The 230686-nt window shown below is 61.0% G+C and carries 171 protein-coding genes and 3 tRNA genes (2 of these 174 only partly in view); 89 read left to right on the top strand and 85 right to left on the bottom strand.

Annotated features, from left to right (window positions below):
• Nucleotides 1-2897 carry the 3' portion of a glycosyltransferase family 117 protein gene (locus E4021_RS18410; protein WP_246050285.1) on the top strand. It extends 349 nt beyond the left edge of the window, so the window shows 2897 of its 3246 coding nt (coding positions 350-3246); its start codon lies off the left edge, out of view; the stop codon is at nt 2895-2897.
• Nucleotides 2898-2901: 4 nt separating this feature from the next.
• Nucleotides 2902-5271 carry an APC family permease gene (locus E4021_RS11885; RefSeq protein ID WP_136459579.1) on the top strand — a complete coding sequence of 790 codons (2370 nt, stop codon included), beginning with the start codon at nt 2902-2904 and terminating at the stop codon, nt 5269-5271.
• Here E4021_RS11885 and E4021_RS18595 read toward each other — a convergent pair.
• Nucleotides 5180-5446, bottom strand: a complete 267-nt coding sequence (locus E4021_RS18595) for a zincin-like metallopeptidase domain-containing protein (protein ID WP_406603361.1) — start codon at nt 5444-5446, stop codon at nt 5180-5182. The genes E4021_RS11885 and E4021_RS18595 overlap by 92 nt on opposite strands.
• Nucleotides 5447-5881: 435 nt before the next feature.
• Between E4021_RS18595 and E4021_RS11880 the strand changes: the two genes are divergently transcribed.
• The 6 genes from E4021_RS11880 to mltG all read left to right on the top strand — a co-directional run bounded on the left by E4021_RS11880 (nt 5882) and on the right by mltG (nt 14770).
• Complete coding sequence (locus E4021_RS11880; RefSeq protein ID WP_136459578.1) at nt 5882-6364, top strand: cytidine deaminase; 483 nt, start codon at nt 5882-5884, stop codon at nt 6362-6364.
• A 13-nt stretch (nt 6365-6377) separates the two neighbouring features.
• The gene (locus E4021_RS11875; protein WP_168797582.1) at nt 6378-9161 is read left to right on the top strand and encodes a M1 family metallopeptidase; all 2784 of its coding nucleotides are present in this window, start codon (nt 6378-6380) and stop codon (nt 9159-9161) included.
• Nucleotides 9158-9661 (top strand): hypothetical protein, encoded by a 504-nt coding sequence (locus E4021_RS11870; protein WP_136459576.1) that lies wholly within the window; start codon nt 9158-9160, stop codon nt 9659-9661. Before E4021_RS11875 ends, E4021_RS11870 begins: the two co-directional genes overlap by 4 nt.
• A gap of 183 nt (nt 9662-9844) precedes the next feature.
• Nucleotides 9845-12772, top strand: coding sequence for a S8 family serine peptidase (locus E4021_RS11865; protein WP_136459575.1), 2928 nt, complete (start codon nt 9845-9847; stop codon nt 12770-12772).
• A 34-nt stretch (nt 12773-12806) separates the two neighbouring features.
• Nucleotides 12807-13628, top strand: a complete 822-nt coding sequence (panB, locus tag E4021_RS11860) for a 3-methyl-2-oxobutanoate hydroxymethyltransferase (RefSeq protein ID WP_136459574.1) — start codon at nt 12807-12809, stop codon at nt 13626-13628.
• 116 nt (nt 13629-13744) lie between these two features.
• A complete protein-coding gene (gene mltG, locus E4021_RS11855; protein ID WP_136459573.1) occupies nt 13745-14770 on the top strand; it encodes an endolytic transglycosylase MltG in 1026 nt (341 codons plus the stop codon).
• A 1-nt stretch (nt 14771) separates the two neighbouring features.
• On the opposite strand, the gene E4021_RS11850 is transcribed toward mltG, so the two are convergent.
• Entirely contained in the window at nt 14772-17591 is a 2820-nt protein-coding gene (locus tag E4021_RS11850) for a T9SS type A sorting domain-containing protein (RefSeq protein WP_136459572.1), read from the bottom strand.
• 129 nt (nt 17592-17720) lie between these two features.
• Here E4021_RS11850 and E4021_RS11845 point away from each other — a divergent pair, with 129 nt between their 5' ends.
• Nucleotides 17721-18638 (top strand): MerR family transcriptional regulator, encoded by a 918-nt coding sequence (locus E4021_RS11845; RefSeq protein ID WP_136459571.1) that lies wholly within the window; start codon nt 17721-17723, stop codon nt 18636-18638.
• Here E4021_RS11845 and E4021_RS11840 read toward each other — a convergent pair.
• Nucleotides 18598-19464, bottom strand: a complete 867-nt coding sequence (locus tag E4021_RS11840) for a tetratricopeptide repeat protein (RefSeq protein ID WP_136459570.1) — start codon at nt 19462-19464, stop codon at nt 18598-18600. The genes E4021_RS11845 and E4021_RS11840 overlap by 41 nt on opposite strands.
• Before the next feature lie 109 nt (nt 19465-19573).
• On the opposite strand from E4021_RS11840, the gene rlmN reads away from it, so the two are divergent.
• Nucleotides 19574-20629 (top strand): 23S rRNA (adenine(2503)-C(2))-methyltransferase RlmN, encoded by a 1056-nt coding sequence (rlmN, locus tag E4021_RS11835; protein ID WP_136459569.1) that lies wholly within the window; start codon nt 19574-19576, stop codon nt 20627-20629.
• Here the strand turns inward: rlmN and E4021_RS11830 are convergent, their stop codons facing one another.
• Nucleotides 20630-21124 carry a hypothetical protein gene (locus E4021_RS11830; RefSeq protein WP_136459568.1) on the bottom strand — a complete coding sequence of 165 codons (495 nt, stop codon included), beginning with the start codon at nt 21122-21124 and terminating at the stop codon, nt 20630-20632.
• 24 nt (nt 21125-21148) lie between these two features.
• Nucleotides 21149-23518, bottom strand: a complete 2370-nt coding sequence (porZ, locus tag E4021_RS11825) for a type IX secretion system anionic LPS delivery protein PorZ (protein ID WP_136459567.1) — start codon at nt 23516-23518, stop codon at nt 21149-21151.
• Nucleotides 23519-23635: 117 nt separating this feature from the next.
• Here porZ and E4021_RS11820 point away from each other — a divergent pair, with 117 nt between their 5' ends.
• The 3 genes from E4021_RS11820 (at nt 23636) to E4021_RS11810 (ending at nt 29107) form a co-directional block, all read left to right on the top strand.
• Entirely contained in the window at nt 23636-23851 is a 216-nt protein-coding gene (locus tag E4021_RS11820; RefSeq protein ID WP_136459566.1) for a S1 domain-containing protein, read from the top strand.
• A gap of 136 nt (nt 23852-23987) precedes the next feature.
• Nucleotides 23988-26888, top strand: coding sequence for an excinuclease ABC subunit UvrA (gene uvrA / locus E4021_RS11815; RefSeq protein ID WP_136459565.1), 2901 nt, complete (start codon nt 23988-23990; stop codon nt 26886-26888).
• A 110-nt stretch (nt 26889-26998) separates the two neighbouring features.
• Nucleotides 26999-29107: a GAF domain-containing sensor histidine kinase gene (locus tag E4021_RS11810; protein ID WP_168797581.1), complete on the top strand. Its 2109-nt coding sequence runs from the start codon at nt 26999-27001 to the stop codon at nt 29105-29107.
• A gap of 78 nt (nt 29108-29185) precedes the next feature.
• Here the strand turns inward: E4021_RS11810 and E4021_RS11805 are convergent, their stop codons facing one another.
• From E4021_RS11805 to E4021_RS11780, 6 genes are all read right to left on the bottom strand, one after another.
• A complete protein-coding gene (locus E4021_RS11805) occupies nt 29186-30106 on the bottom strand; it encodes a sugar phosphate isomerase/epimerase family protein (RefSeq protein ID WP_136459563.1) in 921 nt (306 codons plus the stop codon).
• Nucleotides 30107-30238: 132 nt separating this feature from the next.
• Complete coding sequence (locus E4021_RS11800; RefSeq protein WP_136459562.1) at nt 30239-30973, bottom strand: hypothetical protein; 735 nt, start codon at nt 30971-30973, stop codon at nt 30239-30241.
• Nucleotides 30974-31130: 157 nt separating this feature from the next.
• On the bottom strand, nt 31131-31883 hold the full coding sequence (locus tag E4021_RS11795) for a DUF5602 domain-containing protein (RefSeq protein WP_136459561.1): 753 nt from the start codon (nt 31881-31883) through the stop codon (nt 31131-31133).
• 35 nt (nt 31884-31918) lie between these two features.
• On the bottom strand, nt 31919-32455 hold the full coding sequence (locus E4021_RS11790) for a cupin domain-containing protein (RefSeq protein ID WP_136459560.1): 537 nt from the start codon (nt 32453-32455) through the stop codon (nt 31919-31921).
• 102 nt (nt 32456-32557) lie between these two features.
• The gene (locus E4021_RS11785) at nt 32558-33157 is read right to left on the bottom strand and encodes a response regulator transcription factor (RefSeq protein ID WP_136459559.1); all 600 of its coding nucleotides are present in this window, start codon (nt 33155-33157) and stop codon (nt 32558-32560) included.
• Entirely contained in the window at nt 33154-35229 is a 2076-nt protein-coding gene (locus tag E4021_RS11780) for a tetratricopeptide repeat protein (protein ID WP_136459558.1), read from the bottom strand. The genes E4021_RS11785 and E4021_RS11780 overlap by 4 nt, the downstream gene beginning before the upstream one ends.
• A gap of 99 nt (nt 35230-35328) precedes the next feature.
• Between E4021_RS11780 and E4021_RS11775 the strand changes: the two genes are divergently transcribed.
• The 5 genes from E4021_RS11775 (at nt 35329) to E4021_RS11755 (ending at nt 45523) form a co-directional block, all read left to right on the top strand.
• A complete protein-coding gene (locus E4021_RS11775) occupies nt 35329-35697 on the top strand; it encodes a PH domain-containing protein (RefSeq protein WP_136459557.1) in 369 nt (122 codons plus the stop codon).
• An 11-nt stretch (nt 35698-35708) separates the two neighbouring features.
• Nucleotides 35709-36206 carry a lactoylglutathione lyase family protein gene (locus E4021_RS11770; RefSeq protein WP_136459556.1) on the top strand — a complete coding sequence of 166 codons (498 nt, stop codon included), beginning with the start codon at nt 35709-35711 and terminating at the stop codon, nt 36204-36206.
• A gap of 844 nt (nt 36207-37050) precedes the next feature.
• Complete coding sequence (locus tag E4021_RS11765; protein WP_168797580.1) at nt 37051-38475, top strand: T9SS type A sorting domain-containing protein; 1425 nt, start codon at nt 37051-37053, stop codon at nt 38473-38475.
• A gap of 240 nt (nt 38476-38715) precedes the next feature.
• On the top strand, nt 38716-39747 hold the full coding sequence (locus E4021_RS11760; protein WP_136459554.1) for a Gfo/Idh/MocA family oxidoreductase: 1032 nt from the start codon (nt 38716-38718) through the stop codon (nt 39745-39747).
• Nucleotides 39748-41023: 1276 nt separating this feature from the next.
• A complete protein-coding gene (locus E4021_RS11755) occupies nt 41024-45523 on the top strand; it encodes a T9SS type A sorting domain-containing protein (protein WP_168797579.1) in 4500 nt (1499 codons plus the stop codon).
• A gap of 98 nt (nt 45524-45621) precedes the next feature.
• Here the strand turns inward: E4021_RS11755 and E4021_RS11750 are convergent, their stop codons facing one another.
• Nucleotides 45622-45885, bottom strand: coding sequence for a hypothetical protein (locus E4021_RS11750; RefSeq protein ID WP_136459552.1), 264 nt, complete (start codon nt 45883-45885; stop codon nt 45622-45624).
• 138 nt (nt 45886-46023) lie between these two features.
• Nucleotides 46024-46920: a GTPase Era gene (gene era, locus E4021_RS11745; protein ID WP_136459551.1), complete on the bottom strand. Its 897-nt coding sequence runs from the start codon at nt 46918-46920 to the stop codon at nt 46024-46026.
• 225 nt (nt 46921-47145) lie between these two features.
• Between era and E4021_RS18510 the strand changes: the two genes are divergently transcribed.
• The 25 genes from E4021_RS18510 (at nt 47146) to E4021_RS11620 (ending at nt 82388) form a co-directional block, all read left to right on the top strand.
• Nucleotides 47146-47760 (top strand): response regulator transcription factor, encoded by a 615-nt coding sequence (locus tag E4021_RS18510; protein ID WP_320055146.1) that lies wholly within the window; start codon nt 47146-47148, stop codon nt 47758-47760.
• 103 nt (nt 47761-47863) lie between these two features.
• The gene (locus tag E4021_RS11735) at nt 47864-48502 is read left to right on the top strand and encodes a DUF4255 domain-containing protein (protein ID WP_136459550.1); all 639 of its coding nucleotides are present in this window, start codon (nt 47864-47866) and stop codon (nt 48500-48502) included.
• Nucleotides 48503-48504: 2 nt separating this feature from the next.
• Nucleotides 48505-49269 (top strand): hypothetical protein, encoded by a 765-nt coding sequence (locus E4021_RS11730; RefSeq protein WP_136459549.1) that lies wholly within the window; start codon nt 48505-48507, stop codon nt 49267-49269.
• An 11-nt stretch (nt 49270-49280) separates the two neighbouring features.
• The gene (locus E4021_RS11725) at nt 49281-50765 is read left to right on the top strand and encodes a phage tail sheath family protein (RefSeq protein ID WP_136459548.1); all 1485 of its coding nucleotides are present in this window, start codon (nt 49281-49283) and stop codon (nt 50763-50765) included.
• A gap of 15 nt (nt 50766-50780) precedes the next feature.
• On the top strand, nt 50781-52487 hold the full coding sequence (locus tag E4021_RS11720) for a phage tail sheath family protein (RefSeq protein WP_136459547.1): 1707 nt from the start codon (nt 50781-50783) through the stop codon (nt 52485-52487).
• A 39-nt stretch (nt 52488-52526) separates the two neighbouring features.
• Nucleotides 52527-52955 (top strand): phage tail protein, encoded by a 429-nt coding sequence (locus E4021_RS11715; protein ID WP_136459546.1) that lies wholly within the window; start codon nt 52527-52529, stop codon nt 52953-52955.
• A 1-nt stretch (nt 52956) separates the two neighbouring features.
• Complete coding sequence (locus E4021_RS11710; RefSeq protein ID WP_136459545.1) at nt 52957-53391, top strand: phage tail protein; 435 nt, start codon at nt 52957-52959, stop codon at nt 53389-53391.
• An 11-nt stretch (nt 53392-53402) separates the two neighbouring features.
• Nucleotides 53403-53582, top strand: a complete 180-nt coding sequence (locus E4021_RS11705) for a DUF5908 family protein (protein ID WP_136459544.1) — start codon at nt 53403-53405, stop codon at nt 53580-53582.
• A gap of 3 nt (nt 53583-53585) precedes the next feature.
• Nucleotides 53586-54281: a CIS tube protein gene (locus tag E4021_RS11700; RefSeq protein ID WP_136459543.1), complete on the top strand. Its 696-nt coding sequence runs from the start codon at nt 53586-53588 to the stop codon at nt 54279-54281.
• Nucleotides 54278-55999 carry a type VI secretion system tip protein VgrG gene (gene vgrG, locus E4021_RS11695; RefSeq protein WP_136459542.1) on the top strand — a complete coding sequence of 574 codons (1722 nt, stop codon included), beginning with the start codon at nt 54278-54280 and terminating at the stop codon, nt 55997-55999. The genes E4021_RS11700 and vgrG overlap by 4 nt, the downstream gene beginning before the upstream one ends.
• Before the next feature lie 2 nt (nt 56000-56001).
• Entirely contained in the window at nt 56002-56289 is a 288-nt protein-coding gene (locus tag E4021_RS11690; protein WP_136459541.1) for a PAAR domain-containing protein, read from the top strand.
• A 5-nt stretch (nt 56290-56294) separates the two neighbouring features.
• Nucleotides 56295-56711 (top strand): GPW/gp25 family protein, encoded by a 417-nt coding sequence (locus tag E4021_RS11685; protein ID WP_246050284.1) that lies wholly within the window; start codon nt 56295-56297, stop codon nt 56709-56711.
• A gap of 8 nt (nt 56712-56719) precedes the next feature.
• Nucleotides 56720-60364, top strand: a complete 3645-nt coding sequence (locus E4021_RS11680) for a baseplate J/gp47 family protein (protein WP_136459540.1) — start codon at nt 56720-56722, stop codon at nt 60362-60364.
• A complete protein-coding gene (locus E4021_RS11675; RefSeq protein WP_136459539.1) occupies nt 60364-63747 on the top strand; it encodes a hypothetical protein in 3384 nt (1127 codons plus the stop codon). The genes E4021_RS11680 and E4021_RS11675 overlap by 1 nt, the downstream gene beginning before the upstream one ends.
• A gap of 12 nt (nt 63748-63759) precedes the next feature.
• Entirely contained in the window at nt 63760-67896 is a 4137-nt protein-coding gene (locus tag E4021_RS11670; protein ID WP_136459538.1) for a hypothetical protein, read from the top strand.
• Nucleotides 67896-69089: a contractile injection system tape measure protein gene (locus E4021_RS11665; RefSeq protein ID WP_136459537.1), complete on the top strand. Its 1194-nt coding sequence runs from the start codon at nt 67896-67898 to the stop codon at nt 69087-69089. Before E4021_RS11670 ends, E4021_RS11665 begins: the two co-directional genes overlap by 1 nt.
• Nucleotides 69086-73243 (top strand): polymorphic toxin type 15 domain-containing protein, encoded by a 4158-nt coding sequence (locus E4021_RS11660; protein ID WP_136459536.1) that lies wholly within the window; start codon nt 69086-69088, stop codon nt 73241-73243. The genes E4021_RS11665 and E4021_RS11660 overlap by 4 nt, the downstream gene beginning before the upstream one ends.
• An 11-nt stretch (nt 73244-73254) precedes the next feature.
• Complete coding sequence (locus E4021_RS11655) at nt 73255-73863, top strand: hypothetical protein (RefSeq protein WP_136459535.1); 609 nt, start codon at nt 73255-73257, stop codon at nt 73861-73863.
• On the top strand, nt 73853-75202 hold the full coding sequence (locus E4021_RS11650; protein WP_136459534.1) for an ATP-binding protein: 1350 nt from the start codon (nt 73853-73855) through the stop codon (nt 75200-75202). Before E4021_RS11655 ends, E4021_RS11650 begins: the two co-directional genes overlap by 11 nt.
• 52 nt (nt 75203-75254) lie before the next feature.
• On the top strand, nt 75255-76712 hold the full coding sequence (locus tag E4021_RS11645) for a competence/damage-inducible protein A (RefSeq protein ID WP_168797578.1): 1458 nt from the start codon (nt 75255-75257) through the stop codon (nt 76710-76712).
• Between the two features lie 1034 nt (nt 76713-77746).
• Complete coding sequence (locus E4021_RS18590) at nt 77747-78064, top strand: transposase (RefSeq protein ID WP_136459532.1); 318 nt, start codon at nt 77747-77749, stop codon at nt 78062-78064.
• 318 nt (nt 78065-78382) lie between these two features.
• Nucleotides 78383-79747, top strand: coding sequence for a dihydrolipoamide acetyltransferase family protein (locus E4021_RS11635; protein WP_136459531.1), 1365 nt, complete (start codon nt 78383-78385; stop codon nt 79745-79747).
• Between the two features lie 46 nt (nt 79748-79793).
• Nucleotides 79794-80345, top strand: coding sequence for a class I SAM-dependent methyltransferase (locus E4021_RS11630; RefSeq protein WP_136459530.1), 552 nt, complete (start codon nt 79794-79796; stop codon nt 80343-80345).
• A complete protein-coding gene (locus tag E4021_RS11625) occupies nt 80342-81049 on the top strand; it encodes a hypothetical protein (protein WP_136459529.1) in 708 nt (235 codons plus the stop codon). The genes E4021_RS11630 and E4021_RS11625 overlap by 4 nt, the downstream gene beginning before the upstream one ends.
• Nucleotides 81050-81230: 181 nt before the next feature.
• Nucleotides 81231-82388 carry an acyl-CoA dehydrogenase family protein gene (locus E4021_RS11620; protein WP_136459528.1) on the top strand — a complete coding sequence of 386 codons (1158 nt, stop codon included), beginning with the start codon at nt 81231-81233 and terminating at the stop codon, nt 82386-82388.
• 8 nt (nt 82389-82396) lie between these two features.
• Here the strand turns inward: E4021_RS11620 and E4021_RS11615 are convergent, their stop codons facing one another.
• Entirely contained in the window at nt 82397-83740 is a 1344-nt protein-coding gene (locus E4021_RS11615; RefSeq protein WP_136459527.1) for a YbjN domain-containing protein, read from the bottom strand.
• A gap of 1397 nt (nt 83741-85137) precedes the next feature.
• Between E4021_RS11615 and E4021_RS11610 the strand changes: the two genes are divergently transcribed.
• On the top strand, nt 85138-87285 hold the full coding sequence (locus tag E4021_RS11610; RefSeq protein WP_136459526.1) for a cation:proton antiporter: 2148 nt from the start codon (nt 85138-85140) through the stop codon (nt 87283-87285).
• Nucleotides 87286-87317: 32 nt separating this feature from the next.
• Here the strand turns inward: E4021_RS11610 and E4021_RS11605 are convergent, their stop codons facing one another.
• Nucleotides 87318-88241, bottom strand: coding sequence for a PD40 domain-containing protein (locus E4021_RS11605; RefSeq protein WP_136459525.1), 924 nt, complete (start codon nt 88239-88241; stop codon nt 87318-87320).
• Nucleotides 88242-88367: 126 nt separating this feature from the next.
• Between E4021_RS11605 and E4021_RS11600 the strand changes: the two genes are divergently transcribed.
• The 3 genes from E4021_RS11600 to E4021_RS11590 are packed head-to-tail and all read left to right on the top strand — an operon-like array spanning nt 88368 to nt 91116.
• A complete protein-coding gene (locus E4021_RS11600; RefSeq protein WP_136459524.1) occupies nt 88368-89051 on the top strand; it encodes a CPBP family intramembrane glutamic endopeptidase in 684 nt (227 codons plus the stop codon).
• A 20-nt stretch (nt 89052-89071) separates the two neighbouring features.
• The gene (locus tag E4021_RS11595; RefSeq protein WP_136459523.1) at nt 89072-89527 is read left to right on the top strand and encodes a VOC family protein; all 456 of its coding nucleotides are present in this window, start codon (nt 89072-89074) and stop codon (nt 89525-89527) included.
• A gap of 23 nt (nt 89528-89550) precedes the next feature.
• Nucleotides 89551-91116: an arylsulfatase gene (locus E4021_RS11590; RefSeq protein ID WP_136459522.1), complete on the top strand. Its 1566-nt coding sequence runs from the start codon at nt 89551-89553 to the stop codon at nt 91114-91116.
• Between the two features lie 764 nt (nt 91117-91880).
• On the opposite strand, the gene E4021_RS11585 is transcribed toward E4021_RS11590, so the two are convergent.
• Nucleotides 91881-93680 carry an ABC transporter ATP-binding protein gene (locus E4021_RS11585; RefSeq protein WP_136459521.1) on the bottom strand — a complete coding sequence of 600 codons (1800 nt, stop codon included), beginning with the start codon at nt 93678-93680 and terminating at the stop codon, nt 91881-91883.
• A 362-nt stretch (nt 93681-94042) separates the two neighbouring features.
• On the bottom strand, nt 94043-95836 hold the full coding sequence (locus E4021_RS11580; RefSeq protein WP_136459520.1) for an aminopeptidase P family protein: 1794 nt from the start codon (nt 95834-95836) through the stop codon (nt 94043-94045).
• A 547-nt stretch (nt 95837-96383) separates the two neighbouring features.
• Here E4021_RS11580 and E4021_RS11575 point away from each other — a divergent pair.
• On the top strand, nt 96384-96875 hold the full coding sequence (locus tag E4021_RS11575) for a hypothetical protein (RefSeq protein WP_136459519.1): 492 nt from the start codon (nt 96384-96386) through the stop codon (nt 96873-96875).
• 42 nt (nt 96876-96917) lie between these two features.
• A complete protein-coding gene (locus tag E4021_RS11570; RefSeq protein WP_136459518.1) occupies nt 96918-97781 on the top strand; it encodes a class I SAM-dependent methyltransferase in 864 nt (287 codons plus the stop codon).
• Here E4021_RS11570 and E4021_RS11565 read toward each other — a convergent pair.
• From E4021_RS11565 to E4021_RS11535, 7 genes are all read right to left on the bottom strand, one after another.
• Complete coding sequence (locus E4021_RS11565; RefSeq protein ID WP_136459517.1) at nt 97756-99066, bottom strand: lipopolysaccharide biosynthesis protein; 1311 nt, start codon at nt 99064-99066, stop codon at nt 97756-97758. The genes E4021_RS11570 and E4021_RS11565 overlap by 26 nt on opposite strands.
• Nucleotides 99056-100390 carry a saccharopine dehydrogenase family protein gene (locus E4021_RS11560; protein ID WP_136459516.1) on the bottom strand — a complete coding sequence of 445 codons (1335 nt, stop codon included), beginning with the start codon at nt 100388-100390 and terminating at the stop codon, nt 99056-99058. The genes E4021_RS11565 and E4021_RS11560 overlap by 11 nt, the downstream gene beginning before the upstream one ends.
• A gap of 509 nt (nt 100391-100899) precedes the next feature.
• Entirely contained in the window at nt 100900-101664 is a 765-nt protein-coding gene (locus tag E4021_RS11555) for a zinc ribbon domain-containing protein (RefSeq protein ID WP_136459515.1), read from the bottom strand.
• A gap of 32 nt (nt 101665-101696) precedes the next feature.
• Entirely contained in the window at nt 101697-102491 is a 795-nt protein-coding gene (locus E4021_RS11550; RefSeq protein ID WP_136459514.1) for a Nif3-like dinuclear metal center hexameric protein, read from the bottom strand.
• Between the two features lie 45 nt (nt 102492-102536).
• The gene (rfaE2, locus tag E4021_RS11545; RefSeq protein ID WP_136459513.1) at nt 102537-103022 is read right to left on the bottom strand and encodes a D-glycero-beta-D-manno-heptose 1-phosphate adenylyltransferase; all 486 of its coding nucleotides are present in this window, start codon (nt 103020-103022) and stop codon (nt 102537-102539) included.
• A 133-nt stretch (nt 103023-103155) separates the two neighbouring features.
• Nucleotides 103156-103632 carry a hypothetical protein gene (locus E4021_RS11540; protein WP_136459512.1) on the bottom strand — a complete coding sequence of 159 codons (477 nt, stop codon included), beginning with the start codon at nt 103630-103632 and terminating at the stop codon, nt 103156-103158.
• Complete coding sequence (locus E4021_RS11535; protein WP_136459511.1) at nt 103619-104563, bottom strand: D-2-hydroxyacid dehydrogenase; 945 nt, start codon at nt 104561-104563, stop codon at nt 103619-103621. Before E4021_RS11535 ends, E4021_RS11540 begins: the two co-directional genes overlap by 14 nt.
• 533 nt (nt 104564-105096) lie before the next feature.
• Between E4021_RS11535 and E4021_RS11530 the strand changes: the two genes are divergently transcribed.
• The gene (locus tag E4021_RS11530; protein ID WP_136459510.1) at nt 105097-105672 is read left to right on the top strand and encodes a CvpA family protein; all 576 of its coding nucleotides are present in this window, start codon (nt 105097-105099) and stop codon (nt 105670-105672) included.
• 67 nt (nt 105673-105739) lie between these two features.
• On the opposite strand, the gene E4021_RS11525 is transcribed toward E4021_RS11530, so the two are convergent.
• From E4021_RS11525 to E4021_RS11465, 14 genes are all read right to left on the bottom strand, one after another.
• Nucleotides 105740-106120 (bottom strand): four helix bundle protein, encoded by a 381-nt coding sequence (locus E4021_RS11525; RefSeq protein WP_136459509.1) that lies wholly within the window; start codon nt 106118-106120, stop codon nt 105740-105742.
• A gap of 239 nt (nt 106121-106359) precedes the next feature.
• Entirely contained in the window at nt 106360-106743 is a 384-nt protein-coding gene (locus tag E4021_RS11520) for a hypothetical protein (protein WP_136459508.1), read from the bottom strand.
• A gap of 130 nt (nt 106744-106873) precedes the next feature.
• Nucleotides 106874-107914 (bottom strand): DNA polymerase III subunit delta, encoded by a 1041-nt coding sequence (holA, locus tag E4021_RS11515; protein WP_136459507.1) that lies wholly within the window; start codon nt 107912-107914, stop codon nt 106874-106876.
• Nucleotides 107915-108200: 286 nt separating this feature from the next.
• Nucleotides 108201-109376: an aspartate aminotransferase family protein gene (locus E4021_RS11510; protein WP_168797577.1), complete on the bottom strand. Its 1176-nt coding sequence runs from the start codon at nt 109374-109376 to the stop codon at nt 108201-108203.
• A gap of 31 nt (nt 109377-109407) precedes the next feature.
• A complete protein-coding gene (locus E4021_RS11505) occupies nt 109408-109911 on the bottom strand; it encodes a DUF4252 domain-containing protein (RefSeq protein ID WP_136459506.1) in 504 nt (167 codons plus the stop codon).
• A 21-nt stretch (nt 109912-109932) separates the two neighbouring features.
• Nucleotides 109933-110433: a DUF4252 domain-containing protein gene (locus E4021_RS11500; protein WP_136459505.1), complete on the bottom strand. Its 501-nt coding sequence runs from the start codon at nt 110431-110433 to the stop codon at nt 109933-109935.
• A gap of 38 nt (nt 110434-110471) precedes the next feature.
• The gene (locus E4021_RS11495; RefSeq protein WP_136459504.1) at nt 110472-110939 is read right to left on the bottom strand and encodes a hypothetical protein; all 468 of its coding nucleotides are present in this window, start codon (nt 110937-110939) and stop codon (nt 110472-110474) included.
• Entirely contained in the window at nt 110936-111439 is a 504-nt protein-coding gene (locus E4021_RS11490; RefSeq protein ID WP_168797576.1) for an RNA polymerase sigma factor, read from the bottom strand. The genes E4021_RS11495 and E4021_RS11490 overlap by 4 nt, the downstream gene beginning before the upstream one ends.
• A 437-nt stretch (nt 111440-111876) precedes the next feature.
• On the bottom strand, nt 111877-112914 hold the full coding sequence (locus tag E4021_RS11485) for an SPASM domain-containing protein (RefSeq protein ID WP_136459502.1): 1038 nt from the start codon (nt 112912-112914) through the stop codon (nt 111877-111879).
• 74 nt (nt 112915-112988) lie between these two features.
• The gene (locus tag E4021_RS11480) at nt 112989-115649 is read right to left on the bottom strand and encodes a DUF5916 domain-containing protein (RefSeq protein WP_168797575.1); all 2661 of its coding nucleotides are present in this window, start codon (nt 115647-115649) and stop codon (nt 112989-112991) included.
• A gap of 70 nt (nt 115650-115719) precedes the next feature.
• Nucleotides 115720-116466, bottom strand: a complete 747-nt coding sequence (locus tag E4021_RS18120; protein WP_168797574.1) for a DUF4097 family beta strand repeat-containing protein — start codon at nt 116464-116466, stop codon at nt 115720-115722.
• An 11-nt stretch (nt 116467-116477) separates the two neighbouring features.
• Nucleotides 116478-117272, bottom strand: a complete 795-nt coding sequence (locus E4021_RS11475) for a hypothetical protein (RefSeq protein WP_136459500.1) — start codon at nt 117270-117272, stop codon at nt 116478-116480.
• 2 nt (nt 117273-117274) lie between these two features.
• Entirely contained in the window at nt 117275-118030 is a 756-nt protein-coding gene (locus E4021_RS11470) for a HEAT repeat domain-containing protein (RefSeq protein WP_136459499.1), read from the bottom strand.
• A complete protein-coding gene (locus tag E4021_RS11465; protein ID WP_136459498.1) occupies nt 118027-118551 on the bottom strand; it encodes an RNA polymerase sigma factor in 525 nt (174 codons plus the stop codon). The genes E4021_RS11470 and E4021_RS11465 overlap by 4 nt, the downstream gene beginning before the upstream one ends.
• A gap of 1194 nt (nt 118552-119745) precedes the next feature.
• On the opposite strand from E4021_RS11465, the gene E4021_RS11460 reads away from it, so the two are divergent.
• The gene (locus E4021_RS11460) at nt 119746-119928 is read left to right on the top strand and encodes a hypothetical protein (protein ID WP_136459497.1); all 183 of its coding nucleotides are present in this window, start codon (nt 119746-119748) and stop codon (nt 119926-119928) included.
• 2 nt (nt 119929-119930) lie between these two features.
• Here E4021_RS11460 and E4021_RS11455 read toward each other — a convergent pair whose 3' ends face one another.
• Nucleotides 119931-120383, bottom strand: a complete 453-nt coding sequence (locus E4021_RS11455; protein WP_136459496.1) for a cytochrome B — start codon at nt 120381-120383, stop codon at nt 119931-119933.
• Nucleotides 120384-120425: 42 nt separating this feature from the next.
• Entirely contained in the window at nt 120426-121505 is a 1080-nt protein-coding gene (locus E4021_RS11450; protein WP_136459495.1) for an AI-2E family transporter, read from the bottom strand.
• A 96-nt stretch (nt 121506-121601) separates the two neighbouring features.
• On the opposite strand from E4021_RS11450, the gene E4021_RS11445 reads away from it, so the two are divergent.
• Nucleotides 121602-122012 carry a secondary thiamine-phosphate synthase enzyme YjbQ gene (locus E4021_RS11445; RefSeq protein WP_136459494.1) on the top strand — a complete coding sequence of 137 codons (411 nt, stop codon included), beginning with the start codon at nt 121602-121604 and terminating at the stop codon, nt 122010-122012.
• On the opposite strand, the gene pnuC is transcribed toward E4021_RS11445, so the two are convergent.
• Nucleotides 121977-122633 carry a nicotinamide riboside transporter PnuC gene (pnuC, locus tag E4021_RS11440; RefSeq protein ID WP_136459493.1) on the bottom strand — a complete coding sequence of 219 codons (657 nt, stop codon included), beginning with the start codon at nt 122631-122633 and terminating at the stop codon, nt 121977-121979. The two genes, E4021_RS11445 and pnuC, sit on opposite strands and share 36 nt — an antisense overlap.
• Nucleotides 122634-122666: 33 nt before the next feature.
• On the bottom strand, nt 122667-123581 hold the full coding sequence (locus E4021_RS11435) for a PfkB family carbohydrate kinase (protein ID WP_136459492.1): 915 nt from the start codon (nt 123579-123581) through the stop codon (nt 122667-122669).
• A 74-nt stretch (nt 123582-123655) separates the two neighbouring features.
• Here E4021_RS11435 and E4021_RS11430 point away from each other — a divergent pair.
• From E4021_RS11430 to smpB, 4 genes are all read left to right on the top strand, one after another.
• Nucleotides 123656-123729 (top strand) — tRNA-Asn (locus E4021_RS11430).
• 171 nt (nt 123730-123900) lie between these two features.
• On the top strand, nt 123901-126090 hold the full coding sequence (locus E4021_RS11425) for a S9 family peptidase (RefSeq protein WP_136459491.1): 2190 nt from the start codon (nt 123901-123903) through the stop codon (nt 126088-126090).
• Between the two features lie 277 nt (nt 126091-126367).
• Entirely contained in the window at nt 126368-126844 is a 477-nt protein-coding gene (locus tag E4021_RS11420) for a helix-turn-helix domain-containing protein (protein WP_136459490.1), read from the top strand.
• Nucleotides 126845-126969: 125 nt separating this feature from the next.
• Entirely contained in the window at nt 126970-127434 is a 465-nt protein-coding gene (gene smpB / locus E4021_RS11415) for an SsrA-binding protein SmpB (RefSeq protein ID WP_136459489.1), read from the top strand.
• On the opposite strand, the gene E4021_RS11410 is transcribed toward smpB, so the two are convergent.
• Complete coding sequence (locus E4021_RS11410; protein WP_136459488.1) at nt 127429-128538, bottom strand: lytic transglycosylase domain-containing protein; 1110 nt, start codon at nt 128536-128538, stop codon at nt 127429-127431. The two genes, smpB and E4021_RS11410, sit on opposite strands and share 6 nt — an antisense overlap.
• 447 nt (nt 128539-128985) lie before the next feature.
• On the opposite strand from E4021_RS11410, the gene E4021_RS11405 reads away from it, so the two are divergent.
• Genes E4021_RS11405 through E4021_RS11395 form a run of 3 tightly spaced genes read left to right on the top strand, consistent with a single transcriptional unit; the run spans nt 128986 to nt 132277 of the window.
• Nucleotides 128986-129990, top strand: coding sequence for a Gfo/Idh/MocA family oxidoreductase (locus E4021_RS11405; RefSeq protein WP_136459487.1), 1005 nt, complete (start codon nt 128986-128988; stop codon nt 129988-129990).
• A 5-nt stretch (nt 129991-129995) separates the two neighbouring features.
• Nucleotides 129996-130850 carry a hypothetical protein gene (locus E4021_RS11400; protein WP_136459486.1) on the top strand — a complete coding sequence of 285 codons (855 nt, stop codon included), beginning with the start codon at nt 129996-129998 and terminating at the stop codon, nt 130848-130850.
• A complete protein-coding gene (locus E4021_RS11395) occupies nt 130847-132277 on the top strand; it encodes a sugar transferase (RefSeq protein ID WP_168797573.1) in 1431 nt (476 codons plus the stop codon). Before E4021_RS11400 ends, E4021_RS11395 begins: the two co-directional genes overlap by 4 nt.
• 326 nt (nt 132278-132603) lie before the next feature.
• Here the strand turns inward: E4021_RS11395 and E4021_RS11390 are convergent, their stop codons facing one another.
• Nucleotides 132604-133353: a TrmH family RNA methyltransferase gene (locus E4021_RS11390; protein WP_168797572.1), complete on the bottom strand. Its 750-nt coding sequence runs from the start codon at nt 133351-133353 to the stop codon at nt 132604-132606.
• On the opposite strand from E4021_RS11390, the gene tamL reads away from it, so the two are divergent.
• Entirely contained in the window at nt 133322-135844 is a 2523-nt protein-coding gene (tamL, locus tag E4021_RS11385; RefSeq protein ID WP_168797571.1) for a translocation and assembly module lipoprotein TamL, read from the top strand. The two genes, E4021_RS11390 and tamL, sit on opposite strands and share 32 nt — an antisense overlap.
• A gap of 11 nt (nt 135845-135855) precedes the next feature.
• On the opposite strand, the gene E4021_RS11380 is transcribed toward tamL, so the two are convergent.
• The 9 genes from E4021_RS11380 to E4021_RS11340 form a co-directional block, all read right to left on the bottom strand.
• Entirely contained in the window at nt 135856-136608 is a 753-nt protein-coding gene (locus E4021_RS11380) for a ribonuclease H-like domain-containing protein (protein WP_136459483.1), read from the bottom strand.
• Between the two features lie 70 nt (nt 136609-136678).
• On the bottom strand, nt 136679-137557 hold the full coding sequence (locus E4021_RS11375; RefSeq protein WP_136459482.1) for an OmpA/MotB family protein: 879 nt from the start codon (nt 137555-137557) through the stop codon (nt 136679-136681).
• Between the two features lie 9 nt (nt 137558-137566).
• Nucleotides 137567-138343 (bottom strand): M48 family metallopeptidase, encoded by a 777-nt coding sequence (locus tag E4021_RS11370; RefSeq protein WP_136459481.1) that lies wholly within the window; start codon nt 138341-138343, stop codon nt 137567-137569.
• Between the two features lie 3 nt (nt 138344-138346).
• Nucleotides 138347-139597 carry a 3-phosphoshikimate 1-carboxyvinyltransferase gene (locus E4021_RS11365; protein ID WP_136459480.1) on the bottom strand — a complete coding sequence of 417 codons (1251 nt, stop codon included), beginning with the start codon at nt 139595-139597 and terminating at the stop codon, nt 138347-138349.
• A gap of 46 nt (nt 139598-139643) precedes the next feature.
• Complete coding sequence (gene hisA, locus E4021_RS11360) at nt 139644-140357, bottom strand: 1-(5-phosphoribosyl)-5-[(5-phosphoribosylamino)methylideneamino]imidazole-4-carboxamide isomerase (protein ID WP_136459479.1); 714 nt, start codon at nt 140355-140357, stop codon at nt 139644-139646.
• Nucleotides 140358-140369: 12 nt separating this feature from the next.
• Nucleotides 140370-140642, bottom strand: a complete 273-nt coding sequence (locus tag E4021_RS11355; RefSeq protein ID WP_136459478.1) for a YciI-like protein — start codon at nt 140640-140642, stop codon at nt 140370-140372.
• A 71-nt stretch (nt 140643-140713) separates the two neighbouring features.
• Nucleotides 140714-140902 (bottom strand): hypothetical protein, encoded by a 189-nt coding sequence (locus tag E4021_RS11350; protein WP_136459477.1) that lies wholly within the window; start codon nt 140900-140902, stop codon nt 140714-140716.
• Between the two features lie 165 nt (nt 140903-141067).
• Nucleotides 141068-141787 carry a LytR/AlgR family response regulator transcription factor gene (locus tag E4021_RS11345; RefSeq protein ID WP_136459476.1) on the bottom strand — a complete coding sequence of 240 codons (720 nt, stop codon included), beginning with the start codon at nt 141785-141787 and terminating at the stop codon, nt 141068-141070.
• Nucleotides 141784-142815, bottom strand: coding sequence for a sensor histidine kinase (locus E4021_RS11340; RefSeq protein WP_136459475.1), 1032 nt, complete (start codon nt 142813-142815; stop codon nt 141784-141786). Before E4021_RS11340 ends, E4021_RS11345 begins: the two co-directional genes overlap by 4 nt.
• Nucleotides 142816-142986: 171 nt before the next feature.
• On the opposite strand from E4021_RS11340, the gene E4021_RS11335 reads away from it, so the two are divergent.
• The 3 genes from E4021_RS11335 to E4021_RS11325 all read left to right on the top strand — a co-directional run bounded on the left by E4021_RS11335 (nt 142987) and on the right by E4021_RS11325 (nt 148140).
• Nucleotides 142987-143370, top strand: coding sequence for a hypothetical protein (locus E4021_RS11335; RefSeq protein WP_136459474.1), 384 nt, complete (start codon nt 142987-142989; stop codon nt 143368-143370).
• Nucleotides 143371-143625: 255 nt separating this feature from the next.
• Nucleotides 143626-146295 (top strand): M1 family aminopeptidase, encoded by a 2670-nt coding sequence (locus E4021_RS11330; protein WP_136459473.1) that lies wholly within the window; start codon nt 143626-143628, stop codon nt 146293-146295.
• Nucleotides 146296-146340: 45 nt separating this feature from the next.
• The gene (locus E4021_RS11325; protein ID WP_136459472.1) at nt 146341-148140 is read left to right on the top strand and encodes an SLC13 family permease; all 1800 of its coding nucleotides are present in this window, start codon (nt 146341-146343) and stop codon (nt 148138-148140) included.
• Between the two features lie 114 nt (nt 148141-148254).
• Here E4021_RS11325 and E4021_RS11320 read toward each other — a convergent pair.
• From E4021_RS11320 to E4021_RS11280, 9 genes are all read right to left on the bottom strand, one after another.
• Nucleotides 148255-148328: transfer RNA gene (locus E4021_RS11320), tRNA-Pro, on the bottom strand.
• A gap of 163 nt (nt 148329-148491) precedes the next feature.
• Nucleotides 148492-149427, bottom strand: a complete 936-nt coding sequence (locus E4021_RS11315) for an energy transducer TonB (RefSeq protein ID WP_136459471.1) — start codon at nt 149425-149427, stop codon at nt 148492-148494.
• Between the two features lie 23 nt (nt 149428-149450).
• Entirely contained in the window at nt 149451-149891 is a 441-nt protein-coding gene (locus E4021_RS18465; RefSeq protein WP_136459470.1) for a VanZ family protein, read from the bottom strand.
• A 4-nt stretch (nt 149892-149895) separates the two neighbouring features.
• Entirely contained in the window at nt 149896-150285 is a 390-nt protein-coding gene (gcvH, locus tag E4021_RS11305) for a glycine cleavage system protein GcvH (protein ID WP_136459469.1), read from the bottom strand.
• 9 nt (nt 150286-150294) lie between these two features.
• The gene (locus E4021_RS11300) at nt 150295-151605 is read right to left on the bottom strand and encodes a citrate (Si)-synthase (RefSeq protein WP_136459468.1); all 1311 of its coding nucleotides are present in this window, start codon (nt 151603-151605) and stop codon (nt 150295-150297) included.
• 124 nt (nt 151606-151729) lie between these two features.
• A complete protein-coding gene (locus E4021_RS11295) occupies nt 151730-152272 on the bottom strand; it encodes a hypothetical protein (protein WP_136459467.1) in 543 nt (180 codons plus the stop codon).
• A gap of 127 nt (nt 152273-152399) precedes the next feature.
• Nucleotides 152400-153212 carry an aldo/keto reductase gene (locus E4021_RS11290; RefSeq protein WP_246050282.1) on the bottom strand — a complete coding sequence of 271 codons (813 nt, stop codon included), beginning with the start codon at nt 153210-153212 and terminating at the stop codon, nt 152400-152402.
• Nucleotides 153213-153245: 33 nt separating this feature from the next.
• Nucleotides 153246-154625: an NAD(P)H-binding protein gene (locus tag E4021_RS11285; RefSeq protein ID WP_136459465.1), complete on the bottom strand. Its 1380-nt coding sequence runs from the start codon at nt 154623-154625 to the stop codon at nt 153246-153248.
• Nucleotides 154626-154727: 102 nt separating this feature from the next.
• On the bottom strand, nt 154728-155417 hold the full coding sequence (locus E4021_RS11280) for a LolA family protein (protein WP_136459464.1): 690 nt from the start codon (nt 155415-155417) through the stop codon (nt 154728-154730).
• A 369-nt stretch (nt 155418-155786) separates the two neighbouring features.
• Here E4021_RS11280 and E4021_RS11275 point away from each other — a divergent pair, with 369 nt between their 5' ends.
• Together E4021_RS11275 and E4021_RS11270 are read left to right on the top strand one after the other, a co-directional pair.
• A complete protein-coding gene (locus tag E4021_RS11275) occupies nt 155787-156137 on the top strand; it encodes a MarR family winged helix-turn-helix transcriptional regulator (RefSeq protein ID WP_168797570.1) in 351 nt (116 codons plus the stop codon).
• Between the two features lie 50 nt (nt 156138-156187).
• On the top strand, nt 156188-157435 hold the full coding sequence (locus E4021_RS11270; RefSeq protein WP_136459462.1) for an ABC transporter permease: 1248 nt from the start codon (nt 156188-156190) through the stop codon (nt 157433-157435).
• A gap of 102 nt (nt 157436-157537) precedes the next feature.
• On the opposite strand, the gene E4021_RS11265 is transcribed toward E4021_RS11270, so the two are convergent.
• The 3 genes from E4021_RS11265 to dprA all read right to left on the bottom strand — a co-directional run bounded on the left by E4021_RS11265 (nt 157538) and on the right by dprA (nt 161119).
• Nucleotides 157538-158590: a fatty acid desaturase gene (locus E4021_RS11265; protein WP_246050281.1), complete on the bottom strand. Its 1053-nt coding sequence runs from the start codon at nt 158588-158590 to the stop codon at nt 157538-157540.
• Nucleotides 158591-158780: 190 nt separating this feature from the next.
• A complete protein-coding gene (locus E4021_RS11260) occupies nt 158781-159962 on the bottom strand; it encodes an alkaline phosphatase (RefSeq protein WP_246050280.1) in 1182 nt (393 codons plus the stop codon).
• Between the two features lie 53 nt (nt 159963-160015).
• Nucleotides 160016-161119 (bottom strand): DNA-processing protein DprA, encoded by a 1104-nt coding sequence (dprA, locus tag E4021_RS11255; protein ID WP_136459460.1) that lies wholly within the window; start codon nt 161117-161119, stop codon nt 160016-160018.
• 192 nt (nt 161120-161311) lie between these two features.
• Between dprA and E4021_RS11250 the strand changes: the two genes are divergently transcribed.
• Nucleotides 161312-161399: transfer RNA gene (locus E4021_RS11250), tRNA-Ser, on the top strand.
• A 179-nt stretch (nt 161400-161578) separates the two neighbouring features.
• Here the strand turns inward: E4021_RS11250 and E4021_RS11245 are convergent.
• Nucleotides 161579-169621 (bottom strand): MopE-related protein, encoded by an 8043-nt coding sequence (locus tag E4021_RS11245; protein WP_168797569.1) that lies wholly within the window; start codon nt 169619-169621, stop codon nt 161579-161581.
• A 310-nt stretch (nt 169622-169931) separates the two neighbouring features.
• Nucleotides 169932-172148, bottom strand: coding sequence for a RecQ family ATP-dependent DNA helicase (locus E4021_RS11240; protein ID WP_136459457.1), 2217 nt, complete (start codon nt 172146-172148; stop codon nt 169932-169934).
• A gap of 286 nt (nt 172149-172434) precedes the next feature.
• On the opposite strand from E4021_RS11240, the gene E4021_RS11235 reads away from it, so the two are divergent.
• On the top strand, nt 172435-173367 hold the full coding sequence (locus E4021_RS11235; RefSeq protein ID WP_246050279.1) for a KpsF/GutQ family sugar-phosphate isomerase: 933 nt from the start codon (nt 172435-172437) through the stop codon (nt 173365-173367).
• Nucleotides 173368-173437: 70 nt separating this feature from the next.
• On the opposite strand, the gene rplI is transcribed toward E4021_RS11235, so the two are convergent.
• From rplI to E4021_RS11210, 5 genes are all read right to left on the bottom strand, one after another.
• The gene (gene rplI, locus E4021_RS11230; RefSeq protein WP_136459453.1) at nt 173438-173884 is read right to left on the bottom strand and encodes a 50S ribosomal protein L9; all 447 of its coding nucleotides are present in this window, start codon (nt 173882-173884) and stop codon (nt 173438-173440) included.
• A 142-nt stretch (nt 173885-174026) separates the two neighbouring features.
• Nucleotides 174027-174293 (bottom strand): 30S ribosomal protein S18, encoded by a 267-nt coding sequence (gene rpsR / locus E4021_RS11225; RefSeq protein ID WP_136459451.1) that lies wholly within the window; start codon nt 174291-174293, stop codon nt 174027-174029.
• Between the two features lie 30 nt (nt 174294-174323).
• On the bottom strand, nt 174324-174794 hold the full coding sequence (gene rpsF, locus E4021_RS11220) for a 30S ribosomal protein S6 (protein WP_136459449.1): 471 nt from the start codon (nt 174792-174794) through the stop codon (nt 174324-174326).
• A gap of 214 nt (nt 174795-175008) precedes the next feature.
• Entirely contained in the window at nt 175009-175992 is a 984-nt protein-coding gene (locus E4021_RS11215) for a M23 family metallopeptidase (protein ID WP_136459447.1), read from the bottom strand.
• A 255-nt stretch (nt 175993-176247) separates the two neighbouring features.
• Nucleotides 176248-176760 (bottom strand): RNA polymerase sigma factor, encoded by a 513-nt coding sequence (locus tag E4021_RS11210; RefSeq protein ID WP_136459445.1) that lies wholly within the window; start codon nt 176758-176760, stop codon nt 176248-176250.
• 357 nt (nt 176761-177117) lie between these two features.
• Between E4021_RS11210 and E4021_RS11205 the strand changes: the two genes are divergently transcribed.
• Together E4021_RS11205 and E4021_RS11200 are read left to right on the top strand one after the other, a co-directional pair.
• Nucleotides 177118-177426 carry a thioredoxin family protein gene (locus E4021_RS11205; RefSeq protein ID WP_168797568.1) on the top strand — a complete coding sequence of 103 codons (309 nt, stop codon included), beginning with the start codon at nt 177118-177120 and terminating at the stop codon, nt 177424-177426.
• A gap of 16 nt (nt 177427-177442) precedes the next feature.
• Nucleotides 177443-177976 carry a response regulator gene (locus tag E4021_RS11200; RefSeq protein ID WP_136459441.1) on the top strand — a complete coding sequence of 178 codons (534 nt, stop codon included), beginning with the start codon at nt 177443-177445 and terminating at the stop codon, nt 177974-177976.
• Nucleotides 177977-178000: 24 nt separating this feature from the next.
• On the opposite strand, the gene E4021_RS11195 is transcribed toward E4021_RS11200, so the two are convergent.
• A complete protein-coding gene (locus tag E4021_RS11195) occupies nt 178001-178537 on the bottom strand; it encodes a helix-turn-helix transcriptional regulator (protein ID WP_168797567.1) in 537 nt (178 codons plus the stop codon).
• A 251-nt stretch (nt 178538-178788) separates the two neighbouring features.
• On the opposite strand from E4021_RS11195, the gene E4021_RS11190 reads away from it, so the two are divergent.
• The 4 genes from E4021_RS11190 (at nt 178789) to E4021_RS11175 (ending at nt 180574) form a co-directional block, all read left to right on the top strand.
• Nucleotides 178789-179265, top strand: a complete 477-nt coding sequence (locus E4021_RS11190) for a YtxH domain-containing protein (RefSeq protein ID WP_136459437.1) — start codon at nt 178789-178791, stop codon at nt 179263-179265.
• 95 nt (nt 179266-179360) lie between these two features.
• Nucleotides 179361-179729, top strand: a complete 369-nt coding sequence (locus tag E4021_RS11185) for a phage holin family protein (RefSeq protein WP_136459435.1) — start codon at nt 179361-179363, stop codon at nt 179727-179729.
• Nucleotide 179730: 1 nt separating this feature from the next.
• Nucleotides 179731-180177: a hypothetical protein gene (locus E4021_RS11180; protein ID WP_136459433.1), complete on the top strand. Its 447-nt coding sequence runs from the start codon at nt 179731-179733 to the stop codon at nt 180175-180177.
• A 16-nt stretch (nt 180178-180193) separates the two neighbouring features.
• Nucleotides 180194-180574 (top strand): PRC-barrel domain-containing protein, encoded by a 381-nt coding sequence (locus tag E4021_RS11175; protein WP_136459431.1) that lies wholly within the window; start codon nt 180194-180196, stop codon nt 180572-180574.
• 45 nt (nt 180575-180619) lie between these two features.
• On the opposite strand, the gene E4021_RS11170 is transcribed toward E4021_RS11175, so the two are convergent.
• The 5 genes from E4021_RS11170 to E4021_RS11150 all read right to left on the bottom strand — a co-directional run bounded on the left by E4021_RS11170 (nt 180620) and on the right by E4021_RS11150 (nt 188238).
• A complete protein-coding gene (locus E4021_RS11170) occupies nt 180620-181723 on the bottom strand; it encodes an AEC family transporter (RefSeq protein WP_136459429.1) in 1104 nt (367 codons plus the stop codon).
• Nucleotides 181724-181791: 68 nt separating this feature from the next.
• Nucleotides 181792-182976 carry a pyridoxal phosphate-dependent aminotransferase gene (locus E4021_RS11165; protein WP_136459427.1) on the bottom strand — a complete coding sequence of 395 codons (1185 nt, stop codon included), beginning with the start codon at nt 182974-182976 and terminating at the stop codon, nt 181792-181794.
• 58 nt (nt 182977-183034) lie between these two features.
• Nucleotides 183035-183427, bottom strand: a complete 393-nt coding sequence (locus tag E4021_RS11160) for a hypothetical protein (RefSeq protein WP_136459425.1) — start codon at nt 183425-183427, stop codon at nt 183035-183037.
• Between the two features lie 36 nt (nt 183428-183463).
• Complete coding sequence (locus tag E4021_RS11155; protein ID WP_136459423.1) at nt 183464-184957, bottom strand: SusD/RagB family nutrient-binding outer membrane lipoprotein; 1494 nt, start codon at nt 184955-184957, stop codon at nt 183464-183466.
• A gap of 71 nt (nt 184958-185028) precedes the next feature.
• Nucleotides 185029-188238, bottom strand: coding sequence for a SusC/RagA family TonB-linked outer membrane protein (locus E4021_RS11150; protein ID WP_136459421.1), 3210 nt, complete (start codon nt 188236-188238; stop codon nt 185029-185031).
• Nucleotides 188239-188510: 272 nt separating this feature from the next.
• Between E4021_RS11150 and E4021_RS11145 the strand changes: the two genes are divergently transcribed.
• Together E4021_RS11145 and E4021_RS11140 are read left to right on the top strand one after the other, a co-directional pair.
• A complete protein-coding gene (locus E4021_RS11145; protein WP_136459419.1) occupies nt 188511-189983 on the top strand; it encodes a hypothetical protein in 1473 nt (490 codons plus the stop codon).
• 72 nt (nt 189984-190055) lie between these two features.
• Nucleotides 190056-191987, top strand: coding sequence for a sodium:solute symporter family transporter (locus E4021_RS11140; protein WP_136459417.1), 1932 nt, complete (start codon nt 190056-190058; stop codon nt 191985-191987).
• 67 nt (nt 191988-192054) lie between these two features.
• Here E4021_RS11140 and secG read toward each other — a convergent pair whose 3' ends face one another.
• Both secG and E4021_RS11130 read right to left on the bottom strand, forming a co-directional pair.
• Nucleotides 192055-192318, bottom strand: a complete 264-nt coding sequence (gene secG / locus E4021_RS11135) for a preprotein translocase subunit SecG (RefSeq protein ID WP_136459415.1) — start codon at nt 192316-192318, stop codon at nt 192055-192057.
• A 4-nt stretch (nt 192319-192322) separates the two neighbouring features.
• Nucleotides 192323-193141, bottom strand: coding sequence for a hypothetical protein (locus E4021_RS11130; protein ID WP_136459413.1), 819 nt, complete (start codon nt 193139-193141; stop codon nt 192323-192325).
• Nucleotides 193142-193481: 340 nt separating this feature from the next.
• On the opposite strand from E4021_RS11130, the gene E4021_RS11125 reads away from it, so the two are divergent.
• A complete protein-coding gene (locus E4021_RS11125) occupies nt 193482-193823 on the top strand; it encodes an ArsR/SmtB family transcription factor (protein ID WP_136459411.1) in 342 nt (113 codons plus the stop codon).
• On the opposite strand, the gene E4021_RS11120 is transcribed toward E4021_RS11125, so the two are convergent.
• Together E4021_RS11120 and E4021_RS11115 are read right to left on the bottom strand one after the other, a co-directional pair.
• Nucleotides 193820-195517: a M23 family metallopeptidase gene (locus tag E4021_RS11120; RefSeq protein ID WP_136459409.1), complete on the bottom strand. Its 1698-nt coding sequence runs from the start codon at nt 195515-195517 to the stop codon at nt 193820-193822. The genes E4021_RS11125 and E4021_RS11120 overlap by 4 nt on opposite strands.
• Before the next feature lie 180 nt (nt 195518-195697).
• A complete protein-coding gene (locus tag E4021_RS11115; RefSeq protein WP_136459407.1) occupies nt 195698-196939 on the bottom strand; it encodes an acyl-CoA dehydrogenase family protein in 1242 nt (413 codons plus the stop codon).
• Nucleotides 196940-197070: 131 nt separating this feature from the next.
• Here E4021_RS11115 and E4021_RS11110 point away from each other — a divergent pair, with 131 nt between their 5' ends.
• Together E4021_RS11110 and E4021_RS11105 are read left to right on the top strand one after the other, a co-directional pair.
• A complete protein-coding gene (locus tag E4021_RS11110; RefSeq protein WP_136459405.1) occupies nt 197071-197922 on the top strand; it encodes an alpha/beta hydrolase in 852 nt (283 codons plus the stop codon).
• Nucleotides 197923-197984: 62 nt separating this feature from the next.
• Nucleotides 197985-198608 carry an SDR family NAD(P)-dependent oxidoreductase gene (locus E4021_RS11105; RefSeq protein ID WP_136459403.1) on the top strand — a complete coding sequence of 208 codons (624 nt, stop codon included), beginning with the start codon at nt 197985-197987 and terminating at the stop codon, nt 198606-198608.
• Here E4021_RS11105 and E4021_RS11100 read toward each other — a convergent pair.
• Nucleotides 198605-198943, bottom strand: coding sequence for a DUF2853 family protein (locus E4021_RS11100; protein ID WP_406603360.1), 339 nt, complete (start codon nt 198941-198943; stop codon nt 198605-198607). The two genes, E4021_RS11105 and E4021_RS11100, sit on opposite strands and share 4 nt — an antisense overlap.
• A 112-nt stretch (nt 198944-199055) precedes the next feature.
• On the opposite strand from E4021_RS11100, the gene E4021_RS11095 reads away from it, so the two are divergent.
• Together E4021_RS11095 and E4021_RS11090 are read left to right on the top strand one after the other, a co-directional pair.
• Nucleotides 199056-199727 carry a DUF4129 domain-containing protein gene (locus E4021_RS11095; protein ID WP_168797566.1) on the top strand — a complete coding sequence of 224 codons (672 nt, stop codon included), beginning with the start codon at nt 199056-199058 and terminating at the stop codon, nt 199725-199727.
• Nucleotides 199724-200974: a DUF4350 domain-containing protein gene (locus E4021_RS11090; protein ID WP_136459396.1), complete on the top strand. Its 1251-nt coding sequence runs from the start codon at nt 199724-199726 to the stop codon at nt 200972-200974. The genes E4021_RS11095 and E4021_RS11090 overlap by 4 nt, the downstream gene beginning before the upstream one ends.
• 17 nt (nt 200975-200991) lie before the next feature.
• Here E4021_RS11090 and E4021_RS11085 read toward each other — a convergent pair whose 3' ends face one another.
• Entirely contained in the window at nt 200992-201873 is an 882-nt protein-coding gene (locus E4021_RS11085; protein WP_136459394.1) for an aldose 1-epimerase family protein, read from the bottom strand.
• A gap of 65 nt (nt 201874-201938) precedes the next feature.
• Between E4021_RS11085 and E4021_RS11080 the strand changes: the two genes are divergently transcribed.
• Genes E4021_RS11080 through recG form a run of 3 tightly spaced genes read left to right on the top strand, consistent with a single transcriptional unit; the run spans nt 201939 to nt 207207 of the window.
• Nucleotides 201939-204227 carry a CotH kinase family protein gene (locus tag E4021_RS11080; protein WP_136459392.1) on the top strand — a complete coding sequence of 763 codons (2289 nt, stop codon included), beginning with the start codon at nt 201939-201941 and terminating at the stop codon, nt 204225-204227.
• Nucleotides 204228-204258: 31 nt separating this feature from the next.
• Nucleotides 204259-205029, top strand: a complete 771-nt coding sequence (gene rlmB / locus E4021_RS11075; protein ID WP_136459390.1) for a 23S rRNA (guanosine(2251)-2'-O)-methyltransferase RlmB — start codon at nt 204259-204261, stop codon at nt 205027-205029.
• A gap of 48 nt (nt 205030-205077) precedes the next feature.
• Nucleotides 205078-207207: an ATP-dependent DNA helicase RecG gene (gene recG / locus E4021_RS11070; RefSeq protein WP_136459388.1), complete on the top strand. Its 2130-nt coding sequence runs from the start codon at nt 205078-205080 to the stop codon at nt 207205-207207.
• A gap of 88 nt (nt 207208-207295) precedes the next feature.
• On the opposite strand, the gene E4021_RS18290 is transcribed toward recG, so the two are convergent.
• Nucleotides 207296-222292 carry a PKD domain-containing protein gene (locus tag E4021_RS18290; protein ID WP_136459386.1) on the bottom strand — a complete coding sequence of 4999 codons (14997 nt, stop codon included), beginning with the start codon at nt 222290-222292 and terminating at the stop codon, nt 207296-207298.
• Nucleotides 222293-223511: 1219 nt separating this feature from the next.
• Between E4021_RS18290 and E4021_RS11060 the strand changes: the two genes are divergently transcribed.
• The 6 genes in view from E4021_RS11060 to E4021_RS11035 are tightly spaced (at most 47 nt apart) and all read left to right on the top strand, a layout consistent with a single transcriptional unit that may run on beyond the window.
• Entirely contained in the window at nt 223512-224303 is a 792-nt protein-coding gene (locus E4021_RS11060; protein ID WP_136459384.1) for a polysaccharide biosynthesis/export family protein, read from the top strand.
• Between the two features lie 28 nt (nt 224304-224331).
• Nucleotides 224332-226689: a GumC family protein gene (locus tag E4021_RS11055; protein WP_136459382.1), complete on the top strand. Its 2358-nt coding sequence runs from the start codon at nt 224332-224334 to the stop codon at nt 226687-226689.
• A 25-nt stretch (nt 226690-226714) separates the two neighbouring features.
• Nucleotides 226715-228019 carry a lipopolysaccharide biosynthesis protein gene (locus tag E4021_RS11050; protein WP_136459380.1) on the top strand — a complete coding sequence of 435 codons (1305 nt, stop codon included), beginning with the start codon at nt 226715-226717 and terminating at the stop codon, nt 228017-228019.
• Between the two features lie 47 nt (nt 228020-228066).
• Nucleotides 228067-228996: a hypothetical protein gene (locus tag E4021_RS11045; RefSeq protein WP_136459378.1), complete on the top strand. Its 930-nt coding sequence runs from the start codon at nt 228067-228069 to the stop codon at nt 228994-228996.
• A gap of 2 nt (nt 228997-228998) precedes the next feature.
• Nucleotides 228999-230174 (top strand): glycosyltransferase family protein, encoded by a 1176-nt coding sequence (locus E4021_RS11040; RefSeq protein ID WP_136459376.1) that lies wholly within the window; start codon nt 228999-229001, stop codon nt 230172-230174.
• Between the two features lie 33 nt (nt 230175-230207).
• Nucleotides 230208-230686, top strand: partial view of a glycosyltransferase family 4 protein gene (locus tag E4021_RS11035; protein ID WP_211097008.1) — the 5' portion only. It continues 772 nt past the right edge of the window; 479 of the gene's 1251 nt are visible here — the first part of the coding sequence; the start codon lies at nt 230208-230210; the stop codon falls past the right edge of the window.

Raw genomic sequence — 230686 nt, 5'->3', positions numbered from 1 at the left:
AAGTGGGCGGCGGACAGGTCATTGCCGTGGCGGGAGGCGGACTGGTGGCCGGACTGGCCGCCGCCTTCACCACCTCGGTGTGGTTCTCGGCCGTCGAAGGGGAGGTCTACGCCATGTCCTTTTTCTTCACGTGTATGACCGTCTGGGCGGCCATGCGCTATTACACTACGCCGGCCAACCGCGACTACATCGCCTACCGCTGGCTCATCTTCAGCATCTTCTGTATCGGCCTGTCGAGCGGCGTTCACCTGCTGAGCATCCTGGTACTGCCCTTCATCACTGTGCTGTTCTACCTGCGCGAGCGGGGACAGCTCTTCCTTACCCGGGTGGGCAAGATCGTGGGCTACCTGTTCGCGGCGAGCCTGCTCCTGACGGCGGCTTCCTTTACCGGCAAACTGCTGGGCATTGGCGCGGTCGCGGGTGCAACGTATTTTCTAGGAAGCCGTAAGCTGCCGCACTGGGCCCAGTTCATCGTAGCCGCCGGCTGCGGCGTCCTCATGATCGGCATCATCCAGACGCTGGTCATCATCGGCGTTCCTTCCGTCTGGCAGTGGTTCGAGATCGGCATGGTCAACAGCGGCCTGCCGGTACACATCGGCATCGTCCCTACCCTGCTGGCCTACGGCGGCCTGCTTTACCTCGCCTTCCGCTACGCCCACCGTAAGCACGACCAGGGCGTCCAGCTCGCGGCCATGGGCATCGCCACCATCCTGATCGCCTATAGCGTCATCGCCGTGGTGGTCATCCGGGCGGAGGCCAAGACGCCGGTCAACATGAACAATCCGGACAACGTCACCAGCCTGCTGCCCTACCTCAACCGCGAGCAGTACGGGGAGCGCAGCCTGATTTTCGGCCCCCATTTCGACGCCCAGGTTATCGCTACCGACGTCGAGGACCGTTACGGCCTGGTCAACGGACGCTACGAATACACCAACTACAAGATCACGCCGCAGTACGAGGAAGACAAGCAGATGCTGTTCCCCCGTATGGCCGACGGCACCCAGGGGCGCCCCGGACTCTACAAACGGTGGATCGGGCTGGACCCCTCCCAGCCGCTGCCCTACGGCCGGCCCTCGATGGCCGACAACCTGAAGTTCATGGTCAACTACCAGTTGGGCTGGATGTACTGGCGCTACTTCATGTGGAACTTCTCCGGCCGGCAAAACGGCGACCAGGGCTACTTCTCCTGGGACAAGAGCAGCGGCAACTGGATCACGGGCATCAAGTTTCTGGACGAGCTGCGCCTCGGCAACCTTGACGAACTGCCCGACGATTACCGCAACGACCCCGCCCGGAACACCTACTTCCTGTTGCCCTTCCTGTTCGGGCTCATCGGTCTGTTCTGGCACTCCGGCAAGCGCGGAGAAGAGTTTCTGGCCCTGCTGACCCTCTTCGTCATCACCGGTATCGGCATCGTAATCTACACCAACCAGCCGCCCAACGAACCGCGGGAGCGTGATTACGTGCTCGTGGGTTCCTTCTTCGTCTTCTGTATGTGGATGGGCATGGCCGTGCCGGCCATCTACGAGTTCATGAAGCAGAAGATCCGCGCCCGCGGCATGGGTGCCGCCATCGGTGCCTCGGCCCTGGTACTGGTGGCGCCGATCGTCATGGTGTCGCAGAACTGGGACGACCACAACCGTTCCCAGCATACGGCCGCCCGTGACTACGCCCACAACTTCCTGGAGTCGGTGGACCAGAACGCGATCATCTTCACCTACGGCGACAACGATACCTATCCGCTCTGGTACGCCCAGGAGGTGGAGGGCATCCGCACCGACGTGCGCGTGGTCAACCTGAGCCTCATCGCCGTAGACTGGTACATCGACCTGCTCCGGTACCAGATGAACGACTCCCCGGCCATCGACCTGCAGCTCACCGAGGACCAGCTCCGCGGCCGGCTGCGCAACCAGGTCCAGTACTACAATCCCCGCAACCCGGACGCCCCCTGCGACCAGGGCCCCCAGGTGAGCCTGGAGGAGTTCATGAACGAGCTGGCCACCGATAAGAACCTGGCCACCCAGGGCGGGCGCATCATCGAGACCACCTACTCTACCTGCAACGTGAGCATCCGTGTGGATCCGGGTCGCCTCGCCCAGGCCCCCTGGCTCACCCCCGCCGGCCAGCCCGTAGTGCAGAATATCCCGCTGCAGATCGACCAGCGGTCGATCCAGAAGGACGAGATCGCCATCCTGGACCTCATCAATTCGAACTTCTACAAACGCCCGATCTACTTCGCGGTAACTTCCCAGCCCTCCAAGTTCCTCGGCCTGCAGGACTACATGCAACTGGAAGGCCTGGCGCTGCAGCTCACCGCCACCCGTACGCCCACCGAACAACAGGCCGTGCAGGCTCAGGGCAACACCGCACTGGGAGGCATCGACGTGGACAAGAACTACAACCTCATCATGAACGAGTGGTTGTGGGGCAATTTCGACCAGGTCAATACCCACGTCAACACCAGCTATTCCCCGGCCATTCAGTCGATGCAACTCGTGATGCTGCGCACCATGAACGAGCTGGTGCGGCGCGGCGACGTCGAGCGAGCCCTGGAGGTCGGCGACAAGTACTTCGAGGTGTTCCCGAACATGAACTTCCCGTTCTACTTCGAGGCCTTCACGATGCTGGCCCCCTACTTCCAGACCGGCAACATCGGCCGGGCGCGCGACGTCGTCCTGCAACTCGCCGAGAATACCGCCGACCGCCTGGACTTCTTCGCCAGCCTGGACGAGCAGACCCTCGTGAACAGCTACGACTACGAAAACCGCCGCGGACAGTACATCGCCCAGCAACTCCTCCTCCAGTTGAGGAACCAGGACGACGCCGAACTGCGGCAGCAGGTGGAAGACATCCTCTCCGATTACCTCTACCTGATCGAAGGGGCCACCCCGGGATAAATCCATGAACAAGCAGAAATTCGGCACCGCCCCCGTATTCTTTACGGCCATTTCGACCATCCTTGGGGCCATCATGTTCCTCCGCTTCGGTTTCGCGGTGGGCATGGTGGGGCTGGCCGGAACGATCGGGATCATCCTGATCGGGCACGCGGTGACGATCCCCACGGCCATGGCCATCGCCGAGATTGCCACCAACCAGAAGGTGGAAGGCGGCGGGGAGTACTACATCATCTCCCGCTCTTTCGGCCTCGTCATCGGATCCACCATTGGGATCGCGCTGTACTTCTCGCAGGCCATTTCGGTGGCTTTCTACATCATGGCCTTCACCGAGGCCTTCAAGCCGCTGCTGGAGTGGGTGCGGGAAACCTACCGGCTGCTGCCGTGGATGGAGCAACTCCTTTCCTACCCCCAGACCATCGGCATTCCCGCCCTGCTGCTGCTCACGCTGCTCATATTGACCAAGGGAGCCGACCTCGGGGTCAAGGTCCTCTACTTCGTAGTGGCCACCCTGGCCCTGGCGCTGCTGGCCTTTTTCGTGGGCACCACCGACTACGCCCGCACCCATCCCGTAGAGTTCTTTGCCAGCTACGGCAACGAAGCCACCACTCCCGAGATCAGTACCCCGCTGCGTGATCCGGGTGTAACCCTGGAAGAGGCCTTCTACCCAGGTGGGGAGGAAGTAATGCGGGCCGCCCCGCCCCCGGCACCCGCGCCCGCCGCCCCGGTGATCCCCGAGTTGAGCTTCTTTACCGTTTTCGCCATCATCTTTCCCGCCTTCACCGGCATGACGGCCGGGGTGGGACTGAGCGGCGACCTGCGCGACCCCGGCCGCTCTATCCCCCGTGGCACCCTGGCGGCTACCATCGGGGGCATGATCGTGTACCTCTTCATGGCCTGGAAGCTGGCCGACAGCGCCCCCCCAGAGGCCCTGGCCGATACCAGCAACCTGATCATGGCCGACATCGCCTGGCAGGGCTGGTGGATCATCCCCCTGGGACTGGCCGCGGCCACCATCTCCTCCGCCCTCGGCTCCATCCTGGTGGCCCCCCGAACCCTGCAGGCCATCGCCGCCGACAACATCTTTCCCACGGCCAGCATCAATCACTTCCTGGCCCGCGGGAAGGGCAAGCGCAACGAACCCTACAATGCCAGTCTGATCACGGTCGTCCTGGCCGGCTTCTTCATCCTGCTCGGGGCGCTCGACAGTGTGGCGGAGATCATCTCCATGTTCTTCATGGTGACCTACGGGTCGCTCTGCCTCATCAGCTTCCTCAACCACTTCGCCGCCGACCCCAGCTACCGGCCCACGTTCCGCTCAAAATGGTACGTCTCCCTCTTCGGGGCGATTGCCTGCTTCGGGCTGATGTTCTTCATGAACTCCACTTATGCCGCCGCGGCCGTGGTGCTCATCGGGCTGCTCTACCTCTACATTTCCTACAGCAATCCGGATAAGCGCAGTCTGGCCCTCATCTTCCAGGGGGTGATCTTCCAGATCAGCCGCCGCATCCAGATCTTCCTGCAGAAGGCCGAGAAGGAGGAGAAGAAGAGCTGGCGCCCCAGCGTGATCGCCGTCAGCGACGCCACCTTCACCCGCCTGGGGGCCTTCGACCTGCTGCGGTGGCTGTCGCAGAAGTACGGCTTCGGCACCTACCTCCACTACATCAACGGCTACCTGAGCCACGAGACCTCCGAGGCCGCCGCGGTGACCAAGCAGCGCATCATCCGCATGGCCGAGGCCACCGATAGCCGCATCTACGTGGACACCATCGTGTCGCCCTCCTACACCTCAGCCATCGCACAGATCATCCAGTTCCCCGGCATCGCCGGTACGGAGAACAACCTGCTGCTGCTGGAGTACTCCAAGCGCGGCGGCGAGGGGCTGGACGACATCATCGACAACTTCAAGCTCATCAAGTCGGTCGACTTCAACATCGGCATCCTGGGACTGTCCGAGCGCGGCTTCGGGCTTAAACGCACCATCCACATCTGGATCACTCGCGCCCACCTGGAGAGCAGCAACCTGATGATCCTGCTGGCCTACGTAATGACCGGCCACAGCGACTGGAAGAACGCCGAGATCAAGCTTTTCGCCGTTTTCGAGGAATCGAAGCTCGCCGCCGAGCAGCAGCGCCTCTACGACCTGATCGAAACCGGCAAACTGCCCATCAGCCGCAACAACATCGAGGTACTCTGCCGCCTCGACAACACCGACAGCCGCAGCGTCATCGCCAGTAAATCCGGCGAGGCCGACCTGGTGATCCTCGGCTTCCGCGATGAGGCCCTCAAGCGGATGAAAGAGGACCTTTTCGCCGGCTACGACGAGATCGGCAACGTGCTGTTCGTTCATGCGGCGGAGGATGTGCAGCTGCGGTAGGGGGGCAATACACCCGCTTGTTATCGTCCTGCAAGTGCTTCAGCCAGCCGGCCAGATAGGCGACGCTGTTTTCAGTGACAGACTCTAGATCGATACCGGTATGGGCAAAGAGGAAGGAAGCCCCCATTTCCGCAATCAGCTCTTCCCGTGTGTATTCGCTGCTGCCCGGTTCAATGCCACTGTTGGAAAGGTATTAGCGGTAAACTGGATTATTCAACCCGAACTGTACGAAAGTCCGATTAATAGGGGGGGCAAACCACTCAGTGCATCTCCGTGCCTCGGTGGTTTTTCCGGTGGCGCGCAGTGAGAGGAGGCCTCGAAGGTCGTGCGGCTGCGCCGGGCGACACTTCGAGGTCCGGTAGGGTGGACACGTTAATTTGTAAATTGTCTCCAGACACTTCCACACCACGTGTAAATGCACAGGCTGGCGCTGAATGCTACGCCGGGCCACGGGCCCGATAACCCCCTCTGTGAACCTCCGTGCCTCTGTGGTTTTTTCCGGTGTTGCGCGGTGAGGGGGATCCTCGAAGGTCGTGCGGCCACATCAGTCAACACTTCAAGGTCCGGTACGCCCCGCGTTGCGTAGCTTAGCCCGCCCTGCCAGACCGTCATGACCCAGAAGCAACTTACCGTTTCCTACACCGAATTTCCGGACCCCGCGGAACTGCCCGCCGCCGACCGCGAGCTGCTGGTCGCCGCCACCCGCGCCCTGCCGGCCAGCTATGCCCCCTACTCCAACTTCCGGGTAGCCGCCGCGGCCCGGCTGGAGGACGGCACCGTGGTGACCGGCGGCAACATCGAGAACGCCGCCTACCCCATGTGCATCTGCGCCGAGCCCAACGCCATGGCCGCCGCGGCCAGCCTGCGGCCCGGTATGCCGGTGGTGGCCATGGCCATTACCGTCCAGGCCCCGGGCCGCGTACTCGACACCCCGGCCAGCCCCTGTGGCTCCTGCCGCCAGATCCTGAGCGAACACGAAAGCCGCTTCGGCCACAGCCTGCGGCTCATCCTGCGCGGGGAGGGTGGACCGGTCTACGTCTTCGAGCGGGCCACCACCCTGCTGCCCTTCGGATTCAGCGGTGAACTCCTGTAGCCTAATTATGCCCATGCGCCTAATTCTCCTGCTCCTCCTAGCGGGCCCCTTGCTGGCCCAGGACTCCCCTTATTTCCAGCAAGCGGTCGACTACGCCATCGACGCCCGCCTCGACGACCGCGCCCACGTCCTCCACGCCGAGCTGCAACTGGGCTACACCAACCACGCTCCCCGCTCCCTCGACTCCATCGTCTTCCACCTCTGGCCGCGGGCCTTCAGCGGCGACAATACCGCCTTCGCCCGCCAGCAACTGCGCAACGGCAGTACCGACTTCCACTTCGCGCCGCCTGCGACCCGCGGCACCCTGGATAGCCTCGACTTCCGCGTGGACGGCCGCCCCGCCCGCTTCGCCTACACCGCAGATCCCGACGTGGGGGTGCTCTACCTGAACGAGCCCCTGCGGCCCGGGGCCACGGCCGCCATCACCACCCCCTTCCGGGTGAAGATCTCCGAGAGCTTCAGCCGGCTGGGCCACGTGGGGGAGTCCTACCAGCTCACCCAGTGGTACCCCAAGCCCGCCGTCTACGACCGCGACGGCTGGCACCCCATGCCCTACCTCGACCAGGGGGAATTCTACAGCGAGTTCGGCAGCTTCCGCGTGACCCTCGACCTGCCCGCCAACTACGTGGTGGCCGCCACCGGAGTGCTGCAGGACCGGGAAGAACGGGCCTGGCTGCTGGCGCGGGCCGACAGCACCCGCCGCGCCCTCGCCGGCCGCCGCGACCTTCCGTCCGGCTACGTCGACGAGCCCTTCCCCCCCAGCGCCACGAAGCGAAAGACCCTGACCTACACCGCGGAGGGCGTCCACGACTTCGCCTGGTTTGCCGACAAGCGCTTCGCCGTGCTCCACGATACCCTGCACCTGCGCTCCGCCGCCCCGATCGACGTATGGGCCTTCTTCACGGAAACCGAAGCCGCCCTGTGGAAAGACGCCACCGACTACCTCAAGCGAGCCGTGCGCTTCTACTCCGACCACCTGGGGCCCTACCCCTACCCCCAGGTGACGGGCGTACAGAGCGCCCTCAGCGCCGGCGCCGGCATGGAGTACCCCATGATCACCGTGATCGGCCGCAGCTACACCGCCTACGGCCTCGACGAGGTGCTGGCCCACGAGATCGGCCATAACTGGTTCTACGGCATCCTGGGCAGCAACGAACGCGACCACCCCTGGATGGACGAGGGGCTGAACAGCTACTACGAGGGCCGCTATACCCGGCAATTTTACCCCGAGCGGCGGGGACGGCAGCAGGTCATCCCCGGCCGGGAGGTCGACACGGACGCCCTGGCCTACCACTACCTGGCCCGGCTGGGCCGCGACCAGGCCCCGGACACCCCGAGCGACCAACTGAGTGCCTTCAATTACTGGATCTCCGCCTATAGCAAGCCGGAACTGGTGCTCCAGGCCGTGGAGGAAAGGGTGGGCACGGAAGCCCTGGACGCGGCCTTCCGCGACTACTACGTGGCCTGGAAGTTCCGCCACCCCCGTCCGGCCGACTTCTACGCCGCCCTGGCCCCGCTGGGGGTAGACGACTACGTACGCGAGGCCATGACCTCCACCACGGCCGGGGAATTCAACAGGGCGGCCCGCTCCGCCGCACGGTCCCCCGGTCTGGCCCCACCCAAAGTGGCCCTGGTCACCGACGCCGCCACGGACAGGCCGCAGCTGTTCGTCTCCCCCCTGCTCGGCTTTAATGAGAACGACGGGGTGCTGGCGGGCCTGGCCCTGCACAATCGTACCCTGGAGCCACGGCGGCTGGAGTGGCTGGTGGCCCCGCTCTACGGCTTCGCGAGCAAGGAGCTGGCGGGCTTCGCCGGTGCCCGCTACCGGATGGTGCGCCCCGCGGAGTGGCTGCGGCAGGTGGTCGTGGGCGGTGGGGTGCAGCGCTTCAGCGACTTCGACCCCCCGGCCGTGGACCGGCTGTACGGCTACGACCGCTGGGCGCTGCGCAGTGACTTTTACCTTGATCACCCGGCCGGAAGTCAGCGCAGCAGCCGGCTGTACAGTCAGCTCATCCGCCTAGACCGCCGCCGCCCAGACTTTGGCGACGGGGGCGTGCTGCTGGACCGGGCCGAGACGCTCACCACCCATTTCCTGCGCGCGGGGTACGCGGTCCGGGTTGAGCGGGAGATCAATCCCGTCGGATACGGCCTCCAACTGGAATACCGAAACGGGGGGGCGCAGCAGTTCCCCGCCGCCGACTACCTGCGGCTGGACGCTACCCTCACCGGGGGCTACCAGTACCAGGCAGACAAATTTCTCCGCTGGCGCTTCTTCGGCGGCTACTTCCTGCAGCACGACCTGCGCGAGGGCAATACGGCCCCCTCCATCAGCCTGTCGCTCGTCGACAACGCCGCCAGCGACTACGCCTACGACGACCTCTACCTGGGCCGCAGTCAGGATGGCTGGTACCAGCAGCAGCTCGGGGAGCGGCAGGGGGGCTTCCGCGCGCCGGTGGCTGCGGCCTTCCCCTTCGGCCGCAGCAACGACTACCTGGCTGCTGTGAACCTAGACGGCGACCTGCCCTTCCCCGGCCCGATCGGGGTCTTCCTCGACGCCGGGGCCTACGGCTACCGCCCCACCCTGAGCAGCGCCCAGTCCAACGCCGTCCGCTGGGTGGGGGGGCTGTCCGTAAACCTGTTTCGGGACCAGTTCCGCCTCTTCGTCCCCCTGCTGGCCGACGCCGACACCCGGGGGCTTCTGGAGCAGCGGGGCAACCTCCTCGACCGCGTTTCCTTCCGCCTCAACCTTTCCCGCCTCTTACCTTGGCAGTGGATTGACGAATTACCCTCCCCATGACCCTACCTGAATTTATCCAACTTGCCGCTGAGCACCCCCGAGAGGTGGTATTCTACTTTTCGCTCGTGCCCGTAGCCGCCCTCCTGGCGGGCTGGATGGAGCGGGAGGAAGATCACCTGCCCCCCTGGAACTACCTGTACACGGCCCTGCTTTATCTGGTAGCGGTGCCCGCTACCCTTTCCCTGGGCCTTAGTGCCTACCATTGGGTGGCCGGCGACGCGCCCGCCGTGGCCCGCAACGTGGTGCTGCAGGTGGTGCCCGTGGCCAGTTTCCTGTACACTGCCTTCGTCATCCACCGCCGGGTGGCCCTGAATGCCCTGCCCGGCTTCGGCCACCTTTCGGGCCTGGTCCTGCTCGTGTCCGCCGCCGCCCTGCTCATGTGGGGGATCGACCGCGTGGGCCTGCTCAATTTCTCCGGTTGGAAGGTGCAATATGTGGTGGTCGTCTTCATGATTTTGCTGGTGGTGCTGCGGACGCTGGGTCGCCGCTTGACGAACTGAGCAGTACCACGGGAATCCCCCTCACGTCTTTTTCCGGGGCGGCACGCGCGGGTGCCCCGTGAATTCCCGGGCGCCGCGCCGGGGTGGTGGCCACGAGCGCAAGGCAGCTGTCAATGTTGCCCCTTGGGTACATCCGGGCTGCCGCTTATCCCGTATTTTGTCCTCGACCGGAAACTCCCCCGCATGCCCCTACCCCGTCTGCTACTCCTGCTGGCCCTGCTCGGCTCCGCCGCGCTGGGGGCACAGGGATTGGACTATGGGCAGGGCCAGCTCATCGTTCAGCTCCGGGGGGAAGTCGACGGCAAGGCCTGGGCGCGGGCCCACAAGGAGCTGTCGGCCTGGAAGCCCCTCAGCCGCGGACTCAACACCTACCTGGTAGCCTTCGACTGGGCGAAGTACGCCGAGAAGCAGCTTCGCTCCGACTTCGCCGCCGACGACCGCGTCGTCAACGTACAGCTCAACCACCGCCTCTCCCTGCGCCGGCGGCCCAACGACCCCCGCTACCCGCAGCAGTGGCAGTTCTTCAACACCGGGCAAATCGGCGGAGAGAACGGAGCCGACTACAACGTGCAGCCGGCCTGGGACGTCACCACCGGCGGAGTGACCGTCAACGGCGACACCATCGTCATCGCCAGCATCGACAACGGCATCGACCTGGACCACGAGGATCTGATGGCTAACATCTGGGTCAACCGCGACGAAATCCCCGGCAACGGCCGCGACGACGACCGCAACGGCTACATCGACGACCGCTTCGGCTGGAATACCGCCCTGGACAACAACGACGTGGAAGGCGGCAAGGGCGACCACGGCACCCCGGTCATGGGGCAGATCGCCGCCGTCGGCAACAACGGCCTGGGGGTCACCGGCGTGAACTGGACGGCCAGGGTCATGAACATCACCAACGATTTCGACCCCCTGGAGTCCGAAGTCATCGAAGCCTATGGCTACGCCCTCGAAGCCCGCAAACGCTACGACGCCAGCGGCGGGCGTGAGGGGGCCTACGTGGTGGCCACCAACGCCAGCTGGGGCCGCGACCGCGCCTTCCCTTCCCAGAGCCCCATCTGGTGCTCACTCTACGACACCCTGGGCAAGTACGGCATCATCAACGTGGCGGCCGTGCCCAACCGCGACATCGACGTGGACGAGGTAGGCGACCTGCCCTCCCTCTGCGAATCGGAATACCTGGTGGTGGTCACCAGCATCGATACCCGCAATAAAAAAGTGAAGGACGCGGCCGGGGGGTCCATCTCCGTCGACCTTGCCGCCTTCGGCGAAGGCGTGTACACCACCCTGCTGGGCAACAGCTACGGGGCGGTGTACGGCACCTCCTTCGCCGCCCCGGCCGTAACGGGGGCCTTCGGTCTGCTCTACTCGGCACCCTGCCCGAGTCTGGGCCAGTTGCTGCGCAGCGACCCCGCCGCGGCGGCCCGCTACTTGCGCGACGTGCTCTACGGCTCGCTTCGGCCCCTGCCCACCCTGGCGGGTACCACCGTCACGGGCGGATCGCTTAACGTGGGCGCGGCCATGACCACCCTGATGCAGGGCTGCGCCGACTGCCTGGCCCCGACCTCCTTCACCGCCTCACCGCCGGGCGATGCCTCGTCCGACCTTTTATTGAGCTGGAAGGTATCCGCGGCGGTCGACCGGGTAGACCTGCAGTACCGCCCCACCGGCAGTACCGAGTGGACTACCGTAGCGGGCGTCGGCTCCCCCTACCGGCTTACCGGCCTGCCCTCCTGCCGAGAGTACGACCTGCAACTGGTCAGTCGCTGCGGCGGCACCACCTCCGGCACCGAGATCCGGTCGGTCGAAACCCCGGGCTGCTGCCGACTGCCCGACGACTACCGCGTGAAGGCCCTGGCCGGGGGGCGCATCGTGGCCGAATGGGAGCCCCTGCTCAATGCCCTCAGCTACACCCTGCGGTACCGCACCGGCGACGACGAGTGGACGGAAATTACCACCCCGGAAGCTCGCCTGGAACTGACCGGCCTGCGCAACTGCCGCACCTACGAAATCGAGTTGCGGACCAATTGTACCGGGGGCGTGACCCGTTTCCAGGGCCGGCGTATCCAGAAGACGCTGGGCTGCGGGGTGTGCCTGGATGCGGACTATTGCCTGCCCACCGGCTTCGGCAACGAGCAGGAGTGGATCGCCCGCGTGGAAATCCCGGGCATCCTGGATGTAGCCTCGAGCCGCGAGATCGACGGTTACCGCAACTTCGGCGACGAGACCCTCAGCAGCATGGTGCCCGGCGGTGTGTACCCCATCACCCTTACGCCCGCCTACCGGGGCAGTGGCTTCACCCAGGATTTTCACGTGTACATCGACTGGAACCAGGACGCCGTATTCACCCCCGACGAACTCGTGGTGGAACAGACGGCCCCCCGGGGCGGCGTGGCGCGCGGCGTCATCGAAGTACCGGAGGTTAGCGAACTCGGCCTGACGCGTATGCGGGTAATCATGCAGTTCACGACGGTGAAGACCGGCCCCTGCCCGGCGGGCACCAACCAGCAGTTTTCGGGGGAAATCGAGGACTACTGCATCGACGTCACCCCCGTGCAGGGCTGCCCGCCCCCGGACGGTCTGACGGCCACCTACGAAGATCAGCCCCAGCAAACGACCCTGTCCTGGGGTGCCTCGGCGGCCCCCGGCGGCAGCTATCACCTGCGGTACCGCCCCCGTAGCGGCGATGTGAGCTACACCGAACGCACCGTGAAGGGGCTTTCCGCCACCGTCGCCAACGTCAACCTCTGCAGCAGTTACGAGGTGCAGATCGCCAGCATCTGCGACGGCGTACCGGGGGAGTACCGGGTCACTTTCTTTGGCGACGACTGCGTATCCAACCCCGACGCCAGCCTGCCCGAAACCCGCTGGTCGTTGTACCCCAACCCGGCCTCCGGTTGGACCCGCCTCGCGTGGGCAGGCGAACTTACCGTTGCGTCGGTCAGCCTGTATACCGTGGACGGCCGCCGGGCCCTGGAGTGGTCGGTGGACCCGGCCGCCCGCGAGCTGGAGCTGCGCCTCGACGGTCTCCCACCGGGGGTGTACGTGCTGCGCCTGTTCACGGTCGACGGCCGCAGCGGCAGCCGGCGCCTGCTGCTGCGGTAGCCGGTCGTTGCGGGCGGTAGCTTACCTTTGGGCCATGAGCGTACATAAAGTGAGTGATGTCAAACGGGTAACGACCCATACCCTGCAGTCCATGAAGGAGGCTGGGGAAAAGATAGCCATGCTGACCGCCTACGACTACTCCACGGCCCGGATCCTCGACGCCGCCGGCGTGGACGTGCTGCTGGTGGGCGACTCGGCCAGCAACGTCATGGCCGGCCACGAGACCACCCTGCCCATCACCCTCGACCAGATGATCTACCACGCCTCCAGCGTAGTACGCGGCGTACAGCGCGCCCTGGTGATCGTCGACCTGCCCTTCGGCACCTACCAGGGCGACAGCAAGATGGCTCTTAAATCCAGCATCCGCATCATGAAGGAAAGCGGCGCCCACGCCGTAAAGCTCGAAGGTGGCCAGGAGGTGGAAGAAAGCATTCGCCGCATCCTCACGGCCGGCATCCCCGTGATGGGTCACCTGGGCCTTACCCCCCAGTCGATCTACAAGTTCGGCACCTACACCGTGCGCGCCAAGCAGGAAGCCGAAGCCCGGCGGCTGCTCAAAGACGCCAAGATGCTCGACGAACTGGGCTGCTTCGGCCTCGTGCTGGAGAAGATCCCCGCTGCCCTGGCCAAACGGGTGAGCCGGAGCGTCGACATCCCCACCATCGGCATCGGCGGCGGCGCGGACTGCGACGGGCAGGTGCTCGTCACCCAGGACATGCTCGGGATAACCAAGGACTTTCACCCCCGCTTCCTGCGGCGTTACGCCGAACTCTTCGACGTGATCAAGGAAGCCACCACGGCCTACGTCAAGGACGTCAAGGCCCGCGAGTTCCCCAGTGACCAGGAGCAGTACTGAGTCCGCGGGTCGCCCGGCCTCCCCAAGACAGGTACTGGGCGCACAACCTCCGGCACCCGGCATTGTTAGCCAAACTGCGCGCGGGCGGACCGCCGTATGCGGATTGATTTAAGCTTATGAAAAGGATCATCGGAATACTCTTCCTGCTCGGCCTGGCGGCCGTCGGCTTTGCCTACTACCAACTGATGGTGGTACCCGTAGTCCCGGAAGATCGGCAGGGGCCCATCACGGTGCAGATTCCCACCGGCAGCGATTACGAGGCCGTCATGGATACCCTGGCCGTTCACGGCATCCACCTCAACCGCACCTTCTTCGACCCGCTGGCCGACCAGATGGGGTTCCGCCGTACGCCAATGCGCTCCGGCCGCTTCGACCTGCAACCCGGCAGCAGCGCCATCACCCTGCTGCGGAAATTGCGCAGCGGCTCCCAGGCGACCGTCGATGTAGTACTCACTACGGAGCGAGAACCCATGAACGTAGCCGCCAAGGTGGCCCGCTTCCTGGAACCTGACAGTCTGACCTTCGTGCGCCTGTTCCAGGATACCCAGTACATCGACTCCATCGGCTATACCCCCGAGACGCTGCAGACGCTCTTCATCCCGAACACCTACGAGATGTACTGGAACGCCACCCCGCGGGAGTTTGTCGCCCGGATGGTGAAGGAGCACGACCGCTTCTGGCACGCCAACGACCGCCTGAAGAAGGCCGAGGCGCAGGGCCTCTCCCCCGCCGAGGTCTACACCCTGGCCAGCATCGTGGAGAAAGAAAGCCTGGTGGCCTCCGAACGGCCCCGCATCGCCGGCGTCTACCTCAACCGGCTCCGCATCGGTATGCCCCTGCAGGCCGACCCCACCGCCGTTTTCGCTACCCGCGAGTTCGACGTCGGCCGCGTGCTCACGCGGCACACCCAGTTCGACAGCCCCTACAACACCTACCGCTACGCGGGCCTGCCCCCGGGGCCCATCACGATGGCCAGTGTCGGCAGTATCGACGCCGTCCTGAATCCGGAAGACCACAATTACCTCTATTTCTGCGCCCGTGGTGACGGCAGCGGCGAGCACAACTTCGCCAGCACCCTGGCCGGGCACTCCCGCAACATCGCCATCTACGTAGCCAATCTGCGCGAACGCGGACTGCGCTAGCCTACCACCGGGCAATCCGCAGCGTCCGCGCGGCCTCCCCCGCCCTGACGCGCAAGAAATACATCCCCGACGGAACCTGGCTCAGGTCGACCCGGCCGGCAACCTGCGCGCGCCGCCCCAGATCTTGCACCTGCAACCGCTGGCCCCGGGCATCGTAGACCTCCACCAGTATCTGCTCGGCCGTCGGCAGCTCCAGGCGAAGCGATAACCAGCCCGAGGTGGGGTTGGGAAATACTTCCAGACCGGCCAATACGGCGTTCGGATCCTCGGTTGCCACGGCGTCCAGGTCGACGCTCACCGACAACTGATCGGTACACCCCACCGCGTCGGTTACCGTGACGGTATAATCGGCCACGCTGAGGCTGTCGGCCGACTGGCTGGTATCGCCGTTGCTCCAGGCGTAGGTGTAGGGCGGCAGACCGGCCCCCACCAGCACGTAGGCGGTACCGTCGTCGGCGAAGATTCCCGAGGGCGGCGCGGTGGTATAGCGCAGGTCCAGGGAGCCGGGGCAGCGGCGCACCCCGATGTCGTCGAAGGTCACGAAGAAGTCGCCCTCCGCGCGGACGGCCGTGAATGTGAAGAAGAAGCCTTGACCCACCGCCGACAGCGGCAGGGTGAAGGTCGAATCCGCGGGCACATCCTCCAGGAACAGGAGCGTGGACACCACGTCATCGCAGTCGGAGCCCACCGCTACGGCCAGGCTTTCGAGGACACCGCTGACGGGATCGCCGTCCGCGTCGCGCAGGCGCAGGGTGAAGGTCAGTTCGTCGTCGGCCTCCAGTACGCCGTAGCTGGCCGTTGTGAAGGAGAAATCGGCATCCTGTTCGTTCAGGTTGTCGGTGAGGGCGACGGAGGGCGTTCCCGCCCGGCGCGCAATGACCGCATCGGCGGGTAACGACCAGTTATCGGGGATGCGGCCGTCCTCGAAGTCTACGAGGAATGGAATTTCCTGCACCACGGGATAGACGTAGGTCAGGGTATCGTTGTAAAGGGCACCGTCGTTCTCGGCACTCAGCCACACCATCAGGCGATTTTCCGTGCCGGTTTCCTGGTTTACGGTCAATGGGTCGGCGAAGCGGTAGGTCATGGGCTGGCCGATGACGCGGGGCGCGGCGGCGCGGGCGCTCACGGTATCCCCACCGTTGAGGGCGTAGCTGACGGTCAGGGAATCCACCGGCTCGCGGCCCAGTTGGGTAAAGGTGAAGGCCAGGGTGTCGGTCCGCTCCTCGCAGTTGACGCCGTTGAGCAGGCGGGCGCTCACCGCGGCGTAGTCGACGGCCGGGCGCCGCGCGATGCGGATGTTATCGATGGCCACGCCTTCCCGTTGCCCGTCGCCGTCGCTGACGAAGACGAAGCGGAAGCGCACTTCTTTCCTGCCGGCCAGGCCGCGCAGTTGCTGGCCCACCAGGGCGTAGCCGCCCCCGAATCCTCCGTCGCCGTCCCAGACCTGCTGCCGCCGGTTGTTGTACCAGTTCACGCTTGTCGGGTTGCTTTCCACGCGCCGCCAGGTGGCACCGCCGTCGGTGGTCGCCTGCAGGTAGAGTCCGTCGAACTGGGCCTCAGTATCGACGTAGAGCAGGAAGGACATGAAGGGATCGTCCGTAAAGCCGGAGAAGTCGAAGCAGGGCGACTTCAGGTAGCTGAGCTCGTCGTCGTTGTAGGGTCCGCCCGCATTGGTGACGAAGGCGAAATCACCCGATCCGGCGCGGTTGATACGGGGCGCGGCGGGGCGGGCCCGGTCCCAGGAGGAGGGTCCGCGGCCGGCGGCTTCCGGCAACCAAAAGCCGTTGCCGGTCTCGAAGGATTCCAGGTAGGGGAAGTCGGCGATCACCGGCAGGCTCACCACGGAGGCCGTCAGGGTGTCGTTTTCGGTATTCTCGTCGCCTTCCAACTGGGTGTACACCTTGATCTCGTAGTAGCCGGCGTCGCGCAGGTCTACGGGCGTCTTGAAGGAGAAAAATTCGGTGCTGTCAACGCCCACCACGCCGGTGTAGATGCCGTCGAAGGGGAAGTTCACGCCCCCCGCTTCACCGTTCACCGTAAAATTGATACGGAAGAACTGCTGGGGTTCGCCGCCGAAGTTGGTCACCCCCACGGTCAGCGTATCGGTGCCGTCGCGCTGGCAGCGGTCTACCGGACTGCGCAGCACGGTGATGCCCACGTCGCGGCGGATCGGGGTCACGATGCGGAAGGGGCCCCGGCGCACGCTCGTCTGCTCCGGATCGTCGCATTCGGTGGCCACGTAGAATTCGTAGGCGGTACGCGTTTGCAGGTCTTCGATCCGCAGCATGGTATCCTGGGTCGTGATACGGGTGCCTTCCCCGGCGTCGGGGTCGAAGCCGGCTTCCCCGTAGGTGATCCGGTAGGTGGGCCGGTCGGGGGAGCCGCGGAACCGCAGGTCGACGGAGTTGTAGCGCAGGCGGTACAGCTCGATGGAGGAGAGGGGCGGCGGAGCGCAGGTGCGGCATTGCGCCGTAAAGGCCGTGAGCTCCGGCAGCGTAGCGGGTGCCGACACGGTGTAGATCAGGCTGTCGTTGTTATCCAGGATGGAAAGGCCCACCTCACCGGGAAAAGCCCCCGCCGTAAAGCCGACGGTGACGCGATCGCCGTTTTCCACGGGGAAGAAGAAATCACGACGGGCGCCGTCATCGTTCATCGCGTCGAGGGTGAAGACGCGGGGCCGTCCGTCGACGGTCACCGTAACTACGGCACCGTTCCAGCCGTCGCCCCCCTGGTCCGTCAGTTGCAGCTGGTAGAAGCAGTCCTGGGCGCTGAGGCCGGTGACGAGCAGGAAAAGGAGGGAAAGTAGATGTGATCGCATAGTGGCTGGATTCCGTCGGGAAAAATACCACAAAGGCGACGAACGCGGGCGCGCCGGAGGGCCTGAACCATTCTTTTGGGGGGGCGTTAGTCCCCCGGCTACCCAACAAACCTACTTTATCCCTCCGACTTGGCCGTTTACACCATCAGCGACGTTGAAAAACTTACCGGCATCCGGGCCCATACCCTACGGGCCTGGGAGCAGCGGTATGAGCTGGTCACCCCCCGCCGCGACGAGAACAACGTCCGGCACTACCTGGAGGAAGACCTGCGCGAGCTCAGCAACATCGCCCTCCTCAACCGTCACGGGTACCGGATCAGCCGCATTGCCGCCCTGTCGCCCGAGGAAAGGGCGAGGGAAGTAGCCTCGGTATCCTCCCTGAACATCAGTGCCGACACCGAGCTCGACGCGCTAACGCTGTCGGTGGTGGAGATGGATCCCTTTAAGTTCAGCCTCATCGTCGATACCAATATCGCCCAGCGGGGCTTCGAGGAGACCATGATGGAGGTAATCTACCCCTTGCTCGACAAGCTGGGCCTGCTCTTCTTCACGGGCTCGGTGGCGGCGGTACAGGAGTCGTTTACGGGCGGACTGATCCGCCAGAAGATACTGGCGGCCACGGACCGGCTGCCCCAGATCAGGAAGGAGGGCCGCCCGTCGTTTGGCCTCTTTCTACCGGAGGGGGAGCAGCAGGAGCTGAGTATGCTCTTCGTTCAGTACCTCTTGCGCAAGCGGGGGTTCCCGGTGGTGTACGTCGGCACCGACGTTTCGTGCATCGACCTGGGCGACTTCTGCCGGGTGCGGCCCGTAGACTACCTCTTCACCATCCTTTCGAGCAACTACGTCGCGCGGCCGGTCGACGACCTGATCCACGACATTCTTGACCACTGCCCGGACAGTCGTCTACTGCTATCGGGTTACCAGGCTACCCTGCACGACCTCAGCGGCTACCGGCGTGCCGAGCGGCTTTCGGGCCTGGGGGAAATGATCGAATGGATGGACACCTTCAGTACGCGCGCAGGTCCGAGAATTGCTGTAGCGAGATGATCTGCCAGTCGTTGAGGGTGCGTTCCACCTCCGCGGGGTGTATGGCCGCCATGGCCACCAGGGCCGTTCCGTTCTCCGGACGCGGCAACAGGTCGCTGTAGTATTCGGGGAAGGCGCGGCGCTCGTCGTCGCTGGCGTTGGCGCGGGTGCGTTGTACGGCCCGGGTGGCGTTGCTCCAGACTTCAAAACCCAGTCCGGCGTCGTAGCAGAGTTGCTCCAGTTGCTCGATTTGGCCGGCGTCGCTGGTGTGGAGCAGGCAGCTGAAGGTCTGGTAGGGCGACCGCTTCAGTTGGCACACGCCCTCGAAGATGGGCACCCGCCGGCGGGCCACCACATTGTACCCCTTTTGGCCGCGGCGATCGTAGAGGATCAGGTCGCGGTACCGCATGCCGCTGCCGGGGTGGGGAATGCTGACCACCCGGCCGCGGGCCGCGTCGAGGGGTTGCATCCAGAGGATCTCGTAGCCATCCTGGTGCTTGAGTTGCAGGCCGAGGGGCTGACCCAGGTTAAGGTGGCCGAACCCAAATTTTGCCCAGACCGTCTGCGCGGTGCGCATTCGCTTGAGGGGCACCGCCGCCAGTCCGAGCTGCCACCACGCCTCGCGGTCGTCGGCGTCGAGGGCCACGGTCTTACTCCAGTAGTGGAAGGCGGGCTTCCACTCGGCGCGGCGGGAGTAGATGCGGCCGAGACTGCGGTAAGCTCCGGCGTAATCGGGTACGAGCCGGGTCACCTTCTTGAGCAGCTTCACGGCAGTGTAGGGGTCCCCCACCCGGTCGTAGCGGAGGGCCTGCTCGTAAAGGTCCAGGTAGTTAGGTGGTAGGTTCATAGCTCGTCAACTGCACGCAAAAAAGGCCGGTGGCCGGAGGATTACTAACGTATGAGAGCCTGCGAGGTTGGAAGGTCAACCACCGTTGCGGGTCAGGCGTTGCTCTCCCATGGCCACACTGACCGCTACCCGCCCCGATATTCGCTCCCTTAGCCTGGAAGAACTTACCTCCGACCTCATCCTGGCCGGCGAAAAGAAGTTCCGCGCCAAGCAAGTGTACGAATGGCTCTGGCAAAAGGGCGCCCGCAGCTTCGACGAGATGACCAATTTGTCGCTGCCCTTACGAGACAAGTTAAAGGAGAAATACGACCTGCCCGTCATCACCCTCGACCAGCTCCAGCGCAGCTCCGACGGCACGCTGAAGAGCCGCTTTCGCCTGCACGACGGCCACCTGATCGAATCGGTGCTCATCCCCGTAGTGGCCGACGACCGCTATACGGTCTGCGTCTCCAGCCAGGTGGGCTGCAGCCTCACCTGCAGTTTCTGCGCCACCGGCCGCATGAAGCGGCTGCGCAACCTCACCGCCGCCGAAATTTACGACCAGGTGTACCTCGTCAACGAGCAATGCCTGGAAACCTACGGCAAGCCCCTGACCAACATCGTGTACATGGGCATGGGTGAACCCCTGCTGGCCTTCCGCGAAGTGATCGGCAGCATCGACCGCATCACCAGCCACACCGGACTGAATATGGCACCCCGCCGCCTGACGGTGTCCACCGCCGGTATCGCCAAGATGATCCGCAAACTGGCCGACGAGGACACCAAGGTCAACCTGGCCCTCAGCCTCCACGCCGCCGACGACGCGAAGCGTAATGAGATCATGCCCATCAATGAATCCAACAACCTCGAAACCATAATCGAGAGCCTCGAGTACTTCTACGCCAAGACGAAGAAGCGCATCGGGTTCGAGTACATCACTTTCCAGGACTTTAACGACGGGCTCGACGACGCGGAGAACCTCTACCGCATCTGCCGGCGCGTACCCTCCATGGTCAATATCATCGAGTACAACCCCATCGACAACGCCCCCTTCCGCAAGTCGAGCGAACACCGTATCGACGACTTTGCCACCTACCTGCGCGACCGGGGCATCATGGTCACCGTGCGCCGCAGCCGCGGCAAGGACATCGACGCCGCCTGCGGGCAGCTGGCCAACAAGGGGTAACTACCGCTGCCGCGCCGCGTTCATAAGTAAGTTCTCCAACTCGGCCTGCTTCTCGTCGTTGTCGATCAGGTAGACGGGCAGGGTCACTTTCCGTCCGTCCTTCATCTCCAGAATCATTTCCCGTACCGATGGCCGCGTGGCCCCGGACAGTTGCTTCAGGTCCAATTGTTGCTTGCCGTTCAGTTGATCTAGCTGGTAGGTCATGGTGCCGCCCCGAATGGTGACGAAGCGTTCGGGCGGAGATTCGGCGTTGCCCGCGGTGCGCTGGTAGGTGAACCAGGCCACCAGGCCACCCACCAGCAGGTAAATGAAACCCAGTACGAGTTGCCAGAGGTGGTCCCGCTCGTCGCCCACCGCCCAGTGGGTGGAGTAGAGGTAGAACTCGTACACCGCGGCCAACAGCAGGAGCAGGGCCCCCGCGTAGAATAGCCAGTGGAGCAAACGCAGGTTCCCCGTATTCGGGGTATCGGAGTGGAAGTCGTAGTCGGGGATCACGGCGACGAAGATAGGGAGAAGCCGCTACCGGATAAAAACGATCTTGGCCACCGCGCTTCCGGGGTTCTCCACGGCGAAGCGACGGTTGCTTGAGGCAAATACCAGATAGACGCCCGTCGTCACGCGCCGCCCGTTGTAATCGGTGCCCTGCCACGTGAATTGTCCCCCCGTCGCCAGGCCTTCCTCGACGAGCTTGCCGCTCAGGTCGGTGATCTTCACGCGGGCGTTGCGGGCCAGCCCACGGATGGCGATGGGGCCATCGTAACCGGGCTCTACCGGATTGGGAAAGACCTCCAGTTCACCGACGAAAATCTCCGCCGCCGCGGTAGCCGTGCCGCGGTAACTGATGATGCCCAGTTCGGTGCCGAAGAAAACCGTGCCCGACACCGGGTCGATGGCAATGCTCTTGACCACGTCGTCCAGCAGGGGGCTGTTGCCGCGGTCGAATTTGAGCAGCTGCTCGTCTCCGGCCTCCGACAGCAGGAAGGCCCCGCCGTTGGTGCCGATCCACTTCCGGTTGCCCCCGTCGACGGCAATGGTGCGAATCTCCTCCGTCTCCAGCAGGTACCCCCCGAATCCATCGTCGGCCGACACCAGGGGGCGGTATCCGGTACACAGTTCGGTATCGAAGACCGTGCCCGGACAGGTAAAGATCACGATGCCTTCCGCGGTACCCACCCATACGTTTCCCTCCAGGTCTACGGCGATGCTGCGGGTCTGGTTGGTCGGCAACTGATTCTGGCTGCTGGCCAAGATGGTCCGGCAACGGTCGTCGCTCGGGTCCATCGGCGTGCCCATGGGGTCGATCACCGTGAGCCCCCCGTTGGAGCCGCCCCGGTGGACCACCCAGACGTAGCCGAAGTCGTCCACCGCGATGTCAATGGCGATGTTGAGGTTGCAGGACTGGCCCAGGGCCGCCCACTGTCCGTCCGGACTGCGCACGCTCACGATCCCATTGGCTTCGGCCCGGCTCACGGCAAAGTAGGTGTAGCCCTGCTGGTCGGTTGCCGCCCCCGCCGCCCTGATACGGCCGGGCCCGGCATCCGGGGCCAGCTCCAGACTGCTGTTCGTCTCGTCGTAGAGGGTAAATTCCCCCTCCGCGTCGCGGCCCACCACCCCTTCGAAGAAGGAGCTGAAGTAGTGGACCCGGTTCAAGGGGTCGTAATCCACGTCGATGATGGTCAGGAAGTCGTCGTCGCCACCCGCTGCCCCGTTGCGACCGCGCAGGGCCGGGGTGTTGAAGGGCGTGAAGGTGGTCCAGCTGCCGTCGGTATACCGCCAGACTCCGTCAGCGTCGAAGGCCGGTGTCGTATTCTCATCGAGCTGGCCGGGGGCCACCCACAGGGAGGTGCCGTCGTGGGTCATTCGGTATACCCGGTCTTTGGGGGGGCCGGGGTACGCCAGTCGGCGGCAGTCGCCCGCCGGGCCGGTGAGGTAGCGGATGTCCTCGGCGTCATCGCCGAACCAGATGCGGCCGCGCTCGTCCTCGATGGCGTAGTTGGTGCGGTAGGCGCAGTCGGGCAGGGGGCGGGCCGTTCCGGGGCTTGCTCCGAGGTCCAGGACGAGGCGGTCGGCGCAGTTGCCCGTCGTACAGCGGTAGCCGGCCAGCAGCAGGGTAGCCTGTCCGTTGAGGTATTCCAGGCGGTTGTCCGCCTCGGGGGCGTCGTAGTAGGGCTGAATAGTACCATCCTGCAGGCGGTAGACGTCGTCGTCCACCGCGAAGTACAGGGCACCTTGCCAGGTGGTCAGGGTGGCGGAGGTGTAGTCGCCCGGCAGTCCGTCGGCGAAGCCCAGTAGGTCCCAGCGGTTGAAGTCGTTAAGGTTGACGCCCTGCAGCGGGGCGCGGTAGAGCCCTTCGTCGGTGGCGGCGTAGAGGTGGCCACCATACGCTACGACGCTGTTGACCCGCACGCCGGTGAAGGTGGTGAAGTTGAAGATCTGCTCGTCCAGGGAAAGCGAGCTCAGGCCGTAGCCCGCCGCGAGGTAAATGGTGTTGTTCTCCCCGAAGGTGACGTCGTAGATGCGCTTGTCGCCGCTGAAGTTGAAGTTGTCGATCTGCCGCAGGGTGGAGAACTGCCCCCGGCGGTAAAGGTCGATGGTACTGTTCTCGTACACGATGATCAGCGTTTCCGTGGGCGGGTGGTACTTGATCAGGTCGATCTGCCCGCCGGCCAGTCCGTCGGTGCGGGTGAGGGGCCGTATGCTGAGGTCCTCTTTGTCCAGGAAGAACACCACGTTACCGGTGGTGTAGATGATGGATTCCGCGCTCTGGGTCACGTAGGCCCCGGATGCGAATGACTGCAGGCTGTGCCACTGCCCGATACTGTCGACCTGGGAGCGCAGGGCGGCGGCGGTCAGTAGCAGCAACATTCCGAGAAGAAGCTGTTTCAGCATGCGGTAAAGGTAAGTCCGGGCGCGGCCGCGGGTGCCATACCGCCCCCTGAAAGCTTGGTCGGTGGTTTAACCAATCCGGGCATACCCCGCTTCCCGAAAAATGCCTAACTAGGTAGCATGGATCCCGACCTCTCCCTCGGCACGATCGTCTTTTACCTGCCCGACCGCGGTTTCGGCTACCTGCGGCTGCAGGGCACCCGCGAGGAATTCTACTTCCGCCGCCGCAACCTCCTGGTGCCGGTCGTGCGCAAGGGTGATCTGGTACGCTTCGTGCTGCGCGACGGGCCCCAGGGCTATTACGCCGACGCCATCGAACCGGGGGGGCTGGGGTAGCGTCCAACCGACCAACCGTTGGACGGTGGGGGGGGGCAGGTGGTCCGCTGCTCAGTGGTCGGACCACTTTCGGGCGGACCAGCCCGCGCCCGGGGGCCGACAAAACCTCATCCCTCGCTCACGGGTTGATAGAACTATGCCTTCAACCACGACTACCGCACCCGCGGCCCCGCAAAAAATCAAGCCGGAAATACCCCATACGGAGCGCTTCATCAGCGTGATTGGCGCGAAGGAGCATAACCTCAAAAACATCGACGTCGAACTGCCGCGCAACCAGTTGGTGGTGATCACCGGACTGAGCGGCAGCGGTAAGTCCAGCCTGGCCTTCGACACCATCTACGCGGAGGGCCAACGGCGGTACATGGAGACCTTCAGCAGCTACGCCCGGCAGTTCATGGGCACCATGGAGCGGCCCGAAGTTGAACAGATCACCGGCCTGAGCCCGGTCATTTCGATCGAGCAGAAGACCACTAACCGCAGCCCCCGCTCCACCGTCGGTACCGTAACCGAGATATACGACTTCCTGCGCCTGCTCTACGCCCGCGCCGGTACCGCCTACAGCTACGTCTCCGGCAAGCCCATGCTGCGCTACACCGAAGAGCAGATGCTCGACCAGATCGCGGAGGCCTACGACGGCCGCAAGATCATCGTACTGGCACCCCTCGTCCGGGGCCGCAAAGGCCACTACCGGGAGCTCTTCGACCAGGTACGCAAGCAAGGCTTCACCAAAGTGCGGGTCGACGGCGAAGTGCAGGACCTGAAGGAAGGCATGCAGGTAAGCCGCTACAAGGTGCACGACATCGAACTGGTGGTCGACCGCATCAAGATGGGTGCCGACCGCCGCGACCGCCTCAGCCAAAGTGTGTCCACCTCCCTCAAACTCGGGGAAGGACTCGTCTTCATCCAGGACGCAGAAAGCGGCGAAGTCTCCCCGTACTCCAAGAACCTGATGGACGCCGAGAACAACATCAGCTACGAGGAGCCCAGCCCGAATACCTTCTCCTTCAACTCCCCCTACGGGTACTGCCCCACCTGCAAGGGCCTCGGCCAGGTGAACAGCCCGGACATCACCAAGATCATTCCCGACCGCTCGGTGAGCATCAACAAGGGAGGGCTGGCCCCCTTGGGCGACACCCGCGACAATACCACCTTCAAACAGATCAAGGCCATCGCGAAGGCTGAGGGGTTCAAGCTCACCGACCCGATCGAGCGCATCCCGCCCGAGGCCCTCAACGTGATCCTCTACGGCCGCAAGGAAAGCAAGCGGAAAAAGAAAAGCAGCTACGACAAAAGCGCGCACGACCTGGTCTGGGACGTGGAGCAGAACGGACTGGTCAACATGATCGTCCGCTGGTACGAAGAAACCACCAGCGAGCGCATCCGCAGCTGGGCCGAGGAGTTCATGACCATCGATACCTGCCCTGAATGCGAGGGCGCCCGGCTGCGGAAGGAGGCACGCTACTATAAGATCAAGCAAAAAACGATCAGCGAACTGGCCCACATGGACCTCGGCGAACTCGGCACCTGGATGGAAACCGCCGAGGAGGGGATGGACGAACGCACCACCCTGATCGCTACCGATATCCTGAAAGAGATCCGCTTCCGCCTGCAGTTCCTGCTGCACGTGGGGCTGGGTTACCTGAGCCTGGACCGGCCCGGCCGTACCCTCTCCGGCGGGGAAGCCCAGCGCATCCGCCTGGCCACCCAGATCGGCAGCCAGCTCACGGGCATTACCTACATCCTGGACGAGCCCAGCATCGGGCTGCACCAGCGCGACAACCAGCGCCTGATCCGGGCCCTGCGCGACCTGACCGACATCGGCAACACCGTGCTGGTCGTGGAGCACGACAAGGACATCATGATGGCCAGCGACTACCTGCTCGACCTGGGCCCCGGGGCCGGAGCCCTGGGCGGAGCCGTCGTCACCGCCGGTAAGCCCGAGGAATTCCTGAAGCAGGAACACGCCGGCAGCATCACCAGCGACTACCTGGCCGGCCGCCGCCGCATCGAAATACCGGAAGCGCGGCGCAAGGGCAATGGCAAGTTCCTTACCCTGAAAGGCGCCCAGGGCAACAACCTCACGGGCGTCGACATCAAGATCCCCCTCGGCACCCTTACCTGCGTGACCGGGGTCAGCGGCAGCGGCAAGTCGACCCTCATCAATGAGACCCTCTACCCCATCCTGCGCCAGCACTTCTACAATAGCGTTAAAAAGCCAATGGAGTACGGCCGCGTCTACGGCCTGCAGCACATCGACAAGGTGATCGACATCGACCAGTCGCCCATCGGCCGCACCCCGCGTTCCAACCCGGCTACCTACACCGGGGTCTTCACCGACATCCGCCAGCTGTTCACCAAGCTCCCCGAGGCCATGATCCGGGGCTATAAGCCCGGCCGCTTCAGTTTTAACGTCAAGGGTGGGCGCTGCGAGGTCTGCAAGGGCTCCGGCATGCGCACCATCGAGATGAACTTCCTGCCCGACGTGGAGGTGAAATGCGAGAACTGCCAGGGCATGCGCTTCAACCGCGAGACCCTGGAGATACTCTACAAGGGAAAATCAATCACCGACGTCCTCAACATGAGCGTATCGGAGGCCGCCGAGTTTTTCGAACCCATTCCGAAGATTTACCGCCGGCTCAAGACCCTGCGCGACGTCGGCCTGGGCTACATCACCCTGGGGCAGCGGGCGACCACCCTTTCCGGCGGCGAGGCCCAGCGCGTCAAACTGGCCGAGGAGTTGAGTAAGCGCGACACGGGACAGACCGTCTACATCCTCGACGAACCCACCACTGGCCTCCACTTCGAAGACATCAAGTACCTCCTCAAGGTCCTCCAAAAACTGGTTGACAAGGGCAACACCGTCATCGTAATCGAGCACACCATGGACGTGATTAAAGTGGCCGACTACCTCATCGACATGGGTCCGGAAGGCGGCCGGGGCGGCGGCCGGGTGGTAGCCACCGGCACCCCCGAAGCGGTAGCCAGGGTCAAGGAGAGTCACACGGGGCGGTTCCTGCGGGAAGAACTTCCTCAATAAGCGGGTATTGGTAGTAAGTTTGTGCGAAATACGCCTCCTTGCAGCACCCTCCCCCGTTGGTTCAGTCCTATGCCCTTGTGTTGGTCGTAAACCGATCTACCCACGCCATCGTGGCTGCCAGTGCCCAGTCGGAACAGCGGTGCGGCCGTAAACCACGACAACTGTTGCAACTGCGCCTGGAAGATCTCTTGCCCGTCTATGTCGTGGAACAGATTGTGGCCGTACCCGCAGACGACCAACAAACAGCGGTATACCTGAGTGCCCCGTCCGGCTGGCCCGCGGGAGATTACCAAGCAGTCGTTTACCCGCTGGCGGAAGAGATCGTCCTCGAGATCGAACCGCGCCGGAAATGGTCGCACGTGGGCGATTACGCGGCCCGGCTTGACGGGTTTACCCGTGAACTGGAAGCGGAGACGACCACCTCCGGACTGCTGCAACGCCTCTGCAACGGACTGACCCAGCACTTCGGATACGACCGGGCTATCGTTCTGCACTTTGACAACCTCCTGAACAGCATCGTCACCCACGAGTCCAGGGTCGATGAACTGGAATCCATGCTGAACATGCGCTTCGTTGCCGCGGATATCCCCGAAGATACTCGTGTGCGCCAGCTCTCGGAGACCGTGCTGAACTTCACCGCCGAGAAGGAACCCCTTCATCCCATGGTGGGGGAAGTGAACCCGGCAGCCCACGAAATCCTGCACCTCAAACTGGCCGCCCGGGAGCCCTTTGTGAACAGTCTGCGTTTCCTGCGCGATACCGGCCTCAGTACCATGGGCTGCCTTTCCATCCTGATCGACGGCAAGCTCTGGGGCTCCTGCTTCATGCACAGCATTGAACCACTCTACCTCGACTTCCAGATGCAATCCTTCCTGCGCGTCGTCGGCCGACTGGTGCAGCAGAAGATCGCCTACCACCTATACCACAATCACCTGCGTAGCGAGCAGAAGGCAAACGAGGTCCGCGACCGTCTTCAAAAGGAAATCATTAAAGCCGAGAACCTTTCCAACGGGCTTATGGCGGGCCGGACCACCATCCTGGATCTATTGCCCGACACGCACGGTGCGGCCATTTGCTCCGACGACGACCTGAGCACCGCTGGCAACACCCCGGATAAGGATCAAATCGCCGAGATCGTCGGTTGGGTCAAGGAGGTGATCGGCGACGACAAGCAGTGGCACACCGACCAGTTGGCCGCACATTTCCCCGCCGCAGACGGCTATGTCAAGGTAGCCGCCGGCGTATTGTTCCTGCCACTTGACCCCGCGGTCAACCAATGGATCATCTGGTTCAAACCTGAGTCGGTACGGAAATTGACCTACGGCAGCACCGCCGTCGAGGGAGATCCCGAGGGCAGAAAGTACAGTGTGCGCGCCGTGACTTCGCACCGGTGGTCGCTACCCTGGGTAGAGGAGGAGATTGTTGCCGCCCGGACGCTGCAGAATTTCCTGCAAAAGGTCGTCCTCCAGCGCTACTCCCTCACCCGCAGGCACAACACCCTGTTGCGGGAAGCCCTCGACGACCTGGAGCTGTTCAGTTATACCATCGGCCACGACCTGCGCGCGCCCCTGCGCGGCATCTCGAGCTACGCCGACATTCTGCAGGACGAATACGCCGACCGCCTCGATGAGGAAGGCACTTCCTTCCTGTCGCTCATCCAGCAGAACGCTCAGCGGATGCGCACCTTCATCGACGACCTGCTCGCCCTCAACCGCATCGACCGCAACAAGATGGTCTTCAACAGCCTCTGCGTGACTGAACTCGTGGAGCGCGTTCTGGCCGACCTCTCCCACGCCGACGACCGCCTCGCCACCCGCTGCCGCATCCAAAAGCCATTGCCGGCGATCTGCGGCGACCACAACTACCTGATCGTGGTATTCACCAACCTGCTGTCCAATGCTTTCAAGTACAGCGCGCGGGCGGATTCGCCACGGGTGGAGGTAAGTTTCACCGGTAAATACCGCCGCGGCTTCCCCATTTTCTGTATCGCCGATAACGGAATCGGGGTGCCCACCGACCAGCAGGACCGCATATTCGACCTCTTCACCCGCTCCACCAACAGTGAGGGCTTCGACGGCACCGGCATCGGCCTGGCTCTGGTCCAGCGCATCATCCGCTTCCACGAAGGTGAGGTCTGGGTCGAAAGTGAAGAAGGCGAGGGGGCCCGTTTTTACTTCTATACCGGCGTGCGCGTCAGCAGTCTGGCGGGTGCGGTCTGACCCAAAATAAATCACCCCCCGCAATTCACCGGCTGATGGCCGGGGACTGCGGGGGGCGATGGTACGGTGCGGGGCTGTTTACGAGAATTTCAGCTCACGCAGGTACTGCGCGTCCACCTCGGCGCTTTTCAGCGGCGTAGAGTTGGGGTAGCGCTCCTGTTCTACGATGTAGTATTCCATACCCTGCTCTTCCGCTACGGCAAGGATGCGGGGGTAGTCGATAGATCCGGTACCCAGGTCCACGGAGGCCTCGCTCTCGGCGGGGTCGGCGCCGCGTTCGCGGTCCTTGACGTGGCAGAGTTTCCACTTACCGGGAAATTTGTTGAGGTAGTCGATGGGGTCGGCGCCACCGGTCACCACCCAGTAGATGTCCATTTCGTAGTCGACCTCGTCGGTGGTGTTTTCCATCATGAAGTCCTGCGGCATGATGCCGTCCACTTCCTGGAAGCTGTAGCCGTGGTTGTGGTAGGCAAACCGAATGCCATTATCGGCGCAGATTTGGCCGCGCTGGTTGAACTTGTCGACCACGGCCTGCCAGCCGTTGCGGTCGTCCTGGGCACCGATGTAGGGGCAGATCAGGTAGTCCATGCCGATTTCCGCGGCTTGCTTGGCCTTCTGCTCGAAGTTCTCGTCGATGTTGCAGTGGCTGGAAACCATGGTGAGGCCCAGCTCGTCGAGGTAGTCCTTAAATTCCGTATTTGACATACCCCAGAAGAGACCCATATTCCCTTCGTACCCCTCGATCTGCTGGTAGCCGTAGTCGGCAATCTTGCGCAGGGTGCCCTTCACGTCCTGCGGCAGCACGTCGCGGAGGGTGTAGAGCTGGATCCCGAAGGCGTCGAGGCTGCCCCCGGCGGTTTCGGCGGGCTGCTCGTCCTGGAGAGCTTCTACACTCTCGCCCCGGTCTCCGGAACTGGCACCGCAACCCCAGGCGGGGAGCAGGAGGGTGGCCGCCCCCAATTTAGCGGATTGGCGTAGGAATTTTCTGCGGTCGGTCATCATACTGGATTTTGGATGGTCAATGTATGGAAATCAGCGCGGATTTCGCCAGTCCGCGCGTTTTCCAGGTATGGCGCCGGCGGCGCGCGGGTGCCGGGGCCGGCCAAATCCGCCGGCCCGCCGTGGCTCCGCTCAGGTAGCGATGAGCAATACGGCGTAGGCCACCACCCCGGTCAGGAAGGCCCAGATGTTGCTCTTGCGCTCCTCCGGCAACTCCTCCTTCAGCACGTTCATGATCACCCCGCCGGCCACGAAAGCGAAGATCATACCGACGTGGATCTCCGCGATCTCCACCGTCAGGCCCAAGGCCCAGCCGCCCACCAGAGCGGCCACCACCATCCAGCGGCCCCGGCGGCGGTACAGCTCCTGGTAGTGTTGGTACAGACTGAAGTCGGTAACCATAAAGTGGAAGGCCATGGCCAGCACGTAGTATACCAGCCCCATGGTCGACTGGTCCTCCCGGCCCCACAGCAAATAGCCGATGATGCCGTTGTAGACCATGAACGAGAACATGTGGATCCAGAAAACGCTGGTATCGTCCTCCTCAACTTCTTCGGAAGGTTCACGGTGCGACTGCTTCGAGCGCTTCGCCGCCCGCTCCAGCGCGTAGAAAGCCACCAGGCCCAGCAAGGCGAAGCCGTAGATGTGGTGCTCCATAAAATTGAGCACGTCGTCGGAAGTATGCTCGGCAAACATCTCCTGGTACTCGGCAAACTCCGGCAGGACGTGCAGAAAGATGTAGGTCACCGAGATCCCGCCCCCCAGCGACAGCCACTTGCTGCGGGGGATACCCGACAAACCCAGCCGACTGACGAAAAGGTGCACCAGCACGAGCACCACGATGGAAATAAGGGAAGGAACAAGCATGGGGCTTAAGATACCCTATCGCTCTTTTTTCCCTTCCAGGCTACGGACCGGTCACCCAACACCGGGCAGCGCGGATGGCCGGGGGGCCATACCCTCCCGGCTCCGCTTTACCGCTTTAGCACGGCACCCGCGTCCGCGCCCCAATGACCTCGGCTGCTTACTGTACCGATACGAAATCTTTCAGTACCACGGAGTACCGATCCTTGCCCGCATCGTACGCGATGCGGTAATTGGTGGGGTAATACCCGGCATGTTGCCACTCCTGCGGCTGCCGTACCTGTGCGGTGACGTCGGGTTTGGTCCGCAGGAACTCGGTGGTCACCATGGGTTCCAGGAAGATGATCTCTCCGTCGTATTTGCCGTAGATGAAGGTGTGAGTGAACGATCCCTCGCCGCTGATTTCCGGCGATTGCAGGTCGATCACGTGGGCGCCCATGCGCGGTACGCCACCCGGGGTTTCGAGGTAGTCCGGGGGAAGGTTCTCCGCCGGGAGGGGCTTGTTGAAGGCCAGGGAATCATCCGGCCCGATACCGTCGCGTTCCGTCTCCGAGATGAAGTAGAAATGGATATCGAAATGCGGCACGTCGTATACGTGCATGGGTTCGTGGCCGTGCTCGTTCCAGTCGAGCGTAATGTGGTCGTAGGGCGGCAGGTCGACTCCGGTGGGTAGCCGCAGCACGTAGGACGGCGGGTGGTGCTGACCGGTGGGCAGGCCCTCCATGGCATCGGCGTCCATTTCAACGGCCAGACTGGTGGGGTTACCCCGCTGGTCGGTGTTTACTACCGTCCAGGCCTGCCCGTCTCCAACGGCAACTTCCGGGCCCGTGAAGCGGGTCTGCACCTTTTCGTCTTCCTGACAGGAAAGGAACAGCAACAGCAGCAGGGCGAAGAAAACAGATTGCGTATTCATAGTAAGTTCGGTTAAAGGTGAAAGGAAGGGAGGGCTCAGACGAAGTGGATTCCGTAGCGACCGCAAATGCCAAAAACGGTGGGCATGTCGGGCGGGCCGGCGGGCAGTTCGCCGATTTCCTCGAACATTTTCTCGATGCCGGAGGGAAAGGCGGTGAGGATGACGCGGGTCTTCCCCTCGCCTACGGTTCGCCAGCTGTGGGCAACGCCGCGGGGGCCGAACGCCATGTCTCCGGCCCTCAGCAGGGTGGTTTCGCCGGCGACGGTGACTTCCAGTTCGCCCTCCAGGACGCGGAATATCTCGTCTTCGTTGTCGTGGATGTGCGGCGGGATCGCGACGCCGGGGTCGTTGTATTCCTCGATCATGGTGAGCCGGCCACCGGTATCTTCGCCGGTCAGTTTGAAGGTCATGCGGTCGCCGAGTACGTTGACCTGCTGGCCTTCTTGCTCGCGGACGATGCGGGGGTCGAGTACGGGGTCCCCCGGTGCGGGGCGGTCGTGGGCGGCGAGGGGGCGGAGGGCGGTCATGGCACCGGCGGCTAAGGTGGTGCGGAGGAAGGCAATGCGTTTCATAGTGCGGAATGGATGTGGAATGAAGGGTACGCCGGAGTCCATTGCTCCGAACACCTCTAAATTCCGGCCCGCTCCGGCGCGGCGCCCCACACAAATGGGTGGTTATTCGTACACCCGGCTCACCAGTTCGGCCCGGCCGGCCACCCCGTACTTGGCGTAGATGTGCTTGACGTGGTACTTGAGCGTGTTCTGCGAGATGAACAGCTGCTCGGCGATCCGGCGGTAGGGCAGGCCCTCCACCAGCAGCCTGGCCACGCGTTCCTCCTGCTCGGTGAGCGGCTCGGGGCAGTCGCTGAGGTTGATGCCCCGGTTGCGCTTCAGGCGTTGGTAGTTGCTCCACGCCACGGCCAGGGTGCTCAGTACGGTTTCGTCCTGAAAGGGCTTGACGAGGTACCCGAACGGCCCCTGCTGCATGGCGGCTTCGAGGGTGGCCGAATCGGAGTAGGAAGTAAGGAAGATATAGGGCAGTCGGTAGCGGGTGTGCAGCACTTCCGCGACTTCCAGGCCGCTGGGGCCGGTTCCGAGGTTGATGTCGAGAATTACGAAATTGGGCTGGGTGGACCGCAGCAGGTCGTAGGCGCAGACGGCGTCCTTGGCCGCTCCTACGACCTCCAGTCCGTGACTCGTGAGCAGGGACTTCAGGTCCGTACGAATTACCGGATCATCCTCGACAATCAGGATACGCATCGCTTCCAGGCTCATGCCGCTACCTTGTAATCTTTCAACAGGATATTAACCCGCGTTCCGGCCTGTCCGTTTACCCGCAGTTCTCCTTCCAGTTTGTCGACCAGCGCCGTGATCAGCTCGTAGCCGTAGCTGTCGCCGTTGGTCAGGGCTTCCGGGTCCTCCATGCCCACGCCGTCGTCGTCGACCACCACCCGCAGGCCGCCCTCGGTCTGCCGGATACTCACGGCGATGCGGCCCCCGCCGGCGGGGAAGGCGTACTTCAGGGCGTTGGTGATCAGTTCGTTGAGGATTAGCCCCAGGGGGATGAGGGTGTCCACGTCCAGCACCAGCTCATCGATGTCGGCGTCTACCCGGATGCGGTCGGGAGAAATCTGGTAGGTACGCAGCAGGTTGTCCAGCAGCTTATCAAAGTACTCCCGGATGTTGATCCCCGTCAGCTGCTCCTGTCCGTAGAGGTTTTGGTGGATCAGCGCCATCGTCTGCACCCGGCTGCGCCCTTCGTTGAGGGCGTCGCGGGCGACCTTGTCGCGCACGTGGCGCGACTGAATACCCAGCAGGGAGGAGATCACCTGGAGGTTGTTCTTGACCCGGTGGTGGATCTCGCGCAGCAGGATGTCCTTTTCCCGCAGGGCGGACTGTAGCGCCGTGTGCTGTTCGCGGATGCGGTCGCGTTGCCGCCAGAGCAGGTAGCCCAGCGCGCCCAGCACGACCAGGGCGGCGAGCAATCCGAAGATGACCCGGCGCTGGCTTGCCAGCCGGGTGGCGTTGAGGGTTTCCCGCAGTTCCAGGTTGGCCAGTTTTTCCCGGCTGAGGAGTTCGCGCTGCCGGAAGTCGTTTTCCAGGCGCAGGGTGGTGAGGGCCTCCACGTTTTCGGCGTTGAGCAGGCTGTCGCGTAGGGCGAAGGCGGCTTCGAGGTGCGGCAGGGCCCGTTCGGGACTGTCGGTTCGGAGGGTCTCGTATAGCCCGTGGTGCGCCTCGTAGGTGAGTTGGGGGTCGCCCATCCTTTCGGCCAGTTGCAGCGCTTCGCGGTAGCGGTCGCGGGCGGCGTCTGCCTGTCCAAGTTGGCGCAGACTGTGGCCCAATTCTACGAGGCAAAAAGCCGCGTCGCGGGGATTGTCCTGCGCGCGGGCCACTGCCAGTCCGCGGCGGTTGTAGTCGAGGGCCGCCGCGTAGTCGTTGCGTCGGTTGGCGATCTTTCCCAGGTTGTTGAGGGTGGTGGCGATCTCGGCTTCCAGTCCGATCTCCTCCTTCACCGCGAGGCTGAGCAGAAAGTAGGTCTGCGCGGAATCCGGCACGCTACGGTCGAGGTAGGCCACGCCCAGGTTGTTCAGGGCGGTGGCTTCCCCGCGCCGGTTGCCGCTCTCCCGGCTCGCCTCCAGATAGGCGGAGTAGTGGCGGACGGCCTTGGGGTAATCCTTCTGGGCGTGGTAGACCTGTCCGATATTGTTGTTCACGATCGCTACGGCAGCGGCGTGCCCGAGACCGCGAAAGAGGTCCAGCGCCTCCAGGTACACCCGCATGGCGGCGGGATACTCGCCCCGGGCGTAGTAGATGAGGCCGAGGCTGTTGCGCACCGTCCCACGGGGAAAGCTGTCGGATCGCGTTTCAAACACTTGCAAGGCGCGTTCGTAGACGGCGGCGGCGGAGTCCAGTTCGCCGCGGGCGCGGTAGGCCGTGCCGAGGTTGGCCAGCGCGCGGGAGCGGGCGCTTTCGTCTTCTCCCGGGGCCAGGGTTTCCAGGATACGGCGGTGGTACCACTCCACGGAATCCATCCGCCCCAGGCGTTGGTAAGCGGCCCCGTGGTAATGGAGGTAATCGATCCGTTGCCGGGGCGTGGCGGCGGGCAGCAGGGGCGCGATCGTGGCGAGCAGTTCGAGGGTGGGCCGGGGTTGGAGTACGAATAGCGTATCGGCGGCTTCCAGTACCTGGCGAATGCGGGCGGTATCCTGTCCGTATAGCGGCGGCGCGCAGGTGCAAAGCCACCCCAGTAAGAGCAGCAGCCAGTGGCTACGGAGCAGAGCATACCGCGGATGGGAGGTTCCGGGTCGGCGGATCGGGGCGGGCGGGAGGGGGTGTTGCGCGGGCATCCTGCTTAAAGTTAGCGAAATCTGCTATATGTATTTGGGTAGAGGGGCCGGTAGCGCCACCGGATTCCTATATTCACCGGCTCAATCCTTACCTCATTTATGGACCTGCTCACCAGCTTTAGCGTTACTTCCCAGACTACCCCCGACGATGGCCACGACCTAATCCACCCCCTGCTGGCGGAGGGCGAGACAATCGAACTGGCCTACAAGCACGTCCGCGACCGCGTGTGGTTCACCGACCGGCGTATCCTCACGCTCGACGTGCAGGGCCTTACCGGCTCCAAGAAGAACTTCCGCAGCTTCCCCTACGGCAAGATCGGCTCCTATGCCGTGGAGACCGCCGGCCTGATGGACACCGACGCCGATTTCAAGATCTGGGTAAGCGGCGTGGGCCTCTTCGAGATCAATTTCAGCCGTACCATCGACGTCACCCCGGTGAACCGACTGCTGGCCAGCCGTGTAGTGTAGGCAAATACACTATGTACCCCCGTTCCTTCTCCCACATTGGCATTACCGTCCCCGACCTGCCCCGCGCGGTAGAATTCTACCACGAAGTGATGGGTTGGTACGTCATCATGCCCCCCTCTACCGTACAGAAGGAACGCGACACGGCCATCGGCCAAATGTGCATCGACGTATTCGGTGAGGACTGGGAGACTTTTGAGATCGCTCACCTTTCGACCTCCGATGGCGTAGGTATCGAGTTGTTTTCGTTCCCCCAGACCGAAGCCCGCAAACCCGAGTTCAATCCCTTCGCTACCGGGCTGTTCCACTTCTGCGTCCAGGATCCCGACATCGAAGGCCTCACGGAAAAGATCGTCGCCCGCGGGGGCAAACAGCGCATGCCCATCCGTGAGTACTACCCCGGCGAAAAGCCCTACCGCATGGTCTACGTGGAAGACCCCTTCGGCGTGGTCTTCGAGATCTATACCCACAGCTACGAGCTGACGTACTCTTCGGGGGCTTATCAGGATTGAGCGTCTTCAGGCCTGAGAGACTACCACCGCTACCTGCACAATTTGGGAACTTTTGGGTCCGCACCCTCGGATGTCCTGCGGACGCGCCGAGATGCTACCACCACGGCGGAGGCGTGAGGTTTTTTTAATGTGCCTCCACGCCTCCTGGTATCGATGATGAGTCGGGCCTTGAGGCCCTCTACCCGGCCCGGCCCTGAAAGGGACGACATCCAACCAGCGGAGTCAATTCCGAGGGCACCGAGGAATGGGCTTCGCGGGAATAGCATCCCGCACCATCGGGCATGGAATCCCACCACCGGCCCGGCCCTGGAAGGGACGGCATCCAACCAGCGGAGTCAATTCCGAGGGCACCGAGGAATGGGCTTCGCGAAAATATCATCCCGCACCATTGGCCCTGGAAGGGACGGCACCCACCGAGCGGAGTCAATTCCGAGGAAAACCAAGGGATGGGCTTCGCGGAAATAGCATCCCATTCCATCGGCCCTGGAGGCCCTTTACCCGGCCCGGCCCACCAACGCTCGAAAAGATTTCCACAGACAAATTTTGCTATCAGATGGGAAAAGCATAAATTACATTAAGTAGGTCATACACGCTTACTCCAGCTTTAGATTTGAGTTACTACTTGGAATACCCATTTGACTTTGTCCGACGATTGGCGGGCACCCCCTGAGGACATCCATCCTCTGTTGTCCGTCAGTCGTCGGCACCTACCCCTCTCCTAAATTAACCCATAGCCTATCCGTCCATCCGGTCGGAAGATTCGGCCGTGCGCACCATATGGTTCACATGCCGGACCCCAACACTATTCGGACAACCATTTTCTCACACTATAAATAACACGATGATGCACTTCGACATTTCCATTTCCAAAACCGGGAAATACGTGCTCCTGCACTTCTTCTGCCTGTTCCTCTCGACGGCGTTGATGGCGGGAACGACGATTTCCGACAATACGGTAGCGTCCGATTCCCCGGAGCTCACGACCACCACTACCGCTGGCCTCGACTTCACCTGCGTTAATCCCTACTGTCCGCCCGATTACGAGGTAGACTGCCTGGAGGATGCCGCGCCGGACTTCAACAATCCAACCTACATTCCGCACTTTGAGGCCGACTGCGAAATCTTCCTGGACTATACCGAAGACGTTGACAACAATCCCAGCGACCCCGCCTTGGCTGCCATTATCACCCGAAACTGGACGGTAAGCAACAGTAACGGCGACGAATTCTACTGCACCCAGATCGTCAAGGTCACGGCGGGCCAGGAACCCACCGTCACCGCCCCCGCTGACATCACCATCGCCTGTGGGGCCTCAACCGATCCCGCCGATACCGGTATGGCCACCGCCACCGATGCCAATGGTTCCGTACCCGTAAGCTATTCCGACGAAATAGTCGGTGATCCTGAAGACGATTGCAGCACTATAATCCGGACCTGGACCGCCTCCAATGAGTGCGGAGAAGGTCAGGATGTCCAGATCATTACCCGTACCCCCCCGCCGCCCTTCGAGAACGAGTGCTACTCCCTGGCGGCGTGTATGGATTACGACAGCGAGGCGGGCACCACCCGCTTCACCTGGGAACTGTGCCTGATCGGCGACGACTGCAAGGACATCTCCAACATTCGGTTCTCCATTCCATGTGATCTTCCGAAGTCGGCCCTGCTCGAATCCTCCTCCAGTATGTCTGGCCTTAAAGTAGAAATCAACGGACGCACCGGCAACTGCGAGCGCTACGACGTACAGTTTGAAGGCTTCGGCGACGGCGCCATGAAGCGTGAGCCCAACCAGTGCGTCACCTTCAGCTACCTTATCGATGCCGACCTGAGAGAGTACGTAACCGACGTGGCCATCAAGGCCGGCAACCAGCAGGGGCTCGACTTCCCGGGCATCAGTCTGGACGGCTGTAACGTGGAGCGTACCAGCACTGCTACCCAAGTGCCCAGCGCTGAGAACTTCGGCAATGGCAAGGGCAAGAAGTCTCTTGTACAATCCTCCGGCAACGTAACCGGTCTGGAGGAAGTAGCCGTGTTCCCGAACCCGGCCCGCGATCTCATTACCCTGCAGTTCGCCTCCGAGGATAATCAGCGAGTGGACCTGCAGATATACGACGCCACCGGTCGCGTTGCGTTCCGCCGGGTGGTGGAAGCCGCTACCGGCACCAATACCGTTGAACTGAGCCTGGGAGACATTCCCGCCGGTCTCTACCAAATGGTGGTCACGCCCGAGATGGGTGACCGCACCGTACGTTCCTTCCTGCGACTTCGGTAAGGATTGACCGCTTACCAATCGGGCTGACGCCCGGCAACCTCCTTTTCACTTCGGTGGGAAGGAGGTTTTTTATTTGACGCTTCACCGGTACATGCCAGCCCTGCTGGTAACCGTGGCCGGAACTTCCTAGGGACGGAGCCGCGGAAGCCGGCCGTTCGGGGGGATATAGCACCCGCGCGCCGCCGCCCGCCCGGATGCGGGTGAAACAGTACCTTGGGAATCGAATTAAATAATTGTGGTATGTCTACTCCCCTATCCGTCGGACTGATCGGCTTCGGCCTTTCCGGTCGCTATCTTCAGTCGCCGTTTTTCCGCGCCCACCCCGGCTTTACGGTCCGCCGAATAGTAACGAGCCGCGCCCAAGAGGTAGCCGAAGAGTTTCCCGGTATGGAGCCTACGGCCGACATGGAGACCGTCCTGGCCGACCCGGACATCGACCTGGTGAGCATAGCCACGCCGAACGCCACCCACTACGAGCTGGCGCGGGCCGCCCTGGAGGCGAACAAGCACGTGCTGGTCGACAAACCCGCCTGCGCCACCGCCTCCCAGCTGCGTGAACTGCGCGACCTGGCCGCGGCCAGGGACCGCCACCTGTTCGTCTTTCAGAACCGCCGGTGGGACAGCGATTTCCTCACCGTGAAGCAAGTGATCGAGGGGGGCAGCCTGGGTGAACTGGTGGCCTACGAGGCACGCTTCGACCGCTGGAAGCCCGAGCCCAACGCCAAGCCGTGGAAGGAAAAGCCCGGTCCGGCATCGGGCATGCTGTACGACCTCGGGGCCCATATCCTCGACCAGGCCATCGCGCTGTTCGGCCGGCCGAGTGACGTGATCGGCAACCAATGGATGCAGCGGACGGGCTCCGATATTCCGGATGCCTTTGACCTGCAGTTGGTTTACGACGGCCCGCTGCGGGTTAGCTTGTCCTGCAGCCTCCTAGTGCGCGAGCCTACCCCCCGGTACCGCCTCCACGGGCGGAAGGGGAGCTTCGTGAAGTTCGGCATCGATATCCAGGAAGACCAGTTGAAGGCGGGTATCCAGCCCACGCACGATCACTTTGGGGAAGAGCCCGCCGAGCAGCACGGCCTGCTCCACACGGAAACTGCCGGGGTGACCGTGCGCGGCCCCGTACAGACCCTGCCCGGGCGGTGGTACGACCTGTTCGACAACGTATACCAGGTCATCACCCGGGGCGCCCAACCCGGCGTGCCGCTGGACGACATCGTGGCCCAGCTGGAGATTATGGAGGCTGTGCCGGTGGGCGTCTCAGAATAACAATCCGCCCTTATAGCTGCAGCAAGCAGATTCCCCACCAGCGCCGGGGTGGCTATGGAAAACAGGTTTGGGCGCGGAGCGCGGGTCGCGGCACCACTTGCGATGGCGGAGAAATGTGGGCTCCATCCGGCAAATCCGGCATAGCATTGCGTGTTATCGTTGTCAGGATACGGGGTGATCAGCCAAATGGTGGAGCAACTTATCCCCGGGTCATCGTCCACCGAAAAGCGTCGGCATATTGTTACCCGAAATGCTTTTCGTGGCCTGTGGATTAAGAAGCGCAAATACGCATTCAATGGCGCAAGGCCCCAACAAGCAGGAGAATAATATATTGCAATATATTATATTAAAGAATATTATACCATATTCTTAATATATGCAACGATATGTTTTGTGCCTGCGGTTGAAATGCTTATATTCTAGGACCTTCCGTAAAAGGATCATCTGTTTTTAAGTATTGGGCCTCGTTTCGCGCAGGCTCCCACCGGCAGGATTACCCATTGTAATCTTATTCACACCGCTGCTGAACGAGATTCCATAGCATAGATGACATATCCGCTTTACCGAGACCTTATAGTACTGCACACCCCTCGGCGCCTTATCTAGACACCCCCCGGCTTAAGCGCCCGGCCTACGATACCCCACTTTCACCCCCTGAATTTTGCCTTTTGGGACAGCGTTTTCCGCTGTATCCCCTGGAATTTCATTGCGCCATCGGCGGCTCGCCCATCCGTGCGCGAAACCGTCAACTGATTACCTCACCATTAAATGCATCGTTGCTATGAAACACCTTCACCAATCGCAGTGCCTCACGCTACTTGTGCCCATTGCCAGACGATGTTTGACTTCCCTGCTCACAATATTCCTGCTGCTAAGCCTGCCGACAGCCTTTTTGTCCGGCCAAGCTTTCTGCATTGGCGACCCCGTGCCCGCCAACCAGGCAACGCTGCGGGACAATCCCGAGTACGAGGATGGCAAATGCCCCGCCAACGACATACAGATCATCAGCGCCCGACTAAGTACCGGGGATCCTTGTAACAGTTGCACCCCCGGGGACGTCATAACGGCCGACCTGCTTATAACGATCCACCATAATACCAACAGTTCAAACCGGTACCTGGGGGTTTTCGCTGATATCAATGAAACCTTTGACGGTTCGACGACTACCTGCCGTTTCGCCCGCTGCGCGGGTCCGCTATTTACAGAGAAGGCCCAGCCCGACAGTATATTGGTAAACGGCAGTTGGATCAGAGTACAGACCCTTAACTACGGGCAAGTGACGTTCACCTGCGGCAGCGAACTGGACTTGTCCAATATCCTGCTCGTTTGGACGGCCGCCAATGGTGCCTGCCCCATCACGCCCGCCAACAACCCGAACGGCAAATACTGCTTCGACAATCCGGTCATCGACATCACGCCCCCGCTGAACGCCGTGGCCGAAGCCGAATGCGGCATCGGGAACACCACCAACATCGACCTGACGGTAGAGGGGGGCGTCGGACCGTTCACCTACCTGTGGAGCAACGGGGAGACTACGGAAGACCTCACAAACGTGCCGCTGGGCACCTACACGGTGACCGTAACGGATAACGGCAGAAAGGACGCCAACGGACATCAATGTACCGTTGTCGCCTCCACTACCTTTGAAGGTCCTTGCTGTGAGCCCCCCGTTATTACTTGCCCCACCGACTTGACGCAGGACTGTACCGAATCAACACATCCAGACAATACGGGTACGGCTACTTCGGAAAAGGGATGCGGTGAAGTAGACATCAGCTTCGAAGACAATTCCGTGCCCGGTGCCTGCGCCAACGAGGAAACGATCTTGCGAACCTGGATCGCCACGGATGAGAACGGCAGTGCGGACAGCTGTGTGCAAACGATCACGGTTACCGACAACATTGCCCCAGTACCACCGGCTCCTCCGGCCGACCTAACCCTGCAGTGCGCCGATGATGTACCTCCACCAATCGCCCTGACCGCCACCGACAACTGCGGCGGGGAGATCACCGAGAATCCGTTTTTAGATGTTACACGCGGTCTCTGTCCAAACGAATTAATTCTGGTTCGTACCTGGACGTTCACGGATTTTTGTGGCAACACCAGTAGCGTCAGTCAAACTATCACCGTTCTCGATACCCTGCCACCGGTAGCACCCGCACCACCGGCCGATCTTACGCTGGATTGCGACCTGAAAGTGCCACCGCCCTCCCCATTGTCCGCCCTGGACAACTGTGATGGCCCAATCACGGCCGACCCGACCACCCAATTTATTCAGGGAAGCTGCCTGAACGATTACACCCTGATTCGTACCTGGACCTTCACCGACGTCTGCGGCAACAGCAGCAGCGTCAGTCAGACGATCACCGTGCTCGATACCCTGGCCCCAGTACCCGACCCGGCTCCCGCAAACCTCAGCCTTGAGTGTCTCACCGACGTGCCTCCGCCCCTGATCCTGACGGCCATCGATAACTGCGACGGGCTAATTTCCGCAGCGCCCCATGAGGAAGAATTCCTGGGCGGGTGTATTAACGACTTTACTCTGATCCGCACCTGGACCTTTACCGACGTCTGCGGCAACACCAGCAGCGTGAGCCAGACCATCACCGTGCTGGATACTATCGCTCCCGCCGCGCCCGCGGCCCCGGCCGACCTGAACCTGGAATGCGCCAGCGACGTACCCGATGCGATCGACCTGACGGCGACCGACAACTGCGATGCAGACATCACCGTGGCGCCCTCCGAAGTCGAACTCCCGGGCGGCTGTGTTAACGACTTTACCCTGATCCGCACCTGGACCTTTACCGACGACTGCGGCAACACCAGCAGCGTGAGCCAGACCATCACCGTGTTGGATGATACTGCACCCGCCGTACCCCCGGCCCCGGCCGACCTGAACCTGGCGTGCGCCAGCGACGTACCCGATGCGATCGACCTGACGGCGACCGACAACTGCGATGCAGACATCACCGTGGCGCCCGACGAGGAAGTAATCCCGGGCGGCTGTGTTAACGACTTTACCCTGATCCGCACCTGGACCTTCACCGACGTATGCGGCAACACCAGCAGCGTGAGCCAGACCATCACCGTGCTGGATACTATCGCACCCGCCGCGCCCGCGGCCCCGGCCGACCTCACCCTGCAGTGCGCCAATGATGTACCCGCGCCGATCAACCTGACCGCCATCGATAACTGCGACGGAGACATCACCGTGAGCCCCACGACTCAAATCACGCCCGGTGCCTGTCTGAACGACTTCACCATGGTCCGGACCTGGACCTTCGTGGATACCTGCGGCAATGCCAGCAGCGTCAGCCAAACCATCACCGTGCAGGATGATACTGCACCCACCGCACCCCCGGCTCCGGCCGACCTGAGCCTGGAATGCGCTGACGACGTGCCCCCACCGATCAACCTGACCGCAGTTGACAACTGCGACGGGGAGATTACCGTGAGTCCGTCTACCCAGATCACGCCCGGTGCCTGTCTGAACGACTTCACCCTGGTGCGTACCTGGACCTTCGTGGACACCTGCGGCAACACCAGCAGCGTCAGCCAGACCATCACCGTGCTCGATACCCTGGCGCCCGTCGCGCCCGCGGCTCCGGCCGACCTGAGCCTGGAATGCGCTGACGACGTGCCCCCACCGATCAACCTGACCGCAGTTGACAACTGCGATGGGGAGATTACCGTGAGTCCGTCTACCCAGATCACGCCCGGTGCCTGCCTGAACGACTTCGTGATGGTGCGTACCTGGACTTTCACCGACACATGCGGTAACACCAGCAGTGTGAGCCAGACCATCACCGTGCTGGATACCCTTGCGCCAGTGCCACAATCAGCGCCGGCTGACCTCAACCTGGCGTGCGCCAGTGACGTACCGCCACCCGTTAACCTCACCGCCATCGACAACTGCAGCGGAGAGCTCACCGTGGGTCCTTCCACGGTCATTGTTCCCGGTGCCTGTCTGAACGACTTCACGATGGTCCGCACCTGGACCTTCTCCGACACATGCGGGAACACCAGCAGCGTCAGCCAGACCATTACCGTGCTGGATACCCTTGCGCCAGTGCCACAATCAGCGCCGGCTGACCTCAACCTGGCGTGCGCCAGCGACGTACCACCGCCCGTCAACCTCACCGCTATCGACAACTGCAGCGGAGAGCTCACCGTGGGTCCTTCCACGGTCATTGTTCCCGGTGCCTGTATAAACGACTTCACGATGGTCCGCACATGGACCTTCTCCGACACCTGTGGGAATACAAGCTCAGTCAGCCAGACGATCTCCGTGCTGGATACTTTGGCGCCAGTGCCACAAGCAGCACCCGCTGATCTCAACCTGGCGTGCGCCAGTGACGTACCACCACCCGTTAACCTCACCGCCATCGACAACTGCAGCGGAGAGCTCACCGTGGGTCCTTCCACGGTCATTGTTCCCGGTGCCTGTATAAACGACTTCACGATGGTCCGCACCTGGACCTTCACCGACACCTGTGGGAATACAAGCTCAGTCAGCCAGACGATCAAAGTGCTGGATGACCTGGCCCCCGACCTGATCGCCCCCGCAGATATACCGGCCCTATCCTGTACGGAGTCCACCGACCCGTCCAATACCGGCGTAGCAACGGCCACCGACAATTGCGATGGTGAACTTGTCCCAACCTACACCGATGTGATCATCGCGGGTGCCGGAGTAGATTGCTACACGATCAAGCGCACCTGGAGTGCGACGGATACTTGTGGAAATACCGCCTCGCAATTGCAGACCATGAATGTGGTGGACGACGTTCCGCCGACCTTCGTGGATTGCCCCGCTGATGTCGTCCTGGCGTGCACCGAGGACGTTCCCGCGGTCGCCAGTCCCCAGGCCGTAGACAACTGCGACAATGAGGTCGACGTGGTCTACAACGGTGAGGTACGCGACGACTCCTGCGGTGAGGACTTCTACACCCTCACCCGTACGTGGACGGCCACCGACAACTGCGGCAATACCACGACCTGCGAGCAGGTCATCACCGTCAACACGCGACTGACCAATCCCTGCTACTCCCTGGAGCTTGAATTGGTATACGACCAGGCAGCGAACACCACCCGCTTCACCTGGGAGCTCTGCCTGATTGGGGATAAGTGTAAGGATATCTCCAATATCCGCTTCTCCATCCCCTGCGACCTTCCGAAGTCCTACCTGCTGGAAACCTACAGCAGCGTTAGCGGTCTCAAAGCGGAGATCAATAATAAGACCGGGCGTTGCAACGGCCGCTACGACGTACAGTTTGACGGCTTCCGAGATGGCGCGCTCAAGCGTGAACCGGGCCGCTGCGCCACCTTCAGCTACCTGCTCCGCGGTGACCTGCGGGAATGGGAGACGGACGTGTCCATCAAAGCGGGCAACCAGCAAGGGCTCAACTTTGACGACGTAGGACAAGCGTGCTCCTGCATCGACGCCAACGGAGCTGCGGCCCCCCATGAGCTGTCGAACAACCGCCTGCTCCTTGATGGAGCGGTTAGCGAGGGCATTGCCGACGTACAACTCTTCCCCAACCCGGTAGAAGACGTCGTTACCCTGCGGTTCGACAACCCCACCGGTGAACCCGTCATGATCCATATTTACGACGCTACCGGACGACTGCAGTTTGCCCGCCAGCTGATTACGAGCGAAGGCTTCAATCAGGTGGACGTAGAGGTAACCAGCCTGCCCACCGGCCTGTACCGTATGGTCCTCACGCCCAACAGCGGTCCGGCACATACCCGGCCCTTCATCCGACTCCACCGCTGATCCAGCGGGTTGAATTGACCAAGCCCTTCTCTCCGTCGCCGGGGGGAAGGGCTTTTAGATTTGGGGAAACGGCACCTGCGCGCCGCCGCAATCCGGGTCTAGCCGCGCGTCACAAACCGGTACTCCTTCTTGAAGTCGGTGGTGTCGTAAGCCAGGGCCAGTTGCCGCAATTCGAAGTGGTCGAAGAAGGTGTCCCAGCTGATCTCGCGCAACTTCGCGTCGCTGCGGTTTTCGGGCCAGATGATGGCCAGCGGACGACTGTCGTTGGCGGTGGTGGCTTCCTCGACGACGCCGGGTACGCCGTTGTGCTTTTCGGCCCAGGCCTTGATGGTTTCGTGGTCGGTGGTGGTGGCGTTGGTCATGGGGGGGGTTGGTAATGTTGTGTACCCTTGCAACGCAGTCCGCCCGCCCGTGGGTTCGCTGGGTGGCGCGATGGGCTCCCCCCGAAAGACCTAAAGAACTAAAAGACTAAAGAACTAAAAGACTAAAGAACTACTACTCTACCGATCATACCCAAACCGCTTCAGCCAGCTCTCATCGTCGCGCCAGTCTTCGCGGATCTTGACGTGCATTTCCAGAAAGACCTTCCGCCCCAGGAATTCCTCCATCCGTTTGCGGGCGTTGGTGCCGAGTTTCTTGATGCTGCTGCCGCCCTTGCCGATGAGGATGGGCTTCTGGGTTTTGCGGCTCACGTAGATCACGGCGCTGATGCGGGCCAGCTCTTCTCCGTCCTTGGTGTGGGTTTCCTCGAAGGTCTCGATCTCGATCTCGACGCTGTAAGGCACCTCCTGGTGGTACTGTTCCAGGATCTGTTCGCGCAAGATTTCGGAGACGAAGAAGCGCTCCGAGCGGTCGGTAAGCTGGTCGGCGGGGTAGTACACGGGGCCTTCCGGCAGGGCTTCCTTGATGGCATCGAGCAGATCGTCCACGCCGAGGCCCGACTGCGCCGAGATGCCGAAGATCCGCTGGGGTTTCACCCACTGCTTGAACTGCCGTTCCAACTCCCCGACGCGGCGTTCCTCCACCAGGTCGAGCTTGTTGAAGACCAGGAAGAGAGGGACGTCCATCCGCCGCAGTTTGCCCACCAGCAGGTCGTCCTCGGCGTAGCTTTCCTGGGGGTCCACCAGATAGATCATCACGTCGGCGTCCTCGAAGCTGGAGTTCACGTAGCTGTTCATCTTCTCCTGCATCTTGTAGCTGGCCTCCTCGATGTAGCCCGGGGTGTCGCTGAAGACAATCTGGTAGTCGTCCTCCGTCAGGATGCCGATGATGCGGTGGCGCGTCGTTTGCGGCTTGGCGGTGATGATGCTCATGCGCTCCCCCACCAGGGCGTTCATGAGGGTTGATTTTCCGGCATTGGGCCGGCCGATGATGTTGACGAATCCGCTCTTGTGCATGCGGCAAAGGTAAGGGCGCGGACGCGGGTGCCGCGGCTTTCCCGAGCGGCGGTGTAACGGGGTTCCGGCCACCGGCATTCAGAGGTGGAACGGGCCAAACAAATTCTCCGGCGAACGCCCGAACTTTTGTAAGTTACAACACCACACTTGCCGCCTTCACTGTTCCGGCGCCCTTCGCCCCCCGAGTACTACCAACCTAAAATCACCCAAACACACCTTGCACACATGTACCACATCACCTTTTCGGGTGGATCACCCATTTACCAAACCGGCCTGGCCACCTACCTGGGCGAGTTCTTTCCCGGTTCCCGCGTTCACCCACAACAGGACACTACGGAGACGGCCGCGGCCGTAGACCTGCAACTCATCGTCGTGGGCGTCCAGCCCCGCTGGAAAAAACTGCAAAGCCTGCTCCAGCGGGCCACCGGCGGACGAAAACTAATGGTCGGCGGACAGCTCTCCCTGCGCCTGATCAAACAACTGCTGGCGGGCGGCCTCGACGGTTACCTGCTGCAGAGCGCCCCTCCCGAACGCTTCCGGCAGGCCGTGGACGAGGTCTGTGCCGGGCGCGGGTACATCGATCCGGAACTGAAGGCCGACTGGCTGCGGCGCGAGCTGGGCGAGTACCGCCTCACCCCGATTGACCCCCTTACCAAACGCGAACGGCAGGTGCTGCGACTCATCGTTCTGGAGCACACCACCGAGGAGATCGCCGGCATGCTGTTCATCAGCCGCTGTACCGTGGAAACCCACCGCGCCCACATCCTGAGCAAACTCGGCGTGCGCAATACCGCGGGCATCGTGCGTGAGGCCATGCGCCGCAACCTTTGCGCGGTATGAGGCAGGACTAGATCGGGAAATCCATGATTTTTAAAAATCATGGATTTCCGGGACGCGCCGCGGTGCCGGGGATGGGAACTTAGACTCCTTACCCCCGACACCCATGCCCAACGTCCAAGATCGCGTATCCGACCTGCTGATGGCCCTGCGCGGCTACCTGCAGCTTCGGTTGGACGAGATTCAGAGTTCCGCCCTGAACCGGACGGTGATCGGGAACATCAGTCGCCCGGATTCCGACGGCATCGCGGGCCCCAACACTACCCACCCCCTCACCGACTCGGTAGTGATCACCCTGGTACGGATGGAGGAGGACCCCACCCGGAAAAACCAGCGCAATTACCGCGTCAACCCGCTGGCCACCGACAACAGCGACGGCATCCTGTACCGCAATCCGCCGGTCGGGCTGAACCTGTACGTCCTCATCACCGCCAACCACAACAACTACCTCACGGCGCTGACGATCCTCTCCAACGTCGTGGCCGTCTTCCAGAACCGCAACCGCGTGCCGGACGAGCCCGGCGTGCCCTGGCCGGCCAATGCCCTCTACAGCGAACGGAGCCTTAAACTCACCCTGCTCTCCCCCACCTTCGAGGAACACAACCACCTCTGGAGTATGCTGGGCGGCAAGCAAGTGCCCAGCGCCCTCTACCTCCTCCAGACCGCCAACGTGGAACTGGTACCCGACACGCCCCTCACCGGCCCACCGGTCACGGAGATCGTCCTGAACGAAACCATCACCTGACCATGGGCTTCCGCATCGGCTTTACGAAATGGCTTACCCTGCGCTGCTGGCACCCGGATTACCTGCGGTCCATGGCCGGCAACGTGCCCGTAGCACCCACCGATACCCTGAGCACTACCCAGCGCAACGACTATTTGCGCTACGACGTCCGCAACCTGCTGGACATCCGGCCCACCGCCCACGGCGCCGCCCTGCTGAAACGCTATTCCTTCATCTGGACACCCTCCACCCTCGGCGGCTGGCTGCTGGCCCGCGACACCTACGACGAAACCGATCCGGGCGTACGGCTCCAACTCGGGGTTTACCTGCGCGACCCGGGCTTCGCCGCGGCCACGGATTTCGGGATGAGCTCCGTGGAAGGCTGGCTCTTTCACCTCACAAACGCGACCTCGGCGGTGACTGCCGAGCACGAACTAACCGGCGGCAACCTCCGGTCGGTACACTACCTGCCCAGCCGCGATTTCACCCTTACCCTGCCCCAACTCACGCCGAACACCGATAGCCAGGTGCAGCTGCGCGACCCCCTGCTAACGGGCAATCCCATCCTGGAGACCATCGCCGTAAAAGCCGCCGCACCGTCCGCCGACGAATACCGGGTGGAGATCATGGGCCGTCCGCCCGGCCTCTACCGCTTCACGGGCAGCAACATCACCAACCAGAATATCCTGCTCGGCTTCACGGGCGACCCGACCCTGATCGGCGTGATCGATCTGCGCCTCGCCGACTGGGACGGGGCGGCCTTCGACCTCCATTTCAAACCTTCCTAATTCACAGCCGCATGTCCAACTACCGCCGACCCGGCGTCTACGTCGAAGAAATCACCACCTTCCCACCTTCGGTAGCGGCCGTGGAGACCGCCCTGCCCGCCTTCATCGGCTACACGGTGAAAAGGCCCGAACGGCCCCTGCTCGCGGGCATGGATCCCACTACCGCCGAGGAGGACCGTCCACCGCAGCCCATCCGTATCGGTTCGCTTCTTGAATTCGAGGAACTGTTCGGGCGCGGGCGCCCGCCCGCGATCAATGAGGTGCTGCTCGATGAGAACCTGCAGTTCGTCAGCGCCGACCTCAGCCAGGACTTTTACCTCTACCCCGCCGTGCAGCTGTTCTACGCCAACGGCGGGGGCGACTGCTTCATCGTGTCCGTGGGGGAACTGCTCGTTGATACCACCACCCCGCAGTCGGGAGATTTTACCCAAGGCCTTGATGCCCTGGCCACCTGGGACGAGCCGACCATTCTGCTATTCCCCGACGCCGTCTCCCTCACCGGCGGTACCCACCCGATCTACGCCCTTCAGGATGCCGCCCTGAAACAGTGTCAGGACCTGAAAGACCGGGTAGCAATACTGGATCTCCCGGAGGATGATACCGACGGGGCGGACTTCCGCGACAACACCGGCACGGTCGGCCTGAGCTACGGCGCGGCCTACACCCCCTGGCTGGTGACCAGCCTCCCCAAGCCCATCGATGCCAACGTACTGGACGATGCCGGGGCCGTATTCAAGATCGGCGCCGGTGGAACGGCGCAGGACCTTTCGGCTACGCTCATCGCCGAGGAGCAACCCCTCCTGACTGCCGTGACCGGCGCTACCACTCCCCAGGCCGTGGCCGATGCGGAACTGACCCTTTATCAGCAATCGTCGACCTACCGCAGCATCCTGCGGGGCCTGAACAATGCGCAGATCAACGTTCCCCCCAGCGGGGCGGTAGCGGGCCTTTACGCCATGGTCGACCGTACGCGCGGCGTATGGAAAGCCCCCGCCAACGTGAGCGTAACCGCGGCCGACGGACTGACCGAAGTCTTTAGCCAATCCGAACTCGGCGACCTGAACGTAGACGTCACCGCCGGTAAATCGATCAACGCCATCCGGCAATTCACCGGACGAGGGATCCTGGTCTACGGCGCCCGCACCCTGGCCGGCAACGACGGGGAGTACCGCTACGTGTCGGTCCGGCGCCTGATGAACATGCTGGAAGAATCCATTCAGAAGGCCACCGCCCAATTTGTCTTCGAGCCCAACGACGCCAATACCTGGACGCGGGTGCGGGCCATGATCGAAAACTTCCTGACCCTGCTCTGGCGCGACGGTGCCCTGCAGGGGGCCAAACAGGAGCACGCCTTCCGCGTGGCGATCGGACTTGGCCAGACGATGACCCCTCAGGACGTCGTCGACGGCCGGATGATCGTCACCATTGCCGTCGCGCCGGTACGCCCCGCCGAGTTCATCATCCTGAAATTCATGCAACACTTACCCACCAGCTAAAAACCGCCGCCGCTCATGTCCATCCAGAAAGTCCCGGGCGTATACGTCCAGGAAATAAGTACCCTGCCCCCCTCGGTGGCCGCCGTGGAAACGGCCATTCCGGCCTTCCTGGGGTATACCGCCGAAACGGTCACCCCGACGGGAGACACCCTGATTAACGTACCTGTACGCATCACCAGCCAGATGGACTACGAAGCCATCTTCGGTGCCGGCCCGCCCCTGACCGTCAGTGAGGCCGAACTCGACGCGGCGGGTGCATTCGTACGCTCCGACCTGGCGATCCGCTACTACCTCTACGACGCCATCCGCCTGTTCTACGCCAACGGGGGCGGCGAATGCTACATCGTCTCCACGGGCGGTTACACCTTCACCTCCACGGGAGAGGCCGAGATTGTGGATACCGCCTTCACCGACCCCGGCATGGCCCTGGAGGCCATCGCTAAGGTCGACGAACCCACCCTGCTCCTCTTTCCTGACCTGGCCGCCACCGACGCCACCACCCTGACCGACGTCCAAAAGGCCGCCCTGGCGCAGTGCGGTACACTCCAGGACCGCTTCACGATCTGTGACCTGACGCGCGACGATACCACCGCGCGCACCACCCCGGCCAGCGTGGCACCGGGGGGCAACTTTCGCGATGCCATCGGCGTCAACCAGCTGAGCTACGGCGCCGTGTATACCCCCTGGCTGAAGACCAGCCTGTACCATCCCGTAAATTTCGGCCTGCTGGAAAACCTCACCATCCGGCGGGCGGACGGCAGCACCCTCGCGGGTTTCGACCACACCGAATTGCACGAGGACAATCCCGACATCCTCGCTTTCATACGCATAGCCCGCATCAGCGCCGCCCACCAAACCATTCAGGACACTACCCCGGCGGACGCCAGTGACCTGACCGATGTCCTGGACGATTTTGAAGCCGCGCCGCCCGCCGCCCTGACGGCTGAGGTTACCGCCGCCCGTACCGACCTCGATGCCGCCATCGCGGCCTACGACGCCTCCGATGCGGCTACCCTGACCGACCTTGAAGAGGCCCATACCGCCTTCCAGGAGGCCCTCGTGGCGGCCTATGACCCGGACGCTAATCTGCGGCGCATCTTTCCCATCTACGGTACTATTGCCGCGGGAATCGAGAACGACATCACCTACCACCCCCCCAGCGGCGCGGTGGCGGGCGTATACGCCCGGGTAGACGCCACGCGCGGCGTCTGGAAAGCACCCGCCAACGAAAGCCTGATGCGGGTGCTCGGTCCCGACGTCCGCTACACCCTCACCCAACTGAGTGACCTGAACGTCCACCCCACCGGCAAGTCGATCAACGCCATCCGGGCCTTTCCGGGCAAGGGCACCCTCATCTTCGGCGCCCGCACCCTGGCGGGCAACGACGGGGAATACAAGTACGTCAACGTACGCCGCCTGCTCATCTTCCTGGAGGAGAGCATCAAGAAAGCCTGCGAGTCCTTCGTATTCGAGCCCAACGACGCCAACACCTGGCTGCGCGTGCGCGGCATGATCGAGAACTTCCTCAACCTCCAGTGGCGGGCCGGTGCCCTGCAGGGCGCCCGCGCCGAAGAGGCCTACCGGGTGGCCATCGGGCTGGGCCGCACCATGACCGCCCTGGACGTGACCGAGGGCCGCATGATCGTCGAGATCAGCCTCGCCCCCGTACGGCCGGCGGAATTCATCATCCTGAGATTCAGCCAGCAACAGGCCCAATCGTAACCCATCCTTGCACCTGCGTCCGCGCAAAAACCTACAACCATGGCAAACCTGCCTTTACTAAAATTCAGCTTCCTTGTGGAATGGGGGGGCGAGCGTGTCGGCTTTACCGAAGTGACCGGCCTAGAGTCCAGCACCGAAGTGATCGAGTACCGGGAAGGGGCCAGTCCGGTGGCTTCCAAGACCAAGATGCCGGGCATGCTCACCTACAGCAACATCACCATGAAGCGGGGCACGATCGCCCCGGACTCGGACTTCTACAAGTGGTTCAACAGCCACCAGTTCAACGCCACCGAGCGCCGCGACCTCACCATCAAGCTGCTCAACGAAAGCCTGGAGCCGGTCATGAGCTGGCGCGCCCTGAACTGCTTCGTGGTAAAATATACCCCCTCCGAACTCAAGGCGGACGCCAACGAGGTGGCCGTGGAGACCATCGAGGTAGCCACTGAGGGCATATCCCAAATGACCTGATATGGCAGCCCCCTTCCCACTGGCCTTTCACTTCAGCGTGCACTTCGGCTTCGACCAGGGTGATGAGGACATCCGCTTCCAGGGGGTGAGCGGACTGAACGTGGAATTCACTACCGAAACCGTGGTGGAGGGAGGGGAAAACCGCTTCGAGCACGTATTGCCGGTGCGCACCCAGTACACCAATCTGGTACTGAAACGGGCCCTGACCACCAATTCGGCGCTTTCCAAGTGGTGCATACAGGCCTTCAAAGACTTCATCGTCGAGCCCACCGACGTCACCATTCATCTGCTCAATCCCCAGGGCGAACCCCTCGTCAGCTGGCAGGTAGACTGGGCCTGGCCCAGGAAGTGGAGCTACTCCGACTTCAACGCCGAGGAGAATGCCCTGGTCATCGAAACCCTGGAACTCGGCTACCGCACCTTTCACCAACTCTAAACCCCCTGCCCGTGCCCGTCATCATCCGACAACTCACCATCACCGTCAAGGCCAACGAAGAACGGCAGCCCCCGGTGACCCAACTGCGGCCCCACGAACGGAGTCAGACCCAGCAGAAAGGACAGGACGCCCTGGTCCGGGAAGCCGTGGAGCAGACCCTCGAGATCCTGCGCACCGAAAAAGAACGCTAGCCCATGCTCGGCCCACTGGAAAAAATGAAGATCCACGCCTTCAAGGATGCCGACCGCAAGCGGCCGGCTACCCCGCCCACCTTCCCGGTGCTCATCAATCCGGAAAGCTACGGCGTGGAGCACGCCGTGGAATACGAAGTGGACGAAACGGTGCGCGCCACGAACGGCGACGAAAGCACCACCACCCTGCCCTACAAAAAGACCCCGCCGAACACCTTCAGCTGTCAGCTCATCTTCGACGCTTCCGGAATCCTGGACGGAATCCGACGGCCGGATGTGGTAGCCGAGACCGAGCGCTTCAAAAAATTCCTGCTGAGCGTGGACTCCGATACCCACGACATGAAGCACTTCACCCTGATCTGGGGCACCCTGATCTTCAAGGGGCGGGTGACGGCGCTCAACTACAAGTACAAGCTCTTTACGCCGGACGGGCGACCGATCCGCGCCACGGCGGAAGTGACCTTCAAGGGCAGTTTCTCGGACAAGCTCGGTGAACTGATCAACAACCTGCTCTCCCCTGACCTTACCCACCGGCGCACGGTGCGGGCCGGAGACACCCTGGCCAATCTCTGCCAGGAAGTGTACGGCAACCTGGACTACGTGCAGGCCGTAGCGCGGGTCAATGAACTGTCGAGCTACCGCAGCCTGCCCGTCGGCCGGGAACTGGCCTTCCCCCCCATCAAAGTACCGACCGCATGAGCCTGCCCAGCAGAAACATCCCCACCGTTGCGCCGGCTACCGCCGTGAGCTTCACCGTGATCAGCGGCGGAACCGACCTGGGGCCCAACCTGCCCGTCCTGTCGCTGGTCGTCGACCGGGAGGTGAACCGCATCCCCACCGCCACCCTGATGCTGCAGGACGGCAGCCTGGCCGATCAGACGTTCAAACTGAGCGAGAGCGGCTCATTCGACCCCGGCCAGGAGATCGAGCTGCACTTCGGCTACCAGGGCACCGACCTCCCCATTTTCAAGGGCGTGATCGTAGGTCAGCGCATTCGCCTGCAGGGCGACCGCACCCTCCTGGTGGTCAACTGCAAGGATGCCGCCTTCCGCATGACCGTCAACCGCCGCACCCGTTACTTCGAAGATGCGAGCGACGCCGATGCCCTGGAAACCCTGCTGCGGGAAGCCGAGCTGGAGGATGACGTGGCCAATACGGGCGAGGTCGTGCCGGAACTGACCCAGCACCTCTGCACGGACTGGGATTTCGTGGTCAGCCGGGCCGAAGCGAACGGGATGGTGGTGCTGGTCAAAGACGGCAAGGTCACGATCAACAAACCCGAACTGGCGCCCACCCCCGCCCTCAAATTGGAGTACGGCGCCAACCTCACCGCCTTCGACCTTGAGGTTGACGCGCGGCAGCAGTACCGGGAAGTGGAAAGCCACGCCTGGCGCCCCGCCGACGACGAGACCGTAACGGAGACCAACGCGCCGGGCGCCCCTGCCCCGGGTGACTACTCCACCGCCGCCCTGGCGGATGTCCACCACACCGACCCCCAGCAGCAGGTCCACGGGGCCGGGGTAGAACCGGCGGAGCTCATCGCCTGGTCCGACGCCACCGCCCGCTTCAGTGCCGTCAGCCGGGTACGGGCCACACTCAGCTTCCAGGGCACCGGCGAGGTGTCGGTGGGCGACACCGTAACCCTCGACAAGCTGGGCGCGGTGTATAACGGTCCGGCCTACGTGAGCGGACTACGCCACGAGCTTACGGCGGGCAGCTGGACCACCACTGCCCAGCTGGGCCTGCGCCCGGAGCGCTTCACGGAGCGCTTCGCGGTGAGCGCGCCTCCGGCGGGCGGGCTCCTGCCGGCCACCAGCGGACTGCACATCGCTACCGTAGTCCGGGTCCACGACGACCCCCTCGGCGAGGAGCGCATCCAGATCACCCTGCCCGCCACCGCCCCCAAGGGGGCGGGGAACTGGGCTCGCCTGGCCAACGGACTCGGCGGCAACAACCTCGGGCTCACCTTCCGCCCCGAGGTGGACGACGAAGTGGTCGTGGGCTTCCTGCACGAAGACCCCCGCTTCCCGGTGATCCTCGGCGGACTGCACTCCTCCGCCCGACCGGCCCCCTTCCCGCCCACCGAAGAGAACGAGGAGACCGGCTACGTCAGCCGCGGCGGGCACCGCCTGACCTTCCACGACGGCGAGGAATCCATCATGATCGAAACGCCGGGTGGCGACAAGCTGCACCTGCTCGGCAAGGACGGCAAGGTGCTGCTCGCCGACGCGAACGGCAATCAGCTGGAAATGTCCGCCCAGGGCATCACCCTGGAAAGCGCCGGCGACCTCACCCTGAAAGCTTCGGGAAAAATCTTGATCGACGGCAGCACCGTCGACATCAAGAGCGCCTCCACCGGCAAGTTCGAGGCCGGTGCTACCCTCGACCTCAAGGGATCACTCATCCAAATCAACTGACCATGCCCCCCGCCGCCCGCCTCACCGATATGCACACCTGCCCCCTCGTCAGCGGTACCGTACCCCACGTGGGCGGGCCCATCGCCGGTCCCGGCGCCCCAACTGTCCTCATCGGCGGGCTGCCGGCCGCGGTGGTGGGCGACAGCTGCGTGTGTGCGGGGCCGCCCGACACCATCGCCGCGGGCTCCGGCACCGTCATGATCGGCGGCAAACCGGCCGCCCGGCTCGGCGATTCCACGGCCCACGGCGGCTCCATCGTGCTCGGCTGCTTCACCGTCATCATCAATTAAACCCCATGATCAACGACGACTTCCTCGGCACCGGCTGGAGCTTTCCCCCGGAATTTTCCCGCGCCAGCGGCGGCGTGAACATGAGCAGCGGCCCCCGGGACGTGGCCGAGAGCCTCCGCATCCTGGTCAGCACCCTGCCGGGAGAGCGGGCCATGCGGCCCGACTACGGTGCGGCCTTCCAGGATCTGCTTTTCGCCAGTATGGACACCACGACGCAAACCGAATTCTTCGACCGCATCCGCATCGCGCTGCTACAGTACGAGCCGCGAATACTGGTGGAAAAGATCACCCTTAACACCGGCTTCCTTCCCGAGGGCCGGGTCGAACTGCTCGTCGACTACCGCCTGCGGTCGAATAACACGCGCTACAACTTCGTCTATCCCTTCTACCTGGAAGAGGGAAGCCTCATCGAACAAATCTGACCCCGCCCATGCCCGCTCCCGCCCCGGATCCGACCCGCAACCCCCACCCGCTGCTGCCCGACGGCAGCTTCCAGGGCCGGCGGCTGCCGGCCGCCCTGGCGGACGGCTACGTGCAGGTGGACGGCAAGGCGGACACCGACTGGGTGGAGTTCGTGCGGCTGCTCGCCAGCGAAGTGAACTTCGTCGACGCGCAAAACACGGTCACCGACAACTGGTCGCCGTTCTACGAAAAGCAGGCCGCCGTGGCCGCCGCCCGACTCCTCGCCTGGCCGCTGGAGCAACTCGGACGGCGCTTCGCCGAACACCGCGAACTGATCGAAGACCGGCAGGGCACCCTGTCGGTGGACCAGTTGCTGGACAGCCTCTTCGACCTGCTTTCTTCGGCCGTCGTGGCGCTGGACCGCCTGACCGACCGCTTCCCCGTCGGCACGCCGCTGCGCGAACGGGCCGAGGCCCTGATTGCCCACCAACTGGCCCCGGCTTACGGTCGCTGGCTGGCCTACCACCGGGCCGGGGCGCCGGTCTACTTCGCGGCCCTCGGCGCGGATGCGGTGCCCGACTACCTGCGCGACGCCTACGCCGCCGGGGGCAGCCTCATCGCCACCCAGGACGTCGTCGACGGCACCGTAAGTCTGAACCCCCGCTGGACGGGCGGCCTCAGCTGGGCCGACCACCTCGCCGCCATCGGTACGGATGAAGTGGTCTACGGAGCCACTCCTACGGCCGCCAATGCCGGGGAGCAGATACTGCACGCCGTGGGCCACGCCTTCTTTCACGGTGTGTACGAGCTCTTCGTGAGTTCCGCATTGCACCTGCGCGCCGCCGCCCGATCGGAATGGGAACGTCTGCAGACCGACCCTGGAAACGCGCCCCACCTGGCCCTTCTGCTGGCCTACCTGCGCATGCGCGAGCGGCAGCGGGCGATGCTGAACGGACTGACCGACCGCCACCTCAACTTCTACTACCAGCGGGTACTGCGCACCCTGCCGGCCCCAGCCCGCCCGCCCCGCGCCTTCCTGACGCTGGAAGCCAGGAAGAACCTGCCCGCGACCTACCTGCCCGCAGGTACGGCCTTCCGCGGCGGCAAGGATGAAGCCACGGGCACCGAACGTACTTTCCTGAATACGGGGGCCGTGACCGTGAGCCTGGCCACCGTGGCGGAGAAGCGGGCCGTTTTCAAGGTAGCCGACGACCCTTCGGTGTACGACTTTCCGAACGAGAACCGCAAGGTGTTCGCCACCGCCGATGCCGGACGGCTCTTCGCGGCGCGCGTGGTGGACAGCGGCGACGGCACCGGAGAGGCCGAACTACCCGAGGAACAGAACGGCTGGTACCCCTTCGGCCAGCAGGCAGTCTCTGGCGGGCACCTGATCGCGGGTATGGAAGAAGCGCGGGTGGGGCTGGCCATCGCCTCCCACTACCTGTACCTGCGGGAGGGGACGCGGACCATCACCTTTGAATTTGCGGACCTGGACCCGCTGCCCGCCTATCCCGGCGTGGAAATGAAGGTGCTCCTCACCACGGAGGAGGGGTGGCACGAGGTCGAGGCCACGCTGCAAGAACAAAGCCTGACCGTAGCGCTCCCCCCGGAAGCCCCCGCCATCGTCGCCTACGCCGAGGAGGTCCACCAGCAGGGCCTGGCCACCAGCCTGCCGGTTGCCCGCCTGGAACTGCCCCAGACCGCGGGGAGCCTCACCAATAACCTGCTCCTGCGCCACCGCACCTTCTCCCGGGTGTACATCGGGGTTGACGTCAAGGGCGTCCGCCAGTTGGCCCTGTCGGGCAGCGCCGGCGTAGTTGACCCTTCCAAGCCTTTCCACCCGTTCGGCGCCGCGCCGCGCAAGGGGGACGTGCTGATCATCGGTCATAAGGAGTCCTTCCAGAAAGAATTCGCCGAAGTGACGCCGCGCTGGACCTGGGCCGACGCCACCGGAGCTACATCCGTGAACGTGGATCAGTACAGCCGGCAGGGTGGGTCCTGGCACCACGAACGAAGTTTCAGCCTGAACGACGGCAACTTCACCGATTACTTCGGCAACGCCGACCGCATCGTGCCCGACTTCAGCGCGGACGCGCCGTTCGCCGTGGGGGCTACCGGGGGTTTCCTGAAGCTTACCCTTACGGGCGACTGGGGGCACGCCGCCTACCCGGCGGCCCTCACCGACTGGGCCGCCAAAAAGGCCAATGGTGAAACGGTCGGGGCGGTGCCGGCGGCCCCCTTTAACCCCCTCTTCGCTGAACTGAGCCTCGACTACCTCGTCGACCACGCTTCCGCCAACGTCCGCAACGCCCAGGAGGGCAGCCACCAATTGTTTCACCTTACGCCCTTCGGCTCCGATCCGCTGCCGGCTACGGGCACCCGCACTTTCCTCCCCAACCTCCTGCCCCAATCCGGGGATGCCGTGGGCGCGGACGCGGGTGCCCTGTACCTCGGCATCGAGCAATGGGAGGCTGGTTCCCAACTCTCGTTGCTTTTCCAGATCGCCGAGGGCACGGCCGACCCTTTGCTGGAAAAGCCGGAGGACCACGTACGCTGGCACTATCTGAAGGACAACCAGTGGGTGACCTTCCCCAACGACAAGCTTTCGGACGGCACGGAGGGCCTGCTGCGCACCGGGCTCGTGCGCCTGGACCTGCCGGCCGGCACGCGGGCGGAGAACGCCCGTTTCAACGACGCCAGACAGTGGATCCGGCTGAGCGTCGCCGAGAAGGTCAATGCCGTCAACCGCCTGCTCGGAGTGCACGCCCACGGGGTGGAGGTAGCCCAGGCCTTCACGGCGGGACAGTCGGCAGCCAATACTCCCCTGCCACCCGGCACCGTGACCAAACTCGCCCTGCCCCGGCCGGGCATCAAGAAGGTGGAGCAACCCTACTCCACCTTCGGCGGCGCGGCACCCGAGAACCGCGATACCTACTTCACGCGCCTGAGCGAACGGCTGCGCCACAAGAACCGTGGCATCACGGAGTGGGACATCGAGCACCTGGTGCTCGGGGCCTTTCCCGAAGTGGAGCGGGTGATCTGCCTGCAGCACCTCCAATTTGCGCCCCGCGAAACTCCTGGCACCTACGACTACCACGAGCTGCGGGCCGGGCACTTTACAGTCCTGCCCCTCGGTCGCTCGGGTGAGGAAGGCCTCCGACCCTACGTCAGCCTGAGCACCCGCGAGGCCATTGAGGCCTTCCTGCACGCCCGTATCACCTGCCACGCTACCCTGCACGTGCGCAACCCCCTCTTCGAGGAGGTACAGGTGCGGGCTGACGTGAGGTACCTGGAAGGCACGGACGAAAGCTGGGCCCAGACGCAAATCCAGACCGACCTCATTGATTACATCAGTCCCTGGTACGACGAGGGCCTGGCCGGACTCGACTTCAGCGCCGAGGTTCACCGCTCGGGCGTGGTGAACTTCCTGGAAGAGTTGCCCTACGTAGACTACGTCAAGAACCTGGTGCTGCTGCACCTCGCGGACCCCACCCAGAACGGGGCCGAGCGGCTGCGGGCCACCAAGCTCGTGAGCGTACTCGCCTCGGCCCCCCACCACCTGATCACCCCCCTGCACGACCTGACGGTCACCGGCCCCACGGAAGTGTGCGCACCGCCCCGCCGCCGGGCCCGCCGCGCCCGGGTGACCGTCACCGAAAATCCCATCGACTGATGAGCACCGTGATCGATCCCCGCTGGCAACCCGCGGCTGCAGCCGACTACCGGGCACTGCGCGCCGAGGCCTACGCGGCCGTGGAGCAACTGGCCCGCGACCAGTGGACGGACTACAACGCCCACGACCCCGGCATCACCCTGCTGGAGCACCTGGCGGACGCCCTGGCCGAACTCGGATACCGGGGATCATTCGACGTGGCCGACCTGCTCACCGACGCCGGCGGAGGCATCGACTACCGGCAACCCTTCTTCACGGCCCGCCACATCCTGACCAACGCGCCGGTCACCAACGACGACTATCGCCGACTGCTGATCGATAGCCTGGGGCTGAGCAACGCCTGGGTCATCTGTAAAGCCTGCGCCTGCGGACCCGCCCCCTACCCCGACTGCACCGACGGTGAACTCACCTTCGCGCCCCGCTGGCGGCTGCGCCCCAGCCAGCGCCCCGACGAGCACGAGCCGGCCATAATTATCCGAGGCTTCACCGACGTACTCATTCAGTTCGCGCCGGACGCCGAACTCGGCAACCTCAACACCGACCGCGTGGAGGGACAATTGTTGCTGCCCGACGGCAGCGGTGGTTCGGTGGCCATCGACGCCGAGTTGCGCTTTCCGGAATGGCGCGACCTCTCCCCGGCCGCCTACCGCCTGGCCGGCGACCCCGGAGCCACCCTCACCGCCTGGAGCATCGACCGGTTCAGCCGCGACCGGACCAACAGCGAACCCGTGGACGCGGACGATCTGCGTCGGGGGCTGCGCGACATCTTCTTCCTCGACCTCAGCCTGGAATTTACCGCCGGTGGCCAAACGATCAACCTGCAGCTGCCGGAGGTCACCCTGCGGCTCTGGAAGCGCGCTGACCTGCCCGCCGGCACCGACGGTGCCACGCTGACCGGGCTCCTCGAGGCCGGCAACCTGATCGATACCTACCATCGGAAGCTGCAGGTCCGCGCCCAAAAACTGGCGGAGACCGAAACCCTCCTCCACGATAACCGGAAGGTGGGCGAGGATTTCTGCCGCTACGACCGGATCCGGGCCGAGGACGTGGCGGTGTGCGCCGACCTTCACCTGCGGGCGGGTGCCGACGTAGAGCTCACGCTGGCGCGCTTCTACCGCACCCTGGAATTGTTGCTGAACCCGCAGGTACCCTTCCGCTCCCTCCCGGACATGGAAGCGGCAGGCTATGCGACCGAGGCCATCTTTGACGGGCCGGCGCTGCAGCAGGGGTTTATCCTGCAGGACGACCTGGACGCCTCCGTTCTTCGTTCGCGCGTATTTGTCAGTGACCTGATCAATGCCCTGATGGACATTGAGGGCGTGCTCGCTATTGAGGCCCTGCGCTTCACGGTCTACGACGCCGAGGGCCGCCCGGTGGCGCCAGCCCACGACTGGTGCATACCCGTCAGTGCCGGCCACTACCCCACGCTCTACCTCGCGGCCAGTCAGGTGATGGTGTACAAGGACGGCCTTCCCCTCTTGCCGCGCCGCGCCGAACTCACCGCCGTACTCAACCAGCTGCGCGCCCAGGACCGCGCCCTCGCCCTGCCGGTCAGCCGCCTCGACTATCCCGTACCCACGGGCACCCACCGCACGCGGCCCGGCTTCCTGCCCGTGCAGCGGACGCTGCCGGCCACCTACGGACTCAGCCTGGAAGGCCTGCCCGACAATGCCAGCGACCGCCGCGTTGCCCAGGCCCGGCAGCTGGCGGCGTACCTCATCCCACTGGAAGTGATCACGGCGAGCACCGCCGATCAGCTTACCTATTTCGGTGACCTGTTCAGTACGGACGAGGGCGTATCCACCACCTACCGCGTACCGGACCTCTTCGACACCGGCGAGCCCCTGGAACACCTGCAGGACCTGCTCGCCGGCCCCGCCAACGCACGGGATACCCTGGCCGGCCTGCTGGAACGGGAAGACGAGTTCACCACCCGCCGCAACCGCTTTCTGGATCACCTGTTGGCCCGCTTCGGGGAGTCGATGCAAGACTATACCCTGCTGATCCACGATCAGACCACGCGGCAGGCGTACGGTCCGGAAAAACTCATTCAGGACAAGGTGCGCTTCCTGCGCTTCCTGCCCGAGATCAGCGCCCGCCGCGGCATAGGAATCCATTACCGGCTCGAAGACGGGGTATGCGGCTACCGCAACCGCTCCGGCCTCGGCGAGCGGATCCGCCGCTTGCTGGGGATGGAGGACGTACGCGCCTATTTCCGTCTGGCCATCGAAAAAAGTCCGCCAGGCTGGAAGGTAGCCTACACCCTTACCCACCCCTCCACGGATACTGAATTACTGACAGATGTTGCCGTGGGCGAATCCTACCCCACGGCCCAGGAAGCGCAGGCGGCGGCCTGGTCGGCCATCGAGTGGGTCGTCGAGCGCGGCACCGACGCCGCCCACTACCGCACCGACGGGGGGAGCACCTTTCTGACCGGACCGGAGGGGGACGACCTCGCCGAACTGCCCGCCGGGGTCACCGCCGACGACCTGCGGACCTTTCTCGCCGACACCCTGCTCCGGGAAAGGCTGTACGTGGTGGAGCACCTGTTGCTGCGGCCGAAGTTCCCGGGGGATGCACTCATGGACGTGTGCCTGGCGGACGACTGCGACCACCGCGGCATGGAAGACCCCTACAGTTTCCGCATCACCTACCTGCTGCCGGCCGACGTGGCCCCCTTCAGCGAGGACATGGACCTTCGCCGCTACGCCGACCGCCTGATCCGCCGGGAAACGCCCGTCCACCTGCTGCCCAAGCTCTGCTGGATCAGTGACGCGAAGGGGGAAAGCGAGTATACACCGGAGGAGCTTGATGCCCTGCTGGCCACCTGCCGCTGCCCGGTGCCCGACGAACTGGCCCGCCAACTCAGCCGGTTCGAAGCCGCTTGGTGCCCCTGGCTCACGGCCAACGCCGCCTTCGCCTGGCCAGAGATCAATGACGAGCTCGAGGCCGCCGTCCTGGACTGGCTCCCCCAAAGCGCCACCCTGAGCCAGGGCCGCCTGCTGCTGGGCTACTTCGGGGAGCGCTACCGCGCCTACGTATCCAGGCTGGTGGACAACGACGACGACCTCGCCGGCCCCGCGGCCACCTGGATGGACGAGGTGTGGCCTGACTTCACCGCGGATCTTGACCTGCTCCGCACCCGCGACCCCGCCCTGACCTCCGCCTGGGGACTGCCCGACGCCGCCCGCCTGAATGCGCTGCGCGATCTGCTGACCGGATTCTACACCGAATGGTTCGCCGTCAGCGCCCTGCTCCACCGCCTGTTGCGCGTCTTCCAGGGCCTGCGTAGTGCCTACCCCGTGGCCACGCTGCACGACTGCGACGACGGGGACGACGAAAATCCGGTCCGCCTGGACCAAACCACCCTCGGTACCTTCTAAAGCTGTTCCGCCATGCAACCTATCCACACCACCTATCCCCAGTTCGCGCCGAACCAGATCCTGAGCAGCAGCCACCTCAACCAGCTGTACGACTACCTGGGCGAGCAGGGCCGCCTGACGCGGACCCACCTCATCGGCATCGGGATCGTCTGCGGACTGGAAGCGACCCTCAACCAGGCCGGCAGCGGGATCACCATCAGCCGGGGATGCGGCGTGACCTCCGCCGGGCACCTCATCATCTGGGATGAGGACGAACCCCTCGAGTTTTTCGCTCCCTACACCATGCCCGAGGACATTGACTATACCTTCTTCGACCTACCCGACGGCGACGGGACCTACCCCCTATGGGAACTGACCACCGACCGCAACGACAATGCCGCGGCCCGGGCCGTGAGCCGCGACTTCCTCACCGGCACCAACCAGTCTGAAGGAGAAGGCGACGAAAAGGTGCTCCTGCTTCTCTTTGAATGCCGCGCGGTCGACAATCGGAACTGCACGCCCAACAACTGCGACGACAAGGGCCGCACCGTGGAGACCATCGTGAAGCCCCTGCTGATCCGCCGCCAGGACCTGGTCGAGATCCGGCGCGTCCTGGCCACGGACGTACCGGGAGCCGCCACCTACTATTCTCTTTTCGACAACCGCGCCGACCGGCTCGCCCTGCCCACCCTGCGGGCCGCCCGCTTCAACGTGCCGAACACCCATCCGCTGACCACTCGGCAGCTCTTTGAAACCTACCGGGCCACCCTGTCCGGTACCTACCTGTCGAGAATACAAACCGCCCTGGACCAGTCCTACACCAGCCTGGCGCCGCTATTTCCCGGCTATGCGGCCAACCCCTTCTCCGCCCGGCTCACGGGGCTGACCTTTCTGCACGACGGCCGCCTGCTGCAGGGGGCAGAGGCCCTGGCCTACCAGTACTACTTCGATCACCTGGCCACGATCGTTCACGCCTACGAGGAACTGCGGGAGGGGGCCGAGGACCTGTTCAGTCTTTGCTGCCCGGACGACCGCATTTTCCCGCGGCACCTGGTCCTCAACCACTTCACCACCAACGGACTGTCGGACGAGATGCGCCACGTGTGGGTGAGCTCACCCGTGCAGAACCAGCAGGCAGAGAGCCGGCAGCGGCTGGTCTCCCTCTTCGACCGGCTGGTCGCGCTGGTGCTCGGCACCCAACTTCCCGTGCCGGCCGGCGCTTCGCCCCCGACGGTGGGCAACCTGTCGGGGATCGTCATGAATCGGGTGCGGCGACTGCGGGGCGTGGGCACCTCCAACAACCGCCTGGAGAACCCCGCGGAACTTCCCCTGGCGAGTACGAATACCGGCAACGTGCGGCGGCCGATCCGCATCACGCCGTCCTTCCTCGGCCGGCCGCTCTCGCGCAAGGCCATCCCCTTCTACTACGATCCGCAGGCCCTCGTGAACCTCTGGAACTACCACCTGACCCGCAAGGGCCGGGCCGGGGAGAACCTGGGCTACCACGCCGTACAGTGGAATGCTACGGACGACTTCGTCCGCCGCCCCCTCATTTATGACCTCGAGCCGCGGCAGTTCCTGCGCATCGAGGGGGCGGTCGGTCAGGCCTACCAAACGGCCCTCGCGGAGATCCGCCAGCAGATCCGCACCTACCGTCTGCCGATCGACGTGGTGGCCCTGCGTACCGGCGACCTGGCGGACGATATGGTGATCGAGGATTACCGGCTGCACTTCAGCGACCTGGAGGCCCAGTACGGCACGCTCCGGGCCGGGCTGTTCGGTCGGCTGGCCGAAGTGGCTGTACGCTTCTACGATACCAGGATGCTCACCGGAAAGCGCAGCGCGCAACCGGCCTACCCCCTGGGACAGCCGCGGGCGGCCCTGCTGCGCCGCCTGCCCGGGTACCAGTACCTGAAAGGCACCGTGGGGGAATTTTTTGAAGCCAACTTCGACCGCCACACTTCGGCCGGTCCCTTCACAACGGGCTTCGACGGCACCTATCTCGTTCACCTCCTGATCGTGCACCGTCTGGTGTTCCTGGAAAACCACTTCGCCTCCCTGCTCCGCGATCTCAACTTTACGGAGGCCGAGTCGGCCCTCACCGAACTGATGAGCTGGACCCGGGCCTGGGCCCGACTGGGGGCCGCTACCCTCAACGACGCGCAGACCGGGGGTGCGGCTACCAATAATCGGATCGACCTGGAGGAATTTTCGGACCAGCTTGACGAGCTCATCACCGCGGGAGAGCTCGATGCCTTCCGCGCACTCTACGATAGCTACCAGCGCCGCCGAGAGGAAGTGCTCCGCCGGCAGCTGTTCGCCCGCTTCCAGGAGGACCACCCGGGCCTCCAGTTCAAGGCCGGCACCGAACTCGGCGGCACCTTCGTGCTGGTCTACCACGGCGGCGGCACCCCGGCGGGGCAGGGCCGGACGGGTCGCTTCCGGCTGGTCGGACAGGTTGTGCTGGGCGACCGCGGTCTGCCCGGCGTAGTCATCACCCAGGTCAATTCCGTCTCCGGGACCCTCACCGACCAGGATGGTCGTTTCAGTCTGTACGTAGATACCCTGCCCGTGCAGCTGCGCGTGCAGTCGACGCCCCTGATCATCGGTACCATCGAGCGGATCGTTACGGTAAGCCAGGAAGACCCCTTCCTGCTGATCGACCTCGGTGAAGGGGGTACGCCACCGAATGAGGTTCCGATCCCGGGCATCGACAACGGTACCGTCATTGCCGACTTCTACCTCCCCTACCGCTGCTGCGGCCGCGGGGCCCCCATTCACATTTTCCCGCCCCAGGAACCTGAGGAGCCGGCCGAACCCCTCGTCGCCACCCTGGAACAAGAAGGCTGTACCCGCATGACGGGTGGGGCTACCCGACTCTCGGCCGCGGGCGGGTTCCAGGCCCCCATGCGCCTGCGGGTGAGCGGGGGTACGCCACCCTACTTCCTTCAGGACGCCAACGGCAACCGGCAGCCCGTGCCCGAGGAAACGTTAATGCTGCGGGCCGGCCTCAGCTTCACCGTTGTCGACGACGGCGGACAGCAGGTGAGCCTCACCGTCGCCCTGCTGCCCCCGCTGCGGGCCCAACTGGCCGGTGCGCCGACCTGTACGGACGACCTGCAGACCTTCTCCCAGGACTTCATCATCGAAGGCGGACGGCCGCCCTACACCTTCCGCCAACCCGACGGCTCCTCCGCCACCGCGGAACAGGGGGAAGTGGTTACCGTGAGCGGCATCGCCTCCGGAGAATCCTTCACGCTCAATGTACAGGACGCCTTCGGGGAAGAATGCGCCACCACCCTCGACTTTCCCGCCCATACCTGCGTGGCCGACGAGCCCGATTGCGGTCTGCCCTGCGACGGCATCGCAGTACGGGCCAGCGCTCCCCTCTGGGCCCAACTCCCCGCCCGGGATACGCTACGCTACGAAAACTTCCGGCTTACCGTACGCGGCCTGCAACTGACCCTGGACGATGGTACCACGCTGAGCCTGGGTCGGCAGGAGCTCGCCACCTTGAACCGCAACCTCCGCACCGAGATCGACGGCGGGGGTGCCCTGACGAACGTGGACTACGCCAACCGCATGCGGGAATGCATGAAGATCATCATGGAATCCACCGACGCGGCCATCAATCAACCGGCCGGCCTGGCCAACGGGGAACCCGCCCTGCGACTGGACAGCCGGACCGAGGACGGTCCCGACCGACTCACCTTCCAGACCTTTGCCTGCTTCACCTTCGAAATGGTGGTCAACGTGCGGTACACGGAAGTGGACCGCACTACCGACTTCAACCGTGACCGCGAACGCACCCTGAGCTACAGCCAGGACGGCGTGCGGGAAAGCGACAACGCGCCATTCCCCTCCTTCGAGCGCTTCCGCATCGATCGCTGCGACCCCAACGCGCAGCCCGAACCGGAGTGCCGCGACCTCTTCGAAGTGCGGATCCAGGTAGAAGGCGACGGCATGTCGCGCTCCCTTGGCACAGAGGGCGGCGGCAATCGTGAGCTCCGCTTCTGGTGGGACGCCCAGATGGCCGATCCGGGCTTCGGGGAAGGCCGTAAGATCGAGGTCACCTACTCGCGGGACGGTACGGAGGTCATCGCCGCCGTGCTGGCCGTGGATCCCGACACGGGCTGTTCTGCCACGGCCATTGCCCGCATCAACGTCTGATGGCCGGCCAGCACCATATCCGCCGGCAGGAGCTTTTCCTTGAGCTTCCCTCGGTCGACCCCCGGCAGGCCAACCGATGGCACGACCGGCTGGAGCGGCTGCAGGAACGGGTGATCGAGCCCGAACTGCGCCGCCAACTGGATTGCCACGCCCCGCCGGGGGTGACCCTGCACCTGGATCACCTGGACGTGGAAATTGCCCTGGACCACCTGGATCGCCTCGACGACGATTTCGCCGCGGCATTCGCGGTGGCCCTGGCCCGGGAATTGTCCGCCGCCCACGCCCCGGCCGCCGCGCAATCACCCGCTGTCGTGGTACCGGCCGTCCTGCACTTCCTCGCTACCGGCACCCTGCCCTGGGACTACCCCACTCTCGCCGCATTCGAAGCTGGCGTCAGCCGGTGGTTGCCCCAAGCCTCTACTACCGACTGGTGGCCCCTCCTTCGCTTCCTCGACCGCCATCCCGCCTGGTTTATCGGCCGCGGCGCGCAGGTGCCGGGAAAATTCCTGGAGCGGGCGTGGTGGGTACTCACCCGAGGCACCGACGCCAACCCGGACGACCCCCTCACTTCCGACCATCCACCAACGGATCCGGTGCACTGGCAAAGGCAGTGGCAAAACTTCCGTTGGCTGACCGATCCGGCCCATGCCCGGGAAGCCGGACCTGCGCAGGAAGCCCCCATTATACTGAGCGAGACGGAGGCCTACTTCCCCGACCACGCCGGCCTGGTACTGCTGCACCCCTACCTGGCTTACCTGCTTCGGCAGGTAGGAGCCGTGACGGATACCGGCGATCGACCGGACCTGCCCCGGGCCGCCGCCCTCCTGCACTACCTGGTGACCGGCCGCACCGACTGTCGGGAGTGGGACCTTCCGCTGGTCAAGGTACTGCTGGGACTATCGCCCGCCGACTACCTCGCGGTTGCGACCTCCCTCAGCGAGAGCGATCGTGCGGCCGCCGACGCCTTGCTCGACGGGGTGATTGGCCACTGGTCGGCCCTCGGAAGTACCGGTCGTGACGGATTGCGGGAAGGCTTCCTGCAACGTCCGGGCGTACTTACCCTGGTACCCGGCGGCTGGCAGCTGGAGGTCGAAAGCCGCGCCCACGATCTGCTGCTGAACCGGCTTCCGTGGAGTTTTTCCCTGATCAAGACGCCGTGGATGGAGGGGCGCCTGCACGTGAACTGGTCATGAGGGAACGACAGCGGGCACGACGGGCACCGCCCCCGCCGGCACGCGCCCGGCAACCGCTGATCCCGGTACGGGGTGGGCCGGACGCGCTGTTGCCCGTGATCACGGCACCCGCGCCCCGCCGCCCGGAGATTGCTCCGCCGGAAGAAGGAGTGGCCGTGGCCCCCGCCCCCGAAATTGCCCCCGAAGCAGCACCAGCGGAAACGGCGCCAGAAACCGCCACACCGGACGCCGAAACCGAAGCCGCCGGCCCGGCACCGATGGAGGTTGCCCTGCTGATCCCGCCCCCGCCCCCGGACCTGGAGAGCCGGACGATGCAGGGCGCACGCGCCGCCAGCCGGGCCATGGGCGGTGCCGGTACCGCCACCCGCGCCCTGCCGCCCGCCGCGGCCAATACCGCCGCCGCCCGGGCCAACGTGCAGGAGCCCGCCGAGGAAACCACGGCCCGCGCCCAGGGTGCCCTCACCGCTGCACTGCGCGAACAACCCGCCCCCAGTCCGGAAATCGAACAGCTCTGCGCCGACATTCAGGACGCGATCGAGAACCGCCGGCCGCCGGACGAGGACAGCCTGCGGCGCACCAATCCGGAAGCCGAGGCGCAGGCCGTGGGTCAGGCCCTCAACGACGACATCACCGAGGAAAGCCAGGGCGTAGCCACCGACTACAACGCGGTGAATGCCCCCGCGGCCGGCACGCCGGCCCAGAACAGCGCGCCCCTGCCCCAGACGCCGGCCACCTTAGCCACGCCTCCCGTCAATGCGGCCGCGGCTACTCCCCCCGCGGTGCCGGCCGGCGATCTCTCGCTCGATGCGGACGTAGCCGCTACCCAGACCCAAGTGGAGGAGGCGGGAATGACCACCGAACCGGCCCAGCTGATCACTACCGGGCCCGTGGCCGACGCGCGCGCCGGAATGGGCGAACTGGAGCAGGCCGCCGCCGTGGCCCCCGAAGAGGTGCTGCGCCAGCAGAACGAGGCCATCAACGCCAGTCGGGAGGCAGCCCTGCAGGTAGAAAGCCAGGCACTCGCCGCCCTGGAGCGGAGCCGTTCGGGCACCGTACAGGACACCCTCACCGCCCAACTGGCCATGGCCGGATCAGAGGAGGAGCAACGCGTCGCCGCCGCGGCGGCCGCCGAGACCATCTTCACCACCGCCCAGACGGCGGTCAATAACCTGCTCACCCCCATGGTCTCCACGGCCATGTCGATGTGGAATACGGGAAAGGACCGCATCGCCAGTGCCTTCGACGCGGAATTGCAGGAAGCCAAGCGGCTGGTCGACGAGCGCCACGAAGGCGTGGGCGGCGCCATCGTTTCCATCTGGGACAGCGCTACGGGGCTGCCGGATTACATCACCGACATCTACACCCGCGCGGAGCGCACCTTCGGCCGCGACATCTGCACCCTGATCCGGGAAGTATCGACCTACGTGAACGGCATCGTCATTGCCTGCGAGGAGCTGATCGACAACGCCGACCGCGACATCAAGGAACTCTTCAGTCAGCTACCGGAAAGCCTGCAGGGGTGGGCCACCGAGCAGCAGGCGGGCTTCCAGGGGCGGCTGGACGGGCTGCGCGACAACGTGCACGAGACCCAACAGAACTTCACCAACGACCTGGTGAGTCAGGCCGGTGATGCCGTCCAGGAAGCCCGGGAACGCATCGATGCCCTGCGGGAAGCGGCCAAGGGGCTTATCCAGAAGGTCGCCGACGCGGTCAACGCCTTCATCGACGATCCGGTACGCGCCATCATCAACGGCTTGCTGATGCTGGTGGGCATCGCCCCGGCCGCGTTCTGGGCCCTCATTGCCCGCATCGAGCAGGTGGCTTCCGACATTGCCGATGACCCGCAGACCTTTGCGACCAACCTGCTGGCGGCCCTGCGGCTGGGCTTCGAGAAATTCTTCGGAAACTTCTTCTCCCACCTCCTGACGGGCTTCGTGAAGTGGTTGTTTTCGGCCATGAAAACGGTGGGCGTGCAATTACCGGCGGACACCTCCCTGAAGAGCATCATCACCTTCTTCCTGCAGTTGATGGGGCTCACCTGGGCCAACATCCGCAAGATCCTGGTCAAGTACATCGGCGAGCGCAACGTTGCCCTCCTGGAAAAGGCTTACGAACTGCTGAGCGTCCTCATCAATGAGGGTCCGGGGGGCATCTTCGAGCTCATCAAACAGAAGCTGGACCCCAACCAGATCTTCAGTACCATCGTGGAGGCGGCCGTGCATTACATGGTGGAGACCATCGCCAAGCAGGTGGCCACGCGTATCCTCTTGCTCTTCAATCCGGTCGGGGCCATTGCCCAGGCCATCGAGGCCATCTTCCGCGTCCTGAAGTGGGTATTCGAGAACGCGGCGCGCATCTTCCAGCTCGTGGAAACGGTGGTGAACGGAATGGCCGAGCTCATCGCCGGCAACATCGAAGGCATGGCCAAGAAGACCGAGCAGGCACTGGCCGGGATGCTGGTGCCGGTCATCGACTTCATCGCCGGCTACCTGGGTATGGGCGACCTGCCCCAAAAGATTGCCGGCGTAGTGGGCAGCTTCCAGCAAATGGTGCTGGGTGCCGTGGATCGCGCCATCGCGTTCCTGGTCGAAAAAGCGAAGGCCTTACTGGAGCGGTTGGGGCTGGGGAAGAAGCAGGGGGAAGCGGGACTGGACGAAGAGGTGGGCGAGCAGAAAAGCTTTTCCGGGGGCGGAGAAAGTCACCGGTTGTGGATAGACGTAAGGTCCGGAACCCGGGTGATGGTGGCCAGCACGCCCCGCCCCCTGGAGCAGTTATTGAACCAGTGGAACGGGAAACTCGGCACATTGGATCCCCAAACCAGGGATGAGGCCAGTGGCCTGCTCGCGAAAGTCAGTTCACAGAACGGTATCGTTCTCCAGGAAGCAGAACAAGCCAAACAGGCTATCGCGGGCGCAAAATCAGACCCCGAGAACGCCCAGAAAGTGACTGCGGCCAAACAGGAAGACGATCAGGTAGAAGACTTGGAAGGGCAAATGACTCCGGATCTGGCCCGATTATTTGACATTTTCGAGGGAGGCATCCCGTTCTCGCCGATCAATAAAACCGTCAACCTAAGTACCGCCCGCCTGGCATTGGATATAGTGGTGGCAGGAACTCAGCTCGCCGTTAAGTTGGACAACGCCGATATACAACAGCAGTTGAACCAGATGATCTACGGTCCAACGGCCCAGGCCCACCATCAGCACGGCAACCAGCTTATTCAAACCATTGCCCAGCAGTCGTCAGAATCCATCAGTTTTATCCATCAGGTCACTCCGTCCAACGGCCGGGTTCTTTCTCCCCTTCTGGAGGAAGTCAACCGTCACGCTACTACCATCAGCGACCAACTGGCGACACTGGCGCCTACCAAGGCCCATTCCCTTACCCATCTCAAAGCCCCACCCCCGCACAACATCCAAAGGGAAGAAGTGACCTTCAATACCTCCTTTACACTCACCACGGTCCTGGCCGAGTACGACCGGCAACTCCGGTTGCAGCAAGATGGCATCAATGCGCTGTTGGTGGACCAGTGGATCCTCAACCGCAACAGCTACAGTCTCGATCCCGCGGTAATGGTCTCGCTGGACGCAGAGCAGAGAAGGGTTCTCCTTGCCGAGCTGAAGAACCGGGCCGATGAGGCGGAAGCCAGGAGCGGCAACCGAACCGCCAAGTACCGCAATGCGCAGGCGGCCATTCAGGCGGCTATCGACCACCACGACGATGCCACCTTTACACCGGATTTCGCCGCCATTGGCGCAGTAACCGGCCGGTTTGGGAACGAAAGTTCCTGGAGGAACCAAAACATCGGCGAGCTGAACGAAATAAAGGCTGCGATGGATCAAGTAATTACCGGATGGTCCGCGGTGGTCACCAGCGTCAATATCCTCCACAATGCGGACCAGATCGCGGGCGGGTTCGGGATGATTCCAGAGGTCATCTCGGTTCCCAAGCCCGTAGACCCAACAGACAATCATCTCCCCTGGCTGAACTATATTCAGCAACTCACCCAGTACGTGGGGGCCGCAAACGTCAACCAGAGCATCGGTAGCAACTGGAAGAACAACATCGACGCCCTGGAAGGATCCATCAAAAACCGGTACCCCAGTGAAGGCTGGGCCATTTGGAAAATGAACGTGACCCTTCGGCGTACCTAAAACCGACCACCATGGCATCCGCGATCGACGCATTCAAACAAGCCTTTGGCGACCCTGCCGGAGCGCCGGAAGTGCCGCTGGTTTTCCCGGCCGCATGGGCCCAGGGCATCTGGTCCTATTTCGTTCAGGAAGCCGGAGTGGGGCCGTTCCGAGACGGCTTTCTTCACCTGTTCACGGAGCGTGTCCAGACGCTGAGCGACCTGCTCGACGATTGGTCCTTCTTGTTCGCGGACCAAAGGGAAAGGTGGGTGATCGGCACCAATGCGTACGGGGCCCTGCTGGTTCTCGAAGACCCAATCAAAGAGGGTACCAAGGGGCGGGTAGGCCTGGTAGACCCCCTGGAAGTACGCTACTTCAGCGACCCTAACCTGACCTTGATGTCCTTGCTGGGCAGATGGTTGCCGGAAGACCGGTTGCCGCACTTTCTCAATGATCGGGTGTACCAGGACTGGTTGACGACCCACCCGGGCGGGCTGGCCTTTGGCGATATACTTGCCATCAAAACGCCGCTGCCCCTGGGGGGTAAAATGGCGTTGGAGAACTTTCAAGTAGAGCCCATTGCTTCATACTACGCCACCACCGGACCCCTGTACCGTAAATCCTGGCTCAATGAAGGATAGAACGCAGCGCCTGGACAACCTGGAGGCGGCCATGGGGTATCTGCAACGCCTCATTAGTGCCAGGCTGGAAGTGCACCTTGGCAAGTCCGAAACCGTTTCGGTAACGGCACCTGTTTTTCGTCCGGACGACAGTGCCTTCTCCCACTTCCTGGAGGAGCATAAACCCACCTATCAAGAGTACGTAGCCATCCTGCTGGCCTTGGCTCCTCAGGTCAGGCCAGACTTTTTCGATGAACTGCTGCCTTCTCATATAGCTATGGGAGACCATTTTCCTGCTTTCGGCGGATTTCGCGGCAAACAATGCCGGGGCATTCTCCCTACCGGTGAAACCTTGCAGTTCGTACTTGCGGGTAACAATCTCGCCGAGCGGATTGCCGTACTGCATCTGTTGCGCGACGACCACTGGCTGGTCCGATCCGGCTTCCTGCTCCTCCACCCCCCGCCCCCGGGCGAACCCCCGATGGCCGGTCAGCTCGTGGCCGACCCGGAATGGGTGGAACAATTGCTCACCGGACGGGTGGCCCCGCCGGCCTTCTCCCCCAACTTCCCCGCCCAGCGCGTAGAAACCGAGCTGGAATGGAACGACCTGGTACTGGCCGACGACAGCCTACGGGAGATCGGCTACCTGACCAACTACCTCAATCACCAGCAGGAACTGGCCGGCGACCCGGGCTACGGCCGCCACAGCCGGCGGGGCTACCGGGCTATCTTTTGCGGTCCGCCCGGTACAGGCAAGACCCTCACGGCGGCCCTCCTGGGCAAGGCCAGCGACCGGCCGGTCTTCCGCGTCGACCTTTCCATGGTCGTGTCCAAGTGGATCGGCGAGACCGAAAAAAACCTGGCTGGCCTCTTCGAACGGGCGGAAAGCAAAGGTTGGATACTCTTCTTCGACGAAGCCGACGCCCTGTTCAGCAAACGGGGAGAAGTGAAGGAGAGCCGCGACAAATACGCCAACCAGGAAACGAGTTTCCTGCTCCAGCGGGTGGAGAACTACGACGGGCTCTGTATCCTGGCCACCAATTTCCGCAGCAACCTGGACAAGGCCTTCACGCGCCGTTTTGAGGCCATTGTGTCGTTCGCGCCCCCCTCCCCTACCGAGCGCCTGCAACTCTGGCGCAAGATGCTGCCCGCCCATCTACCCCTGGCTCCGGAGGTTGACCTCGACACCCTGGCTCACCGCTACGAGCTCACCGGCGCCAATATCGCCAACGCCATCCGCCATAGCGTCTATGAGTCGGTACACGCGGGTGCCGGCCAACTCCGGGAAGCCGTGCTTCGTGAGGCCATCCGTCGGGAATACCAGAAAGAGGACCGTCTGTTCCCCGCCGACGGGCCATGAAAGAAACATTCCCCGCCCGAAACTGTACAGCCTTATTAGAAAACCAACATCTATGCAGGCAACCATTCTGACCGTGGGAGACGAAATCCTCATCGGGCAGGTCATCGATACCAACGCCACCTACATGGCCGCTGCCCTGAGTGAAGAAGGTATCAGCGTAGTTGAACACCTGAGCGTAGGCGACAACCGCATGGCCATTATGGGTGGGCTCGACCGCGCCTTGCAGCAGTCTGACCTGGTGCTCATGACCGGCGGCCTGGGCCCCACCAAGGACGACATCACCAAGCAGGTGCTGGCCGACTATTTCGGTGCCGAGTTGCGCCTTCACAACCCCACCTGGAAGCGTTTGCAGAAGGTCTACGCCCGTCTCGGTCGGGAATGCACCGATCACCACCGGCAGCAGTGTCGGCTGCCCACCGGAGCGCGGGTGTTGCCCAACGAACACGGTACCGCCCCCGGCCTCTGGCTGGAAAAGGAGGAGCAGATCGTGGTCTCCATGCCGGGTGTGCCACACGAGATGGTTTACCTGATGGACCACGAGGTGATCCGCCGCATCCAGAAACGAAACCTCGATGCCGAATTGCTGCGATCCATTACCCTCCTTACCGCCGGTGCCGGCGAAAGCACCATCGCCGAGCGCCTGGAACGGATCGAAGACAACCTTCCCGAAAATATGTCGCTGGCCTACCTGCCCGACACCGGTACGGTACGCCTGCGGCTGAGCGCCCGCGGTCAGGTGGAAGCCTTGCTTCAGGCTCAACTCGACGAGTACCGCAATCACATCGAAGGGGCCCTCGGCAATCTGGTTTATGGCTACGGCAACGACAACCTGGCCTCCATGGTCGGCCGCCGCCTCGAGGAACGCGACGAGACGGTAGCCACTGCCGAGAGTTGCACGGGCGGGGCGCTGGGGCACATGATCACCATCCACCCGGGCTCCAGCAAGCACTTTCTGGGGGGCATCATCGCCTACTCCAACGACGTCAAGAAGGGGGCCCTCGGCGTCCCGGCTGAAACCCTGGAAAAATTCGGTGCGGTAAGCGAGGAAACCGTCACTGCCATGGCCGAAGGAGCCCGCGAACGGCTCAGTGCCACCTATGCGATGGCCACCTCCGGCATTGCCGGCCCGGACGGCGGCACGCCGGACAAGCCCGTAGGCACCATCTGGATTGCCCTGGCCACGCCAAGCGGCACCCGCACCAAGCTGCTGCGCTACGGCAAGGACCGCGCCCGGAACATTACCTACACCTGCCACCACGCCCTCAACCTCCTTCGACTGGAATTGACCGACCGGCCGGATCCCGCACCCCAACCCAAAGCCAAGCCGAAAGCGAAACGCAAGGCCAGACCGAAACCAGTCCCGAAAGCAAAGGCCAAGGAAGAGTCGACACCCAAGACCGAAGCAAAACCCAGAACCAAAGCGAAGGCTAAGCCAAAAACGGAGCCCGAAGCAAAATCCGCAACTGTGGTAAAGGCCAAGCCCAAGCGCCGGCCGATCCGCAAAAAGTAACTACGGCTTGAGCCGTCAGGCTGCAATCATGACAGGCAGCTTGGCGACTAAAAGTCGGCGCTACATACCAATGGCCTCAGCCGTCATGCTGCAAAGGAATATTAGCGGCACGCGTAGCGACGGCTTGAGCCGTCGTGCTGCGATCCTGACAGGCAGCTTGCCGACTAAAAGTCGGCGCTACATACCAATGGCCTCAGCCGTCATGCTGCAAGTAAATATTAGCGGCACGCGTAGCGACGGCTTGAGCCGTCAGACTGCAACTGCTACAGGCAGCTTGCCGACTCAAGTCGGCGGTTAGTAGCGACGGCTTCAGCCGTCATGCTGCCAAGAAATACGGGCTGTGTGCATTGAACGAATTTATCGTCGAGCCACTTTCGCTTTCTGGTTTACCAGCAGCTTGCCGACTAAAAGTCGGCGCTTCAGTACACACCTTCAGCCGTCGTGCTGCGATCCTGACAGGCAGCTTGCCGACTAAAAGTCGGCGCTACATACCAATGGCCTCAGCCGTCAGACTGCAAAGGAATATTGATGGTATGCGTAGCGATAGCTAGAGCCATTGTGATCTCCAATCGGAAACGGCACATCTGGCAACGGTGATCCTGAAGCTAACCGAAAAGAATTTTTCCTATCCCACATACAATACAAACAATTTGTTTAATATAGCGGTACACCCCACCGCTATGAATCGCTTATCAACTTTCCACCGTAGTCGACTCCCACACTATACGCCAATAGGCGGCACTTTCTTCGTCACCTTTCGTGTACATAATGCACTTCCACTCCGGTTGATGCAGGGATTGCGTTTTGAATACGAACAAGCCGTACATCGAGCTACTAACATTCTGCTCCCCGCCGCGGATCGTAATCGACTAATTGCCCAGGCTCGCTATGAGTACTTCCAATCGTACGACAACCACCTTGACAGATTGCACGACAGCCGCTGCTATTTCCAGGACCCCGCTGCGTGCCGGTGTCTCACACGACGACTTCATCAATACGATGGCTCCCTGTACGAGCTTAAAGCCTACTGCATCATGCCCAACCACGTTCATGTCCTGCTCTCCCTCGGGAACCAGACTACCGATGTTGATAACTTCTTCCTTACGGATGATGCCCTAAGCTTTAGTTACCAGCCCCTATCGGAGGTGATGCGCCGAATTAAGGGTGCATCCGCCCGAGATATTAATTTATACCTGGATCGTAGGGGAACCTTCTGGCAGAAAGACAGCTACGATCATTACGTCCGTGATGCCAAAGCTTTCGAAAACATCCTGTACTATATCCTTTACAATCCCGTCAAGGCAGGTTTGGTCACCGAGTGGCGGGAATATCCTTTTACCTACTACGCGTAGCGAAGGCTTCAGCCGTCATGCTGCCTGAAAACACCGGCTGGATGCAATAGAATTATTCATCGTCGGGCCACTTTTCCTTTCAAGTTTATCAGCAGCTTGCCGACTAAAAGTCGGCGCTACAGTACACTCCTTCAGCCGCTGTGCTGCGATCCTGACAGGCAGCCTGCCGACTCAAGTCGGCGCTACAGCGCACACCTCCAGCCGCCGTGCGGCCGGGCTAAAGCAGGCGCTACGGGATAATGTCAACCCTACCGCCTAAATTTGCTTTCCCCTAGTCGATCACGGCCTAACCAGCCGGCAAAAACCAAAGCACCCCTCATGGCCCAAGTAGAGCTCATAATGCCCAAGATGGGCGAAAGCATCATTGAAGCAACCATCCTGAATTGGGTGAAGCAGGTGGGCGACACCGTAGAAGTAGACGAAACCGTTCTGGAGATCGCCACCGATAAGGTCGACAGCGAGGTGCCCGCTCCCGTAGCCGGAACCATCAAGGAGATTCGTTTTGAGCCCGACACCACTGTAGCCGTGGGCGAAGTGATCGCCCTGATCGAGACCGAAGCCGGCGCCGAAGTCGAAGCCTCCCCCGCCGTTGCCCAGTCTGAGGAACCGACTCCCCCGGCCGAACCGAGCACCCCGGCACCCGCCCCCCAGAAAAAGGCCGCCGCCACCGCGACAAGCGCGCCAGAAAAAGAAAACACCCCCACAGAAAAGTCCGAAAACGGTCGCTTTTATTCTCCGCTAGTTCGTACTATTGCGGACAAGGAGGGCATCGGCCAGGCCGAGCTCGACCAGATCCCCGGCAGCGGCAACGGCGGCCGGGTCACCAAACAAGATATTCAGGCCTACCTGAAGCGGCGCGATAACCGCTTCATAACCGGTCCTGGCAAGGCTGCACCAACGGCTGGAACCTCCGCGACAACCCTTCCCCCCCGCCCCCCTGTCGCACCAGCCGGCAGTCTTGCCTCCGGTTCTTCCGACGAGATCATACAGATGGACCGGATGCGCCGCCTCATCGCCGACCACATGGTCGACAGCAAGCGCACCAGCCCGCACGTCACCAGCTTCATCGAAGTCGACGTAACGGACATCGTCAACTGGCGGGAACGGGTCAAAAAGGGCTTTCAGCAGCAGCACGGTGAGAAGATCACCTACACCCCGATCTTCATCGAGGCCGTGGCCAAGGCCATCAAGGACTTCCCCCTCGTCAACGTGAGCGTCGACGGCAACCAGATCATCAAGAAGGCCAACATCAACATCGGAATGGCGGCCGCCCTGCCCAGCGGCAACCTTATCGTCCCCGTGATCCGCAACGCCGACCAGTTGAACCTCATGGGACTTACCAAGCGGGTCAACGACCTGGCCAACCGCGCCCGGCAAAACAAACTCAAACCCGAAGAGATCAAGGACGGCACCTTTACCGTGACCAACGTGGGCACCTTCGGCAACGTCATGGGCACCCCGATCATCAACCAGCCGCAGGTGGCCATCCTGGCCGTCGGCGCCATCCGCAAGAAACCGGCCGTGGTTGAGACGGAGTACGGCGACCTCATCGCCATCCGCCAGATGATGTTCATGAGCCTCAGCTACGATCACCGCGTGGTGGACGGCTTCCTCGGCGGATCCTTCCTGCGGCGCATCGGCGATTACCTGGAAGCCTTCGACCCCGAGCGAACCGACGTATAACGAACCTTTGACCGGCCGCCGCGCTTGGTGGGAGGAACGTATCAGCATGAGCACACTATCATTCCTGCTCGAGGGACTGCGCAACATCGGTACCACGGGCACCATTACCCGCAGCAGTCCGGCACTTTGCAAGGCCGCCATCGACCGCATCGATTTCAATACCGCCCGCACCATCGTAGAACTGGGGGCCGGCGACGGCGTCATCACCCGCCACATCCTGGAGCAACTGCACCCCGAAGGGAAGGTGATCGCCTTCGAAGTCAGCGAAGACCTCTGCGACGATATGCGCGCCATCGGCGACCCCCGCCTGGTGGTGGCCCAGGACAGCGCCGAGAACATCCGGGCGTGGCTCGACAAGATCGGGGCCGACCGCGCCGACCACATCGTTTCCGCCATCCCCTTCGCCGCCCTTCCACCTGACCTCGGCCAACGCATCGTGACCGCCGCCCGCGACAACCTCCGAGCCGGGGGCTGCTACAATCAGGTGCACTACAGTCTGAAAACGAAGTCGTACTACGAGCGCGCCTTCGGCCGGGTCGACGTGCGCCGCATCTACCTGAACCTGCCGCCCGCCTGGGTCCTGTACTGCCAGAAATGATGCGACGGCTGCCGCTTCTGCTGCTCCCCCTGCTATTCGCCTGTTCCTCAGAGCCGGACATCCGCGCTTATTACTACCCTGTCCGGGAGCTTACCGACGGACTGGTCTATCAGTACCGCAACACCGGCGACGTGAACCAGGAAGCCTACGAGTACTGGTACTACCTGGGGCTCGACCGCGACACGGCCCTCTACCTGAGCGCCACGCGTTACGCCAATGGCATCACCCCCGTGCAGGTTTCCACCGAGCGGGTGCGAAACGACGGGGCTTATTTGGAGCAATTGGCCCTCTACCCGCCCTCACCCGACGGGCAGCGGCAACGAGTGGAAACAGAGGTGCTGTACGACCGCATATTCCCCTTTTATCCCACGGACGGGCAGGCCAGCGGATACCGCGTCCGCTTCAAGGTGCCCGGTAACAGCGACGCGCAGAACTTCGTCTCCCTGAACCGCTATTACCGCGGCGATACGATCCTGAAGGTGCTCGGCGAGGAGCGGGAAGCCGTCGTCTTCGACCTGCAGGGTGAGGTCAGCCAGCGAGATGCGCAACTGGGCGACATCAGTCCGACCTTCACGGGCTACGAGATCTACGCAAAGGGTTTGGGCCTGGTAGAGTACCATCGCGATCTGGGCGCGGGCGGGGCCGCGGGTGCAAGGCTAGTCCGGCGAATGCCGATGAGCGAGTTTGCGGGACCACCAGATTAAGCCGAGATTGGGTGGACGGAAAAACAGCTATGCCTGGCGCTAAGGCCCCCAACCGCGCCTTGCCCGCCCAGCCGATGGCACCCGCCCAAATCCCGCATTTGCCTTAGATACGGCACCCGCGCTCCGCCGCCCGGAGCTTGCGAATATTCGCTAACTTCGCCGTTCCCAAACCAAGCCGATCATGAATTTCCAACTCACCGAAGAACAGCTGGCCGTGCGCGATGCGGCCCGTGATTTTGCGCAGCAGGTCTGCAAGCCCGGCGTCATCGAGCGCGACACCCACATGACCTACCCTACCGAACAGGTGCGGCAAATGGCTGAACTGGGTTTCATGGGCATGACGGTGAGCCCGGAGTACGGCGGCAGCGGGCTGGACTACATCAGCTATATCCTGGCCCTCGAGGAGATTTCGAAGATCGACAACAGCTGCTCGGTCATCATGTCGGTGAACAACAGTCTCGTTTGCTCCGGTCTGGAAGCCTACGGCACCGAGGAACAGAAGCAGCAATACCTGACCAAACTGGCGAGCGGTGAGTGGATCGGCAGTTTCTGCCTCAGTGAGCCCGAAGCCGGTTCGGACGCCACCCACCAGCGCACTACGGCCGTGGACCAGGGCGACCACTACCTGCTCAACGGCACCAAGAACTGGATCACCAGCGGCGGCACCAGTCGCGTACACCTGGTCATCGCCCAGTCCGACCCGGAGGCCGGCCACCACGGCATCAACGCCTTCATCGTAGACACGGAATGGGACGGGGTGGAAATCGGCGCCAAGGAAGACAAGCTGGGCATCCGCTCCAGCGATACCCACACCATCATGTACAACAACGTGAAGGTGCCCAAGGAAAATCGGATCGGCGACGACGGTTTCGGGTTCAAGTTCGCCATGAAGATCCTGTCCGGCGGGCGCATCGGGATTGCCGCGCAGGCCCTGGGCATTGCCGGCGGTGCCTACGAGCTCGCCGTAGGCTACTCCAAGGAGCGGGAAGCCTTCGGCAAGCCCATCTCCCAGCACCAGGCCATTGCCTTCAAACTCGCCGACATGGCCACCGATATCGAGGCGGCCAAGATGCTGGTATATCGCGCCGCGTGGCTCAAGGACTCCGGCGGCAACTACGACCAGGCCGGCGCCATGGCCAAACTCTTTGCCAGCTCAGTGGCCATGCGCCACACGGTGGAAGCGGTACAGGTGCACGGGGGCTACGGCTACGTAAAGGAATACCACGTAGAGCGCCTGATGCGCGACGCCAAGATCACCCAGATCTACGAAGGCACCAGTGAGGTACAGAAGATCGTGATCAGTCGCGGTGTGCTGAAGGGCGGTCTGTACGTAGAGTAGCGATTGATCTACGGGCGGCGGCCCAGCTCCAGGTTACGGATCAGCTCCAGGTAGCTGCGGCTGAACTCCGTCAGGTCGGCGAAATTGAGCTGTGACACGGCGGGGCGCAGTTGGGGGTATTCCGATCGGTAGCGTTCGGCGATCTCGGTAACGGCCGAGCGAATGGCGCGGCGGGCCGGCCGGCCGTCGCGGTCAAGGAAGGACTGGGAGTAGCCCAGCCGGTGGAAGTAGTCGTTCTCCGTCACGCGGTAGTACAGGTGCAGCAGTTCGCGATCGGGCGGCGGCACGGCGTAATTGAACAAAGCGTAACCGGCGATGTAGCCGGGGATAGCCCGCGCTACGGGGAGGTAGCCGTTGTCCTGGTACCAGTCCATATTCGGCAATTCATTGTTGACCAGGCTGGCGAGTCGGTCGTGGCTGGCCGGAAGGGTGATGCCGAAGGTGTACTTGCCGGCGTACAGTTCTTCGGAGAAGCTTTCCGGGGCCCGGCGGAGCAGTTGTTGGAGTTCCCCTAGCAGCCGGACATTTTTGTAGGTCACGGGCTGCTGCTCCTCTTCCCGTTCGAAGTACATGCGGTGCATCCGTTCCAGGGCCTCCATGGTGTGCCCCTCGGGCCGCAGCAGGTAGTCGAGGCGGTATACGAGGTCGAGCAGCAGATAGGCCACGGCGCCCGGGTGTTCCTCCGGATTGATCGCGTTAGAGGCGAGGTAGTCGATCAAGCCCTGGATGCGCTCCCGCAGGAATCCCAGCTTGATGCGTTTGAGCTCGGCGGAGAGCGGCTCGAGGTGGGTGACTTCCACGGGACTGAGACAGCCGCTGAACTCTTCGAGGAGAAGGTCGTCCTGCTTATCGGCGCGCTGGGCCACTTCTTTGAGGGCATGGTAGAGTTTGTGCGGACTGGCGTCGTGCACGGGCGTATCGAAAATGATCGTCAGGCAATTCTCATCGTCCAGTCCGAAGCGGCTATACTTCAGTTCGTAGTTCATGGCCGTGAGGCGGCGGAGCAGTTCCGTATCGGTTCGTTCCAGGCGGGCGATGCGGGCCGAGGCGCGGAGCTGGTCGCGGTCTGCAAATCCCGTCACCCGTTTACTGCCCTGGTAAAATTCGAAGTAGAGGGTACCGTCTTCCCGCTTCCACTTCACGTTGTTCTCCCGGGGATCGAAGAGGTAGGCCATGAAGGCGGTACAACTCTGCAGGAATTCCCCGTCTTCGAAAGCCGTGACGGCCGCCTCCCAGGCCGCGTAGTTTTCCCGCGACTTGTACGCATCGTTATAGCGCCCGAAACGGTGATCGGGCTCTTCGCCGTCGCTTCGACCGGCGGTGCGGCCAAACAGGGTATCCCAAATGCTCATCGGGGGAAAGATACGGCGGGGATGTAGGAGGGGATTGGGATTTACGATTTCTGATTTGCTATGTGCGATTTACCATTTGGCTGCCGCTGTTTTCTGCTCGCTGCGCTCGTGGGGGTTATTTCCAATTTCCATTTTTGCTCGCGAAGCCCATTCCTCGGTTCCCTCGGAATTGACTTCGCTAGGAGGTCACCGTCCCTTTCAGGGCCGGTTGGGATTTACGAGTTTTGATTTGCCATGTGCGATTTAGCATTTGGCTGCCACTGCTTTCTGCTCGCTGCGCTCGTTCCGGCCGGCCCGTCATGAGATGTTGACCGGAGCGGGAGGGTTAGGAATTATCAATTTGCAATCTTTTATGTGCAATTTTTAATTGGCGCTGCCGCATGCCTTTGCTCGCTACCGCCCGTGATCGCGCCTGGTGGCGCTCCGCCCGTAGCCGGCCGATGCGGGTGGAGGGTCTCCAGGCCCGATTACTCTTACCGTTATGATGACTTCGTGATAAAAACGTTACGCTTTTCGTCCGCGAAGCCCATTCCTCGGTTCCCTCACAATTGACTTCGCTAGGAGGTCACCGTCCCTTTCAGGGCCGGTTGGGATTTACGATTTCTGATTTGCTATGTACGATTTAGCATTTGGCTGCCGCTGTTTTCTGCTCGCTGCGCTCGTTCCGGCCGGCCCGACATGAGATGTTGACCGGAGCGGGAGGGTTTGGAATTTACAATTTGCAATTTTTTATATGCAATTTTTAATTGGCGCTGCCGCACGCCTTTGCTCGCTACCGCTCGTGATCGCGCCTGGTGGCGCTCCGCCCGTAGCCGGCCGATGCGGGTGGAGGGTCTCCAGGCCCGATTACTCTTACCGTTATGGTGACTTCGTGATAAAAACGTTACGCTTTTCGTCCGCGAAGCCTATTCCTCGGTTCCCTCACAATTGACTTCGCTAGGAGGTCACCGTCCCTTTCAGGGCCGGTTGGGATTTACGAGTTTTGATTTGCCATTTGCGATTTAGCATTTGGCTGCCACTGCTTTCTGCTCGCTGCGCTCGTTGCGGCCAATCCGTCATGATGTCGACCGGGGCGGGAGGATTTGGGATTTACAATTTGCAATTTTTTATATGCAATTTTTCATTGGCGCTGCCGCACGCCTTTGCTCGCTACCGCCCGTGATTGCGGCGGGAGGTGAAGGAGATTCGGGGGTAAAGGTTACGCGATTTCCATTGGGGGATAATTCGTAAAAATGGGCGGCGCCGTGCCCCTATCTTCGAACGGCATTCCGTGCCAGCCTGGCTTGGATCCGTTTGATTATACGGCACCCGCGTACGCGCCCCGGAGATAGGCGGGCCTGAACCAAAGAGGGGCGCTGAGGCGGATAGAGTGCATAACCTGATTACCGGGAGAGAGTATGCTGCTACCGTATTTATTCGACATCGTGCTCCCCCTGACCAATCCGGTAGTGAAGTTCCTGTTGATCTTGGTCATCATCTTGGTAGCGCCCCTGCTACTGAACAAGATCAAGATCCCCCACCTGTTGGGTCTCATCATCGCCGGGGCGGTCGTCGGGCCTAACGGTTTCAACCTGATCGAGCGGGACAGCAGCATCATCCTCTCCGGCACGGCGGGACTGCTCTACATCATGTTCCTGGCCGGACTGGAGATCGACCTGGTCGACTTCAAGAAGAACAGCCGTAAAAGTCTGGTCTTCGGTATGTACACCTTCATCATACCCATGACGCTGGGGACACTGACGGGACTTTACGTACTCGGGTTCTCCGAACTGACGTCCGTCCTGCTGGCCAGCATGTTCGCCTCGCATACGCTCATCGCCTACCCCCTGGTCAGCAAGCTCGGGGTGGCCAAGAACAAGGCCGTGAACATCACCGTGGGCGGCACCATGATCACCGACACCCTGGCGCTGCTGGTTCTGGCGGTAGTGGTGGGCATGACGTCCGGGGAGGTGAATGCTCAATTCTGGATAAGGCTCACGCTGTCGATCCTGGCCTTCGGACTTACGGTCATGCTGCTGTTCCCCGTCATCGGCCGGTGGTTCTTCCGGCGGTTCGACGACAACGTGTCGCAGTACATCTTCGTCCTGGTGATGGTCTTTCTCGGGGCCGCGCTGGCCGAACTGGCGGGTATTGAGGCGATCATCGGGGCCTTTCTTTCCGGGCTGGCGCTTAACCGGCTTATCCCGCGCATTTCTCCGTTGATGAACCGCATCGAGTTCGTGGGCAACGCCATCTTCATCCCTTTTTTCCTGATCGGGGTGGGCATGCTGATCGACTACCGGGCTTTCTTCGCCGACCTCGATACCCTGCGGGTAGGCACCATCATGATCGTTGTGGCCACCGTCGCCAAGTTCCTGGCCGCCTGGCTGACGCAGCACACTTATGGTTTCTCGGTTGACGAGCGCCGCCTGATCTTCGGCCTCAGCAACGCCCAGGCCGCCGCTACCCTGGCCGCCGTGCTGGTGGGCTACAACATCATCCTGGGCGAAACGCCGGCGGGTGAGCCCGTCCGGCTGCTCGACGAGACCGTCCTGAACGGTACGATCCTGATGATCCTTTTCACCTGTACAATGGCCTCCTTCGTGGCTCAAAAGGGAGCCAAGAACATCGCCCTGGCCGAAGCGGGAGACACCGTCGGGGAGGAGGAGGAACACCGGGAGCGCATCCTGATCCCCATCAGTAACGCTGAGACCACCGATGAACTCATTAACCTGGGCATCACGGTGAAGTCCAAGAACAACAAGGACGGATTGTACGCGCTAAGCATCGTCGACAACAATGCCGCCAGCAATAGCGGCGACACCAAAGCCAAAAAGATCCTGCACAAGGCGGCGGTAACCGCCTCCGCCACCGATAACCAGTTGCACGAATTGCTACGCTACGACCTGAACATCGCCAACGGCATCATCAGCGTAGTGAAGGAGCAGCGCATCAGCGACCTGATCCTCGGTCTGCACGTGAAAAAGGACATCTCCGATACCTTCCTCGGCAACCTCACGGAAGGGATCCTGACCAAGTGCAACACCACCACCCTGATCTACAAGCCCTTCCAACCCTTCGCTACCATCCAGCGGCACGTGGTCATCATTCCGGCCGACGCGGAAAAGGAGATCGGCTTCCCGTTCTGGCTGGTCAAGGTCTGGAACATCGCCCGCAACTCCGGCGCCAAGCTGGTCTTTTATGGCCCCACCGATACCCTAGAGTACATCCAGGGGGTGCAGGCGAAACATCCGGTCTACGCCGAATTCAATGCCTTCGACGACTGGAACGATTTCCTCATCCTGACCCGGGAGATCCAGAAGAATGACAACCTCATCATCGTCATGAGCCGCAAGGAACACCCCTCCTTTCACGAGAGCATGATCAAGGTCCCCTACTACCTCAACAAGTACTTTGCCGACAAGAGCTTCATCCTGGTGTACCCCATCCAAGCCGGTGTGACGGATGACGCCAGCATCGACTTCAGGAATCCCACCATGCTGGAACCCTTCGAAAAGCTCGACGAGATCGGAAAGACCATCGCCAGCCTTTTCCGTCGGAAGTAACTGCACGGTGGGAGGTTATCGGGAACCCGCTTTCATTCCCGCAGCCAGGCGGGTGCCTCATTCCGTTTCGGGCCATTGGTAAGCCGGATCCGCTCTTTGCTTGCCAGGTGGACCAGCCACAGATCATACGCCCCCGCTGAGCCGGCCGTGTAGGCGATCCATTGCCCGTCGGGCGACCAGCTCGGAGAGTAACATTCGGTGGTATCCTGGGTCAGGTTGCTGAGGTTGCTGCCGTCGGCGTCCATGAGGTAGAGGTCCCAGCGGTCGTCGGCCAGTCCGTAAAAGACGATACGTGTCCCGTCGGGGGAATACACCGCTCCCGAATCGTACCCCTCCTTGCGGGTCAGTCGCTGCACGTTACTCCCGTCGGCCTCCATGCGGAAGATCTCCCCGTTGGCGGCGTGGGTGGTGTCCTTGGGCTCGCGCAACTGACGGGTGAACAGAATATGCCTACCGTTTGGGGACCACGACGGGCTTTCTTCGTAGTCGGCGTTGTCGGTCAGGGCGGTGACGTCTGATCCGTCGCGTTTCATCCGGTAGATGTCGCGACCTTTCCCTCCGCGTTCGCTTATGAAGACGATGTGCCTTCCGTCCGGGGAGAAACGGGGGAGCACGTCCGCGGTCGGATGATCGGTCAGTCGCTCCAGTGGGCCGCCTTCGGTGAGCATCACGTATATCTCCTGGTTTCCGTCCCGGTCGGAATAGAAGGCCAGCGCAGTCCCATCCGGCGAGCCGGAGACGCTGAAGTCCAGCGCGGGGTGGTCGGTCAGATTGGTCAGTCCACTGCCGTCGGTATTCACGGTGTAGACATCGTAGTTGCCCGTCCGGTTACTTACGAAGGCGATGCGGCCGTTGGGTGTACCCGGTACTGCGGCACCCTCCGCGACCGGGGGCATACCGCCACTGCGGCAGGCGGTCAGAAACAGAAGGGAGAAGACGATCGGGAGAAATCTCATCGCGGTAGAAAGTGTGTATAGTCCAGCCCCTTTCCGTAAGGTAAGGTTCCTGGTTGATGGAGTGGGGTTACCCCTTGCCCCGCCCTACCGGTTATTTTCGCCGTCATTCCGTATTTACGCCTCGGCATGACCATCTTCTACAATCTCGGCTTACTGATATTCACGGCGGGGCTCTCCCGCGCTACCGGACCCGGAAACCTTCTCCGCAGCTGGATCCTACCCCTCTCCCGTCGCGGCCGGAAATTCAGCTGGGGCTTCACGGTACTGGCCCTGGCGTGCGTGGCCTACCATGGCATTTCTACCCTCATCCAGGATATCCATTGGACGTGGGTGGAGCAAATCGTGCCCGGCCTGCTGGCCCACTCCCTCTGGTACGACCTCAACTCCGTACTATTCGAGGAACTGATCTTCCGGGGCATTCTCCTGTATATGCTCCTGCGGCGCCTGCCCGAGGTTGGGGCCTGTTTGATTTCCGCAGCCGCCTTTGGCGTATACCACTGGTTCACCCAGGGTGCCTGGGGCAATCCGGTGGCCATGGCCGTGGTCTTCCTGGTTACCGGTCTTATGGGCTACGTCTTCGCTTTCGCCTACGCCCGCACCTCATCCATTGCCCTGCCCTTCGGCCTCCACCTGGGGTGGAACCTGGTGAACCATACCCTGTTTGCCGCCGGTCCCTTTGGTGCCCTGTTGCTGAGGCCCGTCTCTGAGGAGGCGGCCTCACTGGTCTCCCTGCTTTTGTACCTGGCCATCCCCCTAATTGTCCTTTTTCTGGTGAACCGCCGCTATCCCCTATCTTCCAAGCCTCACTAACCCATCCCCGACCAACGATCATGGCAGAAGACCTGAAATCAACCTCCGAAAAGGCCACCACAAAGCCCCGCGTAACCGGTATCGGCGGCATATTCTTCAAGTGTGAGGACACTGAGCGGACCAAGGAATGGTACAGCCGCCACCTCGGACTGGCTACCACCCCCTACGGCTCCTCCTTCGAGTTCCGCAACGCGCACCGCCCCGAAGAGATCAACTACCTGCAGTGGAGCCCTTTCTCCGAGGAAACCACCTACTTCGATCCCTCCTACAAACCCTTTATGATCAATTACCGGGTACACGATCTGGAGGCGCTCGTCGAGCAATTCAAGGCCGACGGCGTCACGGTGCTCGACGAGATCGAAACCTACGACTACGGGAAGTTCGTCCACATCATGGACCCTGAAGGCAACAAAATCGAACTCTGGGAGCCGGTCGACCACGTGTTTACGGCGATGGGCGGGCCCACCACTAAGTGACCATCCGCCGGACCCCCACCGCCATGCGTACGATCTTCGCCCTGTGCTGCCTGCTGGCACTGCTCACATGCCATTCTCCGGCACCAGCTCCGTCAACCCAAAACGATTACCAAGAGGCAGCCCCGCCCAATATCGTAGTCATCCTGGCCGATGACCTGGGCTACTCCGACCTCGGCTGCTACGGAGGGGAGATCGCCACACCCACCCTGGACCGCCTGGCTGCCCGGGGACTGAAGTTCCGCCACTTCTACAACGCCGCCCGCTGCTGCCCCACCCGGGCTTCCCTGCTCACCGGGCAGTACCCCCACACCGCCGGAATGGGCAAGATGGTGAGCAGCATCGACAGCGAACCCCCACCCGGCCCTTACCAGGGTTACCTCAGCGACAGTATCCCTACCCTGGCCGAAGCGCTACGGGTACAGGGGTATCGTACCTACATGGCCGGCAAGTGGCACGTAGGCGAAAAGCCGGAGCACTGGCCCCTGCGGCGGGGCTTTGACCGGTACTTCGGCCTGATCAGCGGCGCGAGTAGCTATTATACCATTCGCCAGGACCAGGATCGTCATCGCCAGATGGTGCTCGACTCGCTCCCTTGGGCGCCACCGTCCACCGGGTTCTATGCCACGGATGCCTACTCCGACTACGCCAACGAAGTCCTGCAGGACCACGTCGCCGAATTCGCCGATCAACCCTTCTTCCTCTACCTCGCCTACACCGCCCCCCACTGGCCGCTGCACGCCCCGGAAGAAACCGTGGAGCAGTACCGGGGTCGCTATGCCGCGGGCTGGGACAGCCTCCGCCACGAACGCCACGCCCGGCAACGGCAGTTGGGCCTCACCGACGATCGCTACCTGCTGCCCCCCCTCGACGAAGACGTTCCCGACTGGTCCGCCGCCGATCCCGCCCTGCAGTGGGAACGCCGCATGGAAGTCTACGCCGCCATGGTACAGCGCATGGACGAGGGCATCGGCCGCCTGGTCCGCCAGCTCGAAACCACCGGACAGCTCGACAATACCCTCATCCTGTTCCTATCCGACAACGGCGGCTCCGCCGAGGATATCTCCGGCCGCAACCTTCACCGGGATACCGCCGCCATCGGTCAACCGGGCAGCTACGTGGCCTACCGCAAACCCTGGAGCCAACTCAGCAACGTCCCCTACCGCAAGTACAAGCAGTGGACCGACGAAGGCGGCATCGCCACCCCCCTGATCGCCCACTGGCCCGCCGGTCTGCCCTCCCGTTCCGACTGGATTGACGCCTACGCCCACGTCATCGACCTGCTGCCTACCTGCGTAACTGCTGCGGGCGGGGACGCGGGTGCCATGCAACTTCCGGGTATCAATATCTTTTCGGTTCTCAACGAGCAGTCCCAACACCAGGACCGCCCCCTCTACTGGGAGCACTACGGCCGAGCGGCCATTCGCGTGGGCCGTTACAAACTGAGCCGCGTGGCCCCCGACACCGACTGGCGCCTCTTCGACCTGCACACCGATCCCACCGAGCTCCGCGACATTGCCACGGTTCAACCGCAACGGGTGGAGGAGATGGCCAACCTCTACGCCGCCTGGGCAAAGAAAGTAGGGGTGTAGGGAGAGAAGAGACGGGTATAGCAGGCAGAAATCTACGGCAGCGAAATCGTAAATGAAACTGTGTAATTGGCAGATCATGTATTCCTCGCCCGGCCCTGGAAGGGACGGTTCTCAATTAGCGAGGTCCATTCCGAGGGAACCGAGGAATGGGCCTCGCGGGCATAAGGTTTGATCCCCCTGCGGCGGCGATACCATAAAGTCTCGTTCAAATCAGACGTTCGAGATTTGCGATTCTCGATTCTCGATACTTGATTCTCGATTAGCTGCGCTGCTGCCTTTGGCGGTTGGCTACCGCACGGCTCTGCTTACTGAACTCGTCGTCGGGTCTGGAGGCCCTCCGCCCAGGTGGGCACTAGCGCAGCGAGCATGAAGCACCGGCAGCCAAATCGTAAATGAAACTGTGTAATTGGTAGATCATATATTCCTCGCACGGCCCTGGAAGGGACGGTTTCCAATTAGCGAGGTCCATTCCGAGGGAACCGAGGAATGGGCCTCGCGGGCATAAGGTGTGATTCCCCCGCAGCGGCGATACCAAAAAGTCTCGTTCAAATCAGACATTGGAAATTTGCGATTCTCGATACTTGATTATCGATTAGCTGCGCTGCTGCCTTTGGCGGTTGGCTACCGCATGGCTCTGCTCGCTGAACTCGTCGTCGGGTCTGGAGACCCTCCACCCGGGTGGGCACCAGCGCAGCGAGCAGAAAGCAGCGGCAGCCAAATCGTAAATTGTATATAGCACCTTGGAAATTGTAAATAACAAATCCCTACCCAGCTTCCCCATCCACCTCTTCGGCCATCTGCCGCTCCACAATCTCGCTGTAATAGCCACCGTTGGCGAGCAATTCTTCGTGGGTGCCCATCTCGGCTACCCGGCCATCTTCCAGCACGATGATCTTGTCGAAGGTGAGGTGGCCGTAAATGCGGTGGGTGATGATGATGGAGGTTTTGTCCTGCAAGGCCTGGTTAAAGTAGCCCAGGATCTGCTGTTCGGTGTTGGTGTCTACGGCGCTGAGGCTATCGTCCAGAATGACGATGTCGGGTCGCTTGATGAGGGCGCGGGCAATGCTCACGCGTTGCTTTTGGCCACCGGAAAGGGTAACACCGCGTTCGCCTACGAGGGTGTCGAAGCCGAGGGTGAGGCCTTCGATATCCTTGTACACGGCGGCGTGTCGGGCGAACTGCTCGATTTCAGCGTCGTCGGGGTCGTGGTCGGCTCCGAAGGCGATGTTGGCTTTTATGGTGTCGGAGAAGAGGAATACGTCCTGGGGTACGTAGCCGATCTTCCGCCGCAAGTTGGCCAGACCAATCTCCCGGATGTCCTCACCGTCGATCAGGATGCGGCCACTGGTCACGTCATACATCCGCAGCAAGAGGTCAGCCACCGATGTTTTGCCCGAACCGGTACGGCCGATGATGGCCAGTTTTTCACCGGCTTTCAGCGTAAAACTAAAGTTATCCAGGGCCTTGATGCCGGTATCCGGATATACGAAGGTGACGTTCTCGAAGGTAATATCGCCCTTGATAGCGCCCCTGTATTCGGGATGCGGATCGGTGATGGTGGCCTTGGTATCTAAAAATTCGTTGATCCGCTTCTGGCTGGCGGCGGCCTGCTGTACGATGCTGGCAATCCAGCCGATGGCGGTCACCGGCCAGGTGAGCATATTCACGTAAATCACGAACTCGGCGATATTACCCGCGGATATCTCGCCGGCGACTACCTGTAGCCCGCCAACGTAGACGGTGAGTACCGTCGCAGCACCCACCATGAAGACCATAAGGGGAAAGAACCAGGCATCCACCTTGGCCAGGTCGACGCTCATGTCCTTGTATACGTCACTTTGCTTGGCAAAAAACTGCACCTGCTGCCGCTCCCGCACGTAACTCTTCACCACCCGGATGCCGGAAAAGACCTCCTGCGCGATGCTGGTCAGTTTGGAAAGCTGCTGCTGAATCAGCGTGGAGCGGGTATGGATAATGTTGCTTACGTAGTAGATACTGATCGCCAGTACGGGTAGCGGGATCAGGGTATAAAGCGTCAGGGTCGGACTCACCGCCAGCATGCTCGCAATTACGAAGATGATGGTTGAGATCAGGTTGGCGCAGTACATCACTGCCGGACCCAGGTACATGCGCACCTTGTTGACGTCCTCGGTGATCCGGTTCATGAGGTCACCGGTATTGTTGCGCTTATAAAAATCGAGACTCAGGTCTTCGTAATGCGCAAAGATCACCTCCCGCAGGTCGTACTCGATGAGCCGCGACATCACGATGATCGTCTGCCGCGTCAGGTACAGAAAGAACCCCATGATCAGCGCGAGTACCAGTACGAGTCCGGCAAACAGCATCAGGGTATGGCTCAAAATACCAAAAAACTCCCCCTGCACTTCGAAACCGTCGTAGATCCGGTAGGTATTGACGTAGTCAATGACCAGATCCAGGGCCTCCCGGATCACCTGCGGCTGCAGAACCTGAAAGTAGTTGGAAATACAGATGAATACGATACCCAACGCGAGGCGCCAGCGGTACTTCCAGAAGAATCGGTTTAGGAATTTAAGTTCGCGCAAGGGAGTCGGGGTTCTGCGATCGGGGATGGAACGTTTGCGGCGACGGATAGTTGGAGGGGCACGTCGAGGCCCTGTGGGCCGAGCCTGGGGATTTACCAATTACGGTGGACCTAGGGCAATGTACCATTAGCGGCCCTGTACCCGCAAGGCCATTCCCTCGGGTCCCTCAGAATTGACCTTGCTTGTTGGGGGTGTCCCTTTCAGGGCCTTGGGGGAACTGCGATTTTCAATTTACCATTTGGCTGCCGCTGCTTTCAGTTCGCTGCGCTCGAAGGGTCGTTTAGGATTATTGATTTGCGGCTCCGTGTGCAGCGGGTTCGTGTTGCGCGGTGGCGGAGTTGATGTCTTACGCCGCATTCGCCCTACAGGGTGGCGCACTCCCGGCGAAGCCACTCGAGTTCGTCCCCGTCCAATAGCGGCGATACCTTTTCCCAAACGAGGCGGTGATAATCGTTGAGCCACCCCAACTGGGCGACCGTCAGCAGTGAAGTATCGATCAGGCGGCGGTCGATCGGGAAGAGGGTGATGGTTTCGAAGTAGAGCCACCCTTCGCGGTCCGATTCGGTGACGACGACCAGATTCTCGGTTCGGATACCGTATTCGCCGTCGCGGTAATAACCCGGCTCATTGCTGAGTACCATTCCCGGCTCCAGGGCGTGTTGGGCGGTCGGCGACAGGGGGTTAGGACTGATGCCCGCGGGACCCTCATGAACGTTCAGGAAGAAGCCCACCCCGTGTCCGGTGCCATGACCGTAGTTGAGTTCGTGCAGCCACAGCGGCCGTCGGGCCAGCACGTCGAGTTGTACGCCACTCGTACCCGTCGGGAAACGGGCCATGGCCAGGTCGATGTGCCCCTGCAGCACCAGGGTGAAGTGCAGCCGTTGCGCTTCGGTAGGCGTTCCCACCGCGAAGGTGCGGGTTATGTCAGTAGTGCCGTTGTGGTACTGGCCACCGCTGTCTACCAGCAGTATGCCCTCCGCCTTCACGGTAGCCGAATCTTCGGCCGTAGCGTGGTAGTGCACGATGGCGCCGTTGGCACCGTAGCCTACTATTGGGTTGAAGCTCTCACTTACGTAATTATCGTACTGGGCCCGAAAGTCCGCCAGTTTTTCACCAACCTCGTATTCCGTGACCCCTTCGCCGACGGCTCCGTCCAACCAGCGGCGCAGGCGCAGGAGCGCGACGGCATCGTGCGCCATCACTTCGCGCAGGTGGCCGAGGGCCGTGGGGTTTTTCTTGGCTTTCCAACGGGGTATAGGGCTCGGGAAATTGGCCGCATCCTTACCGCCGGCGGCCCGCGCCAGAAAGACGGAAGTGGTGGTGGGGTCAAACCCGATATCGGCGTCCTCCGCGTTCAAGCGGCGCAGGAAGTGGGACGCTTCGCGGTAGGGCAGGCGCTGCAGACCGGGCAGTTTGTCGGCCCAGCCGGAAAGGGCGTCGGTCTGCTCGGCAAACACGGCGTGGTCGCCGCGGCGACCGGCAATAAAGTACCCGACCATGAGGGGGTTGAAGTCGATATCCGTCCCGCGCAGGTTGAGCAGCCAGGCAAGCTCGTCCAGGGCCGATACGAGATAGTAATCCAGGTCCTGCTCCTGCATCCAGGCCAGGAGCTGGTCCAGTCGGTCTTCCCAGCGTTCACCGCTGAAGTCGGCCAGGTGCTCACTCACCGGTCGGTTGGGAAGGTCGGGGCGGTCCTTCCAGATGAAGTCGATCAGGTCGTGATCGGTGCGCAGGTGCAGTCCGGCTTTCTTAAGTTTCTTCTCCAGCCGCTGTGCTGCGTGGGCGCTGAAGATCCGTCCGTCCACCCCGACGGTTTGCCCGCTGAGCAGGTGGTCGGTCAGCCATTCGGCGTACTCGGGGGTGTGGGGCGTTTTCAACTTCATGAGCTGGATGCCGCTACCCGCCAGTTCCTGCTCGGCTTGCAGAAAGTAACGGCTGTCGGTCCAAAGCCGTGCCTCGTGGAGGGTTACAACCATGGTACCGGCCGATCCCGTGAAGCCGCTCAGCCATTCCCGCGACGCCCACCGCGGGGCGGGGTATTCGCTCTGGTGTGGATCGGTGCTCGGCACGATGTAGGCATCGAGTTGATACTCCAGCAGTTGCTGGCGCAGGGCGGTCAGTTTTTCCGGAATCGTCATGCCGACAATATACTTCATCCGGGGGGAGGTGCTTGAGCTATGCGGGGGCGTTTTGGCTTGGATGAGGAGAGTGGTTGATTTACAATTTATAAAGTGCCATTTTCAATTTACAAATTAGCTGCCGCTGCTTTCTGCTCGCTGCGCTCGTGCTGCAGGTTCAAGGCCGAGTTGGTTGGAGGGTCTCCAGGCCCGAGGTGTTATTATTCGGCGATCTCAGGGCTACAGGAACTACTCACGCCCTAAGCCCGCCCGCGAGCACGCTATCCCGGTGTGCCTCGGAGTTAATCTCGCATATTGGTTAGCGTTTCTTTCTGGGCATTTAGCGTGATTTGCGATTTATGAAGTACAAGGTTCAATTTAGCTGCCGCTGCTTCCTGCTTGCTGTGCTCGTGGGGTGATATACTATTTCCGTCTCTCCTCGCAAAAGTCGAGCTGCGATTGATGCGCCGAGTGGGAGGCCTCCAGGCACAATTTCTTCCCCGGCGCACTATATAGTTTGCCTATTCGTCTTTTAGGATTTGCCTCGGTGTCCGCAGCTGATTACTTTCAGGGCAATCATTACCGTATGTCGGAATTCACCTATCGCCCCGATGCCGCGCTGCGGGCCATCCTGCTGGAACTCGCCGTCATCGCCCTCTTCTCCTGGATTGTTTGGGATAGCGATGAGGGCTTGGGAGATTTCCTGGCAATTTTCCCCGGCTTTGCCTGTCTACTGTTGATTGTTCGTTTTGGCTATTTATTCAACAATTGTCTGGTCTTGCAAGGCGGTGCCCTCACGCTGCGCCGCAGTATCGGTCCGAATCAACGGGTCCCCTTCTCGGGCATTCGGCGGTACCGGATTGGAGAATTTCGGGGACAGGTAGCGCACCGCTACCGGCAAATGGTCATTTTCCACGATGGCGGGAAGCTTACCGTCAACGTCTCGGACCTGGAGGACGAAGCCGGCTTCATCCGCGCCCTCGAAGCAAGACTCGACGGCAGGGCCACCCGTCTGGCGGATCCCGACGACGGAAATCTCTCCTTCCTGGAACGGGTAGCCGACCGGATAATGCGATAGATGCGTCTCCCGCTTCGGTCGTCCAGACCGTAGCTTTGGGTCATGTTCGACCTGATCCGGATACTTCGCCCCCTGCCCGATCCCCCGGCAGCCTACCGCACGCCGGAAGGGGTCTACAATCTGTTACCAAGGAGCGAGAAGCCGGCCAATTACGTGGAACATTATCAGCGGGACGCGCAGGAATTCGACTACTTCGCCGCGCCCCCCGACCCCGCTACCCGTCACGAAAACCAGCGCCTGCACGAGGTCATCCTCCGGCACCTGCCGGCCGCCGCCCGCGTAGTTCTCGACGTCGGTTGTGGCAGCGCCTGGGTTGCCCGCGAACTGCTGGGTCGAAAGGACGCCGTCATCAGTTTCGACCTCGCGCTCCGCAACACCACCGAAGCCCTGCGTCTCTATCCGGCTCCCAGCCACTTCGCGGTGACCGGCGACGTTCTTGCCCTTCCCTTTCAGGACAATTCCGTCGATGCCATCATCTCTTCGGAAGTCATCGAGCACGTACCGGAGGTGACTCCCTATCTGGAGAACCTCATTCGCGTCGTCAGACCCGGCGGAACCATAATCCTTTCGACGCCCTACAACGAGACCATCCAGTATTCCCTCTGCGTGCATTGCAACCGCCCTACCCCACTGCACGCCCACCTGCACAGCTTCAACGAAGCCCGGGTAATATCCCTCCTCGATCCGCAGCCCGACATCCGGTTCCGTATGGAAAAGTTCTCCAATAAAGCCCTGCTCTACCTGCGCACCCACCGGTTGCTGCGCCATTTTCCGCACCGACTGTGGCGCACCGTCGACCGCTTCGCCAACTGGATCGTGGACAAACCCGCCCGCCTGGTCATCGTTATCGAGAAATTGGAGCATCAGCCTTCTACCCCCCCTACACCATCCAGTAGTAAGCCATGAACAAGGCCAGCAGGTAAACCCCATACCACCGCAGATCGGCGTACGACCGCCAAGGCGTCCCCGTGCGGTAGCGCAGGTAGAGTACCAGACAAAGCTCGTGGAAGTAGCTGGCGATCACCGTCGCCCAGATGATGCCCTGCAGTCCGAACCGGGGCGCCAGCGCCAGGGAGAGTGCCACGTTCACCAACAATTCCGCCAGGCCCCAGAGGTAGATGCGGTTCGTCTCTTTCAGGGCGGTGAGCACCGTCATGGCAAATACCAGGCGGCATCCCACCACCAGAAGGTAGGTGCGGAAGATGGGCAGACTTTCGGCGAAGACCGGGGTAAAGATCAGCGTCCACCACCAGTGTGCGGTCAGCATCATGACCAGACTGAGGGCAAATACGTAGTGGAACAATTGGCGCGACTGCCGGCGCAACAGGTCCAGTCCGGCCGCTCCGTCGCGGGCAATGAGCGGTATAGCCACCACCGTCATCCCGCTGATGAGGGCGGCCAGCAAGGGGAGTTCCCGCACGCCGTATCGGAACACGGCGAATACGTCCTCGTCGCCCCCCGACCAGTAGTTCACGATCCAGGGATCCACCGCGCTCACCAGGGCGGCCACGGAAGCGTAGGCTACCAGCGGACGACTCTGTCGGAGCCACTCGGTCATTTCGGAGGAGTAGGAAGAAGAGGGCGCGGCCGCAGGTGCAGGGGGAGGTACCAATACCCATAGCAGCAGGAGCAGCGCCTTGGCACCCGCGAAACCCGCCAACCAGCGCATGGCGTAGAGCATTTCGTGGCCCAGGTACAGCGGCAACAGCAGGGAGAGGAGCAGGCCCAGGGCATTGGCCACGGAATAGAACGTCAGCCACCCTACCCGACCGGAGAGCAGCAGCGCCTGCTCGAAGCAGTAGCCCGGCCAGCGGCTGAACAGCAGCAGGAAGAAAAGCGGCCAGCCCAGCGGGGCACCGTCCAGTTGCAACAGGCGAAACAGGGGACCGTGGAATACTGCCGCCAAGACCAACAGCACGGCCGAGAAAAGTGCCGTGGTCCCGACCGCCCACCGGGCGAAAAGGGCCGCGCGTCCGTTGGCGAGGACGCCCATGCGTACCAGGAAGCCCTGCAGCAGACCGGTGGTCCAGCCGAAACCGAGCACGAATCCGAGGAAGAGTAAGGTCTCCCATTGCCCGATGACGCTTCGCGGTACGCCCAGGCGGGGCAGGAGCAGGGCGATAAGGATGTAGGCACCCTGGCGGGCGGCCTGGTTGAACTGACCGGCCCTGACGAGTGTGCTAGAGGTCAACCGTATGGTGGGTAAATTCCATTCCGTAGTCCTTCATCTCCTCCAGCACCGGCTCGTACACTTCGCGCATGGTCGGGATGTGTACGCCGGTGGCGTGGATCTTGCCCTGGCTCATCAGTCGTACGAATATGCCCAGGGGAAGTCCGACCAGGCGAGCCATAGCCGTATCCTGTGCGTTCTCGCCCTTCATCACGAGGTTGGAGACGTCACGCTTGATCTTACCGTCGATCCGGTAGTCGATCTGGTGCTGCATGACGATGAGGTCTTTGTCCTCGGGCTGTAGTTTCCACTTGTCGAGGAGCAGGTTTTCCAGGATGAGGGCCGGGGTGGCGTCCTTCAGTTTGATGCGCTTCTTGCGGAACAGGCCGAGCCAGGTCAGGCGCTTCATGACCTCCCCTTTGGGCTCGAGTTTCAGCATGCTGGCGATGCGGTCCTTTACCGAACCGGGGCCGCTGGGTGCCAGGGCCTCCATGAGTTCATGGTAGGTGATGTTCTCGCTGTCGAGGATCGGGAAATCGCCGTCGGTCATGCCGATGCGTACCAGCGCATTCCAGGCCGCGCAGTAACCCGGATAGCGAAGGGTGCCGCGCAGGATGGTAGGAATGTTTTGCAGCCCGTACTGCTCGCGATAGAGGAGGCTGTCGCGGTTAGCGTAGGCTTCGAATTTGCCGATGCCGGGCACTTCGACGTCCCAGGTATTGCCGAATAGGCGGTAGTAGGGCAGGTACTTCAGTTTCCCGTCTTCGAGGTACTGCGCGGTGCCTTGTCCGGCCAACACCACGTTGCGGGGGTTCCAGGTGAATTTGTAGCCCCAGGGGTTGTCGTTGCTTTCGGGGGAGATGAGTCCGCCAGTGAACGACCGGAAAGCCGTCACTTCGCCGCCCATGCCCCGGATGGCGTTGATACGCTGCATGGCCGACATGTGGTCGATGCCGGGGTCGAGGCCCATCTCACCCATGAAGATCAGTTCCCGATTGCGGGCTTCGTCGCCCAGCCGGTACAGTTCCTGACTGACGTAGCTGGCGGTTACCAGGTGCTTTTTGAGCCGGATACAATCCTGGGCCACCTCAATATGCAAATGGGCGGGCAAAAGCGACACTACGATGTCCGACCGGCCGATCAGCTCCCGGCGGTCGTTGGTTTTGGTAACGTCGAGCCAGGCGGTGGTCCCGCGGGGGTGGTTGTTCACCTTGGCGGCGGCGGCGGCGGGGTCGGCATCGGCTACGGTCACGTTCCACCCCAGTGCCTCGCTGTTGTTCAGGGCATATTTAATGAGCGCGCTGGAGGATCGGCCGGCACCGATGATCAGGATTCTGGAGGACATGTGGTAAAGGTAGGTTAGTACGGCAGTACTGTAGAACGGTAGTTTGGCAGTATCTCAGTACAATAGTAGGTCAGTGCTTCAATAAGGTAGTGCAATAGTTGAACGGGACAATAGTACGGCAATCTGGTTCCACCGTGGTACCGTTTCCCACCCAGTACCGTTGGGGTTACACCGTCGATTTCACAAAAAAGAGCTAGCTGCCGGGTTTGCGGTGCTTCAGCCAGGGAGGGTAGCCGCGTGTTGGAACCATTAGCCACTCACACGGCTGCAGGATCAGTGAATATTGTGTCGCTGTCGTGCCCTTTATCACGACTATTCTTTGCCCTGGCCCAGGGTTGCCTCACCAAAGAACAGTACGGGCAGTAGGTCCGGGGCGCGGAAGAGGTGGGCAAACGGCTTGCCTATGTGCTGCAGTGACCGGAACCGTTCATCCCAAAAGGGATCACCCGGCCTGCCAAGCAAACCGGGTGATCCCTATCGCACTTCCGTGCTATTCCGTGGCGGTACTACTAAGATTCCACAGCTTCTTCTTCAAGGATGTTGCCGTCGACCAGTACGCGGCTGCAGTGTTCGCAGGCCATAAGGCGTTTGCGCTGGCTGATCTCGAGTTGCTGCTGGGGCGGGATGGCGTTGAAGCATCCGCCGCAGGCGTTGCGCTCCACGGTCACTACGGCCAGTCCGTTGCGGAAGTTGGCACGGGTCTTGTCGTAGGCACGCAGCAGGCGGTCTTCGATGAGCTTGCGCTGCTTGTCGGAGAGGCGGCGCAGTTTCTTCTCTTCCTTTTCGGTCTTGGCGATGATGCTCTTCAGCTCTTCCTGCTTCACTTCGAGCAGTTTGAGCTTGGCGTCGCGCCGTTCCTTGGTGGCATCCAGGGTAGCTACGCGACCTTCCAGGTCTTCGCTGGCGGTCTTGGCTTTCTTCTGGCTGAGCTGGATCTCGAGCCGCTGCATTTCGGTCTCCTTCATCAGGGCCTCGTACTCGCGGTTGTTCTTGACGTTGTTCATCTGCTCCTCGTAGCGGGTGATGAGCATGTCCGACTCGTTCATGTTCGCCTCGTGGCGGCTGATCTCGGTGCGGAGCTCGTCAACGATACCTTCGGTACGGCTGATGCGCGTCTCCAGTCCGGCGATCTCGTCTTCCAGGTCGCTCACCTCCATGGGGAGTTCTCCTTTGAGGATCTCGATCTCGTCGATCTGGGAGTCAATGAGTTGCAGGCGATACAGTTCGCGCATTTTTTCTTCGACCGTCAGTTCGGTGGGGGCAGCAGCAGCCATGCAGTGTAGCTTTAAAGATGTTAGAGGGTACCTTACCCTACGTAATAGCGCACCGGATTGGTGTTCCGCTCCGTGGAAAGGACCGCAAAGGTAGTAAATTCTTTAGTTAACAACTCCGCAAGTAATTGAGTTGTAAACTGTTCGCTTTCGTAGTGCCCGATGTCGCATATGACGATATCCCCCTCAGCGTCAAAGAACTCGTGATACTTGTAGTCGGCCGTCACGAAGGCCTGGGCACCCGCCGCCTTCGCATCGGCCAGCAGGAAGCCCCCCGCCCCGCCCGCTACGGCTACGGTACGGACCTCTTTACCGGTCAGGGGCGTGTGGCGCACGACCGTGGCGTGCATCCGCTCGTGAAGTAACGCCAGGAAGTCGCCCTCGGACAGGGGCTGGGGCAGTTCGCCCACCATGCCGGAGCCCACCTCCCCGGTTTCGTCCTTGGCCCGCAGAAGCCGGAGCCTTTGCAGTCCGAGCCGCTGCGCGATACGCTCATTGACGCCACGGAAGCGCACGTTGTCCAGGTTGGTGTGGATGGCGTAGATCGCGATGCCGCGGCGGATGGCCTGGATGACCGTCCGTTCCACGTAGTTGGCCCCGTTGAGGCGCTTCAGTCCGCGGAACACGATGGGGTGATGGGCCACCACGACATTGCACCCGCGCGCCGCCGCCTCCTCGATGATTTCTTCGGTACAGTCCAGGCTCGTAAGCACACCGGTCACCTCGGTAGCGGGGTCTCCCACGATCAGTCCGGCATTGTCGTAGCTCTCCTGCAGGTGCCCGGGGGCGATCCGTTCCAGGTAGTCGGTGACTTCCTTGATGGTGGTCATGTCGCGTTGGTTTTCCTTTGCGCCAGAGCGCAGGTGCAAGGTACCCTAACGGATGCTTTCCAGCAGCGCGGTGGTGGAGTGCCCGGCGACGAAGGGCAGGACTTCTACTTTGCCACCCCAACTGCGAACCTCGGGGGCACCCACCATTGTCGCCTCGGTGTAGTCGCCGCCCTTCACGAGCACGTCGGGCCGCAGGGCCTTGATCAGTTCCAGGGGAGTATCCTCGTCGAAGGAAATCACACCGTCGACGAAGGCCAGACTGGCCAGCAGTTGCATACGCGCTTCCAGGGGCATGACGGGGCGGGAATCGCCCTTCAGCCGGCGCACGCTTTCGTCGCTGTTCACGCCCACGATGAGGCGCCGTCCGAGTCCGGCCGCCTGCGCCAGGTAGGTCAGGTGCCCGGGGTGGACCAGGTCGAAGACGCCGTTGGTGAATACGGTCCGGTGACTGTAACAGCGCCAACCGCAGCGGCGGCGACTGAGCTCGGGGAGCGGGAGGATCTTGTCGTAGACCAGTTCGAGTGGCGTCATGGCGAATATTCGCTGAAAAAATGCGGTAACCCGATCAAGCTACAAGGAAAAGTGATCGAAACAACCCATTGCCGGAACAAATCGTAAATCACCGGGGGCACATGTCCGCCTAACTGCCTAATTAACACACCCTTTACCGCCGCACGCCGGCCCGGTAGCGTACCCAGGCATTGTAAATCAGCCGAAAGGGAGTGACCGCCGCCGCGACGATCGCCCACACCCCGAAAAAGCGGAATTCAGCGTGGATGTAGCTGTCTATGGTATTGGCCACCTCCTGCTCGAGTCCGCCCAGCAGCACGTCCGGTCCCTGCTCATCGAAGTAAATGATGAAGCTGTTGAAGGCTTGCACCATATAGAAGATGAGGGGGATCAGTAGCATCGCCACCGCGGCCTGAATGATCAGCCGGTCGCGCAACCAACTCACGTGAAGCAGAAAGAGGTAGCGCGTGAGGGTGATGGCCACCACCACGTAGATGAAATTCGGGACGTAGAAGGGGTAGTTAGGCAGCGTGCTGGAGATCGGCAGCACGACCAGTCCGGCCAGCACCAGGGCGAAGGCCCACCAGGCGAGTTCGAATACTGCCGTAGCGGTGCTCCTACTGCTTACCAAAATGGTCTCGGATCTTTTCGAAGAGCTCAACGCCGATGTTGTCCTGCGCCTCTGCGGTAGCGGCGCCAATGTGGGGAGTAACACTTACGCGGGGGTGCTCCAGGAGGTCGCGGCGGGGATTGGGCTCGTCGACGAACACGTCGAGGGCGGCTCCGGCTACCTTGCCGCTGTTGAGGGCTTCGAGCAGGGCGTCTTCGTTGATGACGCCGCCCCGGCTGGTGTTGGCGATGATGACGCCGTCCTTCATGCGGGCGATCTCTTCGGCACCCATAAGGTCGCCGCCGGGTACGTTGATGGTGATGTAGTCGGCCTGGCTGATGGCTTCGTCGAGGGATACCATGTCGAAATTGAAGTCGATGCTCCGTCCGTCGGCGAAATCAAGTTTGACGGTTTCCTTTTCCTTGTAGGGGTCGACCGGCACCACTTTCATGCCGAGTCCGAGGGCGATACGCCCGATGGCGATGCCGATGCGTCCGAATCCGACCACCACGAGGGTACGGCCACGCAGTTGCTGACCTTCGGAATAGGCTTTTTTGAGCTTGTTGAAGTTACCGTCGGGCCGGGTCAGTTCGCGGTTCGAGCGGTGCAGGAAGCGGCTGAGGGCAAAGAAGTGGGCGAATACGAGTTCGGCCACGGCCTGGCTGGAGGCGGCGGGGGTATTGTAGGTGGGGATGCCCTTGCTTTCGGCGTATTCGTGGTCGATGTTGTCGATACCCACGCCGCCGCGGAGGATGGCCTTCAGGTTGGGGGTGGCGTCGATAAGCTCCTTGCGTACCTCGGTGGCGCTGCGCACGATGATGGCGTCGTAATCGTTGAGGCGGGTCATGAGTTCGTCTTGGGGGATCTTGGTCGTATCCACCGAGAAGCCGGCTTCTTCCAGGAGTTGCTTGCCGTTGTCGGCGATGCCGTCGTTTGCTAAGATGCGAATCATAGTGCAGAAATTTTGCGCAAAGATAGAAGGATTGTGGTGGTGGGTCTTTGGGTTGGTAGGTTGCTGGTTTTTTGAGTTGGCGCTGCGTTTGCCCTGGCGCTTCGCTCGGGGAGTGCGGCTTGTCACCTCCGGACGCAGCGGTTAAAGCCCGTAATTCCTATTTGGGCAGCTACCACAAATGACCATCATAGCCGGGAACCTGGGGATAACAGATCACTTTCACTCCACGCTTAGCGGGATACTGAGTGGCCTGTGGAATGCTCATGGAATGATCGCTTACTCTTATCGAGTCTACACGTCAGTTACCCCCGGATAACGCGGTCCCGCACTCATACCGGTAGGGCGAGGTGCAGAGGCGAACCAGGCGCTGTAGCCTCCGAGAAGAGCGAGGGACGAATGCCAGACTTCACACCCAACAACTCAAAAACTCCACAACGAGATGACACCCGCCCGGGCAAAGCGAGGGACGAAAGCCAGACGGCAAACCCAACACCTCACCAACGCAGCAACCCAATCCCCCTTATCTTTACAAAATGGTCATCGACATCGTCTGCCTCATATTTCTGGCTTACGGCTTCTGGGTAGGATACAGCCGCGGGATCATTTCCACGGTGCTTAGCCTGGTGAGTTACATCTTTGGCGTACTGGCGGCGATGAAGTTCGGTCCCATTGCGGCGGAGATGATCTTCGATGCTTTCCCGGCGGTGACGAGCGCGGGGGCGTTCATTCTGGGGGTGGTGTTGCTGTTTTTCCTGACGCTGGTGCTGTTCCGAATCCTGGCGCGTGGACTGACCGGTGTACTGGAATCCGTTAACATCAACTTTATCAACCAGATCCTGGGCGGCGTGCTTTCCGGACTGTTTTTTACGTTCATTTTTTCCGGTTTGGTCTATTTCGGCGACCGCAGCCACATCATCAGCGACGAGGTACGGGCCGACAGTATCACCTACCCCGTGCTGGCCCAACTCCCGGACCTGGTCATCGAAAACGCGAAGGCCATCTTCCCGATTTTCTACGATTTCTACGAACAAGCCGTGGACGCCATGGACCGGTTGCGCGACGGGGTGGATAAACGTGAGAGCGACAGCATTTTTGATCTGGAGGAGTGAAGAGTAGTTCTGTAGGCAGTTAGTTCTTTAGGCGGGTAGGGCTTTAGGCTATTGGTTCTTTAGGCTGTTAGGATTTCCCGGGAAGGAATTTTTCGGGGTTGCGTTGCATGAAGGACAATAGTTTTCCGACTTCTTCCGCGTCTGCGGTTAAACGCTGGTGAGTAGCCTGGTTGATGTAGCCACAGTCAAGGGCAAAGTCGAGCCACACCTGCGTCTCAAAGTTTTCCCCGGCAGAATCGGTGAGCTTGGCATGGAAGTGTTTGGGGTAGCAGCGCTTCGCATAGGCCTCACCCAGGTTGGCACAAACCGATCGACTGCTCCGCCTGATTTGATCGGTGAGGCTGTATCGCTCCTCTCTAGGAAAGGCTGCCGAGTGATGCAGGATGGATGTGGATAGCGACCGGGCCTTGCGGTATGCGGCCCATTCCTTGAAACGGGAAAATGCCATAGTAGAAGACTTTCCCTAAAGGTCTGGTCCAGTCTCCCTTATAATCGATACTTAAACGAATATAATCGAATATATACGGCTATATACGGTTCGGCGAGTTGTTCAACCTATCTCGTATAGCTGGGTTTTCCTCAGCTATTCATTACGGAAGTGGAGGAAGGTAATGCCCTGATCTGCGACTTGCACTAAGTAAAGGAGGCGCACCATCCTCCAAAGGAAAGCCACCGCACTAAGGACCTTCACCACAAGTTAAATGCCCGCAGTGCGAGCACGACAACGGGAATAGCAATCGCATAGATCAGCGCCAATCGGTAAACCAGGCTATGATATTTTGATAATACACGAGTGGGAAATTGCATGTAGGCCACGGCCCCCATTATGAGTGGAGCACCAAGCACGAGGTAAGCAGCCCCGAATGATGCCAGGGCCGACCACTTCCAGAATAACGCCGTCAGCAGAACCAGAAGCACACCTCCGTAGCTCGCAAAAACCAGGAGCAGAGAACGGACAGGAGGACAAGAAGTATGCTCCTTTTTCATCCTCTTCAACATGATCAAATACGCCAGTACTCCCCCTGCCGGAACAAAAACATGTATCCCCATCCAAAGCAGAATGTTGATCATCGCAATTATTCAATTCATTAAGGAGGCCCTTCCCAGAATGATCAGATATCCTAAAGAACTATCAGCCTCACCGCCAAAAGAACTAATGGCCTAAAGAACTACCCACCTAAAGAACTAATGGCCTAAAGAACTAACGGACTAAACCACCTAAGAGACTAACATTCATCATTTTCCAAACCATCTCCTTCAGCAACTCACTCTCCCCCTTGCCTGCCAGGTTACTGCCTACCCCTTTGCTTTTGAGGTCGTATTCGCGCAGCAGGGCGAAGACTGCGTACAGGTCGTGCAGACTGAAGTTTCGGGCCGTGCGCTCGTAGTCCGCCAGAAAGAAGTCGAAGCGTAAGCCGAGGGCCTTCATGATCTCCTGCCGGCTCTCACGTTTGCGTTGCAGTTCCTTGAGCAGAAAGACCTTGCTGAAGTAGTTGTACAGGCTACCGGTGACCATGGGCAGTGGGGCGGCCTTGGGGTTGCCGCGGAAGTATTGCAGGATACGCGCGGCTTTCATTTGATCGTGGTGACCTATGGCCCGCTGGAGCTCGAAGACGTTGTAGTCCTTACTTACGCCTACCTGGTCCTCTACGATCTGGGTGGTCACTTCGGTGCCCTTGGGCAGATTGAGCAGGAGTTTGTCCAGTTCGTTCGTGATCTTGCCCAGACTCGTGCCGAGAAACTCCGCCAGCAGGTTGCTCGCCTCTGGCTCGATCTTGTACTTGCGTTCGCGGAGGTAGCCCGAGATCCAGGCCGGCACCTTGTTGTCGTACAGCCCCTTTGACTCGAAGACCACCCCGTTCTTCTTGATGTGCTTCGTTACCGCCAGGTTGCCGTTCAGCTTTTTGTGCTTGTGACTGATGACCAGCACGGTGGTCGGTGCCGGATGCTCAGCGTAGCGCGCCAGTTCCTTGATGTCGCGCATGTCCTGGGCTTCCCGCAGCAGGATCAACTGCCGCTCGGCCATCATCGGGAAGCGACGGGCCGCATCGACCACCTGCAGGTGATCGGTATCCTTTCCGTAAAGGATCGTCTGATTGAAGGCCCGCTCGTGCTCCTGCAACGCGTGCTGCTCAATGGCTTCCTCGAGCTGATCGATGAAGTAGGGCTCCTCCCCGTGTAGAAGATAGATCGGTTTAAAATCCTTACCCTTGATCGCCTTCAGCAGTGCGGAAAAGTCCATGAAATGGGGAATCGATTGGAAAAACACAAAGGTACATAAAGCGATACCCAGCTACCCGGCTTTAAGATTGCAAACGGCACCAGCGCTCCGCCGCCAAACAAAAAACCAAACCACCTCCCTCCGCCCCTGAAAGGGACGCCCCCAAGCAAAGTCAATTCCGTAGGGAACCGGGGGAACGGGTTTTGCCAAATCGAAAATCGTAAATGGTCCCACGAGCGAAGCAAGCAGATAGCAGCGGCAGCCAAAGGGTAAATTGTACCATTGTAAATGGAAGATGTTAACCACCCTATTCCCCAAGCGCCGCAACAATCACCCCGCAAGCCCAATCAATCTCTTCCTCGGAAATGGTCAGAGGCGGGGCAATGCGCAGGCTGCGCTCGTTGAAGAGGAACCAGTCGGTGATGAGTCCGCGCTCCAGGCAGCCGGCAATGGTCTGCTGAACCTCGCCGAAGTCGGCCAGTTCCACGGCCATCCATAGACCGGCCGAACGAATCTCGCGAATGCGGGGGTGCACCAACAAGCGCCGAAACCGGGCTTCCTTTTCCTTCACCGCCGCAATGATTTCTGGCTGTTCCACCAAAGTGCGCAGGGTCGCCAGTCCGGCCGCGCAACTCACCGGGTGGCCGCCGAAAGTGGTGATGTGCCCCAGGACGGGGTCGGAAGTAAGCGCCTGCATCACCTCCCGTCGCGCCACGAAGGCCCCGAGGGGCATGCCCCCGCCGAATCCCTTGGCCAGCAGGAGAATGTCGGGCACCACGCCGTACTGCTCGAAGGCAAAGAGGGTTCCGGTACGGCCCATGCCGGCCTGGATCTCGTCGAGGATCAGCAGGGCACCGGTTTCATCACAGCGGCGGCGCACGGCCTGCAACCATTCCGGGCGGGGGGTGCGCAGCCCCCACTCTGCCTGCACCGTTTCCAGGACCACGGCGGCGGTGTGCTTCGTAATGCGGTCCAGCCCCGCGTCATCATTGAATTCCAGGTGGGTAATTCCCGGCAGAAGGGGGTGGAAGGCCTGGGTAAAGTCCTTGGGCCACATCAGGCTCGCCGCCCCCTGGGTGCTGCCGTGGTAGGCGTGGGTGGCGGCCACGAATTCCGCGCGACCGGTGTACCGCTTGGCCAGTTTCATGGCCCCCTCGGTGGCTTCGGTGCCGGAGTTGGTGAAGTAGACGTTGTCGAGCTCCGGCGGCAGCTGGGCGCAGAGCAAGGTGGCGAGTTCGACCTGGGGACTCAGGACAAACTCCCCGTACACCAGCGTATGCATATAGGTGGCCGCCTGCCGCTGTACCGCCTGCACCACGGCGGGGTGGTTGTGGCCCAGGGCACTCACCCCGATGCCGGCGATGAGGTCGAGGTAGCGTTTGCCGGCGGTGTCAATGAGGTAGACCCCCTCCCCACCCGCGATTTCCAGGGCCATGGGGGCCGGACTGGTCTGGGCAAGGTGTTTCAGGAAATTGGCGCGCATCCGGCAAAAGTACGGTGCCGCGCCGGGGTGGCTAAAGACGCTGGAGGTCGCCGACCAACCGACCAAGTTCCTGGGCGGTAAGGTCGGTGCGGGCCGAAACCAGGGTGGTCCGTTCGTCCTCCCGCACTACGGCCACCAGGTCCCTGATCTTCTCATTTTGGTAGCGCACACTGAGCGTTACCCGCTGCCCCTCCGGCGTCCGTACTTCGGCCCAGCGTTCAAAGCGCTTATACCGCTCCAGCACGTAGAGGAGGTTGACGACGCTGTATTCCGGCTCCGGGAAATCGTCGTCCAGGTAGGAGACCAGCCGCACGGTACCGACTTCGCCCAGCAGGCGGAAGACAACCTTCTCCCCGGGGTCATCGGTACTCACGGTGGCCACGTCGCTGGCCAGGCCAATCAGCCAGCCGGGTACTTTCACCGCGGCGTTCTCCGCGCCTTTCCGGTGCACCTTGATGAAATCCTTGATGACGGCCTCCTGCGCGCCCAGGGCGGCGGACCAGCAACAAAAGCAAAGGAGTAAAAGGCGTAGCATGATCTTGTCTTTAGCGGTTGTTTATTCGAGGGCCTTTTGCAGCTGCCCCAGTTTGCTCAGGTCGATGCTGCCAACGAAGCTTAGCATCGCGAAGCTGTCGTCGGCACCGACCAGGAGAAAGAGTTCGTTGATGGCAGCCCCCTCATCCTGGATGAAGGCCTCTACGTTCTGTCCGTCCTGGGTACGCACCTTGAAGAGTAATTCATAGGCATCGGTGCCGATGCGGCCCTTCGCTTCCCGGTAGAATTTAAGGGGCGTGATGTCAGTGTGCAAGACGCGGATGCCCTGCAGGTCGCGCACCACTTCCAGTACGGCGGCCACTTCCTTTTCGTCCATTTCGTCGAGATCGAACTGCGCGTCCTTGAAGAGCGTGAACATCTTTCCGCTCACGTACACGGCGGTGAAGCGCTCGTCGTCGACGTACTCGCTGAAGTAACTCGAGATGGCATCCAGCGGCAACTTGTTTTGCGCGGACGCGGGTGCAGCACACAGCAGGAACAGCAGGGCAATGAGGTATTTCATTTTTACAGGCGTTGGCGCAGCGGTAGCTGGCGGGTGATTCAATGGATGATTTGGTCTGCCTCGCGGAGTTCGCGCAGGGTGATGGCGGGCCCTTGGGTCAGTTGACGGGAGGTCGACTTTAGTACTGTCCGCAGGAACAGCAGGGCTTCTTTCTCGTCCGTTATCTCGTGGCGGCTCCAGTCTACCGGCGCGGCTTCCGCCACCGGGAAGGCGGTCGGGGTGGGCGATGGCTTCAAGACCAGGCCACGGGCCACCAGCAGCAGCAGGAGGGCCGCCGCAAGGGTAAGCAACAGTCGCGGCAGTCGCCGAGGCCGTAGGGTCCCCACCCTTGCAGGGGCGGCAATACTTGCCTCGCGGTCCCAGTACGCAAACAGGGGGGCGTACACTTTTAAATCTTCCGCAACGTGCGAACCGCGGAAGTATTTCTTCAGGGCACGCTCCTCCTCCAGGGTGGTTTCTCCGGCGAAGTAGCGGTCCAGGAGTTCGGTGATGCGTTGGTGCTTCATCGTTCGATTATCTTTTTCTCCAGCAGCAGTCGGCGCAACTGCCGGCGGCCGCGGTGGAGGTACACTTTTACTTGGTCCAGGGTCAGACCGGTGGCTTCCACGATCTCGCGGTAGCTCAGTCCTTCCACTTCGCGCAGTTGCAGTACGGTGCGCTGCTCCGGACTCAATTTGGCCATTTGCCGGTCGATCTGCTCCAGCGTATCCCGCGACTCCACCAGCCGGTGGGGTGTCTGCAGGTGGTGGTCAGCGGGGGCTGCCGCACTTTCGTAGCGCGTGCGCGCCTTGCGCGACCGCAGCCGGTCGATTGCCCGGTTGTGGGTCATCCGCAGCAGCCAGGCCGGTGGGTTGTCGAGCCCGACAATCTCCTCCTGCTGTTTCCATCCGCTCAGCAATACTTCCTGCACCACGTCCTCCGCTTCACTGCCGTCGCCGGTCATCCGCAGGGCCAGCCGGTACAGGCGGTCGCGAACGTTTTCAACTAGAGAGGTAAAGCTTTGCACGTTGGCGCGTTTGAAGGGTACACGTAGTAACCTAGCCCCTTTGTTACAGCCCCACCCACTTTTTTCGACCAATCCTTCTCCCGCCATTGCCGACTACCCGATTGTAGTATGCAGAGAAAAGAGGGATCTCTAATAGTTGCTACGTCAAAGGCGGGAAAGTCCGCGTCAGTCCGCGAGCAACGCGAGCAAAAATCTGCGCCAACATCAGCGCAAGAATCTGTGTGATCTGCGGTTTAAAAAACCCTCAAGCGCCGTAAGCGCTAAAAATTTACCGCAGATTCCGCCGACTGGGGCGCGGATTAAGGCGCAGATACATCCCCTCGAACCTAGATAATCGAGCCAAGCAAGCAAAAAAATCCGCGCCAAAATCAGCGCAAGAATCTGTGTAATCCGCGGTTCAAAAAAGCGCTAAAGCGCCAACTCATACACAAACCCCCTCATACCTCAGCGCCCAACCATACCTCGCACCCCTCGGTACAATTCTTGCAAATGTCAATCTCCGAGCGGCCGGTCAGCAGCTTGGTGCGGAAATCGTCGTAGGCCGGGCCATCCCACACTTCGTCCAGGGACTGCGATTTCACGTCCCCGAGGCGGTGGGTGACGTCCTTGTCGAAGCAGCAGGGCGCTACCAGCCCGTCCCAGGTAATGACGCAGCTATGCCACAATTTCCAGCAGTGGTTCTGCAGCTTATTCTTTAGACCGTAGGTGCCGTCGTCCTTGCGGTAGTAGCGGGCGTACTTTTCCTGTTCGGGCATAAGGGGATTGCCGTGCTCGTAGTCGTAAAGCTGGGCGGATTTAAACTTTACCTCATCAATGCCGATCTCATCGGCCAGGCGGACCACCTCGCCCATCTGGTGCTCATTGGGCTTGACCACCAGAAACTGGAAGATTAGGTGGGGGGTGGCCGACTTCAGTTCTCGCTTCCAGCGGACAACGTTGCGGGCACCCTGGAGGACGGTCTCGAGTTTGCCCGATTTGCGGTACTGCTCGTACACTTCCTGGGTCGTGCCGTCGACGCTGATGATGAGGCGGTCCAGGCCGCTTTCGATGGTGCGGCGGGCGTTGGCGTCGTTGAGGAAGTGACCGTTGGTGGAGGTAATGGTATACACGCCGCGGTCGGTGGCCTCGCGCACCATATCCAGGAAGTCGGGATTAATGTAAGGCTCCCCTTGAAAGTAAAAGATGAGATACAACAGCCGGTCGGCAATGTCGTCCAGGGTGCGGCGGAAGAAGTCGGCCCTGAGGTTGCCGGTGGGGCGCGTAAACTGCCGCAGCCCGCTGGGGCACTCCGGGCACCGCAGGTTACAGGCGGTAGTGGGCTCGAAGGAAACAGTGAAGGGCTTACCCCACACCACCGGGCGCTGCAGCCAGCGGGTGGCGTAGTAGCTGGCGATGACCCGGGTGGCATTCACTACCCGCCGTGGCGTGAGCTTCCGCAGAAAATTGAGGGTATCGCGGGGGTACAACTTCGCCATGCGCCAAAGATAAAGGAACCGGTCGGCGGTGCCGACCGGTAACCCAAAAAGACTATGTAATCAACTAAACTGCTTCATCGCAACCACCGGTAGGTGACTTTTACCAGGAAGTTGTTCCGGACGTCCTCGGAAAAGATGTTGTTCCCCAGGCTGTGCAGCAGGCCCTGTCCCGGATTGCCGCTGGCGGTATTGCCCTGCGACCACACGAGGTACAGCTCCGAGCCGGGCCGGTACTCCCAGCGGAGGACCATATTCGACCGGAACTGAATGAAGTTGAAGTCGGGGTTACCCACCCGGTACCGCCCCGCGGGCCCCAGCAGGTAGCTGTCGGATTCCATATCGTAGGTCACCTCGTCCGCGGCAAAAGCCACGAAGCGCTCGCCGAAGGTTGAGGCGAGTCCGTCGCCGGTGAAGGTCTTGAAATCACGGTAACGGCCCTGACTGATGAAGGGCTGTCCGTAGTACTGGACGGTCAGGTCGGGGGTCAGGTTATAGGTCAGGCGCAGGGTGGTACTGAAGGTGCGCTGATCCACCGCGCCGACGATGTATTCAGGCCCGGACTCGCCTTCAACCCGCGTCACGTACTGATCCGCCCGGTCGAAGGTGGAGTAGGTGGGTTCCAGGTTCATGGAGGCTGCGTCGAAAGGTTGCCACTGGACAAAGAAGGACATCGAACGTTGCCGCTCCGTACCGTCGAAAGACTGAAACGAGTAGCCTTGCGTCCCGATGGTCGCCTTCTTGCGGTTGTCGGAAACCACGTAGCCGAAGTATTCGTAGCCGGGACTTTGCCGCAGGAGGGGTCCGCCGCGCAGGTCCGTCTTCGATGCCCGGTAGACCACGTAGGTGGCGCCGGTGCCGGCGCGCATAAAGTTGGTAAAGTTGGCGTGGGTATTAAAATTGGCGGCCTGGCCCAGGCTGGCACCACCGAAGTCGAAGGTGCTATACAGGTTACCGTTCACCTGGAAGCGCCGGAAGATGGAGAAGGGCTCCTGCCACCGCCGTGCCGCCCACCCGAAGTAGTTGATCTCGTCGGCCGACCGCATGAAGCCGATATCGTTGATCTCAAAGCCCGGCGACCGCCACGTGGCCCCGGTTTCGAAAATGAAGTTGCCTCCGAGATTGCCCACTTTCAGTAGTCCACTGCTGCCGTTGAGCCGGGTGGCGGTACTGTCCACCGAAAGATGCTCGGCACCCGGGCGCTGGAAGAAATGCTCGAAGCCCGTTTGCGTTTGGAGGATCGCCTCCCGGCTGCCGCTTACGGAGGAGAGTACAGTATTGCCCGCCACGTACCAGGATCGATCGTCCCAACGGTGGGTGAAGTCGACGCCGCCGGAATACGCTTCGCGGTGCAGGAAACCCAATTCGGGATCGTCGTTCAGACTACGCTGTACCCCCGTCAGAATGGCCCCCACGTAGGTATCGCCGCCCCGGAAATCCTGCTGGATCCGTCCCACCTGGTAGTTGGTCATGGGCTCCACTACCGTCTCGCTGCGCTCCCCCGCCAGGTCCAGCGTGGCCATCTCCCGCTCGGTCATGCTTTCCAGCAGGCCCACCGAGAGGCCGGATTTGGTCTTGCCGCTGAATTTGGCCGCCCCAAGGATCGTGGTGTTGTTGGGCTGATCGACGTAATAGCGGCCGGCGGCATTGGAAGAAAGTATCCGGTGCGGACTGCCCCCGATTCGGCGGGAGTAGAACAGGAGATCGGAGGTATGGCGACCGCCCGCCTGTGCGTCCGACAGGCCGAATTCAAAGATATTCTGCCCCTCTACGAAGAAGGGCCGCTGCTCCCGGAAGAAGATTTGGTAGCCGTCGAGGTTCAGGGCACCGGGGTCGGCCTCTACCTGGCCGAAGTCGGGGTTGATGGTTAGGTCAAGGGTGAGGTCATTGGTGATACCGACCCGGGCGTCCAGTCCGGCCGAAAGCCGGTTGTCGGTGCCGTCCACAAAGGGGTTGTTCTCCTCAGCCGGGAAAGTGGAGCGCTGGGCCACCACGTAGGGCTGGACTTCGAGGGTACGGCGGGGCTGCAGGTCACGGAGGCCGCGGAGTTCCCCGAAGCGGCTCACCCAACCGGAGGCCGTGCGCGAGCGGGGTTGCCAGATACTGCGTTCGTCCATACGGAAGTCGCGGCGGGTAGATTGGATGCCCCATACCTGATCGGCCCCGGCCGAAAACCGGATCTGGGAGAGGGGGATGCGCAGCTCGGCCGTCCAGCCGGCGGAATCGATCTGGGTGCGGGTCTCCCAGATGGGGTTCCAGGAACTGTCCCAGTTGTTGCCGTCGTTGGAAATGAACTCATCGCTCTTCACCCCAGAAGCCGAAACTGTAAAGGAAAAGGCGGTACGCTTGTCGTGGTAGCTGTCGATGTTCAGTTCCACCCAGTCGCCAGGAAATTGGTCGCGGCGCGCCATCCGTTGCTCGATGAGTTCCGGCTGATCGTCTTCACAGCGGTAGGCTACGTAGAGGTTGCGGTCATCGTAGAGAAATTTGATGAAGGTCCGCCGTGTCGGTGGGTCTCCCGGGTTGGGCTCGAATTGCATGTAGCCCCCGCTCCATTCCACCAGGTTCCACGCCGCCTCGTTTGGCGTGCCGTCGATGACCGGCACTTCCGTCGTTACCCTTTGGGTGTGGTATACCCGCTGGGGGTACTCCTCCGTCGCGGTGGCGTCCGACTGCGCGACCAGTAAAAGGGGGAGCGCAAGGACGATGGTGGGGATCAGGAACCCTCTCAATTTCATGCCGGGTGTATTTACTGGGTAGTGAGCAATGAAAGGACGATGCGTCGCAGGCAGGGTTGCAACCCGGAGCTCAGCGGGTGATGCGCAGGTAGACGTTGTTGTAGGGCGACTTGCATTGCACCCGCGCGCCGCCGCCGTTGATGGTGCCCTTGATGCGCTCGAAGAAGTTGCGGTGTTCACTGGCTGTGGCGTCGATGGCGATGTCGAAGTCGGTGAGCAGGTTCTCGTGCTCGGTTTCCAGCTCCAGGTCGGCGGTGGCATCCGCGGGTAGGGCCAGGTCCACGTCGCCGTAATTGCTGTAGAGCACCAGGTCGTCGGCCCGGTCCGCCGCACGGTAGGTCACGGTGACGGCGCCGTAGGTGGATTCCACGGCCTGTAGTCCGCTCACGTCGTCCACTTCCACGGCACCGTAGAGCGTCTTGATGTGGACCGTAAGGCCGGGCGGCACGGACACCAGGAGGCGGGTATCGATGTTGTGGTCGCTGTAGCCGACCTGCTTGCGGCCCGAGATGATCACTGTATCAGCGGTCATGGCCGACTTGAGGTCGTCTTCCAGGGGGTGGGTTTCGGTGATGCGGAGGCGTTGGCCGTCGCGGCTCACGGCCAGCTTACCGAGTTCGGGGCGGGGCTTACCGGTCACGGTGATACGGTGGTCCACCTCGACGGCCGGTCCGCTGCCGGCAGACAGTTCCACGGTGCTGAAATGGGCGTCTACGATGAGGGTGAGGGCGTCCTCGACGGGTATGGAAGTAGGGTTGGACTGGGCATGAAGGTAGCCGGCGGCCAGGAGGAGGCCGCTAATGAGGTAGCGTAGCATGGCGATGAAATTTACTTTTTGCGGAGGTACAGGTTGGAGTAGGTCGAAGTCAGGGCCAGCAGGGTGCCACCGCCGCCGATGGTGCCTACCAGGGTGCCGGGTTTGACCGCGTCGGGCTCTTCGCGGTCGCGCTCCCCGGAGCCGTTGGCGGCCAGCGTATTAGACTTGATCTGCAGGTCGAAGTCGGTAAACATGTCGCCGTAGCCCGTCGACAGCCGCAGGGTGGCCCGGGTGACCGCGGGCAGGGTTACGTCGACGCCCGCGTAGGTAGAGTGCAGCCTGGCTTCTTGCGTGGGCGGACTGTCCCAGGTGGCGGTCACTACATCGTAGATGGTGTTGACGGCCAGGGGGCCGGTGGCGTTCTTCAACTGCACTTCGTGGTACATCATGCTCACGTCGAGCGGACCGGCGAAGTTTTCCACGGTCAGCCCCCCACCCCGTTCGGTACTTTGCTCTACGGTCACGCGGGCGCTGTTCGGTACGCGCACGGTGAAGGCCTTGTCGGAGCTGCCGACGGGCTGGATGAGGATCCGCCCTTCGCTTTCGGTGACGCTCAGACCCAGTCCGGTATTATCGCGCAGGCCCAGGGCACTGATCTTGCGTAGTCCGGCCGCGCGCCGGTCGTCTTCGCCGGAGGTGCCTTCGTGCTCGATGACCAGTTCGTTGCCGGAGGTGCCGATGAGGGTCATTTCCCCCATTTCGCTGAATTCAATGGCCTTGCCGGCCACGGCGATCTTGAAGTTTTGCTGGGCGGTCAGGGAGGCCGTCAGGCACAGGAAAAATAGGATATGGTACAGGGTAGTCATGGTTAGATCAATTTAAAGGTGCCGAGTTCCGCCGCGTCGCGTAGGGGGCGGGGCACGGTATCGTTACGGATGAGGTTTTCTAGGTAGGGCAGCACGCGCCGTTCTTTCAGTCCGACCAGGGTTTCCAGCAGTTGGACCTGCACGGCGGGGGGCGGGTCGCCGGCCATGGCGGCCAGCATTTCGTCGCGGGCGGCGGGGGTGCCGGCAAAGCGATACAGAGCGTCCAGGGCGGCCAGCCTGACGTTGGTGTTGGGGTCGGTCCGCAGCAGGTGGCCCAGGTTGGCGATCACTTCGGGGTCGGCTACGGGCACCTCCAGACTCACGGTGGCGGCACGCATCCGGGTCGTGCTGTGTTCGGCCTGCATCAGCTCCAGCATGAGGGTGCGCGTGGCGGCGAGTTGCCGCTCCATTTCCGCGGTATCACTGCGCCCCGCGTACCAGCCTACTGCGTAGACCAGGAGCAGGAGGGAAGCGGCCACACCCAGCAGGAGGGCGGCGGCGCGCGGGTACCGCATCCGGCGAATGCGGCCGGAGTCGGTGGTTTCCGCGGCCAGCATAGCGGCGAACCGGGCATCGGCGGCCGGGCTGGGCGCTGGGTCAGTGGTCTGGGAAAGCTCGCTTTGCATTCCGCGCAGCGCTTCCAATTCACCCTGCAGGGCGGGATTGCGGGCCAGCTGCCGGTCGAACTCTTGCCGGCGTTCGGGGGAGAGTTCCCCGGCCAGGTAGTCGATCAGGTCGGCTTCGGTGATGGGCTTCATAGGCGGTTTGCGTTGTGGTAATTGGCGCGTAGTTGCTTGCAGGCGCGGTGCATGCGCACCTTTACGTTGGCTTCCGTGGTGCCGAGTACGGTGGCGATCTCGGCGTATTTGAGGTTGCGTTGCCAGGCCAGTTCGACCACTACCCGGTAGGGGTCCGGCAGGGCCGCCAGGGCGCGGCGACAGTCGAAAATCGGTTCGGGCTCTTCCTGGCTTGTCTCGGTCGGGACGTCCACCTCCTCAAGGGTCAGTCTCCCCTCCCGGCGCAGGTGGTCCTGGTAGGCATTCCGGGCGATGGCAAAGATCCAGGCACGGAAGGACTGCCCCTCGCGCCAGCTCGACCGGTACCGGAGGATGCGCTCAAAAGTGTTCTGCAGCAGGTCTTCCGACGTGGCGCGGTCACCACCCGCGCGGTTCATCAGAAACCCGAATACCGGTGTTTTGTACCGACCGTAAAGCTCCGCCAGCCGACTCGTCTGGCCTTTGGCTACTTCACTCATCAATTCTTCGTCGGTCGGCGACACGGGCGTGCTTGGTTTCAGAGGGGATACTCCCGCTTTTGCTGAAGGTTACACTTTTGTGGATGTTTTTTTGCGCGCGAAGCCCATTCCTCGGTTCCCTCGGAATTGACTCCGCTAGTCGGATACCGTCCCTTTCAGGGCCGGGCGGTAGTGGGCCTCCAGGTCCGATGGGATCGATATGATCGCGAAGCCCATTCCGCGGTTCCCCTCGGAATTAACTCCGCTAGTCGGATATCGTCCCTTTCAGGGCCGGGCGGTAGTGGGCTCCAGGCCCGACGGGATCGATATGTTCGCGAAGCCCATTCCTCGGTTCCCCTCGGAATTGACTTCGCTAGTCGGATACCGTCCCTTTCAGGGCCGGGCCGGTGGGGGGCCTCCAGGTCCGATGTTGCAGGGGCTGTGGACACTGCAACGTGCTGATTGTAGAAATGATACCAACCCGGACTGTTCCGCGTATCGCGCCTGGAGTCGCTCAACCCGCTGCTGCTCCCTACGGGTTGGGGGCCTCCAGGCCCGATGGAATCGATATGTCCGCGAAGCCCATTCCTCGGTTCCCTCGGAATTGACTCCGCTAGTCGGATACCGTCCCTTTCAGGGCCGGGCCGTAGTGGGCTCCAGGCCCGATGGGATCGATATGACCGCGAAGCCCATTCCTCGGTTCCCTCGGAATTGACTTCGCTAGTCGGATATCGTCCCTTTCAGGGCCGGGCCGGTGAGGGGCCTCCAGGTCCGATGTTGCAGGGGCCGTGGACACTGCGACGTGCTGATCGTTGGAATGATATTAACCCGGACTTTTCCGCGTATCGCGCCTGGAGTCGCTCCGCCCGTGGGATAAGCGGGTTGAGGGCTTTCCAGCCCGATCGGCTGAATCACCTTAGCTTGTTGAATCGCGCCTGGAGTCGCTCAGCCCGTGGGGTAAGCGGGTTGAGGGCTTTCCAGCCCGATCGGCTGAATTACCCTAGTTTGCTGAATCTCGCCTGGAGTCGCTCATCCCGCTGCTGCTGCTCACGGGTTGAGGGCCTCCAGGCCCGATGTTGCAGGGTACGTGAACACTGCGACGTGCTGTGCCATGTAGCAAACGCCAGGACCTCGCAGCGTGCCCGACGCAAGGGGGACCTGAGAGGGTCCGGTCAGCAGCCCTCACGGAACAAGCCCGACACTGGGCCGTTCCAATCCAGGAGCCACCTTAACCTAGCTATGTCCCCACGGAATACTGCACCTGCGCCCGCGCCCGAAAAGAGGCGCACCTCCACCTTGAAGAAGGTGGTCTACGTGATTATCCTGCTGATCGCGCTGTCGCTGATCCTGCAGGCATTAGGCTTGGGGGTAGTCGATCAGCGGGAGGAAGATACCCTGATCGAACGGCCGCACGCGGAATAAAACTAGAACCAGCCACCCATGAGTCCCTCGCGCCATGGCCAGGGAATGGACAGCAGGATGATCAGCAAGCCGATGGAATAGAAAAGGGCGATGGTCTTCCAGCCCTTGTTGAGTTCCGCCTGCCGCTTGGCCCGACTGTACCCGATGGTGATGAGGATGATCGCGATGATCATGCCCGCAAAGTGCTCCACGGTGTAGAAGCGGAGCTGTGGATCGCCCATGATGTCGCCTTCGAAGCGGACGTAAGGACTCAACCAGAGATAGAGCGCAAGGCCCAGTAGCAACTGAATGTGTACGGAGATCAGTCCGAAGAGCGCCAGCTTGTCCTTGCCGGGATATACCGTGCCGCCCTTGCGCCGCGACAGGGCCCGCCCGATAGCCGCGATAAGCAAAATGAGGACGACCCAGCGCAGGCCGGAGTGAGCGTGTTGAACGGCGGTGTAGAGAACTCCCATATACGATTGGCTAAGGTGGGCCGCAAGATAGTCCGTCCCGGCCTATTCCTGCCCGAGGAGGTAGGCGTAGTCCTCCATGCCGTTGACGTGCTTGAAGATGATGCGGACAATGGCTACTACGGGAATGGCCACGATAGCGCCCACCGCACCCCACATAACGGTGAAGCCGATGACGGCAACGATGGTAGTGAGGGGGTTAATGTCCACCTCGTCGCCCACGATGAGGGGGGTCAGAACATAACTTTCCAGCGTTTGGGCCAGGGCGATGGTGCCCAGCACGCCCAGAATCATATTCGTACCCCCACCGCTGGCTATGGCAATGGCTACGGCGATCAGTCCGCCAATAATGTTACCGAGATAAGGGATGATGCTCAAGATGGCCACCAGAAAAGCAATGACGATGGCGTAGTTCAGTCCGACGATCGTAAAGCCAATGCCGTAAAGCACCGACAGAATGAGAATCAGGATGAGCCTCCCCTTGAGGTAATTTTGGGCCACGTCCGTAGCTTCGTTCATGGCCTGGTGGGCCTCGCCGCGGTGCTCATCGGGGGTGCGGCGCAGAACGAATTCCCGCAGGCGCTCCTTCTGGCTCAGGAAAAGGACCACGTAGACGAACATAAGCAGAAAGTCGCCCAATACGCTGAGCGTCTGGGAAAGCGCCCCCTTGATGGTGCCGCTCCCGATGGGCAGATCCTGCAATAAGCTTGAGGAGCCGGTAGAGGTGGCGGTGCTGTCGGCACGGGGAGAGGAGGCCGCGTTTTGTTGCGTTTCCCCTTCCCCCCCGGGGAGCATGGGGATCTTTTCTCGGACGTTTGCCAGTTGCTCGGTCAGGCGTTCTTCGATCTGTGGCCAGTTCTGGGAGAACCGCGCGGCCTGCTTGCCGATCGCAAAGAAGATGCCCGCAAAAAAGAAAAGCAGCAGGAAGGTAGCGCCGGCTATGGCGAATCCGGGCTTCCAGCCCCAGCTGCGCAGTTTGTTGTCTACCGGATCAAGCAGGATGGCGAGCAGTCCGGCGATGGTCAACAGGACCAGGATAGATTTTCCGTAGTAGAGGATCGCTACCACACCAAAAAGCGCGGCCAGCCGAAGGACGAAGCTTACCAACTTATCAGATACCTGCATAGGGGGGTACGGTTATGTTTTACTCTTTGATAGGTCTGAGGGGGGGTCTCTGTTCACTCCGGTGTATTTTTGCGGTCCATCTATCCCCCTCGTACCGTGGTTTCCCAAAAAGCATTCCGTCTTTCTCCCCGCCCGCGCGGTTTCCACGTCGTCACCCGTGAGATCATGGAAGAGCTTCCCGACCTGCCGCAGACGGGCATGCTCCACCTCTTCATACAGCACACGTCGGCGGCCATTACGGTGAACGAAGCGGCGGACCCGGACGTCCTTACCGATTTTGAGTCGATCTTCAACCAGCTCGTACCTGAGAACCTGCCCTTCCTTGTGCATACCCTTGAAGGGCCGGACGATATGCCCGCGCACATCAAGGCGGCCATGATCGGCCACAGCATCGTACTCCCTATCACCGATGGCCGGTTGGCGCTCGGCACCTGGCAGGGAATTTATCTATGCGAATTCCGGAACCGCGCCTCAGCGCGCTGTCTCGTGGCCACCATCTACGGCTGATCGCCAGGTAAGGTAACCGTAAATGGCCATCACGATATAGAGGATCATCAGCAGGGCAAACAGCAGGGCGCCGGCGCGCAGGTAGATGTAGACGTAGACCGCGTCGATCACCATCCAATAAATCCAGTTGTCGAGCCGCCGCCAGATCAGCAGGAAGGTGGCCACCACGCTGAATGAGGTAGTGACGGCGTCGAGGTAGGTCTGCGTAGCCGTGGACACTGAGCCCACCAGATATCCCAGCAGCAGGCCCGTAGTTAGACCCAGACCGATCACCGTAAGGTGTTCGCCCGTCTCCATACGGCGTATGTCGCTTTCCCCGTCGGCCACGGGGTCCCGGGCGATGCTGTCGAGCATCTCATTGGGTGGACTTACCCGGCGCGATCGTTGCCAGCGGAAAAGGCCTACGCCGGCCATAACCAGGTAAAACAGCTGCAGGAGCGCATCCGAAACCAGTTGGTAAACGATCAGCGACTGGTAAGCCCACAGCGTGGCGCTCAGGGCGGCAAACAGCCAACACCAGTTGTTGTCGCGCGCGGCCAGGTATACATAGGCAAGGGCCGTCAGGGTGGCGGCCCACTCCACGGCGTCGGTAGCGTAGACTTGTGCGAGAAGTTCCTGCATTGGCCCGGCCGGGTTGCGATTGGTGCTTGCTGCCTAGATAGCTACGTGGATCAGGTCGGCAAACCGCTGCACGCGGTGGTCGATCTGTTCCCGGTCGAGGCCCTGCATGCGGCGGGTACCGAAGTCTTCCACCACGAAGCTGGCCATGGCCGAGCCGTAGATGACCGCCCGCTTGAGGTTGGCGAAGCTAAGGTCGTCGGTAGCGGCCAGATAGCCCATCAGGCCACCGGCGAAAGTGTCGCCGGCACCGGTGGGGTCGACCACTTTGGGCAGCAGGAGGGCCGGAGCGGAAAACAGCTCCTCCCCGTCGAAGAGCAGGGCACCGTGCTCGCCCTTCTTGATGATGAGGATGCGGGGACCCATTTCCACGATCTTCGCGGCGGCCTTGAGCAGACTGAGTTCGCCGCTCAGTTGGCGGGCCTCCTCGTCGTTGACGATGAGCACGTCGATGCGTCGCAGGACGGCCTTCAGGTCTTCCAGGGCGTGGTCCATCCAGAAATTCATGGTATCAAGGGCCACCAGCTTGGGCCGACCCTCGAGCTGGTCGAGTACGCTCGACTGTACGGCCGGGGTGAGGTTGCCGAGCATGATGTAGTCGGTACCGCGGTAGCTGGGGGGAACCTTGGGATTGAAGTCAGCCAGGACGTTCAGCTGGGTGTCTAGGGTGTCGCGACCCATCATATCGTCGTGGTAGCGGCCGGCCCAGTAGAAGGACTTGCCATCGGGGATGACCTCTACGCCCTCCAGGTCGGCGCCCCGGCGCTCCAGATCGGCCAGAAAAGCATCGTTGAAGTCGCCGCCGATAACCGACACCAGCTGCACGGGCTGCACGAAATAGGTGGCGGCCATGGCGATATAGGTGCAACTGCCCGCCTCAATCATTTTTACTTCTCCGTAAGGGGTGTAAACGTCATCGTAGGCCAGGGTTCCGACTGCGAGCAGGCTCATATTTTTAATTTTAGGCCGGCAAAGATTGCAAAATAAACCCGGACCACGTAAATTTGCGTCCGCTTAAGCGCCCCGCCTCAGTAGCTCAGTTGGTTAGAGCGGCGGACTGTTAATCCGTAGGTCAAAGGTTCGAGCCCTTTCTGAGGCGCACAGCAAGTTGCAAACCCCGCTTCCTTTTTGGAGGTGGGGTTTTGTGTTTCGGGCCTTTGGGTCTTTGGGTTTGCCGTCTGGCCCTTGCTACGCTCAGAGGGGTGAGGGCAACACAACCTCCGCCCGCATCAATTGTTTCTTGGTAGATTTATCGCCCCAAATTAGACCAATGCGAATTTTATTTTACCTCCTTTTGGGGGTCTCCCTGCCCGTTACGGCTCAGCAACAAGCCATTTCTCTCGAGGATATCTGGTCGTCGTACATTTTCACACCTGACGGCGTTAGTGGCTTCAATTTTCTGCAAGACGGCGGTTCCTACGCGGAACTGGAGGGGAATGCCGTAGTTACTTACGACATCACCACCGGCGAGGCTACGGATACATTGGTCGACGGCAGTGAACTGGACAGATCGGGCGGCTTCAGCGGCACCATCAGCAGTTATGCGTTCAGCGAAGACGAGCGCAAACTCCTGCTCAGCAGCGATACCGAGCAACTGTTCCGGCGCAGTTCGCAGTCCAACTACTTCGTGTACGACGTCGCCTCCGGGACCTTGACGTCCGTGTACCCCGAGGCCAAGATTCGCCTGGCGACGCTCGACCCTACCGGGCAGCGCGTGGCCTTCGTGGTCAACAACAATGTATTTATCAAGGAGCTGTCATCCGGTGACCTGACGCAGGTAACCGAAGACGGTGCGGTCAACGCCATCATCAATGGCGCCACCGACTGGGTCTACGAAGAGGAATTCGGCTTCAGCAAGGCCCTCTATTGGAGCCCCGACGGCCAGCGACTGGCCTTCCTGAAATTTGATGAACGGGCCGTCCCGGAGTTCACCTACACCGACTTCCATAACGGTATGTACCCCGAGTACAACACCTTCAAGTACCCCAAGGTCGGCGAGGAGAACAGTACCGTAAGTCTGCACGTCTACCACCTCGACCAGCAACTAACCACCGATCTGCTGACCGTGAACGGCGAAAACAGCGGCGCGTGGCACTACCTCCCCCGTGTTCAGTGGACCAACGACGCCGGGGCACTCACCGCCCAGCGCATGAACCGCCACCAGAATGAACTGGAACTCCTGCTCTTCGACCTGGAGGGCAACAGCCAACGTACGCTGTTGCGGGAAGAAAACCCCTACTACGTCGACGTGCACGACAACCTCACCTTCCTCGACGGTGGGTTCATCTGGACGAGTGAGCAGGACGGCTTCAACCAAATTTACCTCTACGATATGGATGGCGGGCAGCCCCAGCAACTGACCACCGACCGCTACGACGTGACGGAATTCTACGGGGTAAACGACGGCCAGATCTACTTCCAGGCGGCCGGGCGCGATCCCATGCAGCGGGAGGTATACATCAAGAGCCTGCGTGGAAAGGACCTGCCCCGACCAATTGCGGCGGCGCGCGGGTACAATGAAGCCCAATTCTCCGGCGACTACGACTACTTCGTGCTTACAAACTCCACCATCAACCAACCCGCCCGGGTGGTGGTCGTGGACGAGAGCGGCACTGAAATTCGGGAGATCGTCAGCAACCAGGAACTGGCCCGGAAAATACAGGACTACGGCTACCAGCCTGCGGAGTTCTTCACCTTCACCACCGAAGAGGGTACGGAATTGAACGGGTACATGATCAAGCCCGGAAACTTCAGCAGCAACGTCGAGCACCCGTTGCTGATGCACGTCTACGGCGGCCCCGGCAGCCAACAGGTACTCGATAACTGGCGCGGACAGAATATGGCGTGGTTCCAACTGCTGGCCCAGAAAGGCTTCGTAGTGGCCGTGGTCGACAACCGCGGCACGGGCGCCCGCGGACAGGAACTTAAGAAACAGACCTACCTTACACTTGGTAAGCAGGAGACCGAGGATCAGATCAGCGCGGCCAGGTACCTGGGCGGCCTGGACTACATCGACGCCGATCGCATCGGCATCTTCGGATGGAGCTACGGCGGCTTCATGGCGCTTCACGCCATCCTGCAAGGGAATGATGTTTTCTCCGCGGCCATTGCCGTAGCCCCGGTGACGAACTGGAAGTGGTACGATACCATCTATACAGAACGTTATATGCGTACCTACGCCGAAAACAAGGAGGGTTACGACCGCAACAGCCCCATCCACTACGCCGACCAATTGAAGGGCGACCTGCTGCTCGTACACGGAATGGGCGACGACAACGTTCATTTCCAACACACGGCCGAAATGGCCAACGCACTGATCATGAATAATAAGCAGTTTGAGACCTACTTTTACCCCAACCGGAACCACGGTATCTACGGTGGCCCCACCCGGCTGCACCTGTATACCAAGATGACCAACTTTTTAATCAACAACCTGGGCTCAAATCCCGGCTCGAAGTAAACATATAAGTCTGCTCCGGCTCTTATAGTAGCGATTTCCAAAGCTGAAACGGCCGTTTCCAACGGCGCGTAGTGTTTATACCTACATTGAGAGGCTCCGTCATGACCCGACGGGGCCTTTCCTTTTGGCACCTGGGGCGAGAAAGGTCGCCACCCCCCCCCCGCCGTCCCGGAATTTAACGGAAAGGGTCGCATTTTATCAATGCAGCGTGTATCGGCCGGGCCTAACTTGAAAGGGGAAACCTATCCTCACCTTATCACGCGCCAAATCAGCCGGAATGTCCACGCTGAAATCTACCTTCATTGGGACCGCTATCGGACTGCTTCGGCACGCCGAGCAGCCCGGGACTCGGCAATTCATTCTCTCCGGCCTGGCGCAGTGGCGCCGTTCCCTGCCCGTCGCCCGCGACCGTCCCTTCCACCGGGCCATAGCCCTCATCCATAACCGGGCACCCGCCGCCCGCAGCGTTCACCGGCTGAGTATGGCGGTGGGGATCAGTCGCCGTCAGCTGCAGCGCATTTTTCAAAAACGACTGGGTGTATCGCCGAAGGTATACCTGCGGTTTTTCCGCTTTGAACAGACCTTCCGCTTTTTGGAGCGGCACGGTTGGGTCCCGCTGTCTGCCGTAGCCTTCAGTCACGGTTACGCCGACGCGGCGCACCTGATTCGTGAGTTCCGCGCCTTCACGGGCGTCACCCCGCGCACGCTGCTGAAGGAAGCGTGCCCGGTAGCCGAACTGGAAATGGCGGTTTGAGCCAGGGACAATGTGGCTTGTATCGCAGCGGTCGGGGCGGGTCATCCACCTCGCGAGCGTGTCCGATATTGGGCGCAAGATCGGTAGGGCAACTTTTACCGGGGCAGACGTATTATATCCCAGCTATGGCTAAGAAAACAAAGGAAAAGGAGTTCGTCAACCGCAAAGCGAGATTCGAGTACGAATTCCTGGAAACCGTGGAGGCGGGGATTAAACTGACCGGCACCGAGATCAAGAGCATCCGGGCCGGGCACGTCAACCTGCGCGACGGTTACTGCGTCTTCGACCGCGGCGAAATGATCCTGCGCTCCCTGTACATCGGTGAGTACAAGGAAGGCAACCAGTTCAACCACGAGGAACGCCGCCCGCGGAAGTTGCTGCTCAAGCGGCAGGAGCTGCGCAAGTGGGAGAAGAAGGTGAAGGAAAAGGGATTCACCATCATTCCCTACCGGCTGTACATCAACGAGCGCGGGCTTGCCAAGGTGGAAGTCGTGCTGGTGCAGGGCAAGAAAGTCTACGACAAGCGCGATACCATCCGCCAACGCGAAAACAAGCGGCAGATGGACCGCATCAAGAAACAATACCTATAGGCTGGCTACGGCCCGGTAGTTGTGGAAGAAGTTGAGCAGCATCGATTCGCGCTGCTGCACGAAATTCCAGACCGGCCGCTCGTAAATCAGGGTTTCGGCACGGGCGCCCAGTAGCGTCAGGTAGGGGTCGTACCCCAGGAGTGTCGCGGTGGCGTCGGCCACGTCAAGGTTCTCGTCCAGCGGGAGCTCGACCAGGTTCGGGCGGCCCCAGAGGAACTGCTGTACGGTGTGCTTCTTGTGAGCAGGTATGCGCAGGCGATAGCCTTCGACACTACCCGGGATGTAGGCCTGGACAAAGTTCGGGTTCAACCGGCGCAGGGTAGAGATTCGCAGGTCGCATTCGCGGGCGATCTTGGCAAGCGTCATGCGGCGGTGTACGAATACGTAGTCGGTCGTTTCCATTTCGTGGGGGACCAATCCGTGCTCTTCGTAGTAATTCACGGCGTAGGCGGCGGCCACGTAGGCGGCTACGTAACGCTGGGTTTCGCTGGGGAGGTGGCGCTCGACGAGCTTGTACCGTTGGCTGCCGGCCGAACGGATGGCCTGTCGTACCCGACCGGAACCGCAATTGTACGCAGCCAGGGCGAGGTGCCAGTCGTTGAATTCAGCGTGGAGGGTCTTGAGCATCACCACGGCGGCTTCGGTGCTGCGGTAGAGATCGAGGCGCTCGTCGATCACGCCGTCGACCCGCAGGCCCATCTCGCGGGCGGTGGCGGGCATCAGTTGCCAGAGGCCGGCGGCACTCATGGAGGAAACGGCCCCCGGTACCAGCATCGATTCGGCTACGGCGAGGTACTTCAGGGTGGCGGGCATATCGTGCTTGCGCAGATAGTACTCGAAGACCGGGAAGTACTGGTTGGCGCGCCCGAGCATCTTCTCGGTGCTGCGGCCGCCTAACTCCAGATAATCAGCGATCTTACGCTTGGTAAAATCATCGGCGGCTTCTACCTTTAGGGGAAGGTTCAGCCGTTGTACGCGATTCACCATCTGTGAACGCGCTCGGGTGTTGTTTGTGGGGGTGAATAAAGTGGCGTGAGCTAGGGTAGGAACCGTAACCAGGAGCATAAGCAATACCTGGCACAGCCCCTTTTGGAGCTTGCTCATTAAGGATTATTTCGTGAAAAAATGGCACCCGCTACGTGCAAATAGCGGGGCTTCGGGGGGACCTATTCCGTCCCGATACTCACTTACCAGCGGGCCATAACCCGTTAGCTGTGAATGCAAATCTAGGACGGTTAGTCCACGCCAATCAAGGGCGCGGGTCCGACTGTTACTTTTTTAACAAGTTGTTGACGTGCGCTGTTCGGAGGCTGGATTTGGTCTACCAAATTACCTTCCGACACAGGTTCGGCCCTTATTACCCCCCGCCTTACTTCTGACCCCGGAGCCCCCGCTCACCGAATTTAATTGTACGCTCCAAAACAGAGATTCGTAAATGTGTGGGGCGGCTTTTGAATGTTAAAGTTTTTGAAATACACTCGTTTTAACACTTTGCCCGGCCTGAAACCGCTTTCCCCGCCGCGGAGTAGCTTTGTGGCCTAAGCCCTCAACATGCTCAAAATCGGACTCATCGGTGTCGGTCACCTCGGCAAAATCCACCTCAAGTGCATTCGCCTGGCCCGGGAGGTCTACGAACTGGTCGGCATTTACGACACCGACCAGGAACTGGCCGGCCGCGTGGCCGAGGAGTTCGGGGTCAAATCGTTCGCAAACCTCGAGGAACTGATCGATGCAGCGGAGGTGGTCGACGTGGTCACGCCAACATCTACCCACTTCGCGGTCGTGAAGGCCGCGCTCGAGGGCGGGTGCCACGTCTTTGTGGAGAAGCCCCTCACCGAGACCCTCGACGAAGCCGAACAACTGATCGAACTCAGCAAACAGACCGGAAAGCTGGTACAGGTAGGGCACGTAGAGCGCTTCAACCCCGCCCTCCTCGCCCTAGGCGATGTCAAGGTGCAGCCCTACTTTATCGAAGCCCACCGCCTGGCCATGTTCAACCCCCGCGGCACCGACGTGAGCGTCATCCTGGATCTGATGATCCACGATCTCGACATCGTACTGAAACTGGCCAACGATGAGGTAGCCGAAGTACGGGCCAGCGGCGTCGCCGTACTGAGCAACACCCCCGATATCGTGAACGCGCGGCTGGAGTTCCGCAACGGCGCGGTGGCCAACCTAACCGCGTCGCGGGTAAGCCTCAAGAATATGCGCAAGGTGCGGCTCTTCCAACGCGACGCCTACATCAGCCTCGACCTCCTGGAAAAGGAAAGCCAGGTGGTCCGCCTCTTTGACGCCGACGCCACCGACCTTCCCGACCGGGGGCAGCAGTTTCCACTCGAAACCCCGCGCGGCCCCCGTATCATCCACGTCGACCAACCCGCCAGCGGACCGGTCAACGCCATTCAGATGGAACTCGAAAGCCTGGCCTACAGTATCCGCGATGAGCAACCCGCGGCCGTCAGTATTGAAGATGGGTACCGCGCCCTCGCCCTCGCCCAGCGCATTGCCGAGGCAGTGGCCGATAACCAGTCGCGGCTGCCCGACCCCCTAGCCTGATCGCCATGCTTCGCCTGCTTGTCCTGCTGCTGCCCGTTCTGGGCCTTACCTCCTGCCCCGCCGATATCGAGGTAGCCCCCGCCGTGGTGACGGTCGACGGCTTCGCGCTCACCGTAACGGAAGGGCAGGGCGCACCCACCACGGCCATCACCGAAGTCTGGGCCTTCGCCGACGATGAATTCCTGGGGGTATTCCCCCTCCCGGCACGCATCCCCGTTTACCGCCTGGGACCCGTATCCCTGCGGCTGGAGGCCGGTATTCGCCAGGACGGCCGCAGCGTTACGCCCGATATTTACCCCTTCTACACCCCGTCGCTCCACAATCTGGACCTCAACAGCAACGCTTCGGTGGCACTGGGCATCCTTCCGATAGCCTATCGCCCCGAGACGGTTTTCGGGTTCGTGGAGGGCTTTGAGCCGGAGACTGCGCGGGTGTTCACGGACCGTTTGTCGGGTACGGAGGGCCTGGTCGTGCAAACGGAAGTGGTTCGTAGTGGCGCGGCCGCGGGTGCCGTATATCTCACCGACAGCAACCGCTTGGTGGAGATCGCCACCGATCGCGCTTACGGCGGACTGAATGAACTGCCGATCAATGTCTGGCTGGAGGTGGACTTCCGCAGCGATGCGCCGACGGTCTTCGGCGTGATCGGCCAGGAGGGCGGGTTGCCGGTTCGGGTCTTTGACCCCGGTTTTCTACCCAGGGCGGAGTGGACCAAGATTTACTTCAATCTCAGTTCGGTGGTCGGAGCGGCGGACCTGCCCGAGGTACGCGTCGCGTTCTCCACCCTGCTCGGGGCGGAGTTGACCCGGGGTACCCTGTATCTTGACAATATCAAACTCCTGTACCTTCCCCCCCGATGACGCCTCCTCTGCAGCAAGCACGTGATCTACAGCCCGACACCGCCGGGCGGCGGCTGCGGCACCGGTACGTGTATGTGGCGGGCGATTTTGCCGCGGCCTGGCTGGGGTGGTCCCTGTTTTCCGCCGCCCGGGCATCCGACGCCATCTACGCCACCGTCGGGCTCGGAGCGCTAATTGCCGTGGCGTGGTTGCTGCTCTACGCCCTGTTCGACCAGTACCGCGACATTTACCGGCTGAGCCGATTGACCACCCTGGTCCAGACCCTGGCCCTTTCGGTGGGCGGCGTATTGCTCCTCTTCTTCCTGCTGCCGGCGGATGATCCGGCAACCCTGTACCAGCCTCCTTACCGCGGCTTGCCGGTCTACCTGGCCTACCACTTCTTTCTTACCGCCTTCGTTCGCATGTTCCTGCTTACGCGGGCCAGCCGTCGCCTCAAGGCGGGCGAAGTAGCTTTCAACACCCTGCTCGTCGGCGGCGGGGAGCGGGCCGTATCGTTGTATCAAGACATCGTGGGGCGACCGAAAGGACTCGGCTACCGCTTCATTGGCTTCGTCGACGGACGTCGGAAATCCACACCACAGCTGGAGGAACAACTTCCCCGCCTGGGGGGTCTCGACGACCTAGGAAGGATCATCGAGGAGCGCAACGTCGAGGAAGTGATCATCGCTATCGATACCAGTCAGCACAGCCGCCTGCGGGAATTGTTGGGGGTGCTGGGGGAATACGAACGGCAGGTGTTGGTGAAGATCATTCCGGATATGTACGACATCATGCTCGGCACCGTGAAGATGAACCACGTCTTCGGAGTCGTGCTGATCGAGATCCGGCAGAACCTCATGCCGCGCTGGCAGCGTATCACGAAGCGGCTTCTGGACGTAGTCTGTTCCATCGCCCTGCTGGTACTTCTATCACCACTGTATCTCTACGTGGCGCTGCGCGTACGGATGTCCTCGCCCGGTCCCATCCTCTACACCCAGGAGCGGATTGGGCAAAACGGTACGCCGTTTCACATTATCAAGTTCCGTTCCATGTACCAGGACGCCGAGAACCTTGGTCCTCAGCTGAGCCGCGACGACGACGAACGCTGTACCCCCTGGGGTGCCACCATGCGAAAGTGGCGGCTGGACGAGCTGCCCCAGTTCTGGAACGTGCTCATCGGCGAGATGTCGCTGGTCGGGCCGCGGCCGGAACGGCAGTATTACATCGACCTGATCAGTGCCCAGGCACCGCACTACCGCCATTTGCTACGGGTTCGGCCCGGTATAACAAGTTGGGGGCAAGTGAAGTACGGCTACGCCTCCAACGTGGAGGAGATGGTGCAGCGGCTGAAGTTTGATATCCTGTACATCGAAAACCGGTCCCTTGGCCTCGACTTCAAGATCCTGTTCTACACCCTGCTGGTGCTCATTCAGGGCAAGGGGAAGTAGGAAACGTTGGCCTACGGCCCCTAGATCCGTCACCCCCCGCCGACGCCGGGCGGAGCGACTCGCTTGTATTGTAACTGATCAACCAATCGCATCGACATATAAACCAAACGGCGATTTGTCGGGTTACCCCCAGGTCACCACTGGCTCCCGGCCACCTTAACCCGGCCCGGGAGGCAAACATAGCACCCGCGGTACCGCCCTCCCGGTACACGGTACGTGTTTCAAGATTTGACGGGCTACGAATAGGTGGTCCGTTCGATACATTCCAGAAAGTAGACCCTGCCGCGCCCGGCTCACCGCCGGGCGCGGCCTTTTTTGGCATTTATCTATCGACGCAAGGCGCTGCACAGGATACCCGCCGCTACGGCCGCGTTGAGGCTTTCGGCGGAACGGCCCGGTGCCTGCGGGATGGTGAGCCAGCGGTTTATCCTTTCCCGCGTTTCTTCCCGGATGCCCGGTCCTTCCGCCCCGATGACGAGCAGTCCGGCACCGGGAGGGTCAATGCGGTGTACGTTTTCCCCGACCAGGTCGGCGCCGAACACCGTAAGCCCCGGGAAAGGAGCGGTGATAGCCTCTAATGTCATTTCCCGGTAGTCGACGCGGAGGAATGAACCCATACTGGCCTGGATGCTCTTGGCATTGTAGAGATCGGCCGTACCCGGCCCGCCAAAGACGTTGCTGAATCCGAACCAGTCGGCGATGCGCAGGAGGGCCCCGAGATTGCTGGGCGACTGTAGTCCGTCGAGGTACAACGACCAGCCGGTATCGAGGTCGTCGGGGAGGGGGTCCGGGCCGGCGGGGATGTCGACCACCGCCAGCACCTGGTTGGGGGTGGTGAGCTGACTCATGCGGCTCAGCTCCCGCGGACTAACTTGCGTGAGAGGAACATTGGATTTGGGATCTACGTTATGGACCCAGCTTTCCAGCGCGTAGACGTGATCCACCCGGTAGCGCTCCTGCCGGAGGAGCTCCCCGACGATGCGCCCACCCTCGGCGGTGAATTTGTGGTAATTTTGCCTGACTTTTTTCTGACGTAGGCTGCTTATGAACTTGATGGTACCGGAGCTGATGGGCATACTGGCTGGGGGTCTGCGCCGCCTGGGTCCGGTCCTGACGGCGGCCGTGCTGCTGACGTCCTGCAATGTTACGAAATACCTCGCTGAAGACGCCGAGCTGCTCACCGCCCAGCGGGTAGCCATCCGCAAGGGCAGCAAGCTGGAAAACCGCGGGGAAGTGAACTACGAATTGTCGCTGCTGGCCCAGCAAAAGCCTAACGGCAACTTCCTGTTCCTCTTCCCGCGCGAGCACTTCTACCTCGCCAACAGCAAGCCCCGCGATACCACCCGGATCGACCGTTTCCTGCGCAACACCATCGGTCAGCCGCCGGTGCTGTACAGCGATAGTCTGGCGCGGCGGTCGGCCGAGCTCATGGAGGATTTCCTGCGCTACCGCGGCTACTTCAACGCCACCGCCTACCACGAACCCGACCGGCGGAAACGGAAGAAGGTCAATCTGATTTACCACGTGGAGCCCGGCACCCGATTTTACATCGACAGCGTACAGTATTCCAGTCCGGCACCCGAGATCGACAGCCTGTTGCAGGTGCTCAAGGAAGACAGTCCCCTACAACCCAATACCCCCCTCAATCTCAATGCCTTCGACGAGGAGAAAGCGCGCATCAGCCGGTACCTGCGCGACGAGGGCTACGCCTACTTCTCGGGCAATTACTTTGACAAACTCGAGATTGACACCAGCCAGCGTGAAGGCTACGCCAACATCTACCTGAGCATCCTGCCCCCGGAGCAGGAGGAGGCCTACCGCAAGTACCGCATCGGGGAAGTGACGGTGATCACCGACTACTCCCCCGCCCTCGACGCCGCGGGGGCTGCCTACCCGGGGGATACCGTGGTCGATGGCATTCGCTTCCTCTCCCCCACCCCCCGCTTCCGGATGCGGCCGGAATTGCTGGCCCAGAACATCTTCCTCCACACCGACAGCACCTACAGCCGGGAGGCTTACGAAAAGACGAACCTTTCCCTGGGCGGCCTGGGCATCTACCGCTTCGTGCGCATCAACCAGGTGGTGGATCCCAACCAGCCGGACGTACTCAACTACCGGATCCAGCTTAGCCCGGACAAACGCATGTCCGTAGGCGTAGACCTCGACCTCAACTACACCAACCGCAGCCAGCTGGTCAATACGGACACCGACCAAAACACCGCCTTCAACAACAACCTGATCGGGGTGAGTGTCAGCCCCAACTTCCGCAACCGGAACGTCTTCGGGGGCGCCGAGCTGTTAAGCGTGGCCCTGCGGGCGGGGGTGGAGATCAACCCGAGCTCCGACAGCGCGGCACAATTCTTCAACACCATCGACCTGGCCGCGGAAGTGTCGCTGAACCTCCCGCGCTTCAAGGATTTCGGCTTTTACCGGCTGGCCAACCGGACGGGTATACTCTCCGGCAACTTCTACCAGCAACTGCGCGAACGGGCCAGCACCCGGTACAGCATGGCCTACGAGTACCTGCTCATCCGCACCTTCTACGCCTACACCACCGCCAATGCCCGGCTGGGCTACGATTTCCGGCGGTCCGCCCAGACTAGCTACCGGATCAACCACGCGGCGGTCGACATCCTGAATTTCACCATCGAACCGCAGTTTGAGGAGATCCTGCAGAACAACCAGCGGCTGCGCCGCAGCATCAGCGACCAGTACTTCTTCAGTGCCCTCTTTCGTAACCTGGAGTATTCCCGCGTGGGGCGGCCGGACCGGCACGGGCGGTCGATGAACCTCAACGGGCAGTTTGAGCTGACGGGCGGGGAAGTCTACCTCGCACGACAGTTCTTCAACAATCTCGACCCGCGGGACCACTTCGCCCAGTACGCACTGGCGGTGGCCGACGTACGCTACTACAAGCAGTTCAGTCCGCTGCGCAGCTTCGCCTCACGCCTGTTGTTCGGCATTGGCCGGCCGATGGTAGTGGATCAGGAGGTGCCATACGTAAAGCAGTTTTTCGCCGGCGGTGCCAATTCCATGCGGGCGTGGGCCCCGCGCGGCCTCGGTCCCGGCGGCTACGTCGATCCCCTGAGCATCGATCCGGCCGACGGCACCTTCAACAACAACCTGCGGCTGTACCAGACGGGCGACCTGCAGCTGGAACTCAACCTGGAATACCGTTTCAACCTGTTTTCCTTCGTGCGGGGTGCCGTGTTTACCGACATTGGCAATGTGTGGACCGTGGAGGAGGACCCCGACCGGCCGGGCTCCCAGTTCCTGTTTCAGGGACGCATCCGGCGGGAGGAGGGCTCCGACCCGTTCTACCACCAACCCTTTTACCGGCAACTGGCCGTGGCCGGGGGAGCGGGGATACGGATCGACCTGAGTTACTTCATCTTCCGGCTTGACCTGGCCCTGCCGCTGCGGTACAATTACCCCCAGATGGGGGACGGGGAGCCGATCTCTCCGCGGGAACCCATCAGCTACCCGGAAACCGCCTACTGGCGGGATTTCGGCTCCTTCAGGTTCAGTGACATCACCTTCCAGCTGGGCCTGGGCTACCCTTTCTGATTCACGGCCGGCTACCGCTCCACGAAAATGACCTGATCGTCGGCGAATACGGGCTTGCGCTGGTATTTCAGGAACAGCTGGGCGGTGGCCAGTACGTCCTTCTCACAGTACACGGCGATACGCTCTACGTCGTCTTCCGCCCAGAATACCCGACCCACATCGCTGCCGTCGATATCGTCCTTCGGGCTGGGGAATCCCAGCACGGCGGCCAACAGCTTGAGGGAGACGTAGGACTTGCGGTCGCCGAATTTCCACAATTCCATGGTGTCCACCAGGTGCTTGGTCTCCCACGGCTTCTTCCCAGAAATGTCGAGCAGAACGGGCATGGGCAACTGGTTGATCACGATGCGGCGGCACATGTAGGGCACGTCGAATTCCTTGATGTTGTGCCCGCAGATGTAGTACTTGTTGATGTCGCCGTAGTACTGGTCGATCATTTCGCTAAACTCCCGCAGCAGGGTAGCCTCATCGCGGTGGGCGAAGGACTTGAGCCGGATCTTCAGTTGCTTGTCGCGGTCGCGGTACACGGCCCCGACGCTGATACAGACGATCTTGCCAAATTCGGCAAAGATGCCGGCCTTATCGTTGTAGGCTTCGGCGACCTCCTCCGGGGTCAACTCCTCACCGTAGCGCTTCAGGGCGGAAGGGGCCTTATACGACCAGAGTTTTCGGAAGTTCTCGTCGAGAGCGTCGTAATCCGGGGCTCCGCTTACGGTCTCGATGTCGAGAAAGAGGACGCGGGTAATGTCAATCTGGTCTACCATGGCTTTATCGGTTGGGCGCGCTCAAATTATAAATTAATTGATTAAAACAAAAAGTTTGTAATCAAAAAGTTTACTCATTAAGCTCGGCCGCCCGCTCCAGTTCGCGCAGCAGGTTGCCGACGCTGCTGGTGAAGACGAAATCCATCCGGCGGTTGCGGAACCGCCCCTCCTCGGTGGCGTTGCTGCGGGTGGGTCCGTACTCTCCCTGGCTGGCGGCAATGAGGCGGTTGGGGCTCACGTAGTAGGCGGTGGCCAGTTCGTCGGCGATCTTGGTGGCCCGCATGGCGCCGTACTTCCAGTTGTCGGTACCGCGCAGGGGGTTGGGCTGGTTGTCGGTGTGGCCTACGATACGCAGTTTAAGGAGCGGATTGGCCTGCAGTACCTGGGTGACCACCTGCAGGATGGGCTCGTGCCCGTTCTCGAGGTAGCCCACGGAGCGCGGTCGAAAAATGGCGCTTTCCTGAATACTGAGCACCAGTTCACCGGGCAGTTCCCTGACCTCGTAGAGGTTGCTGTCCAGTTTCATCTCCAGGGAGTCGCTGATGCGGTTGGCGGCCTGCCGCAGCCCGTCGGAGTAGTCGCGAATGATCCGGCGTTGGGTACTGATCAGGGAGTCGCGGAGACGCTGGTTGCGGGCCAGGTCGCGGCGCAGGTCGGCCACCTGTTCCCCCATTTCGCTATTGGTGGAGTTCAGGCTGCGCTCGAGGTCTTCGATCTGGTCGTCTTGTAACGCTAAACGGTCCTGCAGTCGGTTCTGGGTTTCAAGCAGCATGTCGTTGCCGCCGCGGCTGCGTTCCAGGGCCAGGGTGAGTTGGTAGATGGAGTCGGCCTGAGCGGCGGCCAGACTGTCCAGCCGGTTGATCTGCGGTTGGTAGCGCTCGGCGGCTTTCTTGGGGGAAATACAGCCCACTAGGGCGAGGGCCAGCAGGCCGATTGACAGTATACGCATGCCGCAAAATTAGCCCAATACTTGCGGATCGAAGCGCAGGCCGTTCCCGTTTTCCCGCAGCCACTGGTCGTAGCGCTCATACTCCGGCAGGGCGCGCGCCACTTCGGCCCAGAAGCGGGCGGAATGGTCGGCTACCACCAGGTGGGCCAGTTCGTGGATGATCACCGCGTCGAGCACCTCGGGGGGAGCCAGCAGCAGACGGGTCGCCAGGTTGATGTTACCGAGGTGGGAGCACGACCCCCAACGACTGTAGGTGTCGCTGAGCTTCACCGCCCGGATGGTGCGCTTGAAGTGCCGGTCGTTGAGCTCGTGGACCCGCCGGGAAACTTCCGGCAGATAGCGGCGGCCAAAGTGTTTAGCCAGCAGTCGGGGGATGGCTTGCGTCGGATTGGGGCGGGGATCGCGGGTGCTGAGGGCTACCCGCAAGCCAAGATCCGGGGTGGCAACAATCCGGTGCGTGGCCCCGTCGTGGGCCTCCACCGTAATTCGGTATTCGTGACCGCGGAAGGCGAAAGTGTACGCGCCGGCCGCTGGAGGCGGGACGAAGTGGGCGAAGGCCTCCGGTTTCTCCGCAGCGGTTCTGCGGGCCCAGTCGAGCATCTCAGTAATCCGGCGCTCCCGCTCCCCCTTGCTCAGGGCGGCCGGCAGCCGGATGTAAAGGGCGCGCTGCCGCACGGAGGCAATGGTCGACCGCCGTCCCCGCTCGGTGATGATGCGCAGCGGTACCGGGATCCCGTTCAGGTCCAGGGTGCTGCGGTGCTCGCCGGTTTTGCGGGTGCGGGGCATGGACTACGCTTCTTTGGTGGTCAGTCCGATCGTCTGCAGGTCGCGGTAGAAGTCAGGGTAACTCTTGTTCACCACCTCCGGGTGCTCCACTTCAACGGGGTGCAGGAGCGCCAGCGGGGCAAGGGCCATCGCCATGCGGTGATCGTGGTAAGTGGCAAAGCGCGGGGTGCCGCCCGCGAAATCGGCCCGACCCTCCTGGGCGAAGTAGCGCACGCCGGTCTTCTCCGTCATGTGCGGCGGGATCTTGTACAGGCTCACGCCCACTTTCGCCAGTTCGGTCTTCATGGCCTTCACGCGGTCGGTCTCCTTGATGAAGAGCGTCTGCAGGCCGGAATACAGCCCCTGCACGCCCAGTCCCGCGCAGGTGCCCATGAGGGTCTGCGCGATGTCGGGGCACTCCACGAAATTGTGCTCAAACAGGGGCGGCGGCGGGGTACCCGCTGCCTTTTGCAGGCGCACGCCCGTTTCGGTGAAGGTGGTAGTCACGCCGAACTCCTCGTAGAGTTGCTGGACCACGGCGTCGCCCTGCAGGCTTTCGGCAAAGAGGCCGTCGATCTTCAGGTCGGCAGATTCGGCCAGAGCCGCCAAGCTGTAATAGTAGCTGGCGGCCGACCAGTCGGCCTCCACGGTGAACGACCGGGCCTGGTAGTACTGGGGGTTGATCACGATGGTCTGCCCCTCCCAGTGGTGGTGCACGCCGAAGTGCTGCATCAGGGCCAGGGTCATTTTGATGTAGGGCAGGCTGACGATCTCCCCCTCCAGCGTGAGTTTCAGCCCCGTCGGCAAGGTGGGTGCCAGCATGAGCAGACTGGAGATGTATTGGCTGCTGGTGTCGGCCGCAATGCTCACCCGGTCGCTGCGATCCAGGGCACTGTAGCCGATGCGCAGGGGCGGATAGCCTTCTTTTTCGGCGTATTCAATGTCCGCGCCCAGCGACCGCAAGGCATCCACCAGGATGCCGATGGGCCGCTCCTTCATGCGCGCACTGCCGGTTAATATCTGGGTGCCCCGCCGCCGACACAGGTATCCGGTAAGGAAACGGTAGGTCGTTCCAGCCGGACCGCAATCCAGCACCTCCTCGTCGCTCTCCAGTAGTTGTTGCAGCCGCACGGTGTCGTCCGCGGCCGCCAGGCCGTCGATTTCAAAGCCCCCCGGGGTCAGGGCACGGATGAGCAGGGCGCGGTTGGCGATGGATTTGGAACCGGTGAGACGGAGGTGCCCGGTGAGGGGACCGCCTGGATAGCTGAGCGTCATGGGGCCAAAGGTAGGATGGGGCGGACTATTGGGCGGGCTGCCGCGATCAGTATCCCGCCAGCTCCTCCAGTCCGATGCGGCCCTCGTAGATCGCCTTGCCCACGATCACGCCGTAGCAATCGAGGGCCGCCAGGGCGTCCAGGTCTTCGGTGGTCGTCACGCCGCCGCTGGCGATGAGCTTCACCTCCGGTTGCTCCCGCCGAATGCGGGCGTAGAGTTCACGGGCGGTGCCCTGCAGCAGTCCGTCCTTGCTCACGTCGGTGCATATGGTGTAGCGCACGCCTTGGGCCACGTAGTCGGCCAGGAACTCGAACAGCTCCCGGTCGCTGGACTCCTCCCAGCCGCTCACGGCGATGCGGGTGCCGTGGACGTCGGTGCCTAGGATGATTCGCTCAGGCCCGAACCGCTCCAGCCAGCCCAGGAAAACTTCTGGTTGCTTCACCGCGATGGTGCCACCGGTCACCTGGTGGGCACCGGCTTCGAAGGCGATGCGCAGGTCTTCGTCGCTCTTCATCCCGCCGCCCCAGTCGATCTTGAGATTGGTGCCGCCAGCGATGCGCTCCAGGACATGGTGGTTCACGATGCCGCCGCCGCGGGCTCCGTCGAGGTCGACCACGTGCAGGCGCTCCAGGCCGGCCTGCTCGAACTCACGGGCTACCGTGAGGGGGTCTTCGTGGTAAACGGTCTTCTGGGCGTAATCGCCCTGGGTCAGGCGCACGCACTTTCCGTCAATCAGGTCAATGGCGGGGATGATGTACATGCCGCAAAAGTACTACTCTACCACTACCGACCACTTCTTCACGTACCAGCGGCTCACGAGGCCCTTGCGCACGTAGGGATCGGCTTCGGCGAAGGCTTCGGCGTCGGTGGCCGTCTCCCCCTTGAAGAGGAGGGCCGCCCCGTCGGCCGGATCGAAGGCCCCGGCCATAATGAGTTCGCCGCGTTCCTGGGCCTCACGGGCCAGACGCAGGTGGCTGTCGCGGTAGGGCTGGCGCTTGGCCTCGTAGCCCTTGACCGTTTCGTAGAACAGAAGGTAGTAGTTCATGAGCTGTGGATATCGGATTCTTCGGCAGTCCTTACCCACAATCTAGGGCTTGGGCCGGGCAATCGGGTGCCTCACCGTTCGGCAAAGGTATCCTCTTCCTGAACAAGGAACACCAGCACACCCGCCATAAAAGATACCACGCCGGCACCCAACAGATAGCTGCTGTAGGTGGCGCTGTCGGACAACTGGGTTGTCATAACTGCCCCGGCAAAAATCAACAACGTGGCCAATACGCCTAATACGATGGGTAAATGACTCATAGGTCAAAGGTTTTGGTGCCATGGCGAAGTACGCAGCTCATTCATACTTCGCATACGTCGGTACATATCCGCGGCCACTACCAATTATAGCGACCGGGTAACTAAGGTAATAACTTTCACAAGATTGTGCAAACACGTAACTCGCTCGTTACCAAAATTTAATGGTTAAGGGAACAATCTTAACTTGACCGCCTCCCGGTAGCTCCCGCCAATGGGAATCCGCGCCTGTCCCACGAGCAACTGGTTACCTTCCAGAACTTCTACCTTGTCGGCGGCCACGATGAAGGACTTATGCACGCGCAGGAAATTGGCCGGCAGCTCCTCCTCCAGTTGCCGCAGGGAACCCAGGGCGACCGTCCGGCCCCGGGACGTATGGTAGGCCACGTATTCCCGCAGGCTTTCCACGTACAGGATCTCGGCGTGGGGGATGCGGTACACTTTTCGGTCGGCCCGCACCACCTGGTAGGTGGGCGATTCCGTCATGGCATTCGGGGGCGGCGGCGCGCCGGTGCCGTAGCTGGCCGCAAAGCGGTGATCTCTGGCCTTACCGACGGCGCGCACGAAGCGCTCGAAACCGAAGGGCTTGAGGAGGTAGTCCGCCACGTCCAGGTCAAACCCTTCCAGCGCGTACTCGGAGTAGGCGGTGGTGAGGACGACGGCGGGCCGCCGACGCAGGGTGCGCAGGAAATCCAGCCCGATCATCTCCGGCATCTGGATGTCGAGGAACAGCAGGTCAACGGTCGTTTCCCGCAACAACGGCAGGGCGGCCACCGGGTTGGGTGCCTCGCCAATCACCCGCAGTCCCGGCAGGCGGTCGCAGTACGCGCGTACCAGCCGGCGGGCCAGTTCTTCATCGTCGACGATCAGGCAGTTCAGTACGCTCATGACAATTCCAGGCTTAGGCTGACGGAGAAACGACGGCCCTGATCAATTACCTGCAACGCATGCCGGTCGGGGTACAGGAGCGCCAGCCGCTTACGGACGTTATCCAGGCCGATGCCCCCTACGGAATCGACCGGGGAGGGAACCACTGGCACGGTGTTCTCCACCGCGAACCGTATGCCGCCGGGGGTGGTCGAAAGCGACACGTGCACGAAGGCGTCGGGCAGGTCCTCCACGCGGCTGTGCTTGAAGGCATTCTCAACGAAGGGGATCAGCAGCAGCGGGGCGATCGGAAGTTGGGGCCGGCTCTCGTCGAGGTCAGCCCGGATATTCATGTTACGGCTGTCCTTCAGCCGCCGAAGGGAGATGTAATTGCGGATGTACTCGATCTCCCGGCCGAGGGGTACCGCTTCCGTCTCGGAGTCGTAGAGCATATACCGGAGCATGCCGGACAGCCGCAGCAGGCTTTCGGAAGCCTGCTCGTCGCGCAGTAGCGTGAGGGTGTAGATGTTATTGAGACTATTGAAAAGGAAATGGGGGTTGACCTGCGACTTGAGAAACTTCAGTTCCGTAGCGAGCTGCTCACGTTGGGCTTGCACGGCCTGTTTTTCCTGGTACCCGGCGTACCGCATGACCTCGAAGAGCGACGAGCCCAGAAAGGCGGTGGCCAGGGGCAGAAGGTAGCGGAGGGTGGCCATGCCCGGGCCCGCCGCCCGCGCCCCCCGTCCGAAGCGGATGGGGAAGGCCCGGTCGGGTGCCATCCCGTACTGCAAAAAGAAGCTGAGCGCCAGTACCAGTACCGCGCCGGCCAAAACGAACCACCCGCGCCGACCGGTGAAGTACAGGCGGGGCAGCAACACGGCTCCGTTGACGGCTACCACCAGTGCAATGGCAAGCAAGAGGGGGAGAAGCCGGAAGATGCCGCGCACCGGCGTAGCGAATCCACCCCCCAGCACCAGAAAGACCACCACCCACACCCCTACCCAGGCGAGGGCCTGTCTGGCAATACGGGAGTAGTCCAGTGGTTTCATCCCGACAAAGGTCGCCCCTGAAGCGCGGGCAGAAAAGGGTTTCGGTGGCGGTTCGTTGAAGCAATCGGCCCGTTCGTTGAAAAGAATTGGCCGGCGTAAGCGCTTCCGGCATATTTGTATCAACAGAAGCGGAAAAGCCCGCTTCGCTCCTCATCACCAAAACCGATTCCGATGAAAACTACCAGAATGATCCTTTTCGCTTTCCTTTTCTTCCTCACCGCCGGTGGGCTCTTCGCCCAGGACGACGCCGGACTTGATCCCGTAGCCCGCGCCGAACGGCAAGCGGAGCGGCTGACCACGGTGCTCGACCTCAGCCCCGAGCAGGCGGATCAAGTGAAAGAAATAAACACTGCCTTTGCCCGCGACGCAGAAGCTGCCCGCGAGGAAATGCGGCAGACCATGGAAAAAGCCCGTTCCGAGCGTAAAGCCCGGATCAAGGAAGTCCTCACCGCGGAACAGTTCAAGAAACTCGAAGCCCTGGAGGCCGGTCGCCGCGAACGCCACCAGGATGGCAAGGCGGGTCACCAGCGCCCACGGCAGCGCGACCGGGGCTAGGAACACCTGCTCAGTGCGTGCGCCGGTGGCGTCACGGCAACTATATCCGGCATACGGGGGCGACAGCGAATGGTTTCGTTGTCGCCCCTCTTTTGTCAGTGACTGCTCCCCGTTCCCGTAGGGGTAGCCAGTAAAGATGGCATCGGGGGAAATTCCCCGGCACCCGCGTGCAGCGCCCGACATCCACAGGCAAAGCGGCACGGTCGCCCAAACATTTGGGGGCCTTGCGCGTCCTACTTCTTCAAACCAAGCCAAATGCAACAACTGAGCCTTACGGGCCTGCTGGCCGCCCTCCTTCTGGTCGTCAGCTGTTCAACCACCCGCCCGGCGGTAGCTACCACCCCTACCCCCGCGGAGACGAGCGACCCCACCATCACCGAAACGCGCAACCTGGACACCCTGACGGTGAGCCCGGCCACCAACGGTGAGATCACGGAAGAGGAAATGGAAGGTACGGCCCCGGAGGAAGTGCCCACTACCCTGCCCCCACGCGCGATCGCGTTCAACCGGGTGCACGACCTGCTGCACACCAAACTGGAAGTGAGCTTCGACTGGGAGCAGGAGATGGTCATCGGCAAGGCGACCCTGCGGCTTAAGCCCATCTTCCGGCCCAGCGACGAACTGACGCTGGACGCGAAGAACTTCACCTTCCGGTCCATCACCAACGGCGACGGCACCCCCCTGGAATACGCCTACGACGACGACCGGCAGCAGGTGACCATTCAGTTGGACCGCGCCTACACCCGCGGTCAGGAATACACCGTGGTGCTCGACTATACCGCTACCCCAGCGGAAGGGGGCGGGGCCGGACAGGCCATTACTTCCGACAAGGGCCTCTTCTTCATCAACCCCCGCGGTGAGGAAGGCGACAAGCCACGGCAGATCTGGACCCAGGGCGAGACGGAAAACAACAGCCGCTGGTTCCCGACCATCGACAAACCCAATGAGCGCACCACGCAGGAGCTCTACGTAACCGTCGACGACAGCTACAAGACGCTCTCCAATGGGATCCTGGTCAGCTCCGAGCCGGCCGGTGAAGGCAAGCGGACGGACTACTGGAAAATGGACCTGCCCCACGCCCCTTACCTCTTCGCGCTGGTGGTGGGAGAGTTTGAGATCGTGGAAGACGAGCCCTGGAACGGCATCCCCGTCAACTATTATATGGAGCCGAAATTCGCTCCCTACGCCACTTCCGTTTTTCCCTATACGCCTGAGATGCTGACCTTTTTCAGCGAGCTGACCGGCGTGCAGTACCCCTGGCCGAAGTACAGCCAGGTGGCGGTGCGCGACTACGTGAGTGGCGCCATGGAAAACACTACCGCCGTCATCTTCGGCGAGTTCATGAACGGTACCGACCGCGACCTGATCGACGTGGACATCAACGAGAAGATCGTGGCCCACGAGATGTTCCACCACTGGTTCGGCGACCTCGTCACCTGCGAGAGCTGGTCGCAACTCACCCTCAACGAAGGTTTCGCCAACTACAGCGAGTACCTGTGGATGGAGAAGCAGCACGGTAAAGATGCCGCCGACTACCACCTGCTGGAGGAGTGGCAGGGTTACTTCAGTTCCGTACAGAACGGGGCGCCCCACGAACTGATCTGGTACGACGTGCCGGACAAGGAGGCCATGTTCGACGCCCACAGCTACAACAAAGGCGGCGCCGTGCTGCACATGCTGCGCCATTACGTGGGCGACGAAGCCTTCTTCAACAGCCTCCAGCACTACCTGGAGCGCCACAAGTTCTCCGCCGTCGAGATCGACGAACTCCGCATGGCCTTTGAAGACACCACCGGAGAAGACCTCAGCTGGTTCTTCGACCAGTGGTTCTTGCGGGCCGGCCACCCCAGGCTCCGGATTACTACTGATTATGCAGACGGCAGCGTATCGCTTACCGTCCAGCAGATACAGTCTACCGACGACAACGTGCCCGCCGTATTTAAAATCCCCGTAAGCGTCGACGTGTACACCAACGGCACCGCCGAACGCCACGACATTACCATCGAGCAGCGCGAGCAGACCTTCACCTTCCCCGCCGACACCGATCCGGACGTAGTTATTTTCGACCCCCACCACCAGTTGCTGGCTGAGTACGACTACCAAAAGACGGGCCAGGAGCTGGCGGCGCAGTACCGTTATGCCCCCGCCTTTTTTGACCGCTACGAAGCCGTAGGACTGATCGGCCGCATGGAAGGGGTACCCGAACTGGAGGACGAGATCCTCACGGCGGCCCTGCAGGACACCTTCTACGCCATCCGTGGGGTGGCCGTGCAGAGCCTGGTGGATCCGACGCCCGTCCAGCTGGAACGGGTACGTAACATCGCCCGGCAGGATGACCGCAGCCAGGTTCGGGCCGCCGCCCTCGATGTACTGGCCCAGGTGGGCGACGAAGAGCTGGCGCCGATCGCGCGGGAAGCCATGCAGGCCCGGGCCTACTCGGTGGTTGCTGCCGGACTTCAGGCCCTGGTGGCCACCGACCCCGACGCCGCCACGGAAGCCGCCGGCCAGCTGGAGGATATTGACAATCCGGACATCAGTGGGGCGCTCGCCCAACTTTACAGCGAATCCGGCGACCTGAGCAAACTGCCCTTCTTCGAAGAACGGCTGGAGGGCAGCGACGGTTACTCAGCCATCAATCTGTACACGGCCTACCAGTCGCTGCTGGCGCAGGGGCAGTCGGCCGATCAAACCGCGGGTGTCTCCCGCCTGAAGGAGATTGCCCTGGACCAGTCGCAAAGCCCCTGGCGTCGCCTGGCCGCGACTAAGGCCATCAGCGACCTGCGGACTACGCTTTCGGAGCAGATTGAGCAGCTGGGTGAGGCCGGCGACCTGAACAAACTGATCCTGGAGATGGGTACGAGTCTCGAAGCCATTAAGGCCGCGGAGACCAACACCGACCTGCAGAATATCTACGAGCAGTTCTAAATCCCCCGCCGCGGCGAGCCGCAGTCTTTATCTTTGCGGCTTCCTATGCTGACACCCGCCGTTATTACTCTCGTGGTTGCGTTGGGGGCCGTCGTTCTTTTCGTTACGGAATGGCTCTCGGTCGACCTCGTTGCCATGCTCATTGTCGTGGCCCTCATTGTAGGTGGGGTGATCAGTCCGGAAGAGGGCCTGGCCGGCTTCAGCAACGATGCGACCCTGACCGTGGCGTTCATGTTCGTGCTGTCGGCGGCGCTGCTCAAGACCGGGGCCCTGCAACAGGTGGCCGGGACCATGGCCGCCCGCTTCCGCACCAACCCCAAGCGGGCCATGTTGCTGCTTATCCTGGTCGTGGCGATCAGTTCTGCCTTCATCAACAATACCCCGGTGGTCGCGGTCTTCATCCCCGTGGTGATCCGCATCGCCGCCACCGCCAAGATCAAGCCTTCCAAGCTGCTGATCCCCCTGTCGTTCGCCAGCATTTTCGGCGGGCTTTGTACGCTGATCGGCACCTCCACCAATATTCTGGTCAGCGGGGTAGCCATCACCCACGGCCTGCCCGGTTTCGGCATGTTTACCATCACGCCCGTGGGCCTGATCCTGCTGGCAATTGGGGCGGTGTTCCTGACGTACTTCGGATCCCGCCTGCTGCCCGACCGCGACGGCGATAACGACCTGGAAGAGAAGTTTGCTCTGCACGACTACCTCGCCGAGATCGTCATTCTGGACCATCCGGACCTGGCCGGCAAGCGGATCATGGACTCCCCCCTCGTCCGGGAACTGGACATGGACATCATCGAGGTGCGGCGCGATTCCCAATCTTTTGTGCTGCCCCCCGGCGACTTCCGGATGGTGGAGGGTGATACTCTTAAAGTCCGTTGCGACCGCAAGAAGATCCTCAACCTTAAAGACTGGGTGCGGCTGGTCGACAATTCCGGCAGCGTCAAGGTCATGGGCACCGGCCTGGAGCGCGACAACAGCAGCCTCATCGAAATGGTGGTCACGCCCGATTCCGACTTCGTGGGCAAAAACCTTCGGGAGGTGGATTTCCGGCGCAGTTACCGGGCCGTACCTCTGGCGATCCGGCAGCGGGAGGAAACGCTGCACGAACACCTCTACAAGCTGCCGCTGACGGCAGGCGACGTGATCCTGGCCGAAGTAAAAAGCCACTACATCAAGGAGTTGCAGCACATCGAGCAGCAGCAGGACAGTCCCTTTATCCTCCTGTCGACCGATACGATCACCGACTTTAACCGCGGCCGCTTTTACTTCGTCAGCGCCCTCATCCTTGCCGTGATCGTGATCGCTACGCTGGGTTTGCTACCGATCAGCATCGCCGCCCTGTTGGGCGTCTGCGTACTGGTGCTTGGCAACACGGTCACGATGTCCGAGGCGTACGAGTCCATCGACTGGAAGATCGTCTTTCTGCTCGCCGGCGCGCTGAGTCTCGGCCGGGCGATGAGCAACAGTGGCCTGGATGGTGACATCGCTTCCTTGCTTACGGGCACCATCAGTCAGCTCGGGCCCTTCGCCCTCATTGCCGTGCTCTACCTGACCACCAATCTGCTGACCGAGGTGATGAGCAACAACGCGACCGCCGCCCTGCTGGCCCCCGTGGCCATCGCCGCGGCCGAGCAGGTGGGCCTCGATCCTATGCCGTTGCTGGTCACCGTGGCCGTGGCGGCCTCAGCTTGCTTCATGACACCGGTGGGCTACCAGACGAACGCAATGGTGTATAGCGCCGGGCGGTACAAGTTCCTGGATTTCACGCGGATCGGTGCGCCCCTGAGTCTGATCTTCTGGCTGGTCACTACCCTTACCGTACCCTTCCTGTTCGGGCTCGTGTAAGACCCCGGCGTAACAACCTTTAGGCGCGAACGCGGGTGCCATATACTAAAAAGAGGAGCAAAAAGATCGGGAAGCAAGTTTTTGCTCACCGGACCTTTCGGCTCCTCCTGTGGGTCGGGATGACTGGATTCGAACCAGCGGCCTCGTCGTCCCGAACGACGCGCGCTACCGGGCTGCGCTACATCCCGCAATCGGTCGGCAAAGATAAGCTATAGGCTTTAAAATTGCTACCGCCGGTGGGTGTGCCGAGCGGCATTTTCGGGGTCGAAATAGTAGCCGGATCTGGCCATAAAAAAAGCCGACAACTCCCGGGGAGTTGTCGGCCTTCTTTGCCGTGGAGCAAGGTTGGTATTACTCGAGCTGGAACTTGACGGGCAGGTTGAACTGAACGCGTACGTTACGTCCACCCTGTTTGCCGGGGGTCCACTTGATTCCTTTCTCGTTCATCAGGTTAACGACGCGGAGGGCTTCTTCACCGGTCTTGGCACCGGGATTACGGACTACTTTGGCGTCGGTGACCGTACCGTCCTTTTCGACTACGAAGGAGACTACTGCCATTCCTTCCACACCGTTCTCCCGGGCAATGGCGGGGTACTTGATGTTGCCGTAGATGAATTCGAGCATCTTCTTGTCGGCGCACTGCTTTTTCTCGGCGTAGCTGCCCAGGTCGTCACAACCGGGGAAGAGCGGCATTTGCTCTACGACCTTAAAGATCTCTTCTACTTCCGGAGCGGGCGGCGGTGGCGGCGGTGGTGGTGGGGGCGGCGGGGCCTTATCCTCCTTCACTTCCGGCGGAGCTTCCTTGATGATGGTTTCTTCGTCGATGGAGGTATCCTCGAATTCGGGCGGATCTTCCTCGATCAGTTCTTCTTCCGGTACCTCCTCAATGACGGGGGGCGGCGGGGGCGGTGGTGGCGGGGGCGGTTCGGCCGTACGCGGCGGCTCCATTTCGATCTCTTCGTTGAGCTCAAGGGCACCTTCGGGGATAATGATCTCCGCTTCGTACTGCGTCCAGGCGAAGGCCAGGAGCGACATTCCGACGGCGAGGGCAAGGCCGAAGTTGAAGAAGGTGGAGCTCAGTCCAAAGACATCGACCCGCTCGTACTTCGCCCGGTTTTCGATGTAGGAGCTGTTCTTGTCAGCTGCCTCGGTGTACTCACCGGCAATACCCTTTTCGGTTCGTGACTTGTACACGTTCCGCATCATTACGATGAGGCCGATGAACAAGAGCAGGATGACCACGAAGGCTATCGCCAGGGAACCACCACTTATTGATAATTGGTCCATGGCAAATATTTAAACAGTTATCGCTATGACCTCACCGGAGTGAGGTACTTAATCATAATAGGTTGGAGCAACAGGTACACCATTCCTCCCAGCACGGCACCGATCAGATTGGCCGCCATGTCGACGGGATCGAAATCGCGCCCGGTCCCGGCAATTCCTTGCAGGACTTCCATGAGGGCCCCGAAGAGGGCTGCGGCCAGGGCGGCCGTTGCCGCCCGCTTCCACCGGGAAGCCATGCCGTTTGAGAAAGACAATAATACTGCAAAAAAGGCGTAAGCGCCAAAATGTGCAATCTTATCCGGCGAAAATAACTCGCCCCAGTCAAAAATTCCCGGGATCCGTTGACCCGGGGCGAGACTGACGTAGACCAGCAGTAGGGCGTAGGCTCCGGTGACGAGTCTTAGCCGTCGCTTTCCCTGACTGACAGATGCGGCCGGTCGGCCCTTTGGTGGTTGTATCGACAAATTATCAGGAAATTAATGCAGAATAAGCCGCCGCGTCGAGCAGGCCTTCCCGGTCGTCGGGATCGGTAAGTTCCACTTTCACGATCCAACCCTTACCGTAGGGGTCTTCGTTGACCAGGGTCGGGTTGTCCCCGTCGCTCTCGTCCAACTCACCGTTGAACTCGATCACCTTGCCGGCGACCGGCATGAACAGGTCGCTGGTGGTCTTGACGGCCTCGACCGTTCCGAATACCTCATTGCGGCTCAGGGTCTCCCCTACCGTATCCACTTCCACATAGACCAGCTCATCGAGCTGCTCCTGGGCAAAATCGGTGATACCTATGGTGGCGACGTTTCCTTCGATCATCACCCATTCGTGCTCTTCGGTGTAGAAGAGGTTGGCTGGTACGTTCATACAATTATTCTATTTAGAGTTGTTCTTTACCTGGTTCATTACCCAGTCGGTGGTAACCGATTTTGGGCGTTCCAGGGGCATGCCCAGGGCGCGGCTCCAAATTCCGGCGGCCAGTACGCCAAGGGCGCGGCTGACGCCGAACAGGACGGTGTAGTAGCTGAATTCGCTAAAGCCGTAATGAACCAGGAGGGCACCGGAGTGGGCATCCACGTTGGGCCAGGGGTTCTTGACCTTACCGAGCGCCTGCAGCATCGGCGGCACCACGTCGAAGATCTTCCATACGGTACTGATCAGGTCGCTGTCGTGGATGTACTGCTCGGCAAAGCGGCGCTGCGCCGTGAAGCGGGGGTCGGGTTCGCGCAGTACGGCGTGGCCGTAACCGGGAATCACCTTGCCCTCGTCCAGCGTTTGCTGTACGTAGTCCGCGATCTGTTGCTCGGTCGGCGTCTTGGTGCCGAGGCTGTCGATCATTTCGAATATCCACTTGATCACCTCCTGGTTGGCCAGTCCGTGCAGGGGTCCGGCCAGGGCGTTCATACCCGCGGAAAACGCCAGATACGGATCACTCAGCGTGGAACCGACCAGGTGGACGGTGTGCGCGGAGGCATTTCCTCCCTCGTGGTCGGCGTGAATGGTGAGGTAGAGGCGCATGAGGCTGCGGAAATCCTCATCATCGCTACCAAGCATGTGGGCGTAGTTGGCACTGTAGTCCAGACTCGTATCCGGCTCGATGTGCTTACCTTCCTTGAAGGTTCGGCGGTAGATGTAGGCGGCGACGCGCGGGAGCCGGGCAATGAGGTTCATGCTGTCTTCGTAGACGGCATCCCAGTAATCCGACTTCGGCATGCCCTCGGCGTAGCGGCGCGAGAAAATACTGTCGGACTGCATGGCCATCACGCCGATCGTCAGCTGGGTCATGGGGTGAGCGTCGGTAGGCAGGCTGTCCAGGACGGTAAACACGGCCCCGGGCACGTCGGCGCGGCTGTGCCACTCCTGGGTCAGGGCGTCCACCTCCTCGGGGGTGGGTATTTCACCCGTAAGCATGAGCCAGAACAACCCTTCGGGCTTGGGTTCACCCTGCGGACCGCTCGGCAGGGCCTCCTTAATCTCCGGAATGGAGTAGCCCCGGAATCGGATTCCCTTATTCGGGTCGAGCTGGCTGGTTTCCCAAAGCATCATCTTGATGCCTCTTGCTCCGCCGACCACCTGGCTCAGGGTAACCTCGTCGACTTTGAGGGTGCCATTGGCCTTCGTGGCGGACCGGAGTTCTTGGTATAGGGAAAGGGCCTTCTCGGCGAATTTCTGTTTAAGGGCTTCCATTGACTGGGTGGGGAATTTGTTGGTATTGGTCTTTATCGGTAGCTAGCTAACGCCGCCGGTAGCGGAGGGTTTGCTGCCGGAGCTCGTTGGCCCGCCAAGAAACAAAATTTCGCCGGCACCGCCCCTAGTTGGCGGCTGGTTCCTCTTCTTCCTCTTCGGTGATCATTCCTTCTCTTTCGCGTTTGGTCAGGCTGTACTTACTTTCCTCTTCGGCGTACAGACCGGTAACCTTGCGGTCGGGGTGTGCGATCAGGATAATATCACGTGCCGCCTGGTACAACAGTAGGATGACGGTAATCATGCTTCCCCCCAACAGGGCCGTGTAGGTCAGCATGACGTAGTACACCACATTGTAGAATCCGGCAAAGGTCTCCTCGGCGTTGCTGATCGGGACATTGAGCACCATCAACAGCACCAGCGCCGCAATGAAAATCACGGCCGCGAAATGCGCGATGTAGCCAATCCGGTCGTAGTGGTAGGCCTTCAGTTTTCGGTCCGTTTGCTGGCTGAACGACAGCAGGGTGAGCATTAACGCCAGGATAGTGGCCGTGGAAGTCATCAACCCACTGGCCGTGAAGCGTAGCGTGGGCCGGACCTCCTGCAGGTTCTGGATGGCCTCCTGACTGGTGATGGTGCCCAGTAGGTACGTTCCGATAAAAATTATCATCGCCGCCAGAGCTCCACCAATCAGTGACGAACGCAGAAGGGAGACGTGGGGAGTGGGCATGGTTACGGTTGAGGCTTGGAAACTACACTTTTACGGGCGGATGTGGTGCGCCGCACCGGTTCCCCTCCTAAAAATCAAAATTGTGGGGGTCCGGCCCGAATCGCTCATCCCGTTCCAATTGGTCGATGGCGGTCATGTCTTCTTCCGACAGTTCGAAGTCGAACAGCTGACCGTTCTCAATGATACGGCCACGGTTAACGCTCTTGGGAATGACGATTACATCGTTCTGCAGGCACCACCTTAATACGACCTGGGCGGCAGTCTTGTCGTAGCGCTTCCCGATCTCGGCGAAGAGGGGCTCCTGCAAGAAGTTACCCTGCATGAGGGGCGACCAGGCCGTGATGGCAATGTCGTTGGCGTCGCAGATTGAGATCGCGTCCGCCTGGGTCAAATAAGGATGGTACTCGATCTGATTGACGGCGGGGGTGATGTTTCCACCGTCCAGGATTTCCTGTACGTGCTCTTCCATGAAGTTGCTCAACCCGATACTGCGCACCTTCCCTTCTTCAACCGCTTTTTCCAGTTCCTGCCAGGCCTTCACCCGTCCGGATACGGGCCAGTGGAGCAGTACCAGGTCCACGTAGTCGGTCTTCAGACGCTTCAGGCTGTTGTCCAGGGCCTGGGTGGTTCTACCTTCCCGGATGGCGTCGTTCCATATCTTGGTGGTCAACCAGACCTCTTCCCGGGGAAGGGAAGCGGTCTGAATGGCTTCGCCGACGGCCTCTTCGTTCTTGTATATTTTGGCGGTGTCCACATGCCGGTATCCGGCTTCAAGTGCCCAGTGGATGGCGTTCACGGTTTCCTGTCCATTGTCGCTTTTCCAAACGCCAAGGCCCAATCGGGGCATTTCCAGTCCGTTGTTCAGTTTGTAGGTTCTCATACCAAGCATAACCTGACGAATGCCCCTGGGTTCTTAGTGGTCCAGCTTTGCGAGGTAGCGACCGAAACGCACCATTACCCATTTGTGGGCCCGCGCCTGGGTCAGGACGTAGAGATACCAGGGCAGGGCCGGCACGAAATTGTGAACGGCGGAGATGATGAACCGGCCGCCGAGTACGCTGCGAAATTCCAGCCAACCCTTGTTGTCCGGGGCTGTCAGCAGTCCGCCGACGATGTAAAACAGCTGGCGGTGATTGTCGCTCCGGCTCGGTATGAACGCCAGCCTGAGCAACGGGATACCCATGAACTGGAAGGTCGACTTCTCCCCCTCCGTTTTTACCCCTACCAATGCCCGGAAGAACACCGGCAACCACCGCTGATACAGCCTGGCTACGTAGGTGGCGGTGTGCCGGCGGGGATTTGGTAACCGCTGCACGCTCCTTACGGTATTCCGTTCTATCTGCTGGCCGGCGCGGCGCGGGGGCAGGGGCGGCAGTCGATCGTTGCCTGCCAGGGCGCGCTGGGCCGCTGACCGGAAGTTTACCCTTTCGGGGAAGGCCTGCAGCACTTCGTTATCCCTGGCTACCATGCGGTGCCGTAAACTTTCAACCAGGGGAGTTACCAGATCCGTCGGGGTATCGGTGAAGGTGCTCACCCAAAGCGTAGACAAGCCGGGGCTGAAAAAGGAGACGGGCTGAATGATCCGCCGCTTGTCCATCAGTTCCGCTACGGTGGCCAGCATTTCCATGTAGGTAGTCACCTCCGATCCCCCAATGTCAATCGCCCGCTCAAAAGTCGAGGGCCGGTCGAGGCAGTAATCGATGATCTGTAGCGCGTCAAAAAGCTCGATGGGGTGGGTCGCCGATTGGCACCAGGCAGGGCAGACCAATACGGGCAGCCGATTGACCAAGCGCTCGATCATTTGAAAGGAAGAGCCACCGGGACCCACGATGATGCCGGCCCGCAGGGTGGTAACCGGCACACCGGTGGAGGCGAGGGTGAGTTCTACTTCCCGCCGGCTGCGCAGGTGCCGGCTATAATCCTCGGGTACCTCGTCTTCCGGCAGCAGGCCACCTACGAATACGATCTGCCGGATGCCCTGATTACGGGCCGCGCGGGCGAAATTATCCGCCAGCAATACATCGGTATCCTCGAAGCTGCCCTGGGAGAGTCGGGCCGAGGGCGACATGGAGTGCACCAGATAAAGCGCCAGGTCAGCCCCGGCTACCCCCGCCTCGGTACTCGTGATGGAATACAGTTCAACCTGTCGCCACTCGGCTTTGTCGTAGCCGGGGGCCGGTTCCATTGCGCTCCGACTGAGGGCAATGATCCGGTATTTTTGGTGGTACCGCTCGATGAACCAGCGGCCGATAAATCCGGTGGCACCGGCGATGACGAGGGTAGGTCGCGACATACCCTTCCAAACGGCGAATCTCGGGAGTTGTTAACCACCGGTCCCCAGCACCTGCGCTCCGCCGGCGGCAGATGGATGCCAGGCTGAGTCGAGCGGTAAGCGTTAGAAGCGCAGGTCTTCGACGTGGTAGCCCGGGAACTGCGACTTATCGAATGTGAAGTTGTTGTCGGCCAGGGCGGTGTTTCCCCGGGTGTTGTCGAGGAAGAAGGTGTAGCTGCTGCCATCCCGGCTGAAGGCCTTGACGGACATGATTTCCTTGCGCTGCTGATCGGCCATCAGGCGGAGTTTGGTGAAGTCACTGGCGTTGCGGTCCACCGGCTTCATCTCGATGATCTGAAGCTTGCGGCCATCGACGGTCTCCTCGCCCTGCAAGGACAGGACGTACTCCTCTCCCTCGTAAAAATTGAAGAGGTTCTGGGGGGTGAGCATACCCGTGGTTTCCCCGGGCTGCGGCAGGTCGTTTATCTGTACCTCCTTGCTGTTGTGGAGGATGAAGTAGGCGGCATCCTTGTTGATAATGCCCTCCTGGCTGCCCAGTTTGAAGCGGACCAGGTCACCTTTACGGCTTAGGCTGCCGCGCTGAACTTCTACCGGTTGGTTGGGGAAAGCCAATTCCAAACGAAAATCCGCCGTCAACGTAGCATAACCGTCATACTTTTGGCGTATGCTTTCGAGGATCCTTTTGGCTTCCTTATCGCTTTGGGAAGCGTTGGTATAGTGGTTGGCCTGAGCGGCAACTGATGTTCCAAACAGGAGCAGGGCCAGCGAAAGCAGAAAAGAGGAAAATTTCATACAACAGGTTTGTACGACTTTAACGCAGCAGGCGCATCAATGGACGTTGGGGCCCTCTTAATTTGACGTTAAAGCTAAGATGAAGGCCTCTGGAAGGTTACCTCATGGTCACGAATGGTATCAACCAAAAAACTGGAAAGGCACCGGATTATTCAGTATTTGCTGAAATATCAGAATAAGATATCAATTTTTATTATCTTTGACCCCCGGCCTTGATCGTGGGGCCCCGATATCCTAACCATCTAACCCCATACAGAGTAAGTGAACATGAAGGCAAGGCCCGAAAAGGACAGGAATTTAGTAACCGATGACCAATTCAGGGAGCTTCGCTTTAATCTGCTGCATAGTTGCAGCTGGATTAACAACAGCATGCGAAAGTTTCTTCACCCCCATGACATTACTCCCAAGCAGTACAGCATTCTCCGTATTCTCAACGAGCACTTCCCCGAATCCTTGTCCATTCAGGAACTGCGGGATATGCTGGCCGACAAGATGTCGGACGCCAGCCGGTTGGTAGACCGCCTGGAGAAGAAAAACTTGCTGGACAAGTTTCCGTCTGACCACGACCGCCGCAGCAACCGTACCCGTATCACCACGAAGGGTAGCGAACTGATCGAACGGATCGACCGCGACCGCAAGGACCTTGACGCCATTATCCGCGAAAGATTGACGGAAGGGGAAGTTGCGTACCTGAACGAACTGCTGGTCCGCCTCCGATAAAGCACCACGACCGGCGAAGGTGCTTACCCCGGCTGAAGTAACTTTGGCCCATGAACCTTTCCGCGCGCATGGCATGGCGGTACCTCTTTGCCCGCAAGTCCACCAATGCCATCAACATCATCACCTTCGTAGCCGCCTTCGGGGTGGCTATCGGTGCTGCCGCGCTGATTATTGCCCTGAGCGTATTCAATGGGTTCGAGGATATATTCGTGGGCCTCTTCAACAACCTCAATCCCGACGTTCGCATCACGGCGGCGGAAGGAAAGACATTCGAGGCCTCGGACGAACTGCTCGCCAAAATTCGCAAGACGGAAGGCGTAAGGATCATTTCCCACACCCTGGAGGAGACCGCCCGCTTCCAGTATCTCGGACATCAGGCTTTTGGACCACTTAAGGGCGTCGACAGTGAATATGCCCGGATCAACGGCATCGACTCCATGATCGAAGAGGGGCGCTACGATCTCCTGGTTCCCCAGTTTGAAACGCTGGGCGCCGTAGTCGGTCAGAACCTCGCCCGCGAACTGCTCATCGACCCCTTCAACCAGATCAACCTGCTGTCGATCTACGTTCCGCGCCCCCGCACCCGTGGTGGGGGGACGGTCCTGGCTTCAGGGCGACTACCGTACCAAGTGCGGGAAGTGTTGCCCGTTGGCATCATTCGCAGCCAGGAGGCCTTTGAAAATCAGGCCGTACTAATCGATATCGGCCTAGCCCGGGAGATCATGGGGGTGGAAGCACCGACGGTTTCTTCCCTGGAGATCAAATTACTCCCCGGGTACGCCACCGACCGCACCTACAAGGCCCTGAAGGAGGCCCTGGGAGAAGCCTACCTGGTGAAAAACCGGTTCGAGCAGGAGAACAGCATCCTGAAACTGATGCGGGTAGAAAAATACGTGGCCTACGCGATCGTGACCCTCATGGTAATCCTCATCAGTTTCAACCTGGTGGGTGCCCTGTGGATGATCGTCCTGGAAAAGCGCAAAGACATCATTATCCTCCGCAGCCTGGGTATGCTAGGGTCCGACATCCGAAACGTGTTTCTGCGGGTCGGATTACTGATCTCCGGTATCGGACTCTTCTCTGGTTTTGGACTGGCGGTCCTTACCTACCTGATCCAGACGCACTACGGAATCGTAGGATTGCCAGGCACCCTGGCGGAAGCCTATCCGATGTCGTTGCGGCTGTCGGACTTCCTCATCGTAGCCGCTACCGTACTATTCATTGGATTGCTGGCCTCCATACTGCCCGCGCGCCGGGCCGAGCAACTGGCGGAGAAACCGGTCGTGGTGGTAGACTGACCTGAGCGGGTGCTTTGTCAACCAAAAAATGGGTGCCCGACCTCGGTCGGGCACCCATTTTTTGGTTAAATCTGGATTGATCCATCCGATCAACCTCGGACACTATGCAGCCAGGTTACGCTGCTCATTGCGGTAGAATTCGCGGAAGGAGATCATCCGCTGCTTTTCTTCATCCCACAGTTTGTTGAACATCAGGGGCAGGCTTTGCAGGAAGGTAATCTTCGTCACGTGACGCTGCAGCACCGGATTTTCCTTGGCGCAACGGCGCAGGTTGTAGTTCGGGATACGGCTGCTCAGGTGATGAATGTGGTGATAACCGATGTTGCCGGTAAGGAAATGCATGATCCGGGGCAGCTTGTAGAAGGTAGCGCCCTTGATGGCCGCGGTGAGGTAGTCCCAGTTCTTGGACCACTGCATGTAGGTATGATCGTGCTGGTGCTGTACGTAGAAGAACCAGAATGCGATGATGCCGAAGAAGAAAATGATACTACCCTGAACGATCAGGAAAGCCTTCCAGCCCAGGAGGAAACCCAGACCTACGTAAGCGGCCAGGATGAGCAAGTTGTTGAGGTGCATCTTGCGGTGGATGGGCGACCAGCCGGGGAAGTTGATCCGGGGAACGCGGAGTACCACGCCCAGGTAAAGCATGGGCAGCAGGATGAAGAGCACGAATGGGTTGCGGAAGACGCGGTATTTAAACCGGCCCCAACCGTTCAGTTTACGAAACTCGTCCACCGTCAGGAAGTCGATATCGCCGATGTCACGGTGCTCCAACTGACCGGTGTGACCGTGGTGGAAGCTGTGTACCCGCGCCCAGTAGGTGTACGGAATCGAGCTGAAGAAGGAGCAAATGAAGCCCATGGCATCGTTGACCTTCCGCTTACTGAAAAAGGAGTAGTGGCCGCAATCGTGCTGAATGATGAAGATCCGGACAAGAAAGAAGGCGTTCACCATGCCCAGCAGCAAGGTCAACCAGATGGAGTACCCGACGCTGAAGTACATCGCTACCCAAAGGGCGACAAACGGACCAAAACTGCTGAATAATTGGCCAATCGCGCGCCAGGTATTTGCTTGTTGGTACTGGGAGATAATTGTCTTCCAGTTTTTTAGCGACTGGTGGATGTCTTCGACAGTGTTTTGAAATTGTACTTGCACTTGATGAATTTTAAGAATAATGCCCTGATGGCGTTGCGGAAAACCGGCCATGGATCGATAAAGATACACCCCGAACGTTTTCTCAACGCCTCTTCCCATCAACCTAAACGGCAGGGGCCGGGCAGAGTTATGACGAAGAAGTTATTATTAAGTCAAATTTAATGCGGCACCCGCCTGTGGGTGCACCCCTTTAGCGACGGGCGAAGCCGTACAGCAACTTCATTTTGTCAAAAATAGCAGTGTTTTCGAAAATTCCCGAAAACTGCTCCGCCCCCGGCCCGTAGGCAAACACCGGGATGAGGTCGGCGGTATGGTAATCCGAGGTGAACGCCCCTTCGATCTGTCCGCGAACCGATCCCGTATTGATGGCGTAGCCACCCGTTTCGTGGTCGGCAGTCACGATGACCAGCGTTTCTCCGTCCTGCTGGGCGAAGTTAAGGGCGGCTCCGATTGCCCGGTCGAACTCCAGCACTTCGGAGATGATGTAATCGCTGTTGTTGCTGTGTCCGCCCCAGTCGATCTGCGAGCCCTCCACCATCAGGAAAAACCCCTTGTCGAGGCTGTCGCGCTGGTCGAGGAAATTCATGGCGATTTCAGTGGCATCAACAAGGTAGTCGCGTCCCTGGCTGTAGGGCAAGGGCTCACTGTCGGCCGTGTAATAGGCGATCCGCTTGGCTTTTTTGACCTTGATATCCTTCAGCTTGGTATCAACGAAAGAAGCCACTTCGCTTCCCCGGCTGCGCATCTCGTCGCTGAGGTTACGCGTATCCATCTCACGGCGCTCGAAATATTTGGCACCACCGCCAATGAAAATGTCGATGTCGGTCTCCATCAGATCAGCGGCGATCTCCTCGTATTCCTTCCTCAATTTCACGTGAGCGTAAAAGGAGGCCGGCGTGGCGTGCACGATCGACGACGTGGCTACCAGTCCGGTAGGCATGCCCGCCGATTCGGCCATTTCGAGAATCGTCGTCACGGGCATAGTGTCCATGTCGACCCCGATGGCCCCGTTGTAGGTTTTCACTCCGGCGGAGAAAGCCGTGGCACCGGCGGCGGAGTCGGTAATGAGGTTGTCCGCACTGTAGCTCTTGTGAAGACCGATAACCGGAAAGCGCTCCAGATTGAGCTGTTTGTCGCTACTGTACATACCCGCCGATATCTGCGTGACCCCCATGCCGTCCCCGATCATCAGGATGATGTTCTTCGGTCCGCGCTGGGCCCGGACGTAAGCCCCCCCATCCCGTACACGGCTGTCGGGTTCGGCAGAGGATACCGGGGCCGGGTTACCAATTACGGTATCCTGGGGAGCCGGCGGACAACCGGTGAGGAGGACTACCAACAGGAGGACAAAGGCTGAGTGGATCATATTCATGCCGCAAAGATAAATGACACCCGGCAGGGAGGACCGATAAGTGACCATCGCGCTCAACCCGCGCGCAATCGATAGCGATACCCGGGCAGGGCAGTGATAACCTCCCGCATCTCGAGTCCCAAAAGAATGCCCGCCAGCCTGGCCGGGGGCAACTGCAAATTACGGTTGAGCTCATCAATGGAGGCACCGGCTTCCCCGCCGAGCTTCCCGACCACTGCCTGTTCTTCGGGGGAGAGCGAGTCGAATAGCCGCATCTGCTCGGGAGCAGAAGCTTCCCTTTGCCAGCCTAGGAGCTCGATGATGTCCGTCGCCGAATCCACCAAATGGGCCTTGCCCATCTTGATCAAGGCATTACAGCCGGCGGTGCGCGGGTCGCCACCCCTGCCCGGACAAGCCGCGATCTTGCGGCCGATATCGTGCCCCATATTGGCCGTAATGATCGACCCCCCGGTGGTATCTGATTCGACAACCAGGATAAGGCGGGATAGCATGGCCACGATCCGGTTACGGGCCGGAAAGTGCTCCCGCTCCGGAGATTGCCAGGGTGGGTATTCGGTCAGTACGCCCCCACCCCGCTCTTCCATCTGTCGTGCTACCCGGTAATGTGCCCGCGGGTAAAGCTGGTCAAAGCCACTGCCCATCACCGCCAGCGTTGGAAGCCCCACCTCCAGGGCACGCCGGTGAGCGGCCACGTCCACGCCGTAAGCCAGACCGCTCACGATCAGGGGCTGGTAGGATTGCAGAGGGTCCAGCAGACGCTCAACTTGTCTGGCACCCTGCTCACTCATCCGGCGGGTACCTACTACGGCGATGGCGCGGGGGTTAGCAAAATCGGTGGTGCCCCGGTGATAGAGCACCGGGGGCGCATAGTCAAAGGGGGTGAGGGCGGGGGGATAGTGCTCGTTCCCTACCTGCAGTATCTCGATCGAGTGGGCGCGCGCGTGGGCAATAATGCGTTCCGCTTCCCGGAGGTGGTCCCCAGCGGCAAAGTGGGCGGCGGTACGTTCACCGATGCCGGAAATACGCTTCAGTTCGCGGGGACTGGCCTGGCAAGCACCCTCAGCGGACCCGAAGTGGGAAACCAAACAGCGGTACACCTTGGACCCGACGGATGGCACGCGGCTCAGGGCCACGGCGTAGAACGCTTCGGAAGACATGTTCAAATTCTGTGCTGAAACGAAGGTGCCACGGAGAGAACAGACGGCGGGGGAACTGAGAAAAGGTCGGGTAGCGTGGCGGTACAAACATAAGTATTTTGCCACAAAATGTTTGTATTAACGCAGAAACTTTTTCCCCTGCTTTGTGCTTTTCGGCGGACTGAGTAACTTTGTAGCGCTGAAAAGCTTCCCGGAGGATTGGCGGAGCTGGCTGAACGTGCCTGATTCGAAATCAGGTGTACCCTTACGGGTACCGGGGGTTCGAATCCCTCATCCTCCGCCTAAACACCAACGGCCCGTTCCCTCGTGGGAAACGGGCCGTTGGTGTTTTACGGCACCTGCGCGCCGCCGCCCCTTGGCGTACAGGTTGATTAGACGGGAACCCGGTTTCGCTTTCCTGCATAAAAAAGGGCCGGCACCCGGAGATGCCGACCCTCGGTCGATCTAGCCGCCTGCCACTCATCGTTTGACGAAGCGCTCAACCGTCTGGCAGTCACCCTGCAGCAGCTGCAGGTGGTACAGGCCGGGCGGCAGATCACCGACGGAGAGTTCAGTACGTAATGTCCCGGATTCCTTGCTGCGCTGCAGGTGGCGCACCTGGCGGCCCAGCGCATCGACGAGATTGAAGGTCACTTCGCCCGCGTAGCCGTCGGTTAACTCTACCGTGACGCGGTCCGTGGCGGGGTTGGGGTAAACCACTAGTGCCACCGTCGTGAACAGCTCATCTTCGTAGGGCAGTACCTGCTCTTCCCGGCTGGCCCCTTTCAGCGCGAACGGCGCGGACACGGTACAATTTTGGGCGGGTTCGCCGGTGCCGAGAGGCAGCTCGTTTGTGGGCGACAGGATCAATTTGTCCAACTTCGTGCCGGGTTCCCGGGCGGCCACCGTAATGGTGTGCTCGCCGGGCGACAGGGGGAAGGAGACGGGACGGACATCGTCGTTAACGCGCCGCCATTCGAAACCCTGGGTCAGGAGTTCCCGGCCGTCCTCCTCCCGCCACATCTTGATCCACGGGCCGCCGTCCACGCGGACCCAGAAGGAGTTGCGGCCCACGTCGGGCGCATCCAGGCGCAGGAAGAGGTAGAAGGTATCCGTCGTCGCGGTACGGAAATTGTAGTTCAGGTACTGGTCGGCGTGCTGCATACTCGGTTCCCGCTCACAGCGGCAGCCGGTGTAGCTCACGAAGCGGTCGCCGCTGGCATCGGTACTGCCGCTGAGGCGCCAGTTGGGGTCGCGGCTGGTACATTCCGCCTCGAAGGCGAAGGGCGGCGCGGTGGGTACCCCGTCGGGGGGCGTCACCCGGAGCTTGAGTTGCGCGGTATTGGTCAGACCGGCGTCGTCGGTGACCTTCAGGGAAATGGTGTACTGGCCAGCCTCGAGGACCACCGTGGGGGTGGGTCCGTTGGCGCTGCCGCCGGTCCAGCTCCAGGCGTACTGCACGATCTGTCCGTCGGTGTCAAAGCTCTGGCTGCCGTCCAGCTGCACCGTGAGCGGCGCCGCTCCCTGCAGTACGGAAGCCGAGGCAATGGCCGTTGGGGGCTGGTTCACGAGTTCGGTGCAGTTGGTGGCGTACTGGCCGAAGCCCGTGGGTTGAGTAGCCTCCCGGGCGAGGTATACTTTATCGAGCTGGGCGTTGCCCTCCCGGAAAGCAATGTCCAGGGTGTTGGTGCCGGCCGCCAATTGCAGGTCGGTGGGCAGGGTGGCCCAGCTGAAACGGCGGGTGCAGGGGATGTTGTTCCACCGGATCCATTCGCCCCCGTTGAGGCGGATCCAGAATGAGTCTTCCCCGCGGTTACGGGTGTAAGCGCGGATATGCAGGTGGTAGCTGCCGGCCGCCGCCCGCTCCAGGGTGAAGCGGATGCGGTTGTCGGGCACGTCCATCGGCGGCTGAGCGGTGCTGCGCCGGCCGGGAGCGTAGACGAAGGCTTGGTTAGAGGCGTCGGCATCCGCAGCCACTTTCCAGTTGTCGCCCACCTGGGCGCACTCGGCTTCCAGCGAGTAAGCCGACAGGGTATCGGCCCCACCTCCCGGGGTACCACAGGCGTCGCCGATTCCGTTTGCGTCGGTGTCGGACTGGTCGGGGTTGTAGGTGCCCGGACAGTTGTCGGGATCCAGCGCGGTCAGTTCGGAGGCGACGAATCCGTCTGTCGGCCGGGTGCAGTCGGTCACCGAGCCTTCCGGGTACCCGTCGCCGTCGCGGTCGAAGTACCACAGTTGGCCGGGAAAAGCCAGCGCATCGCTATCGTCGCAGTCGCCGGCTTGGTCCACGTAGCCGGTCGGGACCGTGCAGCCCGTGGTGGTAGCTGAGGGGTCACCGTAGCCGTCGTTGTCGGTGTCGGCGTAGAAGATCGTGGCCTGTCCGATGGTGGCGTCGGTGTCGTCGCAGTCCAGGGCATTGGTCACGTAACCGGGGGGCGGGGTACAATCCTCCAGCGGGCTGCTCGGGTCTCCCAGGCCGTCCTGGTCGACGTCGGCGTAAAAGATACTGGAGATCACCTCATCATCGATGGTGCCGTTGCAGTCGTTGTCAAGGGCGTCGCAAAGCTCGGGGGCGCCAGGGTAGATGGTGGGGTTCGCGTCGTTGCAGTCGCCGGCCTGCGAGACGTAGCCGGTTGGGGCTACACAAGCCATAATGGTGGTTGCCGCATCCCCGTAGCCGTCGTTGTCCGCGTCGGCGTAGAAGGTGGTGATGGTTACTGCGTCGTCGATCGTGCCGTTGCAGTCGTTGTCCAGGCCGTCGCAGAGCTCGGGGGCGCCGGGGTAAATGATGGCGTTCGCGTCGTTGCAGTCGCCGGCCTGGGTTAGGTAGCCCACCGGGGCCGTGCAGGCCGTGGTGCTCATGGTGGCGTCGCCGTAGCCGTCGTTATCCTTATCGGCGTAGAAGGTGGTGGCCTGTCCGACGGTAGCGTCGGTGTCGTCGCAGTCCAGGGCGTTGTTCACGTAGCCCGGGGGCGGGGTGCACCCTTGCAGGGATACGGTGGGGTCTCCCAGTCCGTCGTTGTCGCCATCGGCGTAGAAGGTAGCGTTGGCCCCTTCCTCATCCACGTAACCGTCGCAGTCGTTATCGAGGCCGTCGCAGAGCTCCGGGGCGCCGGGATATATGGTGGCATTGGCGTCGTTGCAGTCGTCGGCCTGGGTGACGTAACCAGCCGGGGCCGAGCAGGCGGTGGTGATGCTGGTCGGGTCGCCGTAGCCGTCGTTGTCCGCGTCGGCGTAGAAGGTGGCTTCCGCTCCGATGGCAGCGTCCGTATCGTCGCAATCCAGGGCGTTGGTCACGTAGCCAGGAGGGATTGCGCAGTCCTCTACTATAGCATTCGGGTTGCCGAGGCCGTCGCCGTCGGCGTCCGCGAAGAAGGATGTGTTGGTTACACCGTCGTCTACGGTTCCGTTGCAGTCGTTGTCCTGACCGTCGCAAAGTTCGGGGGCGCCGGGATAAACCGTGGCATCCGCGTCGTTACAATCGCCAGCTTGGGCGACGTAGCCCGCCGGGGCCGTGCAGGCGGTGATGCTGTTGGACGGGTCACCGTAGCCATCGTTGTCGGCATCGGCGAAGAAAGTGTTGGCGGTCGCGCCCTCGTCGATGCTGCCGTCGCAATCGTTGTCCAGGCCGTCGCAGAGCTCCGGGGCGCCGGGGTAAATGGTGGCGTTTGCGTCGTTGCAGTCGCCGGACTGGGCGACGTAGCCTACCGGAGCGGTGCAGGCGGCGGTGCTCTTGGTGGCGTTGCCGTAGCCGTCGTTATCCATATCGGCGTAGAAGACCGTGGCCTGTCCGACGGTAGCGTCGGTGTCGTCGCAGTCCTGGGCATTGTTGACGTAGCCGGCAGGCTGGGCGCAGGCTTGTGTTGAGACGGCGGGGTTGCCCAGGCCATCCCCGTCGGCATCCTGGTAAAAGGTCAGTGAGGCGACGCCGTCATCCACGGTGCCGTTGCAGTTGTTATCCAGGCCGTCGCAGGGTTCGGGGGCGCCGGGATTGATGCTGGCGTTCGCATCGTTGCAGTCGCCGGCCTGGGTGACGTAGTTGGGCGGGGCCACACAGGCTGTAATGGAATTTGCCGGATCACCGTATCCATCGCCATCTGCGTCGTAAAAGAAGGTACTGTTAACGACACCGTCGTCGATGTTTCCGTCGCAGTCGTTGTCAATGCCATCACAAAGTTCCGGTGCCCCGGGGTAAACGGTTGCGTTCGCGTCGTTGCAGTCGCCGGCCTGGGCGACGTAGCCGGGCGGAGCGGTGCAGGCGGTAGTGGCCGCCGACCCATTGCCGTACCCATCTCCGTCACTATCGGCGTAAAAGGTGGTGGCCTGTCCGATGTTGGGGTTTGTATCGTCGCAGTCCAGGTTATTGCCGACGTAGCCTGCCGGTTGGTCGCATCCTTCTACGGTGGAATTTGGATCCCCCAGTCCGTCGCCGTCGGTGTCGGCGTAGAGGGTGTAGGGGGTTACCCCGTCGTCGACTATACCGTCGCAGTCGTTGTCGAGGCCGTCGCAGTATTCGGGGGTTCCGGGGTTAACGTTGGCGTTCAGGTCGTTGCAGTCGCCCGCCCGGGCCACGTATCCGTAAGGTGCCACGCAGGCTATGGTTGTTGCGGCGGCATTGCCGTAACCGTCGTTGTCCTTGTCGGCGTAGAAAGTAGTAGGCTGGCTGATGGCGGCGTTGAGGGGTTCGCAATCCGCGTTGTCGGCTACGCCGTCGTTGTCGTCGTCGGGGTCGCAGACATCGCCGATGCCGTCTCCATCAAAATCGGCCTGATCGGGATTGTACATCGTCGGGCAGTTGTCCTCAGCATCGGGGATATCGTCGCCATCGGTTCCGAACTGGTCGGCTCCGATACTCGGAGGATTAGCGCGCGTTTCCCCGTCGATATCTTTCGTGACTCCCGCAACAGCTACGCCGGCCTGCGACAGGGCCAGGTTCTGGGCGTGCAAGTCGGTAGTTGAGATGAACTGCGGATCGACGCTCAGGGATTTGGCGTCCTGCCCGGAGACACTCCGCCAGGCGGCCAGGTCCGTCACCTGTGTATTTTCCCACTGCGCCAGGTAGGGGGCTTCGGTGGTGTACAGGTTGTTGTGGTTCATGTCCAGGTCCGTGACGCCGTATATCAGTACCGCCTGTCCCGCAACCGACCGGAAGATGTTGTTCTTTATCGCGACGTTCTCTCCGTTGTACTGCGTAAAGGCGGGATTGCTGGTGGACACGCTGTTGTAGTAGAAACGGAAATGATCAGTGCCTGATAGTTGTACGCCCTGGGAACCGGTGGGCAGGGCCACGAAGTTGTTGGCCACTAGCACCGGTGTGGACGGCGTGCCGTCCCAGTCGCTGATGAACAGGCCATAGTAGCCGTAGCCATCGCTACTACCGACGATACGGTTATCAGTAAACGATCCGCCCTGCAGGGTATTCAGGGTCACACCGTAGTAAAAAAAGTCTTTCACCACGTTACCCATGATCTCCGTACCCGTGGGTCTGGCGTTGCCGACGCCGACGAGGTAAATGCCGTTACTTCCACCACTTAGGTGGTTGTTCCGGATGCGGATGTCGCTGGCCAGCGTGGGAGATAAATAAAGAAGGGCTTGGCTCTGATCGTAATAGTTTGTCGTTATCGGTGCCAGCAGGCGGTTGCCCTCGAACAACAGGTCATCGGCCCGATTGATCACTTCCACCGCCCGTGTATAGGAAGTAGCACCCGTGCTCTCTACCGTCAGGTTTCGCAAGCGAAAGTTAGAAGCGTTGGTGAGCCGCAATACGTAGTTCATGCTGTAGTCAATTGCCTCGTAGGTCAATTTTACATCCTCGGCCTTGCCCGTAGCCGACTGAAAGGTGATCGTGTTGCTGGCCGACCCACCGTTGATGTCCGGAATCGTTACTTGCTCATTGTAGGTGCCCGAGGCCACGTTGAAGGTCACCGCCCCGGAAATGCCGTTGACGCGCATCGCCTCCACCGCGGCGTTGAAGGTGGGAAAGTCCGCTCCGGATTTGCCGATAGTGTAGACGCCCGACAGGGGGGCCAGCGCGGCGGCGGAGTACTCGTCCGCCCCGATACTGGGCGTGGCGTCCCGGCTTTGCCCGTCGATGTCCTTGGTGATCCCCGCAATCGGGGTTCCCGCGTTGGCCAGGGCCGGTGCGGTCGCGTGCAGGTCCGTAGCGGAGACGAACTGCGGGTCGAAGCTCAGGGATTTGGCGTCCTGCCCCGAGGCACTGCGCCAGGCGGCCAGGTCCGTCACCTGGGTATTTTCCCACTGCGCCAGGTAAGGTGCTTCGGTGTACAGGTTGTTGTGGTTCATGTCCAGGTCCGTGACGCCGTATATCAGTACCGCCTGTCCCGCAACCGACCGGAAGATGTTGTTCTTTATCGCGACGTTTTCTCCGTAGTACTGCGTAAATGCGGTATTGCTGGCGGTTACACTGTTATAGTGGAAGCGGAAATGCTCGCTGCTCACCAAGTACACCGCCTGACTACCACTGGGCAGGGCAATGAAGTTGTTGGCCACTAGTACCGGGGCGGACGGCGTGCCGTCCCAGTCGCTGATGGACAGCCCGTAGTAGCCGTAGCCATCGCGGTTACCGACAATACGGTTATCAGTAAACGATCCGCCCTGCAGGGTATTCAGGGTCACACCGTAGTAAAAAAAGTCTTCCACCACGTTACCCGTGATCTCTGTATCCGTTGGTCTGGCGTTGCCGACGCCGACGAGGTAAATGCCGTTACTTCCACCACTTAGGTGGTTGTTCCGGATGCGGATGTCGCTGGCCAGCGTGGGAGATAAATAGAGAAGGGCCTGGCTCTGATCGTAATAGTTTGTCGTTATCGGTGCCAGCAGGCGGTTGCCCTCGAACAACAGGTCATCGGCCCGATTGATCACTTCCACCGCCCGTGTATAGGAAGTAGCACCCGTGCTCTCTACCGTCAGGTTTCGCAAGCGAAAGTTAGAAGCGTTGGTGAGCCGCAATACGTAGTTCATGCTGTAGTCAATTGCCTCGTAGGTCAATTTTACATCCTCGGCCTTGCCCGTAGCCGACTGAAAGGTGATCGTGTTGCTGGCCGACCCACCGTTGATGTCCGGAATCGCTACCTGCTCGTTGTAGGTGCCCGAGGCCACGTTGAAGGTCACCGCCCCGGAAATGCCGTTGACGCGCATCGCCTCCACCGCGGCGTTGAAGGTGGGAAAGTCCGCTCCGGATTTGCCGATGGTGTAGACGCCCGACAGGGGGGCCAGCGCGGCGGCGGAGTACTCATCCGCCCCGATACTGGGCGTCGCGTCCCGGCTTTGCCCGTCGATGTCCTTGGTGATCCCCGCAATCGGGGTTCCCGCGTTGGCCAGCGCCGGCGCGGTCGCGTGCAGGTCCGTAGCGGAGACGAACTGCGGGTCGAAGCTCAGGGATTTAGCGTCCTGCCCCGAGGCACTGCGCCAGGCGGCCAGGTCCGTTACCTGTATACCTTCCCAGTACGCCAGATAAGGGCTCTCAGTGTACAGGTTGTTGTGGTTCATGTCCAGGTCCGTGACGCCGGACATCAGTACCGCCTGTCCCGCAACCGACCGAAAGATGTTGTTCTTTATCGCAACGTTTTCTCCGTAATACTGCGTAAAGGCGGTATTGCTGGCGGTTACACTATTGTGGTGAAAGCGGAGATGATCGCTGTTCACCAGGTATACGGCCTGACTACCACTGGGCAGGGCCACGAAGTTGTTGGCCATCAGCACCGGGGCGGACGGCGTGCCGTCCCAGTCGCTAATGGACAGGCCGTAGTAGCCGGATCCTTCGCGGTTACCGATGATACGATTATTGGTAAAGAATCCGCCCTGAAGGTAACTAAGGTATGCGCCGTAATAAAGAAAGCCTTCCACCACGTTACCCGTGATCTCCGTATCCGTCGACCTCACCCCGCCGGCACTAGCAAAATAAATACCGTAGCTCCCTCCCCGTAGGTGGTTGTTCCGAATTTTAATGTCACTGGCCAAGGTGGGCGATAAATAGAGGTTCGACTGGCCTACATCATAGTAGTAAGTTGCCTGTGATACCAGCAGGTCGTTGCTTTCAATAACCAGATCGGCAACTTCGCCGAAAACCGTAATTGTACGGGCATAACTGGCCCCGGCAGCCTCAACGGTCAAGTTCTTGATCCGGTAGTGTTTTCCCCCTTGGATCTGCAGGACGTAATCATCGTTGGGGTCAGTAGCGGCGTGGCGAATAATCACGTCCTCGGGTTTGCCGCTTTGCGACTGGAAGGTTATGGTATTCGTGGTAGATGCGCCGGTGATGGCTTCCAGCTCCACGTTTCCGGCGTAGGTCGCCGCCCGCAGGTTGAAGATCACGGGGCCGGAAACTCCTTTGGCCTTCAAATCCGCTACCGCGGCCGCGAGGGTGGAGTAATTCGGTGAGCTGCCGCCGATGGTGTATGTGCCCTGCAGTTGGGCAAACACGGGTGAGAGAATGGCAAGCAGGGCCAGGACAAGCCACGCCCTGCGGTATGAAAAAAGTTGGGTTGGGTACAGTGCGTTCATAGTGAGTTGGGATTGAAGCATAAGCATGGCACGGCGCCCGGGTGTAAGGTTCGGGGACCGAAAAAAGGCAGAACTGGTCGCATTATCGGGATTCGATCGCGGCAAAGCGACTCGAGGATCGAGCGGAGAAAGCGTATGCGAAGCTAGCGTGGCCATAGGTGCGCGCAACTCCCTATCCCTAGCGATAATTGGCTAATCGTAGATGTAGCCAGCAGTCTTCGGACGTAAAAAAAAGCCCGCCCCACCAAGGTGGAACGGGCTTCGGGGTTAACCTTTGCACCTGCGCGCCGCCGCCGGCAGCTGGTCTTGTCTAGTTGGCCATTTCGCTCAGGAACTTGATGCGGACCAGTTTGATCTCCTCCAGGGTAACATCGTCTTCCTGCAGGTGCTGGAAGGCCACGTCGGGGTCGTCGGTCTCGGCCTGCATGAAATACTCGTAGGTATCTTCCAGGCTGTACTCGTCGACTTCCTCCTCGATGTAGTAATCAATGTTCAGTTTGGTGCCGGAGGAGACGATGACCACCATCTCGTTCAGGAGCTCGTCCATGGAAAGCTGGTTGCCGGAGGCGATGTCCTCCAGGGGCAACTTGCGGTCGACGCCCTGGATGATATTGACCTTGGTCTTTGACTTGTTGGCTACCTGCTTAACGACAAAGTCGCTGGGCCGGTCGATCTGGTTTTCCTCGCAGTGCTTTTCGATGAGTTGGAGGAAGGGCGTGGCGTAGCGGCGGGCTTTGCCGATGCTTACCCCGTGGATGTTCTTCATCTCGTCCAGGTCGATGGGATAGCGGGTAGCCATGTCCACCAGGGAGGGGTCCTGGAAAATAACGAAGGGGGGAATGCCGAGGCGTTTGGACTCCTTCTTGCGCAGGTCCTTGAGGGCCTTCAGCAGGGGTTCATCCAGCACGACGGCCCGGGCATCGTCGGCTTCGCCTTTCATGTCCTCGGCCAGTTCCTTTTCAAAATCGTGGTCGATGGGGATCTCGAAGGGGGTGGGGTTTTTCAGGAACGCTTCTCCCTCCTCGGTGATCTTGATGGTTCCGTAGCTCTCAATGTCCTTGCGGACCAGGTTGTTGAGGAGCGCCTGGCGGAAAACGGAACTCCAGAACACCTCCTCCCGGCCCTTACCGGTACCAAAGCCGGGCAGGTCGGTGAAGCCGTAGTCCTTCATCTGCTTCGTTTCCTTACCCAGGACGAACTCGATGAGGGTCTTGAGGGGGTAGTTTTCGTCGAGGGTCTTGACGGAGTTGAGGGCCTGGACCATTTCCTGGGTGACACCCACGCGTTCGCGGGGATGGCGACAGTTGTCGCACATCTTGTTGCAGTTCGACTCGTCGTATTCCTCGCCGAAATAGTGGAGCAGGAAGCGGCGGCGGCAGGCGGTGGTTTCCGAATAAGCCATTACCTCCTGCATCAGTTGGGCGCCCATTTCGCGCTCCATGAGCGGCTTGTCGCGCAGGAATTTCTCCAGTTTGAGGATATCCTTGTAGGCGTAGAATGCGATGCACCGCCCTCCCAGGCCGTCGCGGCCGGCGCGGCCGGTTTCCTGGTAGTAGTTCTCGATAGACTTCGGAATGTCGTAGTGCATCACGAAGCGGACGTCGGGCTTGTCGATACCCATACCGAAGGCGATGGTGGCGCAGATCACGTCGACGTCCTCCATGAGGAACTGGTCCTGGGTGCGGGAGCGGGTCTTGGGGTCGAGTCCGGCGTGGTAGGGAGCGGCCTTGACGCCATTGACTACCAGGGCCTGGGCGATCTCCTCGGCAGCCTTGCGGCTCTGGACGTAGATGATTCCCGACTGGTCGGGCATCTCCTTCACCAGCTTGATGATCTGGCGGAAGGTGTACTCCTTCTTTCCCTTGGGGCGTACCTCGTAGTAGAGGTTATCGCGGTTGAAGGAAGAGACGAAGGTATTCTGGTCTTCCCCCATGCGGAGGTTCTTGACGATGTCCGATTGCACCTTGGGGGTGGCGGTGGCGGTCAAAGCGATGATCGGGATGTTATGACCGATGAGGTCCAGCATTTCCCGGATCCGGCGGTATTCCGGGCGGAAGTCGTGGCCCCATTCCGAGATGCAGTGGGCTTCGTCGATGGCCACGAAGGAGATCTTCGCGTCGCGGAAGAACTCGATGTTCTCCTCCTTGGTGAGTGTTTCCGGCGCGACGAAGAGTAGCTTGGTCTTACCGGAGGTAATGTCCTCCTTCACCTGCCGCATCTGGGTCTTGGAGAGGGAGGAATTGAGAAAGTGGGCGATCTCATCGCTGTCCCCGTAGGAACGGATGGAGTCGACCTGGTTTTTCATGAGGGCGATGAGGGGGGAAATTACCAGGGCGCACCCCTCCATCATGATGCCGGGCAACTGATAGCAGAGGCTTTTACCGCCTCCGGTGGGCATGATGACGAAGGTATCCTTCCCGTCGAAGAGCGATTGGATGATCGCTTCCTGATTTCCCTTGAAGGTATCAAAACCAAAGGTGTCGGCTAACGCCTCTTCCAGAAAGTTAACTGACGCTTTAGCAGTCATGTGATTATGGCTTTATAATCCCAGTACAGGTTCAACCGATTGTTTCCCGCCGAAATTAAGCAATCGGGGTAAATCGGACGCAGTACGGGTACACGGAGTTAGGTTCCGTTTGATGGTTAAAGAGATTATGGCAGGATGGGCCGGGGGCAACGCGTTTCCGCTCGTGACGCTGAAGCGTTTGGAATTACGAAAACCCATAGTCTACCTTTCCGGCTGCCCTGGGGCACTTAAATGACACTTTACTTTGAAAAAATCCGATGTAGTCGTCCGAGTTGCGCGTGAAACCTTGCAAATCGAAGCAGATGCACTCAGTCAATTGGCCGATAGCATCGGTGAAAATTTCACCCGGGCAGTAGAGGCCATTTTCCACAGTGGAGGACGGCTCATCGTGACGGGCATTGGTAAAACGGCCCTGGTGGCCCAAAAGATTGTTGCTACCTTAAATTCAACCGGTACACCGGCTTTCTTTTTACACGCCGGCGACGCAATACACGGCGATATTGGTATGGTACAACCCACTGACGCAGTGCTTGTTCTGAGCCGAAGCGGAGAAACCGCGGAGATCAAGGTGCTCACCCTGTTGGTGCGTAACCTCGGTAATACCCTGATCGCCATGACAAGCCGGGAAGACTCCACGCTGGCCAGGAATGCCGATCACCTGTTGCTGACGCCCTTCGAACGAGAGGCCGACCCGAATGAGTTGGCACCCACCACCAGTACCACCTTACAGATGGCCATGGGCGACGCGTTGGCTACTTCCCTGTTGGCGCTTCGGGGGTTTTCACCGGCGGATTTTGCCCGCTTTCACCCGGGTGGCTCCCTAGGTAAGCAGCTTTACCTGCGGGTCCGGGACCTTTATCCGCACAACCAGCGGCCGGTGGTGCATCCCGCCTCATCCCTGAAAGAGACCTTGTACGAGATGACGGGCAAGTGCCTCGGAGCCACGGCGGTCGTCGACCCGCAAACCGATCGGTTGGTGGGCGTGATCACCGATGGCGATCTGCGCCGCTTCCTTAACCGGGGCGAACCCCTGGACGTCGCTACGGCGGCGGACATGATGTCGGTCCATCCCAAAACAGTGGTGGAGGATGAACTGGCCGTCCAGGCCGTAGCCGTACTCCGGCAGCACAGCATCAGCCAATTGATCGTGACCGATAGTCGGGGGCAATACCTAGGATTCGTTCATCTGCATGATTTTATTCGGGAAGGGCTGATCTAAATAGGGAACGGGGATGCAAGCCATTTCGTCTTACATCCCCGTTGCAGGTTGACAGCTTGCGCTGCTTGTACTATTCCTGAACAATTTCCATGTCCATTTCCCGGACTACTTCCGGGTGCAGGCGCATGGTGAATTGGTAGGTACCGAGTTCCTTGGCTTCTTCCGGCAGGACGATCTTCTTGCGCTCCACTTCCACGCCGAACTGCTCCTGCAGGAGGTTGCGGATCTGGAGTTGGGTGATGGATCCGAAGATACGGCCGCTGGTACCGGACTTGGCGCCGACGCGGAGGGTCTTACCTTCCAACTTCTTGGCGATTTCGCGGTACACGTCGAGCTTCTTCTGCTCCTGCGCGTTTTCGCGGCGGATCATTTCGTTGAGGCGTCCCATGTTGGACTTGTTGCCGATGATGGCCAGTCCGCGGGGCAGCAGGTAGTTACGGCCGAAACCGTCCTTTACCTCAATGACTTCGTGCTTATCGCCGACTTTATCGACGTCTTGCAGCATAATTACTTTCATGATAAATTATGTTGTCCCGGCCTTTCGGGGCGGTGCCCCATTTACGAACCGGTTAGAGTGATGAGTAGGTTTGCAGGGTAGCCGGGTGGCACGGTAGACACCAAGGTGCCGATGTACGGTACGACCCGGCTACTGAACGCCCTTACTTGAGAAGGTCCGTGACGTACGGCAGCATCGCCAGGTGGCGGGCCCGCTTGATGGCGGAGGCCACCTTGCGCTGGTACTTCAGGGAGTTGCCGGTAATCCGGCGGGGAAGGATCTTGCCCTGCTCGTTGACGAAGGTCAGGAGAAAGTCGGGGTCCTTATAATCGATGTACTTGATTCCGAAACGACGGAAACGGCAGTACTTTTTCCGGCGGCCGCCAATCTTGGGGTTCGACAGAAACTTGATATCATCGCGACTGGCCATGATGGTTGTTTTTTGAAGTTACTACTGTGGTTATTCCTCTTCCTTGAAGGATTCGGCGTCTCCGGAGGGGACACCGGTGAGGTGTGGCGAATCGGCCTTCTTGCGGCTGATGCCGTGGGCAGCCGGCTCGGTCTTGGCAGGTTTTTCCTGCTTGTGACGCTTGGCCTTGCCAATTTTGCCGGCGCGCTTGTCGGCGTTGTACTGAACTCCGTACTTGTCAAGGGCAACGGTGAGGAAGCGCAGGATGCGCTCGTCCCGGCGCATGCCAAGCTCGAAGTTATTCAGAAAGGCGCCGTTTGGAGCGATATACTCCACACAGTAGTAGACACCGTTGTTGCGTTTGTTGATGTCGTAAGCCAGCGTGCGCAGGCCCATTTCATCTACAAATACAATCTCGCAGCCCTCCTTCTGGAGGTTGTCTACGTACGCCTGAGCTGTCGCTTTAATCTCATCCCCCGACAGCACTGGGTCTACGATGAATGTAGTCTCGTAATTTCTCATCGGATCAGGTGTACTGATTGGTTAAAAACAATGGTTTCGCATGCTTCAGTCCCGTAGCCGGGTCCAAAGCGGGTGCAAAGATACACTTTATTCCTTTTACCTACAAGGAATTGTCGCCCTCGCTGCTACAGTGGTGATAAACGAAGGGCACAAAAATGGGAACGGCCCGCATATGCGGGCCGCCCGAAAATAAATTGGTCTGTAAAAATCCCTGTTATTCGTCGAAGGACATGTTCATCTGGCGGGAGGCCTCTACCAGTCCCTGGTACTCAGCGGTGGTGAGCCCGTCATAGCAGTACTGGATGGGGTCGACCCGTTCTCCGTCCTTCTCAATTTCGTAGTGCAAGTGGTCGCCCGTGCTCATACCACTGCTGCCGACCAGTCCGAGGAGGTGGCCGCGGTTGACTTCCTGTCCCTTCTTCACCTTGATGGCACTCATGTGGGCGTAGCGTGACTTGTAGCCGTAGCCGTGATCGATGACCACGCAGTTGCCGTAGCCGGACTGTTGGCCGGCGAATTCAACGACGCCCTTACCGGAAGCCTGGATCTCGGTGCCGCGTGGGCAGTTGAAGTCGATGCCGTAATGCATTTTGTTGACGCCCAATTTCGGGTGCACGCGGTATCCGAAACCGGAGAGGTTCTCCATCTTGCGAGCAAATTGGTCGCCACGCACGGGTTTGATACTCGGTATAGAGGCCAGCATATCCTCTTTTTCCAGTGCCTTGTCGGTTACCTCATCAATGGACCGGCTGTGGAGATCGATCTGGTACCGCAGTTGATCCACCTTTTCGCGTAGGGAGGCAATCTGCGGGCCTACGTGGGGCAGGCTTTTCAGGTCCTGGTAGGCGTCGTGCCCTCCCTTGCCACCCTGGAACACGTCGTTGTCGACGGGCTCCATGCGGAGTGCGAGGCGGACGGAGTTGTTGCTTCTCTCGTGCAGGTGGGATACGATCTGCGCCAACTCTTCGTAGTCGGCAGCCAGGGCTTCGTTTTGTGCGCGGGCGATCTCCAATTCCTGGAGCACCATTTTTTCACCCGGACTGGGTAAATAGCGGTGGATAGCGGCCGTGAACAATAAACCGGCAAGCAGGGCTGCGCAGCCAAAGCTGAAGAAGCGAAGCAAGGTAAAACTGAGGGGCTCTACAATCCGGTCGTACTGTAACGTACGTTGATTAAACACAAATTTTTCACGTCTCATTGACGAAGGCTTGAACCAAAAAAGACCGGAAGGATCGACGGTTGGTTTACGGCGTCTTTCCCAGCGGTGTGCGTGTGCGGGGCCAGCGGCCCTGACCCGAACGGGGCCAAATTACTGCGCTACAGCTTATAGCTACAAGCTTCAGGAAATAAAGTTGCGCGCAGTATAATCCATCTGCTTACGTTCTGGTCCGATTGGGGACCGAAAACGCAGTGTTGCACTAATTTGATTCAGTAAATGTGGAAAAAGAATTTCCTAGACGGCGGTCGACCGATCGCCAATAAGGGCCTTTAGTTTCTTGCGGGCCAGGAAAATGCGGCTTTTCACTGTACCGATGGGGATGTTGAGGTAGCTAGCGATCTCCTTGTATTCGTAGCCACGGTAGAACATGAGGAAGGGCACGCTGTAGATCTCGCTGATCTGACGGAGCTTGTCTTCTAGTTCCTCCATGCGCATGTTCATTTCTCCGCCGTTGGCGATAGCCCCTTTGTTCTCCACGGCAAAGAGGAAGCTCTCCACGGGTTCGTTGACGTGCTTGCGGCTCTTCATCTTGCGATAGCGATTGATGTAGGTGTTCCGCATGATGGTCGACGACCAGCTCTTGAAATTGGTGCCCATGGCAAATTTGTCGCGGTGCTTGTAGGCCCGGAAAATGGTTTCCTGCATCAGGTCCTGGGCGTCTTCGTAATTGCGGGTAAGGCGGAGTGCAAAAGAAAACAGGATGTTTTCTAGGCGGTCCATTTCGGACATAAACTGCTGGTTGGTCATGCTAAAGCTTAATCGGGTGTGTGTGTATGGAAAAATGCACTCGCCGAACAAGTTGCAAAGATTGTGCCAAAGATGCAACTAACTGTAGTTCAGTGTATTGGATAATGGGCCAACCACCAAATACTGTTCTCATTTCACGAAATGATGATATTCAATCATACACGGCAGCGTCATTTTAACCTCAACAGATATATTTGTGGCCTACCTCAACAATAGCTGCGCGGCGTGAACATGCTCCGGGTAGGCTCGTTTGTCCCCACAGGATTCTACCGCAGCGAAATGCTTTGAGCGTTTGGTATATCAGTAGTGAAGGCCGATGTAAGCGAATTTGGAACTTACTCCATGCAAGGGCAAAATTTGAAACAGATTAACGACACCAAAATCAACGAGGTGTTGGCGCATGCCGGCTTGTCCGTGCTGCTGATCACTTCCACCTGGGATGGTCATGGCATCATCATGCGTACCCTGCTGGAGGGGCTTTCCAACCGGTATAGCAAGGTCTTTTTCGGGGTAGCCGACGTGGAAGATTCCCCCCGCATTTGCAAGGTTTTCAACGTCACCAACCCGCCCGGGCTGCTGCTCGTGAAGGATGGCGAACTGATCGAGCGGGCCATGGGGCCCATCGGGGGAAGCGGGATCGTCGACCTGATCGAACGCAACTCATAAGTTAAAATTTCTCCTCGTGAGCGACGAAATATTCAAGGTTTTCATTTTGGAGGACATGCCCGTCGACCTGGAGTTGGTGAAGCGGCAGGTTCGGAAGTTCAATCCGAATGTCCTGTTCGCGGTGGCCCGCCACCGGTCCGAATTTCAGGATAAAGTTGCTCTCTTTCAGCCCGACATCGTGTTGTCCGATTACAACCTGCCCGACATGAACGGCCTGGAAGCACTGCTTTACGTGCGGGAGCATCTGGACAGCACCCCCTTCATCTTTATTACGGGAATCCTCAACGACGAGGAGAAAGTAGCCGAGGCGATCCTGAATGGAGCCTCCGGGTACCTATTAAAGGAGAACCTCCGGAATCTTCCCGAACTGCTGGAGACGGTGGTCAAGCAGAACGAGCAAGCCATGGCACAACGGGAAAACGACTGGGAGCGCAAGCGCAACATCCAGATCAAACTGCGCAAGAGTATCGCTATGCTGCGGCAGGTCAATTTCCCCGGCAGCGATGAGATCGCCCTGAGTCTGCAGGAAGTGGCCGATGACCTGGGCTGAGAAGAGCCCCGAAGGATTAAATTACTAGCCGACGGCTACTTGGGTACCAACTTCCTCGCGGGTAACGGCCGACAGTTGACTGGACTCCGCCTCTGGTCGGCCGGTGTTGGTCGTCACGATGTTCTCGATCATGCGGTTGTACTCCAGCATGTGGTTGATGAAGACCAGGAAGTTGTCGATGTCGCCTTCGGTGGTCTCTCCGGACGGGTTGACGTTCTTCTTGAATTCGTAGAAAACCTTGAATCCGTCAAGCATCCGCTGGATCTTGCTGGAGAGTTGAGCGATCTCCTCTACCGAAGTCGAAGGAAGACCGCTAGCGCGCAGGCCGCGTCCCTTACCACCCGTTATGTACTCGACTTTCAAGTCGGTAATCACCAGGTCTTCGAGGGCGACTCCGAAGTAGTTGGCCATTTCGTGGATCAGGGCCAGGCGAGGCTCTACGTTCTTTGTTTCGTAAGCAGCAATATTGCTTCGTTTGACGCCTAAATCATCGGCCAACTGCTGCTGGGATAACTTACGCTGCTTGCGCAGGAACTTGATGTTACTGGATAGGTAATTCAATTGCCGGGGTTCTATGGTTAAGCTTGAGTTCAAACAAAGGTAAGAGAAATGTCGCTACTCGGTTCAGAATTTGACCGATTGACAAAATCATACTCCAAAACGAACGACCTGTTTCGGCCCGGAGTTGTCCATTAAGAGGGCGTAAAAGCGCAAATTTAGTCAACCAGCCGCGGTAATGAACATCTTCACGGGGAAGGACGATATAATAGCGAGCGCCGATATGGGCCTCACTAACTTAAAAATACCTTCAAATGAGAGACAATAATAGTTCAGGAAAAGGGTGGGCGCTCGGCTTCGGTCTGCTGGCCGGTATCGCCGTTGGCTACTATCTCAACTCGAACGAGGGCCGCACCATGCAGCGCAAGGCCAAGGCCCAGTTTGACGAGTACGGCAATCAGATCAATGCCTACGGTCAACGCGTTTCCACCAAGGCTAACCAATTGGTAGACGAGGCCAAACACAAGGGACAGGAGTACCTGGACCAGGCCAAAGTAAAGTCCAACGAACTGTCGACCCAGGCTAAAACCAAGCTGGAGGAAGGCAAGAAGTGGGCTTCCACCCAGGCTGAAACAGCCCGCAAAACGATTGATGAAAAGACCGACGCGGCCAACCGCTCGGCCCAATCCACGGTGAAGAGCGCGGAAAGCAGCTTCAACCGCGGCGTCAACAAGGCAGAAAGAAAGATGGACGAAAACCGTGAGAAGATCGATCGTACCACCGAAAGCTAGTAAGCGGTCGTTGACCGATCACGAGTCTTAACCAACGACGGCCATGCAATGTCTCCACCACTGCATGGCCGTCTCTATTTAATAAACAGTAACCTATGCAGGCCAAAGAAGAACTCCTCGAGCAACTGGGAGAGAGTTACGGATACGTCAATCGCCTAGTTGAGAAGAAGATCGAGTACTTCAAACTGAACCTCGCTGAGACATCGGCGACGACCATCTCAGGGATCATCACTGGAGTGGTGCTCGCCGTAATCGGCCTCATCACGCTCATCCTGGCACTCATCACGGCCGGATTTGCCCTCGCAGCGGCATTTGACAGCTTTGTCTATGGCTTCGGTCTGGTAACCCTCATTTTCCTCATCCTTTTCCTGCTTGTCCTGGCGCTGAAGAAGCCGCTAATCACCAACCCAGTGGTACGGAAAGTGATCTCCAAGTTTTTCGAGCACGACGGAAAAGAAGTCTAGTATGATACGAGAATCAAAAATCACGACCCTCGCCGAGCTTAAGAAGCGTAAGAAGCAGGTCAGAATGGAAGCTGAACTGGCCAAGCGCGAATTCGCGCATAGCCTGGGCACCACCCGGGGCAACGCCGGCAACTTCCTCCTCAAGAACGTAGCCCTCCCCGCCGGAGGTGGAATACTAGGGCTGATGGCCCTGAGTAAATTGCTGTCCTCGGGGAACAACCGTCCTCAGGTCATCAAGGAAACCAAAGTCATCCACGAATACCCGGATGGCAATCCCTATACTGCCGGAAACCGCCGTTCCAAACGCAGTCGCGCCAAGCAATTTACCGCCCTGATGGGGAGTCTTCGCGTACTCATGCCCATTCTGCAGGCCGTAATTGGCGCTTTCAACACCCACAAGGCGCAGGAAGCAGCCAAAGAAGCCAAGTCCGCCGCAGTCAGAAAGTGACCTACTGCCTGCGACCATGAATAATGTGATATTTTCCCTGTCCACCCTGCTCGGGACCGAAGTCTACTCCACCAAAGGCATGGCTATTGCCCTGCTGTGTGACGTGGTCTGCAACAAGGACACCGGGAAGATCACGTACTTCATTCTCTGTACCGGAATGCAGCAGGAGCCGGAAAGCGACCCTCCGGAATACTTCGCCGTGCACCATTCGTTCTTCTACCTCAGCGGAGAAGACGAGATCCTCACCTATAGCCCGAAACTCGGCAACGATGAACACTGCTTCTTCCTCGATTTGCCCGAGGAATACGAGGACACAGAGGTGCAGGACATCGCGGATTTCAATTCCTACCTCTATACCACCGCCTCGATCGCCGGCCATCGCAGCGATAACGATTGACCCGTATGGCACCTGCGCGCCGCCGCCCGCCGGTTCTGCTCTCCGTCAGGCGTGTGCCTCTTCCACTTCTCCTTCACGTGAAGACGCCAAGAGTGGGCGCAGCATATATACCGCCGGACCGATACACATGACGACCCCGGCCGGAGCAATCACCGCCGGAGCGGCAAACCACTCCCCACAGGAAAGTACCGTAAGAATTACCAGGGTGGAAAAAGGCAGCGAGAAGGCCAAAACATTGAGGCCCAAGTCCAGATCGAAAACCGGATCTCCCGATGTTCCACGCAAGGCCTCTACCGCCGACATATGCGCGAAGGGCCAGAAACTGACGGCGCACTGAGCAAAAATGACCGCGAGCAGCGCCAGCGGTCCGGACAGCCCGCTCAGGTATACCAGTCCTGCACTCAACAGGAAAGCCAACCCGGAGCGAAAGCACAGCACCCTTACAATGAGCGGCACCTCACGCCGGTTGAAGCGTACGGCCATGCCGATGAATAACAGTACAAGCGGGGTCATCAGCGAGGCCAGGCGGGCCACGGTGCCTTCCAAAAAGACCGGCAGGTCACTCAGCGTCCAGCCGAAACTCAGCATGGCGATGGCGGCGAGGATAACCAAGTTGACCGGTTCCTGAACCAGGGCCAAGCCCAGGTCCTTCAACTTGCCGCGCCGGTCGGGTGCCGCGCTGGCCGTATCATGGCGGGCGTAGTACCAGTTCATGGCCACGAGGTAGAGTACAATGAGCACAAACACCTTGTTACCCACATCGGCCAGCGCCGCCATGGCCAAAGGCGCTTCTCCCAGGTACTCCAGAATGAAGGGAAAGACGCTCAGGCCCGGCGCCAGAGAAGGCAGGAGCAGCATCATGGTGCGCCAACCGGGGGTATCGCGTCGGAACCCGAGTCGGGGAAGCAGGAGAGCGGATACCGCATAGAGGATCCCGTTGAGCAGCAATGCCAGGAGGGGCAGCAACAGCATCGTGGCCGAGATTTCGATCTTGAGGAGGGCTACAAAAATCGTGGCGGGCAACACGATACTCAGGATGAGAACCTTGACGCCGGCGAGTTCCTGCTTGCCGACGATCTTGCGTTGGAGCAGGTAGCCGGCCAGAATAAGAAGCAAAAAGGCAAGGGTTTTTTGGAGCGCGGGGTTCATTGGGGGAGATTACCGTAACAAAAGGTGCTGCGGGAGACCAAACGGCCCACCCGCAGCGGAAAATGGGATTAAGCCAGTACCTGTCGGAGTGCCGTGAGGAACATATCTACCTCTTCAAGCGTGCCTACGCTCACGCGACAGTAATCGTTGCCGTGGATGGAAAAGGAGCGGACCCCAATGCCGCGGTCGAACATCTGCTCCAGGAACTTCTCCCCGGACAAGGGAATCGGAAAGAGTACGAAACTGGTGAAGGAGGGCAGGTAGGGCATCCCCATTGCTTCCAGTCCGGCGTACACCTGCTGCCGAAAGGCGGTGGTCTGCCGACGACTGGCCTCCTGGAATGCTTCATCCTGCATACTGGCCATGGCGCCCTCCAGCGAAGTCTTGCACAGCCCCATGTTGCCGCGGCTGATCTGATACACTTTCTCCAGGGTCTCGGGGCGGGCTACGGCGTAGCCAACGCGCAGTCCGGCCATACCGTGAATCTTGGAGAAGGTGCGGGCCACGATGACGTTCTTCCCTTCCTGAATCAGCGGTACCATGGTCTTCTCCCGGTAGTCCGGCAGAAATTCGAGATACGCCTCATCCACGAAAACCGGGACCTCATCGGCGACCTCCCGACAGAAGTCCTTCAGCGCAGCGGCCTCTGTAAGGGTGCCGGTCGGGTTGTTCGGGTTGCAGATGTACACCATTCTCGTTTCATCGGTGATGGCGGACCGCATGGCGGTGAGGTCGTGGGCCCAGTCGTCGGTCACCCTGACCTTGTTCCACGTGCCGCCCATTCCCAGCACTACCTTGATCAGTGACATATAGGTGGGGTCCGCCGCCACTACGTTGCCCCCGCCCAGGAAATGCACGATGGCCATTTTCTCCAGCACGTCGCTGGAGCCCGGGGTCACCATGATGTATTCTTCCGGTACGCCCTCAAAGTCGGCGATCATCTGCTTGAGTTGCTGGGCGGCCTCGTGTTGGTAGCGGTTGCCGGCGGCGGCGGATGCGCCAATCGCTTCGAGGCACTTCGGCGACGGACCATAGGGATTTTCGTTGGCCAGCATCCGCGCTTTCAGGGGAGGTTGCCCCTGCAGCTTTCGTTCCCATTCGAGCTGAGGGAGGTATTCCTGGAAACCAGGCTGCGCTACCGCCCCGGGGGCTGGTGTCGCCCGGAGCGACAGGGAGGGCAGAGCAGCCAAACCGGCACCGGCAAGGGCGGCGCGGCGCAGCCATTGACGGCGATTGGTGGGAAAAGAGGTCATAGAAATGAATTTGTAAATCGTTTCGAAAAGAAGGAGTTGTGGGGTGCGGAGCCTTGCCCTACAGGTTGGTCAGAATGCGGAAGGCCTTGCCGCGGTAGGATCCGGACCATTCCAGGCGGGTCACCCCCTCGATATCGGCGAAGGGCACGGAAAAGACCGCCCGGCCATCGGCGTCGGTCACCACCGTTTGGAGGAGGGTCTGCGTCTGGCTGTACACGTCCAGTTCCAGATTGGCGGCCGGGGTGGCCACAATGCCCACCTGGTGGTCCAGGATGCCGTCTTTATCCAGTTCGGTGAATACTGCCGCATAGGCGATGGTGCCCGGGTCCGCATTATCCAGGCGGACGATCTCGGCCTTGAGGGGTGAGGCTTCTACGGTGAAGGCCATCTCATCGTCGAGGCAGGCGGTCAGCAGCAGGAGCGGCAGGAGGAGCAGGAGGAGGTTCTTCATAGGAATATGCTTTGCATTGGGGGGGAGGGGGTGAGCCTATTCGGCCCACCAAAGGGGGGTGAGTTTGGTATCGGGTCCGCCGTTCATGGCGACGCCCGCGGCGACGTTGGCGTTGTTGAGGCTGTACTCCGACTCCGGGTACCGCAGGCGGGTGGGGACTTTGCCTTCGTTTTCCATCACGGCGCGGGGGTCCGGATCGGGGAGCACGGGAAATCCGGTTCGCCGGTATTCAGTCCAGGCTTCGATGCCCTGCGGAAACAGGGCCTTCCACTTCTCGGTCATCAGGGTTTCGCGGCTGATCCCCCGGCCGGCGACGTAATTGTCGGGCATGGTGAGGCCGTACTGTTCGAAGCTGGCACGGACGCCGGCTTCCAGGTATTCGACCGCGCCGGGTCCGGCGGTGTACTCACCGTCCATGGCGGCCTCGGCCAGGATGAAGTTGATCTCCGCGTAGGTGATCAGGGGAACGGCCTGCGTCTCGGCGGTGAAGTATTCCCCCGGGCGGCTGGCCGTGGTGAAGTAGGCCACGGCGTCCCCTTCGGGCAGGCCATTTGGGGCGCCGGCGTATTTGCCGGCCCGGTCGCCGGCCTGGGCCGGCTTGGCGTACACTTCCAGGCGGGGGTCGGTGGCGTTGCCCTCGGCGTCGGCCATGGCGTTGATCAGGGTGGTGCTGATCGACCAGTCCTCGCGGCTGTCAAATACCATCACCTCATGCCAGCTGTTGTTGTTCTCGTCGTTCTGCCGGGCGGTGGGGCGGAAGAAGGCTGCATCGTAGTTGGACGTGATGATGGGGTAACGCGCGGGATCACCGAGTATCTCGGCGAATACGGCCCGGCTTTCACCGGGGGCCCGATCCGCCATCCGGTTTGCCAGGCGCAGGCGCAGGCTGTTGGCGAATTTTTTCCAGAGGACGATGTCGCTGTTGAAGAGGATATCCTTGTCGATCGGTCTTCCGGAGGGATCCAGTTGTTCACTGGCCGCTTTGAGGTTGGCCAGCATACCTGCGTATACGGCTTCCTGGCTGTCGTACACCGGAGCCAGGTTCCCTTCGGTAGAACCCGCCAGCGCCGCGCTGTAGGGAATGGCGCCCCAGGTGTCCGTCAGGATCGAGAATACGTATTCCCGCATCACGGTCGCCGCGGCCGCGTAATTGGGATTGTAGTAGCGGCCGTCGGGAGCGGCGGTGAGGTTGATCACCGTCTGCAGGTTGACCAGGCTCTCGGTGTAGAAGCCGTCCCAGGTCTCGTTGCGCAGGGTGGCGGCGGGGTTGTAGGTGTCGCCTTCATTGACGTACTGATTGCGGGCGAAGTACTGCATCCACAGCATGCCGCCGTCGAGGTTCAGTCGTTCGTTACGGGTCCGGTGCCCGTGGATTCGGTCGACCGCCTCGCGCACGGCCAGAGGGAAGAGCGTGGAGGGCGGCACCAGTTCGGGTTCATTGGGGTTGGCGTTCAGTTCCTCAAAACCATCATCGCAGGCGGTAAAGAGCAGCAACAGGAGCAGGGGGATCAGGAAGTTGGTGGCTTTCATAGGGAAGTTATTGGGGGCGATAGAGCTGAGGAAAGGGAAGGGGGCGGCGGCGCGCGGGTGCGGGGCCACCATCAGAAAGTGAGGTTCAGGTTGACCCCGAAACTGCGGGTGCTGGGAATGGAGGTATAGTTAAGGGCGCCCTGCAGGTTACCGCCATAGCTGTTGAACTCGGGGTCTACTTGACTGTGGTTGCTGTAGAGCATGGCCAGGTTGCGGCCGATCAGGCTCACGCTGGCGGCGTGCAGAAAGGATACCTTGTCGACCAGGGCACCGGGCAGCGCGTAGGTGATCCCGGCTTCGCGCAACTTCACGAAGCTGGCGTCGAAGATGGCGCCCTCATTGGCGTAGCGGACGCTCAGGGCACCGACTACATCGCGGGTGGGAGCCACTACGTCGTTCGCGACGTAGACCGGGTTTTCCGCATCGCCGACGTTGCGGGCGCCCACACCGATGACACCCTCCTCGCGCCCAATGGCCGTAAGGGGATAGACGCCGGTTTGCATCCCTATCGAGCTGCTTTCTTCGGCGATGTCACCACCTATCTTGGCATCTATGAGGAAGTTGGCGGTGAAGGCCCCCAGGCGGAACATATTGCGAATGCCCCCGATCCAGTCGGGCGTGACGTTGCCGAGCACCTTCAGGTCGGGATCTTTCACGGGCACGCCGTTCTCGAAGATCACCTGCCCGGCCAGGGGACCGTCCGGAACGCGGGCAAAGCCACTGCCGAACAGGGTGCCGAAGGGCTCCCCTACCCGGGCTTCCAGGCTAAGTCCGCGGCGCGACTGCAGTACGATGGTCTCGAGTTCATTGCCGCTCTCGTCGGTGTAGAGTTCCAGTACGGTGTTGTGGTTCCTGGCGTAGTTCACGGCCACGTCCCAGCCCACCTTCGGCAGGTCTACTAAGGCTCCCGAAAGGACAACCTCTACGCCGCGGTTACGCACCTTCCCGGCGTTGATGAGCTTGCTTTCGTAGCCGGTGGCCCGGCTGACGGCAATATTGATGATCTGGTCCTCGGTGGTTTGCTCATAGGCCGTCACGTCCAGACCGATCCGGCCGCCGAGGAAGCGCAGGTCCAGTCCGGCCTCTTTGCCGGTGGTACGCTCAGGGCGCAGGTCGGAACTGGCAATTGCAGCCTGTTCGGCGAAGAGCGGGGTGGTGGAGTTCCAGGGCGTGGAGGGTGCAAACACCTGCCGGAGCCGGTAGGGATCGGTATCCGAGCCCACCTGCGCCCAGCCGGCCCGCACCTTGGCGTAGCTCAGCACGGCGCCGCCAATGGGGAGGGCGTCGGTGAGGACCCCGCTGATGCTCACTGAGGGATAGAAATAGCTGTTGTTCTCGACCGGAAGTGTACTCGACCAGTCGTTGCGCGCCGTCACGTCCACGTAGAGGAAGCTTTTGTAGCCGAAACTGGCCGCTCCGAAGAAGCTGTTGACCTCCTTTTCCTCGATCCGACTGAGGTTGGTGTTCTGGCTGGCGTTGTTGGCCACATTGTAGAGGCCGTTGATCGTGGCGTCGTTGACGCCGATGTAGTTGCGCTTGTAATAGTTGCTGCGGTGGTTGCCGCCGAATTGGGCGTTGAGGCTGAAATCCTCCCCGAAGTAGCTGTTGTAGGTCAGGATGAAGTCCAGGTTCGTCTCCTGTCGGCGGAGGATGTCCTCGCTGAACGACTGCGTCCGTTCGGTACCGCTCTTGATTCGCTCGGCGCGGGTAACCGCGCGGCGGGTATCGGTCCAGAGATCGGTGCCGCCGCGGACCAAAAGACTGAGGCTGGGCAGAAACTGGTAGGTGAAAGCGACATTACCCAGCAGTCGGTCCTTCTCGTTGGCGTTGGTCAGGTATTCCTGCTCATAGAAGCGGTTCTGGGCGAATGAGTGCTGCCAGTTGGCGTAGGGGTAGACGTCGCCTTCCCGCACAATGTGCACGTCCATGAAGTTGCGGTAATCGCGCAGCAGTCCCCAGTCGTCGTGCCGATGGTGCCAGGTTCCAAGCTCCCAGAGGGCGGGTTGCTGCCGGTTATCGGAACCCGATTTGATGTATTCGGTGCTCACGCGTACGCTGAGTTTCGGGGCGAGTTCCTGGTCGAGGTTGAGGCGGAAGTTGTTCCGCTCGTAGTCGTTGTTGTAGAGAAGGCCCTTGGTATCCACGCGGCCGAAACTGAAGCGGAAGTTGCCGGTGCCGTAGTTGTTGGAGATGCTGAGGGTATTGTTGGCGGTGTGGCCGGTGTCCCAGAAATTGCTCCAACTGTCGGGAGCCGGTACCAGAGGGGCCACCTCCGTACCCGTCCACCAGTGCCGGACCAGCCGCCCGTCCATTGGTGCGCCCCAGCTTTCGTCCACCCCGGCGGTGCCAACAAGCGGGGCATCGGGGTACACGCTGCGAAACTGCTCCACGGCCAGGGGGTCGGTGATGCCCCCGTTGCGGCCGTCGGCGTACCAGGTCACGCCTCCCGTTCCCCCGCCATAAGTGTTCTGGAATTCGGGTACGACAAAAGGGTTCTCGATTGAATAGCTTCCGGCGTAGTTCACGGTGAGCCCCTCGACGTTACTGCCGTCCTTGGTGGTGACAAGGATCACCCCGTTGGCCGCCCGGCTGCCGTACAGGGCCGCGGCGTTCGCTCCCTTAAGGACGGTGATGGAAGCGATGTTGTCCGGGCTGATCTCGGAGATGCCGCCGCCGTAGACGTTGTTGTCGACCGCCCCGTCGATGGGTGCGGCAAAGTCGCCTTCCATCGGCACGCCGTCGATCACGTACAGCGGCTGGTTGTTGCCCAGCACGGAACTGTTGCCGCGGATGGTGACCTGGGAGCCACCACCGGGCACGTTGGCCGCCGATACCTGGAGGCCGGCTACCTTGCCGGATAGGCCGTTGACCACGTTGGTACTGCGCGTCTGTTCGATGGCTTCCCCCTCCAGGTCCTGGACGGCGTAGCCCAGCGACTTCTTTTCGCGCTTGACGCCGAGGGCCGTGACGACTACCTCGCTGAGATCGAGGGCCGACTCCTGGAGCAGAATGTCGTATTCCGATTGAGCGGTGATGGGAAGGTAGACGGCTTCAAAGCCGGTGTAAGTGACGATGAGGCGCTCGATGCCGTCCGGAACGGTCAGTTCGAATAGCCCCTCGTAATCAGTAACGGTGCCGATGGTTGTCCCGTCAGCCATTACCGTGGCCCCGATCAGGGGGTCGGTACCGTCAGTGACGGTTCCCGTAAGGGTGCGCTGGGCGCCGAGTCCGCCGGAAAGCAGCAGGAGGAGCCCGAGAATGTGGTAGATGAATGGTTTCATATGCTAGTGGATACAGCCCCGTAAGGCGTGGATAATTGGGGTCAAGTCAGGAATCCGATCGGTCAAACTGGTTCTCAAAGTTCACGACCGGGCGGGGCAGAAATCAAATCAGAAAGAAGTCTATTTTGTGATGGTATATTCTCCGCTTTTTCGACTACCGGGTCGGCAACCTGGTGTTTTCCGCTCCTCATCAGTCGATTTACCTGGATGGTCTACGCACATTTTACCCCGGTCCCAGCAAATACGGACCGTCACAACACCCCCGATTTGTTATGGCAATTGCGAAAAAAGAGCTGTTAACCGAGTTGATTGAAAGCCTGGACAGCTCCGAAAGGCGATTCTTCACGCGGCATGCCAACCGGAGCGGCGGGGGTGAGGAGAATAAATTCTACCGCCTCTTCCGCTTTCTCAGTGAGGGTGGATCGCTCGAAGACCCCGGCCTGCCCGCGCAGCTCGGCATCGAAGGGACCGCTCAACTGGCCAACCTGCAACGGCACCTTTACGGTCGCCTGCTCGATGCACTACGCCTGCAGCACCGGCGGCGCGACCTGGGAATCCAGGTACGCGAACAGATCGACTACGCCAATCTGCTCTACGATCGGGGCCTTTACCTGCACGCCCTGAAACTGCTGGGGCGGGCCAAGGAACAGGCGATCAAATTCCACCTGGACCTGCACCACCTGCTGATCATTGATTTCGAGAAGGTGATCGAAAGCCGGCACATCACCCGGGCCTCCTCCGAACGGATGACCTCGCTTACTTCGGAAAGCCGGCGCCGCCAGGAGGTAATGGGCAGTACGGTACGGCAATCCAACCTGCAGCTCATGTTGCAGCGCCACTTCATTCAGCACGGCCACGTAGCCTCACCGGCCGAGGCGCGGAAGTTCTACCAACTGTATCACCATTACTTCAGCGATCCGGTTCCGGTCGGCGCTACCTTTCAGGAGCGGATACTCGGTCACCAGTGTCGATTCTGGTACCACTACAACCAACTGCAGTTGGAGCAGGCGGCCCAGCACGCCCGCAGTTGGACCGACCAGTTCTCCGGGCACCGGGAATGGCGGGAAAGAGACGTCAACTATTACCTTAAGGGTATGGACCGCGGGCTGCTCATCGCCTTTTTCCGCCACGACGCCGAGGCGCACCGGAAAATACACGCGGAGTTGGTGGCCTTTATAAACCAGCGGTCGGACACCCAGCAACAGCGCAACAGCCAATTGATGGCGACGATGGTGCTCCTGCGAGCCGAAATCAACCAGCTCCTGTTGACGAACCCCTGCACCTGCGGCCCCGCCCAGCTGGAAGCATTCGCCCGGCGCATCGCCGCGCTACAGGGGGTGGACCGCCACAAGCAACTCGTGATGTATTACAAACTCGGCGCGCTGAGCGTACTGAACGGCCGATTGGAAGCGGCGCTGGATTTCGTGGCCCCCATACTCGCTGAAGGCAAGCCCCTGCGGTACGATCTGATGGTTTACGCCCGACTACTGCAGCTGGTATGCCACTACCGCCTCGGCCACCACGAATTCGTGGGATACGGGGTAAATAACCTGGCGCGCTACCTCGGGCGCATCGACTACCACAGCCACTACCCCACCCTGATAATTCAACTGCTGCGCGGGCTGTTGCGGGAGGAACCCACCGCACGAACCGCTTTCGATCTCGGGCTGGCACGCTTGCGGGATCGGATTTTCAACCTGCGGGAATTCCGATACTTCGACGCGGTACGGCTGCTTGCCATGTAGCAAACTCCTATATTGTCGCACCTTCCCGGGCAGGCGGGTACGTTCGTTTGTCCCAATCACTAAAAGTATATCATGCAACTAGGTCAACTGGGTACGATCGACACGATCATTTTCGCCACCTATATCATAGGGGTGATCCTTTTCGGCATCTGGATCGCGAACCGGGAAAAGACCTCAACCGCCAGCGACTACTTCCTGGCCAGTCGCAGCCTGCCGTGGTGGGCCGTCGGTGGCTCGCTCATCGCCTCCAACATCTCGGCCGAGCAGATCATCGGCATGAACGGCTCCGGGTTTGAGCTCGGACTCGCCATTGCCGCCTACGAACTCATGGCCGCCATTACGCTGATCCTGGTGGCGAAGTTCTTCCTGCCCGTCTTCCTGAAAAAGGAGATCTATACCATGCCGCAGTTTTTGGAGGATCGTTACGACGGCACGGTACGCACCATCATGTCGGTGTTCTGGATCGCACTGTTCGTTTTCGTCAACATCGCCACGGTCATCTACCTCGGCGCCCTGGCCATCGAGACGCTGCTGGGCGTTGACCTGATGTACGGCATTATAGGACTCGTCCTTTATTCGGCATCCTTTTCCATCTTTGGCGGACTGAAGGCCGTGGTCTGGACCGACGTAGTACAGGTGGTCGTACTCATGCTGGGGGGTACCATTGCGGCCTACGGCATCCTTAGCGTGGTGGGCGACGGGAGCGTATTCGCCGGCATCGCCAATCTTTACGAGGCACTGCCCGGCCACTTCGAAATGCTCTTCGAGCCCGGCGATACCTACCTGGACGTGGCCAATGCGCACGAACTATCGACCGGCGTAACGCCCTACGGCGAGCCGACCGACCTGGAAGCAGGAGCGGAAATGAAGTCGAGTTTCCAGTTGCTGCCCGGATTTGCCCTGCTGCTGGGCGGCATGTGGATCACCAACAGCTACTACTGGGGCAACAACCAATACATCATCCAGCGGGCCCTGGCGGCCAAGGATCTGGCCGAGGCACAGCGTGGGGTGGCCTTCGCGGCTTTCATGAAGTTGTTCATCCCCTTCTTCGCCGTGCTGCCCGGCATCGCTGCCTGGTACCTGCTGCGCGAGCAGGATCCCGCCAACCTGCCGATCACCAAAGCCGACCAGGCCTTCCCCTGGGTGCTGGCCAATTACGTTGGAGTGGGCTTCACGGGACTGACCTTTGCCGCCCTGGTAGCCGCCATCGGTTCTTCGGTGAGCTCGATGGTTAACTCTACCTCGACCATCTTCACGATGGACATCTACAACAAGTTCATCAACCCCGGCGCCACGGAAGCCCGGCAGGTGAGGGTGGGACAGATCTCCGCCGCCGCAGCCCTGCTGATCGGAGCCCTGGTGGCCCCGGCCCTGGCAAATGCCGGACAGGTGTTCCAGGTAATTCAGGAGTATACGGGCTTCATCAGCCCGGGCGTGCTTACGGTCTTCATTTTCGGCTTCTTCTACCGCCGCGGCACGGCCAAGGCTGCCCTGGTGGTGGTACTGGCCTCGGTGCCGGTGTCGTGGGCCTTCCAGCAATTGATGCCCGACCTGCCGTTCCTAGACCGCATGGCCTTCGTTTTCCTGATCTCGGCGCTGCTTATGGTGGTCATCAGCCAGTTTACCGGTCGCACCAAGAAAAACACCGCCGACGAAGGGGTTTCAGATACGCCCTATACAACGCAGGAAAAGCAGGCCCTCGGGGCACGGATGGTGAAGGACATCAAATTGCGCAACGGTCTGTCGATCGCCATCATCGGTATCGGTTTGGCCACCGGAATCCGCCTGCTGCTCCAACCGGTGCCGGGCGTCCCGATGAGCATGTCGATCATCTTCGTCGTTCTGTCGCTGGTGGTGATCGCGCTGATCTACACCGACAAGGCGCCCGACGACTACAAGGCCATCGACCTGGAACCCTCCCTGTTTCGGACCCGCATGGGCTTCAATATCGCCGCGATCACGATCATCCTGCTGCTGACCTTCCTCTACACCTGGCTGGGCTAAACGACTACGCCCCCACCCTGCCAAAGCAAGGTGGGGGCGTAGTGTGTCCGGGAATCCGGTAAAGGGCCTAGAGCCCGGTACCCAGGTCGGCTCCGTCGCCTACCGATCCTACGGCCAGTGCGGTAAGGATGCAGAGGGTGAAGAGGGCGATTGCCAGGCCCCAGGTGACCTTCTCGATCACGTCAGTGGACCGGGAGGCGCCGAGCATCTGGTTGGCTTGACCCCCACCGAAGGTAGAGTCAATACCACCGCCCTTGGGGTTCTGGATCAGTACCACCAGCATGAGCAGCAGGCAAACGACACCGGTCAGGATAGTAAGGAGGTTGACCATGGGGTTATAATTTTTCCTTCAGTTTTTCAATGAGGCCGGCAAAGATCGGTTTTTTCTCCGGATAAAGCAAGATCAGTCGCCGGTACATCTTGATGGCGCTCTGGTATTGCTCCTGACGCACCAGCAGGGCGGCCAGGGTTTCGCTGACGACCACCCCCCCGTCGCCGGTGTCGGCGGAAGATTTCCGCGGCGTGGCCGATTGCTGCCGGCGGCGCAATTTCCGCAGGCGATCGCTCAGGTTCGCGCTCCGCGACCGTCCGTTGATCAGTTCCTGGAAGACGGCCGGATCTTCCGGGCGGGCTACCCTTACGAAGACGGGCAGCAGCTGACTGTAGGCGCTGGCCAGATCTACCCACTCCCCAATGCCGGACCGCGGCACCGGAGGGGCGAATGTAGCACGCGTTCGGCTGATCGGCGGCATCAGCGGCGGCAGTTCCTCATCAGGGTCATTAACCGTGCCCGCGGCCGACGGGTTGGGCAGCTCATTCAGCCGGGAAGGAAGCTCTTCGTTGAAGATGTTTTCCAGGGGCGCAAGTTCCAGTTCTTCCAACTCTAACAGCTCCAGCACTTCCCCGCGTTCCTCTTCGCGGAGGTCGAGTGCGGCGAGCAGGTTGTACAGGTGGGTACGGTCAAAGGTGGCGGAAGCGAAGCGGTTCAGGTATTTTTCGTAGTCGGGATCCTTTTCTTGCCGGGCCTTCAGCAATAACAGCAACCGAAGGTTCGTTGAATAGGGGTACCGCGCGATCAGATCCAGAATTTTTTCTGATGTGATCTCGGAAAGCAGCGAAGGCCGCTCTATGTATTGCAGTAATGACTGTTGCATAGGCCATAAGGTCGGACCCAAGGTCGGGGGAAACCCCCGGATTCTTTACATCCGGTGGTCGGTTTCTCCGCTTTCGAAAAAAAATGAACCCCAATTTGGGTTTTCGATTGGAATTAATGTCAAAAAGACTATCTTTGTCATCGCCGAGAAAAATCAACCCGTCCTGAATGGGACGTTCTTAAGATCTTGTGTTGTTCATAGTGTTTGTTATGTAGCCTTTAACCGAGTGTTAAAGGCTTTTTTTTGTCCGCTACCTTCGTAGCGGGCCGGCCGTTCTGGATAACCTTTTTGTTTCCGACACGCTTATGCGTTATATTAGGATAGGTTATACCCGAAAGCCATGTCAAAATCCTCCAACCACCCTACACCGGACGATTCCGAAAGCGGCACACTGGTTGACGCTTCCGCCCTCTCGCGGGCGGCGCTGCTCCTGCGGGCGCTGAACCACGATCTGCGGCAGCAGATTATCCGCCTGCTTTACGACAACGACCAGTTGACGGTGACGGATATTTTCATCGCGCTGCGGGTAGAACAGTCCGTCGCTTCCCAACACCTGGCCATCCTGCGCAAGGCAAGAATCGTCAAGCGGGAGCGGCAGGGTAAATACATCCTTTACAGCATCGACAAGGAGCGGCTGGTCCACATCAATCAGCTGGTCCGTCAACTGGTCGCCGAACCCTAACGCCGGAAATCGCGGGTGAAGGTGGTCCGGTTGCCCCGCCCGTCGGTGATCTCGAGTTCAAAACGGTGGGTGGTGTTGCCCCCGATTTTGCGCATATCCTCGAAGGTATGGGTGAGGGTGCCAGACTTGGCATCGTACTCCAGCAGCACCCATTCGCCATCCACGGTGCCGCGGTAGCCAAGTTCCCCGCCTACGGCATCCTTTACGAACAGGCTGAAGCCCGGCCGGCCGCGCAGGTCCGAGCGGAAGTCACGGATACGAACCTCCGGGGGCTCCCGGTCCAGCAGCAGGGCATAATCGCCGAACGCGCCGATATTCGTCTGCATGCTCCCGTCGGGCAGCCATTCACCGCCTACCGTACGGGGGGCTCCGTCGGATCCGCATTTGCCAATGTACACGCGTTCGCGCAGGGAATCGGGTACCACAGTACGCGGCCGCAATCGCAGCACCGCCCGGCCGTGCAGGGCGGTTTCGGGGTCGTGCAGTTGGTGGACGTCGCTCAGGTAGCCCTCCGAGGCATCTTCCAGCCGTACGTAGCGGAACCGCAGGTCTTCGTACAGGGCCAGCTCGTCCAGTTCCAGGCGCAGGCCTGCCGTATCGATTATGCTGGCCTCACCCGCGGGCAGAAAGTACTGATGGGGCGCGGCGGCCGCTTTTCCACTTGTTGCGGCGACCGGGCCCTTAATCGGTTGGTGTACCACTACCACCTCCACGGAGGAAGTGTTGCCGGCGTAGTCGGTAGCGGTGATGTTCACGCGCTTCGGGACGCCTGCTGGCAGGTTCAGTATTCCGTCACCGGCGGCGGGCGGCGTTTCAGCCCAGAAGCCGGCCTCGGCCACCGGCGTGTACAGCAGGTAGTACCAGGAGGAGTTGCGCCGCCACTCGCGATAGTCGGTCAGCGCATTGATGTAGGCCGTTTTCTCAAGCGGTACCCGGTCAAAATCAAAGGAAAACACCTCCGTACTGTCCACGCACAAGTTGGCGCGGTAGATCCCGTTCCAGTTCGGCATGCTGTTCTGCCGGTCGTAGGCCTTGAGCCCGAAGCCGATGCGGGGCGCCGCGACGTAGAGCGTATCCGGCAACTCGTTCCGGATCAGGTCGTAGGAAACCGCGGTCGACTCGGGCTCCCCGTCCGCCCAGGTATAGAGCCGCAGGTTGCGCAGCTGGGGTTGGCGCGTATCCGGAATCACGAAGCCAAGGGAAAGGGGATTCAGCTGGGCATCCGTGGCCGCTTCCCGAATCTCGAAGTGCAGGTGGGGGCCGAAACTGAAGCCGCGGTTCCCTACCCCGCCGATAACTTGCCCCTGCCCGACGGGGTACGCCAGGGAGTCAGGGCGGAAGTCGATCTCGAAGGACTGCCGGGCGTACTGCAACTTGCGGATGGTGTCCTTGAGTTCGGGAGCCAGCACCTCCAGGTGACCGTACACGCTCCGCTTCCCGTCGGGGTGATCCACGTAGACCGCCTGCCCGAACCCTCCCCCACTCACGCGCACGCGGCTCACGTAGCCGTCGGCTACCGACCGCACCGGGGTACCTACCGACGCCCGAAAGTCCAGTCCGCCGTGATAATGATCACTCCTCAGCTCACCGAAGGTACCCGTTACCAGCAGCGGCCCGCGCAGAGGGGGTGCGTACTGGGCCGGCAGGAAAAATGAATACAGCAGCGCGAAGATCAGTAAGAGCGGTAGGTGCACAAACGCGATATTGGAGGGGCCAAATATACTCTTCCCCGGCGGCGGAGCGCGGGTGCAAAAGGGTCACAGAAAAGCCGGGCGCGGGGGCAACGACTTCCCCATCCTGGACGCAAAAGCGTATTCATGCACTCCCTCGGCGGTCGGCGGGGGTGGAGCATTGGGCCCAAGGCGCGTCCGGCGCTAGCCGAAAGCGTTGATGCCGGTGATGTCGTGGCCGGTGATGAGCAGGTGAACGTCGTGGGTGCCCTCGTACGTCAGTACCGTTTCCAGGTTCATCAGGTGGCGCATGATGGGGTACTCGTTGGTAATGCCCATGCCACCGTGAATCTGCCGGGCCTCGCGGGCGATCTCCAGGGCCATCATCACGTTGTTGCGCTTGGCCATGCTGATCTGGGCCGGAGTGGCCTCTCCGCGATTGGCCAGGGTACCCAGCCGCCAGGCCAGGAGCTGGGCCTTGGTAATCTCGGTGATCATCTCGGCGAGTTTCTTCTGCTGAAGCTGGAAGCCGCCAATGGGTTTGCCGAACTGCTCCCGCTCCAGGCTGTACCGCAGGGCCGAGTCGTAGCAATCCAGCGCCGCGCCGATGGCCCCCCAGGCAATGCCGTAGCGGGCCTTGCTCAGGCAACTCAGCGGACCGCGTAGCCCCCGGATGTCGGGGAAGACGTTTTCCTTCGGAACGCGTACGTTTTCGAAGACCAGTTCCCCGGTGATGCTGGCGCGCAGGCTCCACTTGCCGTGGATCTCCGGGGCGCTGAAGCCGGGGGTGTCGGCGTCGACGACCATGCCGCGTACCTTGCCCTCCTCGTCCTTGGCCCAGACGACGGCCAGGTCGGCGATCGGACTGTTGGTGATCCACATCTTGGAGCCGTTGAGGACGTAGGCGTCGCCGTCGTCAACAATGGTGGTGAGCATCCCGCCGGGGTTGGAACCGGCATCCGGCTCGGTAAGGCCGAAACATCCGATGAGGTCGCCGCTGCCCAGTCCGGGCAGGTATTTACGCTTGATCTTTTCGCTCGCGTAGCGGAAGATGGGGTACATCACCAGACTGCCCTGCACGGAGGCCATGGACCGCAGTCCGCTGTCGCAGCGCTCGAGTTCCTGCATGATCACCCCGTAGGCGATCTCGTCCATGCCACCGCCGCCGTACTCTACCGGCAGGCTGGGTCCGAAGGCCCCTACCTCGGCCAGTCCCTTGAAGAGGTGAGTAGGGCACTTGCCGCGCATGGCGGCGTCCTCGATGATGGGGCTAACCTCGGCCTTCACCCAGTCGCGCACGGCCTGCCGCGCCATGCGGTGTTCGTCTTCCAGCAAATCGTCGACGAGGTAGTAATCGTGAAATTCGAAGCGGTCGGCGCGGGCCTGCTGGTGAAAGTCTTCCTTGGTGGTAAAGGCAGGGCGGGGCCGGGTGGTGGTGTCGGGCATGATATTCGGGTTTATCGAGGACCGTAAAAGTAAACAATATCACCCCACAATGCGGCCGAAGACCGGTACCGGCGGCCGGGAAACGAAAGGATACTTGGCAAAGTGTATTTTACCCCACAATATCTTTTACTATGCTCAAGTGGTTGGTGTTTCTCTTTGCCCTCCCCCTGGCCGCCCAAAGCGGCTACGTGAACGACAACATGACCCTGCCATCGGAAATTCTCGGTGGCGAGCGGAAGTACGCGGTTTACCTTCCCCCTGGGTATGAGGAATCTTCCCGCAGTTATCCGGTGTTGTACCTGCTGCACGGCGGCGGCGACGACCACAGCGGCTGGGTGCAGTTCGGGGAGGTGGCTCACCTCGCCGATGAAGCCTTTCGCTCCGGCCGGGCCACGCCCATGGTGATCATTATGCCGGACGCCAACACGGGGCGGCGGGGCTACTTCAACCGCGTCGGCGGCGATTTCCGGTATGAGGATTTTTTCTTCGAGGAACTCATGCCCGAAGTCGAAACCCGGTACCGCATCCGGCGTGAAAAGCGCTACCGCGCCGCGGCCGGCCTGTCCATGGGCGGGGGCGGAACCTTCATTTACGCCCTTCACCGCCCCGACCTCTTCTCCAGCGCCTGCCCGCTGAGTGCTTCCATCCGGCCGCTGGACCGGGAGGAGATGGCGGACCGGCTGCGGCAATCGGGTGATTCCACCTTCACCGACCAACAGCTTACCGCCTACCACGAATCCTACAGCGCCCTGGAGTTGGTCAGAAATGGCGATCCCGAAAAGATTGGTTCCGTTCGCTGGTACATCGACTGTGGCGACGACGATTTCCTGTACGAAGGCAACAGCCTGATGCACATCCTGATGCGCGAGCGGGAGATCCCGCACGAATACCGCGTTCGCGACGGGGGCCACACCTGGACGTACTGGCGCGAATCACTGCCGGAGGTCCTGTCCTTTGTTTCACAGGCCTTTCACCAGTATTGACGGCCTTACCCTACCGGCCCCGGCACCCGCGCGCCGGCGCCCCACCTGAAAACTGAAATACCATGAACGCCATCATTACCGGAGCCTCCCGGGGCATCGGACGGGCCTGCGCCGAAACCCTGAGCGCGGCAGGCTTCCGCGTGACGGCCGTGGCGCGTAACGAAGCCCAACTGCGCGAACTGCAGCACACCCACCCGACGGTGGAGCCGCTGGTGGCCGACCTGACCCGTGAGGTACCGACCGGTGTATACGACGTAGTGATCCTGAATGCGGGCTATTACGCCCCCGGTGGCCTACTCGACCCCGGGCGCGACGTCTTCGGCGAAAGCTGGGAACTGAACGTGATGGCCAATCACCGGCTGGCCCGCGCCCTGCTGCCGCCGCTGGTGGAGCGGGGGCACGGCCACCTGGTGGTCATCGGCTCCTCGGCTACGGACGATACCTCCGGTCACATGACGGCCTACGGGGCCACGAAAAAATGCCTGCGCATCCTTTACGAAAGCTGGGAAAGAGAACTGGAGGGCAGCGGCGTACGGACGACGCTGGTGGCGCCCGGCGCTACCCTGACAAGCAGTTGGGCGGGAGAAACTCCCCCGCCCAAAATCCTGCAGCCCACGGCGGTGGCCGACTTGGTGTTGCGCTGCGTGAATGAGGGCATCACCGGCCGCGTGACCATTAAGGCCTAGTTATAGTGGCTTTCCAGGCCAAGTTCCTTCACTACCAGGTAGTAGAATACGGGGCGGTGCTTGCTGCGCTCGGTGTACTTCTGGCAGGCGGCCTGCACGGCATTCATGGCCTTGTCTTCGTCGGTCATCCCGAGTTTCTTCTTGCAGAAGTTGTCCACGACCCGCTGCAGTTCGGTCTTGTCGCTGCAGGCTACCTTGTTGGAATCGTTGTTGTAGATAGACGGACCGAGCCCCTTGGCGACCTTGCGCAGCAGCTCCAGGTCGGGCTTTACGTTGATCTTGGCCATGGAAGCCTCGTAGGCGGTCATCTTCTCATCGAATTTACTCACGTGCATGATTTGTTGTGCCGGCGAAAAGGCCGGCGAGTGGGAAAGTGGTAAAATAGGAAATTGCCGACAGTACCGCCAAGTCCGACCGCCCGGAACCGGGGTATATTCGTTTTCCGCCATGAATTTCCGTCCGATCGCCTCTTTGCTTATTCCGCTTCTGCTGCCGCTAGCCGGCGGCGCGCAGGAGTACGGTCCCTTCCCCGCCGAGCGGTACCGGGCCCTGCGCGAGGAGGTGCGTTTCGATGCCCCGCCGCCCGCGCCGACTCCCGCACCAGCCGGAACGATCGACTGGGCCGCGCTGTACTGGCCCACTTTCGTCCTGCTCACCCTGGTATCCGTCACCGGCCTCGGATTCCTGCTGCACCGTATTCGGCGGGATATTCGGTCCGGCGCACCCGCCCGGGGCGGGAAGGACGCGCAGTCGTTCCCCACTCCGGAGCTTGACGAGGAGACGGTCGTCCGTCGGGGCGTCCCCGCCGACTGGCTTGCCACGGCGGAAGCGGAGGGCCGTTACGACCTGGCCGTTCGCCTGCGCTTCCTGCAGTTGCTGGGGGAACTCGAGCGGTCGGGCGTCCTGCAATGGCGACGCGACTTCAGCAACCGGACCTACCTGCGCCAGCTGGCGCACCACCGGCTGGCCGACGGCTTTCGGGCGGTAAGCGAAGCCTACGAGCGTTACTGGTACGGGCTGCACCCCGTCGACCGACTCAGCTACCGGGTACTGGGCCGCCAGATGGAGGAACTGAGCCGGCGCGCCCACGAGGGGAGCGTTCAAGCCTCGAAAGGATGAGGCTGCCCCTACCCTTGCGCTTGCTTCCGCTGTTGGCCGTACTTACCCTCTGCGGTTGCCCGCCCACCAACTGGTATGAGAGTTACCGCACGGATGGTAAAAATCCCTACGACCTCTACGTACTGCACGAACTGCTGGCAGCCCGGGACGCGGGGGCCTCTATTCTTTACGACACCCTGGACCTGCGGGGGCTCGACAGCGTACGGGGCACGAACTACCTCTTCGTCGGCCACCAGCCCCACTACGCATCCCCGGCCGTGACCACCCTTCTCGACTACGTGGAACGCGGCAATACGGCCATCCTGGCCACGGGCGAAGTGCCCGAAGAACTGGCGCGCCACCTCTTCGGGGCGGGGTGCTACGACGACTTCGCGGTGGGGGAAGCCCGCTTTCCCAGCGAACGGGCCGATTCCGTGGTCGCCTTCCTTTATCCCGCCGGCGACAGCTTCCCCCTGGTCAACGTGCGCTACTGGGCGCCCGCGGCGGTGCCGCTGCGCACGATCAGCGAAAAACTGCTCTGCGATCCCGGCTACGACGTGCAGGTACTCGGCACCCTGGATACACTCGGCGTCAATTTCGTGCGCCTCGGGTGGGGGCAGGGCAATTTCTACCTGTTCTCCACCCCGCGCTACCTGACCAACTGGTACGTGCTCGATTCCACTGCCGTTCTCTACCCCGCTGCCGTCCTTTCCGTCCTGGATACGGGCCGGGTCTACTGGGATGAGTACCACCGCCGCTACCTGCAGGACCCCGTTGCCGCGACGGACCAGCCCGCCGAACGCGGTTACACGGGGGGCCGGAACCTGCTCAGCGGGAATCGTACTTTGCTTTACATCCAGGAGCATCGGGAACTGACCCTGGCCTGGTACCTCCTGCTGGTGGGGGCCGTACTGTTTGTGGTGTTCCGGGGGAAGCGCCGGCAGCGCATCATTCCGCTGCTGCCCGCCCGACGGAATACCAGCCGACGCCTCATCGAGACCCTGAGCCGCCTGGGGCACCGGCAGGGGAATCATACGGCACTGGCCCGCCGCGAACTGGTCAGTCTGCGGTTTCACCTCAATCATCGCCGGGGCGTGCGCTGGCGGGAGGGGGAGACGCCGCCGGAAGACCTATCCATCCGGCTGGGTTTACCGCAGGAATCGGTAGACCGGGCGCTCACCGAGATCCGAATGGTGGAAGGGGGCGGCAAGTTGCGGGAAGCCGACCTGCTGCGATTCTACCGCGCCATTGAGCCCCTGTACGGCTGAGCGCTCAGCCTAGGGGGTTAAAGTACCTTGATGTCGTAGCTCATTTCGTAGACCTCATTCGGTTCCAGGCTGATGATGCCTTCCTTGTGGGCGAACTGCCCGTCGCCGGAGGCACTGTCGGCAAGTCCGATCCAGGGCTCAATGCATACGAAGTCGCCGTGCGGCTTGGCCCAGATCCCGAGGTGGGTCCAGCCCGCGTAGTCCAGTTTCAGTACCGGGCCGTGGTTGCGCGATTCCAGCAGTACGCTGCGCGAGTTGAGGTCCTTGAACACCAGCGCGTCCTGCCGGAACAGGTCGTGGGTCAGGGGCAGCACGGTACCGTTATCGGTCCAGGGCACCTCGTGGGTCCCGTCGCCAATGGTGCCGCTGTCCGTAACCTCATAGGTGCGGCTTGTCTCGGGGTGCTCGAACCGCAGCAGGTAATCCTCGTAGCGGTCGCCGTCGAAGAACGGGACCCGGAAGGCGGGGTGGCCGCCCAGGTGGAAGAGGATCGGCCGCTCATCGATGTTCATCACTTCATGGTAGATGATCAGGTGCTCATTGCGCAGGCGGAAGGTGATCCGGAAGTCGAAGTGAAAGGGATAATGCTCCAGGGTTTGCTCGTTCGAGCACAGGCGGAAGATGATCCGGTCCTCGACCTTGGAAAAGAACTCGAGCTGGTCGTTGTGGCGAATGAGGCCGTGCTTCGGTATACGATATTCCTTACCGTCTATCGTTGTCTTACCGTCCTTCAGGCTGCCGATGATCGGGAAGAGCACGGGAGCTGTACCGGCCCATACGTCGGGGTCGCCGCTCCAGATGTACTCCTGGCCGGTCTCTCGCTTCACCAGACTTTTCAGCTCCGCCCCGGTGCTGTTGATCTTGATGCTGAGCTGGTCGTTTTGCAGGCTGAAATCCATTGGGAATTTGGTAAGTTGTTGCGGCTGATGCCCGCCACAAAGTAATCATTTAAGGCATACTCCCCTTGCGTCTTGTTTCCCCCTTCCTGACCGTCCTTTTCTGCTGCTGCACCTGCTGGTTGCCGGCGCAGCCGAGCCTGGTACTGGAACCCGCCCCGGGAGTGTACAGGACGGATCAAGACGTGACTATTCTGGGCGGGGACGCGGGCGCCGTATACTTCACCACCGATGGGTCCCGGCCTTCGTTGCGGTCGGATCGCTACACCGGTGCTCCGATTGCCGTGGGGCGATCCCGGGTCATCCGCGCTGCCGTATTCGCTGGTACCGAACGCCTGGCTGAAGTCGGCGGCAGCTACCTCATTGACGAGCCCCGCAGTCCGCTGCTCACCCTCTCCGTAGGCATCGACCCCGCACGGCTTTTCCACCCACGCACCGGCTGGTTTCTCGCGGGTGACAACCCCCGCCGACCCAACTGGGATACCCACCGGGAACACCCCATTCACGTCGACTTTTTTGAGTCCGACGGATCATCGGTCTACAACGGCACGGTGGGCTTCCGCCTCTTCGGGGGTACAAGCCGCACCCACCCCCAGAAGTCTTTTTCCCTCTCGGCCCGGAAGTCCGACGGCAACCAGAAGATCAAGTACCCCCTCTTTGGCCCGGACGGACTGGACGAGTTCCGCTTCCTGGTGGTGCGTAACGGGGGTTCCGACTGGGGACGCAGCTATATCCGCGACGCCTTGATGACCGATCTCCTGGCCGACCCGAGCTGGGATCTGGACCTGCAGGACAGCCGTCCGGTGCGGGTGTTCCTCAACGGCAGCTACTGGGGCGTGTACCACCTGCGGGAGAAGATCAACCCCCGCTTCCTGGCCGATCACCACCGGGGCGTCAAGAAGGACTCCCTCAGCCTGCTCGAACACGAGATGACCGCCAAGCACGGCACGACCCGGGAGTACGAACAGTTGCGCAACTTCGTTCGGGACCACGACCTGAGCCAACCGCAGCACTTCAGCCGGGTGCGGGAGATGATGGACGTCGATAACTTCCAGCGGCTGCAGATTGCGCAGACCTTCTTCGACAACCGCGACGCCGGCGGCAACATCCGGTACTGGCGGCCCGACGGCCCGCAGGGACGGTTCCGCTGGATCCTCTACGACGTGGATCAGGGCTTTGGATTGCACCGCGACTCCGGCTGGACGGCCAACACCCTGGAACTGCTCACCGCCCCCGACGGCCCGGTATGGCCCAATCCGCCCTGGTCAACCCTCTTTCAGCGCAAGCTGCTGGTCAATCCGGTCTACCGCAACCGGTTCGTAAACCGTACGCTCGACTACCTGCACACCGACTTCAGTACCGAAGCCGTCACGGAAAGCATCGACGCGGCGGTGGCCGACCTCGAGCCGGAGATGCCCCGCCACCTCCGCCGCTGGGAACAACGGGAATACAACTGGCGCTACCACATCGACCAACTGCGGCGCTTTGCCCTCTACCGGCCGGAACACCTGCGCGAACACTTCCGCACCTACTTCCGGGGGGGAGCCGACCGCCATGTAGAGATAACGGCCTCGCTCGGAGGCTACGTCGTACTCAACGACAACCTGCAGGTAGGCACGGACGGGCTCTCGGGCCACTACTTCGCCCATTACCCCATCACCCTGCGGGCCGTGCCCCAGCCCGGCTACCACTTCCGAGGATGGGAAGGGGCGCCGGTGGATTCGCTGCAATTGCAACTGGACCTCACCGATGACCGCCCCTATATTTTGAAGGCCGACTTCGAGCCCGTGGTCCACCCCAACGCCAAGTCCATCATCATTAACGAGCTGTGCCCGAAGAACGACCGGTCCGGCGACTGGCTCGAGCTCCACAACCGGGGTACCACCCCGGTTGACCTTACCGGCTGGTACCTCGTGGACGGGAGCGATCGCCGCTTTGTGTTGCCACCGACCGTCCTGCGCGCGGGCGGATACCTGGTCGTGTGCGAGGATACACAGGCCTTCCGCGCCACCTTCCCCCGCATCCGGGACGTTGGTGGCGACCTGCCCTTCGGGCTAAACAAAAGGGAAGACCGCATCGGGCTCTACGCCGACGACAACAGCTACGTGAACGCGATCAGCTACCAGCTTCCGGCGACAGCCGACAGCGTCTTCACCTACGCTCTGGCCCTGCCGGGCCTCGACAACAGCCGCCACCGCAACTGGGTGCGGGAGGAAAATGCGGGCACCCCGGGGGCCGCGAACCCGGGCTATCTGCAATCGGCCACCATGACCAGTCAGCGCTTCTGGATGCGACTCGGCATCGGGCTGGCTGCCCTGCTGCTGGTGGTCGTCGTGCGCGCGTTGCGGCCGGAATAATGCTTCAGCCCCCGCGACCCTATCTTGCGGCATGAAGCAACGCGAAGACCTGATCTACGGCCGCCACCCCGTGCTCGAAGCCCTGGCCGCCGGCCAGCCGGTAGACAAGGTGTACCTACAGCAGGGTACCCGCGGGGAATTTGAGAAGGAACTCCGCGCCGCGTGCAAACTGCACGGCGTACCCATGACGCTGATTCCCCAGGCGAAACTGCAGCGCATGGTTCGGGGTAACCATCAGGGCGTGGTGGCCCAACTCGCCGCCGCCCGCTACCAGCAAGTTTCCGACGTGCTGCCCCAGCTGTACGAGCGGGGGGAGACGCCCCTGCTGTTGTTGTTGGATGGCGTCACCGACGTACGCAATCTCGGAGCCATCGCCCGCTCGGCGGAAGTGTGCGGGGCCCACACCATCATTATACCCCAGAAGAACAGTGCCGGCCTGACGGCCGACGCGGTGAAGAGCAGTGCCGGAGCCCTCAGCCGCCTGCCGGTATGCCGGGAAAAGAGCCTGGTCAACACGGTGCAGGAGTTGCAGCTCAACGGCGTCCGGGTGATCGCCAGTGACCTTGCGGCGGAGCGCCAACTACACGAACTCGACCTGAGCGGCCCCCTCTGCATTGTGCTTGGCGCCGAAGACGAGGGCATCAGCACGGGCGTGGCGCGGGCGGCCGACCTTACGTTCCGGATCCCCCAGGTAGGCAGCCTCAACAGCTTCAACGTTTCGGTGGCCGCCGGCATCCTGCTTTTCGAGGCCATGAAAGTCAGGCTCGCGGCGGGAATCGTGTCGGACGCGAACGACCTTTGAAGGTAGCGCCGGGAAGCGTATATTTACCGCAAATTGTTTTAAAATAGGATGTCCTCCCCCGTCAGCAAGGCCGGTGTGCTCGATCGCGGTATCGCGGCCCTGAAGGGTATCGGACCGGCGAAGGCGGAGCTGCTGGCCAAGGAGCTGGCCATTTTTTCCGTCGGCGATCTCCTCTACAGCTACCCTTTTCGGTATGTAGACCGCACGCAATTTCACCGCATCATTGATATTCTACCCGATCAGGGCACCGTGCAGGTAAAAGGCCGGTTGGTCACCCTCACGGTAAAGGGTGAAAACCGAAAGAAGCGCCTGGTCGGGCGACTGCGCGACGAGAGCGGGGCCGCGCTGGAACTGGTGTGGTTCCGGGGTATCCATTACCTCGACCGCACTTACAAGGTGGGCGAGGAATACGTATGCTACGGCAAGATCGAAGAGTTCAACGGCCGGCTCAGCATCACCCACCCGGAGATGGAACCGGCGCAGCAGGCCGTCGTGGAAGCCGCCGCCACTTTCGAACCCGTATACACGAGTACCGAAAAGCTCAACAAGCGCGGGCTCGACGCGCGCGGGCGGCGCAAGATCATCCGGGAGGTGCTGGACGGGCTTACTCCGGCCGACCTGCCAGACATGCTCCCCGAATACCTACTCCGGGAACTGCGCCTGGTAAGTCATTACGCGGCGGTCCGCGCCATCCACTTACCCGCCAACCAGATCGAACTGGACGCCGCGCGGCGGCGCCTGAAGTTTGAGGAACTGTTCCTCCTCCAGATGCGCCTCCTCCAGCTCAAGGTCAGCCGGGAGGCGCGCGTGGCCGGTTACACCTTTGAGCAGATCGGGGAAGGGTTCAACCGCTTCTACCGCGACTTTCTTCCCTTCGAACTGACGGGCGCCCAAAAACGGGTGCTGCGGGAGATCCGGCACGACCTCGGACGGGGGATACAGATGAACCGCCTCCTGCAGGGCGACGTCGGTTCCGGCAAGACCATGGTCGGGCTCATGTCGATGCTTATGGCACTCGACAATGGCTTTCAGGCCTGCATGATGGCTCCGACGGAGATTCTGGCTTACCAACATTACGAATCTCTCGAGGAGTACCTGCGGGGGATGGACGTTCGCGTTGCCTTCCTCTCCGGCAACATCAAGGGCAAGGCCCGCAAGCAGTTGCTCGCCGACCTGGCGGAAGGCAAGATCCACATCCTGGTGGGCACCCACGCACTGATCGAGCCCCCCGTGGTCTTTCAAAACCTGGGCCTGGCGATTATCGACGAGCAGCACCGGTTCGGCGTCAAGCAGCGGGCGAAACTCTGGAAGAAGAACCGGCCCTACCCGCCCCATATTCTGGTCATGACGGCGACGCCCATCCCGCGCACCCTGGCCATGACGGCCTACGGGGATCTGGACGTGAGTGTTATCGATGAATTGCCGCCCGGCCGCACCCCGATCAAGACCGTCCACGTGACCGAGCACCGGCGCGAGCGGGTTTTCGGCCGCATCCGTGAAGAGATCGCCAAGGGCCGGCAAGCGTACGTAGTCTATCCCCTGATCGAAGAGAACGAAAAGCTCGACCTCCTCGCCCTCGAAGCCGCCTACGACGAAATGCTCCATCGCTTCCCCCGGCCGGAATACCAGATCAGCGTAGTCCACGGGAAGATGAAGCCCGAGGACAAAGACTTTGAAATGGCACGTTTCAAGAACGGGGAAACGCAGATCATGATGGCCACCACGGTGATCGAGGTGGGCGTCAACGTACCCAATGCCACCATCATGGTGATCGTCCACACCGAGCGCTTCGGACTCAGCCAGCTTCACCAGTTGCGGGGACGGGTGGGCCGGGGGGCCAAGGAAAGCTTCTGCATCCTGTTGTCAAGCGTGAAGTTGAGCAAAGAGAGCCGCCAGCGAATCAAGACGATGGTGGAAACCACCGACGGATTCAAGATCGCCGAAGCTGACCTGAAACTCCGTGGCCCCGGCATGATCGACGGTACGCAGCAGAGCGGTGTCTTACAGATGCGTATCGCCGATCTGGCGCAGGACGGCAGGATCCTTTCGGTAGCCCGCGACCGGGCAAAAGACATTCTGCAGGCCGACCCTGACCTGCAGCAACCCGAACACCGGCTGTTGGGCCGCTACCTCGAGCGCCACTTTAAGGCGGTCAAGGGCTGGAGCCTGATCTCCTGAGGCCGGATCCAGCGTACCGGACAAAAAAAACGGCCCGGAAGGATGATCCTTCCGGGCCGTTTACTTTCCGGTAGTTCGAAGGCGGCGCTTAACGCAGCTTCACGAACTTCTGTAGCAACTGACGATCGTTCTCCAGCACGCGCAGCGTGTAGGTACCCATCGGCAGTTGGGATACGTCGAGGCCGTCCTGCAGCACTGCAGCTTCCTTCTCGTACTCGAATTCGCGCAGGGTTCTACCGTGGATATCGGTGATCATCACTTTCACCCGGCCGTGGTAATCACTGCGGAGGGCAAAGTTCAGTCGGTCGATCGCCGGATTCGGGTAGAGTTCCACTGCCGGAGCTTTCGAAACCACATCGTCCAGCAGTGCGGAGAGCACGTCAGGTGATTCGGTTTCGGTATCGGGAGCGGTAAGATTAGTGGGGCAGTTGGTTGCCTCATCTCCCATACCCGAGGGTACGGTTTTCAAAGCGGATACCAGGAACTTGTCGAGCAGAGTGTAGGCACCACGGTTGGCAACCCGGATCGTGTGCTCACCTGCGGACAGGTAGAAAGTCACGTCGGTACCATTGTTGTTCACCTTGACCCACTCGAATCCTCTGGTAGCGATCGGGTTCCCGTCAATGAACTTGGAGAAGTTCATCCAGGGGGAGTTGTCGACCTGCACCCAGAAGGAGTTGCTGCTGCTTCTCCAGGCGTGCATCCGCAGGAAGAGGTGGAAGTTTCCGGCTTCCACGATATCAACTTTCGCTACGATCTGGGCACCCGGATCGGCGGCCGTCGGCGCGGAGAGATCATTCAAGCCGATGTAGGCCATGAACTTCCGTTTCGAAGCAGCAGAGCTGGATCCTTCGGCCCACCGGCCCGGATTGGCGGCACATTCGGCTTCCAACCAGTAGTTGCCGTCGTGTACCTCGGGTTCCTGGCAGGCGTCGCCTACTCCGTTACCGTCGGTATCGAGTTGGTCGGGGTTGAAGATGGTCGGGCAGTTGTCTCCGAAGGTACTTACGTAGCCGGCCGGCTGCGTGCATCCGAAGGTGTAGTTGCGCGAATCTCCAATACCATCGTTGTCCGTATCCGCGTAGTAGATGTTCTGGAACACTATGGTGGGATCGAGCGGATCGCAGTCGTACCTATCGGCGGTGCCGTCGTTGTCGTCGTCAGGATCACAGGCATTGCCGATTCCATCTCCGTCGGTATCCGTCAGGTCAGCAGACCTGATGGTCGGGCAGTTGTCCAGCTTGTTGTCTACGTATCCAGCCGGAGCTGCGCAGGCCTGAATGGATTCCGCGGGATCACCGTAACCGTCACCATCGCGATCGGCGTAGAAGGTCGGGAGAACCTGGTCGGCATTGGCCACGGCAGGACAATTGTCCTCCGAATCCGGAATACCATCCTGGTCGGTGTCCGTCGGATCGACCACCACCGTCACCGTATCGGTATCGGTGGCACCGTCGTTGTCAGTTACCGTCAGCACGATCGCGTAGGTTCCGGCTTCGGTCAGCTCAATCTCGGGCTGGGCGCCGGAGGCCGTGCCACCGTCTTTCCAGCTCCATTTGTAGCTGGCGATAGTACCATCTGAATCAGTCGAACCCGTGCCGTCCAGTTGTACCCGCAGCGGGGCTTCACCAGTCGTTGGGGTGGCCATGGCTACTGCCGTCGGGGCCACGTTGGCCGGATCGACGACTACCGTCACCGTATCGGTACCGGTGGCACCGTCGTTGTCGGTCACCGTCAGCACGATCGCATAGGTACCGGCTTCGGTCAGCTCAATCTCGGGCTGGGCACCGGAGGCCATGCCACCGTCTTTCCAGCTCCAGCTGTAGCCGGCGATTGTACCGTCAGAATCAGTCGAACCCGTGCCATCCAGTTGTACCCGCAGTGGGGCTTCACCGGTCGTTGGGGTGGCCAGGGCTACTGCCGTCGGCAGTTCATTAGGCTGCTCCAGGACCGTCACGGACATGGTATCCTTATCCGTAGCACCCTTGTTGTCGGTTACGGTGAGGACGATGTTGTAGACATCCGGGGTTTCAAAGGTTACGGTAGGCATTTGGCCCGTCGTACTTCCGTTTTTCCACTGCCAGTTGTAGCTGACAATGGTGCCATCCTGGTCGGAAGATTGGCTTCCGTCCAAGGTGATGGTCAGCGGAGCGTATCCGCTGGTCTGGCTCGGCCGTCCACTTGCGATCGGGAAGATGTTCTCCGGTTCGCCACAACCGCTATCGACCTCACCTAAACCGGTCGGCAGGGTATTGTCGACATCCACGTGGATCTTATCGAGTTTCGCCTCGGATTCACGGAAAGCGAAGTCGATCGTATTCCGACCGGTGACGAGCGTTACCGGGCTTCCGGCAACGGCGTTCCAGACGAACTGCCCGTACTTCGTGAACTGGTTCCATTTCGTCCAGTTGCCTTCGTTCACCCGAACCCAGTAAGAATCTCTGGCGGCATCCTTTGCAAATACCCGGGCGAAGAGATAGAACGATCCGGCCTCGGCGTCCTGAAGGATGAAACGAACGTAGTTCTGGGGAACATCAGCGGGCGCAGCCGTCGAGGCGCTTGTACCGCGGTACACTACATAGGCTTCGTTGGAAGCGTTGGCATCGACTTCCTGGGTCCAGGCACTACCTACCACGGCGCATTCCGCTTCCATGGTGAAGGAGGTGTAGCCAACCACCACGTCGTCACAGGCATCGCCCAGGCCGTCGCCATCCGTATCCTTCTGGTCCGCGTTTGCGATGGTCGGACAGTTGTCGGTTCCGTTCAGTACATAACCGTCGGGTTTTGCACAGGCCACCAGGCTGTCAGCAGGGTCACCGAAGCCGTCGCCGTCGGTATCCGCGTAGTAAGTCTGCGCAGCACCGATCGCAGGATCGAGCGGATCACAGTCATCAGCGTCAACCACCCCGTCGCCGTCATCGTCATTGTCGCAGGCGTCGCCAATACCGTCGTTATCGGTATCCGTCAGGTCGGGAGAGCTTACCGTCGGACAATTATCGTCGGCGTTGGCCACGAACCCGGCGGGTTGCTCGCAGGCTTGGATGAAATTATTGGGATCACCGTAGCCATCTCCGTCCGTATCTGCGTAGAAGGTGGATATCGATTGGTCGGGGTTGGGGGTATCGGGGCAGTTGTCTTCACTATCCACGATACCGTCGCCGTCGCTGTCGACACCGGCATCGAATACCTCGATGTTGACGACATCCGATGCGGTGGCACCGTCATTGTCGGTTACCGTCAAGGTCACCGAGTACGTACCAGTGGTAAACACATGGGATACTTCAGCACCCGTTAGTGTTTCCGCCCCCCAGGTCCATTTGTAGGTAACAATACTGCCGTCGCTATCGGAGGAGGATCCACCCGAGAGGTTCACCGTAAGGGGAGATTCACCGCTCTGCGGGTCGGCCAGAGCTACTGCTACCGGCGGCACGTTCTCGGATTCGTCTACCGTAATGATGACCCGATCGGTCGCCTTGGCTCCGTCGTCGTCGGTGACCGTAAGAACCACGTTGTACGATCCGGCGCTGGTCAGCGTGATGGCGGGGTTGACACCCGTGGCGGATCCGGTTTCCCACGTCCAGTTGTAGCTCACGATGGAGCCATCGGGATCGGAGGACCCACCACCGTCAAGTTGCACATTAAGGGGGGCCTGACCGGTGGTCGGCGTAGCGGCAGCCAGGGCTACCGGACGTCGGTTGTCCGGGGAAGTTGTACCGCAGTTGATCGCGTCGCCGCCCATTTCGGTGGGCATGGCACTTTCGTAGTCAATGTGCAGTTTGTCCAGTTGGGCTCCATTCTCCCGAACGGCAACGTCCACGGTATTGTAGCCTTCGCGGAATTCGAAGGGACTGCGGACCACCTCGTTCCAGTTGAACTGGCCGTTGATGATGATGCCGCTGGACCATTCAACCCAGTTGCCGTCGTTGACGCGCACCCAGAAGGAATCGTCACCATTACTGGCCGCCAGTACACGCGCAAAAATGTGGTAGCGGCCCGCCCGTACGCGCTCCATGACGAAGCGAATGCGGTTGGCGGGGATATCCTGGGGCGTGGTGCGTGATTCAGCCGTCCGGCTAACCACGTACTTGCCGTTTGAGGCACCTTCAGCGTCTACCACCGACCATTGTTCTCCAACCTGGGCGCATTCTGCTTCCAGCCAGAAGACATTGACGCCCGGTACAGAGGGGTCACAGACGTCTCCGATCCCGTCGTTGTCCGCATCCGTCTGGCTGGGGTTGGAGATCGAGGGGCAGTTGTCCGTATTGTTGAGTACAAAACCGGCCGGCTGGTTGCAGGCGGTAATCGATTCATTCGGGTCACCGAAGCCGTCGCCGTCGCGGTCCGCGTAGTAGGTAGGTCCTACACTGCGGGAAGCATCGAGGGGATAGCAATCCTGACCGTCGTTTACCCCGTCGTTATCGTCGTCGGGGTCACAGGCGTCGCCGATGCCGTCTCCGTCCGTGTCTTTCAGACTGGAGGAGGTGTTATCGGGGCAATTGTCCAGCTTGTTGTCCACGTACCCTTCGGGTGGGGCACAGGCCAGGATGGTATTGTTGGGATCACCGTAACCATCGTTGTCGAAATCAGCGTAGTAGGTATTCTGCCGCTGATCCGGATTCGCGATGGTCGGACAGTTGTCTTCTACGTCGCGGATGCCGTCTCCGTCGGTATCGGTATTGTTACGCTGCACGTTGATAGCTACCACGTCGGTGGCCGTATCACCATCGTCGTCGGTGACGGTCAGGGTTACGTTGTAGGAGCCGTCGTTAAGGACGATCTCGGGATTGGGACCTACGGCGGTTCCACCCCCGTTCCAGGCCCATTTGTAGCTGATGATGACACCATCGGAATCCGAAGAGCCGGTGCCGTCAAGCGTTACTTGCAGCGGGCCCAGACCAGAGGTCGGGTCAGCGGCGGCAACGGCCACGGGGCGGTTGTTGACTTCTTCACCACAGTTCGAGGCGATCGGACCGGTCCCGGTGGGTACCGCTCCGTCCACGTTGAGGTGGATCTTATCCAGTTGGCCGCCGTCTTCCCGGTAGGCGATATCGATGGTCGAAGTACCGTCCGGGAGGGTGAAGGGGCTGTCGAGCAGTTCATTCCATTCGAAGGTGGAACCACTCTGGATATTGTTCGACCACTTGACCCATGATCCGTTGTTGATGCGGAACCAGAAGGAGTCATCGCTCGAGTCCTGCGCGCGGATGCGGGCAAATACGTGGTACTTACCCGGCTGGGCACCGTTCACCGTAAAGCGAATGCGGTTAGCGGGCACGTCGGCGGGGGGATCATTGTAGGAGTTGCCATTGGGGAACACGACATACTTGCCGCGGGAAGCACCCGTAGCGCTGCCCTGCACCCAGTTGGAACCGACCTGCGCGCACTCCGCTTCCAGCCAAAAGGTATTCTTACCTACTACGGATGGATCACAGGTGTTTCCGATACCGTCACCGTCGCTGTCCATCTGGTCCGCGTTGGACACGGAGGGGCAGTTGTCGGTGTTGTCCAGCACGTAGCCTTCGGGGCGGGTACAGTCCGTTACACTGTTGTTCGGATCACCGAAACCATCGCCGTCGAAGTCGGCATAGTAGGTGTTGAACTTACCCACGCGTGGGTTCAGGGGGTTACAGTCTTCCGCATCGGGGAAACCGTCGCCGTCGTCGTCATCGTCGCACTGGTCGCCGATGCCGTCGCCGTCGGTGTCGGTGACGTCGGTAGAGGTGAAGTTCGGACAGTTATCCCGGGAGTTGGAAACGTAGCCGGGGGGCGCTTCACAGTTTTCCACGTAGACGGCGGGGTCACCGAGTCCGTCGTTGTCGGTGTCCGAGTAGAAGGTCGGCAGCAGCTGGTTCGGGTTAGCGAACAGGGGGCAAACGTCTTCGTCGTTGTTGATGCCGTCACCGTCGGTATCCTGGTCCGGATTGAGGACCCGGAGAGTCTTGACGTCCATTCCCGCAGTACCCTTGTTGTCGACTACGGTAAGGCTTACGCTGTAGGTGCCTTCGTTAAAGGTTACCTGAGGGCTTTGACCCTGCGCGCTGCCGCTACCCCAGTCCCAGGAGTAACTCTCGATCTTGCCGTCCTTGTCCGAAGACCCGCTACCGTCCAGGGTGACGGTCAATGGAGCGTTGCCGTAGGGGGGCGACAGCTTCGCTACCGCAATCGGGGCCTCGTTCAGGGCGGGGGCACAGTTCAGGGCTTCTCCACCGAGGCCGGTCGGCATGGTGCCGTTCAGCGCTACGTAGAGTTTGTCGAACAGCGTGTTGGGTTCGCGGTAGGCTACATCGATGACCACGTCACCGTCGGGCAGGTCGAAGCCGCTCTGCGACAAGGCGTTCCAGGCCCATTTGCCGTACTTGAAGTTATCCGCCCAGCGCAACCACTCTCCGCCGTTGATCCGTATCCAGTACGAATCGCTTGCGGGGTCGGAAGCCAGGAAGAGTCCGAAGATGTTGTATTTACCCGCCTGGACGCCTTGCAGGCGGAAGGTTACCAGGTTCTCGGCATTGGCCATGGGCGGGCTCGTGGTAGATTTCTCACCCTTGTACACCACGTACTCGCCGTTGGAAACGGTGTCGTTGCGTACGCGGTTCCATTTGAAGCCAACCTCGGCACACTCCGCTTCCAGCCAGAATACAGAGGCTCCGGCTGCGGACTCATCACATACGTCTCCTACTCCGTCGCCGTCGCTGTCGGTTTGGTCGGGGTTGAAGTTGAAGGGGCAGTTGTCCAGGTTATTGGCCACGTAGTTTTCGGGCGCCAGAGCGCAGGTGCCGAAGCCGTTGTTCGGGTCGCCGAAGCCGTCGCCGTCAAAGTCGGCATAGTACATCGTTGCCCGGCCGACCCGCGCGTTGAACGGTTGGCAGTCGAATTCATCTTCCACGCCGTCGTTGTCGTCGTCGGGATCACAGCCGTCTCCTATGCCGTCGCCATCCGCGTCGGCCAGGTTCTTGGAGTTGACCGTCGGGCAGTTGTCGGCCGCATTGGTGACGTACCCGGGGGGCACCACACAGGAAAGGAGGGGCTCGTTGGGATCACCGAATCCGTCGCGGTCGATATCGGAATAGTAGGTCTGGGGAGCGGTGATTTGCACCTGAAGGCGGGCAAAGTCGTTACCACAGCCGTTTTTACCGCCGACCGTGTAGATGTACTCACCGGACTTGGCGGTCTGGGGCGTGAACATATCCGATACGACCACACCATTGAAAGTCCAGGTTCCACCGGCCTGGGGGTTGCCCCCAAAGGCAGCCAGGCGGCTGTACAGACTGAAGGCTTCGGCGTTGCCGCACACGGTGATCGAACCATCGGCGCCGGCACTGGGCGCGGAGAGGTCCTGCTTGATCACAATGGACTTAGTGACCACGCAGCCGCTGGCGGAAGTGGCTTCGACGCGGTAGGTGCCGGCCTGGTTAACCTGCAGTAGGGCGGCTGAGCCGAGTACCTGGTTGCTGGCGTTGTACCATTTATAGGATGCTCCCGTATCGCCCGACTTGGCCGTCAGGTCGATGGAAGCTACCGAGCAGGTGATGCTGGTGTAGGGCGCTTCGATGACAAGCGTAGCGGGCGTGGGCCGGGGCGATACGACCACCGAACTCGTCAATGGACAGTTGTTGGCGTTCGTACGCAGGGTATACGTACCCGCGACCGATACCAGCGGATTTTGCTCGGTGGAAGTGAATCCGTTGGGGCCGCTCCACTGGTAGCTGCCGGCGGAAACGTTTCCGCGAAGGCGTACGGTGCCGGTGTTGCAGTCCAGGGTCTTGGGCTGACCGTCGGCGTTGGCATTGACGGTACAGTTGATATCCGTATCCCGCACCGTAATGGTGAAGGTGGAGCTCACGGTAATCAGGTTGTAGTCCGTTGCCTTTACCCGTACGCGGATCTGCTGGTTGGCTTCTTCGAGGCCGGGCGTAATGAGCACCTTGCCACTCAGGGAGTCAATGCTCACCCAGTCGGGCAGCGGTTGTCCGTTCTCCAGGGTCGCGGCGTAGGTAAGCCGGTTGCCGGGGTAGCCTTTGTTGAAGAAGGGATTCAGGTCGTAATTCAGTTCATCCAATACGTCGAGCGTCACGTTAGTGATGGCCGAGGCACTGGGCTGCTTGACGGGGCGGACGTTGATCAAGTAGATCATATTGTCCTGGAAGTCACAGTTACCTTGTCCGGCACCACAGCCGTCGCCGATGGCATCCTGGATGGCGATGTATTCGTTGGGAATGACCCGTCCGTCCCGACCAATGGCCTTATAGATCCGGACGCCCAGAATCTTGTCGGCGAACTCACCTTTTGAGTTTCCGCCGCGCGAGCTGTAACCGTTGATGGTGACCGAGAAGGGTACGTCGACTTGGTTGTTGAATACCCCGGTCAGGAAGGGAAGGTCGTCGCGGTTCCACGGCAGCACGGCCTGGAACCAGGAGGGTCCGTGGTCCATTTCCATCCGGTTGATCTTCACCTTGTTGGCGTCGTACAGGATCGTCTTATTCGCGCCCCGGGCGTGGAATGCGGCCAGTTGCATCATTTCCACCGGTTCGCTGGGGTTGGCCTGTACGAAGAAATCGGTCAGGATCAAATCGCCTTCCTGTCCGGAAGCGATCTGGGCTTCGGTCGGGATGTACGATCCGGGATTGGTGATGTAGTTGCCATTGGCGTCCTTACCCATCTGGGTTTCGAAGCCGAAGGCCTCGAACAGCTGCTGGGTGGTAAGCTCGCTGCTTCCTTCCGGCGTATTCATCCAGGCTCCGACGAGGGTAGCTTCGGTATCCAGGGCGTTATCGGCATTGGAAGAGATCACCAGTTTTTCGGTGATGAGGCGGCGGTAGGGCGGAGCCTCATTTACGAAGCGGATGACGACATCAACGAACGCTCCGGGCTGAATCACCAGTCCTTCGGCGGGCACACTGGGCTGAACGATGATGAAGTGGTCCAGATCGGTAGTGGTCAGTTTATTGATGACCAGTGGGCTGGTGCCGTCGTTGTGGATGCGTGCGGTATTCTCCAGGCGGGTCACGGTAGGCGTACCCTGGAAGTTGACCGGGCGCTCGATCTTGTTGAAGGTGTACCAGTCGTCGGCTGGGAAACCCCGGTCGCGGAAGCGGATCTTGGCCATGTTCTCCAGACGCAGCAGGGCCCCTGAACTTTGAATAAGGGTAAACGGACGTTTTACCGTTCCGACATTACCCCGTCCATCGGTGACCGTGGCCGTCAGCTGGTTGGCCTGGGCCGTGGTGCCGGCGGGAATGGTTACCTGGAAGGGGCCGGTGTAGCGCTGGGCCTGGCCACCGTTGAGCGTATAGAAGATATCGCCCAGGGGGCCACCGCCGGAACGGTCGGCGGCCGAAAGGGTTACCGTTACGCTGCCGTAGTATTCACCGGCCTGGTTCTGGTTGCCGACCAGATCGACGGTCAGTTCAGGCGCGAAGCTGCTACTGTCTACCGGGATAATGTCGACGTAAATGATCTTGGTGTTGCCGTCTTCGGGCGCTCCAACATCGTCAATGGTAAGCTTGCCGTCGGATACCCGAATGGTATCGACGCCTACCTGGAAGGTGCTGTTAGAGGACGGGATAAAGCGATCGATCACGACCACGCCTTCGGCCCGTAGGGTGTGCTTGCCGTTGGTGCTTCCCTGGTCACCGGCAGCCAGTTGCACCCGGTAGAGTCCGTTGGGCAGGGCAATCTCCCAGTCGTGGGGATTGTTCAGTCCCGGCACGTCGAGCTGGTTGAAGGAGCGCAGCAGCTTGTCCGCATCGGAGCTAAGCGAAGTGATGCCCCTTTCGTCTCCGCGTGCCGCAGCTGTATTGTCCTGCGGTTGCTTCGTCGAGGGGTTGATCCATCCGTAGGTCAGTCCATTAGCCCGCGGGCCGTAGGCTGCACCGACGTCGGCTACGTAGCCTGCCGGTGGATCAAAGGTGTCGTCCTGGAAGTTGACCTTGACCGTTCCGGGCTTTTGCTTCTCGGTTACGGTGGCAATTACCTTAAGTACGCCCGATTCGAATCCGTTGGCGCGGGCGGTCACGGTGCCTTCGTAGACACCAAACTGCAATTGGGAGGCGTCCACGGAAACGTCGATGAGCTCTCCGAAGGTGAAACTCGTGGGCAGGATGATCCAGGGCTGGCTGGCCGACAAGCTGACGGCGTTATCGGCAATGGGAGTATTGGAGGTCAACTCCACGGTGTAGCGCCCGGACAGCTGACCGGCTACGGCGTTGGCCCGCACTTCGGAAGGCTCAAATGCTAGGGCCGGATCGGGAGCCACGTAGGGTTGGGCGTTGGTAATCAGGAAGAGGTAATCCTGGTAATCTCCATTCGTCGCGTCCTCAAATCCGATGAGGTAGCTGTTCGGGATGATCGTTCCGGCGCGGTTGCGGGCCGGGTACACCCGGGCGCGGTGGGGCACCTCCTGGTTCAGTTCATCCTGAGTGTAGTTGTAGCGGTTGAAGCTATTGGAGTAAACGTACAGACCGAAGGCTCCGCGGGGATTGAAGGTGGTCGTCTGGTCACCGGATTCCCGGGGCGGGAACAGCATTTGCGACTCAGGTACGCCATTTTTCAGCACACCAGCTTCGGTGCGGTTGATCTTGCCGTTTCCGTCGATCTGGTACCAACCGAAGGGCAGACGCTCGGCCGGAGAGTAACGGGCGATAGCCGTGATGCTTACCCCTTCCGGACCGGCGGCCTGGAAAAGGGGCTCGGCGATCTCCTGTCCCTGAAGGGTAGCCGAGGTAGTGTGATTGAGGGTAGTCCAGCCAACATTCACGTTGTAGCCAAGGGTCTTGACCACATCCTGCAGGGGGGGTTCGCCGCCGCCGCCGGAACCGCGCTTCTTGAGGCCGTGCAAGCCAAGGACGAAGGTGCCGGATTCGGTGTTGGTCTTGAACGTCAGTTTCGCTTCCTGGTAACCCAGGTTATCACCGTTGTTGGGCGGGTCGAAGATGACGGTGTACTGTTGCTTCGAGGCGGGCTCGAGGCTTACGTTCTGGGGACCGGTAAATTTGTAGTTGTTCTTGATCTCGCCGCCGAACGGTCCACCAAGCGTCACCGAGGTGATCTTGAGCGTGGCGTTTCCACTGTTCGTGATCGTCACCACGGCGGTATCGGCCTGCGGCCCCTGGGCCAGTTCCATTGCCTCGAAAAGCAGTTCGGGCGGAGTAGCCGTAATCCGGGGTGCCAGCACGACAGCCGCGGGTTCTATGTTGCGGACCAGTACTACGAGGTCCTGATAGTCGAAGCCGTCAATGTGCTCCTCGAAAGCGATGATGTAGGTGTTGTCCACCCCGGGAATCTCGTACACCCGGACGTGGTGCGGGATGGCACCCGAAAACTGATTCAGGACATCCTCGGAATAGAGGTAGCGGTTGTTGAAGAAGGGCCAGCGGCTGTAGAAGCCGAAGACCTTTTCACCCACGTTGAATTTTTGGACGCCGGTGACGGCGGGGTTCAGCGTCTGACCGTTGCCGGCCACGTTGTTACGTACGGTGAACAGTTCCGAAGCGGAGGCGGTGATGCCGCTCTCGTACCAGCCGAACCCGACAATGGGATCATTGGCCTCGGGTCCGAAAACGCCCAGTACCTCGACTTCGATCGGAGCATCCGTCGCCTGTTGGAAGTACTGGATGGAGGTTTCGTCTCCGATAATGGAGTTGTAATTCTTGCCGGCGGGCAGATCGATCTTGTTGGTAGTGGGATCGGTGTCGCCTACCGCGATCGGGAAGCCGTAGGTATCGAAGATCTGCTGGAGGGAAGGCTCATTGCCTCCGCCGGTGCCCTTCTTACCCAGGCCGTTTAGGGAGACTTCAGCGGAAACCACGGCATTTTCGCCGGTGATGACAATGCTGGCGGTTTTGGTACCCGGGGAGGTGGGGTTGAAGGTCAGGAGAAAGGAGGCCGACTGCTGGGCGTCCAGTACCTCTTTTGGTACGGTGGCCAGGTTGAGGGCGAATTGATCTTTATCGGGTCCGGCAAGGGTGACCCGGGGCTTCCGCAGGGCTGCGGTACCGGTATTGGCGAAGGTGACCAGGATCTCCTTACCCGGCTTGCCGTCCACAACATCGTCGGTCACGATCGAGGTGGGCGTCACGGTGATGGAGGGCTGGGCAACTGAGTTATCGCTGGGCTTGACCAGTACGATGGTGCGCTCTCCGTAGTCGGCAACGTACAGGTTACCAGTTTGCCGGTGTTCGACCAGGTCGAGGGGGTCCTGGAAGCGCGTCAGACCGGGGATGCCCACCTTGGCGGTGAGGATGTCGCCGTTCGGACCGTTGGGTACCAGGGCGATGATGTCGCTACCACCGCTGTACCGGCACACCAGCAGGGCACCCTGCAGTTTACCGCCGACGGCGGAGCTTTGGTACTCGATCACTCCGTTGGGCGAAATACCGTAGTCGAAGTTGTAGGCGAATCCGCGATAATTCGGATCGGGCTGGATGCTATTGGGGTATCCGGTAACGTCGACCGGACCGCGGTTGAGCACGAACTCACCGCGGCGGGGGTTGGCGTGACCAAAGTAAGGCAGGGGTTCAGCCAGTGGATCGACCCGGAAGAGGAAGTCGCGCTGGGTGTTGTTGCCAAAGGTGGCCGGGATCACGGGGAATTTCCCGGAGGGATCCTGATAATCGTAGAAGGTGCCATCCGGACGGCGGGTGTCGTCGACCGAAGCCGGTGTGTTGCTGCCGCCCGCGGTACCGTTGGCCGGAATGTAGAGCTGGCCGTTGGAGTGCCATACCAGGTCATAGGCGTTACGGATGCCGGTGGCGTAGAGCTTCAGTGGGGCATTGACGTAGTACGGGTTATACGTACCGTTGTCGGGGTAGGTCACTCCGTTTTCAACGTAGGTCCCCGTACCCGAGCCCAGGGTGGGCGAATTTACGTTGGCGGCGTTGATCGCCGACTGGTCCATGGTTGTCTTGGCGTTCAGCGGCCATTTGCTGGGGGGCAGGAGATCGAGGTCCAGTCGGAGAGTAGCTCCCGAAAGGAGGGTTTCCTCCCGGAATCCCCAGGCTTTGTCCGGGGCACCGCCGGCGGTGTTACTGCCGACGTTGAAGTACATCACGTTGTTCTGGTTCGGATCGAATACGATGCCGTTCGTGAGGTGGTCCCGGCGCGAACGCGGCAGGTTGGTGACCACCAGTTTTTCCGTTCCGAGGTTGGGTCCCGAGAGTTGGCTGATCTTGCCGTCCCAGGCCGGGGCGTTGTTGAGTACTCCGGTAGAGTGGCTGATGAAGATGATCGGCTCCGTGAGGGTGGCCTGGGGGGAGAACACCATACCGATGGCGGCGCGGGCCCCGTATTTGTCTTCGAGGGTCGTGAAGGTTTCCTTGTTGCTCAGGCTGCCGTCCGGCTCGATGCGCCAGCGGTCAACGGTACCCGACAGGCGCAGGCCGTACAGGCGCTGGTCCGGGCCGATGGCCAGAGAGGAGTAAGTCTCACCCGTAACGACGTTACCGACCTTAACGAAGGATACCCCGTCGAGGGCGGTTTCCTTGCCTGAGTTGTCGGCGGCGGTGGTAAAGGTGGCCGCGTACGGCTCAAAGGTCGCGCCAGTCAAATCCTTTACCCCGTTGATCTCAAAGCGATAGGTGGTATTTGATTCCAGTGAGAAGGTGGGCGAGAGCACGATGGCGTCTCCCCCGCCGGTACCGTTGACGGAGGCACTTACATACTGGTTCAGTTTGACGTTGAAAAGCCGGACGGTCTGTTCAGTGATCGTACTGTTGTCGACGCCGAAGATGCCGTCCTTCTGATTGGGGACGTACAGGTCGTCGGCCCGGATCGAAGTGGTCAGGGTAACGTTTGTCGCGCCATTGGCGGGGATACTGCTCAGTACCCGCGGTACGGAACTGGCCTCGGATACCTTGAGGGTAACCTTCATTTGGGCCGACTGGTAATTGGCGGCGGTAGCCGTGACCGTGGTACTGTAGTCCCCGACGGGCAAATTGGCCTTCGTATAGAAGAAGTAGGTACCGGGCTTATTTGCGTCGGCGGGCAGTTCGAGCCAGGAGGCAGAGCTGGGGTTGTCGGTGAGGGTGATCGACGGATTCTTGCTGTCGTTGGCGAGCAGACGCACTTCCACGCGCTGTGGGGCTTCTCCCTGGTACTGGGTCAGGTTGACCGTAGCGGGCGACAGGATAAGCGAGGGGGTAAAGGGAGCCACCTCGATGCTGAAATCATCAAAGGAAAAGACGATGGCCTCGGAGGTCGGGGCCAGCCGGTGCGTGGTGAAAAGACCTCCGTAAGTGAGGTTCGGGGTGTTCGCGTCGCCATCGTGGTCCGTTCCTTCACCGAAGCTTTCCGGCAAGGCGAGCGTACTGCCCTCGGCGTTGCTGACCAGCACTTCATTGGCGCCGTTGATGGAGAAGTATCCACTGACGGTACCGAAAACGGGATCGACCCGCAGGCGCAGGCGGACGGAGTTGGCGTCGCTGCGGAAGGTACTCGAAGCGATCTGCTCGATAATTACGCGATCCGGGGCTGCGGGATTGATCCGTTCCACCAGCAATTGAACGTTCTGGACCTGTTCAGATACCTTGACCAGGGCCAGTTTGACGTAATTGTCCTCGTCCAGTCCGTACCAGATGCCGCCTTGCTGGTCGCCCGCTGTGGAGCTTGAGCTGAAGTCGGGTTGGGTCAGATCGACCTCCAGGTCAAACACGCTACCCGGTGCTACGAAGCCCACGCCAAGACCGTTAACCTGGGTGTTGTTGTCGCTGCCTGCGGGGGGCAGTTCGTAGCGGGTTCCCCGCGTACTGGTGATGTTTAGGCGGCCGTTGTTGACGTTGAGCAGGCCGGGCTCCAGTCCGGGCACGTCTGGCAGGGAGGGCACAGCGGGAAACTGCGTGACTGAGGGGGGGTCGACCATGGTGAAGCCCGTTCCGCGATCCTGGCGGTCAAGAATGCCGCCCTGGTTGTTGTCAAAGGAGAGGGCAAAGGGCAGATTCACCGCGATTTCACTACACTCGAGGGTGCTTATCGGGGAGCAACCCGCAGCTTCCGGAGCGGGTGCCAAATTGATTCCGTTCCCGGGGCCGGCAAAGGCCAGGAGCGAAAACAAAAGGGAAATCTGTGTGAAAGCGATACGTAAAGTGTTATTCATTAGTGTCAATTTGGGCACCCTCTTTAAAGTACTTTCCAACCGGGTTAATTATTCGGTTGGCGTGGGTGGGAATTGGGTTGCTAAGCGTCGTTCAAGAAGTAAGCGTGTCGGACCATTGAGAACCAAAAACTCAGTGGTATGTCTAGGTGTGGGACGTTTATGGCAGGTGTACAAACCTGTTCGTGCTAAGACTTACGACAAAAAGCAAGGGGATAGTTTATGCGGACCGGGGGAAGGTGATGCAACCCGGTACCACATGGAAAGCAACAGTTAGGCGGCGGCGAAGGTAAGCTATAAAGCACCCGACACCCAACTTGCTTGTCATCATCATGCACAACAGACGACAAATGCGCCATTTGAGGAAATCTTTTTAAACCTTGCTTTCTGCCAAAGACGAACCCTGGCGAAACATACCATTACAGTCAGACTGCTCTTCCTTATCGGATATCAGCAGCTACTCTATAATCCTGTTGTTTACTCTAAAGTTACTTCCCACCCGGGAAAACGGAGAACTTTAACGTTTCGGTTTTATCGTGCACAGGGCTTTGTCAGCCATATTATCAAGCTATTCCGAGCGGCCGTGACCACGATGCCGGCTGCTTCGGTCTTGCCCCTTGCACCCGCGCCCGCGCCCCTTGCAGAAGCCCCGGTACTGCCTTAGTTTTGCGGCACCTTAATAAAGGACAACGCCAACGATAGCGGATTGCACGTTGGCCGGGTTGATCATGGATAAACGGTACCGGTTGTTGCATACGCTTGCCTTAACCAAATTGAAGATACACCTCCATGCATCACAGACGCGCAGCGGCGGCAGGGCGTAAGGCCACTACCTTTTTTTGCAGGGCCATCATACAAGAGTCCGGCTCCCGGTCGTTGTACGGACAGTCAAGGTTGATTACTTGTGTAAACGCTTGCGCCTCCACACCATCTAGCAAGGCCGACGGAAGGTTCCCCGACCGTCCCGTACAGTTGCCAGGTTTACCGTCCGGGCCATGCCGAAATTCATTTACTGACGATCTTTTCCTTTGTACATGAGGAGATCACGGTCGTCTTGTTCACATAAAAACCCGCAAAAAGCCGGAAGACGTCACGGTCTTCCTTACGTATTGGCACGCTTGCTGCAACAGGCTGGACAAACCGGAATTGTGTCGCTTCGACGCATAGAGGCCGAAGGCGTGCCGATAATCCGCTAACTTCACCGACTACACTCATCACTACTATGCGCCTACCTCTTTTACCGTTGTTGACGATCGCCTACCTGATTACCAGCCTTACCGCCTGTGTTTCCTACAGCGAGCTGGTAAACTTTGACGACATCCGCGCGCCACAAGGGCAAACGAGGGAAATTGAAAATGCGCTGGACGTGAAGATTCAGGCCAAGGATCTTTTGCGGGTCGACGTAGAAAGCATCGACCCGGAAGCCGCCATGCCCTTCAACCAGGGGGCGGAAATGGCGGGTGTTTCCCAGGCCAGCAACCAGAATATCCAGCTTTTCCAGGGCTACCTGGTCGACGAGGACGGCTACATTGACATGCCCCTGCTGGGCCGGGTAAAGGCGGCGGGGCAGACCATCGAATCGCTGCAGTTTCTGATCCGGGGCAAGCTCAAGACCTATCTGCGGGACCCGGTCGTGAACGTCCGCTTCCTCAACTTCAAGGTTACGGTACTGGGGGAAGTATCCAACCCCGGCATCCTTAATATGGCCAACTCGCGGGTCACGATCCTGGAAGCCCTGGGTATGGCCGGCGACCTGACCGACTACGCCAACCGGTCTTCGGTGCTCATCGTACGCGAACAGGACGGGGAGCGCAGTTTCCAGCGGCTCAACTTGCAGACCGACGAAGTTTTCACTTCGGAGTATTACTACCTCAAACAAAACGACGTTATCTACGTAGAGCCCATCCGGGCACGGACGGCAACGGTATCGGATCCGGGACAGCGCGTTCTCGCGTATCTGGGGCCCATCCTTTCCGTCGTAACGCTCGTCATCGCACTCGCCAGCAGAAACTAGACAGAGCTGCGGCCCATATCCAAACGCTATGAAAAATTATCCTGACGAAGTAGCCCCCCAGAACTGGCGGACCGGAAGTCCGGGCCAGCAGGACTTCGCTCCGGCGGTGCAACTCGACTATGCCTCGCTGCTGAACCGGATGAAGCGGAACTGGTACTGGTTCGTCCTGGCCATTGCCGCCTGCGTCGGTGCCGCCTGGCTGCACCTCCGGTATACCACCCCTGTCTATCTGGCGCAGACGTCAATGCTCATCCAGGAACAGTCGGGCGGCCAGGCCGGCCTGTCCAAAGAAGTGATCTCCCAGCAACTGGGCTTCGAGAACACCTACGTGATCGACAACGAGATCTATATGCTCCGGTCGAAGTACCTGATGGAGCGGGTAGTCAACCTGCTGGGGCTCGACATCAGCTACATCCACCAGGGTGCCGTCAGAAACACCGAGATATACCAGCCCGAGAATTTCGGCCTGGTGCTGCTCGACACTACCAAGGCCACCCCCGATACCCCGGTGGAGTACGGAAGCGTGATGGTGCGTTTCGACAATCCCAGCACTTTCTCCCTGATCCGCTACGGAGGCGACACCACGAGCGTCAGCTACGGCGAGCCGTTTGAAATCGGCAACCGGCAATTTGCCATGACGATCTCCAGCGACGATCCACCCGAGGACAACACCTCCATTTACCAGGTCAACGTCATGAACCCGACCCGGGTAGCCCTGCAGTACAACAACTCGCTCAGCGTACAGCAGGTGGAGCGTTCGGGCGTAGTTACCCTTTACCTTTCCGACCCGATCCCGGATAAGGCCCGCGACATACTCGACGCGCTGGTCACGGTCTACGAGCAGCAGATCGTGGAACAGCAGAGCCAGACGGGCGGGCAGACCCTGAGCTTCCTTGAGGAACGCCTCGATTACGTCACCGATGAACTCTACGAAGTCGAAAGCAACGTAGCCAGTTTCAAGCGTAGCGCCAACCTGAGCGTGGATATCCAGACCCAGGGTGCCAACTACCTTGCGCAGATGAACGAGGCCGACGCGCAACTGGCCGAGTTGCAGGTCCGCCGGGACCTGATCATTGACATCCGCAACACCCTGACGGAGGGCGACGAGAATTTCGAGATGTTGCCCGTTTCCTCGGAGATCATTTCCGGCGTCCTCGCCCAACTGATCACGGAGTACAACGACCAGATCTTCCGACGCGACCAGCGCCTGGAGACCGTCACGCCTGATCACCCCATGGTGGCCACCTTCGACGAAAAGCTGGGCGACTTGAAACGCAGCATCCTGCGGAGTGTCAACTCCCTCTTGCGTGAGACGAACGAACGGGTATCCAAGATCGAGGAACGCATCCGTCCCTTGCAGGCGCAGATGACGCGCATCCCCGGCAACGAGCAACGGCTGCTGCAGATCATGCGCCAGCAGGAGATCAAGCAAAACCTCTTCATGTTCCTGCTCGAAAAACGGGAGGAGGCCGCCCTGTCGATCGCCGCCCAGGTGCCCAACACCCGGATCATCGACCGGGCATCCAGCACGTCCGCGCCGATCTCCCCGAACGAACCGGCCTTTTACCTGCTGGCCATCGGAATGGGCCTATTCATCCCCGGCAGCCTGATCTTCCTGCGGGAATTGCTCGGCACCACCATCGGAACGGAGCGGGAGATTATGAAGTACATGCCCTACCCCGTCGTGGGTCGCATCATCAAGAGTCCCGACCACGGAACGGTGATCGTTACCAAGACGAACCGGAACGGAGCGGCGGAAGCCTTCCGTCTGCTGCGCACCAACCTGGGCTTTTTGCTGCCCAGCGAGCAATCGTCGGTGATTCTGGTCACTTCGAGCGTGAGTGGGGAAGGAAAGAGTTTCATTGCCACCAACCTTTCCGCCGCCCTGGCCCTATCCAAAAAACGGGTAGTTGTGGTTGGGCTGGACATGCGTAAGCCCCGGCTGGCGGAGATGGTGACCGACGAAGCCGTTGACCACAAAGCCGTCGGATTGTCCAATTACCTCATCGGCAAGTCGTCCTACGAAGATATCATTCGCCCCACCTCGCAGGAGGGGCTGCACCTTATCACGAGTGGCCCCCTACCCCCCAACCCCGCCGAACTGCTGATGGAAGGCAGGATGACAAACCTCGTCCACCGGCTGCGACAGGAGTTCGACGTGGTCATCCTCGACGCGCCGCCCGTTGGCATTGTAACTGACGGACTTCTCATGAAAGATCTGGTCAACCTTACGCTATTCGTCGCCCGGATAAACGTGACGCCCAAAAAGAGCGCCGGCTACATCAACGAGATGGTCGAGGCCGGGAAACTGCCGCGGGTAAACCTGGTTATTAACGGAATTGATCCCAAGTCGTCCTACGGCTACGGTTACGGCTATTACGAATAGGTCCTTGTTGCAATCTTTTTCTAAAATGGCGGCGCGTGCTCCTCAGTTGGTCAAATGGGGCAAACTGGTAAGTGTAACGGGGGGCGCTCAGCTGCTTATTCAGGGTGTCGGATTCATTTGCGGCATCTTCATCATCCACGTGCTGTCCACGGAGCAGTACGCCTATTACACTCTGGCCAATACGATGCTGGGGACCATGACGGTGCTGGCCGACGGGGGCATCTCCACGGGGGTGATGTCGGAGGGCGGCAAGAACTGGCGGGACAAACCCGAGCTGGGCAAGATCCTGGCGACCGGCATGCACATGCGCCGGCAATTTGCCGTCGGCAGCTTGCTCGTATCGGTGCCCATACTCTACTACCTCTTGCAGGAGCAGGGGGTGGTGTGGTGGCAATCCATCCTGCTTATCCTGTGCCTCACGCCAACTTTCTGGGCGCAGTTGTCGGGTTCGCTCCTGCAGACCGTCCCGAAGCTCCACCAGGACATCAACGACCTGCTGAAGGTCAACGTGCAGATCAACGTGCTGCGGCTGCTGATCACCATTCCGAGCCTGCTCTTCTTCCCCTTCGCCGCCGTGGCGATTCTCGCCTCGGGGGCCAGTCAGGTGCGGGGCAACCTCCAGTTCCGCGAGTTGTCGCTCAGGAAGGCAGACTGGCAGACCGGGAGCAGCGAATATTACCGCAAGCGCATCCTGAAGACCGTAAAGCGGATTCTGCCAGGCAGTATCTACTATTGTGTATCCGGACAGATCACCGTCTGGCTGATCGCCATTTTCAGCACCACGGAAAGCATCGCCCAGATCGGCGCGCTTTCCCGGCTGATGATGCTGCTCACGCTGGTGCGGCTTTCAATAGACATGCTCATCGTACCGCGCTACGCGCGCCTGCCCCCGGATCGGCGGGTGATCATCCTGCGCTTCTTTCAGGTGCTCGGACTACTGCTGGTGCTTTCGGCTTTCATCGTCGGAGCGGTTTACCTGTTTCCCGATATCTTCCTCTGGATACTGGGTAGCAAGTACCAGGACCTCGAAACGGAGGTGGTGCTGATGACCCTGGGCAGCTGTTTGATGATGATTAGTGGGGTGGCCCACGTGATGTCGTCCTCCCGGGGAATTATCCCGAACCCCTACCTCTTCATCGCCGCGACGATCCTGACCCAGGTATTTGTCCTATACTTCCTAGTAGATTATACTACCCTCAGCGGGGTCATCCTTTTTTCGGTCTATTCGGCCATCCTGACGATCGCATACCGGATCGTCGACTTCCTGTACCGTACCCTGGTCCGCAACGAGGGGATGGAGGAGGAAGATCCGTCAACCGCCGCCGCCTGATTCTGTAAACCGTCGCACACAATACGCCCTACGACCATTCCGCCAGTATGAAGATAATGACCACCCTCGCCGAACGCGATTACTTTCTCGGCCTCGCTGCCCTGCTCAACTCCATGGCCCGCCACGGAACCTACGTTGACAAGGTGATCGTCGGCTACCGGGAAGCGTTGCCCGATTGGTTGCCGCCGCTGGCCTCTTCCCGTCACGGTCAGTCCTTCACCACCTCCGGCGGCGTCGAGGTAGAGCTTGTCGAACTCAACGGCAGCCTGCATATGGTACACGAGAAACCCAAATGGTTCCTGCACGTAACGGAAGTGCTGGCTCCGGAGGCTACCGAGTACTTCTTCTTCGATTCCGACATCGTGATCAATACCCGGATGGATTTCTTCGGCGAATGGGTGCAAGAGGGCGTAGCGATCTGCGGCGACGTCAACTTCGTGTTCAACCGCCGCCACCCGATCCGGCAAAAATGGGCGCGCATTGCCCGCGAAGGGGGCCGTACGATCACCAACGAACTCGACGACTACTACAACAGCGGATTTCTGGGCTGGACGCAGGAGACGAAGTCCTTCATCCAGGACTGGAACGACGCATTCGCCCTGCTGGCACCGCACAGCGGCAACATGAATGAATTCCGTGTGTACGACCGCACGGCCGTAGTGCTGAGCACCAACCAGGATTCCCTGAACCTGGCGATGATGACCACCGACCAGCCGCTATCCCTGATGGGCCCCGAAGCTATGGGCTTCATCTACGGACTGCGGTTGATGCACCACCCAATCGGCCCCAAACCCTGGACCCGCAACTTCACCCGTGAGTTCTTCAACGGAAAACCCCCGCGGGATTCCGACCTGATATTCTGGGAGAACGTCAACGGTTCAGAGTTGCAGCCGGTGCCGGACAGCAAGGTGCGCAAGATGCAACGGCTGTGCAAAACCCTGCGCTTCGGCGGCCGCTATTACAAGAGCCTCGGATAATCGTGTCTGATCGTATCCTTTTCCTCTGTGGTTCCCTCGTCCCCGGCAAGGACGGTGTCGGCGACTACGCCCGCAAAATGGCTGCCGAACTCATCGCCGGTGGTACCGGCGTGCGTCTGCTGGCCACCCACGACAAGGGGGTAGCGGAAACGACGGAAGAGGAGCAACGGGAGGGAACAGTGGCCGTACCCGTAGTGCGTATACCTTACGGTGCACCGCAGCAGGAACGAATCCGCCGGATCCAGGATAGCATTGATGGCTACCACCCCGGCTTGCTGAGTCTGCAATACGTGCCCTACTCTTTCAGTCCGTACGGCCTGCCCTTTTCCCTGATCCAACAACTGCGATCCCTGCGCTACCGCGGCCGGTGGCACGTGATGTTTCACGAACTCTGGATCAAGAACCAGGGTGTGCGAACGCCAAAGGATACAGTGGTGTCTGCCTTACAACGCTTGGCCGTCCTGGGCCTGACCAAGGTGCTACGGCCAGCGGTAATCCATACGCACATCCCATATTACCAGGCGCAGTTGAAGCAACTCGGGATCACCGCCCGGCCGCTGCCGCTGTTCGCCAACATTGCCCCGCAGGTGGGCACTGCCGGCCCTGACTCCGGCGGGGGGAGCTTCCGGCTGGGCTTTTTCAGTCAGTTCATCCCCGAGCGGGTGATCCCCTTCATCCGATCGCTCGATACCTGGCTCCGCACCACCGACGGCCGGAAGCTGGACATCCAATTGCTCGGTGGCGGAGCGGACCGAGTAGCGGAAACCCGGCGCATTTTGGCGGCCGAATTCCCGCAGGCGACGATAAATGCCTCGGGCTTCCTGTCCGCAGAAGCACTGAGTCGGGAGTTGAGCCGGCTGGACCTCGGCATCACCCCGGTCGATCACCACCTGATCGGCAAGAGCGGAACGGTGGCCGCTTTCCTGAACCACGGAATCCCGGTAGCCGCGCCCTACCGGACGGAGCATGCCCCGAGTTTCTTCACGCCCGGCCTGACGGCCGCCACCCTCGAAACCTTCAGTGAGACGGGCCTGTTGTCCGCCATGCGGGCCGCCGGTTCGCTCGACACCCATCCTATATCGCCGCAGGGCGTAGCCCGGTGTTTCCTGAACGACCTGTCGCTTTCACCGGCACATAATTTCATTTCCTCCAACAGTTCGCCCGGATCAGACTACTAGCACCGGTCTCAAGACCGGCTAAGAAGCCCCATTATGATAATTGTATCCCACCCCACCGGCAACGCCAACGTACGCGCCATCCTCGACGGGCTACGGGAAAGGAACCTGCTATTGCGGTTCCATACTTCGATTGCCAATTTTCCCGGTAACCTGTGGGACAAGATCGGCCAACTGCCCCCCTTGCACGAATTTGAACGCCGGCGGTTCCGGCCGGAGCTAAGGGCATACACCCGCCAGCACCCCTGGCTGGAGCTGGGCCGGCTGGCCGCGGGTCGGGCCGGGCTCCGATCGCTTACCGCCCACGAGACCGGCGTCTTCAGCGTCGACCACATTTACCACGCCCTGGATCGCCAGGTTGCGGCCGACGTAAGGCAAGCCGAGGAGGCTACCGCCGTTTACGCCTACGAAGACGGTGCACTGGAATCCTTCAAGGCGGCCAAAGCCCGCGGCCTCACCTGCGTGTACGACCTGCCGATCGCCTACTGGCAGACCCTGCGCGAACTCATCCGGGA

It is taken from the genome of Neolewinella litorea, assembly GCF_004803465.1.
GTDB lineage: Bacteria > Bacteroidota > Bacteroidia > Chitinophagales > Saprospiraceae > Neolewinella > Neolewinella litorea.
Note: the sequence above shows the minus strand (reverse complement) of the source record. Positions and strands in the feature narration are given on the sequence as shown.

Bases quoted from the DNA above. Each gene is read 5' to 3' on its own strand.
- E4021_RS11330 (WP_136459473.1), top strand. From the start codon at position 143,626: ATGCAACAACTGAGCCTTACGGGCCTGCTGGCCGCCCTCCTTCTGGTC.
- E4021_RS11350 (WP_136459477.1), bottom strand. From the start codon at position 140,902: ATGAGTCATTTACCCATCGTATTAGGCGTATTGGCCACGTTGTTGATT.
- secG (WP_136459415.1), bottom strand. From the start codon at position 192,318: ATGGTCAACCTCCTTACTATCCTGACCGGTGTCGTTTGCCTGCTGCTC.
- E4021_RS11715 (WP_136459546.1), top strand. From the start codon at position 52,527: ATGGCAAACCTGCCTTTACTAAAATTCAGCTTCCTTGTGGAATGGGGG.
- E4021_RS18290 (WP_136459386.1), bottom strand. From the start codon at position 222,292: ATGAATAACACTTTACGTATCGCTTTCACACAGATTTCCCTTTTGTTT.
- E4021_RS11475 (WP_136459500.1), bottom strand. From the start codon at position 117,272: ATGACTACCCTGTACCATATCCTATTTTTCCTGTGCCTGACGGCCTCC.
- E4021_RS11850 (WP_136459572.1), bottom strand. From the start codon at position 17,591: ATGCGATCACATCTACTTTCCCTCCTTTTCCTGCTCGTCACCGGCCTC.
- E4021_RS11750 (WP_136459552.1), bottom strand. From the start codon at position 45,885: ATGACCAACGCCACCACCACCGACCACGAAACCATCAAGGCCTGGGCC.
- rplI (WP_136459453.1), bottom strand. From the start codon at position 173,884: ATGAAAGTAATTATGCTGCAAGACGTCGATAAAGTCGGCGATAAGCAC.
- E4021_RS11820 (WP_136459566.1), top strand. From the start codon at position 23,636: ATGGATCCCGACCTCTCCCTCGGCACGATCGTCTTTTACCTGCCCGAC.
- E4021_RS11435 (WP_136459492.1), bottom strand. From the start codon at position 123,581: ATGAGCCTGCTCGCAGTCGGAACCCTGGCCTACGATGACGTTTACACC.
- E4021_RS11370 (WP_136459481.1), bottom strand. From the start codon at position 138,343: ATGCCCCGCACCCGCAAAACCGGCGAGCACCGCAGCACCCTGGACCTG.
- rfaE2 (WP_136459513.1), bottom strand. From the start codon at position 103,022: ATGACGCCACTCGAACTGGTCTACGACAAGATCCTCCCGCTCCCCGAG.
- recG (WP_136459388.1), top strand. From the start codon at position 205,078: ATGTCCTCCCCCGTCAGCAAGGCCGGTGTGCTCGATCGCGGTATCGCG.
- uvrA (WP_136459565.1), top strand. From the start codon at position 23,988: ATGCCTTCAACCACGACTACCGCACCCGCGGCCCCGCAAAAAATCAAG.
- E4021_RS11805 (WP_136459563.1), bottom strand. From the start codon at position 30,106: ATGACCGACCGCAGAAAATTCCTACGCCAATCCGCTAAATTGGGGGCG.
- E4021_RS11480 (WP_168797575.1), bottom strand. From the start codon at position 115,649: ATGAAATTGAGAGGGTTCCTGATCCCCACCATCGTCCTTGCGCTCCCC.
- E4021_RS11140 (WP_136459417.1), top strand. From the start codon at position 190,056: ATGCAACTAGGTCAACTGGGTACGATCGACACGATCATTTTCGCCACC.
- E4021_RS11510 (WP_168797577.1), bottom strand. From the start codon at position 109,376: ATGCGCGCCAATTTCCTGAAACACCTTGCCCAGACCAGTCCGGCCCCC.
- E4021_RS11520 (WP_136459508.1), bottom strand. From the start codon at position 106,743: ATGATCAACATTCTGCTTTGGATGGGGATACATGTTTTTGTTCCGGCA.
- E4021_RS11315 (WP_136459471.1), bottom strand. From the start codon at position 149,427: ATGGACCAATTATCAATAAGTGGTGGTTCCCTGGCGATAGCCTTCGTG.
- rlmN (WP_136459569.1), top strand. From the start codon at position 19,574: ATGGCCACACTGACCGCTACCCGCCCCGATATTCGCTCCCTTAGCCTG.
- E4021_RS11425 (WP_136459491.1), top strand. From the start codon at position 123,901: ATGCGAATTTTATTTTACCTCCTTTTGGGGGTCTCCCTGCCCGTTACG.
- E4021_RS11410 (WP_136459488.1), bottom strand. From the start codon at position 128,538: ATGAGCAAGCTCCAAAAGGGGCTGTGCCAGGTATTGCTTATGCTCCTG.
- E4021_RS11735 (WP_136459550.1), top strand. From the start codon at position 47,864: ATGCCCAACGTCCAAGATCGCGTATCCGACCTGCTGATGGCCCTGCGC.
- E4021_RS11785 (WP_136459559.1), bottom strand. From the start codon at position 33,157: ATGAGCCTGGAAGCGATGCGTATCCTGATTGTCGAGGATGATCCGGTA.
- E4021_RS11160 (WP_136459425.1), bottom strand. From the start codon at position 183,427: ATGAAGAACCTCCTCCTGCTCCTCCTGCCGCTCCTGCTGCTGACCGCC.
- E4021_RS11375 (WP_136459482.1), bottom strand. From the start codon at position 137,557: ATGCGTATACTGTCAATCGGCCTGCTGGCCCTCGCCCTAGTGGGCTGT.
- E4021_RS11380 (WP_136459483.1), bottom strand. From the start codon at position 136,608: ATGGTAGACCAGATTGACATTACCCGCGTCCTCTTTCTCGACATCGAG.
- E4021_RS11170 (WP_136459429.1), bottom strand. From the start codon at position 181,723: ATGAACCCCGCGCTCCAAAAAACCCTTGCCTTTTTGCTTCTTATTCTG.
- E4021_RS11110 (WP_136459405.1), top strand. From the start codon at position 197,071: ATGCTCAAGTGGTTGGTGTTTCTCTTTGCCCTCCCCCTGGCCGCCCAA.
- E4021_RS11875 (WP_168797582.1), top strand. From the start codon at position 6,378: ATGCGCCTAATTCTCCTGCTCCTCCTAGCGGGCCCCTTGCTGGCCCAG.
- E4021_RS11770 (WP_136459556.1), top strand. From the start codon at position 35,709: ATGTACCCCCGTTCCTTCTCCCACATTGGCATTACCGTCCCCGACCTG.
- porZ (WP_136459567.1), bottom strand. From the start codon at position 23,518: ATGCTGAAACAGCTTCTTCTCGGAATGTTGCTGCTACTGACCGCCGCC.
- E4021_RS11710 (WP_136459545.1), top strand. From the start codon at position 52,957: ATGGCAGCCCCCTTCCCACTGGCCTTTCACTTCAGCGTGCACTTCGGC.
- E4021_RS11185 (WP_136459435.1), top strand. From the start codon at position 179,361: ATGCAGGCCAAAGAAGAACTCCTCGAGCAACTGGGAGAGAGTTACGGA.
- rpsR (WP_136459451.1), bottom strand. From the start codon at position 174,293: ATGGCCAGTCGCGATGATATCAAGTTTCTGTCGAACCCCAAGATTGGC.
- E4021_RS11675 (WP_136459539.1), top strand. From the start codon at position 60,364: ATGAGCACCGTGATCGATCCCCGCTGGCAACCCGCGGCTGCAGCCGAC.
- panB (WP_136459574.1), top strand. From the start codon at position 12,807: ATGAGCGTACATAAAGTGAGTGATGTCAAACGGGTAACGACCCATACC.
- E4021_RS11285 (WP_136459465.1), bottom strand. From the start codon at position 154,625: ATGTCGCGACCTACCCTCGTCATCGCCGGTGCCACCGGATTTATCGGC.
- E4021_RS11290 (WP_246050282.1), bottom strand. From the start codon at position 153,212: ATGAGAACCTACAAACTGAACAACGGACTGGAAATGCCCCGATTGGGC.
- era (WP_136459551.1), bottom strand. From the start codon at position 46,920: ATGCACAAGAGCGGATTCGTCAACATCATCGGCCGGCCCAATGCCGGA.
- holA (WP_136459507.1), bottom strand. From the start codon at position 107,914: ATGGACTTTTCCGCACTGCTGAAGGCGATCAAGGGTAAGGATTTTAAA.
- E4021_RS11090 (WP_136459396.1), top strand. From the start codon at position 199,724: ATGAGGCTGCCCCTACCCTTGCGCTTGCTTCCGCTGTTGGCCGTACTT.
- E4021_RS11155 (WP_136459423.1), bottom strand. From the start codon at position 184,957: ATGAAAGCCACCAACTTCCTGATCCCCCTGCTCCTGTTGCTGCTCTTT.
- E4021_RS11550 (WP_136459514.1), bottom strand. From the start codon at position 102,491: ATGACCACCATCAAGGAAGTCACCGACTACCTGGAACGGATCGCCCCC.
- E4021_RS11470 (WP_136459499.1), bottom strand. From the start codon at position 118,030: ATGAAGCCCATCACCGAAGCCGACCTGATCGACTACCTGGCCGGGGAA.
- E4021_RS11630 (WP_136459530.1), top strand. From the start codon at position 79,794: ATGAGCACACTATCATTCCTGCTCGAGGGACTGCGCAACATCGGTACC.
- E4021_RS11625 (WP_136459529.1), top strand. From the start codon at position 80,342: ATGATGCGACGGCTGCCGCTTCTGCTGCTCCCCCTGCTATTCGCCTGT.
- E4021_RS11660 (WP_136459536.1), top strand. From the start codon at position 69,086: ATGAGGGAACGACAGCGGGCACGACGGGCACCGCCCCCGCCGGCACGC.
- E4021_RS11780 (WP_136459558.1), bottom strand. From the start codon at position 35,229: ATGCCCGCGCAACACCCCCTCCCGCCCGCCCCGATCCGCCGACCCGGA.
- E4021_RS11560 (WP_136459516.1), bottom strand. From the start codon at position 100,390: ATGTCCTCCAGAATCCTGATCATCGGTGCCGGCCGATCCTCCAGCGCG.
- E4021_RS18120 (WP_168797574.1), bottom strand. From the start codon at position 116,466: ATGCTACGCTACCTCATTAGCGGCCTCCTCCTGGCCGCCGGCTACCTT.
- E4021_RS11485 (WP_136459502.1), bottom strand. From the start codon at position 112,914: ATGGCGAAGTTGTACCCCCGCGATACCCTCAATTTTCTGCGGAAGCTC.
- mltG (WP_136459573.1), top strand. From the start codon at position 13,745: ATGAAAAGGATCATCGGAATACTCTTCCTGCTCGGCCTGGCGGCCGTC.
- E4021_RS11865 (WP_136459575.1), top strand. From the start codon at position 9,845: ATGCCCCTACCCCGTCTGCTACTCCTGCTGGCCCTGCTCGGCTCCGCC.
- E4021_RS11190 (WP_136459437.1), top strand. From the start codon at position 178,789: ATGAGAGACAATAATAGTTCAGGAAAAGGGTGGGCGCTCGGCTTCGGT.
- E4021_RS11125 (WP_136459411.1), top strand. From the start codon at position 193,482: ATGTCAAAATCCTCCAACCACCCTACACCGGACGATTCCGAAAGCGGC.
- smpB (WP_136459489.1), top strand. From the start codon at position 126,970: ATGGCTAAGAAAACAAAGGAAAAGGAGTTCGTCAACCGCAAAGCGAGA.
- E4021_RS11800 (WP_136459562.1), bottom strand. From the start codon at position 30,973: ATGCTTGTTCCTTCCCTTATTTCCATCGTGGTGCTCGTGCTGGTGCAC.
- E4021_RS11500 (WP_136459505.1), bottom strand. From the start codon at position 110,433: ATGAAATACCTCATTGCCCTGCTGTTCCTGCTGTGTGCTGCACCCGCG.
- E4021_RS11460 (WP_136459497.1), top strand. From the start codon at position 119,746: ATGTCCCCACGGAATACTGCACCTGCGCCCGCGCCCGAAAAGAGGCGC.
- E4021_RS11595 (WP_136459523.1), top strand. From the start codon at position 89,072: ATGGCAGAAGACCTGAAATCAACCTCCGAAAAGGCCACCACAAAGCCC.
- E4021_RS11400 (WP_136459486.1), top strand. From the start codon at position 129,996: ATGCTTCGCCTGCTTGTCCTGCTGCTGCCCGTTCTGGGCCTTACCTCC.
- E4021_RS11085 (WP_136459394.1), bottom strand. From the start codon at position 201,873: ATGGATTTCAGCCTGCAAAACGACCAGCTCAGCATCAAGATCAACAGC.
- E4021_RS18510 (WP_320055146.1), top strand. From the start codon at position 47,146: ATGTACCACATCACCTTTTCGGGTGGATCACCCATTTACCAAACCGGC.
- E4021_RS11575 (WP_136459519.1), top strand. From the start codon at position 96,384: ATGTCGGAATTCACCTATCGCCCCGATGCCGCGCTGCGGGCCATCCTG.
- E4021_RS11130 (WP_136459413.1), bottom strand. From the start codon at position 193,141: ATGCAACAGTCATTACTGCAATACATAGAGCGGCCTTCGCTGCTTTCC.
- E4021_RS11685 (WP_246050284.1), top strand. From the start codon at position 56,295: ATGATCAACGACGACTTCCTCGGCACCGGCTGGAGCTTTCCCCCGGAA.
- E4021_RS11280 (WP_136459464.1), bottom strand. From the start codon at position 155,417: ATGAAATTTTCCTCTTTTCTGCTTTCGCTGGCCCTGCTCCTGTTTGGA.
- E4021_RS11260 (WP_246050280.1), bottom strand. From the start codon at position 159,962: ATGAATATGATCCACTCAGCCTTTGTCCTCCTGTTGGTAGTCCTCCTC.
- E4021_RS11275 (WP_168797570.1), top strand. From the start codon at position 155,787: ATGCGAAAGTTTCTTCACCCCCATGACATTACTCCCAAGCAGTACAGC.
- E4021_RS11150 (WP_136459421.1), bottom strand. From the start codon at position 188,238: ATGAAACCATTCATCTACCACATTCTCGGGCTCCTCCTGCTGCTTTCC.
- E4021_RS11455 (WP_136459496.1), bottom strand. From the start codon at position 120,383: ATGGGAGTTCTCTACACCGCCGTTCAACACGCTCACTCCGGCCTGCGC.
- E4021_RS11365 (WP_136459480.1), bottom strand. From the start codon at position 139,597: ATGACGCTCAGCTATCCAGGCGGTCCCCTCACCGGGCACCTCCGTCTC.
- E4021_RS11420 (WP_136459490.1), top strand. From the start codon at position 126,368: ATGTCCACGCTGAAATCTACCTTCATTGGGACCGCTATCGGACTGCTT.
- E4021_RS11680 (WP_136459540.1), top strand. From the start codon at position 56,720: ATGCCCGCTCCCGCCCCGGATCCGACCCGCAACCCCCACCCGCTGCTG.
- E4021_RS11300 (WP_136459468.1), bottom strand. From the start codon at position 151,605: ATGGAAGCCCTTAAACAGAAATTCGCCGAGAAGGCCCTTTCCCTATAC.
- E4021_RS11390 (WP_168797572.1), bottom strand. From the start codon at position 133,353: ATGCCCATCAGCTCCGGTACCATCAAGTTCATAAGCAGCCTACGTCAG.
- E4021_RS11295 (WP_136459467.1), bottom strand. From the start codon at position 152,272: ATGATAATTTTTATCGGAACGTACCTACTGGGCACCATCACCAGTCAG.
- E4021_RS11635 (WP_136459531.1), top strand. From the start codon at position 78,383: ATGGCCCAAGTAGAGCTCATAATGCCCAAGATGGGCGAAAGCATCATT.
- E4021_RS11765 (WP_168797580.1), top strand. From the start codon at position 37,051: ATGCACTTCGACATTTCCATTTCCAAAACCGGGAAATACGTGCTCCTG.
- E4021_RS11050 (WP_136459380.1), top strand. From the start codon at position 226,715: ATGGCGGCGCGTGCTCCTCAGTTGGTCAAATGGGGCAAACTGGTAAGT.
- E4021_RS11325 (WP_136459472.1), top strand. From the start codon at position 146,341: ATGCTGACACCCGCCGTTATTACTCTCGTGGTTGCGTTGGGGGCCGTC.
- dprA (WP_136459460.1), bottom strand. From the start codon at position 161,119: ATGTCTTCCGAAGCGTTCTACGCCGTGGCCCTGAGCCGCGTGCCATCC.
- E4021_RS11180 (WP_136459433.1), top strand. From the start codon at position 179,731: ATGATACGAGAATCAAAAATCACGACCCTCGCCGAGCTTAAGAAGCGT.
- E4021_RS11590 (WP_136459522.1), top strand. From the start codon at position 89,551: ATGCGTACGATCTTCGCCCTGTGCTGCCTGCTGGCACTGCTCACATGC.
- E4021_RS11885 (WP_136459579.1), top strand. From the start codon at position 2,902: ATGAACAAGCAGAAATTCGGCACCGCCCCCGTATTCTTTACGGCCATT.
- E4021_RS11530 (WP_136459510.1), top strand. From the start codon at position 105,097: ATGGTCATCGACATCGTCTGCCTCATATTTCTGGCTTACGGCTTCTGG.
- E4021_RS11645 (WP_168797578.1), top strand. From the start codon at position 75,255: ATGCAGGCAACCATTCTGACCGTGGGAGACGAAATCCTCATCGGGCAG.
- E4021_RS11570 (WP_136459518.1), top strand. From the start codon at position 96,918: ATGTTCGACCTGATCCGGATACTTCGCCCCCTGCCCGATCCCCCGGCA.
- E4021_RS11620 (WP_136459528.1), top strand. From the start codon at position 81,231: ATGAATTTCCAACTCACCGAAGAACAGCTGGCCGTGCGCGATGCGGCC.
- E4021_RS11615 (WP_136459527.1), bottom strand. From the start codon at position 83,740: ATGAGCATTTGGGATACCCTGTTTGGCCGCACCGCCGGTCGAAGCGAC.
- tamL (WP_168797571.1), top strand. From the start codon at position 133,322: ATGAACTTGATGGTACCGGAGCTGATGGGCATACTGGCTGGGGGTCTG.
- E4021_RS11495 (WP_136459504.1), bottom strand. From the start codon at position 110,939: ATGAAGCACCAACGCATCACCGAACTCCTGGACCGCTACTTCGCCGGA.
- E4021_RS11335 (WP_136459474.1), top strand. From the start codon at position 142,987: ATGAAAACTACCAGAATGATCCTTTTCGCTTTCCTTTTCTTCCTCACC.
- E4021_RS11870 (WP_136459576.1), top strand. From the start codon at position 9,158: ATGACCCTACCTGAATTTATCCAACTTGCCGCTGAGCACCCCCGAGAG.
- E4021_RS11610 (WP_136459526.1), top strand. From the start codon at position 85,138: ATGCTGCTACCGTATTTATTCGACATCGTGCTCCCCCTGACCAATCCG.
- E4021_RS11795 (WP_136459561.1), bottom strand. From the start codon at position 31,883: ATGAATACGCAATCTGTTTTCTTCGCCCTGCTGCTGTTGCTGTTCCTT.
- E4021_RS11775 (WP_136459557.1), top strand. From the start codon at position 35,329: ATGGACCTGCTCACCAGCTTTAGCGTTACTTCCCAGACTACCCCCGAC.
- E4021_RS11840 (WP_136459570.1), bottom strand. From the start codon at position 19,464: ATGAACCTACCACCTAACTACCTGGACCTTTACGAGCAGGCCCTCCGC.
- gcvH (WP_136459469.1), bottom strand. From the start codon at position 150,285: ATGAACGTACCAGCCAACCTCTTCTACACCGAAGAGCACGAATGGGTG.
- E4021_RS11340 (WP_136459475.1), bottom strand. From the start codon at position 142,815: ATGAAACCACTGGACTACTCCCGTATTGCCAGACAGGCCCTCGCCTGG.
- E4021_RS11725 (WP_136459548.1), top strand. From the start codon at position 49,281: ATGTCCAACTACCGCCGACCCGGCGTCTACGTCGAAGAAATCACCACC.
- E4021_RS11555 (WP_136459515.1), bottom strand. From the start codon at position 101,664: ATGGCTGCTGCTGCCCCCACCGAACTGACGGTCGAAGAAAAAATGCGC.
- E4021_RS11055 (WP_136459382.1), top strand. From the start codon at position 224,332: ATGAAAAATTATCCTGACGAAGTAGCCCCCCAGAACTGGCGGACCGGA.
- hisA (WP_136459479.1), bottom strand. From the start codon at position 140,357: ATGTACATCATCCCCGCCATTGACCTGATTGACGGAAAGTGCGTGCGC.
- vgrG (WP_136459542.1), top strand. From the start codon at position 54,278: ATGAGCCTGCCCAGCAGAAACATCCCCACCGTTGCGCCGGCTACCGCC.
- E4021_RS11580 (WP_136459520.1), bottom strand. From the start codon at position 95,836: ATGAAGTATATTGTCGGCATGACGATTCCGGAAAAACTGACCGCCCTG.
- E4021_RS11355 (WP_136459478.1), bottom strand. From the start codon at position 140,642: ATGAACTACTACCTTCTGTTCTACGAAACGGTCAAGGGCTACGAGGCC.
- E4021_RS11175 (WP_136459431.1), top strand. From the start codon at position 180,194: ATGAATAATGTGATATTTTCCCTGTCCACCCTGCTCGGGACCGAAGTC.
- E4021_RS11210 (WP_136459445.1), bottom strand. From the start codon at position 176,760: ATGACCAACCAGCAGTTTATGTCCGAAATGGACCGCCTAGAAAACATC.
- E4021_RS11650 (WP_136459534.1), top strand. From the start codon at position 73,853: ATGAAGGATAGAACGCAGCGCCTGGACAACCTGGAGGCGGCCATGGGG.
- E4021_RS11345 (WP_136459476.1), bottom strand. From the start codon at position 141,787: ATGAGCGTACTGAACTGCCTGATCGTCGACGATGAAGAACTGGCCCGC.
- E4021_RS18590 (WP_136459532.1), top strand. From the start codon at position 77,747: ATGCCCAACCACGTTCATGTCCTGCTCTCCCTCGGGAACCAGACTACC.
- E4021_RS11060 (WP_136459384.1), top strand. From the start codon at position 223,512: ATGCGCCTACCTCTTTTACCGTTGTTGACGATCGCCTACCTGATTACC.
- pnuC (WP_136459493.1), bottom strand. From the start codon at position 122,633: ATGCAGGAACTTCTCGCACAAGTCTACGCTACCGACGCCGTGGAGTGG.
- E4021_RS11095 (WP_168797566.1), top strand. From the start codon at position 199,056: ATGAATTTCCGTCCGATCGCCTCTTTGCTTATTCCGCTTCTGCTGCCG.
- E4021_RS11880 (WP_136459578.1), top strand. From the start codon at position 5,882: ATGACCCAGAAGCAACTTACCGTTTCCTACACCGAATTTCCGGACCCC.
- E4021_RS11270 (WP_136459462.1), top strand. From the start codon at position 156,188: ATGAACCTTTCCGCGCGCATGGCATGGCGGTACCTCTTTGCCCGCAAG.
- rpsF (WP_136459449.1), bottom strand. From the start codon at position 174,794: ATGAGAAATTACGAGACTACATTCATCGTAGACCCAGTGCTGTCGGGG.
- E4021_RS11720 (WP_136459547.1), top strand. From the start codon at position 50,781: ATGTCCATCCAGAAAGTCCCGGGCGTATACGTCCAGGAAATAAGTACC.
- E4021_RS11760 (WP_136459554.1), top strand. From the start codon at position 38,716: ATGTCTACTCCCCTATCCGTCGGACTGATCGGCTTCGGCCTTTCCGGT.
- E4021_RS11105 (WP_136459403.1), top strand. From the start codon at position 197,985: ATGAACGCCATCATTACCGGAGCCTCCCGGGGCATCGGACGGGCCTGC.
- E4021_RS11395 (WP_168797573.1), top strand. From the start codon at position 130,847: ATGACGCCTCCTCTGCAGCAAGCACGTGATCTACAGCCCGACACCGCC.
- E4021_RS11245 (WP_168797569.1), bottom strand. From the start codon at position 169,621: ATGAACGCACTGTACCCAACCCAACTTTTTTCATACCGCAGGGCGTGG.
- E4021_RS11690 (WP_136459541.1), top strand. From the start codon at position 56,002: ATGCCCCCCGCCGCCCGCCTCACCGATATGCACACCTGCCCCCTCGTC.
- E4021_RS11790 (WP_136459560.1), bottom strand. From the start codon at position 32,455: ATGAAACGCATTGCCTTCCTCCGCACCACCTTAGCCGCCGGTGCCATG.
- E4021_RS11600 (WP_136459524.1), top strand. From the start codon at position 88,368: ATGACCATCTTCTACAATCTCGGCTTACTGATATTCACGGCGGGGCTC.
- E4021_RS11605 (WP_136459525.1), bottom strand. From the start codon at position 88,241: ATGAGATTTCTCCCGATCGTCTTCTCCCTTCTGTTTCTGACCGCCTGC.
- E4021_RS11165 (WP_136459427.1), bottom strand. From the start codon at position 182,976: ATGACCTCTTTTCCCACCAATCGCCGTCAATGGCTGCGCCGCGCCGCC.
- E4021_RS11450 (WP_136459495.1), bottom strand. From the start codon at position 121,505: ATGCAGGTATCTGATAAGTTGGTAAGCTTCGTCCTTCGGCTGGCCGCG.
- rlmB (WP_136459390.1), top strand. From the start codon at position 204,259: ATGAAGCAACGCGAAGACCTGATCTACGGCCGCCACCCCGTGCTCGAA.
- E4021_RS11655 (WP_136459535.1), top strand. From the start codon at position 73,255: ATGGCATCCGCGATCGACGCATTCAAACAAGCCTTTGGCGACCCTGCC.
- E4021_RS11700 (WP_136459543.1), top strand. From the start codon at position 53,586: ATGCTCGGCCCACTGGAAAAAATGAAGATCCACGCCTTCAAGGATGCC.
- E4021_RS11215 (WP_136459447.1), bottom strand. From the start codon at position 175,992: ATGAGACGTGAAAAATTTGTGTTTAATCAACGTACGTTACAGTACGAC.
- E4021_RS11525 (WP_136459509.1), bottom strand. From the start codon at position 106,120: ATGGCATTTTCCCGTTTCAAGGAATGGGCCGCATACCGCAAGGCCCGG.
- E4021_RS11405 (WP_136459487.1), top strand. From the start codon at position 128,986: ATGCTCAAAATCGGACTCATCGGTGTCGGTCACCTCGGCAAAATCCAC.
- E4021_RS11115 (WP_136459407.1), bottom strand. From the start codon at position 196,939: ATGCCCGACACCACCACCCGGCCCCGCCCTGCCTTTACCACCAAGGAA.
- E4021_RS11505 (WP_136459506.1), bottom strand. From the start codon at position 109,911: ATGCTACGCCTTTTACTCCTTTGCTTTTGTTGCTGGTCCGCCGCCCTG.
- E4021_RS11670 (WP_136459538.1), top strand. From the start codon at position 63,760: ATGCAACCTATCCACACCACCTATCCCCAGTTCGCGCCGAACCAGATC.
- E4021_RS11045 (WP_136459378.1), top strand. From the start codon at position 228,067: ATGAAGATAATGACCACCCTCGCCGAACGCGATTACTTTCTCGGCCTC.
- E4021_RS11535 (WP_136459511.1), bottom strand. From the start codon at position 104,563: ATGATTCGCATCTTAGCAAACGACGGCATCGCCGACAACGGCAAGCAA.
- E4021_RS11730 (WP_136459549.1), top strand. From the start codon at position 48,505: ATGGGCTTCCGCATCGGCTTTACGAAATGGCTTACCCTGCGCTGCTGG.
- E4021_RS11100 (WP_406603360.1), bottom strand. From the start codon at position 198,943: ATGCACGTGAGTAAATTCGATGAGAAGATGACCGCCTACGAGGCTTCC.
- E4021_RS11145 (WP_136459419.1), top strand. From the start codon at position 188,511: ATGGCAATTGCGAAAAAAGAGCTGTTAACCGAGTTGATTGAAAGCCTG.
- E4021_RS11665 (WP_136459537.1), top strand. From the start codon at position 67,896: ATGGCCGGCCAGCACCATATCCGCCGGCAGGAGCTTTTCCTTGAGCTT.
- E4021_RS11240 (WP_136459457.1), bottom strand. From the start codon at position 172,148: ATGACTGCTAAAGCGTCAGTTAACTTTCTGGAAGAGGCGTTAGCCGAC.